This is a genomic window from Brevibacillus sp. AG162, assembly GCF_006715575.1.
GTDB lineage: Bacteria > Bacillota > Bacilli > Brevibacillales > Brevibacillaceae > Brevibacillus > Brevibacillus brevis.
Genome location: NZ_VFNO01000002.1, coordinates 749730 through 980415 on the forward strand (window position 1 = coordinate 749730; position 230686 = coordinate 980415).

General features: G+C 48.5%; 230 protein-coding genes, 1 pseudogene, 2 riboswitches and 2 other annotated features (2 of these 235 only partly in view). Of the genes and pseudogenes, 68 read left to right on the plus strand and 163 right to left on the minus strand.

The genetic code is table 11. From position 1 onward, the window contains the following. The 5 genes from accD to FB479_RS08410 form a co-directional block, all read right to left on the minus strand. Nucleotides 1-708 carry the 5' portion of an acetyl-CoA carboxylase, carboxyltransferase subunit beta gene (gene accD, locus FB479_RS08390; protein ID WP_106654071.1) on the minus strand. It extends 237 nt beyond the left edge of the window, so the window shows 708 of its 945 coding nt (coding positions 1-708); the start codon lies at nt 706-708; the stop codon falls past the left edge of the window. A gap of 20 nt (nt 709-728) precedes the next feature. Next, complete coding sequence (locus FB479_RS08395; protein WP_007725347.1) at nt 729-911, minus strand: hypothetical protein; 183 nt, start codon at nt 909-911, stop codon at nt 729-731. An 81-nt stretch (nt 912-992) separates the two neighbouring features. Next, nucleotides 993-1664, minus strand: coding sequence for a FadR/GntR family transcriptional regulator (locus FB479_RS08400; protein WP_012685105.1), 672 nt, complete (start codon nt 1662-1664; stop codon nt 993-995). Nucleotides 1665-1768: 104 nt separating this feature from the next. Next, nucleotides 1769-3013: an NADP-dependent malic enzyme gene (gene ystJ, locus FB479_RS08405; RefSeq protein ID WP_047070613.1), complete on the minus strand. Its 1245-nt coding sequence runs from the start codon at nt 3011-3013 to the stop codon at nt 1769-1771. A 168-nt stretch (nt 3014-3181) separates the two neighbouring features. Beyond that, a complete protein-coding gene (locus tag FB479_RS08410; RefSeq protein WP_142064123.1) occupies nt 3182-6610 on the minus strand; it encodes a DNA polymerase III subunit alpha in 3429 nt (1142 codons plus the stop codon). Between the two features lie 169 nt (nt 6611-6779). Here FB479_RS08410 and FB479_RS08415 point away from each other — a divergent pair, with 169 nt between their 5' ends. Further along, nucleotides 6780-7091, plus strand: coding sequence for a YtpI family protein (locus FB479_RS08415; RefSeq protein WP_106654069.1), 312 nt, complete (start codon nt 6780-6782; stop codon nt 7089-7091). A gap of 223 nt (nt 7092-7314) precedes the next feature. Here FB479_RS08415 and FB479_RS08420 read toward each other — a convergent pair whose 3' ends face one another. The 3 genes from FB479_RS08420 to FB479_RS08435 all read right to left on the minus strand — a co-directional run bounded on the left by FB479_RS08420 (nt 7315) and on the right by FB479_RS08435 (nt 11232). Beyond that, complete coding sequence (locus FB479_RS08420) at nt 7315-7944, minus strand: DUF2087 domain-containing protein (protein WP_142064126.1); 630 nt, start codon at nt 7942-7944, stop codon at nt 7315-7317. 605 nt (nt 7945-8549) lie between these two features. Then, on the minus strand, nt 8550-9860 hold the full coding sequence (locus tag FB479_RS08430) for a DRTGG domain-containing protein (protein ID WP_017250740.1): 1311 nt from the start codon (nt 9858-9860) through the stop codon (nt 8550-8552). A 214-nt stretch (nt 9861-10074) separates the two neighbouring features. Next, nucleotides 10075-11232, minus strand: a complete 1158-nt coding sequence (locus FB479_RS08435) for a DUF445 domain-containing protein (RefSeq protein WP_142064129.1) — start codon at nt 11230-11232, stop codon at nt 10075-10077. Nucleotides 11233-11323: 91 nt separating this feature from the next. On the opposite strand from FB479_RS08435, the gene FB479_RS08440 reads away from it, so the two are divergent. From FB479_RS08440 to FB479_RS08460, 5 genes are all read left to right on the plus strand, one after another. Next, on the plus strand, nt 11324-12769 hold the full coding sequence (locus FB479_RS08440) for a YheC/YheD family endospore coat-associated protein (protein WP_142064132.1): 1446 nt from the start codon (nt 11324-11326) through the stop codon (nt 12767-12769). A 5-nt stretch (nt 12770-12774) separates the two neighbouring features. Next, on the plus strand, nt 12775-13863 hold the full coding sequence (locus FB479_RS08445) for a YheC/YheD family endospore coat-associated protein (protein WP_106654065.1): 1089 nt from the start codon (nt 12775-12777) through the stop codon (nt 13861-13863). A 3-nt stretch (nt 13864-13866) separates the two neighbouring features. Next, nucleotides 13867-15243 carry a YheC/YheD family endospore coat-associated protein gene (locus FB479_RS08450; RefSeq protein ID WP_106654064.1) on the plus strand — a complete coding sequence of 459 codons (1377 nt, stop codon included), beginning with the start codon at nt 13867-13869 and terminating at the stop codon, nt 15241-15243. A 41-nt stretch (nt 15244-15284) separates the two neighbouring features. Continuing rightward, nucleotides 15285-16592 (plus strand): YheC/YheD family endospore coat-associated protein, encoded by a 1308-nt coding sequence (locus FB479_RS08455; protein ID WP_106654063.1) that lies wholly within the window; start codon nt 15285-15287, stop codon nt 16590-16592. Between the two features lie 378 nt (nt 16593-16970). Next, nucleotides 16971-17777, plus strand: coding sequence for a hypothetical protein (locus FB479_RS08460; protein ID WP_142064134.1), 807 nt, complete (start codon nt 16971-16973; stop codon nt 17775-17777). 55 nt (nt 17778-17832) lie between these two features. Here FB479_RS08460 and FB479_RS08465 read toward each other — a convergent pair whose 3' ends face one another. From FB479_RS08465 to FB479_RS08515, 11 genes are all read right to left on the minus strand, one after another. Continuing rightward, on the minus strand, nt 17833-18339 hold the full coding sequence (locus tag FB479_RS08465) for a hypothetical protein (RefSeq protein WP_142064137.1): 507 nt from the start codon (nt 18337-18339) through the stop codon (nt 17833-17835). A 108-nt stretch (nt 18340-18447) separates the two neighbouring features. Beyond that, nucleotides 18448-20127: a hypothetical protein gene (locus tag FB479_RS08470; RefSeq protein WP_142064140.1), complete on the minus strand. Its 1680-nt coding sequence runs from the start codon at nt 20125-20127 to the stop codon at nt 18448-18450. A 3-nt stretch (nt 20128-20130) separates the two neighbouring features. Further along, the gene (locus FB479_RS08475) at nt 20131-20997 is read right to left on the minus strand and encodes a hypothetical protein (RefSeq protein WP_255438318.1); all 867 of its coding nucleotides are present in this window, start codon (nt 20995-20997) and stop codon (nt 20131-20133) included. Between the two features lie 47 nt (nt 20998-21044). Further along, the gene (glmU, locus tag FB479_RS08480; RefSeq protein WP_142064146.1) at nt 21045-22067 is read right to left on the minus strand and encodes a bifunctional UDP-N-acetylglucosamine diphosphorylase/glucosamine-1-phosphate N-acetyltransferase GlmU; all 1023 of its coding nucleotides are present in this window, start codon (nt 22065-22067) and stop codon (nt 21045-21047) included. Beyond that, nucleotides 22064-22270, minus strand: coding sequence for a hypothetical protein (locus FB479_RS08485; RefSeq protein WP_142064149.1), 207 nt, complete (start codon nt 22268-22270; stop codon nt 22064-22066). Before FB479_RS08485 ends, glmU begins: the two co-directional genes overlap by 4 nt. Nucleotides 22271-22324: 54 nt before the next feature. Beyond that, nucleotides 22325-24157 carry a glutamine--fructose-6-phosphate transaminase (isomerizing) gene (gene glmS, locus FB479_RS08490; protein ID WP_142064152.1) on the minus strand — a complete coding sequence of 611 codons (1833 nt, stop codon included), beginning with the start codon at nt 24155-24157 and terminating at the stop codon, nt 22325-22327. 44 nt (nt 24158-24201) lie between these two features. Next, nucleotides 24202-25563 (minus strand): nucleotide sugar dehydrogenase, encoded by a 1362-nt coding sequence (locus FB479_RS08495; protein ID WP_142064155.1) that lies wholly within the window; start codon nt 25561-25563, stop codon nt 24202-24204. 30 nt (nt 25564-25593) lie between these two features. After that, entirely contained in the window at nt 25594-26385 is a 792-nt protein-coding gene (locus FB479_RS08500) for a response regulator transcription factor (protein ID WP_142064159.1), read from the minus strand. After that, the gene (locus FB479_RS08505) at nt 26382-27824 is read right to left on the minus strand and encodes a glycosyltransferase family 2 protein (RefSeq protein ID WP_142064162.1); all 1443 of its coding nucleotides are present in this window, start codon (nt 27822-27824) and stop codon (nt 26382-26384) included. The genes FB479_RS08500 and FB479_RS08505 overlap by 4 nt, the downstream gene beginning before the upstream one ends. 17 nt (nt 27825-27841) lie before the next feature. Beyond that, nucleotides 27842-29026 carry a HEAT repeat domain-containing protein gene (locus FB479_RS08510; RefSeq protein WP_106654053.1) on the minus strand — a complete coding sequence of 395 codons (1185 nt, stop codon included), beginning with the start codon at nt 29024-29026 and terminating at the stop codon, nt 27842-27844. 21 nt (nt 29027-29047) lie between these two features. After that, nucleotides 29048-31270, minus strand: coding sequence for a hypothetical protein (locus FB479_RS08515; RefSeq protein ID WP_142064165.1), 2223 nt, complete (start codon nt 31268-31270; stop codon nt 29048-29050). A gap of 505 nt (nt 31271-31775) precedes the next feature. On the opposite strand from FB479_RS08515, the gene FB479_RS08520 reads away from it, so the two are divergent. Further along, nucleotides 31776-32690, plus strand: a complete 915-nt coding sequence (locus FB479_RS08520; protein ID WP_142064168.1) for an NAD(P)/FAD-dependent oxidoreductase — start codon at nt 31776-31778, stop codon at nt 32688-32690. Between the two features lie 109 nt (nt 32691-32799). Here FB479_RS08520 and FB479_RS08525 read toward each other — a convergent pair whose 3' ends face one another. From FB479_RS08525 to FB479_RS08535, 3 genes are read right to left on the minus strand one after another with little or no spacing between them, the layout of a single operon-like run. Continuing rightward, the gene (locus FB479_RS08525; protein WP_106654079.1) at nt 32800-33354 is read right to left on the minus strand and encodes a peroxiredoxin; all 555 of its coding nucleotides are present in this window, start codon (nt 33352-33354) and stop codon (nt 32800-32802) included. Nucleotides 33355-33399: 45 nt separating this feature from the next. Next, nucleotides 33400-33648, minus strand: a complete 249-nt coding sequence (locus tag FB479_RS08530; RefSeq protein WP_106654050.1) for a glutaredoxin family protein — start codon at nt 33646-33648, stop codon at nt 33400-33402. Between the two features lie 21 nt (nt 33649-33669). After that, complete coding sequence (locus FB479_RS08535) at nt 33670-34593, minus strand: NAD(P)/FAD-dependent oxidoreductase (RefSeq protein WP_106654049.1); 924 nt, start codon at nt 34591-34593, stop codon at nt 33670-33672. A 412-nt stretch (nt 34594-35005) separates the two neighbouring features. Between FB479_RS08535 and nhaC the strand changes: the two genes are divergently transcribed. After that, complete coding sequence (nhaC, locus tag FB479_RS08540) at nt 35006-36358, plus strand: Na+/H+ antiporter NhaC (RefSeq protein ID WP_142064171.1); 1353 nt, start codon at nt 35006-35008, stop codon at nt 36356-36358. On the opposite strand, the gene FB479_RS08545 is transcribed toward nhaC, so the two are convergent. From FB479_RS08545 to FB479_RS08585, 9 genes are all read right to left on the minus strand, one after another. Next, nucleotides 36355-37569, minus strand: a complete 1215-nt coding sequence (locus FB479_RS08545) for a sensor domain-containing diguanylate cyclase (RefSeq protein WP_142064173.1) — start codon at nt 37567-37569, stop codon at nt 36355-36357. The genes nhaC and FB479_RS08545 overlap by 4 nt on opposite strands. Nucleotides 37570-37596: 27 nt before the next feature. After that, nucleotides 37597-37911 carry a DUF3870 domain-containing protein gene (locus tag FB479_RS08550; protein WP_007725309.1) on the minus strand — a complete coding sequence of 105 codons (315 nt, stop codon included), beginning with the start codon at nt 37909-37911 and terminating at the stop codon, nt 37597-37599. 12 nt (nt 37912-37923) lie between these two features. Continuing rightward, entirely contained in the window at nt 37924-39336 is a 1413-nt protein-coding gene (locus FB479_RS08555) for an ATP-binding protein (protein ID WP_106654045.1), read from the minus strand. Nucleotides 39337-39463: 127 nt separating this feature from the next. Beyond that, nucleotides 39464-40444, minus strand: a complete 981-nt coding sequence (locus FB479_RS08560) for an N-acetylglucosamine kinase (protein WP_142064176.1) — start codon at nt 40442-40444, stop codon at nt 39464-39466. Next, nucleotides 40431-41255, minus strand: coding sequence for a carbohydrate ABC transporter permease (locus FB479_RS08565; protein ID WP_106654043.1), 825 nt, complete (start codon nt 41253-41255; stop codon nt 40431-40433). Before FB479_RS08565 ends, FB479_RS08560 begins: the two co-directional genes overlap by 14 nt. A gap of 34 nt (nt 41256-41289) precedes the next feature. Further along, nucleotides 41290-42183, minus strand: a complete 894-nt coding sequence (locus FB479_RS08570) for a carbohydrate ABC transporter permease (RefSeq protein WP_142064179.1) — start codon at nt 42181-42183, stop codon at nt 41290-41292. 138 nt (nt 42184-42321) lie between these two features. Continuing rightward, complete coding sequence (locus FB479_RS08575; protein ID WP_142064182.1) at nt 42322-43605, minus strand: ABC transporter substrate-binding protein; 1284 nt, start codon at nt 43603-43605, stop codon at nt 42322-42324. Nucleotides 43606-43631: 26 nt separating this feature from the next. Continuing rightward, complete coding sequence (locus tag FB479_RS08580; RefSeq protein ID WP_142064184.1) at nt 43632-44669, minus strand: serine hydrolase domain-containing protein; 1038 nt, start codon at nt 44667-44669, stop codon at nt 43632-43634. A gap of 17 nt (nt 44670-44686) precedes the next feature. Next, a complete protein-coding gene (locus FB479_RS08585; protein ID WP_483297510.1) occupies nt 44687-45544 on the minus strand; it encodes a MurR/RpiR family transcriptional regulator in 858 nt (285 codons plus the stop codon). A gap of 219 nt (nt 45545-45763) precedes the next feature. Here FB479_RS08585 and FB479_RS08590 point away from each other — a divergent pair, with 219 nt between their 5' ends. Beyond that, the gene (locus FB479_RS08590; RefSeq protein WP_142064190.1) at nt 45764-47056 is read left to right on the plus strand and encodes an amidohydrolase; all 1293 of its coding nucleotides are present in this window, start codon (nt 45764-45766) and stop codon (nt 47054-47056) included. Nucleotides 47057-47068: 12 nt separating this feature from the next. Here the strand turns inward: FB479_RS08590 and FB479_RS08595 are convergent, their stop codons facing one another. The 3 genes from FB479_RS08595 to FB479_RS08610 all read right to left on the minus strand — a co-directional run bounded on the left by FB479_RS08595 (nt 47069) and on the right by FB479_RS08610 (nt 49752). After that, on the minus strand, nt 47069-47527 hold the full coding sequence (locus FB479_RS08595) for a TspO/MBR family protein (RefSeq protein WP_142064193.1): 459 nt from the start codon (nt 47525-47527) through the stop codon (nt 47069-47071). Between the two features lie 1201 nt (nt 47528-48728). After that, nucleotides 48729-49424, minus strand: a complete 696-nt coding sequence (locus FB479_RS08605) for a metal-dependent hydrolase (protein ID WP_142064196.1) — start codon at nt 49422-49424, stop codon at nt 48729-48731. Between the two features lie 133 nt (nt 49425-49557). Then, on the minus strand, nt 49558-49752 hold the full coding sequence (locus FB479_RS08610; protein ID WP_106655619.1) for a DUF2642 domain-containing protein: 195 nt from the start codon (nt 49750-49752) through the stop codon (nt 49558-49560). Nucleotides 49753-50025: 273 nt separating this feature from the next. Between FB479_RS08610 and FB479_RS08615 the strand changes: the two genes are divergently transcribed. Beyond that, on the plus strand, nt 50026-50616 hold the full coding sequence (locus FB479_RS08615; RefSeq protein ID WP_106655620.1) for a MerR family transcriptional regulator: 591 nt from the start codon (nt 50026-50028) through the stop codon (nt 50614-50616). Here the strand turns inward: FB479_RS08615 and FB479_RS30435 are convergent. Beyond that, complete coding sequence (locus FB479_RS30435; protein ID WP_164724508.1) at nt 50613-50759, minus strand: hypothetical protein; 147 nt, start codon at nt 50757-50759, stop codon at nt 50613-50615. The genes FB479_RS08615 and FB479_RS30435 overlap by 4 nt on opposite strands. A 165-nt stretch (nt 50760-50924) precedes the next feature. On the opposite strand from FB479_RS30435, the gene FB479_RS08620 reads away from it, so the two are divergent. The 5 genes from FB479_RS08620 to FB479_RS08640 are packed head-to-tail and all read left to right on the plus strand — an operon-like array spanning nt 50925 to nt 54723. Further along, the gene (locus tag FB479_RS08620) at nt 50925-51926 is read left to right on the plus strand and encodes a helical backbone metal receptor (RefSeq protein WP_142064199.1); all 1002 of its coding nucleotides are present in this window, start codon (nt 50925-50927) and stop codon (nt 51924-51926) included. 12 nt (nt 51927-51938) lie between these two features. Further along, nucleotides 51939-52934 carry a FecCD family ABC transporter permease gene (locus FB479_RS08625; RefSeq protein ID WP_106655622.1) on the plus strand — a complete coding sequence of 332 codons (996 nt, stop codon included), beginning with the start codon at nt 51939-51941 and terminating at the stop codon, nt 52932-52934. 1 nt (nt 52935) lies between these two features. After that, nucleotides 52936-53715 carry an ABC transporter ATP-binding protein gene (locus FB479_RS08630; RefSeq protein WP_142064202.1) on the plus strand — a complete coding sequence of 260 codons (780 nt, stop codon included), beginning with the start codon at nt 52936-52938 and terminating at the stop codon, nt 53713-53715. A 17-nt stretch (nt 53716-53732) separates the two neighbouring features. After that, nucleotides 53733-54236 (plus strand): HugZ family pyridoxamine 5'-phosphate oxidase, encoded by a 504-nt coding sequence (locus tag FB479_RS08635; protein ID WP_106655624.1) that lies wholly within the window; start codon nt 53733-53735, stop codon nt 54234-54236. Between the two features lie 16 nt (nt 54237-54252). Next, nucleotides 54253-54723 carry a DinB family protein gene (locus FB479_RS08640; RefSeq protein ID WP_142064205.1) on the plus strand — a complete coding sequence of 157 codons (471 nt, stop codon included), beginning with the start codon at nt 54253-54255 and terminating at the stop codon, nt 54721-54723. Nucleotides 54724-54805: 82 nt separating this feature from the next. On the opposite strand, the gene FB479_RS08645 is transcribed toward FB479_RS08640, so the two are convergent. From FB479_RS08645 to FB479_RS08685, 8 genes are all read right to left on the minus strand, one after another. Then, nucleotides 54806-55990 carry a M20 family metallopeptidase gene (locus FB479_RS08645; protein ID WP_106655626.1) on the minus strand — a complete coding sequence of 395 codons (1185 nt, stop codon included), beginning with the start codon at nt 55988-55990 and terminating at the stop codon, nt 54806-54808. A 51-nt stretch (nt 55991-56041) separates the two neighbouring features. Next, the gene (locus tag FB479_RS08650) at nt 56042-57265 is read right to left on the minus strand and encodes a Zn-dependent hydrolase (protein ID WP_142064208.1); all 1224 of its coding nucleotides are present in this window, start codon (nt 57263-57265) and stop codon (nt 56042-56044) included. A gap of 302 nt (nt 57266-57567) precedes the next feature. Continuing rightward, nucleotides 57568-58005, minus strand: a complete 438-nt coding sequence (locus tag FB479_RS08660; RefSeq protein ID WP_106655628.1) for a hypothetical protein — start codon at nt 58003-58005, stop codon at nt 57568-57570. Then, entirely contained in the window at nt 58002-58955 is a 954-nt protein-coding gene (locus FB479_RS08665) for an aminoglycoside phosphotransferase family protein (RefSeq protein WP_142064210.1), read from the minus strand. Before FB479_RS08665 ends, FB479_RS08660 begins: the two co-directional genes overlap by 4 nt. Nucleotides 58956-59092: 137 nt before the next feature. Next, nucleotides 59093-60679 carry a M4 family metallopeptidase gene (locus FB479_RS08670; protein ID WP_142064213.1) on the minus strand — a complete coding sequence of 529 codons (1587 nt, stop codon included), beginning with the start codon at nt 60677-60679 and terminating at the stop codon, nt 59093-59095. Between the two features lie 157 nt (nt 60680-60836). Beyond that, nucleotides 60837-62159 (minus strand): helix-turn-helix domain-containing protein, encoded by a 1323-nt coding sequence (locus FB479_RS08675; protein WP_255438320.1) that lies wholly within the window; start codon nt 62157-62159, stop codon nt 60837-60839. Between the two features lie 43 nt (nt 62160-62202). Beyond that, nucleotides 62203-62739 carry an HXXEE domain-containing protein gene (locus FB479_RS08680; protein WP_142064216.1) on the minus strand — a complete coding sequence of 179 codons (537 nt, stop codon included), beginning with the start codon at nt 62737-62739 and terminating at the stop codon, nt 62203-62205. Nucleotides 62740-62754: 15 nt separating this feature from the next. Continuing rightward, nucleotides 62755-63345, minus strand: a complete 591-nt coding sequence (locus tag FB479_RS08685) for a TetR/AcrR family transcriptional regulator (RefSeq protein WP_142064219.1) — start codon at nt 63343-63345, stop codon at nt 62755-62757. Between the two features lie 132 nt (nt 63346-63477). Beyond that, nucleotides 63478-63755: a binding site (T-box leader), on the plus strand. Nucleotides 63756-63861: 106 nt separating this feature from the next. Between FB479_RS08685 and trpS the strand changes: the two genes are divergently transcribed. Beyond that, on the plus strand, nt 63862-64848 hold the full coding sequence (gene trpS / locus FB479_RS08690) for a tryptophan--tRNA ligase (RefSeq protein WP_106655633.1): 987 nt from the start codon (nt 63862-63864) through the stop codon (nt 64846-64848). Nucleotides 64849-64907: 59 nt separating this feature from the next. Here the strand turns inward: trpS and FB479_RS08695 are convergent, their stop codons facing one another. The 3 genes from FB479_RS08695 to FB479_RS31255 form a co-directional block, all read right to left on the minus strand. Beyond that, nucleotides 64908-70397 (minus strand): chitobiase/beta-hexosaminidase C-terminal domain-containing protein, encoded by a 5490-nt coding sequence (locus FB479_RS08695; RefSeq protein ID WP_142064222.1) that lies wholly within the window; start codon nt 70395-70397, stop codon nt 64908-64910. A gap of 172 nt (nt 70398-70569) precedes the next feature. After that, nucleotides 70570-71250: a queuosine precursor transporter gene (locus FB479_RS08700; protein WP_142064225.1), complete on the minus strand. Its 681-nt coding sequence runs from the start codon at nt 71248-71250 to the stop codon at nt 70570-70572. A gap of 75 nt (nt 71251-71325) precedes the next feature. After that, a complete protein-coding gene (locus FB479_RS31255) occupies nt 71326-71454 on the minus strand; it encodes a helix-turn-helix domain-containing protein (protein ID WP_370511680.1) in 129 nt (42 codons plus the stop codon). 30 nt (nt 71455-71484) lie between these two features. Between FB479_RS31255 and FB479_RS08710 the strand changes: the two genes are divergently transcribed. Together FB479_RS08710 and FB479_RS08715 are read left to right on the plus strand one after the other, a co-directional pair. After that, nucleotides 71485-71721 (plus strand): hypothetical protein, encoded by a 237-nt coding sequence (locus tag FB479_RS08710; RefSeq protein WP_255438339.1) that lies wholly within the window; start codon nt 71485-71487, stop codon nt 71719-71721. A gap of 162 nt (nt 71722-71883) precedes the next feature. Then, a complete protein-coding gene (locus FB479_RS08715; RefSeq protein WP_142064228.1) occupies nt 71884-72954 on the plus strand; it encodes a hypothetical protein in 1071 nt (356 codons plus the stop codon). A gap of 39 nt (nt 72955-72993) precedes the next feature. Here FB479_RS08715 and FB479_RS08720 read toward each other — a convergent pair whose 3' ends face one another. Continuing rightward, nucleotides 72994-73401 carry a VOC family protein gene (locus tag FB479_RS08720; RefSeq protein WP_142064231.1) on the minus strand — a complete coding sequence of 136 codons (408 nt, stop codon included), beginning with the start codon at nt 73399-73401 and terminating at the stop codon, nt 72994-72996. A 110-nt stretch (nt 73402-73511) separates the two neighbouring features. After that, nucleotides 73512-74792 carry an NCS2 family permease gene (locus FB479_RS08725; RefSeq protein WP_370511681.1) on the minus strand — a complete coding sequence of 427 codons (1281 nt, stop codon included), beginning with the start codon at nt 74790-74792 and terminating at the stop codon, nt 73512-73514. Between the two features lie 168 nt (nt 74793-74960). Between FB479_RS08725 and FB479_RS08730 the strand changes: the two genes are divergently transcribed. From FB479_RS08730 to FB479_RS08740, 3 genes are all read left to right on the plus strand, one after another. Beyond that, entirely contained in the window at nt 74961-75833 is an 873-nt protein-coding gene (locus FB479_RS08730) for a LysR family transcriptional regulator (protein ID WP_106655641.1), read from the plus strand. 93 nt (nt 75834-75926) lie between these two features. Then, nucleotides 75927-77450, plus strand: a complete 1524-nt coding sequence (locus tag FB479_RS08735; protein WP_142064237.1) for a glycine betaine uptake BCCT transporter — start codon at nt 75927-75929, stop codon at nt 77448-77450. Between the two features lie 92 nt (nt 77451-77542). Beyond that, nucleotides 77543-78073: a hypothetical protein gene (locus tag FB479_RS08740; RefSeq protein WP_142064240.1), complete on the plus strand. Its 531-nt coding sequence runs from the start codon at nt 77543-77545 to the stop codon at nt 78071-78073. A gap of 31 nt (nt 78074-78104) precedes the next feature. Here FB479_RS08740 and FB479_RS08745 read toward each other — a convergent pair whose 3' ends face one another. The 8 genes from FB479_RS08745 to FB479_RS08780 form a co-directional block, all read right to left on the minus strand. Beyond that, nucleotides 78105-78557 carry a 2-thiouracil desulfurase family protein gene (locus FB479_RS08745; RefSeq protein ID WP_142064243.1) on the minus strand — a complete coding sequence of 151 codons (453 nt, stop codon included), beginning with the start codon at nt 78555-78557 and terminating at the stop codon, nt 78105-78107. A 21-nt stretch (nt 78558-78578) separates the two neighbouring features. Continuing rightward, on the minus strand, nt 78579-79517 hold the full coding sequence (gene coaA, locus FB479_RS08750; RefSeq protein ID WP_232030020.1) for a type I pantothenate kinase: 939 nt from the start codon (nt 79515-79517) through the stop codon (nt 78579-78581). A gap of 191 nt (nt 79518-79708) precedes the next feature. After that, entirely contained in the window at nt 79709-80161 is a 453-nt protein-coding gene (locus tag FB479_RS08755) for a Dps family protein (protein ID WP_007726053.1), read from the minus strand. Between the two features lie 119 nt (nt 80162-80280). Next, nucleotides 80281-81177, minus strand: coding sequence for a nucleotidyl transferase AbiEii/AbiGii toxin family protein (locus tag FB479_RS08760; protein WP_255438321.1), 897 nt, complete (start codon nt 81175-81177; stop codon nt 80281-80283). Nucleotides 81178-81195: 18 nt separating this feature from the next. Continuing rightward, nucleotides 81196-81780 (minus strand): hypothetical protein, encoded by a 585-nt coding sequence (locus FB479_RS08765; RefSeq protein WP_142064246.1) that lies wholly within the window; start codon nt 81778-81780, stop codon nt 81196-81198. Between the two features lie 430 nt (nt 81781-82210). Further along, nucleotides 82211-82834 carry a hypothetical protein gene (locus FB479_RS08770; RefSeq protein ID WP_142064249.1) on the minus strand — a complete coding sequence of 208 codons (624 nt, stop codon included), beginning with the start codon at nt 82832-82834 and terminating at the stop codon, nt 82211-82213. 199 nt (nt 82835-83033) lie between these two features. Continuing rightward, nucleotides 83034-84842: a helix-turn-helix transcriptional regulator gene (locus FB479_RS08775; protein ID WP_142064252.1), complete on the minus strand. Its 1809-nt coding sequence runs from the start codon at nt 84840-84842 to the stop codon at nt 83034-83036. A 4-nt stretch (nt 84843-84846) separates the two neighbouring features. Next, nucleotides 84847-85434 carry a sensor domain-containing protein gene (locus FB479_RS08780; RefSeq protein WP_106655656.1) on the minus strand — a complete coding sequence of 196 codons (588 nt, stop codon included), beginning with the start codon at nt 85432-85434 and terminating at the stop codon, nt 84847-84849. 278 nt (nt 85435-85712) lie between these two features. On the opposite strand from FB479_RS08780, the gene FB479_RS08785 reads away from it, so the two are divergent. After that, nucleotides 85713-87701, plus strand: a complete 1989-nt coding sequence (locus tag FB479_RS08785; protein WP_142064255.1) for a serine hydrolase domain-containing protein — start codon at nt 85713-85715, stop codon at nt 87699-87701. Between the two features lie 74 nt (nt 87702-87775). Continuing rightward, the gene (locus tag FB479_RS30440; RefSeq protein ID WP_164724509.1) at nt 87776-87928 is read left to right on the plus strand and encodes a hypothetical protein; all 153 of its coding nucleotides are present in this window, start codon (nt 87776-87778) and stop codon (nt 87926-87928) included. A gap of 249 nt (nt 87929-88177) precedes the next feature. Here the strand turns inward: FB479_RS30440 and FB479_RS08790 are convergent, their stop codons facing one another. The 4 genes from FB479_RS08790 to FB479_RS08805 are packed head-to-tail and all read right to left on the minus strand — an operon-like array spanning nt 88178 to nt 92830. Continuing rightward, complete coding sequence (locus FB479_RS08790) at nt 88178-89107, minus strand: S66 peptidase family protein (RefSeq protein WP_142064257.1); 930 nt, start codon at nt 89105-89107, stop codon at nt 88178-88180. A gap of 49 nt (nt 89108-89156) precedes the next feature. Continuing rightward, nucleotides 89157-90524: a sigma-54 interaction domain-containing protein gene (locus tag FB479_RS08795; RefSeq protein ID WP_142064260.1), complete on the minus strand. Its 1368-nt coding sequence runs from the start codon at nt 90522-90524 to the stop codon at nt 89157-89159. Beyond that, the gene (locus FB479_RS08800) at nt 90511-91272 is read right to left on the minus strand and encodes a response regulator (protein WP_142064263.1); all 762 of its coding nucleotides are present in this window, start codon (nt 91270-91272) and stop codon (nt 90511-90513) included. The genes FB479_RS08795 and FB479_RS08800 overlap by 14 nt, the downstream gene beginning before the upstream one ends. Next, nucleotides 91259-92830, minus strand: coding sequence for an ATP-binding protein (locus tag FB479_RS08805; protein WP_142064639.1), 1572 nt, complete (start codon nt 92828-92830; stop codon nt 91259-91261). Before FB479_RS08805 ends, FB479_RS08800 begins: the two co-directional genes overlap by 14 nt. A 98-nt stretch (nt 92831-92928) precedes the next feature. Here FB479_RS08805 and FB479_RS08810 point away from each other — a divergent pair, with 98 nt between their 5' ends. Then, complete coding sequence (locus tag FB479_RS08810) at nt 92929-93978, plus strand: DctP family TRAP transporter solute-binding subunit (RefSeq protein ID WP_142064265.1); 1050 nt, start codon at nt 92929-92931, stop codon at nt 93976-93978. A gap of 5 nt (nt 93979-93983) precedes the next feature. Here the strand turns inward: FB479_RS08810 and FB479_RS08815 are convergent, their stop codons facing one another. The 3 genes from FB479_RS08815 to FB479_RS08825 form a co-directional block, all read right to left on the minus strand. Beyond that, nucleotides 93984-95438, minus strand: a complete 1455-nt coding sequence (locus tag FB479_RS08815) for a HAMP domain-containing sensor histidine kinase (RefSeq protein ID WP_142064268.1) — start codon at nt 95436-95438, stop codon at nt 93984-93986. Beyond that, a complete protein-coding gene (locus FB479_RS08820; protein WP_106655663.1) occupies nt 95407-96093 on the minus strand; it encodes a response regulator transcription factor in 687 nt (228 codons plus the stop codon). The genes FB479_RS08815 and FB479_RS08820 overlap by 32 nt, the downstream gene beginning before the upstream one ends. A 212-nt stretch (nt 96094-96305) precedes the next feature. Beyond that, the gene (locus FB479_RS08825) at nt 96306-97052 is read right to left on the minus strand and encodes a stalk domain-containing protein (RefSeq protein WP_106655664.1); all 747 of its coding nucleotides are present in this window, start codon (nt 97050-97052) and stop codon (nt 96306-96308) included. A 248-nt stretch (nt 97053-97300) separates the two neighbouring features. On the opposite strand from FB479_RS08825, the gene FB479_RS08830 reads away from it, so the two are divergent. Next, nucleotides 97301-98593: a dicarboxylate/amino acid:cation symporter gene (locus FB479_RS08830; protein WP_142064271.1), complete on the plus strand. Its 1293-nt coding sequence runs from the start codon at nt 97301-97303 to the stop codon at nt 98591-98593. A 48-nt stretch (nt 98594-98641) separates the two neighbouring features. Here FB479_RS08830 and FB479_RS08835 read toward each other — a convergent pair whose 3' ends face one another. Then, nucleotides 98642-98896, minus strand: a complete 255-nt coding sequence (locus FB479_RS08835; protein ID WP_088906257.1) for a hypothetical protein — start codon at nt 98894-98896, stop codon at nt 98642-98644. Nucleotides 98897-99222: 326 nt separating this feature from the next. On the opposite strand from FB479_RS08835, the gene FB479_RS08840 reads away from it, so the two are divergent. Both FB479_RS08840 and FB479_RS08845 read left to right on the plus strand, forming a co-directional pair. Next, nucleotides 99223-99720 carry a cation:proton antiporter regulatory subunit gene (locus FB479_RS08840; protein WP_069846275.1) on the plus strand — a complete coding sequence of 166 codons (498 nt, stop codon included), beginning with the start codon at nt 99223-99225 and terminating at the stop codon, nt 99718-99720. Between the two features lie 2 nt (nt 99721-99722). After that, the gene (locus FB479_RS08845) at nt 99723-100955 is read left to right on the plus strand and encodes a cation:proton antiporter (RefSeq protein ID WP_106655666.1); all 1233 of its coding nucleotides are present in this window, start codon (nt 99723-99725) and stop codon (nt 100953-100955) included. A gap of 48 nt (nt 100956-101003) precedes the next feature. Here the strand turns inward: FB479_RS08845 and FB479_RS08850 are convergent, their stop codons facing one another. Both FB479_RS08850 and FB479_RS08855 read right to left on the minus strand, forming a co-directional pair. Beyond that, the gene (locus tag FB479_RS08850) at nt 101004-101564 is read right to left on the minus strand and encodes a peroxiredoxin family protein (RefSeq protein WP_142064274.1); all 561 of its coding nucleotides are present in this window, start codon (nt 101562-101564) and stop codon (nt 101004-101006) included. Next, nucleotides 101548-102243 carry a hypothetical protein gene (locus FB479_RS08855; protein WP_142064277.1) on the minus strand — a complete coding sequence of 232 codons (696 nt, stop codon included), beginning with the start codon at nt 102241-102243 and terminating at the stop codon, nt 101548-101550. Before FB479_RS08855 ends, FB479_RS08850 begins: the two co-directional genes overlap by 17 nt. 89 nt (nt 102244-102332) lie before the next feature. On the opposite strand from FB479_RS08855, the gene FB479_RS08860 reads away from it, so the two are divergent. Then, nucleotides 102333-103112 (plus strand): GNAT family N-acetyltransferase, encoded by a 780-nt coding sequence (locus FB479_RS08860; RefSeq protein WP_142064280.1) that lies wholly within the window; start codon nt 102333-102335, stop codon nt 103110-103112. Nucleotides 103113-103168: 56 nt separating this feature from the next. On the opposite strand, the gene FB479_RS08865 is transcribed toward FB479_RS08860, so the two are convergent. From FB479_RS08865 to FB479_RS30445, 21 genes are all read right to left on the minus strand, one after another. Continuing rightward, nucleotides 103169-103804 carry a precorrin-2 dehydrogenase/sirohydrochlorin ferrochelatase family protein gene (locus tag FB479_RS08865; RefSeq protein ID WP_142064283.1) on the minus strand — a complete coding sequence of 212 codons (636 nt, stop codon included), beginning with the start codon at nt 103802-103804 and terminating at the stop codon, nt 103169-103171. A 23-nt stretch (nt 103805-103827) separates the two neighbouring features. Continuing rightward, nucleotides 103828-104613, minus strand: a complete 786-nt coding sequence (gene cobA / locus FB479_RS08870; RefSeq protein ID WP_142064286.1) for a uroporphyrinogen-III C-methyltransferase — start codon at nt 104611-104613, stop codon at nt 103828-103830. After that, on the minus strand, nt 104610-105650 hold the full coding sequence (cobT, locus tag FB479_RS08875; RefSeq protein WP_142064290.1) for a nicotinate-nucleotide--dimethylbenzimidazole phosphoribosyltransferase: 1041 nt from the start codon (nt 105648-105650) through the stop codon (nt 104610-104612). The genes cobA and cobT overlap by 4 nt, the downstream gene beginning before the upstream one ends. Beyond that, nucleotides 105625-107166 carry a cobyric acid synthase gene (locus FB479_RS08880; protein WP_142064293.1) on the minus strand — a complete coding sequence of 514 codons (1542 nt, stop codon included), beginning with the start codon at nt 107164-107166 and terminating at the stop codon, nt 105625-105627. The genes cobT and FB479_RS08880 overlap by 26 nt, the downstream gene beginning before the upstream one ends. Next, nucleotides 107159-108535 carry a cobyrinic acid a,c-diamide synthase CobB gene (locus tag FB479_RS08885; RefSeq protein WP_142064296.1) on the minus strand — a complete coding sequence of 459 codons (1377 nt, stop codon included), beginning with the start codon at nt 108533-108535 and terminating at the stop codon, nt 107159-107161. The genes FB479_RS08880 and FB479_RS08885 overlap by 8 nt, the downstream gene beginning before the upstream one ends. Beyond that, complete coding sequence (locus FB479_RS08890) at nt 108532-109677, minus strand: cobalt-precorrin 5A hydrolase (RefSeq protein WP_088906246.1); 1146 nt, start codon at nt 109675-109677, stop codon at nt 108532-108534. The genes FB479_RS08885 and FB479_RS08890 overlap by 4 nt, the downstream gene beginning before the upstream one ends. Continuing rightward, complete coding sequence (cobM, locus tag FB479_RS08895; RefSeq protein ID WP_142064299.1) at nt 109677-110456, minus strand: precorrin-4 C(11)-methyltransferase; 780 nt, start codon at nt 110454-110456, stop codon at nt 109677-109679. Before cobM ends, FB479_RS08890 begins: the two co-directional genes overlap by 1 nt. Beyond that, a complete protein-coding gene (gene cobI, locus FB479_RS08900) occupies nt 110456-111166 on the minus strand; it encodes a precorrin-2 C(20)-methyltransferase (protein WP_007715903.1) in 711 nt (236 codons plus the stop codon). The genes cobM and cobI overlap by 1 nt, the downstream gene beginning before the upstream one ends. A 21-nt stretch (nt 111167-111187) precedes the next feature. Next, nucleotides 111188-112393, minus strand: coding sequence for a precorrin-6y C5,15-methyltransferase (decarboxylating) subunit CbiE (gene cbiE / locus FB479_RS08905; RefSeq protein ID WP_142064302.1), 1206 nt, complete (start codon nt 112391-112393; stop codon nt 111188-111190). Beyond that, complete coding sequence (locus tag FB479_RS08910) at nt 112356-113492, minus strand: cobalt-precorrin-5B (C(1))-methyltransferase (RefSeq protein ID WP_142064305.1); 1137 nt, start codon at nt 113490-113492, stop codon at nt 112356-112358. The genes cbiE and FB479_RS08910 overlap by 38 nt, the downstream gene beginning before the upstream one ends. 4 nt (nt 113493-113496) lie before the next feature. Continuing rightward, the gene (locus FB479_RS08915) at nt 113497-114147 is read right to left on the minus strand and encodes a precorrin-8X methylmutase (RefSeq protein WP_106655678.1); all 651 of its coding nucleotides are present in this window, start codon (nt 114145-114147) and stop codon (nt 113497-113499) included. A gap of 148 nt (nt 114148-114295) precedes the next feature. Continuing rightward, entirely contained in the window at nt 114296-115063 is a 768-nt protein-coding gene (cobK, locus tag FB479_RS08920; protein ID WP_106655679.1) for a precorrin-6A reductase, read from the minus strand. 12 nt (nt 115064-115075) lie between these two features. Then, nucleotides 115076-116059: a sirohydrochlorin chelatase gene (locus FB479_RS08925; RefSeq protein ID WP_142064308.1), complete on the minus strand. Its 984-nt coding sequence runs from the start codon at nt 116057-116059 to the stop codon at nt 115076-115078. A 36-nt stretch (nt 116060-116095) separates the two neighbouring features. After that, nucleotides 116096-117856: a precorrin-3B C(17)-methyltransferase gene (gene cobJ, locus FB479_RS08930; RefSeq protein WP_142064311.1), complete on the minus strand. Its 1761-nt coding sequence runs from the start codon at nt 117854-117856 to the stop codon at nt 116096-116098. Between the two features lie 28 nt (nt 117857-117884). Further along, the gene (gene cbiB, locus FB479_RS08935; protein ID WP_142064314.1) at nt 117885-118835 is read right to left on the minus strand and encodes an adenosylcobinamide-phosphate synthase CbiB; all 951 of its coding nucleotides are present in this window, start codon (nt 118833-118835) and stop codon (nt 117885-117887) included. Further along, nucleotides 118832-119464: a histidine phosphatase family protein gene (locus tag FB479_RS08940; protein WP_142064317.1), complete on the minus strand. Its 633-nt coding sequence runs from the start codon at nt 119462-119464 to the stop codon at nt 118832-118834. Before FB479_RS08940 ends, cbiB begins: the two co-directional genes overlap by 4 nt. Next, on the minus strand, nt 119461-120201 hold the full coding sequence (gene cobS / locus FB479_RS08945; protein ID WP_142064320.1) for an adenosylcobinamide-GDP ribazoletransferase: 741 nt from the start codon (nt 120199-120201) through the stop codon (nt 119461-119463). The genes FB479_RS08940 and cobS overlap by 4 nt, the downstream gene beginning before the upstream one ends. Then, entirely contained in the window at nt 120198-120737 is a 540-nt protein-coding gene (gene cobU / locus FB479_RS08950) for a bifunctional adenosylcobinamide kinase/adenosylcobinamide-phosphate guanylyltransferase (protein WP_106655685.1), read from the minus strand. Before cobU ends, cobS begins: the two co-directional genes overlap by 4 nt. Continuing rightward, nucleotides 120734-121849: a threonine-phosphate decarboxylase CobD gene (gene cobD / locus FB479_RS08955; protein WP_142064323.1), complete on the minus strand. Its 1116-nt coding sequence runs from the start codon at nt 121847-121849 to the stop codon at nt 120734-120736. The genes cobU and cobD overlap by 4 nt, the downstream gene beginning before the upstream one ends. Further along, nucleotides 121846-122394, minus strand: coding sequence for a cob(I)yrinic acid a,c-diamide adenosyltransferase (cobO, locus tag FB479_RS08960; RefSeq protein WP_106655687.1), 549 nt, complete (start codon nt 122392-122394; stop codon nt 121846-121848). Before cobO ends, cobD begins: the two co-directional genes overlap by 4 nt. A gap of 27 nt (nt 122395-122421) precedes the next feature. Beyond that, on the minus strand, nt 122422-122601 hold the full coding sequence (locus FB479_RS30445) for a hypothetical protein (RefSeq protein ID WP_185746344.1): 180 nt from the start codon (nt 122599-122601) through the stop codon (nt 122422-122424). Beyond that, nucleotides 122559-122774, minus strand: a riboswitch (cobalamin riboswitch). Its footprint overlaps the gene before it by 43 nt. Before the next feature lie 183 nt (nt 122775-122957). Between FB479_RS30445 and FB479_RS08965 the strand changes: the two genes are divergently transcribed. After that, nucleotides 122958-123650: a M15 family metallopeptidase gene (locus FB479_RS08965; RefSeq protein ID WP_106655688.1), complete on the plus strand. Its 693-nt coding sequence runs from the start codon at nt 122958-122960 to the stop codon at nt 123648-123650. Nucleotides 123651-123720: 70 nt separating this feature from the next. On the opposite strand, the gene FB479_RS08970 is transcribed toward FB479_RS08965, so the two are convergent. Beyond that, a complete protein-coding gene (locus FB479_RS08970) occupies nt 123721-125808 on the minus strand; it encodes a TerD family protein (protein WP_142064326.1) in 2088 nt (695 codons plus the stop codon). 280 nt (nt 125809-126088) lie between these two features. On the opposite strand from FB479_RS08970, the gene FB479_RS08975 reads away from it, so the two are divergent. Both FB479_RS08975 and FB479_RS08980 read left to right on the plus strand, forming a co-directional pair. Further along, nucleotides 126089-126973 (plus strand): hypothetical protein, encoded by an 885-nt coding sequence (locus FB479_RS08975; RefSeq protein WP_142064329.1) that lies wholly within the window; start codon nt 126089-126091, stop codon nt 126971-126973. 75 nt (nt 126974-127048) lie between these two features. Then, entirely contained in the window at nt 127049-127579 is a 531-nt protein-coding gene (locus FB479_RS08980) for a peroxiredoxin (protein ID WP_142064332.1), read from the plus strand. 181 nt (nt 127580-127760) lie between these two features. Here the strand turns inward: FB479_RS08980 and FB479_RS08985 are convergent, their stop codons facing one another. Beyond that, complete coding sequence (locus FB479_RS08985; RefSeq protein ID WP_142064335.1) at nt 127761-129335, minus strand: FMN-binding glutamate synthase family protein; 1575 nt, start codon at nt 129333-129335, stop codon at nt 127761-127763. Nucleotides 129336-129408: 73 nt separating this feature from the next. After that, on the minus strand, nt 129409-129720 hold the full coding sequence (locus tag FB479_RS08990) for a hypothetical protein (RefSeq protein ID WP_106655693.1): 312 nt from the start codon (nt 129718-129720) through the stop codon (nt 129409-129411). A 370-nt stretch (nt 129721-130090) separates the two neighbouring features. On the opposite strand from FB479_RS08990, the gene FB479_RS08995 reads away from it, so the two are divergent. Genes FB479_RS08995 through FB479_RS09010 form a run of 4 tightly spaced genes read left to right on the plus strand, consistent with a single transcriptional unit; the run spans nt 130091 to nt 133515 of the window. Further along, nucleotides 130091-131383, plus strand: coding sequence for a right-handed parallel beta-helix repeat-containing protein (locus FB479_RS08995; RefSeq protein WP_142064338.1), 1293 nt, complete (start codon nt 130091-130093; stop codon nt 131381-131383). Then, on the plus strand, nt 131380-131961 hold the full coding sequence (locus FB479_RS09000) for a nitrous oxide reductase accessory protein NosL (protein ID WP_142064341.1): 582 nt from the start codon (nt 131380-131382) through the stop codon (nt 131959-131961). The genes FB479_RS08995 and FB479_RS09000 overlap by 4 nt, the downstream gene beginning before the upstream one ends. Nucleotides 131962-131978: 17 nt before the next feature. After that, a complete protein-coding gene (locus FB479_RS09005) occupies nt 131979-132785 on the plus strand; it encodes an ABC transporter permease (RefSeq protein ID WP_106655696.1) in 807 nt (268 codons plus the stop codon). 4 nt (nt 132786-132789) lie between these two features. After that, nucleotides 132790-133515, plus strand: a complete 726-nt coding sequence (locus FB479_RS09010; protein ID WP_142064343.1) for an ABC transporter ATP-binding protein — start codon at nt 132790-132792, stop codon at nt 133513-133515. Between the two features lie 55 nt (nt 133516-133570). On the opposite strand, the gene FB479_RS09015 is transcribed toward FB479_RS09010, so the two are convergent. The 8 genes from FB479_RS09015 to FB479_RS09050 form a co-directional block, all read right to left on the minus strand. Then, on the minus strand, nt 133571-134488 hold the full coding sequence (locus tag FB479_RS09015) for a response regulator (RefSeq protein ID WP_142064346.1): 918 nt from the start codon (nt 134486-134488) through the stop codon (nt 133571-133573). 3 nt (nt 134489-134491) lie between these two features. After that, on the minus strand, nt 134492-135760 hold the full coding sequence (locus FB479_RS09020; RefSeq protein WP_142064349.1) for a sensor histidine kinase: 1269 nt from the start codon (nt 135758-135760) through the stop codon (nt 134492-134494). A 76-nt stretch (nt 135761-135836) separates the two neighbouring features. Next, entirely contained in the window at nt 135837-136487 is a 651-nt protein-coding gene (locus FB479_RS09025) for an amino acid ABC transporter permease (protein ID WP_106655703.1), read from the minus strand. Nucleotides 136488-136502: 15 nt separating this feature from the next. Next, nucleotides 136503-137156: an amino acid ABC transporter permease gene (locus FB479_RS09030; RefSeq protein ID WP_142064352.1), complete on the minus strand. Its 654-nt coding sequence runs from the start codon at nt 137154-137156 to the stop codon at nt 136503-136505. Nucleotides 137157-137252: 96 nt separating this feature from the next. Beyond that, nucleotides 137253-138095, minus strand: a complete 843-nt coding sequence (locus tag FB479_RS09035; protein ID WP_106655705.1) for a transporter substrate-binding domain-containing protein — start codon at nt 138093-138095, stop codon at nt 137253-137255. A 33-nt stretch (nt 138096-138128) separates the two neighbouring features. Continuing rightward, complete coding sequence (locus FB479_RS09040) at nt 138129-138857, minus strand: amino acid ABC transporter ATP-binding protein (protein ID WP_142064355.1); 729 nt, start codon at nt 138855-138857, stop codon at nt 138129-138131. Nucleotides 138858-139132: 275 nt separating this feature from the next. Then, on the minus strand, nt 139133-139651 hold the full coding sequence (locus tag FB479_RS09045; RefSeq protein WP_142064358.1) for a DUF2179 domain-containing protein: 519 nt from the start codon (nt 139649-139651) through the stop codon (nt 139133-139135). A gap of 170 nt (nt 139652-139821) precedes the next feature. After that, on the minus strand, nt 139822-140676 hold the full coding sequence (locus FB479_RS09050; RefSeq protein ID WP_142064361.1) for a manganese catalase family protein: 855 nt from the start codon (nt 140674-140676) through the stop codon (nt 139822-139824). Nucleotides 140677-140855: 179 nt separating this feature from the next. Between FB479_RS09050 and FB479_RS09055 the strand changes: the two genes are divergently transcribed. The 3 genes from FB479_RS09055 to FB479_RS09065 all read left to right on the plus strand — a co-directional run bounded on the left by FB479_RS09055 (nt 140856) and on the right by FB479_RS09065 (nt 142343). After that, nucleotides 140856-141212: a DUF2512 family protein gene (locus tag FB479_RS09055; protein ID WP_142064364.1), complete on the plus strand. Its 357-nt coding sequence runs from the start codon at nt 140856-140858 to the stop codon at nt 141210-141212. Nucleotides 141213-141335: 123 nt separating this feature from the next. Continuing rightward, the gene (locus FB479_RS09060) at nt 141336-141854 is read left to right on the plus strand and encodes a DUF3231 family protein (protein ID WP_142064367.1); all 519 of its coding nucleotides are present in this window, start codon (nt 141336-141338) and stop codon (nt 141852-141854) included. An 84-nt stretch (nt 141855-141938) separates the two neighbouring features. Continuing rightward, complete coding sequence (locus FB479_RS09065; protein WP_106655735.1) at nt 141939-142343, plus strand: DUF2243 domain-containing protein; 405 nt, start codon at nt 141939-141941, stop codon at nt 142341-142343. 18 nt (nt 142344-142361) lie between these two features. Here the strand turns inward: FB479_RS09065 and FB479_RS09070 are convergent, their stop codons facing one another. From FB479_RS09070 to FB479_RS09125, 12 genes are all read right to left on the minus strand, one after another. Further along, nucleotides 142362-143288 carry an ADP-ribosylglycohydrolase family protein gene (locus FB479_RS09070; protein ID WP_142064370.1) on the minus strand — a complete coding sequence of 309 codons (927 nt, stop codon included), beginning with the start codon at nt 143286-143288 and terminating at the stop codon, nt 142362-142364. 37 nt (nt 143289-143325) lie between these two features. Next, nucleotides 143326-143523: a hypothetical protein gene (locus tag FB479_RS09075; RefSeq protein WP_232030032.1), complete on the minus strand. Its 198-nt coding sequence runs from the start codon at nt 143521-143523 to the stop codon at nt 143326-143328. 95 nt (nt 143524-143618) lie between these two features. After that, the gene (locus tag FB479_RS09080; protein ID WP_106655715.1) at nt 143619-143909 is read right to left on the minus strand and encodes a DUF3817 domain-containing protein; all 291 of its coding nucleotides are present in this window, start codon (nt 143907-143909) and stop codon (nt 143619-143621) included. A gap of 96 nt (nt 143910-144005) precedes the next feature. Next, nucleotides 144006-144533, minus strand: coding sequence for a PadR family transcriptional regulator (locus tag FB479_RS09085; RefSeq protein ID WP_106655716.1), 528 nt, complete (start codon nt 144531-144533; stop codon nt 144006-144008). Between the two features lie 12 nt (nt 144534-144545). Beyond that, nucleotides 144546-146069 (minus strand): MDR family MFS transporter, encoded by a 1524-nt coding sequence (locus FB479_RS09090; RefSeq protein ID WP_142064373.1) that lies wholly within the window; start codon nt 146067-146069, stop codon nt 144546-144548. 112 nt (nt 146070-146181) lie between these two features. Beyond that, the gene (locus FB479_RS09095; protein ID WP_142064376.1) at nt 146182-146844 is read right to left on the minus strand and encodes a hypothetical protein; all 663 of its coding nucleotides are present in this window, start codon (nt 146842-146844) and stop codon (nt 146182-146184) included. Nucleotides 146845-147000: 156 nt separating this feature from the next. Further along, nucleotides 147001-147819, minus strand: a complete 819-nt coding sequence (gene bla / locus FB479_RS09100) for a subclass B1 metallo-beta-lactamase (protein ID WP_142064379.1) — start codon at nt 147817-147819, stop codon at nt 147001-147003. A 42-nt stretch (nt 147820-147861) separates the two neighbouring features. After that, on the minus strand, nt 147862-148392 hold the full coding sequence (locus tag FB479_RS09105) for a winged helix-turn-helix domain-containing protein (protein WP_255438323.1): 531 nt from the start codon (nt 148390-148392) through the stop codon (nt 147862-147864). Between the two features lie 181 nt (nt 148393-148573). Then, on the minus strand, nt 148574-149488 hold the full coding sequence (blaBBI, locus tag FB479_RS09110) for a BBI family class A beta-lactamase (protein WP_142064382.1): 915 nt from the start codon (nt 149486-149488) through the stop codon (nt 148574-148576). A 235-nt stretch (nt 149489-149723) separates the two neighbouring features. Next, complete coding sequence (blaI, locus tag FB479_RS09115) at nt 149724-150122, minus strand: penicillinase repressor BlaI (protein WP_106655722.1); 399 nt, start codon at nt 150120-150122, stop codon at nt 149724-149726. Nucleotides 150123-150165: 43 nt separating this feature from the next. Beyond that, nucleotides 150166-151935 carry a BlaR1 family beta-lactam sensor/signal transducer gene (locus tag FB479_RS09120; protein ID WP_142064387.1) on the minus strand — a complete coding sequence of 590 codons (1770 nt, stop codon included), beginning with the start codon at nt 151933-151935 and terminating at the stop codon, nt 150166-150168. A 229-nt stretch (nt 151936-152164) separates the two neighbouring features. Next, entirely contained in the window at nt 152165-152734 is a 570-nt protein-coding gene (locus FB479_RS09125; RefSeq protein WP_142064390.1) for an FAD-dependent oxidoreductase, read from the minus strand. A 162-nt stretch (nt 152735-152896) separates the two neighbouring features. Here FB479_RS09125 and FB479_RS09130 point away from each other — a divergent pair, with 162 nt between their 5' ends. Both FB479_RS09130 and FB479_RS09135 read left to right on the plus strand, forming a co-directional pair. Beyond that, nucleotides 152897-153436 carry a hypothetical protein gene (locus FB479_RS09130; RefSeq protein ID WP_142064393.1) on the plus strand — a complete coding sequence of 180 codons (540 nt, stop codon included), beginning with the start codon at nt 152897-152899 and terminating at the stop codon, nt 153434-153436. Nucleotides 153437-153614: 178 nt separating this feature from the next. Further along, the gene (locus FB479_RS09135; RefSeq protein ID WP_106655726.1) at nt 153615-154148 is read left to right on the plus strand and encodes a hypothetical protein; all 534 of its coding nucleotides are present in this window, start codon (nt 153615-153617) and stop codon (nt 154146-154148) included. A gap of 58 nt (nt 154149-154206) precedes the next feature. On the opposite strand, the gene FB479_RS09140 is transcribed toward FB479_RS09135, so the two are convergent. The 6 genes from FB479_RS09140 to FB479_RS09170 all read right to left on the minus strand — a co-directional run bounded on the left by FB479_RS09140 (nt 154207) and on the right by FB479_RS09170 (nt 159773). Next, nucleotides 154207-154737, minus strand: coding sequence for a GNAT family N-acetyltransferase (locus FB479_RS09140; RefSeq protein ID WP_106655727.1), 531 nt, complete (start codon nt 154735-154737; stop codon nt 154207-154209). 406 nt (nt 154738-155143) lie between these two features. Continuing rightward, on the minus strand, nt 155144-155461 hold the full coding sequence (gene cyoD / locus FB479_RS09150; RefSeq protein WP_106655729.1) for a cytochrome o ubiquinol oxidase subunit IV: 318 nt from the start codon (nt 155459-155461) through the stop codon (nt 155144-155146). A 1-nt stretch (nt 155462) separates the two neighbouring features. After that, nucleotides 155463-156065 (minus strand): cytochrome o ubiquinol oxidase subunit III, encoded by a 603-nt coding sequence (gene cyoC, locus FB479_RS09155; RefSeq protein ID WP_106655730.1) that lies wholly within the window; start codon nt 156063-156065, stop codon nt 155463-155465. Nucleotides 156066-156067: 2 nt separating this feature from the next. Continuing rightward, complete coding sequence (locus FB479_RS09160) at nt 156068-158038, minus strand: cbb3-type cytochrome c oxidase subunit I (RefSeq protein WP_142064396.1); 1971 nt, start codon at nt 158036-158038, stop codon at nt 156068-156070. 23 nt (nt 158039-158061) lie between these two features. Then, on the minus strand, nt 158062-159048 hold the full coding sequence (qoxA, locus tag FB479_RS09165; RefSeq protein ID WP_142064400.1) for a cytochrome aa3 quinol oxidase subunit II: 987 nt from the start codon (nt 159046-159048) through the stop codon (nt 158062-158064). Between the two features lie 512 nt (nt 159049-159560). Then, nucleotides 159561-159773 carry a hypothetical protein gene (locus FB479_RS09170; protein ID WP_106655867.1) on the minus strand — a complete coding sequence of 71 codons (213 nt, stop codon included), beginning with the start codon at nt 159771-159773 and terminating at the stop codon, nt 159561-159563. A 266-nt stretch (nt 159774-160039) separates the two neighbouring features. Here FB479_RS09170 and FB479_RS09175 point away from each other — a divergent pair, with 266 nt between their 5' ends. Both FB479_RS09175 and FB479_RS09180 read left to right on the plus strand, forming a co-directional pair. Continuing rightward, the gene (locus tag FB479_RS09175) at nt 160040-161668 is read left to right on the plus strand and encodes an ATP-binding protein (RefSeq protein ID WP_255438324.1); all 1629 of its coding nucleotides are present in this window, start codon (nt 160040-160042) and stop codon (nt 161666-161668) included. Beyond that, complete coding sequence (locus FB479_RS09180; protein WP_106655869.1) at nt 161661-162380, plus strand: response regulator; 720 nt, start codon at nt 161661-161663, stop codon at nt 162378-162380. The genes FB479_RS09175 and FB479_RS09180 overlap by 8 nt, the downstream gene beginning before the upstream one ends. Nucleotides 162381-162408: 28 nt before the next feature. On the opposite strand, the gene FB479_RS09185 is transcribed toward FB479_RS09180, so the two are convergent. The 12 genes from FB479_RS09185 to FB479_RS09240 all read right to left on the minus strand — a co-directional run bounded on the left by FB479_RS09185 (nt 162409) and on the right by FB479_RS09240 (nt 172191). Beyond that, nucleotides 162409-163374 carry an EamA family transporter gene (locus tag FB479_RS09185; protein ID WP_142064406.1) on the minus strand — a complete coding sequence of 322 codons (966 nt, stop codon included), beginning with the start codon at nt 163372-163374 and terminating at the stop codon, nt 162409-162411. A gap of 19 nt (nt 163375-163393) precedes the next feature. Next, nucleotides 163394-163846 (minus strand): Lrp/AsnC family transcriptional regulator, encoded by a 453-nt coding sequence (locus FB479_RS09190; protein ID WP_106655871.1) that lies wholly within the window; start codon nt 163844-163846, stop codon nt 163394-163396. A 234-nt stretch (nt 163847-164080) separates the two neighbouring features. Beyond that, complete coding sequence (locus FB479_RS09195) at nt 164081-164863, minus strand: class I SAM-dependent methyltransferase (RefSeq protein WP_142064409.1); 783 nt, start codon at nt 164861-164863, stop codon at nt 164081-164083. 15 nt (nt 164864-164878) lie between these two features. Beyond that, complete coding sequence (locus FB479_RS09200) at nt 164879-166402, minus strand: tripartite tricarboxylate transporter permease (RefSeq protein WP_142064412.1); 1524 nt, start codon at nt 166400-166402, stop codon at nt 164879-164881. A 12-nt stretch (nt 166403-166414) separates the two neighbouring features. Continuing rightward, complete coding sequence (locus FB479_RS09205) at nt 166415-166876, minus strand: tripartite tricarboxylate transporter TctB family protein (RefSeq protein ID WP_142064415.1); 462 nt, start codon at nt 166874-166876, stop codon at nt 166415-166417. An 81-nt stretch (nt 166877-166957) separates the two neighbouring features. After that, nucleotides 166958-167992 (minus strand): Bug family tripartite tricarboxylate transporter substrate binding protein, encoded by a 1035-nt coding sequence (locus FB479_RS09210; RefSeq protein WP_142064418.1) that lies wholly within the window; start codon nt 167990-167992, stop codon nt 166958-166960. A 202-nt stretch (nt 167993-168194) separates the two neighbouring features. Next, on the minus strand, nt 168195-169262 hold the full coding sequence (locus FB479_RS09215; protein ID WP_142064422.1) for an AbrB family transcriptional regulator: 1068 nt from the start codon (nt 169260-169262) through the stop codon (nt 168195-168197). Nucleotides 169263-169444: 182 nt separating this feature from the next. Beyond that, entirely contained in the window at nt 169445-170317 is an 873-nt protein-coding gene (locus tag FB479_RS09220) for a LysR family transcriptional regulator (protein WP_142064425.1), read from the minus strand. Nucleotides 170318-170319: 2 nt separating this feature from the next. Further along, on the minus strand, nt 170320-171021 hold the full coding sequence (locus tag FB479_RS09225) for a TerC family protein (RefSeq protein WP_106655878.1): 702 nt from the start codon (nt 171019-171021) through the stop codon (nt 170320-170322). A gap of 140 nt (nt 171022-171161) precedes the next feature. Continuing rightward, nucleotides 171162-171458 carry a hypothetical protein gene (locus FB479_RS09230; RefSeq protein WP_255438325.1) on the minus strand — a complete coding sequence of 99 codons (297 nt, stop codon included), beginning with the start codon at nt 171456-171458 and terminating at the stop codon, nt 171162-171164. Between the two features lie 11 nt (nt 171459-171469). Then, entirely contained in the window at nt 171470-171925 is a 456-nt protein-coding gene (locus FB479_RS09235) for a hypothetical protein (RefSeq protein WP_142064431.1), read from the minus strand. 44 nt (nt 171926-171969) lie between these two features. Beyond that, complete coding sequence (locus tag FB479_RS09240) at nt 171970-172191, minus strand: hypothetical protein (RefSeq protein ID WP_142064434.1); 222 nt, start codon at nt 172189-172191, stop codon at nt 171970-171972. 85 nt (nt 172192-172276) lie between these two features. On the opposite strand from FB479_RS09240, the pseudogene FB479_RS09245 reads away from it, so the two are divergent. Next, nucleotides 172277-172514: pseudogene (locus tag FB479_RS09245) on the plus strand (hypothetical protein). Between the two features lie 62 nt (nt 172515-172576). Here FB479_RS09245 and FB479_RS09250 read toward each other — a convergent pair. From FB479_RS09250 to FB479_RS09265, 4 genes are all read right to left on the minus strand, one after another. Beyond that, complete coding sequence (locus FB479_RS09250) at nt 172577-172918, minus strand: GRAM domain-containing protein (protein WP_142064438.1); 342 nt, start codon at nt 172916-172918, stop codon at nt 172577-172579. A 139-nt stretch (nt 172919-173057) separates the two neighbouring features. Further along, on the minus strand, nt 173058-173594 hold the full coding sequence (locus tag FB479_RS09255; protein ID WP_142064441.1) for a GNAT family N-acetyltransferase: 537 nt from the start codon (nt 173592-173594) through the stop codon (nt 173058-173060). A 116-nt stretch (nt 173595-173710) separates the two neighbouring features. Next, entirely contained in the window at nt 173711-175690 is a 1980-nt protein-coding gene (locus FB479_RS09260) for a methyl-accepting chemotaxis protein (RefSeq protein ID WP_142064444.1), read from the minus strand. Nucleotides 175691-176038: 348 nt separating this feature from the next. Beyond that, nucleotides 176039-176923 (minus strand): 3-hydroxyacyl-CoA dehydrogenase family protein, encoded by an 885-nt coding sequence (locus FB479_RS09265; protein ID WP_255438326.1) that lies wholly within the window; start codon nt 176921-176923, stop codon nt 176039-176041. A 199-nt stretch (nt 176924-177122) separates the two neighbouring features. Between FB479_RS09265 and FB479_RS09270 the strand changes: the two genes are divergently transcribed. Together FB479_RS09270 and FB479_RS09275 are read left to right on the plus strand one after the other, a co-directional pair. Continuing rightward, complete coding sequence (locus tag FB479_RS09270) at nt 177123-177824, plus strand: SDR family oxidoreductase (RefSeq protein WP_142064446.1); 702 nt, start codon at nt 177123-177125, stop codon at nt 177822-177824. A gap of 30 nt (nt 177825-177854) precedes the next feature. Next, the gene (locus FB479_RS09275) at nt 177855-178622 is read left to right on the plus strand and encodes an SDR family NAD(P)-dependent oxidoreductase (RefSeq protein ID WP_142064449.1); all 768 of its coding nucleotides are present in this window, start codon (nt 177855-177857) and stop codon (nt 178620-178622) included. Nucleotides 178623-179096: 474 nt separating this feature from the next. Here the strand turns inward: FB479_RS09275 and FB479_RS09280 are convergent, their stop codons facing one another. From FB479_RS09280 to FB479_RS09290, 3 genes are all read right to left on the minus strand, one after another. After that, entirely contained in the window at nt 179097-179498 is a 402-nt protein-coding gene (locus FB479_RS09280; RefSeq protein WP_142064452.1) for a hypothetical protein, read from the minus strand. Nucleotides 179499-179965: 467 nt separating this feature from the next. Then, entirely contained in the window at nt 179966-181387 is a 1422-nt protein-coding gene (locus FB479_RS09285) for a SpoVR family protein (RefSeq protein WP_142064455.1), read from the minus strand. Nucleotides 181388-181522: 135 nt separating this feature from the next. After that, a complete protein-coding gene (locus FB479_RS09290) occupies nt 181523-181705 on the minus strand; it encodes a hypothetical protein (protein ID WP_142064458.1) in 183 nt (60 codons plus the stop codon). Between the two features lie 197 nt (nt 181706-181902). On the opposite strand from FB479_RS09290, the gene FB479_RS09295 reads away from it, so the two are divergent. The 6 genes from FB479_RS09295 to helD all read left to right on the plus strand — a co-directional run bounded on the left by FB479_RS09295 (nt 181903) and on the right by helD (nt 188087). After that, the gene (locus FB479_RS09295) at nt 181903-182277 is read left to right on the plus strand and encodes a DUF423 domain-containing protein (RefSeq protein ID WP_142064461.1); all 375 of its coding nucleotides are present in this window, start codon (nt 181903-181905) and stop codon (nt 182275-182277) included. A gap of 133 nt (nt 182278-182410) precedes the next feature. Beyond that, nucleotides 182411-182980 carry an RNA polymerase sigma factor gene (locus FB479_RS09300; RefSeq protein ID WP_142064464.1) on the plus strand — a complete coding sequence of 190 codons (570 nt, stop codon included), beginning with the start codon at nt 182411-182413 and terminating at the stop codon, nt 182978-182980. Continuing rightward, nucleotides 182949-184079 (plus strand): DUF4179 domain-containing protein, encoded by a 1131-nt coding sequence (locus FB479_RS09305; protein WP_142064467.1) that lies wholly within the window; start codon nt 182949-182951, stop codon nt 184077-184079. The genes FB479_RS09300 and FB479_RS09305 overlap by 32 nt, the downstream gene beginning before the upstream one ends. A gap of 12 nt (nt 184080-184091) precedes the next feature. Continuing rightward, on the plus strand, nt 184092-184727 hold the full coding sequence (locus FB479_RS09310; protein ID WP_142064470.1) for a hypothetical protein: 636 nt from the start codon (nt 184092-184094) through the stop codon (nt 184725-184727). A gap of 126 nt (nt 184728-184853) precedes the next feature. Further along, nucleotides 184854-185474: a DUF6143 family protein gene (locus FB479_RS09315; protein WP_106655896.1), complete on the plus strand. Its 621-nt coding sequence runs from the start codon at nt 184854-184856 to the stop codon at nt 185472-185474. Nucleotides 185475-185726: 252 nt separating this feature from the next. Then, on the plus strand, nt 185727-188087 hold the full coding sequence (gene helD / locus FB479_RS09320; protein ID WP_142064472.1) for an RNA polymerase recycling motor HelD: 2361 nt from the start codon (nt 185727-185729) through the stop codon (nt 188085-188087). A 47-nt stretch (nt 188088-188134) separates the two neighbouring features. On the opposite strand, the gene FB479_RS09325 is transcribed toward helD, so the two are convergent. The 7 genes from FB479_RS09325 to FB479_RS09355 form a co-directional block, all read right to left on the minus strand. After that, nucleotides 188135-188473, minus strand: coding sequence for a DoxX family protein (locus FB479_RS09325; protein ID WP_142064475.1), 339 nt, complete (start codon nt 188471-188473; stop codon nt 188135-188137). A 53-nt stretch (nt 188474-188526) separates the two neighbouring features. Further along, nucleotides 188527-189699 (minus strand): bis-aminopropyl spermidine synthase family protein, encoded by a 1173-nt coding sequence (locus FB479_RS09330; RefSeq protein ID WP_142064478.1) that lies wholly within the window; start codon nt 189697-189699, stop codon nt 188527-188529. Between the two features lie 372 nt (nt 189700-190071). After that, a complete protein-coding gene (locus tag FB479_RS09335; protein ID WP_142064481.1) occupies nt 190072-191310 on the minus strand; it encodes an MDR family MFS transporter in 1239 nt (412 codons plus the stop codon). A 51-nt stretch (nt 191311-191361) separates the two neighbouring features. Then, entirely contained in the window at nt 191362-192282 is a 921-nt protein-coding gene (locus FB479_RS09340; protein ID WP_142064484.1) for an ArsR/SmtB family transcription factor, read from the minus strand. Between the two features lie 336 nt (nt 192283-192618). Then, nucleotides 192619-193581 (minus strand): metal-dependent hydrolase, encoded by a 963-nt coding sequence (locus tag FB479_RS09345; protein ID WP_142064486.1) that lies wholly within the window; start codon nt 193579-193581, stop codon nt 192619-192621. A gap of 180 nt (nt 193582-193761) precedes the next feature. Continuing rightward, entirely contained in the window at nt 193762-195552 is a 1791-nt protein-coding gene (locus tag FB479_RS09350; protein WP_106655903.1) for a M3 family oligoendopeptidase, read from the minus strand. Between the two features lie 126 nt (nt 195553-195678). Next, nucleotides 195679-196620, minus strand: a complete 942-nt coding sequence (locus tag FB479_RS09355) for an MBL fold metallo-hydrolase (protein WP_142064642.1) — start codon at nt 196618-196620, stop codon at nt 195679-195681. 165 nt (nt 196621-196785) lie between these two features. On the opposite strand from FB479_RS09355, the gene FB479_RS09360 reads away from it, so the two are divergent. Then, nucleotides 196786-197295, plus strand: coding sequence for a Crp/Fnr family transcriptional regulator (locus tag FB479_RS09360; RefSeq protein WP_017251999.1), 510 nt, complete (start codon nt 196786-196788; stop codon nt 197293-197295). A gap of 26 nt (nt 197296-197321) precedes the next feature. On the opposite strand, the gene hmpA is transcribed toward FB479_RS09360, so the two are convergent. The 6 genes from hmpA to FB479_RS09390 all read right to left on the minus strand — a co-directional run bounded on the left by hmpA (nt 197322) and on the right by FB479_RS09390 (nt 204816). Then, on the minus strand, nt 197322-198539 hold the full coding sequence (gene hmpA / locus FB479_RS09365; protein WP_142064489.1) for an NO-inducible flavohemoprotein: 1218 nt from the start codon (nt 198537-198539) through the stop codon (nt 197322-197324). 216 nt (nt 198540-198755) lie between these two features. Further along, nucleotides 198756-199274, minus strand: coding sequence for a molybdopterin-guanine dinucleotide biosynthesis protein B (gene mobB / locus FB479_RS09370; RefSeq protein ID WP_142064492.1), 519 nt, complete (start codon nt 199272-199274; stop codon nt 198756-198758). A 3-nt stretch (nt 199275-199277) separates the two neighbouring features. Continuing rightward, complete coding sequence (locus tag FB479_RS09375; protein WP_142064495.1) at nt 199278-200537, minus strand: molybdopterin molybdotransferase MoeA; 1260 nt, start codon at nt 200535-200537, stop codon at nt 199278-199280. Between the two features lie 42 nt (nt 200538-200579). Next, nucleotides 200580-202928 (minus strand): FdhF/YdeP family oxidoreductase, encoded by a 2349-nt coding sequence (locus FB479_RS09380; protein ID WP_142064497.1) that lies wholly within the window; start codon nt 202926-202928, stop codon nt 200580-200582. 194 nt (nt 202929-203122) lie between these two features. Then, on the minus strand, nt 203123-203488 hold the full coding sequence (locus FB479_RS09385; RefSeq protein ID WP_012684864.1) for a Na-translocating system protein MpsC family protein: 366 nt from the start codon (nt 203486-203488) through the stop codon (nt 203123-203125). A gap of 53 nt (nt 203489-203541) precedes the next feature. Beyond that, a complete protein-coding gene (locus FB479_RS09390) occupies nt 203542-204816 on the minus strand; it encodes an L-lactate MFS transporter (protein ID WP_304488796.1) in 1275 nt (424 codons plus the stop codon). A 401-nt stretch (nt 204817-205217) separates the two neighbouring features. Between FB479_RS09390 and fdhD the strand changes: the two genes are divergently transcribed. Together fdhD and FB479_RS31165 are read left to right on the plus strand one after the other, a co-directional pair. Beyond that, the gene (gene fdhD / locus FB479_RS09395; protein WP_142064503.1) at nt 205218-206015 is read left to right on the plus strand and encodes a formate dehydrogenase accessory sulfurtransferase FdhD; all 798 of its coding nucleotides are present in this window, start codon (nt 205218-205220) and stop codon (nt 206013-206015) included. 152 nt (nt 206016-206167) lie between these two features. Further along, the gene (locus tag FB479_RS31165; RefSeq protein WP_142064506.1) at nt 206168-206698 is read left to right on the plus strand and encodes a hypothetical protein; all 531 of its coding nucleotides are present in this window, start codon (nt 206168-206170) and stop codon (nt 206696-206698) included. Nucleotides 206699-206735: 37 nt separating this feature from the next. On the opposite strand, the gene mobA is transcribed toward FB479_RS31165, so the two are convergent. Further along, nucleotides 206736-207368: a molybdenum cofactor guanylyltransferase gene (gene mobA, locus FB479_RS09405; RefSeq protein ID WP_142064508.1), complete on the minus strand. Its 633-nt coding sequence runs from the start codon at nt 207366-207368 to the stop codon at nt 206736-206738. A gap of 87 nt (nt 207369-207455) precedes the next feature. Here mobA and FB479_RS09410 point away from each other — a divergent pair, with 87 nt between their 5' ends. Next, the gene (locus FB479_RS09410; protein ID WP_007722508.1) at nt 207456-207893 is read left to right on the plus strand and encodes a Dps family protein; all 438 of its coding nucleotides are present in this window, start codon (nt 207456-207458) and stop codon (nt 207891-207893) included. A gap of 105 nt (nt 207894-207998) precedes the next feature. On the opposite strand, the gene FB479_RS09415 is transcribed toward FB479_RS09410, so the two are convergent. From FB479_RS09415 to FB479_RS09445, 7 genes are all read right to left on the minus strand, one after another. Continuing rightward, nucleotides 207999-208460: a hypothetical protein gene (locus FB479_RS09415; RefSeq protein WP_106655913.1), complete on the minus strand. Its 462-nt coding sequence runs from the start codon at nt 208458-208460 to the stop codon at nt 207999-208001. Nucleotides 208461-208637: 177 nt separating this feature from the next. Then, nucleotides 208638-209018, minus strand: coding sequence for a hypothetical protein (locus tag FB479_RS09420; protein ID WP_106655914.1), 381 nt, complete (start codon nt 209016-209018; stop codon nt 208638-208640). 368 nt (nt 209019-209386) lie between these two features. Continuing rightward, complete coding sequence (locus FB479_RS09425) at nt 209387-209767, minus strand: hypothetical protein (RefSeq protein WP_106655915.1); 381 nt, start codon at nt 209765-209767, stop codon at nt 209387-209389. 208 nt (nt 209768-209975) lie between these two features. Continuing rightward, nucleotides 209976-211142: a dicarboxylate/amino acid:cation symporter gene (locus FB479_RS09430; RefSeq protein WP_106655916.1), complete on the minus strand. Its 1167-nt coding sequence runs from the start codon at nt 211140-211142 to the stop codon at nt 209976-209978. Between the two features lie 189 nt (nt 211143-211331). Then, nucleotides 211332-212264 (minus strand): hypothetical protein, encoded by a 933-nt coding sequence (locus FB479_RS09435; RefSeq protein WP_142064511.1) that lies wholly within the window; start codon nt 212262-212264, stop codon nt 211332-211334. Between the two features lie 94 nt (nt 212265-212358). Further along, nucleotides 212359-213336, minus strand: coding sequence for a homoserine kinase (locus FB479_RS09440; protein WP_142064645.1), 978 nt, complete (start codon nt 213334-213336; stop codon nt 212359-212361). Nucleotides 213337-213572: 236 nt separating this feature from the next. Then, nucleotides 213573-213767 carry a BhlA/UviB family holin-like peptide gene (locus FB479_RS09445; protein ID WP_017251979.1) on the minus strand — a complete coding sequence of 65 codons (195 nt, stop codon included), beginning with the start codon at nt 213765-213767 and terminating at the stop codon, nt 213573-213575. Nucleotides 213768-213947: 180 nt separating this feature from the next. On the opposite strand from FB479_RS09445, the gene FB479_RS09450 reads away from it, so the two are divergent. The 3 genes from FB479_RS09450 to FB479_RS09460 all read left to right on the plus strand — a co-directional run bounded on the left by FB479_RS09450 (nt 213948) and on the right by FB479_RS09460 (nt 215422). Beyond that, entirely contained in the window at nt 213948-214394 is a 447-nt protein-coding gene (locus FB479_RS09450; protein ID WP_048031497.1) for a helix-turn-helix domain-containing protein, read from the plus strand. Between the two features lie 72 nt (nt 214395-214466). After that, nucleotides 214467-214991: an ImmA/IrrE family metallo-endopeptidase gene (locus FB479_RS09455; protein WP_106655919.1), complete on the plus strand. Its 525-nt coding sequence runs from the start codon at nt 214467-214469 to the stop codon at nt 214989-214991. Nucleotides 214992-215023: 32 nt separating this feature from the next. Continuing rightward, complete coding sequence (locus FB479_RS09460; RefSeq protein WP_142064513.1) at nt 215024-215422, plus strand: hypothetical protein; 399 nt, start codon at nt 215024-215026, stop codon at nt 215420-215422. Here FB479_RS09460 and FB479_RS09465 read toward each other — a convergent pair. Next, the gene (locus FB479_RS09465) at nt 215400-216152 is read right to left on the minus strand and encodes an alpha/beta fold hydrolase (protein ID WP_106655921.1); all 753 of its coding nucleotides are present in this window, start codon (nt 216150-216152) and stop codon (nt 215400-215402) included. The genes FB479_RS09460 and FB479_RS09465 overlap by 23 nt on opposite strands. 226 nt (nt 216153-216378) lie before the next feature. Here FB479_RS09465 and FB479_RS09470 point away from each other — a divergent pair, with 226 nt between their 5' ends. Then, the gene (locus tag FB479_RS09470; protein WP_185746345.1) at nt 216379-217179 is read left to right on the plus strand and encodes an inositol monophosphatase family protein; all 801 of its coding nucleotides are present in this window, start codon (nt 216379-216381) and stop codon (nt 217177-217179) included. Nucleotides 217180-217210: 31 nt separating this feature from the next. On the opposite strand, the gene FB479_RS09475 is transcribed toward FB479_RS09470, so the two are convergent. After that, entirely contained in the window at nt 217211-217768 is a 558-nt protein-coding gene (locus tag FB479_RS09475) for a CGNR zinc finger domain-containing protein (protein ID WP_142064518.1), read from the minus strand. Nucleotides 217769-217936: 168 nt separating this feature from the next. Between FB479_RS09475 and FB479_RS09480 the strand changes: the two genes are divergently transcribed. The 6 genes from FB479_RS09480 to FB479_RS09500 all read left to right on the plus strand — a co-directional run bounded on the left by FB479_RS09480 (nt 217937) and on the right by FB479_RS09500 (nt 223093). Beyond that, nucleotides 217937-218431 (plus strand): DinB family protein, encoded by a 495-nt coding sequence (locus FB479_RS09480; protein ID WP_106655924.1) that lies wholly within the window; start codon nt 217937-217939, stop codon nt 218429-218431. 84 nt (nt 218432-218515) lie between these two features. Beyond that, nucleotides 218516-218701, plus strand: a riboswitch (Lysine riboswitch). Nucleotides 218702-218814: 113 nt separating this feature from the next. Then, entirely contained in the window at nt 218815-220263 is a 1449-nt protein-coding gene (locus tag FB479_RS09485) for an amino acid permease (protein WP_106656002.1), read from the plus strand. 218 nt (nt 220264-220481) lie between these two features. Continuing rightward, nucleotides 220482-221342 carry a hypothetical protein gene (locus tag FB479_RS09490; protein WP_142064520.1) on the plus strand — a complete coding sequence of 287 codons (861 nt, stop codon included), beginning with the start codon at nt 220482-220484 and terminating at the stop codon, nt 221340-221342. Between the two features lie 146 nt (nt 221343-221488). Next, nucleotides 221489-221677 carry a hypothetical protein gene (locus tag FB479_RS09495; RefSeq protein WP_106655926.1) on the plus strand — a complete coding sequence of 63 codons (189 nt, stop codon included), beginning with the start codon at nt 221489-221491 and terminating at the stop codon, nt 221675-221677. Then, nucleotides 221670-221816: a hypothetical protein gene (locus FB479_RS30450; RefSeq protein ID WP_164724513.1), complete on the plus strand. Its 147-nt coding sequence runs from the start codon at nt 221670-221672 to the stop codon at nt 221814-221816. Before FB479_RS09495 ends, FB479_RS30450 begins: the two co-directional genes overlap by 8 nt. Before the next feature lie 221 nt (nt 221817-222037). Next, entirely contained in the window at nt 222038-223093 is a 1056-nt protein-coding gene (locus FB479_RS09500) for a TolC family protein (protein ID WP_142064523.1), read from the plus strand. A gap of 71 nt (nt 223094-223164) precedes the next feature. Here the strand turns inward: FB479_RS09500 and FB479_RS09505 are convergent, their stop codons facing one another. From FB479_RS09505 to FB479_RS09525, 5 genes are all read right to left on the minus strand, one after another. Then, the gene (locus FB479_RS09505) at nt 223165-224076 is read right to left on the minus strand and encodes an aminoglycoside phosphotransferase family protein (RefSeq protein WP_142064526.1); all 912 of its coding nucleotides are present in this window, start codon (nt 224074-224076) and stop codon (nt 223165-223167) included. A 313-nt stretch (nt 224077-224389) separates the two neighbouring features. After that, nucleotides 224390-225568 (minus strand): aminotransferase, encoded by a 1179-nt coding sequence (locus FB479_RS09510; protein ID WP_142064529.1) that lies wholly within the window; start codon nt 225566-225568, stop codon nt 224390-224392. Then, nucleotides 225565-226065: an Lrp/AsnC family transcriptional regulator gene (locus tag FB479_RS09515; protein WP_007722565.1), complete on the minus strand. Its 501-nt coding sequence runs from the start codon at nt 226063-226065 to the stop codon at nt 225565-225567. The genes FB479_RS09510 and FB479_RS09515 overlap by 4 nt, the downstream gene beginning before the upstream one ends. A 125-nt stretch (nt 226066-226190) precedes the next feature. Further along, nucleotides 226191-226432: a binding site (T-box leader), on the minus strand. A gap of 49 nt (nt 226433-226481) precedes the next feature. Continuing rightward, the gene (locus tag FB479_RS09520; RefSeq protein WP_106655931.1) at nt 226482-227978 is read right to left on the minus strand and encodes a sensor histidine kinase; all 1497 of its coding nucleotides are present in this window, start codon (nt 227976-227978) and stop codon (nt 226482-226484) included. Continuing rightward, complete coding sequence (locus FB479_RS09525) at nt 227975-228658, minus strand: response regulator transcription factor (protein WP_047071237.1); 684 nt, start codon at nt 228656-228658, stop codon at nt 227975-227977. The genes FB479_RS09520 and FB479_RS09525 overlap by 4 nt, the downstream gene beginning before the upstream one ends. Nucleotides 228659-228938: 280 nt before the next feature. Between FB479_RS09525 and FB479_RS09530 the strand changes: the two genes are divergently transcribed. From FB479_RS09530 to FB479_RS09540, 3 genes are all read left to right on the plus strand, one after another. Beyond that, nucleotides 228939-229625, plus strand: a complete 687-nt coding sequence (locus FB479_RS09530) for a YceI family protein (RefSeq protein ID WP_142064532.1) — start codon at nt 228939-228941, stop codon at nt 229623-229625. Nucleotides 229626-229778: 153 nt separating this feature from the next. Next, the gene (locus FB479_RS09535; protein WP_142064534.1) at nt 229779-230567 is read left to right on the plus strand and encodes an NUDIX hydrolase; all 789 of its coding nucleotides are present in this window, start codon (nt 229779-229781) and stop codon (nt 230565-230567) included. Nucleotides 230568-230601: 34 nt separating this feature from the next. Then, nucleotides 230602-230686: the 5' end (the start) of a cysteine hydrolase family protein gene (locus FB479_RS09540; protein WP_007729905.1), read on the plus strand. The gene runs 461 nt beyond the window's last position; only the first 85 of its 546 coding nucleotides appear in the window; its start codon is at nt 230602-230604; its stop codon lies off the right edge, out of view.

Here is a 230686-nt window from a genome sequence, read left to right on the forward strand (position 1 = left end):
ATTGTAATCTCCCAACGAAGAAAAGCTGGCTGATACGCCACCATATGTAGGATTCGTCATGACCGAGACAAACAGTAAGCGTTCGCGATCCAATCGAGACAACGCTGCGCTGGTTTTCGCCATTTGCATCAGGCTCAATACGCCTTCTTGCATACGCGCTCCACCAGATGCACTGAACAGAATGAAAGGCAAACGCCGTTCGATCGCTTGCTCAATTGCGCGCGTGATTTTCTCCCCGACGACCGATCCCATACTCGCCATACGGAAACGAGAATCCATGACCCCAATCACGATGCGGTTTCCACTCAGAACACCTTCGCCTGTAATGATCGCCTCGTTCAAATTGGTGGTAGCCATATCTTTCTCCAGTTTTTCCAAATAACCAGGAAAACCGAGTGGATTGGCTGTAATCAAATTGGCATCAAATTCTTCTGTTAGAACCCCATCATCCAGAAGCGCTTGCAGTCGCTCTGGAGCGGACATGGAGTAGTGGAACTGGCAGCCTTTGCAGACGCGCAAGTTCTTCTCCAAATCCTTCGAGTAGTGAATCGTCCCACAATGTGGGCATTTATTCATCAATCCCTCAGGGACTTCCTTTTCTTTCGTACCCGCTTCCTTGCTAGTGTCGGCGGAAGCAGGGACACGTGCTAGTGTCTCTGAAGGAACTGTAGCGAATTTGCGCTTTTTCCCAAAAAGATCTTTAAGCACAGGTAAACCCACCTTTCTCTTCAGTGAAGGATCGTGCCGAGTACATCCCGGACTTCGTTTAGTTCGCTCTCCGGCACGAGAATCTCGTATTGCTTCGAGACCTTACCTTCGCGAACCTTTACCAAAAACCCTTCATCTGTCAAACGTTGCTGTATCCGTTCTGCAATTCTAGCGCTAGGAGCGATGTAGATGACCGTCCACATGCTGGCTTCCTCCTCAATCGTCCAATACAGGTCTGCATCATCATATCACAGCGCCAGCGCCCCTCGCAAATTGAGGGAAAACTAAAGCTTGCTGTTCTCCAAATGCTTCTTCATTCTCTCTAACGCGACGTTCACATCGCCTTCGCGAATGGCTTCCATAATCTGTCGATGCTCTACAAGTGCTGCACTCGCTCTGCCTTCGCGCGACAGCGACTCAATACGGATACTGTTGCTGTACTCAACCAAAGGCGTCCAGATGCGATGCAGAATCGAGTTGCGGCTGGAGCGACATATGACACGATGAAACTGATAATCTTCTTCCGCAGGTACCTCGCCTCTTGCTACTCTTTCCTCTGCAATGGCCAGGATGCGTTCCATTTCATCAAAATGCTTGTCAGTCGCCCGTCTACAGGCTAAGCGGACAGCATCCAGCTCTAGCATTCGCCGCATTTCGATCAAGTCCTTCTTGGTTTTGGTATCCCGCAGGATAAAAAAGCCAAGAATATCGATCAGCCGATTGTGCCGGTAATGCTTGAGGAAGGTGCCTTCCCCGCGACGGGTCTCAATGAGTCCGAGCAGCTCCAGAGCCCGAAGAGCCTCGCGTACAGAGGAACGACCTGCTCCCAGTTGCTCGGACAACTCTCGCTCAGACGGCAGCTTATCCCCGGGCCGCAAGTTTTGCTCCTGAATGATTTCATGAAGTTGCAGGAGAATTCCTTCGTAAACCTTTCGATCTTGGGAAGAGTCGAGCACGATTATCCTCCTTACTCGTACCTTCAACGAGGATCACCCTCCACGTTGTAAAAAGCCTACGTTTTTTCGCGGAGGGTGTCGTCGGTGCCTCGATAAAGAGTATTTTACGCTTCTTGGTAAGAGATAGCTGTCAATTTCGTCGTTTTTTGTTTTACTTCTTCCGGATCAACTGTGATGCGAGCAACACCAGTTTCCATCGCTGCTTTTGCTACTGCCGCAGCTACGTTTGGCGCTACACGTGGATCGAATGCGGAAGGGATCACTTTATCCGCAGTAAGCTCTTCTGGTGTGATCAGGTCTGCGATGGCATATACAGCAGCGAGCTTCATTTCTTCGTTGATCTCCGTTGCACGTACATCCAAAGCGCCACGGAAGATTCCCGGGAATGCCAGTACGTTGTTTACTTGGTTCGGGAAGTCGGAACGGCCTGTACCGATTACTGCCGCACCTGCTTCTTTTGCTTCTTGCGGCATGATTTCTGGTACTGGGTTTGCCATAGCGAAGATGATCGGATCGCGGTTCATCGAACGAACCATGTCCTGTGTAACAGCGCCAGCTACGGATACACCGATAAATACGTCAGCGCCCTTCATTGCATCAGCCAGGTCACCTTGCAGCATGCTGCGGTTCGTGATTTTCGCCATTTGTTCCTTCACTGGGTTCATACCGAATGGACGGCCTTCGTACACGATTCCTTTTGTATCAACCATGATCACTTCTTTCACGCCCATGGAAATCAAAAGCTTCATGATCGCGATACCAGCTGCACCTGCACCGTTCGCTACCACGCGGATATCTTCCAGCTTTTTGTCAACCACGCGCAGAGCATTGATCAGACCTGCCGCTGTAACGATTGCTGTACCGTGTTGGTCATCGTGGAAAATCGGGATGTTTGTCTCGCGCTTCAGACGCTCTTCAATCTCGAAGCATGCAGGAGCTGCGATATCTTCCAAGTTAACGCCACCAAAAGTAGGCTCGAGCAGTTTTACTGTCTCTACGATTTTATCTACATCTGTTGTATTCAAGCAGATCGGGAATGCATCTACGCCTGCGAAGGATTTGAACAGAACGGCTTTACCTTCCATAACCGGCATTGCTGCTTCTGGTCCGATGTTTCCGAGCCCCAGTACAGCAGTACCGTCGCTGACTACTGCAACCAGATTGCCTTTCATCGTGTAATCGTACACTTTGGACTTGTCATCAAAAATATCTTTGCAAGGTTCAGCAACCCCAGGAGAATAGGCAAGACTCAGATCGTAAGCATTGCGAACGGGTACCTTGGTCACTGCCTCCAATTTTCCTTGATGTTTTCGGTGAAGCTCCAGTGCTTCCTCTCTCAGGTTGGACATGAGATCCCACTCCATTTCACGATAATAGTTTCTATGATTGCTTGTAGGCAGTAAAAATGCCTGGGTTATTCCAAGTGGTCTGACCACTTATTGAGTTATGCTCTCAATATAATAAAAAACTGTTCTCCTGTAAACCTGCCGAAAACGGCGAAAAAGGGAGGACATTCTTCATCCTCCCCAATTTACAGGCATTTCTTTCCGAATTACGCTGTCAGGCCCCACAATTTCTCGCGCTTGCTCCAAAAATGACTCATCTACGTCTACCCAATTTGCTTCTGGCAGGCGAATTGTCTGTCTTTTTCCTTCGTAGAAGAGGATAACGGGAATCGTTCCTTTTTTTTCGACAAACAAGCGTGAAAGTCTTTGCAGCGTCGAATCGTGCTCTTGCTCTGCCGATATTTTGACAAATAATACGGTCTCAGACTTCGGCTGCGGCAGCGTTTGTGCATCCCAGAAACGGGAAGCCAAGAGTTTGACCATGTCGTCCTGGTGATCGACTCGCGCTTCTGCCACGATGATTTGTTCCCGCTCGAGCAGTGGCGCATACTTCGCATACACCTGCGGGAAGACGACCAGCTCTACTGGTGCGGTTTTGTCCTCTAGCGTAATAAACGCCATCGGGTCCCCTTTTTTCGTTTGGATGCGTCTGGCTTCCGTTATCATCCCAAATACTTTTACCGTTTTGTCGCGCGGCACATCCCCCAATGAAGAGATAACCGCTACTTCCGGGCGACTGGCGACATGGGCAAACTGATCAAGTGGATGACCAGAGATGTATACTCCGATCAAGTCCCGCTCCTCTTTTAATTGCTGCGTACGTGAGAGCGGCGGTACCTCGGGATATTCTGCCGGTTCGCGCAATGGTGCCGCATCTTCTTCTCCCGCAAATAGATTGAGCTGGTTGGCGTCTCGCTCGATTCTCTTGCTGTTTGCCTTCCCTACCGCTTCATCCAGCAATAGCAAAAGCTGACTGCGATGTCCTGGCAACGAATCCAGCGCGCCGCATAAAGTGAGCGACTCTACTACTCTGCGATTGACTAACCGCGCATCCACGCGGGCACAAAAATCAAAGACGTCGCGATACGGTCTGCCTTTGCGCTCTTTCACGATCGATTCAATGGCACCGTAGCCGACGTTTTTCACTGCGGCCAGACCAAAGCGAATCGCATCCTGCTCCACTGTAAAGTAGGCCAGGCTCTTATTCACGTCAGGCCCGAGCACGGTAAGCTGCAGTCGCCGCGCTTCTTCCGTGTACTCGGCAATTCTCGTTTGACTGCCAATGGACAACGAAAGCAGCGCTGCCATGAACGCAAGCGGATAAGTTGCTTTCAAATAAGCCATCTGGTAGGCGATGACCGCATAAGCAACCGAGTGGGCTTTGTTGAAGCCGTAATCGGCAAAGCGCACGATCAAATCGTAGACTTGATTGCCCAGCTCTTCTCCGTAGCCTTGTCGGACACAACCAGCCACGAACTTCTCTCGCTGCTCCGCCAATAGATCCCGTTTCTTTTTCCCGACCGCTCGGCGCAAAATATCTGCCTCACCAAGACTGAAGCCTGCGAGTGTCGAGGAAATCTGCATGATTTGCTCCTGATAAATCATAAAACCGTGCGTCTCCCGCAAAATCGGCTCGAGAACAGGATGAGCGTACTGTACTTTGCTAGTCCCGTGCTTGGCGGCGATGTACTGCGGGATGATCTCCATCGGCCCCGGGCGATACAATGCCAGAACCGCAATGATGTCATCAAGACTGCTCGGCTTCAAATCTCGCAGCACATTGCGCATCCCCGAAGATTCCAGTTGGAAAATGCCGGTTGTCTCCCCACGGGAGAGCATACGAAACGTTTTCTCATCGTCTGTCGGCAGCTTATCCAGATCAATCGATATTCCCTGCTCCTGCAAGTGACGCAACGTCTCCTGAATGATTGTCAAATTGCGCAAGCCGAGGAAGTCCATCTTCAACAGACCGACTTCTTCGAGAATCTCCATCGGATACTGCGTGAGCGCCAAGCCTTCATTGCCCGTCTGCAATGGAACGTAATTCGTCAGCGGTTCACGCGAAATGACGACACCCGCCGCATGTGTGGAGGCGTGGCGCGGCAAGCCTTCTACGCCCTTTGCTGTTTCGATCAGTTGTGCTGCCTGTTTGTTTTCCGCGCATAGCTTGCCGATATCCGGGTTGATTTGCATGGCTCGTTCAAACGTCATGCCTGGCGATTGCGGAATCATTTTGGCGACGCGATCCACGATGCCCAAAGACAAGCCTAACGCCCGCCCAACGTCACGGACTGCTGCACGAGCCGCCATCGTTCCAAAGGTAATGATCTGGGCGACACGATCATGACCGTACTTGCTCGCTACATAGTGAATGACTTCGTCACGGCGCTCTACGGAAAAATCGATATCAATATCGGGCATCGTCACCCGCTCCGGGTTAAGAAAGCGTTCAAAGAGCAACTGAAAGCGGAGCGGATCGACATTCGTGATTTTCAAAACGTACGCGACCAGGCTGCCTGCCGCAGATCCGCGTCCAGGTCCAGTTGGTATCCCGTTTTCGTGAGCGTACCGCATGAAATCCCATACGATCAGGAAGTAATCGGTGAAGCCCGTCCCTGTAATAATCGCCAGCTCGTGATCCAGACGCGCTTGCACCTCTGGCGTAATCTCTCCGTATCGCTCCAGGCAGCCCTTTTCACACAGTTCACGTAAATACTGTGTCGAATCTAGTCCCTCTGCCAAGGGAAATTCCGGCAAAATATGCGCGCCAAAGGTAAGGTCCAGCTTGCACCTGTCTGCAACGGCTACCGTATTCGCTAAGGCCTGGGGAGCAAAGGCAAAGAGCGCTGCCATTTCCTCGGCACTTTTCAGATAGTACTGATCCGTCTCGTACCGAAAACGGTTTTCTTCGCCAATTGTCTTGCCTTCTTTAATCGCCAGCAAGATATCATGCTGCTGGTGCTCCTCCCTGTGGATGTAGTGAACATTGTTCGTCGCAATTAGCGGAATCCCCGTCTCCTGGCTCAGTTTCACGAGACGAGTATTCAGCCTGCGCTCCACTTCCAGTCCGTGATCTGCCAGTTCCAAATAATAATGCTGTTCACCAAACATTCGCTGATACTGGAGGGCTGCTTCTTTCGCAGCGTCCGCTTCTCCAGCCAGTAACAGCTTGGCTACTTCTCCTTGCTGGCAGCCGCTCAGTGCAATAAGGCCGTCTGTATGCTTTGCCAACACCTCTTTGTTGAGACGCGGAAGGATGTAGTTGCCGTCTGTATTCGCGATTGTCGCTAGCTTCAGGAGATTCCGGTAGCCCGTTTCATTCTCAGCGAGAACGATCAGATGACTAGGCGGCGGTGCATTTCGCACGCGATCTTGAAGATTTCCTTCCATTACGTATATTTCCATCCCGATAATCGGTTGGATGCCTGCTTCCAGACAAGCTTTATAAAACGGGATCGCCCCGTACAGATTGGCATGGTCTGTCATCGCCAGTGCATGCATGCCCAATTCGCTGGCTCGCTTCACCAGCGCATCGATACGTGCTGCTCCATCCAGCAGACTGTACTCTGTATGAACATGCAAATGGACAAAGGAGGTCATGATATTACCCCTCTCAATTTTCACGATTGAAACTTTCTCTCTTACATTATACCGGAAGTATAGCGCATACGGACGTTAAGAACAAATGTTCCCGATCGTATTTGACCGTTCTCCCCTGATTTTGGTAGGATGGGTAATACCAGAATGGCTAGAAAGGATGAATCCATCTATGTGGTACGCCTTTTACATGACCGGTGTTCTCGCTTCCCTAGTAGCCAGTGTCTACTATAGTGTCCATGCTCGCAGACGAGGCATCCATCCGCTTGAATCGCGTATGTTGCTGGGGAAAATGAATGTGTCATTGGGTATACTCGTTTCTTTGTTCGGCATCAATCAGTTTACTTTTGATTCTCTCGATACGATCCGCATTGTCGTTGCGTTGATCATGCTGATTGTAGGAGCTATGAATTTATTTTTGGGAACTCGCAATTATTTCCGTTATCGTACAGCTTGGCAGGCAGAATTGAAAAAAGGGGTATAAAAAAAAGGGCATGAGAACAAATTTACGTTCCACATGCCTTTTTCATTTTGGGGAGAAACATCGCTGGTAATACTTTTCCTCTATTCCCAGCTGTTTATCATACAAACCTGATAGAGCTCTCGCTATAATGAATTTGTGTGACATTCTATTGCTTCGACAACCTGAGCGGCAGTGCCGAAGGTTGTCTTTTTTTCTGTTCCATCCAGAAGGAAACAATTTCCTGCTATTGCAGGTCTTCGGCTTTGGCCCACATTTCCTCCGGGTTCAGCTCATAGATCCCCTCTTCTCGATACATATAATGATTCATGATGAATTCCCGGCGAATCGTAGCGTAATCCTCGTGGAATTGGCGGATGTATTCGTTGATTTCTTGTTCCTTGTATTTACGACCTTTTTCTAGCCCTCGAACCATGTATTCAAAGACGATCAGCTTTTTCTTACGCTGGGACGGGATTTGTTTCAGCTTGCCATCTGGCGTAATGAAGCTGCGAATGACCTGCATTTTTTCCGCTGCCATCTGGTGCCTCCTCTGAACATGTGGGGTGTCTTGCGCAAAAATGTCCTCTGCTGTCGAATCCTTTGCTTTTTCCATGACGTTCACAATTGCTTGCGACTGGCGTTTTACATTGGCCTCGTGCAGGTAAAAGTAAATGGTGTTTTTATCGCGACGTTCGTAAACGACGCCCGCTTCTCGAAGCTTTGCCATATGGTGGGTAATGGTCGGAGGTGTTACGCCGAGCTTGCCTGCCAACGCCTGTCCATGCAGGGGACCATTTGCCAAAATCGCGAGAATGCGTACGCGCGTCGGGTCTCCGAGTGCTTTGTAAAAGGTGACGAGTTGGTCTAATTGCAAAATGGGGCACTCCTTTCTTTGTTATCCGTTTCGATTAGATAATGTTCTAATTAGATGATAAGTTGGTTTTCTCTGCCTGTCAATTCGTAGGAGATAAAACACAAATTCTATATCGTTGCTACTGGTGGCAGCGGAAAAAGGGAAACCGCGTCCAAAGTAGTCCTCCCATGGAGCATGTTCAGAGGTGGACGCTTAAAGGCGTGTTTCCCTTTTTCCACTGCGCCTCGGCTGGTGTCCCAAAGAGCCTCGCTTATTTCTCCTTTTTCCTTGAAGCGGCTCTCGCTGTAGTTGTGACTGGTTTTAGTCAGTTAATCAGGATGATTGAAGCGTCTTGCATTCACGCTGCGTAGAAGAAGCGCATTTCCAGTCCAAGCGCCTCTGGAGCCCATCTCAGCGTAGGAATGAATGACGGGGAATTTAAGCTTCACTTATGGAATACTTCCTCGAAACTTCAACGTTTGAAGCGCTCCCGTCATTCATTCCGGAGCGGACAGTCTTCACCCCTTGCGGGGCGGAGGCCGAAGCGTAGACTGGAAATGCGCTTCTTCTCCCCACTACAGCCACTTTTCCAAACAAAAAAGAACAGTCATAAAGAGACTGTTCCTTTAACGTTCAATAATTTGCGCAGTAATCATGGCCTGCCCCACGAGCTGTTCGCCGTGGAATACGGATACTTCGACTTTTCCGAAGCGGCGGCTGATGTCCAATAGGCGCGGCTTAACTTCGATGTGGCTTTCCATCTGGACAGGCTTTAGGAAATAGACGGTGATATTTTCTGGTACCATGTCGCCACGACGATGGTGGCGCAGCAGGTTACAAGCTGCCTCGACCATGACTGTCGTCATGATTCCGCTGGCAATCGTACCGAGATGGTTGGTCATTTGCGGGCTCACATCACCCAAATAGACCATCTCATCTGCCTGTCGCTCCTCACGGAAATGCGACATGATCAGATTCGGGAACGTTTCACTCATCTGTGGTTGCTTGGCTGTAAATTGCAGCGCTTTTAACACGTCGTTGCGGCTTAAGACCCCTACGAGCTTGCGATGGTTGTCTACGACAGGCAACAGCTCGATTCCTTCCCACACCATGGTATGCGCAGATGACGCTACGGATACTCGCGGCGAGGTCGTAATCGGGTTCTTCGTCATGACCTTGTCAATCGTCGCGGTTTCCTCATGGCCGATGATGTCTTTGGAGGTAACAATTCCGATCAAGCGCATCTGCTCGTCAACAACGGGGAATCTCGTGTCCTGATACAGCTCCGTATACTGGTGCCACTTCGCAACTGAATCTGATGTCAATAAGACAGGCGTTTCTGCAAGTGGCTTCAAAATATCCTCTACCATTACGATTTCTTTTTTGATCAGGCGATCGTAAATGGCCCGGTTAATCATCGATGCTACCGTAAAGGAGTCGTAGCTGGAGGAGATGATTGGCAGCGCTAAGCGGTCAGCCAGCTGCTTGATTTCCTCGCTTGTATCGAATCCCCCGGTAATTAATACAGCAGCTCCTTGCTGCAAAGCGATTTTGTGCGCCTGATAGCGGTTACCGACAATCAAAAGACTCCCGGCATCGATATAACGCATCATGGCTTCGAGCTGCATGGCCCCTATTACAAATTTATTCAAGGTCTTGTGTAAGCCTTCACGTCCGGCTTGCACATGACCATCTACGATGTTCACAACCTCCGCAAAGGTCAAACGTTCAATATTTTCCTTTTGCTTCTTCTCGATTCTCACCGTACCGACACGCTCAATCGTGCTGACGTATCCTTGCGTTTCCGCTTCCTTGATCGCGCGGTATGCAGTCCCTTCACTCACATCCAGGTCTTTCGCGATCTGCCGCACGGAAATCTTCGAACCGATCGGAAGGCGATCAATATGTTGCAAGATTTGTTCATGCTTCGTTGCCATATTGCTATTCCCCCTTCCTTTTCTCCCACCCGTTCCATGTACGTGCGCTCCTTCGACCAATATACCCGAAGGCGGGGCAAAAAAAAAGGGTAGCTTTTTCGAAAGCTACCGACCAGAAAGTATATCATTAAGGGGGTTTTCATCGTGCTTTTATCTTACCCAAGGAATATTACAGGATTATTACAGCACAGTTACAGTTTCTTTTCAGTTTTGTTTAACTGACCAAATTTGCCAATAAACCTTGGACAAGCCCAATAATACCGCCAAGGATAAATCCGAGAACGGTAATCATCCGGAATTCTTTTCCTGAGATCCCGACTACCATCTCTTCAATTCTTTCAATCGGGAAACCCTCAACTTGCCGGGTAACAATATCCCGGATGGCCAGGCGCGAAAATATTCTCTCTATGTTTTGTTGCAGCGTGTCCACCATCCACTTTGCCAAACGAGGAACGAGTTCCGTTGTCACTGTCTCGGAAATAGGCGCTGTCAAACGAGACAGAGGCTCGTCCACGATGCGCAGGCTTTGCTCCTCCAGCTTGGCAAAAAGCTTCCTCGCCCAATCGTCCACTTGATCTCGCCCAATCCAGGCAACCACTTCGCCCACATTTTTGTCCAAGAGCTTGTCCGCTTCCTTATGCAAAAAGTAGTGCACGCGTTCCGAAAGCTCTCTGCTTTGCAAAAGTTCATCGAGATACGGGAGAATCTTGCCCAAAATCTTGTCATCCCCAAGAAACATCCCAACCAAGCCACCAAACATGCCTCCGCCTCCACCGAGCAATCCGCGAACCATGTTTTGCAAGGTCTGCTGGCCTTCCGGGGAATGTAAATATTCGCGGAAACGTTTCAAGAGCAGTTCGCTCACATTGCCAAGCGCAGCATCCAGACGCTCGCGTCCGTTGTCCGTTACCAACTCTCGCAGTTTTTTCTCTTCATATTGTGCCAGCACCTGTTCGACAAAGGTACCCCATTTCGCCTCGATAGGCGCGCGGACAGCCTCACTCCACGTTCCGTCTTCACGAAACAGCTGTGGCATCACCGTAAGCAATGCTTGGCGTAGACTGCGCTCATCTGTCATCCAGTCGCGAGCAATGGTGTTCATCCATCCCGTCAGCGTGCTCTCCAAACCACTCTGGTTCAGCGCACGCTTGACCCCCTCTGTCGTCAGCAAATGTTCTTCGACGAGTCTGCCCATTTGTATCGCAATATCGTCCCGTCTTCTCGGAATCAATCCCGGGGTAAAAGGCACTTTCCACCTGCCTATATACCGCGGTTTTACTGGTTTAAACAGCATTCGGATGGCTAACTCATTCGTCACTCCACCGATGACTGAGCCTACTGCAATGTTCACTAATAGTATCCAAGCGTTCATAAATCCTAACAACCTCTCTTCTCTACATGGCACCAAACGTTTTGGATGCTCATACCATAGACTAACTTTGCCTGATGGGAAGGGGATACTCATGTCCTACGTTCCAACAATCGTTGTCGAAAACGAGATAATATCGGAAGTAGACCTTTACCTGCCCCAGGCGCACTTGCGCAAATGGAATCTTTCAACACCGTCCACCATTGCGGTCCAATTTGGGAGCAAATCCGTTTCCGCACGCGTAGGCGGTTGGGAACGGGGAGGCAAAACCTCGGGTAAAACCTTCATACGACCATCTGTAGCTCAATCGCTACATCTGCCCAGGGGCGTTCCACTCTTAGTCCGTTATGATGCGAGTCAGAAAACAATTATTTTCGGACCGTATGTAGGTGTTCTTGTTTCGAGCTACAATGCAGCGTTCTCGCAAGCACCGTTTGGACACCTAAACTCATTCTTCCAGGAGATGTCTGATATCACCCGTAAACGCGGAGGGATCCTTTGCGCATTTCGGCTTCAGGATGTCAACTGGGATGCAGGAATCGTACGCGGCCTCGTAAGAAGAGGAGGCGTCTGGAGACAAACCGTACTGCCGCTTCCACAATGCATTTACAACCGGCTCATATCCCGCCAACGCGAACGAAGTGAACAGATGGCCAACTGGGTTCAACGCTGCAAGGACGCTTCCATTCCCTTTTTTAACGAGCGTTTTTTGAATAAGTGGCATGTACACGCCGCTCTCGAGAATCAACCGACAGCCTCCGAACATCTTCCCAGCATGGTTCGCTATCTGAAGCAAGAAGACCTGCGGCAAATGCTATCTACCTATCGCACCGTTTATGCAAAACCAGCTAACGGCAGCATGGGGCGCGGGATCATTCGAGTTCGCAGTTCACCCGAAGGATACCGGCTCGCGTTCCCCGGAGGATTGCGCAAATCATTTACTAGCATTCAGGGCTTACATCAGTATTTGCAAAAAAGGACAAAAGGCACATCCTATTTGCTGCAGCAAGGGTTACCGTTAATCGGCATCCAAGGACGACCGACAGATTTTCGTGTATTGGTACAAAAAGACCGAAAAGGCGAATGGTCCGTCACTTCCATGGTAGCTCGCCTGGGATTAAACCGCATTGTTTCCAATATATCCAGAGGCGGGCAGATGATGACTCCCCTTCAGGCCCTGCGAATTTGTGGACCGCGGGAGGGGGCAATTCGACCATCCCCTCAAACGTTACGCGCAGTAGCACTTAAGCTCGCGATCCTTTTAGAGGAATCACTGCCAGGGCAGTACGCAGAATTCGGAATTGATCTGGGAGTCGATGTCCATGGACGGGTGTGGCTATTGGAGGTCAACAGCAAGCCATCCAAGTCAGCCAAAACTGTTCCATTGCCTGAGGGTGCCGAAGAGCTGCCTCGGCGTGCTCGCCCTTCTGTCATTCGCATGCTGGATTATTCCGCCTTTCTAAGTGGTTTTCCCCGAACCATTCAACCACAAAAGACGATAAAAAGAAGACCGAAGCGCAACAAAAACAGGCGAAGGTGACCTACATGACAGCATCCGAGAGAAGTCTTGGCATCATGGCCCGGTGCCAGGGCTCCCACTTTGTAGACAAAGGGTACTACAAAAAGCTTACGCTCTATGGACGCAAGCACGGCATTCGCGTCTTCGTTTTTTCACCACGTCAGGTTAACTTTTCCACTCGTATGGTAAAAGGCTTCGAGTATCGCAATGGGTCCTGGCACGCGAAAGACTTCCCAATCCCCGCCTTTATCTATGACCGTTGCTTTGTGGGCCCATCTTATCGCCACTATAAACCATTTGTGGAAAAGTTGCAAAACGATCGCAACATTACGTTTTTGGGGCATGGTCTGTCTGGAAAATGGCAGGTGCACCAGATGCTCGCTAAGTCTCCTCTCCTCGCCCCGCTGCTCCCGCCTACTGAAATATTCTCTTATCCTGTGCTCCACGCAACCTTGCAAAAATACGGGGCAGCTATCATCAAGCCTATGGCTGGGACTCACGGTATTGGCGTCGTGAGAATCAAAGAAGTACGCAGTGGATATGAAGCTTCTGGACGAAACCGAGACAATAAGCCTTTCACCAGGCGAATCCGGGACACTGCCGGATTAAAAAGTTTTGTGTCTGTCTTTACTGCCGGCCGCAAGTTCCTGGTACAGCCCTATCTAGAGTTGCATACCCCGGATGGTACTCCATTCGATGTCCGTATTCTGGTTCAAAAAAACGAGCTGGGTAAATGGGGAACAACTGGCAAAGCTGTGCGTCTGGGAGACAAACGCAGTATTACCTCCAATTTGCACGGAGGAGGGAAAGCAACACCTCTGGCCTCTTTCCTGCCCCTTCACTTTACATCCGTAAAAGCGGCACGCATCGAGCAAACAATCAACCGAGTGGCGGAAGAACTTCCCCGTTTTTTGGAAGAGTCACACGGCAGGCTCGTTGAGCTGGGAATCGATATCGGTATCGACACCGCAGGTAATGTTTGGATCATCGAGGTAAACAGCAGACCAGGGCGAACTGTTTTTCGCATGATTGACGACCCGACTGCACAACTGCATTCGATTACTCAGCCCGTTCGCTACGCCCACTATCTTATGAAAGAGCGTGTAGGAGGTTAAAGCATGGAAACGTTCAGAATGCGGCTTCGCTTCCTTTCCAACCCCCGTATCAGTGGGATTATCCTGCCGGCTACTCTCTTCCAACAGTTACAGCTACGTCAACGCCAAAAAATTAAAGTCTTACTGGGTAAAAAGGAAGTAGTCGCAACTGTCTTACAAGATAAACGCAATCCGGATGCGAACGTCATGAAAGTGACAACGCTCTTGCAAACAGAGCTGGGCATTCCTCACCCGGGCTTGATCCAGCTCAAACTAGAGGGCTCCGCACTCCGAATCGGTCCCTCAATCGGGATCGTCACGACTGGCATACGACGAGATCCCAAGCAACCAATTGGCTCTCGCACTTCGTTTTTTTACAATCTGTTACAGGCTCAAGAAGGGAAAGGCGTTTTCTACTATATATTTTCCCCCACCGATGTAGACTGGGAATCCAATACAGTCAAAGCGTGGTTCTTGCGCAGAAGCAAGTCAGGGGGCTACTTTTGGAAAAAGCATGTTACCGCCATGCCCGATGTCGTCTATGATCGTATTCCCTCTCGTTCGGCAGAAAAACATGAAGCCGTTCGGGAATTCAAGTATCGACTCGCCAGTTACCCCAATTTACCGATGTTCAATCAGGGCTTTTTTAACAAATGGGGCGTGCACCAACTGCTGTATCCAAATCCAGAAGTGAATGAGCATATCCCGGAGACTTACACCTCTCCGTCCCTTACAACTGTTCGAAACTTGCTGCGTAAATACCCTATCGTTTATTTGAAGCCCAAAAATGGAAGTCTCGGGTACGGTATTGTCAAAGTTGTTCGCCAAGCAGGCGGTGGCTTTACTGCCTCCTATCATACAGGCAGCGGTAATGTAAAAAGACAATTTTCCAAGCTGTCCAGCCTTTATCAGCATGTCTTCCGCAGTCGTCGCGTCAGTTCGTATCTGGCACAACAGGGCATTCCGCTCATGACATTCCATGGACGACCGTTTGACTTCCGTGTTCACTTGCATAAAAATCAACAAAACGAGTGGGTCGTCTCCTGCACGGCAGCCAAGGTTGCAGGTTCTGGCAGCGTAACTACCCACGTACGCACAGGTGGTACTGTCATCCCCGGCGATGACCTGTTGCAGCACCTGTTTGGCAGACAAAAAGCCCTCATGACCCAGCGCATTTCTGAAGCCTCGATTCGACTCGCTACCGCGATTGAACTGGCAAAAGGGATTGATTTAGGAGAATTGGGGCTGGACATGGGGATTGATACGCAAGGCCATGTCTGGATGTTCGAAGCGAATTCCAAGCCTGGCCGTTCTATATTCAAACACGCCCGTCTCAGGCAGGCTGATCACGAATCACGCAAGCTGCTCGTCGATTATAGCTGTTACTTGGCCAATTTCTAGTTGCACGCGATCTGTACCGTTTTTCAGGAAGGAGGAACACCATGCTTCAGCAGCGCTCCGGGTGGCTGACGATCCTCCCTAGCGGTAGATGGTTCGTACAGTTACCTCGGCTAGTCCTTAAACGCTCGCCAAAGCCACTGGTCGCCAGTCTCGGTCCCTTTTCTCATACGAAACGGATATACGCTGGTTTACCCCGCGTGCAACCAAGGCGTATTCGTACACGCATTAACTGGAAAATGGCGGGCGACTCCCTGAAGCTTGGCCCATTATTTGGCATATTGACCGTTGGTGAAGGGGCAACATTTTTAGGAAATCGCGAGAACTTCAAGGATATTACTCAATCGGGGAAGCAATGGGGTGCACTCGTTTATGTATTCACTCCACAAGGAATCAATTGGGAGAAGAAAAAGGTGCGCGGCTATTTGTACAACAATCGTCTAAACTCGTGGCAAGAGGTGATTCTACCTTTCCCCCATGTGGTTTACAACCGAATTCCGACGAGAAAAGCAGAACGGCGACCTGAAGTCCGAAGAGCATTGAACCGCATTCATGAGATGCCAAATGTCACATTGTTTAATCGCCGCTTTTTTGACAAGCAAAAACTGTTTACGATGCTGGAGTCCCACCTGGAGGTGCAAGCTTTTCTACCTGAGACGAAGCAACTGGACACCTTGGCTCGCTTTCGAAGCTTTTGCACAGAACATCGCTTTGTCTACTTGAAGCCTGTGCGTGGTAAAGCGGGGGAAGGGATTATGCGCATTGATTTCAAAAACGATAAGTGGTTCCTGCAACGGTTAAAGGAACAAAAGGCCATTACTCGCCGCTTTTCCAATTTGAATGATGTATGGAAGCACATCAGACTTCATGTCAAACAGCAGAAGTACATCATGCAACAAGGTATCCGTCGTGCCCGCTACAACGGTAAACCTTTTGATGTGCGCGTCCTCGTACAGAAAGATGGCGAGGGCGAGTGGAGCGTAACCGGAGTCGGCATCAGAAGGTCTGGCTCGCAAAGCATCACCACTCATGTGCCACGAGGAGGCTCGATCCACTCGTTATCAACCGTTCTGCAAGCCTTGTTCAAAAATAATCCCGAGCAAATGGAAAGACACATTCACGATACGGCGCTCGCCATCGCACGGTCATTAAATGCAGAATGGACGGATTTGGCTGAGATGTCTATGGACTTTGGCTTGACAGAAGAAGGAAAGCTATGGTTCTTTGAAGCGAATGCAAAGCCGGAGAAATTCGATGAACCATCAATCCGACGATTATCGTTAGCGAATTTGATCCACTACGCACAGCATGTCTCCCGCTTGCAAAACAAGCGAGGAATTGCCGCAGGATAAGGGAGTCGAACAGCACTGGCTGATTCACAGACGACCCTGGTGCGATTTGCCCGTCAGGAAGGGGAACGGCGCATCACCCAACGAACGACTGGCTGACGCGATTGACCCCCATGTGTTGGCTCATAAGGTCAAGAACCGAGAAAAAATCCGCTGTTTCCTGATGGAAATGGGGTCAATCCTTCCTGGTTGTAGATAAACGCTACCGCAATAGGTGAATCGGCATGCTGGCTGTACGTGCGGGTAGCACTAAACAATGAGGCAAGTCTCACGTTTTGATCTAAAGGAACATGCCGTTTAGACTTCGGCATGTTTTTTTCGTTTTCGGATGCATGACAAAATCGAGCTTGGAAAAAATACTCCATGGAGGTGGTCTTAACCATGACCTACACAAATAACAATATGATGCAATCCCAGCAACAACCTCAATTTTTCGGAGCAGTAAGCCCTGCAGGTTCTATGTTCCAACCAGGCTTCGCCGGAACCAACGTACAAGAAGTACAGTATTGGAACCAAGGCGGTCATGCACCACAATCCATCGGAGCGCCTTCCTCTGCTGTATCCTTCAGCGGTGGAGTCGGTGGTGCCCAATCCATCTTTTCCCCAGGCTTTGCGAATACCAATGCTCAAGAAGTAAGACAGCAAAATGCTAGCTATCCAGCACAACAACAGCAACAACAACAATTTGGTTTTGGTCAAAATCAGGCATCCCAGTACATCCAGGCTCAGCCATCGTATCAACCAGCATTTAGTGGCGGAGCGAACTCGATCTTTTCTCCTGGCTTTGCTGGAACCAATGTTCAAGAGGTTCAGGCGCGAAATCAAGCTGGCTATAGCAGCTTCGCGGGTCCAACTGGCTTTGCTGGACAAGCTGGCTTTGTGAACCAAGCTGGAAACGCTGGACAAGCTGGCTTTGTGAACCAAGCCGGAAACGCTGGCAGCATCTTTTCCCCAGGCTTTGCCGGAACCAATGTTCAAGAAGTACGCCAATTGAACAACACCGGCTTCGGTCTGCAAGCACAGCAGCCTCAACAGCAACAGCAGGCTTTTGCGAATACACTCGGCATGGGAGCACAATCTGTCTTCACTCCGGGTTTTGCTGGCACGAATGTGCAAGAGGTGCGCCAATTGAACGCTCCAGGTCAGGCAGCTCCACACACAGGTTCAATCTTCCCTGGCACTTTCTAAATGAAAAAAGCGTGACCATCCATCGCGACGGTCACGCTTTTTGTTATGTGATGGTTCAGCAGTCTGCATTTTCCCAAACCGCCTGATACACGGCGTGCAAATCTTGCAGACTCTGTTCATCCACTGTAAAAATGATGCTGCCAAACACGTAGGCATCATTCTGTACGCAGGACCATCCATCACCGTTTGGTTGAAACTGCGCCTCTACACACGCCTCAGTCTGATCCAGCAGTCGCCGTACCGCTACATGCTTTTCCAACGATGGTCGATATCTGTCCACCACTTGCGCAAGGCGTTCATCCTGACGCGCCAGCCGATACAGGGCAAGCTCAATCTGGAGCCAGCAGGTTACATAAAAATGGAACTCCAAAAATAACGTGTGTACGGCTGCACGGATTTTGTCGTGGTCACCAGCTTCCAAGGCTGCACGTGCTTCCTGCTTTTTCTCCTGAATCAGGTCAAAATGACTGACTGCTCCGCGGTAAAACTTGCGCACCACGTTGTACAACATCTCGGGAGTACGCGGCGGAAGACTCCGATGTCGGTTTTGCACATCTCGCATGGCTTGTTCTCCTCTTTCCGACGCTCGTTTTCTTCTATTGCGTGATCAAAAGACGACTTTTCGAACAACCTCTTCTATTGTACAACAATGGTGCACGATGCAGGCAGCCTACTCTTTCCCGTTTTTCCAGTAGTCATAGGCATGAATGGCGAGCCCCCAATAAGAGGAGTATCGATCCAGCGCTTTTGTCACCAGATCCAGCTGCCGATCCATTTCCCCTATGCCTTCCTCGTAAAAAGTGATCCCGTTCCCTTCGTGGCTCTCTTTCGTCTCCACGGCGACGACCAGCTTTTTATGGAGGCTCTCCGCATACTTCATCTGATTTTCAACCAAGCCGATGATTCCAGGAGCGCGATCGCGAAATGCCATTAAGGTCGTATGATCAAGCTGTTTGATCATCCAATGCGAAAACGGCAATTCGGGCTGGCCCGGAGTAGGTGTCTTGTCCAGCCATGCGGCAAGATCGACGCTTGCTTCCAAGGAAGTCCCATTCTTGGTCTCCTCAACAAAAGCTTCGATATTACCCATCCATTGGCGTAAGACTGCCTCTTTATCCTCGCGCCAGACAGGAAGGACATACGGCTCGATGTCTAAGTGAATGCCGTGAAATTGCTCTTCTGTCGAGACAGACTCATTGTAGGCTTTCACCCAATTCACGAGCTTCATGATCTTGCTTCGACTTTCAGACAGAGCCCAAATCGGATGACCGCCCATCGCATGAACCTCGATACCCGCTTCACGTGCCTCTCTCACGAAATCGCGATAATAGGAAATCGGCTGCTCCAAATCTAAACGAACATAGAGGAGATTCACCCCGTTTTGTTCTGCAAAGGAGAGAATTTCCTCCTTTTCCGTGTCAATCAATTCTGCACGCCATATGTAGGTGCCTTTGTAGCGTTGCTTGGTGACCGGGGGCAGTGGAGTCGCCTCCTTCCAGTAGCGATAATCGTGGATTGCAACACCAGAGAAGGACGGATGCTGTGCCAAATATGTGGGCAATTGCTCTACTAGCTGTTTCATGTGAGCCGGACCTTCCTCTGCAAAAGAAGAGTGGTCTTCATCCAGCGGCTTCATATTCACAGCGACCAAGACGCGTGTCTCTAATTCATCCGCTTCCTTCATTTCCTGATCAATCAAATTCAGGATGCCGTTTTTACCGGAAAGTGTGTCACGATACGCCATGATACATACCGTATCAAACTGACTCATCATCCATTTGGACAAAGACATTTCTTCTTGTCCCGGAACGGGAATATCGTCCAGCCAAAAAGGAATGGCTGCACTGGCAACCAAATCCTGATCTTTTGACACCTCGGCTGTGAACGCCTGCACATTGGCTTGCCATTCACGGATAATCCGCTTCTGATCGCTCTCCCAAAACGGCAAAAGATACGGCTCGATGTCTAACTGAATCCCGCGAATCCGCTCATTCTTCTCTGCTTCACGGTTGTAGCTTTTTACCCAGTGGACGATGTTCATCATCCGCTTTTCATTGCTTTTGAGCGCCCACGCCGGATGGCCGGCTACCGCATGAACCTCGATCCCCATCTCTGTCGCTTCGCGAATAAAATCGCGGTAGTATTCATAGGGCTTGTTCATTTCGATTCGCAAGTAGACGAGATTAATATCGTTACTTTTGCAGAAATCGAGAATCTCTTGTTTCTCTCTCCCGATCATCTCGGATTGCCAGATCCACGTTGCTTTACTCTTCTTCTCCGCTGGGGAAAAGCCGAACAGAAAGCCGACCGTCAGGCAGAGAACACTCAAATAGATGCGCGCAGCTTTCATTCGTCAAAGTTGCTCCTCTCGTTGACTTGCGTGCTTCCAGCTCTCGTAATCATGGATCGCACTTCCTGCAAACGCCGGATTGTTTGACAGCTCCTCCTGTAAAATGGCCAACTGGCTGTTCATCTCTTCTGTGCCTTCTTCATAAAAGCTCACATGAGCGCCTTCCATCGTTTCCATGATGTTGACGCCTACGATGACCGACCCTTTTTTCTGTACATTGGCATCATCGACGATCTTTTCTACGATTTCGACGATCCCATTTTGCCCAAGGGCTTGATTGCGGTAGGCCATTAACGTAATACTGTCGAGTCGCTGCACCATCCAGTTGCTCACTTTCTCATCACTGCCAGGAACCTTTACGGAGTCGATCCAAAAAGGCAAATCGGCACCGACAGCGAGATCCGTATCCTTCTTCGTCTCCGCTGCCAGATAGCTGACATTTTTCAGCCATTGCCGGACGATTTCTGCCTGGTCTTCCTTCCACGCAGGCAACAGGTACGGCTCGATATCGACGTGAATCCCTGAGAATTGTTCATCTGGCTTGGCACTGCGATTGAACGCCTTCACCCAGGAGATGAGATCGTCGATGCTCTGGCGATTCGCTGTTAACGCCCAATTTGGGTCACCGCCAAGCGCCTCTACCTTGATGCCTGCCTCGTTGGCTCTCTCAATGAAGGTACGATACGTCTGAGGCGCAACAGCTGTTGGCTCAACGTGAAGATAGATCAGGTTGATGTCGTTTTTCTCGGCAAACTCGATCATTTCATCGGTTTGGGTCTCCATTTGCTTGGCATCCCATATCCAGGTTGCTTTTGTCAGGGCGGAGCGGGGGTTTGCCAACGACAGCATGATGATCGAAGCCACTGTCACAAGGAGCAGTGCTATCCAAAGCCAGCTATATCGACGAAGTACCTGCATCAGTGCCGGTCGATACCGTACTGTTGTGTCGTCGCTCCCACTCCAGCAAATGCCCGCTCACCAAACGTACTGCCGTCAACCGCTGAAAACGGCGGAATTCGCGTGTAATCCTCGATGCACTTGTTTTTGACCAGCGCGTGCGGCCCGATCTGGCAGCCTTCACCGATCTGTGTTTCACCGAACAGGCAGGTTCCCGGATAGAGCACCGTATCTCGCCCGATCATTACGTCTGAATCAATGTACGTCGCGCTCGGGTCTATCATCGTAACTCCGTTTCGCATATGGAATTCGTTGATTCGCTTGCGCATCAGCTGTTCCAAATCAGCGAGCTGCACACGATCATTGATGCCATTGCCTTCTTCGGGATCATCCGTTGCAAACGCTGCTACCAAATGACCTTGTTCTTGCAATAGCCCCAGAACGTCCGGCAAGTAAAACTCCCCTTGCGCATTTTCGTTTGAGACCATCGGCAGCATCGAAAACAGCTTTTGATTGTCGAAGCAAAAGATTCCGGTGCTGATCTCGTTCACCTTTTTTTGTCCCAGGGTCGCGTCTTTTTCCTCGATAATTTTTCGGACATCGCCGTTCTCGTCGCGAATGATCCTGCCATAACCTGTAGGCTCGTCCACAATGGATGTCAAAACCGTGGCTGCTGCCTGTTTATGCTGGTGATACTCGAGCAAACTTCGCAGCGTCTGTTCTTGTACGAGCGGTGTATCACCATTCATGACAATCGTCACGCCATCCTGTGCTCCGAGAATTTCGTGGCTCATCCAAACAGCATGAGCAGTACCCAGCTGTTCCGGTTGATACGCATACTGAACGCGGTTTTTTAATTGCTCTTTGACCACTTCGGCTCCGTGACCGACAACGACGACCAAGTGGCGAAGTGACAGTGCTTCCAATGTCTCTACGACATGTTCAATCATCGGCTTCCCGCAGATTGGATGCATGACCTTGTAGAGCGAAGATTTCATTCTGGTTCCTTTTCCTGCTGCCAATACTACTGCATGTATGTTCATCCTATCGCCTCCGTCTTGGTCAGCTCTCCTTTTGCAAGCTGGCCTTGTTGGATTTGCTGATCGAAGTATGGTTTCAATTCATAGGTCAGTGTGTCAATCATCATGCTCAAATCAATGTCTTTCCTCTGCACGCCCAGCTGATAGGCCTGAAGCATAATCTCCAGTAATTTCTCCTGATTCAACGTCCGCTTCGAGGTGTTCATTCATCTTTCCCCCTTTTTCTTCCTCTCTTACTTCATAACGACTGACGTTTGTGTTTACTCAACTGTTACACTTTTGGCCAAATTTCGTGGACGATCTACGTCATTGCCAAGCGCAACAGAAGTGTAGTAGGAAATCAGCTGGAGGGGGATAACACCTAGAACGGGTGTAAACAAGGCAGTTGTCTGCGGAATCAGGCAAACATCATCAACCGAGCGATGCAGCTCTACATGTCCATCTAATGTAATACCGAGAACGTTTGCTCCACGCGCTTTTACTTCTGTAATATTACTGATCATTTTCTCATGCAGCTCATCCTGTGTAGCCAAGGCGATGACTCTCGTTCCCTCTTCAATCAGCGCCAGCGTACCATGCTTCAGCTCCCCTGCCGCATACGCCTCCGAGTGAATATACGAGATTTCCTTCAGCTTGAGGGACCCTTCCATCGATACTGCATGATCGAGACCTCGTCCGATGAAAAACAGATGCTGCTCATTCTTGATCGATTCAGCGAAATGACGAATCTCATCTGCATGCGCGAGAATATGCTCGACTTGCTCCGGGAGTGCAGTCAGTTGGTGAAGCAGTGAGGCACGGGTTCCAGCGTCCAGTGTTCCCTTCGCTTGCGCCAAATAGATGCCGAGCAAGTAAAACGCAATCAACTGTGAGGTATATGCCTTCGTCGAAGCAACCGCAATTTCCGGACCTGCATTTGTCGTAATCACGTCATCGGCGTCACGGGCAATCGAGCTTCCGACTACATTCGTAATAGCGAGAACTGCTGAGCCGTTTCGTTTGGCTTCACGCATGGCTGCCAATGTATCTGCTGTCTCCCCCGATTGGCTGACGGCAATCGTAAGCGTATTCGGTTGAAAGAGTGGGCGACGGTAACGAAACTCCGACGCTACATCTACTTCTACCGGAATCTGTGCCAGTCGCTCGATCACATGCTTGCCGATCAAGCCCGCATGATAAGCGGTACCGCATGCGACAATGTAGATTTTCTCCACACGCTTGGCACTCGCTTCTGATAACTGAAGATTAGGAAAAATAACCTTTTGCTCTCCAGCATCGATTCGGCCTGTCATTGTATTGCGCAGGGCACGCGGCTGCTCGTAAATTTCCTTTTGCATATAGTGCGCAAAGCCGTCTTTTTCCGCTTGCTCCTTGTCCCACTCAATCCGCACCAGCTCTCGCTCGATTGGCTCCGTCGTATCCAGACGCATGACGTGAACAGAATCTTTGGTCAGGATCGCCAGGTCTCCGTCTTCCAAAACGTACACATCACGCGTATGCTCCAGGATCGCCGGGATATCAGAACCGATGAAATTCTCATTCTCCCCTACCCCAATAATCAACGGGCTCGCCATACGAACTGCAATCAGCTTGTCAGGCTCATGTTCCGTCATCACGCCGAGGGCAAATGCACCGCGAATTTTGCCGGCCACCTTCTGCACTGCCGTAACCAGGTTGTTGTCGTATTCCTGCGCCAAAAGGTGCACGATGACCTCCGTGTCCGTCTCCGAAGTAAACGTCACGCCTTTTTCGATCAACTCCTGCTTGAGATCCAGATAGTTTTCGATAATGCCGTTATGCACGATCGAGAACTTGCCGGATTGATCAAAATGAGGATGAGAGTTTTCGTCAGACGGTCGTCCGTGTGTCGCCCAGCGCGTATGACCGATGCCGATGGAGCCCTGTAAGCCGGACTTTTGGGTTTGGCTCTCCAGTACGTCAATTCTGCCTTTTGCCTTGCGAATGCCGATGGTTGCTCCGTCACAAATCGCAATGCCAGCTGAATCGTAGCCTCTGTATTCCAGCTTTCGCAGCCCATTGATTAGAATCGGCTGCGCTTCCCTATTCCCGATATATCCCATAATTCCGCACATGTCTTCGGTTCCTCCCTTGTTGCGTAAAGTGTTCGGACTTTGTTTTATGCGAGCAAGCTGACGACTTCCTTCTCCTGTCTGATAGCGACAGAGGTTCCGATGCGATACACATTCGGATTCGTGATGCCCTCAAACGCATTGCGTGTATCGATAATGGCCACGCCCAAATCGGCCAGCTCCTGATAGGCAAAGCATTGGTGATTCGTAATGAGCACCATGCAATCGTAAGTCTTGAACGCCTCGTAGTCATTGTCGATGGAATGGACGATCTCGCCTTTTTTGTTCACAAAGCTCTGCGCATACGGGTCGTAATAGTCGACTGTTGCTCCGCTATTGGTGAACAGCTCGTAAATCTCCAGCCCAGGTGATTCCCGCAAGTCATCGACTTCCGGCTTGTAGGCCATGCCGAGAATCAAGATGCGCGAGCTGTTGATTGCTTTGGCGTAAATGTTGAGCACCTGTGCTGTCTTATTTCGCACATAGTCCGGCATGTTGTCGTTAATCGATTGGGCAATCTCAATAAATTGGCTGTGAAAACGAAAGCCCTTGGCCTTCCACGACAAATACATCGGATCGAGCGGTATGCAATGCCCACCGATTCCGGGTCCCGGGTAAAACGGCATGAACCCGAAAGGCTTGGTCGATGCGGCCTTGATTACTTCCCAAACATTGATGCCCATTCTGTCGCACATCATCGCCATCTCATTCATGAAGGCAATATTGACGCTGCGGAAGGTGTTTTCCAAAAGCTTGGACATCTCCGCCACCTTTGGCGAGGAGACTGGCACAACGGTTTTGACCAGGTTGCCGTACAAGAGTGTACCTAACTCCATGCAACGCTCTGTCGTCCCGCCGATCACCTTTGGCGTATTGTACGTACTGTATTTGCGATTGCCCGGGTCGACCCTCTCCGGCGAGTAGCAAAGGAAAAAGTCGATGCCAGCCCGATAGCCCAGCTTTTCAAATTCGCGCTGGATCAGCTCCTCCGTCGTTCCCGGATAGGTTGTGCTCTCCAGCGTAATGAGCATTCCTCTTTTCATGAATCGCTTGATTTGCTCGACCACATTCGTAATGTAAGAGGTGTCCGGGTCCTGATTGGGACTGAGTGGCGTCGGAACGCAAATGCTGATCGCATCCAGCTCCTCGATTACGCTATAATCGGTCGTCGGAAAAAAGCGGTTGGTCGCGAGGCATTCCTGCAAGGTTTCATTGGAAATATCCTGGACATATGACTCTCCTCTTTTCAGACTCTCGATTTTTCCGCCATGCAGATCGATTCCGATTACGGTATAACCGCTCTTGATCGTCTCTACTGCAAGCGGCAGACCTACATACCCAAGCCCAATGACACCCACTCTCGCTGTCTTTCGTTGAATCTTCTGTTGCAGTTCCTCGTATCTCGCCATCCTCGGTTCTCTCCCTTTCTCTTTCTAGAATTATGAAATCAGCCTTTTTACCCTGGCTTCCAGTTCAACCGGGGAAAATGGTTTGGTAATGTAGTCAGATGCTCCCATCGCAAACGATTTTTGCACATCTTCTTCCAGACGTTTGTCTGTGAGCACCATAATCTTGCTCATGGAAGCGCTGATATGCTTGATTTTTTCCATGAGCTGGTATCCATTGAGGATAGGGAGATTCAGGTCGGTAATCACAAGATCAGGGGCGACCTCCTGATATTTTTCCATGCCATCCATCCCGTCATTGGCTACCGTAACGAGATACCCTTTGCGCTGAAAGTAGATACTCAAAAACTCGTTGACAGTCTCATCATGGTTAACCAGCAAAATACTTGCCGGCTCCTCTTTTTGAGCGGGATTCTGCTCGTAAATCTTAATCTCCCCATGAGCGCCTGGCTCTCTCATCTCTTGGATCATCCGCATCAGCATTTGCCCGGACGAGCGCGAGCTTTCGGGAAAACTCGCAATCAAGAGGCTGCCCGCAAGCAATTTGTGCTCTTGCAAATAGTCTTTTACACGCAAAGCATAAAAATGGGTGTTCGAAAGCTTCTGACCCTCAAGCAGTATTCCGAAGAGCTGCTTGTTTTTGTCATAGGCGTAGTGTAAATTAATCTCGGAGCCGTCTCCTGAACGAGTGCCCAGGTCTTGCTTGATCAGCTCCATCGACTCTTTCGTGAGGGTTTTGCAAGCCACCAGAATAACCCCACACGCCAATTGTTTCTCTTCCATCTTGCTCAGATGCTCGTAAAAAACAGGTACGAGATTACTCATGATCTAGCCTCCAAACTTGAAATGTTTTCGCTGCCCTTCGTCTGCCAGCTCGTCCGCGTCATCGTTCCCCAGGAGTTGTTGTTGCGCAAATATTCAATATGACCGAGGAATCTCCAGATGACGCCGATTTGCCGATAGCCAAAGAACATCAGAATCGTATAGAAAAGCATTTTGACGATGTCCCGAAAACGCGGATACCGTCGAAACGCGATTTCCTCCAGCAATAAGGAGCCAATGCCAAGCAGCACGCCATACAGCACATTGAGCAAACCGTAGACTAAGAGAACGTAGCCGCTGGTCATATCCAGCAAGGTGTAACCGATGAGGGCCAAGAGACCCGTGATGCGAAAGTACGGATTCAAGGTTTCAAACAAGATATTGAACGGTAGCGTGAGCATCCCGAACAGCTTGTACTTGGGGCGAAACGCCATGTGTCTGCCGTACTCAATCATGTTTTTCAGATTGCCGCGTCCCCATCTGCGCCGTTGACTGCCCAAAATTTTGAGTGTATCCGGCGCTTGCGTCCAGCAGACCGCATCAGGGCAAAATGCCACTCGGTACGGCAGCTTGTTTTCCAACATGTACTTGTGCAGCTTGATGATGATGTTCATGTCTTCACCCGGATACCCCTCGCGATAACCACCTACCTTGATAATGTAATCCTTGCGAAAAACACCGAATGCGCCAGAGACGATAATCAAACCATTGATCGCGCTCCAGCCGATCCGTCCCCCGAGAAACGCCTTGAGGTATTCGACGCATTGCATCATCGGCAAAAACTTGTCTGGCAAACGAATGTCTTTCACGACACCGTCTTCGATCTTGCAGCCGTTGGCAATGCGGATATCTCCGCCGATGGCAACTGTTTCATCCGGGTTTTCCATATACACCTTCGCAATGCGGATCAGCGCGTCTTTTTCCAGCAAGGAATCTGCATCAATGGAAGCGATCAACGGATAGTGAGAGAGATTGATCCCCGCATTGAGCGAGTCAGCTTTTCCTCCGTTCTCTTTGTCGATCAAATACAGATTCGGAAAAGCCGGATTGTGGTAGACTCCCCTGATCTTCGACGTATGAAGAAGCGGCTGCACCGGCATGTGCTCGGAGTAAACCAGAGAAAACTCGTTAATCAATACCTGCAAGGTTGCATCCTTCGATCCATCGTTGACCACGAGCACCTCGTAGCGGGGATAGTTCAAGGATAAGAGCGACCTGACATTTTCAATAATCGTGAGCTCCTCATTGTATGCTGGCACGAGAATCGAAATCGGCGGAACGTGCTCAGAGCCTGAAAGTGTCTGGAATCTCGAATAGATGGAGCTTTTTAAAATCCCCATGATGCTCTTGAACGAGAACAGCATGATGATGAAGTACAAAGAGTTGATCGCGATGACGTAATAGACCGCAAATACTCCGTAGTAAAGTAGAAAATCTCTCATGGCAGCCTCCTTTCGCTCTATCTTTCCAGTGCCTGAACCGTGGAGATTGTTTTGCGATACGACTTGCGGTACAGATGCAGCTTTTCGTTGTATTGCACGAGCTTCTCTGTCGCTGTCGCACTCTGTAGAACCAGCTTCTCCTTTTCCAGCTCCTCCTGGATCACTTGATGAGCCATCTCGCTCTTATGACCGTTTCTCTCTTCCTGCAAAATTTCACACAGGGCGGCAAAGCCTTCGACCTCTAGCTGCGCCAGGCTTCGTGCACTGTGATGACGAACCCACCAGTTCGCATCGCCCACCGCTTTTTTCAGCAGGGGGATGTACGAAAGCAATTTCAGTGAGCCAATTGCCTTGGCTGCCATTGCCCGAATTTCCCAATCTTTGTGGTTCATAAAATCCGTGACTGTCTGCTCATTCATATAGCGGATATCCCGACACATGAGCTTGACTGCCTTGATTCGGACTTCCTTGTCAGGCGATTGAATGAGCTGGTATAGCGCAGGCTCAATGCCGGGCTGGACATGAACGGTGTAGCCAATCAGTCCGATTTTGACCAGTTCAGCGTCGGATTCTTGTAAAAACTGTGCAAAAAGCGGTGCCGTATCCAGCTGCGAATCACTGATGATGTCCACGATAAGCTGGTGGACATTTTTCTTCGCTCCGACAACGTGGGTCACCATTTCCCGCAAATCTTCTGTATTGCGTGCACATTTGGCGACGGAGCGCGCAATGATAAAAACACTGATATCATTTGTGTTTTTTTGCAGGAGGGTTAAGAGAGCAGGTACGGCGAGCTTGGAGCGCATGATCCCCAAATTGTAGGCGGCATCCACTCTCGTCCATTTCCACCAGCCATTTAGTCTTTGCATGTCCAGCTCTACGAGTCCCAAATCCTCGCAGAGCCAGATCAGCTTGTCCCGATGGATGCCTGTGACCCGCTCCATCAGCTCAAACAGCTTTTTCTGAATGATTTGCTTTTCTTTTTGCGTCACATCGCCATAAGGCACTTGCAAGCGCTCCTCTTCCTCCCCGTGTGCTTGCAGGTAAACGAAGTAGTCGCGATATTTTTCCAGACAACGCATGGTCTGTTTCTCCACCGAAATGTTGCGCAGCTTCAGTGCGAACAAGACAAGCAAGCCTAGTACTGTCAATCCACATAGCGCGTACAGAAAAACAATTGCCGTCGCCAATGGTGTTTGCACGTTTGCCACTCTCCTATCCAATCAAGGCTGAGTCCCGATCTTCACCGGAGCCTCAATCTCATGGAATGCTTTTTTTAGTATGGAATAGCTTTGTTTTTTGCGTTCGTGATAGCCGACCTGCTCCCAGCCTTGCCATGTATACATCGGGAGCTTTGTCACTGCATGCGTCTTTTGCCCGACGATTTGTTTGGTCGCTTTATCTACCAGGAGCGGCAGGATGCGAATGCCTTTCGTCGTCTTCGTCATGAAGCTTTTGCCGTCATCTTCATAGCTCATGACGGTTAAGGAGCTCGGGTCTGTAAATCCAAGCAGCATCCACGGTACTCTCAGCTCAACCACTTTGCCCTTCGCTTGCCAGGCGGTTCGTGAGTCGTACTGCGGGTCTTGGGCATCTGTCGTTCCCCGGATCAGTTTGCCGACCTCGACCTCCTCCAGCGGATAGTACTTCTTGCTGTCTGGCGGCTCCATCTCCAGGCTAACGGCCAGCTTCCACGGCTTGAAGATTCCGGAATTGTCTTTTTTCTCCTCTTCCTTGACCGCAAGCATGCGGTAGCGTTTTCCGTATAAGCGTGCATGAAAGTCGTAATTGGCAGCGATTTGAATCTGGCTCTCGTCTGCTTTTCCCAACGCGATCAGCGTCTCTAGCCCCTCATCCAGCGTCAGGCCGGGAAGCTGTGCCGCATGCTTGTTCCCGCCTGGAAGCGTATCGACACCCACATAGAGCTGTTGTTTTGCCGGGTCAAACTCTTCCTTCAATTGAGCAAGGAAGTAGACGTACCCTTCATCATGTGTCATCCAGATTTCGTCAACGCCTGGAACTTGAACATCGAGGCGTTGCTTCTCTTCCGGCACGAGCTGATCCCAATCTGTGCGATTCCCATCGATGGTCAGCACTCCTTCCTTGTTCGGATACATGCCGAGGACTCCAAACAGAGACTCGTTGGTCAAAACGTTGATCCACAGGGAGCGCCGATCTTCGGGCAGCTCAAAGCGCATCGTGTTCCACGTTTTTTTGAACCACTCGTCCTGCCAGACGAATACGATTGCTCCCGCATACCCTTCCTGATGAATTTCTTGCAAAAGCTCGACATCGACCTCTCCCTGCTGCTTTTCTGAATGACCACCCTGATTGCGCCCTAAATTGCCTAGATGGGCGACTCCTACCGATGCCGGGACCCCGAATTCCGTCACCATGATCGGCATGTTTTTGTGATACTGCTTCAGTTGTCGCAAATACGCTTTGTACGTATCGATTTGCCCTGCATCGTTCTTCACTTGTTGCAGGGTAGTGTCGTAGCGGAAGAAATCCGGATAATACGGGTACACGTGATAGGAAGCGAAGTAGCCCGCCTCCCACTGCGTTGGCTCTATATGGGTAGGATCGACACTGACCAAATCTTCGTGATGGATCGGTTCTCCCGGATGCGATAAGGGATCTGTAGTCACCCAATTGGTGAAGGTCATCGGATGCTGCCAACCGTACTTGCTCTCTTCCATTGCCACCGTATCCACCATTTCAGCAAGCCATGTCTCAAAAGCGGTTGCATTTGGTGTGGCGTGGAAGTACTTCCCTTGATAGGGAGCAACTTTTTGATGCAGGCGGTTGGTGTTTTGCACCATCACGGGGTCCCACTCGGTCCCTGTGTGCCAGCCGATCAAGTATTTACCTGCATTGGCACGGTATGTACCACTTGCCTTTCCCGGTTTTTCCGGCAGAGTGATGTCTCCGTAGACAGCGCCGACTGCGTCCTTGATTTCCTGTCGAAACTCTTCGCGAATCTCTGGCAGATAGGCGTCTTTCTTTTCAATCAACAGCTCTTCTGGACTCCAAATGCCCTGCATCAAATAGAGAGGGTCCCCTTCTTTTCGCCGATTGTAGTCGACCAATGCTTCATAAAAGACAGGAGAATGGATGGTATACACACGAATGACGTTCGCTCCCATCTCGTCGATCATTGCGAACCAGCGCATATAATCCTCTCTTGTTATGGGAAGCTCACCCGGATAATGACCCGGTAACGATGCCCCCAAATTGACGCCTTTCGCAAAAAAGGGCTGCCATTTCTGATTCTGATAGACTTCGAACAGCTCGCCATTTGCGCGAAATTTTAATTGAGCACCTGTAGTCGTCTCCATGCTTTCGACACGATCTGCTGCCCAAAACCACCAGAAGGCACTTGCCCCTACCACGATCAGCATGGTTAGGCTCATCCAGCGCCATCTTCTCTTCTTTGTTGGCTCCATTTCTCGTCAACCTCCGATATGTTGCCACGTCACAGTCATTGTAAACATAGGGAGCAAATCGTTCCCATAGACAAAATTCACTATTGTGTCTTTTTCAGATTTGTCATGAAAATGTAATGTTGGGACGGATTCACCTCCAACGTCCTACGTTTTTTGGAAGGAAGTCCTGCAACCGGGACGGTCTTCTGGCCCACACTTCCTCTCAATTAGGCATATTTTCTCTTCCTTTTTTTTCCTTTTCGCTTGTGAAAATGGTAGGTTGCTACTATTTGGAAGTCGCTGGATTTTGCCGATATAAGGGATTATTTACAAAAAGAATATAAAGTGTATTTCGTCTTGATTCTTTGGAAGGTTTGTTTATAATAGATATCAAGGGTCCTTAATGGTTACATTTATTGTACAGGGTGTTGCTCTGAACCCCAGTCTTCTTGCAGGAAACTAGAGAGAATGAGCTTATTGCTTTTTAATTGCAGATATAAAGAATCTATAAAGGTGGTATACGAGCATGAATCAACTTATCGATGTAGGAATTATTGGCGGCGGACCAGCAGGGATGAGTGCCGCTCTCGCGCTGGGCAGGGCAAGAAAAAGCGTGGTCGTGATCGATGAAGGCCGTCCACGCAATCGCGTTACACGTGAGTCGCATGGCTTTCTTACGAGAGACGGCATCACTCCGAGCGATTTTCGTCACATAGCAAGGGAGCAAATCAGCGCCTACCCCTCCGTTCACTTTGTGGAGGATACAGCTGTAACGATCACAGGACACGATGGAAGTTTTCTCATTACGACTGCAAAGGGAACGACTTATCAAAGCAAAAAGCTGCTGTTCGCAGTGGGAATGAAGGATCTCCCTTTGCCTGTTAACGGATTAGCAGAAGTGTATGGAAAGAGTGCCTTTGTCTGCCCTTATTGCGATGGATGGGAATTACGCGACCAGCCACTTGTCTTGATCGCCAACGGAGAGAAAGCATTGCACTTGGCAAAAATGCTGTCTGGTTGGACCAATCATTACACCATCTGCACCAATGGACCAGATGAATTCACGGAAGAACAAAGATTGGAAGTGTTGCAGCATCGCGTTCCTGTCTTTGACTCCCCAATCGAGCGAATTGTGTCTGTCGATGGGATAGTACAGCGCGTTGATCTTGCAGATGGCAACAGCATTTCGTGCACGGGAATCTTTTTTGCTCCAAAACTCGTGGCTGGATCTGACTTGCCGCGAGCATTAGGCTGCCAGGTGACGGAAACAGGAATGGTCATCGTCGACAATTTTGGGAAAACGAGCGTACCGGGTGTCTATAGTGCAGGCGATGCAGCAACTACACAATACCAAGTGATTACTGCCGCGGCTCTTGGCTCTGTAGCTGGCATGAGTATCAACAACGAACTGCTTTTAGAGGCATGGAATCGTCAGAGTTAGCTCTATCCCTACATGTCCCTTCCATAAAAAAAGGACAATCCCTCCGTCTGCAAAAGACGGGTGGGACTGTCCCTCTTCTATATTATAGAAACAATGGATCTTTTTTTGATTACAGCGTCTTCTGTCCTGGCTTCCAGTTCGCTGGGCACAGACCGCCAGCTTGCAGGGCTTGCAAAATACGAGTCGTCTCTGCCACGCTGCGACCTACGTTCATGTCAGTTACCACTTGGTAGCGCAGAATGCCGTCTGGATCGATGATGAACAAGCCACGGTGAGCTGCACCGGTCTCTTCGTCCAGGACACCATAAGCTCGTGCCGTCTCTTTTTTGAAGTCGCTCGCGAGCGGGAAGTTTACTTCACCGATGCCATTTTCATCGCGCGGTGTTTTGATCCATGCCCGGTGCGTATGTACGCTATCTGTGGATACGCCCAGCACTTCGCAATCCAAATCTTCGAACTCTTCCATGTTGTCACTAAACGAAGTTACCTCTGTCGGGCAAACGAATGTGAAGTCAAACGGCCAGAAGAACAAAATCAGCCATTTTCCTTTGTAGTCAGCCAGCGACACACGTTCTTCCAGTGTCTCGATGTTTTTGGTCGTGAGCATATTAAAGTCAGGTGCCGGTTTTCCTACTTGAAGCTGAACAGTTTGCTGTGTTGTCATTGTTGTCATGATAAATCTCTCCTTTTATATGGGATCTGATGAAATTTACTTCGCAGCCTCTTCCAATGCTGCCAGTGCTTTTTTGATACGTGTCGGGTTGAAGCCCAAAATTTGCTTCTCACCAATGACTGTCAAAGGAACAGACATCACACCTAAACGACTCAGCTCCTGGCCGTACTCATCTTTTTCATCGATGTTACGCTCTTCGAAAGAAATGTTTTGTTCTGTCAAATACGTCTTTAATTGCTTGCAGAAGTTGCAATTAGTGCTGGAGTATACGATTGCTTGTGCCATGTTTGATTCTCTCCTTTTCTTCTATTTGTATTGTGGAACGACTTTAGAACGCTTGTTGATGTATTTGTCTACAGCCATCGCTGCAATGGCACCGTCTGCCGCGGCGACTACTGCTTGCTTTACAGGTGTTTTGCGCACCTCACCCGCTCCAAATACGCCTGGAACAGAAGACTGCATGAACTCATCCAGAATCATAAATCCTTCCTCATCGAGAGGAACTTGTCCGTCCAGGAAGTCGGTACCTGGCTTGCTGCCAGACAGGAAGACAAAAACCCCGTCTACGGACAGCATTTCTTCTGTTCCCTCTGCCGTGCGAATGCGCAACCCTTCGACCGACTTCTCTCCCACGATTTCCAGCGGGCGTGTACGGAAACGCATTTCGGTGTTCGGCAGCTCAGGCAGTTCTTCTACCCCTTGAAGGTCAGCGCGCGGCACCAAGAAGGTGATTTTGTCCGTAAATTTGGTCAGTGCATGCGCTTCTTCCAATGCTTCCTCCGTATCACCGATGACTGCCACGTGCTTGCCTTCATAAAAAGCTCCGTCGCATGTCGCGCAAGTGCTCACGCCTCGTCCAAGTAATTCCTCTTCTCCTGGAAGCATACGGTTGCGTCCTTTGGAACCAGTCGCTACGATCACGGCCTTCGCTTCGAAAGTACCATGCGCTGTGAAGATGCTTTTTTCCTCATCCTCTACATCGACCGCAGAAATCGTAGTCTGGATGAATTCCGCACCGAAGCCCTCCGCTTGTCTGCGCATTTTATCCAACAGTTCTTTCCCAGTCATCTCGCCTTCCACCCCTGGGTAGTTGGCGATTTTATGTGTCAGGGCAAGCGCCCCGGTTCCGGGTGCCTTATCAATGACGAGCGTCTTTAGATTTCCACGAGCTGTATAAATGGCAGCGGATGCACCAGCTGGTCCTCCGCCGATGATGATGACATCATACATGAACGGCTCCCCCTTTCCTCGCTATCAAAACTTGATACAATTTGAAAGTCAATATCTTTTTATAATCATTTTAAATAAGGCCTTTCAATCAAGGTATAAAAAAAAAGTCCGCCTCCTTCACGGGCGAACCTCATCCTATTAAAATTACCAATTACTCTACCCAAGCTTTTCTTTATACTTACCTATTCATAACTTCATCCTCCGCCTTCTTCCTAGATATGGAAGAGATCCCGCTAATCTGTATTATTTTACAATTTCGAATTCGCTCCATTTCGTTGACGAAACAAGTAAATCAGGATAAAGTACCACTAACACTTGAACGCACAAAAGCAAAAAAGCAAGAAAGCACAAAAGTACGAAAGTAAAAAGTACCTTCTCATTGCTTCAGCTGATTTCACAAGGAGTTGCCATTATGAACAAGCCATTATCTTTTTCTCAAAGTATTTGGGTGCTTGTCACCGTATTCGGAATCTTGTTTCCTGCCCTTTTCTGGGGCAAAGTTGAGCCGCATATGCCGCTCTTCCTCGCAACCATAGGAGCTGCCACTCTTCTCTTCCTGTTCGGCGTTCCGTGGAAGCAAATGGAGGAGGGCTTGATCAAAGGAATTCAAACCGCGATCGCTCCCATGCTGATTCTTTCCTTAATCGGAATTTTGATCGGGGTGTGGATGATGAGTGGAACCGTTCCGATGATTCTGCACCTCGGCATTTCGATCATCTCACCGGAGTACTTCACACTCTCCGCCCTGTTTCTGACGGTGATCGTCTCGACTGTTACAGGAAGCTCCTTTACCACGATTAGTACGGTAGGGGTCGCTATGATGGGGGTCTCGACTGCACTCGGACTTGACCCGTTGATTACAGCCGGAGCCATTATTTGTGGAGCTTGCTTCGGGGATAAAATGTCGCCGCTCTCCGACACGACCAACTTTGCAGCTGCTATTGCAGGCGTTTCCTTGTCGGAGCACGTCAAGTTCATGTCACGCACTGCCGTTCCTGCCCTTGTCATTACCGCGATTTTCTTCGGAATTCAAGGACAAAGCGCCAGTGTGAATCTAGACGCCATTCAAGAAATCCAGCTTGCTTTGGAACAAAACTTCTCGTTTGGCCTTTTATCGCTGCTGCCAGCATTCGTCGTCCTGTTATGCTCAGCGCTGCGAAAACCGATTTTGCCTACATTGGTATTCGGGATTTTGAGCGGGATTGTCACAGCTGCTCTATCGGAAGGAGTTACCTCTCCGGTTGAATGGATGACTGTCATGCAAAAAGGCTTCGTCAGCAATATCGCCAATGAAGCCGTTGCCTCAATCGTGGACCGCGGTGGACTGTTGTCGATGACCTGGTCCCTCGCCTTGATTTTGATTGCCTTGTCATTAGGGGGCATCCTGCAATACAGCGGTGTGTTTCATGCACTCTTTTCCGGATTCATCAATCGAATCAAACGAGACGCTGAGATGGTCGGACTTGCCGGATCTTCTTCTATTCTCGTGAATCTGCTGACAGGAGAACAATACTTGTCCATCCTGCTCCCTGGGCAGATGTTTCGTGAAGCATTTGCAGCTCGGGGAATGGCGGGCAGACGACTGTCTCGTACTCTCGAAGACTGCGGGACACTCGTCAACCCACTCATTCCATGGGGGGTAAGTGGTGCATTCTTTACCGCTACCTTGCATGTATCTACAGTGGAATACTTGCCTTATGTCATCTACCTGTGGGTCTCGCCAATTTTGACATTTCTATTCGCCATGCGTCGGCAGAAAGCTTAGCCGGCTGCATATACGGTCGTACAGTTTTTTCCTTTGCGCTTGGAGCGGTACAGTGCCTCATCTGCTGCCCGCTTCAAGCCATCTGCTGTGTTTGCGTCTTGAGGGTAGCGCGCAATGCCAACACTGACCGCAATCAAAATACAGCAATCGTCCTGTGATAAGGGGCGCAACCGCAAATATTCCCGAATGGCATGCGCTTTTTCCTCCGCCATCTCCATGGATGATCCGGGGCAAAGCAGCATGAACTCGTCTCCCGCATAACGATACGCAGTATCCTCTGGTCCCGCCACTTCTTTCATCGCTTCGGCAATTTGCTTAATCAGTGCGTCCCCTGCATGATGACCATAATGGTCGTTCACCGCTTTTAAGCTGTCTGAATCCAGCATGATCAAAGAGACAGACGCATCTTCTTCGCTCAGCAGCTTTTCCAAATCACGATGGAAAGCACGATAGTTCGCAATCCCTGTCAGCTCATCCTGAAACGACATCTGGTACATTCGCTCATACAAACGCGCCGTTTCGATAGCACTTGCTACCTGAAAACCTATGATTTTCAGTAGTTCCTCGTGCTCTTTTTTATAGGCGAACTCGCGATAAGACTGGGCAGAAATAACGCCTTTGATCTGATTCCCCAGCATGAGTGGAACGAAAATGCATGTATTCGTATCAATTTCCGGGCTTCCCCAGCGGATCATTTCTGGCTCGCTTGGCTCGTTCTTCATCGTCTTGATGTGGATGGTTTCCCGTGTATCAATCACTTTGGACACCATCGCTTGCCCATAAGGAATGGTGAGCGGACCGTAATTGACCCCATTATCGATGCTGATCGGAATTCTGATCTCACTGTCTCCTTCATCATAAAAGGCAATAAAGAAAGCATCAGCACGCATCACGCGCGAGACCAGCTCGAATGCTTTCCACAAAATTTTGCTTTCCTCAAACGTTTTGGCAAAAATGTGGCTGAGGTCGTGCAAAATCTTCATGTGCTCGGAGATCCACATCATTTCGGTTACCTTATTTCGCAGCTCCACAATCTGCTTCAGCAGTTCTGCATGCAAGGCACTGTCCTGTTCCGACAGCATACTGTCTACCTCACGAGATACCGCTTCAACCTCGCCAAGCTCGACTTCTTCTATGTTGCCGAGCCATTGGCTATAACGCTCCAACAACTGTCTTGCATACGCTTCTCTAACGTCGTGCTTCTCATGCATATTCAACCCTCCGGCTATTGGGTAGCTTTACGCTTTTTTTTCATGATATCGCTCAATAGCTGCACGGATGGCTTGCAAGACAGCTCCCTGACCAGGTGCTAAAAAACGTTCTTGGATCGCCTTTGTGATCTCCTGCATGCCATCTGCAACCGTCTTGCCTACAAGCAAGCTCACCAAAAACTCACTCGTCTTGTCCATGACAAAGGTAAAGCTGGCGTCGCAAATCACTTCGGCGTCTACATCAATAATGAGTACACAGCCTACCATGGTAGAAACCTCGTACAAGGTAGTTCCCTTGGGGATTTGGGCGAAGCCTGCTGTCAGTACCGTATTTTTGTTCATCCAGTCGTCCTCCTAGCTGCTGATCGGCAAGCATACCTCGACTGCCGTTCCGTTACCCGGGGTGCTTATCAACCGCAGAGTCCCCCGATGGTTTTCAATGATTTTGCGGCTCACCATCAATCCCAGGCCCGTCCCCGTTTCTTTCGTCGTGAAAAAAGCCTCTCCCAATCTCGCCATCTGATGGGCCGGGATCCCCACTCCATTGTCTTCAAACCGAATAACGACTCGGTCATCTTCACACCGCAGTCGAATCACAATTTCTCCATTCCCTGCGGTCGCTTCGATCCCATTTTTCAAAAAGTTAATGAAGGCTTGCTTCAACTGATTCTCATCGCAATGGATCAAGGGGACTTCCGATTCGAAAACGACCTGAATCATGACCTTTTTCAAAATCGCCTCCGTCTCCAAGAGCGTAACCACATGCGTGATCAGGTTGGACAGATCGCGGGCTTCAAACACAGTGGTATGCGGCTTCGCCAAGACCAACAGCTCCGTGACAATCATCTCGATTCGCGCCAATTCCGAGCTCATAATCGAAAAATACTCCGGCTTTCTCATGCCATCCTTTTGCATTAATTGCACAAAGCCTTTTAACGAGGTAAGCGGATTGCGTATCTCATGCGCGATCCCTGCGGCCAATTGCCCGACCAGCGCGAGTTTTTCCGAGTTTTGCAAAAATTCTTGCGCCCGTTTGCGTTCCGTAATATCTCGGATCAATATGTACATGGAGAGCTTGTCCTGAATCGGCACGGATGTTCCACACACTTCTACCTCTGTCCGACTGCCATCCAAACGGATCAGCTCGACCTCAATTGGCGCAGCTGTTTCCCCTTCTTCCAAAGTGCGGATGAGGCCCTTGATCTTCGCTACATCACGGGGATGGAAAAACGACTGAAATGGATACCATAACAGCTCGTCCAAGCCAGAAGCCCCCACCAGTTGTATCCCTGCTTGATTGACGTATTGAAGCTCCCCAGCACGGAAGATGAACGCACCTTCACCGGAAATATCCAATACTCTGCACTGTTTGGAACCATAGCTGTCCCCTAATGAGGCTGGAAGCTTCTGTACCATCGCATAATACCCAATAGACGTGCCTTCCTCCCAAAAGGTTCCATATGTAATATGCACGGGAATAGTTGTGCCATCCTTGTGACGAAAAGCGGTGAAAAAAGGTCTCGAATCGCCATTCATCGCAAATTGTGTTTGAAGGCGTACCATTTCCTGTTCTTCCGAAACAGCCAGCTTCCAAAATGAAGACCCTTCCCATTCTTCTACGGAGTAGCCGTTCAACACTTGACAGGCAGGATTGCCTTTAAAAACTCTACCAAATTGATCGAGCAGAAAAGTGGCCTGAATCATTTGATCAAAAAAGGAACGATAGAGATGACCACTTCTCCATCCACTATCCAATAAATTTTTCATCGTGCCCCTCCCTCCTGGGACGAGAAAACGGCTACTCCAAATTACGGAAATAGCCTGCAACGTTCTCAAATCCTATTCTCACCCAATTTTACCCTATTCGCTCTGTTGTTTCCATCCCCCGGAAAATTTAAATATGCGATTTTTCCAGTACCTCTGCACTGACACGCAGTTGCTCTGCCATTTTTTCGTCAACAGCCAAGCCCAGCTGTGTGACAGCTGCAACCAGCGCTCCGACAACAGGTGTTACGATGGGAATGACCGTTTGAAACGAAGCTCTCGCAACCAGCTGTTCCCGAAGGATTGTACTGGCAGTTAACAATCCTCCCGCCAAAACGACCGGTACGGGCTCCTGGACCTTTTTTAAGCAAGCATCGGCCAATTCCAGCAAATCCTCCACTGCTTGCTTGATCAATGCATTCGCCACCGGATCGCCTAGTGTTGCGGCTTGTTCCACGAGCTGACTCGTTTTTGCCAGCTCCTTTCTCGGATTGCTTCCCCCGTAGATTAGGCTGATCAGCTCATCAGGACGCTCTACGCCATAGTGGTCCATAAACAGTCTCGTCAGTACTGTCGATTCACCGCGCCCATCGTATTCGCGCATGACGGAGATTGCCGCTTTTTTGCCCAAATCAAACCCGCTGCCCTCATCTCCTACCAGATACCCCCATCCACCTACACGGTGCCTCGCCCCCTCTTTTGAAAAGGCACAGGCAATCGAGCCCGTACCGGCAAGGAGAACGACGCCTGGCTGCCCCCACGTCCCCGCGTAAAGGGCTGCGATGACATCATTATCAATCAATAGTCGTTCTCCCCACTCATCGGCAAAGGCATGCTGAATTCTTTCCTTGATCTGCGGACGATCTGCACCGCCAAGTCCGATAAACAGACTGGCTACTTCCTCTTTTTTGGCACCTGCCTTTATCCTCACAGCATCAATGAGTTGGCGTAGAGTAGCTTCCACATCCCCCCAGCTCCTGGAAAGCGGGTTTGATGATTCCCCCACCACAATTGCCCGTACCTGTCCTACCTCATTGCATATGGCTGCTCTGGTTTTGCTTCCGCCCCCATCGATCCCGATAAACCACTTTTCCCCATTACTTGACTGCACCTGCCGTCAACCCCTCCATAAACTGCCTCGATGCCATCAAAAACACGACGATCATCGGTAAGGCAGACAACGTGAGCCCAGCAAACAGCAGGCTCCAATCCGTTTCATATTCTCCAAACAGCACCATCATGCCTACCGGAATCGTCTTGAGCGCTTCCTCTTGAATGAAAATCAACGGGAAGAAAAAGTCGTTCCACGCATGAATGAAATTAATAATGACCACCGTAGCCAAGGCCGGACGAATCAGCGGCAAGAGCACGCGCCAAAACACCTGAAAATGGCTGCACCCATCGATCCGCGCCGCTTCCTCCAGCTCGATTGGCAACGTCCGAAAGAAGCCCGTCAAAATAAAAACAGAGATCGGAATGCCACTCGCCGTATAAATCAAAATCAGCGACCACAATGAATTCAAGAGCCCGAGATTCTTCATCAGCAAAAACAAGGGAACGATCCCCAGCTTGATCGGAATCATCAGGCCAATAATGAAAAAGAAGTATAGCCCCCCTGTCCATTTAAAGGAAAAGCGCGACAAGTAAAAGGCCGCCATCGCTGAAAAAACCGTAATGCACAAGACAGACATGGCACTGACAAATACACTGTTCCATAAAAAGTCAGCAAAAGGCACGGCTTCCCACAGCTTTTTATACGTATCCAGGCTAAATGTCTTGGGAAGGGAGAGCGGACTTGCAAAAATCTCCATGTTCGTCTTTAGCGAAGAAGCGATCATCAGTACGATCGGATATAGTGCGACTAACGCGAATAAATACGCCAGCACATAAGATACAGCTCTCCCACCCACAGTCATCTTCACAGCGCATTCTCCTTTCCACGCAGGAACACGCAAATTAGTGTTGGACTTCTCGCTTCCTCATCAAATAGAGTGACAGCGCCGACACAGACCCGACGATGAAAAACAACACGACAGCCAACGCCGAACCGAGTCCAAGGGTGACATCCCCAGCTCCGCTGCTAAACGCCATGCGATAAAAGTAAACCGCCAGCGTATCCGTCGAATAAAACGGCTCACCCATCGAGCCTTGCATGGCGTAGACGAGCTCGAACGCTTCAAACGCCTGAATGAACGTAAATATCGTCATAATCGTGATTGCTGGCATGCACAGCGGCAAAATAATCTTCCACAGCATCCGCAAGCCTGTTGCCCCATCCAATCTCGCCGCCTCGATCAAATCCTCCGGGATCGACTGTAGTCCCGCCAAAAAGATCAGCATGGCAAAGCCTATGCCAAACCAGCAGTTAATCAAAATAATCGCGAGAAGCGCTGTATCCGGGTCCCCAAGCCACGGTCTGGCCCACTCTTCTAGACCAATTTTTGCCAAAATGGTATTGAGTGCACCGTAATTCGGATTTAAAATTAATTTCCACAAAAACCCAATCACAATAACTGACAGCAGCCTTGGCATGAAATAAGCGATCTTGAGGAACCCGGAACCTCGTATTTTGCGATAGATGAGAAAAGCCAGTCCGAAAGCGATCCCATTTTGCACGAGCATTTCGACCACAAAGTAGAAGACGTTATGCCGAAAAGCATTCCAGAACATTTCGTTGAAAGGCTCTACCGTAAACAGCGTAATGAAATTTTGCAGTCCAACAAAAACCCCGCGCTTGATGCCATTCCAGTCGTACAAGCTGTATAAGAATGCCGAAAAGATCGGGTACACGACAAACAACATATAAATAACAAGCGCGGGCAGCGGAAACAAGTGTATCATCCAGCGCACTTGCCCCTTTGTTCGAATGCTTTTCCGGTTTACCGTCTCGATGATACCCACCCCTTTTTTACGAAAATCATCGCGGCCTGTTCAGAAGCCGGGAGTGAACCCAACTCAGGTCCACTCCCCCTTTCCGTCTGCTATTTTCTACTTTTTAAAGGGAGGAAACCAGGTAGACGCAGACTTTTGTACTTCTTCTACGACCTGCGCAGGGGTGAGCTTGCCTAAATACATGCCTTGGAGGGCGTTTTCCAATGTTTGCTTCGTCGTCGGTTTTCCTTCCGCGAAGTTGACCACCATCAAATAGGGTGTGGCGCTTGATTGGGACAGCTCTGCCATCTTGTTTACCAATGGATCGTCAGTCGATACACCTGGCACCGCGCTGATTCGTTTGAACTGATTCGCGAATAGCTCCCCAAACTTTTTCGTCGCCATGAATTCCATGAACTTCAATGCCTCTTCTTTGTGCTTGGACTTGGCATTGACGGCATACGAGCCATCGACCCAGGTTGTCAGGACTTGTTTTCCGTCATCGGTTGGCATCGGGAAGAAATCAAGTGGCAAATCGGGGTTGAGCTTTTTGATGCCTTCCAATTCAAAGCTGCCATTGATGAACATCGCTGCTTTTTCCGTGGCGAACAACGTCCGCATATCATTCAATTCGAGACCCACATAATTTTCCGGGAAATAAGGGATAAGCTCTTGCATACGCTGCACGGATTCGAGGAACTCGGCGCTTTTCAGGTCACTTTCTCCTTTTAGCAGCTTGTCGAGATAGTCCGTTCCGCTGTAGCTAGCTGGAGCAATCACACCATGACTGAGAGAGAGGAGCCAGCCTTCCTTTGCTCCAAAAGAGATCGGGACGATTCCTTTCTCTTTCAATGTTTTGGCTGTCGCGATCAGCTCATCCCAGCTTTTCGGTGCCTGGAGGCCATTTTGCTCGAAGATTTTCCTGTTGTAGTAAAATTGCGTGGAGTTCAGGGATAGTGGGACACCGTAGACTTTACCATCTTTACCTGTGGCCGCTGCGAGGACGTCTTTTGGTATGGTAGATATGCCTGGCACATTGTCGAGAGGCTCCAGATGTCCAGCTTCAGCCAGGGCAATCCCCGGAGCGTAGGGACGCAGCTGCAAAATATCTGGACCACTGTCGCTTTGGAGCGCCGTGTTCAGGATGGTATTGTACTCCGTTGCTTTGAATGGCTTGAAGTCGATCTTGATATTCGGATTGTCTGCCTCAAAAGCTTTGATGATTGCTTTGTAGCCCTCCGTGTCTTCTACACGCCAGCTATGCATCGAGAGTGTTACCTGCTGTCCTCCACCCTGCCCGCCGCCAGACTCTGTTTCGTTTCCTCCACCGCTACATCCTGTCACCACCATAACCGCAGCCAACACGATAGAAGCTACAAAACGAAAACGAAATTGCTTCATGCGAAACCCTCCCCCTTTTTCTTCCCTTAGGTCTGCAAAAGCTGGGCCGTAACAGCATCATGCAAAATCGGCCGTAATTTCCGAAGCTGATGATTGCGGCCTAGATGTACGACGTTGGTAAGAAAGATGACAGCAAACTGTTGCTCCGGGTCGATCCACATACTGGTACCAGTAAAGCCCGTATGCCCGAAGCTCTTACGATGCAAGCCGCTTCCACAGCTCAGCGTGGTGGATGCTTGATTGAGCTCCCAGCCATACCCTCTACACCCACCTGCTTGCTCCGCATGATTGCGAATCGCCAGTTCGTACCATTCGCACGCAAGTAATCGAGGATCTTGGTACAACCAGCTCATCGCGTATCGGCACAGATCGTCAGCCGTTGAGAAGAGTCCAGCATGTCCGGCAACCCCTCCCATCGCAAAAGCTTTCTCGTCATGAACCTCGCCTGTGATGTAGGCGTTGGTGAGGCTGCAATATTCAGTAGACGCAATATTCCGATAAATAAACCGATCCGGACAGTAAACGGTATGTGTCATGCCCAATGGGGTGAAGATGCGCCGGGTAACAAACTGATCCAAGCGCTCTCCTGTTGCTTGCTCGATAACAAGGCCCAACCAGATCATGCCCAAATCACTGTAAACTGCACGGGCCCCTGGTTTGTGAATCAATTCTTGCGCATACAACAACTCTGGCAAATCGATCTCGCTATCGCGTCTTCTCTCTGCCAAATCTGCCGGCATTCCTGATGTATGCGTAAGCAGCTGCGCGAGTGTGATCCGCTTCTTATCAGCGGGACAATCGGGGAAAAATCGTCCAATCTGATCATCTAGCGCTACCACTCCCTCCTGCACAAGCAAGAGGATAGCAGGCAGCGTCGCCGTTACTTTGGTGAGCGACGCCAGGTCAAACATGGTATCCGGCGTCACCCGCTGGTCTTTGGCGATACTCGTCGTTCCGACATCACACGCATACCAGATACGACGATCACGCACGATTCGCAAGGCAGCTCCCGGCAACAAACCGTTGTCCACCCATCCTTGCAATAGCAGCTCCAGATCGTCCATGTCTTCCCTCCCTTCTCCTACGTCGATGAGCGTTTCGTCCGACTGACAGCAAGCCTTGATTTTTCCAACAGGGGAATGACTTGCTCTTGCATCCTGCTGATCATAGTAATAAACAAAATATCGATGACGTTTAATTGGGCAATGCGTGAAGCCATGGCTCCGCTGCGAATGCTTTTTTCTACCGAGCTGGTGAACAGCCGGATGTTGGCTAGTTCGGCTACTGGCGAGGGACCGAATTTGGTCAGGGTAATAATGGTCGCTCCTTGCTGCTTGGCCTCCGTCAACGATTGAATAATGTCTTCGGTCTGTCCTGAATAAGATATGCCGATGACCACGTCTTTTTCCGTCAACGTGACGGCCGACGTCAATTGTGCGTGAAAATCCGAATAAGCCTCACACCACAGGTTAATCCGCGAAAATTTTTGCCGGATATCGTCGGCAATGACCGCCGATGCTCCGACGCCGTATACATCGATCTTTCTGGCTACCGACAGCACGTCGACTGCTTTCTTTACTTCTTCGTTGGACAAGACAGAGAGCGTATCCTGGATGGATTGAATATTATTCCAGCTGACCGCTTGCATAATCGATTCAACTGAACCCTCCATCATAATCTCCTGATAGCTGCCTATCGCCGTCTGTTTGGTCAAATCTCCTGCGACACGCAGCTTTAGCTCCTGGTATCCCTTCATATTAAGAGAGCGAGCCAAACGGATAATCGTCGCCTCGGAAACCCCACTATATTCCGCCAGTTTTTGGACAGAAAGCTTCACGACATCTTCCGGGTGAGCCAGGATATAATCAGCGACTTTTCGCTCCGAAGGCTTCAATTGATCCAAGATTGCTTGCAGGCTGACAAGCCCTCCATTTAACATATGTGACATCGCTTTCTTCCCCCAAATCTTATCTACATTTTATGTAGCATTATTTCTCTCGTCAATTGTTATCTAATAAACAATATTTCAATATCACGAAGCTCAGTACAACTCTCCTGAATTTGTTCTCTCTTTTTCTAAAAATTCCCCCCTTGACTTTCTCGCGGCGTCAAGCTTTACGCTTGCATCGCTACCAGGAATAAAAAGGAGGATTTTCCCATGAAAACGTTACTGATTAAAGACTGCATGATAGTGACGATGGTTGAGGGAGAGAAGCCATTTCTCGGGGATCTTTGCATCGTGGATGGTCGAATCGCCAAAATCGGATCATCCCTTGTAGAGGAAGCAGACCGTGTCATACTGGCTAAAAATAGGGTAGCGATGCCCGGTCTCATCAACGTGCACAACCATGCCAGCATGTCCTTGCTGCGTGCTTTTTCCGATGACCTCAAGCTGATGGATTGGTTGGACAAAAAGATGCTCCCGGCTGAAGCCCGAATGACAAGGGAAGATGTCTACTGGGGAACGACACTCGGGATTGCGGAAATGATCGCCTCTGGCACGACCGCTTTTGCCGATATGTACGTGCATATGGATGCTGTTGCCCAATCGGTACTTGATTCCGGTATACGCGCTTCCTTGACACGCGGCATGGTCTTTCTCGAGGATGACGGAGGACGACGAATGGCCGAAGCCTTAGACCTTATCGACAACTGGACGGGGGCTGGCGATGGCAGAATCACGACGATGCTCGGTCCACACGCTCCTTATACGTGCCCGCCAAAGCCTTTGCAAGGAGTCATCGAGCTTGCCCGCAAGCGCCAAATCCCGCTCCACATCCATCTGGCTGAAACGATTGAGGAAGGAGAGAAAATCCGGGCCAAGTACAATCAGACTCCCACGGAGTATTTGCATGAACTGGGCATGTTCCACGATACGCATGTCTTGCTCGCGCATGCTGTTCATTTGAATGAATCCGATGTTGCACTTCTTCGCGGGATGAGAGGCGGTGTCGCACATAATCCTGTCAGCAATTTGAAGCTCGGCTGCGGCATCGCCCCTGTCAGAGAGCTGATCGAGGCTGGGGTCACCGTCGGGATGGGAACAGATGGTGCTGGCAGTGCTACGACTCTCGATATGTTTGCCGAGATCAAAGCCGCGACTTGGATGCAAAAGCTCAAGCACGGTGATCCGACGGTACTGCCTGCCGAAGCGGCATTGCGCATGGCAACCATCGAAAGTGCAAAGCTGCTTGCGATCGATCACGAGGTCGGAACCTTGGAAGCCGGGAAGAGAGCTGACCTCATCCTGATCGATCTGGATAAACCTCATCTACAGCCTGTGCATAACATCCCTGCCCTGCTTGCCTATAGCGTGACAGGAGCCGATGTGGATACAACCATTGTGAACGGAGAAATTTTGATGCATCAGCGCCAATTCCAAACCCTCCATTGGGAGGAAATAAAGAGAGAAGCGACAGCGCGAGCCAGCCGACTCGTAGAAGGTCTGTAATTGCTTTTGTGCTCACAGGTTGAGCAGGCAGAAGCCAACCGCGAGACACATGGCAAACACGCTCCACATGAAATAGGGAATGAGCAGCGAGGATGCGATTTTGTGGTGGGGACGAATGGCACGAATCAACACCCAAGTCGAATACATCACCAAAATGGTATCCAGCGCAGCCAACACGAGCAGTTGATACCCGATAAACAACACGAAAAAAAGTTGATGAAAAAACCAATTGATTCCATATAGGAGCAAAAGTTCGCGGTCTATCTGCCTCGTTCGAATCAAAATCAGTAACGACCATGCTATGAGTCCGTATAAAATGAGCCAGATGATGCGAAACAAGTAGATTGGCGGTGTTCCATCGGGCTTGGCAAGGGAATCATACCAGGCTCCACCGTCTGGAAAAGCAAGACCACCCAGTGAATAGAGGACCCCTCCCGCAAGAAATAGAAGACTATTGTGCACCAATCTCATCCAGGCAGTCACCCTTTCCTCTTCTTTCTCTTCTATATCTATGAGTGGTCCTTCTCTTTTCATGCTAGTTTCAGAGATTTCTTTTTTGGTATAAAAAACTTTTTGGTACGTTGCTGTAGTGCCGGGGAGGAAACAGGAGAAAACGCTCAGCTTCTTGTCCCACCCGCTGGGGGATTCACTGCCCGCCTCCATGCAAAAAGCGAAACCGCGTCCAAAGTGGTCCTTTCAGGATGTATTTCAGAGGTGGACGCTTAAGGACGTGTTTCGCTTTTTGCATTCCGTCTCGGTCGGTGTACCAAAGATCTTCGCTGTTTTCTCCTGTTTCCTCTACGAGCTTTCCGTGTTTACCGATCTTTTAACGCCTTAAAAGATTGAAGAATGTAAGAAGTTACGACAGAGAAGAATATTTCCAGACGTAGCGACTTGTGGAGTCCTACCGAGCGGAGAAGGGATTTGCGGGCAAAAGAAACGCAACGTGCCCCTACGTCGAAGCGGCTACCACTTTTGCGTTTCCCCGCAAATCCCTTCGGAGCGGGCAGTCTCAACCCCCAGCAGGACGGAGCCTGAAGCCTAGACTGGAAATATTCTTCTCCCCACCGCAGCCACTTACTAAAAACCTTACAGTTGTTGCTGTAGTGCTGGGGAGGAAACAGGAGAAAACGCTCAGCTTCTAGGGCCACCCGCTGTGGGATTGACTGCCCGGCTCCATGAAAAAAAGCGAAACCCGCGTCCAAAGTCGTCCATTCAGGATGTGTCTCAGAGGTGGACGCTAAAAGCTTGTTTCTCTTTTTTTCATTGCGCCTCGGTCGGTGTCCCTAAGATCTTCGCTTATTTCTCCTGTTTCCTCTACGAGCCTTCAGCGTTCAACAGGTTTTAAAAGCCTTAAAAGATTGAGGAATGCAATCAGTTACGACAGAGAAGAATATTTCCAGACGTAGCGACTTGTGGAGTCCTACCGAGCGGAGAAGGGATTTGCGGGCAAAAGAAACGCAACGTGCCCGTGCTACGAAGCGGCTACCACTTTTGCGTTTCCCCGCAAATCCCTTCGGAGCGGGCAGTCTTAGCCCCCAGCAGGACGGAGCCTGGAGCCTAGACTGGAAATATTCTTCTCCCCACCGCAGCCACTTACATAAAATCGCCATAAAAAAAACCGCTAATCCCATCCTCCGTAGATTAGCGGTTCTATGTATCTTAGATCGAGTTATGGCAAACGCAATGTCTCCCCTGGCATCAATGCCTTGCCTCTGATGTCTTTCTCAGCCAGCTCGGCTACGAATGCTTCCCCATCCTGTTTGATCGGCGGGAATGTATCGTAATGAATAGGCACAACAAAATCGGCTTGTACCCATTCGGCAGCCACGAGTGCATCCTCAGGTCCCATTGTGAACACATCTCCAATCGGCAGAAACGCCAAATCGATGTTATGACGCTCTCCGATCAGCTTCATATCACCAAACAGTCCTGTATCCCCAGCGTGATAGATCGTTTTTCCACCCAGCTCGATCACAAAGCCCCCTGGCATTCCCATGTACACGATTTGTTGCTCATCATCCAGTACGACACCAGAGCTGTGGAACGCCTGTGTCATTTTCACTTTTCCAAATGGAAGTTTGACAGAGCCTCCCAGATTCATCGAGATGGTCTTGACTCCCTGCCAGCTCAAGTAGGTAGCAAGCTCATGGGTTGCAACGATTGTCGCATCGTTTTTCTTGGCCAACTCTACCGCATCCAGAATATGATCTTGGTGTCCGTGTGTCAGAAGGATGTACTGAACAGAGATGTCTTCCAGCTTGGTTGCTGCCACTGGGCTTCCAGAAATAAATGGATCAATCATGATCGAATGCCCTTCACTTGTTACCTGCACAGAAGAATGTCCGTGAAACCGAATATCCAACATAGTGGTACCCCCTCTATTCGCAGCGTTTTTTCAGTCCCTTTTATGTTACCATGCCGCAGGGTGCAAAGAATAGGAAAGGCCGTCGATCACTCGACAGCCTGAGAAATAAATCCTAATTTTATACAGTTAGAACTCAGCAATCACCGTCATGTTCGGTAACGGCAACAATCTTCGAATTCCGAATAATGGTGCGGTTGTTACCATTGTTCTCTCGAAGAGTAATGGTGGACGATTTTACCTCTACCAATCTGCCGAAAAAAGTGCCATCTACGGTTTCAACCTTAACATTTCTACCTTCGAACTTTTTTACCTGGTCTCTGAATGCCATGGTTAATCCCTCCTTCTCATGCATCCTATGTACATTTGGCACAGCCCTACTGAGCACATGCGGAGTTCAAGAGAAAATGTACTTGTACCCGTCCGTCATTTGTCCTCATACTTTCTCTCCAACTTTGTCGTCTGATGGCAAATTTACGCCAAGCTACAGCGCTGCATACGAACACTGTTAGATTTTGTCGCACGATTCCAAAAGGAAAACCATTTTGACGTACAGAAACGGTATAGCAAGAGATGAGCGGATTTACGCAGAGGAGGGATTTCCATGGGAGAGGTTATCGAGTTATTGGCACGGGAGAGAACGTACAGTGGCAGAGAGGTTGCGGGACTGTTAGGAATTGGGGCCAGCACCTTGCGCAAGTGGAGCATGCTCTTGGAACAGCATGGCTACTGGTTTTTGCGGGATAGTCAGAATCGTCGGGAGTACAGGCAGGTAGATATTACGTGTCTTCAGCGCTTTTATAGCTTAACGAAGGACCAACTCATTCCGCAAGATGAGGCTGCCCGAATGGTTGCTACGCAAAGCTCACCTGAACCTGCCCGAAAGGAAACGGCCGTTGCGGTTGCATTCCCGCCTGTTTCCTCACATCCGGATCTGAACCACACTGCTCTTGAAGAGCTGGATGAAAAGCTGCATGCCTTGGCTTCCCATGTCCAGCAACAAGACGCCGCCTACTTAGCGCTGTTAGCACGTGTAGAAAAGCAGGAAACCTATATTACCAACAACCTGAAGGAACGTGATCGCCGCTTGACCAAGGCAATGAATGACATTATGGATGCCAAAATCGAGTTAGCCAAAATCAGAGACGCTGAACGGAAAACATCGATTTGGCAGAAGCTTTTTCGGATTCGCTAGACGGCAGCAAACTGTACATTGTCGCCTTCTTTTTTCTCGCTGCCAGCTGGCTTAGGATGCCCGGACGTCTCGCTTACGAAATGGCCAGATCCACATGATAAACGCTCCATCCAGTTGCTCCGGGCAGCCTTCGCTCTTACCACAAAACACCTCTACTTTTCCTCTTTTTTCCGCGGTTTTTCTCCTGTTTTCGCCATTCTTTTCTATGGAAATTTCTTATTGATAATAGTAATCATTCTCTATATAATCATAATCGATCCAATAGAGATTGATTCTCATTATCATAAATGTTCAGGAGGCTACGTACATTGAAACATGCAGGATGGAAAACCGGGATGATTGCTTTGCTACTGACAGGTGTAGTTGGATGCAGCAATTCCGCGTCCCCCGAAGCTCCCACACAACAATCTGCTACCAGCTCACATCCGGACTCGTCGACATCAAGTCAACAAGCCTTTCATACAATCAAAATCAGCGTAGATGAAAAGAAGGCAGAAGAGCTACTCACCCAATTCAAAACACAGCCACCTACAAAAGTCGTGACCGTTTCCGTAGCGATTACCGAAATACTGAACGAGCTGGGTGTCACTCCCGTAGGCGTACCGACGACAAGCAGCAAGCTGCCAGCCTCCCTCGACAATGTTCCGCGTATCGGCACTTCTCACCAGCCTGATTTGGAGCAGGTCGCGAAGCTTCAGCCTGACGTCATTCTCGGCCCTACCTCAATCCAAGCGAGCATTGATAAAAAATTCAAGCCCGCTGCGTTACCCACTGCGTACTTGCCTGTAGACTCAATCGACGAGCTCAAACTGTCTACCGTCGTACTCGGACGCCTGTTCAAGCAGGAAGAGAAAGCAACAGCGTTTCTCCAATCCATCATGGAAAAGGAAAAAACCATCATAGAAGCAACCAAAGGAAAATCCGCTCCCAAAGTATTGTTCTTGTTCGGTTCATCCGAAGCCCTTATGGTCATGAATGAAAATACATTTGTCGGAAGCCTTGCCCGCAATCTCGGCGCATCCAACGTCGCTTCCGATGTCCTGAAACAAACCGAAACATACGTGCCGCTCAACATGGAATCGATTGTAGCTGCCAATCCCGATGTCATCTTACTGGTAGCGCATGGCGATCCGAACGCGGTAACCAAAAAGTTCGAAGAAGACGTGAAGAAAAACGGCGCATGGGAAAAACTGAGCGCATTTAAAAATGGCAAAATGAAAGCACTCGATTACAGCACATTCGGGATCGCCTCTCTGGTAAAAGTCCCGGCTGCCTACGAGGAGCTCGCAAACATCCTGTATAACGAATAAGGAGTTTTTCCAGTGAACCAGCACATTCCGAACAGGAAAGCAGCTCTCTTGGTGACAGCTTGCATCATGCTCGTTGTAGCTGTACTGCTCTCCATTGGTCTGGGGAGCGTGCGCCTCACTCTTGCCGAAACGATTGAAACCTTACTCGGACACGGCGATGCCGCCAGTCAAACCATCCTGTGGGATATCCGGATTCCGCGTATTTTTCTTGCCCTATTGATCGGGGCCAATCTCGCTGCATCAGGTGCCCTCCTGCAAGCAGTCATGCAAAATCCGCTTGCCGATCCAGGCTTGACGGGCGTATCCAGTGGGGCGGCCGTTACGGTGTTGTTCATCATGCTGGTCGTGCCCGACTATTCTTACTTGATACCTCTAGCTGCCATCATTGGTGGCGGAGTAGCAGCAGGCATGGTCTACTCCATGGCTTGGAAAAAACAGGGTGGATTAACACCTGTGCGCATCATATTATCGGGGGTTGCAGTCAACGCTGTCTTCGGCGGAGCAATCGGATTATTGTCCATCCTGTACAGTGACAAGCTGCCGGGTGCGCTGCAATGGATGAATGGCAGTCTGTCCGGAAAAGGAATGGGCGATGTCATGGTGATGCTTCCCTACTCGATCGTCGGGTGGATCGCAGCCCTGTTATCGATCAGGCAGGCAAACATTTTACGCCTCGGAGAACAAGTCGCTCACAATTTAGGGCAGAACTTGCATCGCTTGCGCCTCTCTCTTTCTATCATCGCGGTCTATCTGGCAGCTGTTTCGGTATCGACTGTCGGCCTTGTTGGGTTTATCGGACTCGTCGTGCCGCACATGGCTCGCATGCTCGTCGGCTCTGATTACCGTCTCTGCTTGCCGTTTAGCCTCGTGCTTGGCTCTCTTGTCTTGCTTGTTGCCGATACGTTTGGTCGAACTGCATTCGCTCCTTTGGAGATTCCTGCCGGGATTGTGATGGCAATCGTGGGCGGACCTTATTTTCTTTACTTGATGCGAAAAGGGGGCATGTGACATGTTACAGGTGCAATCGTTGAACATCAGCTACGGTCCGCGCACAATCGTCCATGACTTTTCCCTCGATATCCAAGAAGGAGAGGTTGTTTCGATCATTGGTCCAAACGGTTCAGGAAAATCATCGATTCTCAAAGCGATTTCACGGCTGATTCCTTGTAAAAGCGGCCGTGTATGTATTGCGGATCAAGAATTGAACAGCCTGAGTATGAAGCAAATCTCTCGCATCATGTGCATGCTTTGCCAATCCAACACGTGCCCGTCAGACGTAACCGTAGGAGAACTGGTCGGATACGGTCGCGTTCCCCATAAAAAATGGTTTGAGCGCCTGAGTGGCGAAGACTATGAGATCGTCACGTGGGCTTTGGAACAAACCGGTATGCTCAGCTACAAGGACCGCTACCTCGTCTCTCTGTCTGGCGGGGAAGCACAGCGTGCATGGATCGCGATGGCTTTGGCCCAACGACCGAAAATTTTGTTGCTCGATGAACCAACTACCTATTTGGACATCGCCCATCAACTGGATGTACTCGAGCTCGTTCGCAAGCTGAATCAGGATTTGAAGCTGACGGTTGTCATGGTGCTGCATGATTTGAATCACGCCAGCGCCTACAGCGATAAAATTTGTGTGATTAAAGACGGAAGCCTGCGTGTTTTTGGAAAACCTCAAGATGTGCTTACGATGGAGCTGATTCGCAGCGTGTACGGTGTCGAAACCGAGATTCAGTACACACCAGACAGCGCTAGCCCAAGGATTCACGTACTGAAAAAAGCAAATTAAACAAGTGAGGTGCTCGTATGAAAGCGATGGATAAGGAAGCGATGAAGGCCCAGTACCAATCGTTTGCTGCGAACATGAAGACACTCATGTTAAGCACGGTCGACGAGCATGGAAAACCGTTTCTCTCCTATGCCCCGTTCGTCAAATACGATGGAAAGTTCTACATCTACATTAGTAAAATTGCGAATCACTATCGCTACATGGAAGAAAATCCGGCAGTCGATGTCATGCTCATTGAAGACGAGTCGAAAGCAACCAATCTGTTTGCTCGCCAGCGCGCCCGCTTCGTGTGTTCGGCCCTGAATTTGGGTAATGCCGGTTACGATGCGATCTTCGAGCTGTTTGCACAGTCATTTGGAAAAAACATGATGGATATGCTGCGCGGCCTTGATTTTTCCTTGTTCGAATTGACGCCATCTGAGGGACGCTATGTAGCTGGGTTCGGTCAGGCTTACGACATTGACCTGACAGCCGATAAATTTGTCCACGTCAACAGAGATGGTCACACATCCCAAAAATAACGGAGGGGCATCAGCCATGACCTATTCAACCGCATTGACACTTTGGCTCACCATCCAGGAACGTTTTCACAAGACTGCGAAAAGCTTGCCCGAGCAAGATTTGTGCTTGAGCATGAATGGAGTCTCCATCGGGTATATGCTGCGCCATAGCGCTGAGGTCGAGTACATGTTTGCCGAATGGTTTTTCGGCCGGAGCATCCCAGTGGACGTAGAGCTATTGACGAAAAACGGTCCTGCCGGAACCAAAGTTACATTTACCAACGTGCAAGAGCTCGCTGATTTCATGACCGCTTCCAACCAACACCTGATCGATGCGATGCGTGACTTACCGGAGGAAGCTTGGCACAAATCCGTTGAAACGCCATTGGGCTCTTCTACTCCTTTGGAAGCATTGGGTCGCCTCATGTATCACACGGGTATCCATGCCGGACAAATTTCGCAGATTCAAAAATCATTTCACACCAAAGAAAAAGAACTCACCCACTGAGTTCGATTACTGCCTTTCACACGCCAAAAAGAGCTTCCCGTCTCTCTTGACTGGAAGCTCTTCTGCATGTATGCCACTCTCGTTACATCACGATTTTTCTTGCCGCGTTAACGAACATTTTTACGCCGACTTCGAGCGCATCCTCGTCGATCGTAAAGCGTGGATGGTGGTGTGGATATGTGATGCCTTTTTCTTTGTTTCCGGCAGCGACGTAGAAGAAGCAGCCTGGCGCTTTTTGCTGGAAGGCGGAGAAATCCTCGCCACCCATGGTTGGACGCATATGCTCTACCCATTCTGCTCCCAGTGATTCTTCGACGACCTCTTCCATCAATTTCGTCACTTCAGCATCGTTGATGACCGGGCGATAGCCAAATTCGTATTTGAACTTGTACCCCGCGCCGTGTGCTTCTGTAATGCCTTTGATCACGCGTTCCATGAGTCCCGGAACCGACTCGCGCAGATTTTTGTCAAAGCTGCGGACTGTCCCGCAAATCTCTACAGCACCCGGAATGACGTTATGTGTTGTACCACCCACAAATTGTGTGACAGAAAGAACCAGATTATCGAGCGGATCCGCATTGCGGGATACGATGTGCTGGAGGTTAGTCACCACTTGTGCCGCAATTGCAATGCTGTCGATCGTTTCATGCGGGAGCGCCGCATGTCCGCCTTTTCCAAGAACAGTGATCCAGAACGTATCAGGAGCTGCCATCATTGGACCTGGGCAGATACCCACTGTCCCAAACTCCATCGTCGACCACAGATGCGTGCCAATCACCATATCTACGCCGTCCATGACGCCTGCCTGTACCATTTCCTCCGCTCCGCCTGGGTATACTTCCTCCGCGTGCTGAAAGAAGAAACGAACCTCTCCCTTGATCTGATCCTTCATCCCGGACAGCAGCTTTGCCGTTCCGAGCAGCATGGAAGTATGTCCGTCGTGTCCGCACGCATGCATGACGCCAGGATTTTTCGATACGAATTCAAACGTATTCTCTTCCGTAATCGGCAATGCGTCCATGTCAGCGCGCATGGCGAGCACTTTTCCAGGCTGGGAACCGATCAATCTGGCCATCACACTGTTTTTCGTCGGTCTGGACACTTCCAGATTGCCAAAGGTAAGCAGTGTCTCGTATACAAACTGTGCTGTTTTTTCTTCATGGAAGGATAATTCCGGATTCTCGTGCAAATACCGTCTCCACGCGATTACCTGATCCTTGATTTCTTCGACCGCCTTATTAAGCGTTCCCACTGCTGTTGCTGTCATCGCCGCTCTCCTCCTGATTTACGTGGCTCCCCCACTTACTATCTCTTATGCCTATTTTGCTAAGGATAAAACGGTTCGGTACAGTACTTGCGCTCCGTTCGCACAATCCTCTTTTGTCGTGAACTCTGCCGGGTTGTGGCTAATGCCATCCTTGGAACGAGCGAAAATCATCCCAACCGGGCACAGCTCAACTAGCTGCATGCAATCATGCCCTGCGCCACTTGGCAGTCTAAATGCTTCCAAGCCTTCAGCCTCACACGCTTCGGCTACAGCATTCTGGATATCGTCCGAGCATACAGCAGGAGCTATGCGTTGCAGCAGCTCTACTTTCAACGTCACATTGCGATTAGCACAGATCGCTTTTGCCCGTTCATAAATACGCTGTTCCACTTCATCACGGATCGCTTCATCCACATCGCGCAAATCAAGCGAAAACTCGACTCGTCCCGGAATGACATTCACTCCACCAGGGAAAGCTTGCAGTCTTCCAACCGTCCCTACGCTGGTTCCAGTCCGTCCGGCTTCTTCCTCAATGGCAAGCATCACCTGAGCGGCGGCTGCCATCGGATCACAGCGCAAATTCATCGGCGTTGCCCCGGCATGACCGGCTTCTCCCTCTAGCACGAAATTCAACCAGAGCGGACCCGCTACTCCTGTCACGATCCCGACAGATAGTCCGCGGCTCTCCAGTACCTTGCCTTGCTCGATATGTAGCTCTACATACGCTTTCACACTTCCGGGAGTTCTGGCAGCGAGACTGGTGCGGTCCGGATCAAGTCCCGTTTGCCGCATGGCTTCGGCAATCGAGATCCCATTCTTGTCTGCTTGTTCCAGCTCGTCACGCTTGATCAGACCCGCGATACCGCGACTGCCGATCATCCCGTAACCAAAACGCGTTCCTTCTTCATCCGTGAACGCGATGACTTCGATCGGATGCTCTGTTTCGATCCCCTGTTCCTGCATCGTCTGTAAAACTTCTACACCAGCCAGTACCCCAAGTGGGCCGTCATAATCGCCGCCATTTGGTACGGAGTCGATATGCGAGCCAACCAAAACGACAGGAGCGGCCGGATTTTTCCCTTCTTTTCGCCCAATCAAATTCCCGACCTCATCTTCGCGAACGCAGAGACCTGCTTCCTTCATAAAGCCTGTGACGAGATCCTTTGCCGCCCGTTCCTCAGGCGTAAAAGACAACCGGGTGATGCCGCCCGCCTCTTGCTTCCCAATGTTGCCAAGCTGTCCCAATCGATCCCACAATCGATCCGAATTGATCATGACGCGCCACTCCTCCTTCTATGTAGAGCCAATAACGGTTGATTAACGGTTATGTCCTTAATTGTATAATAGTCTGTCTATTTTGAAAAGGCGGCAACCTTGGACCCCGAAATAAAGTCCTAGACTGCCGCATCTCCTCATTCCGCATGACAAATCCATCCCCCCAAAAAGTCCCGTAGAATGAAACCTGCTTCTATTCGTAAAGCCAGATTCTCTCAATAGCTGTTCGATTTTAGGTTTAGATAGAAAAGAATCATTTGTCATGAGGGTATTTCCCATCTCGTCTACTTTCGCTGATTTCCTTATGGAGATCCTTCTACGTTATAATTGATGTCCTCCAATGCTTCCGCCGCAGTTTCCCTAATAGAATCGTTCGGAGAATGTAAGTAAGGCTCCATTACTTTAATAAATTTTCGGTTTTTTGAACAACCAAGGATGGATAATGCATAATCAAGGATAGCATCGTCTAGTGTTGGCAGAACATCTGCTAATGGATCCCATTCTACATTTCTTGCGACACCTTGATATGTTACTGCATTCATGAGTAGATAAAACAACCTTTCCTTTACATCAAAGTTTTCTTCTGCAATTGCAAGGTCTAAGGCATGCTCTGTAAATGTTATCACGTCATTCGGATCATGGGTTCCATACTCCAGCAAATCACCAATTTCAGCCAATCTGATGTCTAGATCTTCACCTCTATTCAAGAATAATCTTTTCAGGTAGGTAACGTCGATCATATGATCCTCCTATCAATCTTCCTTAATTCCCCTTTCAAATGCCCGATCGTCTCTACTCGATCCCCTGCCTCCTGCTCATCAAACAAGAGCTGCTCTAGCAATTCACATATATCTTCCAACGCACGTCGGATTTGATAGAATTCCAACGCTTGTCGATTGATCACATAATTTGTATGTGTTTTCCGATAGATAGCCATAAACTCCTCAAAAAAAGGCTCCTCTACCAAAAACATCAGATCTGCTTCTACCGGAGCCAGCTTCAATCCTTCCCAGTCTATGAGAATAAGCTGCTGACCAGATTGCATCAGATTCCAGTTATGAAGGTCCGTATGGCAAAGTTTCATTTTCATCTCACTGCCTCGCAATTCGTCTCCAATCACCTCCAACTGATTCATGCGGTCAGCCAGTACGTTTACAAAAGGTTTGACGATTTCATTCACATCGTCCGGCAGACGGTGGATATCTTCGTTCAGCATTTCTCGAAACTGCTCGGCAAATGGGATGCGGAAGTCTTGCTTGATTGCAGCCGTATTGACCGGGATTTCTTCCCCGTACAAATGCAACTCCGCTATGATTTCTGCTAGCTGGCGAACTTGCAACGAGTGTAACGCTTGGTTCCCAATGGTTTTCCCCTCAATATAGGCAAACAGCTGATAGATGCCCATGTCGTCTTCATGTTTATACGCGGCGTTTCTTGTCAGCAGCGGAACTGGAAGTTTGCCTTGCAGTCTGGTCTGGCGTGATAGCCACTGGATAATGGGAACATACTTATCGATCAGCGCTGTCCACTTGGGCGTAGATGCTCTGCTTTTTTCATAGACCTTCAAGAAATAGCAATGCTGGTCGCTGATGACTTTATAAGCAAGCGCCGACCATCCTCCTTGCTGAGGGGTCACATCAACAGCGTCTATATCATAATGGTGTCTCACTATGTTTTTTAAATGATCCATGGGATACTCCTTTCCAACTCCCTATATATACGAGGTAAATTACCACCAACATACAAAAAATTGCCTTGCCCCACAAGAGGAGCAAGACAATTTCTAATAGTACGACAAATATTTCGTGTCACAAAATATTTTAGTGATTATTGCACACCAATTGCATCATACGCATCTTTTACAGATTCTACTTGTTGGGAATTAGCACCGAAAAGGACTGTTGCGGATTGAATAGCTGCTTGTCGCATAGCGGAGAAATTAGAGTTTGGATTGAGGTAGTTTGTTAGAGCGTAGTAGTAGATTTTTGCTGTGTCATTGCGACCAATGCCTGTAACCGTTACACCGTGGTGTGAACCACCCTCTGCGAGGAGATATGCCGCTTTGTTATTGATACCGCTGTTGATGTGTACGCCTCCATTGTCATTTGGACCTGTGTATCGATCGCTGTAGTGGTCAGGATCGCCAGCCACTGTCGGATCTTCGAGAGAGCGCAGTGCATCTCCAGGCGTTCCTGGCGTGTAGACATCTTCGCCCATCAGCCAATCATCGTTGTCAATCATTGCCCCGAAGATGTCAGAGATAGATTCATTTAACGCACCCGATTCGTTTTGATAGATCAGATTCGCTGTTTTTTCTGTAACGGCATGTGTTAATTCATGTGCGACAACATCCAAGCCAGCGGACAATGGGCGGAATACGCTTCCATCTCCATCCCCGTATACCATTTGTACGCCGTTCCAGAATGCGTTGTTGTAGTTGCTACCGTAATGGACAGTGGAGATCATTTTCGCACCATTGTTATCGTAGCTGTTGCGGTTATGTTCGTTTTTGTAGTAATCGTAAGTTGCCTGTGCATAGGCATGCGCGTCAACAAGTGCTCCATCTGTCCACTTGTTATCGGTATCAGAGCCAAGAGTGCCTGGGAGGGTATATCTGTTCCGTGCGTTGTACGTCTCGATTCCCTTGCCGCGCGTCGTATCTTTCGCTGTATAGTTGGTATTGCTTACTTTTGTTACTTCGAACGATTTGGAGTCACCTAGTACCCCTGTGCCCGTTCCTGTAATCTCATGGAGCATATTGTATTTGTTAATCACATCACCAGAATGCGCATCAATGAAATACTTCCAACGTCCTGGTAGCGGATCAAGGAAATTCAGCTCCACTTCGTAAGCTAAATACGATTCATCTTCGTGGATGTAGATATAGAGGTTCCCTTTTGGCTTCACCTCGAACTTCTCCACTTTTTCGTCGATCTCATCCTCCAAATCCTTGATGGCCTCTTTGACTGCCTTATCTGCCTTCAGCTTTGGTTTTTTCGTCAGCTTGTCATTGTCTGACAAGTTAGGTGCGTAGTTCCCGAGGAATGCCGTTACATTTCCATCCTCGTTTACGTGAATCGTCTGCTGATAACCATAGACCGGGATGCCCTCGTACATTTCTTGTACACGGTAGTGAGTCATGTCTGTCTCTCTGTCTGTCACTTCATCAAGCACTTTAAAGTGATCTCTCACTTCTCCATCAATGCGGAAGGAATCTTGATGTTGCTCCAGGAATCCCCAAACTTTGTCTTCGCCATCCAGATCTTCTGCCTCGAACTCTTCTCCGATAAATTCGGGGGTATCCCACTCAGCGCTATAGACGATGCTTTCGGATTCTGCCTGCGCAGCTAGCGGCAGGAATGTGGAGGTACCTAATGCGAAGCTGAGTGTTACTGCAAAAACCGATTTTTTCATACTTGTTAATTCCTCCTTGGAAATTATTGTTTTTTATGTAAGTTCATAGTTGTTTACATCTCTTATTATTTGTCATAAATGTGAATTTGAGAACAATTTTTTAACGACAAAAAAATCATTTCCTGAAAGAAATGATTAATTGGTAAATTTATTACAATTAGGCTTGCCATACAATCCGATACACCTTGCGTGGTCTGCCCCGCGGGTGCGGATTTTCTTCCCCAATTACTTGCGCGAGGCCCTTTGACTCCAGTTCAATCAGGATACGTCTGGCACTTCGCGGCAATATTTGCAGGTGCGAAGCCAATTCATGGGCGTGAATCTCCTGAGACCCGCGCTTTTTCAGTATGGAATCGAGCTTTGCCAGCGTCATGACGCTGAGTGAGGTAAGCTGGCTGAGCGCTTGCAGCTTCTCTGAGTCGTACCGATACGTGAGCTGTTCGTCTCGCCCAAGCGGCCCCACGACGCTTTTGTCATCGAAAAAGACCATCCAGTTGCCGGTACCTCGCTCTTTGGCGTGCAAGAGAGCCGCGCCACCGTGGATTTCCGCTTCATAAGCGGTCTTGCCAATCCCGATCCCACACGTTACCAGATCAGCACGAATACCGAACATCTCATCTAAGTCGGGAATTGTCGAATAATTACGAGTAACTTCTTGCAAATTCCCCCGCGTTGTAAAAATGACGTAGCGTCCGGGACCCGCTGTCTTCAGTGAGCCTTGCAAATGCTTCGCGTAGCGCAGCAGTTTTTCCATCGTCTTGATCTCGGCGTTTTGCCATTCATCTGTGGAAAAGTTGCCACCGGCAAGCTCGCGAAATGGATCAATCTCCATCATCTGCACGGCAATTTGGGTATCTTTGAAGTGAAGCATCTCGTGCGTTCGCAAAAGCATGTGAATGACCGAAATCACACCTGCGCGTGTCGGCACGACCCGATGTACAGGGACACCTCGCCGTACCAGCTCTACATCTGCTGTCCGCAAGCAGGTGACTGCCACCTTTGTCTTGCCTGCCCTCCAAAGCTGTTCGTGGTAATCCGCCAGTTCATCGGCTGAGATCGCTCCCTCGTAATGCTTGAGCCATTTGTAGCCACCAGCGATGCCCGCTTCGTCCATAAAATGCTCCAGTTCTTCTGGTGAAAATGTATCAAAGCTGACTTCATCCACCCGGATTCCCAATTGATGGGATAGATGAAGCAAGGTTCTGTACAAGCTCGCACCGAGATGAGGCACATAAGCCATCGGCACTTGGACCTTGCCTGACTCGCTCACCATGGCATAAGGGACCTGTCCGGAGAAAAGCCACATATCCACCTCATCCACATGTGGCATGATCAGATCGAGGATCTCTTCTTCTTTCCAATAGACAATCGGCAAGTATTCAATTTCGGGAAACTCTCGCATGACTGATTCGATGATAGCAAGTGAATCATCCGCGCCTATTACGCCTAGTCGCAGCTTCAACAAAATTCCCTCTTTCACACCAATCTCTTTCTCCTAGGATAACATACTCCCTTTCTTTTTCTCATCGGGGGATCATTTTACCTGCTGCCTCCCCAATCCGGTGTGCAGCATACAAAACAGGGATGATCAACAAGCTGTACGGCAACGTGCTCCAAATCAACGGCCACGTCACAAGCCCAGCTTCAAGCAATCGATCATACGCATACACACTATACGGCAAAACGAATGCCACTGCCGTCACCACACCAGGTGTGTACGTACGAAGGACAACGGTATGACCAACATGCATGAAAACATGAAGAAACATCACGTGCAGACAAACCAGAAAAAACGGGAGGTACGTTCCAGCCGAAAGTGTCGTGACAGTCAGGATGACCGCTGCCGATAAAACGGCGAAAATACAAGAGACTGCGACGGCAAATTGCGCTGTGCTCATCGAAAGCGAAGGCTCAATCAACTTCATAAGCCGTTCTGGCACAGTCTGTCTAATGATGTCTTTCTTGGCTCGCACCCAACCTTCTACCATCACGATCTCCTCGAGATCATGAAACATGAAAACGACTAAAAACAGCCAAATCAGATGGGACAGCTCCAGCATACAAGCACCCTCTTCCTATTCATTTGCCTGCAAGATCCCATATGCCAAAAAAGATACCGCATCGTCCGCTAGCTGCTCCGCTGTTTTTTCGCCCGTCAGCAAATACCGCGTCGTCATACGGTCTACGACTGCGATCATTGCCTCTGCCGCTACCTCCACAGACAACTCGACACGGACGTGCCCCGCAGTCTGATTTTGTCGCAAGTTGACAGCAACCATCGAAGCCAGCTTACGATGCAGCTCTTCGCCCTCTTCTCCCTGATACAGCACGATCCGGGTCAAGTCAGGCTGCTCCTGAAAAAATCGGAACAAGGCGAGCAAGTTTTCCCGTACCTGATGGAAGACATCTGTCTTCGTCAAGGCCGTTACCTTTTGACCGCTGTCCGCCAATTCCCACAGCTTGGTGACGAATGTGTCCGTCAACTGCTGATACAAGCCTTCCTTGCTGTCAAAATACTGGTAAAACGACGCCTGAGTCAGGCCTGCTGCTTTCACAATGTCACTCACCCGAGTACGATGAAAGCCTTTTGCCGCGAACTCAGAAGCTGCCGACGCAAGCAACCGACTGCGACTAAGCTCCCCTTTCGATAATTTGTCATTGGTCATTTTCTCACCCTCAAAAATAACTCATTAGTTATATAACTGTTGAGTTACTTTTACAACTTTTGGTTTTTCTTGTCAAGACCCACTTGCTTTTTTATTCCACTCTATGTAAAATGTTTGCTCAAAGGGTATCATTTGATGGCAATGAGGAAGAAGAGTAGTCATTTTTCGAGACTTCAGAGAGCTGATGGTTGGTGCGAATCAGTGTTAAGGAAATGATGAATGGGCTTCCGAGCTCCAAACCGAACCCGCTCTTATGGCGGCAGTAGGCTTTGGCGTTACGTCCGTACGTTACAATGGACACCGTATCAAGCTGTTTTGCACAGAAACGGTACGGATTAAAGAGATTTTGCGTATGGATGATTCCGTACGCGAAATAACAAGGGTGGCACCACGGTTCATTCGTCCCTGTCCAGGGCGGATGGACCTTTTTGTATTTTAAAGGGGATGTTCAAAAAATCGACTTTTTGAACTCAACTTTTTAAACTCGCATCTAACATTGAAAGGAGCAGCTTTCCCATGAAAACAATCTTTTCCGGCATTCAACCGAGCGGCATTTTGACCCTCGGGAACTACTTGGGCGCGATGAAACACTTCGTTCCGCTTCAAGATCAGTTCAACTGCTTTTACTGCATCGTAGACCAGCATGCCATCACCGTTCCACAGGAGCCTGCCGTTCTGCGCGAAAACATTCGTCGTCTCGCGGCTCTCTATTTGTCAGTTGGCCTCGATCCGAACAAAATGACGCTGTTCGTCCAATCGGAAGTACCGGCCCATGCCAAGCTCGGCTGGATCATGCTGTGTACCTCTTACTTGGGTGAATTGGAGCGCATGACCCAATTCAAGGACAAATCCGATGGACGCGGTGAATCCATTCCAGGCGGTCTGCTGGCTTATCCTCCATTGATGGCTGCTGATATTTTGCTGTACGGCACTGATTTCGTCCCTGTGGGCGAAGACCAGAAGCAGCATCTGGAGCTGACTCGTGATCTAGCCACTCGTTTTAACAACCGTTATGGCGACATTTTCACCATTCCAGAGGTTCGCCTGCCGGAGACTGGCGCACGCATCATGTCTCTTGCTGAAGGCACCAAGAAAATGAGCAAATCCGATCCAAACCAAGGCGCCTTCATCTCCATGCTGGATGATGCAGACACCATCACGAAAAAAATCAAGCGCGCACAAACGGATTCCGACAGCGTTGTGCGTTATGACAAAGCAGAAAAGCCAGCAGTCTCTAACCTCATGACCATCTACTCCCTCTGCTCTGGAAAAACGCTGGATGAGATCGAAGCGATGTACGAGGGCAAAGGCTACGGCGCATTCAAAACCGAGCTGGCCGAAGTTGTCGTAGAAACACTCCGTCCGATCCAAGAACGCTTCGAGCAGCTGTTCCACTCCTCCGAGCTGGATGATATCTTGACTGCCGGGGCAGAGAAAGCGAATAAAGTCGCGAACGAGATGCTGTACAAAGTTGAAAAAGCAATGGGGATGGCACGTCTCTAATCCATTTCCACAACAAAAAACGGGCTGGGAAGCTATCTCCCAACCCGTTTTCCCTTTAGTCAATTGCTCTTAACCGTGACAGTTACCTTCGCTGTCTTGCCAGCGTAGCTGATCGTGATGGTCACTCTTGTTCTTGGTTTGGCATCATCCAAGACAAGAATACGCCCCGTCTCATCAACCTCTACCTGTTCGGGCTTGCTTGATGTGAACTCGATACCCTCCGCTTCAGTAACGTCTTCTTCCGCATCATTACCGAGAATCGCCATCACCTTGAGCTGTGCTTCCTCGCCTTGGGCTAGCTTGAGAGATTTCGGCGCGATCTCGATCCTTTTCAGGGCAGTCTCTCCGACAACATAAGAGGAAGCCGTCGCCACTGTAAAGATCCCTACATCCCCTTCTTTTTCCACTTTGATCGGTTTTCCCTTAAGTCCCATAGCTGGTCTCCACATATTACTTCGGAACACGTAGGCTTGGAGCTTTTCGCTTGCCTCTTCGGCGACTGGTAGCCCGAGCATAAAGCCTGCTTTTCCGAAGCTTGTCAGCTTTTTACCCTTGCTCCACGCTTGCAATTGATAAGCTTCGCCCGGGTTCGGGACACCCTTCCAGCTGTTTCCATCTGATTCTGTCAGGGAGAGGGCAAACTCTCGTGCACGCTCAGCAGCAAAGTATGCGCCCGGCACTTCTACCCATGCTTCACTATCCAAGGTGACTCGGATTCCTACCTCTTTTTCCTTCAATTGCTCAATCAGCTTCTGCTCCATGGTTATCGTAGGTTCTTTTGATTCTTCCTTGCGAGAACGCGTGTCGATCGAATCGTCATCGCTTTCTTCCACTTGAACGAAAAGCACCGGAGCAAAGCCGATCTTGTCTTTCACGGACTCGATTGCTTTCATGAATTCCCCGAGTACGTCTAGAAGTTCATCTACTTGTTCGTCATCTGCCTTGATCTCATCCCCATCTTCAATGACGACAGTGCCAAGCTTTTTCAAAAGCTCTTCCGCCAGCGTACGGACATGCTTGGCTACCTCTTTGGAAATATCCTTTTCATCGAGGGGCTCCAGTGCTGTTTTCGCCAAGCTCGTCAAAGAAGCAAGTGCCAGACGGGCAAGCTCTTCCTTCTCGATGCCATCTTCTGTGAGCGGGTCAAATGCTTTGTCCAAAAAGCTCTTCGTCACATCTTGGAGCGACTCTTCACTAATGGTTCCTCGCTCGGCCTGCTCGGCTACTGCCTCGAGTACAGTCGTGATCGTATCGGTGACTGTCTCCCATTTCTCAGTCGGCGTCCATTGCTCGGCATCCAGAAGTTTTTCTAGATGACTAAGTACTTGATCCACCTGTCCTAAAATGGTGTTCTCCTCGTTACTTGCGGAGATGACTTGAGCCGCTTGTTTGTTCAAATCTCGCTGCGAGTCTGGTGTCGGTGTTCTGTCTGGCGGTGTAACTGGCGGCGGTGAGTCTGGCTTGGCTGGAACCTGGACGGTCAATGCTTTGGTCTCTGCTGTCGATTGGTCGGATGCTCGTGTGACCTCCAAAATCAGGTCTACATTCGTCTGGCGATTTGGCGGCGTAATTTTGCCGTCCAGCGCAATGACCGCTGTATCACTTGACGACTTGATCGTGATGGTAAAGCCTGTAGGTACCTCTGGCAGCTTCAAGCGTGTCTCACCCGCTGCTGGCTGTGTAAGCTGCGTGATGCTGTCTGCCACTTCTTTTGCTGTTTTTTCCGGCGTGCCGCGATCCTTCAAGTCTAGCTGTACAAGGACAGGGTTATGATCACTCACACGTCCCTCGCTCTCGGTCAAGCCAGCGTTGATGTGAACGATATCAACCTTTGTGTTATCCTCTAAGTGGTTGCTGACCAAAATTTGATCCAAGACTTGAGAGTTCCCTTGGTACACGTACGTATACTGCTCACCCTTCGGCAGTTTCTCCACCATATTGGTCAAAACGCCATCTGCCAATTCCTGCACCGGATTCGAAAACGGGAAATCGTTGAGATCACCCAGCACCACAACATTTGTTTTCGCTTCCGCCGCATGGATGTCTTTTACAAAGTTATTTAACACACGGGCAATTTTCATGCGCTGTACTTCACTCACCAGCTGTGGCGGCTGATCTTTTCCAAACAGCGCTTGATCTCCACCCTTGGAGTTGAAATGGTTGGCGATGACAATGACCGGCTCGCCTTGGAAAATGAATTCCGCTGCCAGTGGCTTACGGCTCGAAGCAAACGCCTCGTTGGTCGGATCTACCCGCCCTGGATTGACGGAAAGATGCGCCACGCCATCTCTTGTCTCGATTTGCACCGCATCTGTCGCACCTCCTGGCGTTCCTTCTGCCAGCTGTACCCGTTCTGGATTGTAGAAGAAACCAACACGGATGTTTCCTCCTGGCTGTCCGCCATCCTGATTGTTCTGTGGCGCGATATCCGTGTATCGGTAAGTCGGGCCGTTTTTGTTTTCAATCGCCTTGATCAATGCGTCCGCAGACTGTGTAGCATCTGTTTGCCCATTGTCTGTCGGCCCATTATCGTCCTGCATTTCCACCACACCGATAATATCCGGTCCCTTCATGTTGTCCACGATCGTTTCGGCGATGCGATTGATTTTAGCGGAATCGGTTTTTGCCGAGAAATTCTCGATGTTGTACGTAGCGATTGTCAGCTTGTCTTCTTTTGGGGAAATACTCGTCACTGGCGGCTCATAATGGCTTGCCTGTACCGTAAATTCGCGTGTATGGAACAGCTTGTAGTTCGCGAAGCTGTAGTCAATGATGCCTACCAGCGGTCCGTCAAATTTGTCGCCGACTTTTACCTCTCCGGTAATCGATTCGAGTTTGTCCGATACCGTGATGCGTTCAGGGTGAAAATCATTGGCTTCGAGTACCACTCCGCCAGCTGGTGTACGCGGCTGACTTGGATGGGCCTCGTTATCGATGACGACAAATTCCGTTGCACGTGGATTGGTAAACGTCTTGGTTTCGCCAACCACAATTGGATTGTCGATTTGCACCAGCATGCCTTCGAGACTTTCCCAGAAGTCGATGCCGTCTTGATCCGGGTCGAATTTGCCGAGGCTGTCGTTGTCGATAATTCCTTTTGGATATTCGTAGTTGTCTTTGCCCAGAATGAGTGGATCAGGGAGTCCCTTTGCTGGATTGACAACTGCGTACGAGGTTGCATCAATTTGCGTCTGGGTGAGGTCTGTACCCGCTCTGTTCGATGGCACGTATTCCTTGACGGTTCCGCTGACGGTGACTTCATCGCCAGGGTTGACCGCTGCTTTTGGCTCGTAAACGTAAATGCCTTCGGAGGTAAATGGGTCTGCGTCCGGTTGCGGGGCTTGCATATAAAAGCCTTGTACATTGCTGCCGCTTCGGACAACAGCCGTTACGATTCCCGGAACATTCGTCACCGTTCCATCGGCCATCGCTGATCGGTGCGACGTTCCTTGGATATCATGAATCCGAATGTTGTCTTTTTGAATCACATAGCGGAAGGTCGCTACATTGCTGTCTGTGTAGCCATCCTTGACGGCTATGGCTGAAAGGATCGTATCTACGTCAACCTGGATCGGTCCCGTATACTTGATGCTCCCTCTGCTCGGTGTCGAACCATCTATCGTATAGAAGATCGTAGTGTCAGCCAATGCCGTTGAGAGCGTTACTTTTGTTCCTTGTGTCACCATAGGACCTGCTGGGCTCGCTGTGACCATAGGGACTTTATTCTCGTCCTCTACGAGATCAGCGACAGTGCGCGGCACCAGCTTGTATACATTGCGGTCGTAGTTCACCACGCCTGTAATAGCTGCATAGCTCTTGTTCAATGGAAGCGAAAGAGAGGCATCCGGTCGAGACACAAACGTACCGTGCTGATCCTCTAGCGTGTAATTGCCGCTTGATACCGATTTGACGGTAACCACCTTTACCGTCACCAGCTTGCCTTCCAAAGCCTCTCCTGTAGCAGCCGCAAAATCAGTGGATGTCACGATTTGCGGACTAGGCACACCCGCTTGTTTTTGCACGATTTCCACATTATTGGTGAGCGCTTCGAGTTGAGCCAGTCCATGGTAGTCACTCATTTTTCCAGTAGCTCGGATCTTGTCTCCTACCTCAATTTTGCCAGTCAGCCCTGACGCACGAAGTACAAGTCCTGCCGTCTCATCTTGGAAATACACGTTATTTTGTCCGCCCGCTTCGAACATCGCCGTCACCGTTCCGACGACAATCACGTTCGTTCCTACCGGGGTGTTTCTTGCCTCAGCAATCGTAGTCGAACCCACTGCTGACTTAGTAACGCTAACTTCCGGGCTCTCAAACGACTTGCCATATTCCCCAGCTGTTTGCTGCGTTACGAGGATATGATCCAGCTGATCGATGTTTGGAATCGTAAAGGAAAATGACCCGTTTGCCTGTGCCGTTCCTGTTTCTTTGCTACTAAGCATCAGCGGTTGTTTTTGCGGATCGTATGCGCGCAAGATCGCATTCCCTGCTGCCGCTCCTGCTTCTCCTCGCAGTTCGCCCGCACCGTTCACCGCTTGCAGGCTGACTTTATCCTGGATCAAAACTGGACTTGTAGCAGCTGGCCTCAGCTCGATGCTCGCACTCTCCTTCTTACTCCCTTCGGTTGCGGTGAGATAGACTCCCTGTGCATTTGGATCGGGATTGGCAAAAGTCAGCTCGATTAGTCCGGAAGCATCCGAATCTTGCGTTGCCAAAGGAGTGTCGCTACCTGTTCCTGTAGGCTGACTCGCATAAACCTTAATAGTCCGCCCTTGACCGACATAGCCGCGAATTGTTGCTTGGGTAGGATCGGTATGATCAAAAATAAGTTCCGTAGCGTTCGGCTTGTCCGTCACGTCTGTTGGCAGCGGTGGTTCTACTGGGCTTTGCGTGTTTTTCGGGGTAGGTGCCCCTGTGATAAAATCGTTGCCGTTGTTGTTCGTATCCCAGCCATTTCCTCCGTTTGGTACAATGCCACTGGCGTCGCTAATGCGCTGGGCGCTGTTCGAGTTTGTAGTAGCTGGTGCAGGTGAATTGCCCTCAGATGAATTCGCGGCACCGTATCCGACCATATCCACGACACTTGCTTGGGAGGTGACATCTGTTCCTGTTAGAATGACACCATCACTGACCAGCGCAACCTTCCCTTTTGACCCTGACAAGTTCAGAGACCCCGTATCGTCAGGAGTAGGTAGTTCTCCCCCTGTTGAACCCGATGATGCTAGCTGAACCAAATAAAATCCATAGGGGGTTATACTTCCAGTCAAGTCTGTCTTAGCCCATTTCGTTCCCTCAGCGGAAGCATACTGAACGGACCACCCGCCAACCGAAACCGTTGTGTCTGTCGGGTTATACAGTTCAATGAAATCATTTTTGAAATGGGCGTCATTGTTCCCCCCACCCCCATACACCTCGCTGATCACCACATGATCAGCCCGCGCAGCTTTTGCCTGTGGCATCCACCCGGTCGGTAAAACCGTTCCTATCATAACCGCAGCGATTAGCGCCAGCTTCGGCCATCGGGAAGAACCTACTCTCTTTTTCAACATCCTCGCATCATTCCTCCTCACGATCATTCGGAAGTAGCTCTCTAAAAATCGTACATTAAGAATCTGAACATTGTGTAAATTTGATGTAAAGTTTGCATAATCCTTCCAAACCATGTATAACAAAAACCGCCAAGCTCCATCGTCCTTGGCGGTTTTTCAGTGTTTTTGTCAATTAGCTTTCGTCCACTTTCATACTTCGTGCGATATAAAGAATCGGCGTCGAAGCTGCCGATACGACAAACTTGATCAGGTAGGTAGTCAGCAGGATTTGCCACCATACGTCCATTGGGAATTCTCCCAAAAAGGCAATCGTACAAAAGGTAACCGAATCGAGCAGTTGGCTGAATAGCGTGCTTCCATTATTGCGAATCCAGAGCTGATTGCGGTCTGGACATTTTTTCTTCAACCACGAATAGATTTTCACGTCGACAAATTGGCTGACAAAATACGCACACAAGCTGCCCAATGCCACTCTTGGCATCAAGCCAAAAATCGTCTGCAAGGAACCTTGGGCGATATCTGTTTCCTGTGGTTCAAACACCAATACGAGCTGCATAATGATCGTTGCGGCAATTAAGGTAAAGAAGCCGAACCATACGGCTTTTTTCGCTTCTCTTTCCCCATACTTCTCGTTCAATAGATCGCTTACCAAATAAATAGAAGCATAAATCGTATTGCCGAGCGTCATAACCAAACCGAACATCTCAATTGTTTTGACCACCTGAATGTTGGCCAGCACGGTAGCCATCCCAATCCACGCATACAGTCCCATTCTGCCGAACAATCGGTAGCAGAGCAGGAACAGCCCGAAGTTCACCAGAGCAAAAAGCACTCCGATCCAAAAATTAAACATATGATTTCCTCCTAGTTTTGATAACGCGGGAGTTTACGAACCGCGGCCCGTTTTGAGCATTCAATCATTTTACTTTCATTCTCTTATTTTATCAACCATTCTCGATGCATGCACAGCAATCGACATTCGGGACACCAACACAATTCCCTCATCAACCAAACTGGCTAATGCTAATGAAACGGTTTCTCTGGTCGCCCCCACCATGTTGGCAATCTCCTGATGGGCGGGGAATGGATGGCGGGCCGTGTCCAAGAGGCAGGTATCGAACAGATTCAGCACATGACCGCAGGATTCACTAATGAACGGTCCTTGCATCAGATTATCCACGATTCTGACTTGCTCTATGCCTCCGCTGCGGTATATGATCAGCTCCTCGCGTTGGCTCCAGACAAAACACGGCTCTATCCCATGCTGTTGGAGCAAAGCAGCGAGGCCTTGCTAAAAGAAGCGAGCAACCTCCAAGCACCCTAACATTTACCTGTTACCATTTTGTAGGATTTATGTCGATAGTCTGTAACCAACGCCTCCACACTATCGTACATAATGAACGTGTAGCAAGGACAAGCACAAGATACAGCACACTACACATTTACATCATGATCAGTCAGCAAGACTGGGGAGGAGATTCATCACATGAAACACTTGAAACACTTGAACAAACTCGTAACAGGAACTGTGCTTACTTCCGTACTTTTCACTGGAGGTTATGCCATTACAGCAGATGCAAGCAACACAACTCCTACAACAAAAGGCTTGCAAGAGATTACGAAAAAAACAGCAGACGTAACGGGTGACAAAACCGCAGACACAGTCGTTCTGTACGGAAAAAAAGAGAAAAACAGCCCATACGTTAAGGACCTCACTATCAAAGTAACAGATGGCAAAACGAAGAAATCTTTTAACATCGACGTGAAGGACAACGGCTACGAGCCGAAGCTCTCCGTACAAGATTTCACTTACGATAAAAAAGGCGAGATCATGGTTACTGCAAGCACTGGCGGAAGCGGCGGCTACACAACCAATCACATCTACACCATTAAAGATGGAAAAGCGAAAGAGCTCAGCCTGCCAGGTCTGGATAAAAACAAAGCAGGTGTAGTCGGAGCGGACTTCGTGGAGCTGAAACCAATCGATCTAAACAAAAATGGTCTCTACGTGCTGGAAGGTACAGAGCGTCTGACTGGTGATTACAATGCAGATGTTCGCGGCTACCTCAAATCCAAATGGAAGTGGAACCAAACCAAATGGGAATTGATGAGTGCCAACTTCGAACCAGCTGTAAAACCACTCGAAGTCTATCATGATACTTTCAAAAGCCAAGACTCTGCCTTTGCTTTTAAAGGTCCAAAATCTTGGAACGGCAACATCCTTGTTGAGGAAAAAACTGGCCCAAATGCAGACGAATACTTGCCAGAAGCAAAGAGTGTAACTAGCTTCATCTTCAATGCAGACAAAGTAGAAGATCGTACACCTGTTGTGGTTATCACCGCGTTTGACCTGAATGACTGGAAAAAACTGAACAACCCGGACGAGCCGCCAGTCGGCGTCGAAATTGCACGTAACCAAGCAACCAACACGGTTTATGTAGCAAGCTTGCCACAAGACACAGTATTTGACCCAGCAAGCAAAGAAGGGAAAAAATTCATCCCTCTGATGATGTCTCTGGACCAAGTAAAACAAGCGTTTACGCTGGTAAAACGATAATCAATCCGCATCTCTCCACAAAAAGTCCCTTTGCCTCTCTCATAGGCTAGGGGCTTTTTTCAGCTTCGCAAGTCTTTGTTGCTTCTCCGCTTTTTCAGCCGCATCCAGGTACTCGAACAATCCAAGACGATTCCCCCATGGATCGGCAAACGTCCCCCACTTGACCGGCACCTCTTCCCGTTGGAAAATCTCAAACGGCTCGATTTGCAGTTCGTTGATCAGTCTTTCTCTTTCCGTCTCGATATCGACAACGGCAAAGCGTACGGGACCGCTTCCTTCCGCAGGAGTCCCTTCTGCCAGCTGGAGCCAGCATCCGGGCAGGACTTCCCATTCAGCAAATCCTTCATGCGGAACAAAATCCGGCTCTCTTTGCAAAAAGCTCTGGTACCAGGCTTGTCCTTTGGAGAAATCAGAAGTACGCAATTGAAACGTCATCTCATGGATCATATAAAAGCCTCCCGTCCTTCGACTTTTCATCCATTATTTCACAATCCTTGCGCCACTTTCTAGAGAACGGAACAAAAAAACCCCCGACCGAAGTCGAGGGTAACCACTCTCTATGCGAATATCGGCAGCATCAGATTCAGCAAAAACAATCCTGCAATGACGTACATCAGAGCAGGCACTTCGCGACGCTTGCCCAATGCGAGCTTCATGAGCGGATACGCCACGAAGCCAAACGCAATTCCATCTACAATGCTGTAAGACAGCGGGATAATCACGATGATCAAAAAGGCAGGGAAACCTTCCGAGAAGTCCTTCAAATTGATATTCTGTACGTTTTGCAGCATCAGTGCGCCAATGATGATGAGCACTGGAGCAATGGCTCCATCCGGAATCATTTTGATGACAGGAAGCAAACCGAGCGAGAGCAGGAACAAGGTACCTGTTACAAGCGAAGTAAGTCCTGTCCTTCCCCCTGCTGCGATTCCTGCCGCGGTCTCCACCGTCGAAACCGTCGGACTGGTTCCCAAAATGCCAGAGATGGCAGCCGACAACGCATTCGCTTGCAGCGAGCGGCCGAACTTCTGCGGCTGTCCAATCATTGAGGTATGCCCATGAATCAAGCCAATATTTTCAAAGACGATGACCATCGCCAATGAGAAGGTCGCGATCCAAAATGGCAAAGCCCAAATGGCAGAAAAGGAAAGACCCGCAAATACGCTTCCATAATCCGCAAACGAAAACGATCCTCCTCCACCTGTCTCGACAATCCCGAACAAAAAGCCAAGTCCTGTACCAACCGCAATTCCGATCAAGAAGTTGCCCGGCACATTGCGAACAAACAAAATCAACGTAACAATCAACGTAATCAGCGTGACGATCACATGCGGGCTGGACAAGTCACCCAGCGCGACAAATGTAGACGGATTCATGACGATCAGTCCGCCTTTTTGCAAACCGATGAAGGTCAAGAACAACCCAATCCCTACGGTAATCGCCTCTTTTAGCGAAGAGGGAATCGCATTGGACAATATCGTCGCAGCCCTGGTAAAGGCAATTACAGTAAAGATCAGACCCGAAACAAAAACAGCAGCCAATGCTTCCTGCCAAGTGAGGCCCATCGATTGGCATAACGTGTACGTAAATAGAGCATTGATCCCCATGCCGGGAACCAGAATAATAGGAGCATTTGCCCAAAAGGCCATGAGAAGCGACCCGATAAATGCCGTCAATACAGTCGCCAGAATGCCTGCTTCCATCGGTATTCCAGCATCATTTAAAATCGAAGCGTTTACGGCAACAATGTAGACAATGGTGACAAAGCCAATGAATCCGGCGATGAGTTCCCTTTGAAACGTCGTGTCGTAAGCGCGCAAGTGAAATAGCTTTTCCATCCACGTACGCACGGATTTCCCCTTCTTTCCTTTATGTCTTTTCCATGAAGTGAAGATTCACAGGAAACATGCTATCATAGCTTCATCAATATGAAAAATATCCATAAAATCTAATTTTCATATCGTTTTCATATGGAACCATTCTCGCAAGGAAAGAAGGCATTGTGTGTGGATATTCGGCAACTGCGTTACTTTATCGCCATAGCAGAAGAAGGTCAGATAACGGGGGCGGCTAAAAGACTGAACATGGCCCAGCCGCCTTTGAGTCAGCAGCTGAAGCAAATGGAAGAGGAACTTGGGGTCATGCTCGTAGAGCGCTCGGGAAAACAAATGGTCCTGACGGAAGCAGGCCTGACCCTCTATAAACAGGCGCTCAATATCGTTCATCAAATGGAGGAAGCTCTCTCCGAGGTCAAAGAAACAGGCGAAGGCATTCGTGGAACGCTTTCTATCGGTGTCAGTGCACTGTCAGCCTATCGTCTGCCAGAACAAATTCGTGTGTTTCAGCAAAAATATCCGCTCATTACGTATAAAATCTGGAAAGGCGACACACAGCTCCTCAATCAGTGGCTGGAGCGTAGAACCATAGAAGTCGCGATCGTACGCCTTCCCCACTCGTTGAACAACTGTACTATGATTCCGTTGGAGGAAGAGGATTTTGTGCTCATCGTTCCTGCCACCTCCCCCTATGCCGATCGCAAAGAAATCGAAATGCGCGAGATCGCCGAGTTACCGCTCATCATGCCGAGCACGCCAGGATTGGGTATCTACGATTTGATTATCAAGGAATTCTCCCGTCTAGGCGTGGAACCGCACGTCATCTGCGAGTGCCCGGACATCTCTCTTATTGTCAGCATGGTCGCCTCCTCGGTCGGTTCCTCCATCGTCCCCATCTCGGCATGGGAAACCCATCAGAGCGAACAAATTCGCGGGATTCGACTCTCCGGAACTTCCATTTATTCTTCCGCTGCTGTCGTTTGGCAGTCTGGACGCCATCTGTCCAAAGCAGCAAATCGGTTTATCGAGACGTTTTCATCGTAAGTCCATTCAGGGGGGTTACATCCGGAATAATCTTGGAAATCCCGCGGGATGATAAACTATTACCATTTCTTGTAGATTCCCGGGAGGATAACCATGACGTTCCTGATATCCTTGACCATTGTCTTTGTCATTGTGCTGTTCGGGGTGATTTCTCCCGAGCTTTTCGCCTCTGCGGCTTCCCATGTACTGAAAGTGACCACGACGAATTTTGGCTGGTTTTATTTAATTGTGACTTTCGGTTTTCTGATCTTTTGCATCTTCCTTGCCTTTAGCCGATACGGACAAATTCCTTTAGGGAGCGACGATGACGAGCCGGAATATTCGCTGCCTACGTGGTTTGCCATGCTGTTTTCTGCGGGGATGGGGATTGGGCTTGTCTTTTGGGGAGTAGCGGAGCCCGTCTCCCATTACTTCTCTCCGCCAGCAGGTGTGACCGGACAAACGACCGAAGCCGCACAAACCGCTCTGCGCTATGCATTTTTTCACTGGGGCCTGCATCCTTGGGGGATCTACGCTCTCATCGCTCTCGCTCTCGCGTATTTTCAATTTCGCAAAGGGGCGAAGGGCTTGATCTCCTCCACTTTTGGCCCATTGCTCGGTGAGCGCATATACGGACCGCTTGGAAAAGGAATCGATATTCTGGCTGTCATCGCCACGGCATTCGGTGTCGCAACCTCACTTGGCCTCGGAACTCTGCAAATAAACGGGGGCTTGTCTCACCTCTTTGGACTGCCGTCCAACACCACCGTGCAAATCGTGATCATTTCCATTATTACGGTACTTTTTCTGCTCTCGGCTACGACAGGACTGGATCGGGGAATCAAGTATTTGAGCAATACGAATCTGGTAATTGCCTTGTTGCTCCTCCTGCTGACGCTCGTATTGGGACCAACCTCGTTTATTTTTGACGCCTTTACCAGCACGTTAGGCAGCTATTTGAACAATCTCATCTCGATGAGCTTGCGGCTGACCCCATTTACACAAGGGACATGGGTAGCCAACTGGACGTTATTTTACTGGTCGTGGTGGATTGCCTGGGCGCCGTTCGTCGGCATGTTTATCGCACGCGTCTCCAAAGGTCGCACGATCAAGGAATTCGTCATTTGTGTGATGCTCGTTCCGAGTTTGTTGAGCTTCATTTGGTTTTCGGTGTTTGGCGGGACTGCACTTCATCTCGAGATCTTTGATCAAGCGCCTATAGGGGCAGCCGTGCAACGTGACATCTCGACTGCGTTGTTCCTCGCACTCGAGCAGTTGCCCATGGGATACATTCTGGCTGTCGTTGCGATTCTGTTGATCATCACGTTTTTTATCACGTCGGCGGATTCAGCTATTTTCGTGCTCGGTATGCTGTCTTCTGATGGCAACCTGGACCCGTCGAATCGGGTAAAAATCACCTGGGGCATCCTCCAATCCGCAATCGCGATCGTTCTATTATTAAGCGGCGGCTTGGAAGGCCTGCAGACAGCCTCCATTGTGGCAGCGCTGCCTTTTACCGTCATCATGGTCCTGATGTGCTTCTCCCTTGTCATGGCACTGCAGGAAGAAGACCGGATCGCGAAAAAGAAACGGAAGGATCAGCAAAAGAAGCTGGAGAGGTTGTTGAAGGAGTTGTAAAAAGCAGGAAGACCCTTCCATGAGGCATTCTGCTTCGTGAAGGGTCTTATTATATGGTATCATATGGTAAAAATTTCAAAGGATCTGATGAAATGGAGTTAGATCGTTCTTTTCGAAAAAAGACTGTACCGATACCGTACGGGAAATTGACGACTGTCTTCATCCTGTTCATTGCCTCGTTTATGATCTGGCAAGTATGGGAAAATCAAAATCGCCTCTATACTGACAATCTGTACATGAAACAATCGATTTTTACAGGTGTGATGTTTCAAGTGGAATTTCTCAAGGAGCCAGACGGGGAAGAAATAGAGCTGTACAGCTTTGTAACCCCAGACGCTCGAGTAGATGGCCACCAAATGCACAAAGACAACCAACTGGAGTTTTCATTACTGGAGAATAAAATCGATCTGCTCATTCGGGAAGAGCGCAATGTCATCTTTTATTCCCTACTCTTGTCGTACACACTGGCCGTTTGGTTCATACTGCGAAATCTTATTCGTGATAGTGGCCTTCCTATTTTCGCCTTTGTTGCATGTGTTTTCTTCAGTTTTACTCTCTGGCGTTCTTGGTTCAAAATACAGGAGTTGCTTGAAGAGACCGCTTATTATATGAGCAGATTGTAAAAAGGGACGCTATTCATCGCGTCCCCCTTTGCTATTCATTAGATACTTTCGCCTCAGATGTTACCTCAATCCCGTTTCTGCGAAACAGCGCCGCCGTAAGACCGACACCCGGCACCTTTTTCCCGGAAAAGCTGCCATCGTATACAAAGGAGCTTCCACAGGACGGGCTGTTCTCTTTTAAGATGGCGGATGTGGCTCCAACCGTTTTCGCCAGCTTCAGCGCTTGGTTCGCCCCCATCAAAAATTCTTCGGTGACGTCTCGGCCAGTGCTGTCTATGATGCGTGCTTTACCATCCAGAACATCTCCTCCCGTCCCCCCGATGATTTCTGCTGGCGGTCTTGGTGTTGGCAAGCCTCCCAGCTGCTCAGGACAGACGGGGATAGCCTTTCCTTCCCTGAGCAATTGCTCTAGTTCTTGGTCCAAGCATGACTTCTGATCGTAACGGCATTCACAGCCGATCAAACAGGCACTGATCACTTTCATGACAACCGTCTCCCACCTTTTTTATAGTTTACGCAGCTTCACGCTTTGCACCATATGATCCTGACCTTTGTCCAAAATCAATTGAGCGCGAACACGCGTCGGCAAAATATTTTGGCGAAGGTTGGCTCCGTTGATTTCCGTCCAAATGCCGGTAGCTACCTCAGTCGCCTCCTCGTCAGACAGACTCGCGTAACGCTTGAAATACGAGGATGGATCGGAAAACGCGGTCTGGCGCAGCAGCTTGAACCGCTCTACATACCATTGCAGGATGTGCTTCTCTTCCGCGTGCACGTAGATTGTAAAGTCAAAGAAATCGGAAACGATGACCTCGGAGATACGAGCATCGTTTTCGTCACCTCTAGGCGGTTGCAGCACATTCAAGCCTTCGACAATCAAAATGTCAGGCTGTCTGACGGTCTGCCATTCATCTGGCACAATGTCATACACAAGGTGAGAATAGACTGGCGCTTTGACTTCAGGCAAACCCGATTTTACATCGGATAAAAAATGGATAAAACGGCGCAAATCATAGCTCTCCGGGAATCCCTTGCGCTTCATGATTCCTCTGTCTTCTAGAACCTTGTTCGGATACAGGAATCCATCGGTCGTTACCAAATCGACCTTCGGATGATTCGGCCAGCGGGACAACAGCGTCTGCAATATGCGAGCCGTTGTGCTTTTGCCTACAGCCACACTCCCTGCGATACCGATAATGAATGGGACCTTGCCATCCTGGTTTCCTAAAAAAGTGTGAGTCGCCTGGTACAGCTCCTGCGTGCCCCCGACATACAAATTCAGCAGACGGGACAACGGTAGGTAAATGTCGGAGACTTCCGTCATGGACATTTTCTCGTTCAAGCCCTGCAAAAGGGAAAGCTCGTTATCAGATATGGTCAACGGCGTGGAAGCCCGCAGAGCACTCCACTGCTCGCGATTAAATGTAACATAGGGTGATGCCATGGGAATGTACATCCTTTCCATCATGAAAGTGCTTTCTTTAATTCAACACAAAGTTAGTTTACACCAGCATGTCTTTCTTGGGAACATGGGCGTTGTCCCAAATCAGCCAGCCCTGCACTTTGCCTTCATAAGCACATAGGAAAAAAGCCGATACCCCATGGCATCAGCTATGCTTGCAAAAGAATTTCTTTTTATTTTCCCAGGTGAGCTTGCAGCATCCACACATGCTTTTGCAAGCTGTCCATGATCCCTAAGAACATATCGCCAGTCGCTTCATCGTCCCCTGCTTCCGCGGCTGTAATACCTTCTTTGAGCTCCTTGATCAGGAGTGTAAAATCGCTCACGACTGCCTCTACCATCTGATCCGCAGACTCTCCACCTGTCGCTTCCTTAATGGAAGCCTGCTCCATACAAGCCTTCAATGTCGAAACAGGCTTGCCCCCAACCGTTAACAGCCGTTCCGCCAGCTCATCCACATTTTTGGCTGCCTCGTTGTACAGCTCCTCGAATTTTTCATGCAGAGTAAAGAAGTTCGGGCCTTTGACAAACCAGTGATAATGATGCAGCTTCATATACAGTACAGACCAGTTGGCAACCTGTTTATTAAGTACGTCGGTCACGGGCCGACTCATTGTCATACTCATCCGGACGCTCCACCTCTCATGGTATAGATATAGCGTTTGTAGTATGTGGTGAATGGGGCGGTTCTATTCGTGTCATTTCCGTATACAGACGGAACAAGCCTACTTTACTTACTATCCTGTTACAATTTTTTCTGTGTTGGACTCGGCAAACTTTCAAACGCATACCCATTAATCCCGGCAAAATCCATCTTTTTACGCAAATCACTGACAAACTGCGTAAAATAAAGGCCACGATCCATGCTGCCCGCATACTTTCTCAAGTCGTAATCGTAGGATAATGAATCGTATATGTGATGTAAATCATCGACGAGCACTTTTTTCATATCCGCTTTTTTAATAGCTGGATCAATACTGCATTCGTTCACGAGCGCCTGTAATGTTTCCTTGAGCGCATCGTTGTCATAGGACGGATGAGAAAGTAAAAATTTCAAATCGTACAAGTCTTTAAACCTCGGCCTGACAATCGTTTGATGCAGCTTCCAAGCAACCTGGATGGACAGGGGGACAGTGTACGGGACAAGAAAGCTCTCCCCAAAGACAGGTTGGTACTCGAGCGGAACCGGGTCTGCATCCATTTCCAAGTTGAACGAAATATCCAGATTAAGCTCGTTATAGTTATCTGCTTCCCTTGTTTGACCTTTGAAATAATAGGCAATATCCGTATTGATCGTCGGAAAATCATCTGCCATTGCGTAATCGATATATCTCCAAAAGGCATTCTCTCGAAAACTTCTAAACACGACGCCGTCGTTCAGATCCATTTCGGTTACTTGAATCATCCATTGTGTAAATACTTCATGGGCATGTTCGACGTCCCTGATCTTCCCCGCATACAATAAATCGATATCATCCGCGTCCCGAATCTCTCGGTTGTCCAAATATTGTCTGGTTAGAAGGCTGCCTTTTAATACAAAGGGCATATTCACAAGAGCAATTCTTCTCAACAGTGCTTCCAAAACAATGAGCTCTCTCGCCTCATATTCCAACTCTGCTACATCATCGTATGTAATCATCATGATCCTCCATCTTAAAAATTAGGAAATCCAACCGCTGTCCAGTTCTTCGCGGCTGTCATAAATACATAGTTCATATTGTTCTTTGATTAGCTCGATCTGATTTGCTTGCAAAATGGTATGTATCTTTTCTACCCGATCGTAAAACTGTTTCGGGGTCTCATATTCTCGGACGGTGATAAATCTCACTTTTCCATTCGCATTCAAAGAGTTTCTCGAAATATGTCCGCCATGACCCTCACATAGATTTCGTAACGCCGCGACATCATTGACCTGTACTTTTCCATGCCATTCAAAGTAAGGCTTCGAGTTTTTTAGGATGGGCTGGTGAAAATACGTTTCTTCTTTTGGAGAAATCTCTACTTTTTTTCGGACGATGGTAAAACCGTTGTTTTGAAACGTAGCTGCAATCTTTTCCATCTCTTTATTGGCTTCAGGAAAATCTGGTCGTTTGATTACTCCTGTTATCATCGGTTGATTGATGTAATTTCCCTGATCCAAGACGATCATGACCGGTTTCACTTGTTCCGCTTGGCACAGATCGATAAAAGCTGCCTTTTCATTAAATTGGAGATCGTTGAAGGTAACATGAAACTCGAATTCCATTGCTTCACTCCCTGACTTTCCTTGTATTGCACAACCAATTTATTTCCTTTTCTTCCTATTTGTATCGACATATCTTTTCTATTTCTTAACCGTTTCGTTTAAATAAAAAAGTAGAGGTATGTTGAAAAACCTTTCTCAACATATCTCTACTTTGTAAGCGTGCTAGTTGCTAACCATTTAGCTTGGTGGTTGCTGAAAAGTCCAGAGAGTGTACTTTTATGGACCAATGCCCCAAGATTTCATCGAGTCTTAAAGCCTAAGTCCTGATCTTTGAGCCTAAAGAGCTTTGATACGTAAGTTTTGAAAGCTGAGCTCTCATCTTTGAGCTTTCATCCTCATATTCACCAAATAATTTTAGGATGGCCTAGTTAACCCACTAGGCATGGGACTCTCGTTTATCAGCTATTCAAATGGCTAGCAAGGCACACTGTTAATCCACAAGATTGATTTTGGTAATCGTATTGGATTCACTTAAGATAAAATCGACTTCACACTCAAATTCATCGATTTCTTTACTAAGCGTATCCATTTTCTCTTTCAACTTCAAGGGGTCTACGAGCTTCGCTTCATTTTGCTCTTTAAACGGTTTGGAGATGGCTTCCATCTCCGTATCCTTCACCTTGGAGTCTTTGCCAAAGTTCGCTTCAAGTAGCCTTTCCAATCGTAGCTGTACTTCTTCATTTTTCTCTTCAACCTGCGTGACAGCGTGGTTGTAATCTCTTCTCATTTTCTCCAGCAGTGATTTCTCATATTGAATGGAGGTTTTTCGCTCGATTGCTTCTGCCACTGTCATTCTCTTGCCGCTAATCGTTACCATCGTCTTTGCATTGGACTCGACGATCAGTGACTTAATTTTTTGTCTTCTTTTTATTAGATCAACGATGGATTGGTAGTTGCGCTCTGTTGTTTCCTTATAAAGTTCTGTTGACGTGTAACCAGATACTGGCTTATGCCCAATGGCGGAAGACATGAAAGTTGTTTCATTGATTCCTTTTTGGATTCTTTTATCGAGTAACTTTAATTCTGAGAGTCCTCTTGTGATAGACATTTCCATCGTGTCATTCCTCCTCGTGGAGTTTGATAGAAAAATTGTTTATGTATATAGGGATTACATTTGGTAGTTTAATATACAACTTTATGTAAATAGTTGTCAAATTGAACGGAGGATTGGCGTGGATTTGTGAAATACCTCTGAGTAATCCCCCATCTCCCCATGCAAAAAGCCAGGGCCAACTCTCCCTGGCTGTCACACGTCACAAAAGTCCTTCCATTTTCCCTTTTTGTACCGCGTCATCCCGATTCCGCACTCCAAGCTTGTCATATAGAGCGGATGCATAGTTACGCACGGTTCCGTCTGACAAATACAGCTTGGAAGCAATCGTTTTATAGCGCATGCCTTGGGAGAGCATCTGCAAAATCTCTTGCTCCCGCTTCGTTAAACCATAAGCATTCTCGTCTTTTTCGCTTAGTTTCGGAGCAACGAGCAAATCTTCCTGTTCATTTGCTGGCTGTGCATCCAGCATTTTATGAAACAGGTCCTGTGCAATCATCGTACCACCGCGATGGACGAGGCGAATCGTTTCCGCAAGCTCTCGTGAATCGATCGATTTCAAAAGATATCCGTCTGCACCACTGCGCATGATCTCCTTGGCTTTTTCAGTATCCTGAAACGTAGACAGGACAAGGACACGAATACCGGGCCATTGTTCCTTTATTCGTTTTGTGGCAGTAATCCCGTCCATATTCGGCATCTCCAAATCCATCAGCACCAGGTCTGGTTCTAGCTCCTCACACAGCTCCACAGCCTGCGCCCCATCCTCGGCCGTTCCGACTACCCGCAGGTCCCGCTGTCCCTCGAGTATGGTGCGCAAGCTTTCCCGAATAAACGCGTGATCATCTACGATAAACAAACGAATGATTTCATCGGCGCTCTCTATCAGTCTCGGCACCAAACAAGTAATGAGCGTTCCTTCTCCCCGCTCTGAGTATACGGCTACTCTTCCTTGCAAAAGAGCGGCCCGCTCTTTCATCGTCGTGATCCCGAAGCCATCCTCCCAATTTTCCACCCCGTGACCGTTATCCTGTATTTCCAGCCTTGTCTGTTGCTGCTCAAAATGCAAGGAAACGACGATGTCCGTAGCCTGCCCGTGACGTACGGCATTCGTCAAAGATTCCTGCAAACAGCGAAACAAGGTCATTTTCACCTGCTTACCAACAGGATACTCTTCTCCGATCGCACGAAACCGCACATTCACCTTTGCATGTGTCTGAAACTCCTCCGCAAGCTGCTTCAGCGAATGAACCAAGGGAAGCGTTTCTTGCGGTGACCCCATCTGATGCAAGTACCCTCTCACTTCCTTCATGCCGTTTCGCGCAAGCTTCAAGAGGGAGTCGAGCTTTTGCGTCCCTTCCTGCGACGCTACATCCTGACGCAAGGTTTCCAGCCCCATGATGATCGAGACATAGGAATGCCCCATCGTATCATGCAGGTCCTTGGAGAGTCGGTCCCGCTCCTCCAGCAAAGTCACTCTCTCGATTTGGGTGAGGTATTGCTCCAGCACACTGTTTTGCTTGCGAATAATTTCATTTTGACGATGGTTGACGATGAGCAAATGAAAAGCAAACCCAATCGCATAAGCAAGCCCGACTTGCGAAAAAATCACGAAGACATCAATTCCCCGCGAAAAAAGCACAATCAGCAGAGGAAGGATCACAATCGTAATGGGAGCCGACCAGCGATACGATTTCTTCGCACTATTGGCGGCAATCAAAAAAGCTGGCATCAATAAAGTAAGGTACGCCTCCGGAAAAATAGACGTGAGATAAAGCGATAATCCACCAAACAAGAGCATTTCTGCTATCAGATAGTAACGATAGCTCAGCTGCAAACAAATCCACGGGACGGAAAAAACCATCATTTCCCAAAGTATAACCATCCATAAGGGCAGCGTGAGATAATCTCCAAATGTTACAGTCGTAACGGTGAGTGAAAAGCAAACGATCAGACGTAAAAAAAACATCACCCAGTCATACCAGGCCCATTGTTTCACGATATCTAACAAACCATCATCTCCTAATTGCTTTGAACATCAAGCGGGTGTACCCACCAACTAATTGTACCAGACCGTTCCCTAGCTTGGAGCATCCGATCATGAGTATGAATCCTAAACTCATAATTTGCAATGCCTTCAGCTCTGAATCCACTACGCTCCCGAAAAAATGTAGCTCCACGAAAGGATAGAGCAACGGTATGAACGCAAAACATACGGGTGCAATGTAGATGAGTACTCCGATCACCAGGCAGATACAGCCTATGACAAATTTTTGCATCAGCCAATAAACGGATAGCCAGTTTCTTACATTCATTAATTCTGCCTTTGCCTGCATCCATTGATTTCCCTTTGCTCTTTGTCTCATTGCCAACGGTTCTATGGAAATATCGGTATAAATCTTCGTCTGAATACGTTCATGCTGGACAAAGGTTTGAGTTGTACGCAACACATTGGTGAGCAACGGAATTCCCACTACGGTAAATGACAAGGCCAAGCCAAGCACGATACTGACCAAGTAAAAACATAAATAAAATACTCCCGAGACAAATGTATACAGCAAAAAGATAACATTTTGAACGTTACGCATGATCGCTCTTTTCATATAAGCTAACTCGCTCCTATCTATACCTTTTCCGACATGATGATGACGGTCTGCCATTACCGTAAACCACTGCGCGTCACATGAGCCAGTATCAAAATGTCATATGACAGGCTAAGTCATGTCATTTCATCAAAATCAAAATCATTTTGTCAGTCGGAAAAGTGATGACAAGAAGTAACTACCGAGTATGACACGAGCTTTGCCATACTGTGCTCAAGCGCTCACTCTCAGAGTCGGTGCGTCAAACCGGGTTGCCAACACAAAAAGGAGAATCGCACATGAAAAAAGTGATACAAAAAATGAGTCTCGTCGTTTTTCTTCTCTCCACAACCTTGATTTCCGCATGCACGCAGTCGCTCGGTGCTGTGGAATCCACTCAGACTGCTTCCATTGCTGCCCAAGGACCGGTGGACGCCAAAGAAATAGAAGCGTTTGCCGATCCACTGTTTGCAGAAAAAATGAAAGAACATAATGTGGCTGGTTCCAGCTTTGTTGTCGTCCGTGATGGCAAAGTCCTCGTGAACAAAGGTTACGGCTTTGCTAACAAGGAAAAGAAAATCCCTGTTGATAAAGACACGGTGTTCCAAATTGGCTCCGTATCGAAAACCTTTACCGCCTTGGCTGCCATGCAGCAAGTCGATGCGGGTAAAATTGACCTGCATGGCAATATAGAGGAATATCTCGGTGGGCTAAAAATTCCTAATAATACAGGAAAACCCGTCACCATGTACGACTTGCTCACCTACACAACCGGCTTCGCATTTCCTGACGAAACTACCTTTACCGGTCCACAATACATCGGGCAGGACATCTCTATGGATGAATTCTTTCCAAAGCACATGCCGACCGTCATCCGACCACCTGGCGAAACCTATACGTATGATAATACAGGATTCTTGCTCGCTGGCTATGCCGTGGAAAAAGCAAGTGGAATCCCCTTTGCCCAGTATATGGATGAAAAAGTGTTCAAGCCTCTCGGAATGACCTCGACCAGTGAACGTTTGAAGCCTGAGCTCATGAAGAGAATGGCTGCCAATTACGATCTAAATGGCGAGCCACGTCCGCTAGAAGGAACCGCTCCAACTGATGGTCCGCAGGGAAGCATTATATCAACAGCAGAAGACATGGCAAAGTACATGATCATGCACCTGCAAAACGGAAAATTTGACGGCAAGGAAATCGTCAGCCAGAAAAGCATGGAATTGATGCATACGCACCAGATTTTCGCGGATGACATCCCGATCACAACCGTAGGCTTTGAAAACTATTTTCCAGAGTATACAAATGGTCAGCACGTTGTTTTGAAGGGCGGAAACATGCCAGGCCATTCTTCCCTGATGGTATTGATCCCGGAACATAAAACCGGCTTTTTCATGTCCTACAACAATGATTCAATGATTAGCGCTGATATTTACAAAGAATTCATGGATCATTATTTCCCAGAAACAGAAAAAAAAGCTGAGCCTGATTACTTGCCCTTGAGTGAAGCGGATGCGCAAAAATATTTCGGGCTGTATCAACATACGCGTGCCTATTGGACACGCACTTCTATTACCTATGAGAATGGATCACTCGTGCTTGAGAGTGAGGCAACCGGAAAACAAAAGCTGCGAATGATTCGCCCATTGCTATTTGTAGATGAGGTAGGCGAAAAAGTCGCGTTCAAGGAAGACAAAAACGGTAACATCAAATACTTCTATTATACAACGCCAAAAGGAGTTAACCTTGCTGGCGAAACACAAAAAATGGAAATGGAAAAGACCTACTCAGACGTCCCTAACACCAGCAGCTATAAGACCCATATCAACAACATCAGCGCCCTTTCCATTATGGGAGCGAAATCGGGAAGTAAATTTGATCCTACAGGGACCATGACACAGGGCGAATTTGCTGACGCCCTGATCAAAGCAGAAGGCCATTACGTCATGGCCGGGAGTGAAGACGGGCTTAGACAGCAATTGGCCGCGGGCATCCCTAATTTGAACCCATCGGCACCAATCACAAGACAAGTCGCTGCTGCCATGATCCAAAATTTAAAGCAGCTTGAACCTGTGGCAACCAGCAAAGTGACGCTGCAAGACACAGCCGACGCATGGGCAAAAGATGCGATCACTGCTCTTGTTTCACAAGGCATCGTCGATCCTGACACGAAGGTAAACGCAGATGGCTCTTTCACATTCCGCGCAAAAGATTTACTGAAGCGTCAAGAAGCCAGTGCCTTACTTGACTTAGCATTTGGTTACTATTCATTGCCGATTAAACGATAAGCATCCTTTTCCTCTTTTTGGGATAATGTAGGGACTTGTTGTATACCCTACTCCTTTGAGGGAGGTGACTGGTCGTGGATAATAGCGATAAACACAAGGGACAAGCTGAGCAAAAAGATTCAAGTGACTTGAATGAGAAGGAAATCGAGCTTCAGCATCAATTTCAAATGTTCCCTACCCCTGATGAAAAACGCGCTTCAAAAGTGATTACTGAGCTGAAAGATTAATAACTACTCTCCCCACTTTAAGGCTGTCGAGAAACTCGGCAGCCTTTCTTTGTCCAGAAAAAATCCGCTTATGAAGACAGATTCTCGCAAGTACCTTCATCGTTTTCTAGTAACCGCTGCGCTTCCCAAAGAGAAGCGGCAGGACGAAAAGATCAAAAAAACAACAACTTGGATTTTCGTTAACCCAAAAAGGCTCCCACCAACGCTACAAGAGTTAGGGAAGCCTTCTTGAATTCAAACAAATCTTCGCTATATCGTTACACTCTCTTCGATCATCAGTTCACCGTTTGTCGCATCGAGACTAGCCTCTACGCCCAGAGGGAGAGCGATGTTGCACGCGCCATGCCCGATCTGTATGTTCCAGATGGTCGGCTTTCCGTACGGTACGACGATATTTTGAAACACATCCCAGACAGAGAAGCCTTCGCGCTTTTTCGGCTCACAATCGGTCCATGTCCCGATGACGACGCCCGCACAATCATCAAACAAGCCGCCCTGGGCAAGCTGTGTCAGCATGCGGTCAATCCGGTACGGCTCTTCGTCGATATCCTCCAGAAACAACAGCTTGCCTCTCGTATCGAGCTGGTAAGGCGTCCCCATCAACGCGGAGACGAGGGCGAGATTCCCGCCGACTACGGGTCCAGCTGCCTGACCTTCGACGAGACAGACGATTTCTTCTCCAGGAGGATTAATGATCGCTCCCAATGGCTCGGGGCGAGTCATAGCGCGCAGCAAATATTGCTTGGACCAGTCATCCAGTCCATGCGCGATGTCTGAGGTAGCCATCGGTCCGTGAAGGGTAGCCAGATTCGCGCGCTGTCCGAAAACGGTATGCAGCGCCGTAATGTCGCTGTAGCCGATAAACAGCTTCGGGTTTTCGGCGATGAGGTCATAATCGAGCAAGGGCAGAATTTGCGGGGAACCGTAACCGCCACGCATGCACATGATTCCGTCCACTTCCTCGTCGACGAACATGGCATTCAGCTCAGCCGCCCGTTGCTCAGGAGTTCCCGCCAAATACCCACCGTACGATTCTCGGCACGTATCCGATATTTTCACTTTGTATCCCAAACCTTGCAGCTCTGCCATTGCTTTGTTCAGCACTTCTTCTGTAGCAGGACTTGAGGTTGCCACTACTCCGATTGTATCGCCCGCTCGCAATGCTTTCCCTTTGTTCATCTGTCCAGTCTCCTCCCACGGTTTCTCTCCCCATTATCGTACATCTGTGTCAAATGGTGCATAGCCATTTTCGCAGCTTGCGACTTGCAGACGGCTGGCTGATTCCGAGCGCTTCCGCTACCTTTGTTGTCGTCTTATGCTGCTCATAGGCCCGGTGCACGAGCTGGCGCTCCACCTCGTCCATGGCATCCTGCATCGCCATCACACGATCTACCTTGATCCCTTTGTTCACACTGGACTCTTGGTTATGAATATAACGCGGAATTTGCGCGGGCGTAATGAGAACATCATGTGACGTGACGACGAGCCGTTCCACTACATTTTCTAACTCCCGCACATTGCCAGGCCAATCGTATTCGCTGAGGATGCGATAGCAGGTATCTGCGAGCTGTCTTTCCAAACAGTACTTTTGCGAAAAGACATTGAGAAAGTAGTGGACGAGCACGGGTATCTCTTCCTGCCGTTCGCGCAGCGGCGGAATTTCCAATGGGACGACATGAATGCGATAGTACAAATCCTCGCGAAACTTGCCTTCCTTGACCATTTGCCGCAGGTTTTTATTCGTAGCCGTGATCAGCTTTACATCTACTTTTCGCGAGACAGAGCTGCCTACGGGCGTAATCGTTTTTTCTTGCAACACATTCAACAGCTTCACTTGCAAGGAGAGTGACATCTCCCCGATCTCGTCCAAGAACAGCGTGCCTCCGTTTGCCTTTTCAATCAAACCTGCCTTGCCATCTTTGTCCGCTCCCGTAAAAGCACCCTTTTCATAGCCAAACAGCTCTGACTCCAGCAATGTCTCAGGAATGGCTCCGCAGTTGATGTGCACAAATGGCTTGTCCACCCGCGGACTGCACTCGTGGATGTATTTTGCCAGCACGCCTTTTCCGACACCTGATTCTCCTAACAGGATCATGGATGATTCTACCTGCGACAGTTTTTTGGCCATCATGGCGACCTGCTCCATGGACTGACTGCGGTAGATCAAGCTAGTTTCTCCTTTTTGTCTGTTATTCTCCTTGGTCATTTCACTCTGCAAGACCGTCCCGACGTACTTGACTTCATGTAATTCCTGCTGCAGTTGCTCCTGGCTAGTTATATCAATGAAAGTATGGATCACTCCGTTAAAATTCCCGTCCTGATCCCAAATCGGTGTGCCTTCCACAAAAAGCTTGCGATTTTTCCGGGTGGTTTGAATCGTATGTATCTTTTTCTTGTCGCGAATGACCCGCATCGTGATCGTTGGCGCAAAATAGCCGAGATGATAAAACTCCTCAATCGGCTTGCCCATCATCTCCGCAGGATCAATTCCGAAAAATTCTTCAAATCTTTCCGAGCCATACAAGGTTCTGCCTTCTGCGTCTGTGACGTGCACGATATCAAACAGCGAGCCTAATAACGCTTCATATTCGATCATGGCGCTCTCTACCTCCCGTGCCCCCCGCATCTTGTGGAGTGACACGTACATAGCGATTCGTCGGTCTGCCTACCCCACCATAGCTGACATCCATTCTGACACTCCCGCTCTTCTCCAGATAGTCCAAATAGCGTCTGGCCGTCACTCTCGCGATCCCTACACGTTCGGCCACGTCATCTGCCGAGAGCGGCTGACTCTCTTTCTCGATCTGGCGCATGATTTGCTCCATGGTGACAGCGTGCAGTCCCTTCGGCAGCACTATCCTGCCTGAAGTGGCATCGGCTTGTTCTTTTTCCGGGCTTTTGCGGAATAACAGCTGGTCGACCTCATCCTGGGATACGGTACCCTCCCAATCAATCCGTCGGCGGAACTCTCGATAGTTTTCCAATGACTGCTTGATCCGTTCGAATTGAAACGGCTTGATAATATAGTCCATCGCCCCATTGCGCAGCATCGATTGGATCGTGGTCTTGTCCTTTGCAGCTGTCACGACGATGACATCCACCGCATGTTTGGCGGCGCGCAGCTCCATCAGCGCCTTCACCCCGTCCTGGATCGGCATGAAAATATCAATGATCACCAAGTCAGGCGCGAGCTCATTCACTAGCTTGAGTCCATCTGCCCCGTTGGCTGCAATTCCGACCACGTCAAAGCCTGGGACACGCTCAATGAACTGCTTGTTGATTTCCTGTACCATCGGATCGTCTTCCATAATCAGTACGCGAATGCTATCGTTATCCTTCTCCATGACTCTCCATCTCCCCCATCGGAAACGTAATGAGAAAGCTGGCCCCTTCTCCGCGTGCCGAATGGCAAACCAGCTCGCCTCCCCCTTTATTAACCAACTGATGCACCAGATGCAGACCAAGTCCACGGTGCACACGTTCTTTCGTAGAAAATCCCCGTTCCAGCATGTGTAGACGCGTCTCTTCGTCCATGCCGATTCCGTTGTCCTCCACCAGAATGGAGCAAATCTCTTCGTCTTGTTCGATACTGATCATGATCTCCTTATCTTCGCGTTCGATTCTCTCCAGTGAATCAAAGGCATTCTCGATCAGATTTCCCAAAATGAGCACGAAATTATGATGATCCATGTACGGCGGAAAACGTTCCAGATGACTCCTGCGATCAATGACAACACGGATGCCTAGCTCTCTTCCTCGACTTACTTTGCCAATCAAGAGCCCAGATAAATTCTCATCCATGATCCGTGTTGTTAAAAAGGAGGTGAGCTCCTCCTGCTGCTCGTTGACCTCGAACAAATACGCGAGTGCCTTTTCATGTTGATGGAGCTGGAGCAAGCCTGCGATGGTATGCAAATGATTCATGTGCTCGTGATTTTGTACCCGCAGTGCACCGACGAATTCTTTTACGCCCGTCAGCTCCTCCGCCATTCTCGCCACTTCTGTTCTGTCCTGAAAAATGGCAATTGCGCCGACGATCTTATCCTCGACCTTGATCAGAAAACGGTTAGACCAGAGCAGCGTATTGCCGACGTGAATTTCCGTGTTGGTAAAATTCTGGCGAAGCTCCAGCACTTCTGGTAATCTGGTGTCGTGCAGGACAGACCGTATGTACTTGCCCAGCACCTCTCCTTCTATGCCAAAAATTTGCTTCGCCCTGTCGTTAAAGATTGTGATTCGTTCCCGATTGTCGATGGCGATGACCCCCTCATGCATGGCATGGAAGGTTGCGGTTCTCTCTACCAGGATTCGCGCGATTTCGTCCGGCTCCAGGTCGAGCATCTGCTTTTTCATGTGACGGGCCAACTGATAGGAGCCCCACACCCCGAACAATAAGGAGAAGAAAAAGGTGAGCGCGATATTGTTTCGCTCGGTGTACAAGATCCCCCATACATCAGGCATGACACGTCCGACTAAGACAACACCCACCTGCTGATGCTGGTCATCCATGATCGGCACGTAGGCCCGCAGAGCCGTTCCCATCTCTCCTTTGACTTTTTGAAAATAGGAGTGCTCGGCATAGGCCTCATCAACCGCAGGGTCCATAAACACCGTACCAATCCGCTCATCTAGCGGGTCTGAGTAACGGACACGCTCCATATTCAGCACGACGATATACGTCACATCATTGACGACGCGCAGGTTGTTTGCTGTCGGTTGAATCACCTTCCACCCGTCCGGTTCCTGAATGCTTTTTTGTACATTTGGAATCGTCGCAACCGTGCGTGCTGTGGTCATGAGCCGTTGTCCCAGTTGGGTTTCCGTAATCCGAATAATCCCTCCGGCCATGATCAAGTTTCCGATAATCAAGGAAAAAAGAACGATTCCGACGGAGAGCAGCATAATCTTCCATTTGATTGTTAATCGTTCGAACAGGTTCGTTCTTTCCTTTCTATTGGATTTGCAACTCAAATTCATTCAACGTAAGCAGGTGTTTGAAAATGAAATCGTTGGTAACCAGTACATTCATTGTCCTGCTCGGACTTATGAGCGCTGTCATTATAGGCTTCGGATCGGATCTCCTGATGGAAAACAAAGGATACGACGAAGAACAGGTAGGGCTGTCCAATCAAATTATCATCAAGTTCAGCCACGTGATCGCGGAAAACACGCCAAAGGGTCTGACTATCGAACGCTTTTCCCAGCTAGTGAAGGAAAAGACAAACGGACGTGTAGAGGTACAGGTCTTTCCCAACAGTATCCTTCACACCGAGAAAACCGAGATGACTGCCTTGCAAAACGGCGAGATCCAGATGATCGCCCCTGCATTCTCCTATCTGTCAAACACGATTCCCGAGTGGGCTGTCCTTGATCTGCCTTATCTGTTTCGATCGCAAGAGGACGTCGAAACCGTATTCAATGGGGAAATCGGCCAAATACTATTTGATAAGCTAGAAGATTCCGACATGAAAGGACTGGCCTTCTGGGCAAGCGGCTTTAAGCAAGTGACAGCCAATCGCCCGTTGATCATGCCTTCCGATTTTGTCGGCCAACGTTTGCGCATCATACCAGGCAACGTGATCGAAGCTCAGTTTCGCACACTCCAGGCAATTCCTGTAGGCTCTTCCTTCAATGAATTATACAGCATGCTGGCTGCCGGAAAAGTAGACGGCGAAGAAAATACCATCTCCAATGTGTACACCAAACGGCTCTACCAAGTACAAAAGCACATGACGATCAGCAATCACAGCTATCTGGGCTACGCCGTCGTGATTAATAAAACGTTTTGGAACAGTCTCCCCGCCGATATTCAGCAGGCCATATCGGAAGCCATGCAGGAAGCGACAGCTTACAATAATCAATTGGCTGTTTCGATGAATGACAAACAGCTGCGCTTGCTCCAAGAAAATGGGGGGATGCACATCCACATGCAGACAGCAGAAGAACGTGCCGCCTGGATCGAAGCGTTGCAGCCAGTCTACGATCAATTCGCTCCGAGTATCGGTGAACCATTGATGGTAAAAATCAGAGAGCTCCACCAACGCCGGTGAAGCTCTCACGCAATCTCCTCGCTCTGCTCCTTGCGCATGGGCAAAATCAGCGTAAAAACCGATCCCTCTGACGTGCTTTTTGCGAGGAGGAGATCTCCGCCGAGTGCCTTCGCCATCATGCGGGAATAGGACAGCCCCAAACCGAGTCCACGAACTTTGTCTTTTTTATTGCTTCCCCGAAAGAAACGCTCGAACACAAGTGGCTGTTCCTTTGCAGGTATTCCTGGCCCATCGTCTTTGACATCGATGCGTAAATCCATGTCCGTTTCGTAGAGAGTAAGCGCTATGTTCCCATCCTCTGCAACAGCCTGTTTCGCGTTGTTCAAAAGATTAATCAAGATTTGCTGAACACGGCCCGGATCGACATAGATCATCGTCTGCTTTTCCAGAACCCCCACGGTAAATGTGACGTGACCGAGGTCGTGGACAATCTGCCATTGTGAGGCGATCTCGCGGATCAGCTTGTTCACGTTTTGCTCTTCCTGACAAACCGTGATCGCTCCTACGGCAAATGAATTGAAGTCTAGCAAATCCTCTACCATTTTTTGCAGACGCTTCGTTTCCTTCAGGCAGATTTCCAAAAACTCCTTCTGCTCCTCACCGGAAACCACCTCGTCGTTAATTGCCTGGATCAATCCGCTAATAGACGTAACGGGGGTTTTCAGCTCGTGTGTCACCCCAGCCAAAAGCTCTGTTCGCATGCTTTCCAACTGCCGAAGACGGTCGGCCATTTCCGCAAACGTATGCACCAGCTCGTGAATTTCCTTTTCCTTGATCGTTTTATTGATCAAGACGTCGTAGTTTCCTTCTACGATCTGTCGTGCGGACATCACCACATTTTGAATCGGCTCAGACAGCTTCCGCGCATGAAAATAAATAACCGCCCAGCCAAGCACACCCAAGCTGCCCAGCATAATGACCAAATATTGGATTTCCTCTTTGCCTACCTTGATATCCGTTTCTGGGAAAAGCAAGATCACCTTGCCAATAACTCGATCATTGTATTCCAAATTTTTTCTCACGACATACAGTGTCTCACCTGACGGATGCCTCACTTTATCCCACATATTCGCCTGCTCCAACAACTCAGGCGCTGCCTGCTGCAAGGGAGTTGGAAGCTTGGTTGGCCGACTGTAAACGACCTCTCCTTTTACATCTTCAATGAACAAGATCAGGTTGCGATCAACACCCATAAACTTACGCCGATTATCCAATACCTGATGAAGTTTTTCCCCCACCAAAATATTTCCAACATCATCGACGACTCGATCAGCCACTTCCTCTGCAAACAGTCGCGTGACCTCAACCTGCTTTTCAATCGCAGCGTACTTGATCCAATAAGCAGAGACTGCTCCAATGATGAGCAACCCGATCACGAGGGTGAGCAGATAACGTGTGGTCCAATAACGCAGCAGCGATACGGGCTCATTATTTTTTATAAACACAGAATTGATACCCAACCCCTCTTTGCGTCTTGATCTCGCCCTCATGAACCGGCCAATTCTCCAAAGTCTTTCTGACCCGCTTGATCGCCAAGTCTACGGCACGGTCACTCCCCCCGTAGTCCATTCCCCATACTTGTTCAATCAACTGCTCACGGGTAAAAGTCTGATTCGGATTTTGTGCCAGAAAAAGCAGCAAGGACAGATCGCGCGGGTGAAACGTCAGTTCGAGACCGTGCAGCGTCACGTGGTGGGACTGAAAGTTTATTTTCAAGCTTCCGAATAGTCGGGTTTCCTGATCTTTCACCAAAATAACAGAACGTCGCAGTACCGCATTGACCCTCGCAACTACTTCGTCCGCGACAAAAGGCTTCGTTATGTAGTCATCTGCTCCTTGATTGAGTCCCTTGAGCTTTTGGTCTGTCTGCCCGAGCGCTGTCATGATAATGACAGGACAGGAGCTCTTTTCACGAATGTACTGGAGAATCTCCCAGCCATTGCGTTCAGGGAGCATGACATCCAATAGAACCAAATCCGGCTTTTTCTCATCAAAAAGCTGCATGGCCTCGATCCCGTCATTCGCTTGCCAGACCTCATACCCTGCCTTTTGCAAGTAAGCCTTCAGCACGCGCGATATCACCAGTTCATCTTCTACCAACAAAATGCTTTTCATATCTTCCCTACCTGATTTACAGACATATAATCATTCCTATTCGCGAATTCTCGCATGGTTCCCTCTATACTCTACGTACTTCTATTCTATCAGTTTACAGCCTTGTATTAAAATTTGCCTTTGATGTTTTTGGAAAATAGGAAAAAAGCCTTGCATCCCATGTAAAGGAGCAAGGCTTTTTTTGTGAGAAACGTCCCCACTTTGAGTGGTATTTAGTTGATAACGCTACCGTCGAAAGTGATTTCTTCATCGCTAGCATCCGCGGAGAAATCCCACAGCTCATCGTCGTCATCGCTGCTGTCTACGATTTCACCTTCAATGTCAGCGTCTTCGAACTCATCCCAAATATCTTCTACTACTTTTTCAACGAGATCCTCGAAATCGGAATCATCCATAGCGTCGTACTCGTCTTCAAATTCATCCTTGTCGACCGCGATTTCTACATCGATATCATCTTCGTCGCCACTCAGCGTGAACTTCCACTCGATATCTTCGTAGTCATCGTAATCGCTGTCCAGTTGATCTTCCAGGTCGTCCAGGTCATCTTGGACATCATCGTCATCATCTCTGCTGCTCTTGCTGTTTTTCAAATCAGTAATCTGTTTGTTCAGGCTGTCAATTGTTCCTTGCAAGGTTCTGATTTGAGCATCACGTGCAGCCAACTCTGATGCGTGCTGGGAGTTCGGCTTGTCTTTTACCGTAATGGTGTACTTCGTGCCATCCCATGCTACATCCTTGCTGAACACGTCCGCCATCATACGCAGCGGGATGTACGTGGTTCCGTTTACGATAAATGGTTCGATTGTAGTTGGAACAGCTGCGCCGTTATAAATTACTTTAATGTTGTTGTACTTAGCTTGCAGATTCTTCGTTCCAGTCGCTGCTTGAGAGCTCGTCGGAATAAGTGTGGTAGTCAGAATCAACGCTGAGGCAATCGCCAGATATTGCTTCTTGAACATAGAAAATCCTCCATTCTCCCGGTTGTCTATTTCTTTCGTGTCACTATGTACATTTCTTACTTTACCTATCGTTCGTGTCGAGAGTATGTCAATAATTGATTTTTTCCTTTCCAATTTGAGGGGATTTCTATGACCAAAAGGACCAAAACAACCAATATGACCGTATCATTTTCAATTTTTTACACAATTTATACAATGCGAAAGAGAAGGATAAAGCGCTTTCAAAACATGGAGGAGGAGTGGATTCGATGCGGATCAACTTTAAAAATCTGACCGTACAGGTCGTTATTGCCATTATTCTCGGTATCCTAGTTGGTCATTTTGCACCCAAATTTGGCGCAGAGCTGAAGGTGTTGGCCGATATTTTTGTCAAACTGATCAAAATGGTCATTCCACCGATTGTCTTCTTCACCGTAGTGAATGGAATCGCCAGTATGGGAGACATGAAAAAGGTCGGTAAGATCGGCGGCAAAGCGCTGCTCTATTTTGAAATCGTTACCACAATCGCATTGGCAATCGGACTGCTCGTGGTCAACCTGATCAAGCCTGGGGTAGGCTTTGACAAAACGGGACTGACCAGTGGGGACGTCTCCAAGTACACGGAGGCTGCTGCTTCGAGTAACAACGGTTTTATTGATTTTATTACGGGGATCATTCCGGAAAATGTCGTCGGGGCTATGGCAAATGGCGAGCTGTTGCCCATTCTGTTCTTCGCGGTCCTGTTTGGCCTCTCACTCGCTGCCATGGGGCAAGCGTCCCAGCCTGTCATCAAGCTGTTTGACAAGCTGGCACACGGATTTTTTGGTGTCGTCAACATGATTATGAAGGTTTCTCCATTAGCTGCATTTGGTGCAATGGCGTACACGATTGGAAAATTCGGCATTGGCTCGCTGACCAGACTGGGCCTCTTGATGACAGCTGTCTACATCACGATGTTTTTGTTCATTATTCTCATACTGGGCGGGATCGCGCGCTACTACAAATTCAGCATCTTCTCGTTTATCAAATACATTCGGGAGGAAATCCTGCTCGTGCTTGGGACCTCCTCCTCAGAATCCGCTCTTCCGAGAATGATGGATCGGCTGGAGAAGTACGGTTGCTCCAAATCCGTTGTCGGTCTGGTCGTACCGACAGGCTACTCGTTTAACCTGGATGGTACCTCGATCTATTTATCCATGGCTGCCATTTTTATCGCCCAGGCATATGGCATCGAGCTTAGCTTCTGGGAACAGGTCACCCTTTTAGGAATCCTGATGATTACGTCAAAAGGGGCTGCCGGTGTCACAGGTTCTGGTTTCATTACACTCGCCGCTACCTTGGCAGCCTTCCCTATCATTCCGGTCGAAGGCATAGCCCTCTTGCTCGGCGTTGATCGATTCATGTCAGAAGCTCGTGCCATCACAAATCTGATCGGAAATGGCGTAGCTGCCGTGGTCATAGCCAAGCATGAAAATGAGTTCCATCCGGGACGCGTCCAGCAATCAGATGAAACCGCCGTCGAGTCGGACAACGAGTCAGAAGCAAAACCGATCATGGCCTAGTCCCTATAAAAAAGAGGTTCTCCTATTGAGAGAGAACCTCTTTTTTCTTTAGTCATTTGGCCATGTCTTGCGTAGCTCAACCTCAAATTGGCGCAGATGATTAATTCGCTTCTGTGCTGCCTGATACTCCTCCTGCCAGCCCTCTTTCTCGCGCTCTTTGATCAGCTCCGCCTTTTTCTCCAGCTCCCTTACCTCATTGCGCAATGCGATCACGATGTCCAATAGCTCATCCATATCCATGGACCGCATGTCTTGAATAAAGATCCATTCCGCTTCTGTTAATCGATACTGTTTGTTCGCCATGTTTCATCATCCTTAAAATAACCTCTATCGAAGCCCACTCATGGAGGAGCGACCTCGTTTTAGAGGAAAGTTAATATGCCTATACGTTTATAAGTGTGTCATTTTTTAATAAAAATGTTTCATTTTAAAGAAAAATGACGTCATTTCGTGTATAATAGTGGATATAGGTATGAATGTCGACAATAATCCGCACACAGGGGGGATTATTACTAAAATATCACCGGAATGGATATAATTCCAAATAATTATTGACGACTTGTTGCTCACTGGGAAAAAAGAGAGCTATCTATGCCAATACAGTGTTTTTTCGCGAAGGAGGATCTTACATGTTCTCTATTAGAGAATCCGATTTGCCAGGAATCGGCAGGAAGTACCAGGTCGAAACCAGAAGTGGCGACAAGCTGGTTATCGTCATTCACGATGACGGTCGCCGGGAAATGTATCACTTTGACCGTGATGATATGGACGAAACAATCTCCATGGTTACCCTTGACGACGATGAGGCGAGACAAATTGCTGCCATCGTAGGCGGCTTGACGTACAAACCATCTGCACTGGAAACAGTCGAGGTTGCGTTAGACAAACTCATGATTGAATGGTACAAGATTGAATCGAACGCTCCTGCCATCGGCAAGACGATTGGGGAACTCAACATTCGTCAAGAAACAGGCGCTACCATCATCGCTGTTATTGAAAAAGACCATAAACAAACGATTAATCCCGGCCCCGAGTATGTCCTTTGTACAGGATCTACGTTGGTCGTTGCAGGTGAACGGAAGCAGGTGAAGGCTCTCAAGACTATTCTCAGCAACGGAGGTGAGTGATATTGGAGCACATCGTTTTTGAAGTTGGTCTTGCCCTCGCACTCATAGCAATTGCGGGGTTCCTCTCTATGAAGTTAAAATTCTCCATCGTACCCTTCTACATTCTCGTCGGGATGATCGTGGGTCCACACGCTCCCGACATCGGATTGTTTGATCTCCGCTTTATTGAAAGCGCCCCGCTCATCGAATTTATGGGCAGAATTGGCGTACTCTTCCTGTTGTTTTACCTCGGACTGGAATTTTCAGTGGGCCGTCTGATCAAGGCTGGTCGATCCATTGCCGTAGGCGGTACCATCTACATCGTCATCAACTTTACCCTCGGTCTCTTGTTTGGTTGGGCCGCAGGATTTCCACTCAAAGAAGTTTTGATTATCGCCGGTATTACCACTATTTCCTCCAGTGCCATCGTGGCAAAAGTCCTGGTGGATCTCAAACGTACAGCAAATCGCGAAACAGAGATGATCTTGGGGATCATCATGTTCGAAGACATATTCTTGGCCGTCTATATTTCGATCGTGTCCGGCTTGGTGTTAAGCGGTGCAACTTCTCTTGCCGGCGTACTCTCATCCGCATTGATTGCACTCGGCTACATGCTCCTCCTCATTATCGTAGGCCGCAAGCTCGTACCTTTCCTAAATCGGGCATTGAACATCAAATCAAACGAAGTGTTTATGATTACGGTGTTTGCCGCTTTGTTTCTGATTGCGGGTTTTTCCGAAACGATCCATGTTGCCGAAGCCATCGGAGCATTGCTCGTAGGTCTCGTTCTGGCAGAAACACAACACATGAAGCGCATCGAGCACCTCATCCTGCCGTTTCGTGACTTCTTCGGAGCCATGTTCTTCTTCAGCTTCGGTTTGACAATTGATCCATTGTCATTAGGTGGAGCCGTATGGTTGTCCATTGGTGCAGTTGCCCTCACCCTTTTCGGTAACGTCGTCGCCGGACTTTTGGCTGGGCGAAGTGCCGGATTATCTCCCAAGGCTTCTACCAATATTGGACTGACCATTGTATCTCGCGGTGAGTTCTCCATCATCATGGCTAATCTCGGAAAAGCGGGCGCACTCATGGAAATTCTGCAACCATTTGCGGCTCTTTACGTTCTGATTCTCGCCATATTAGGTCCATTGTTGACCAAGGAATCCAAGCATATTTACAAGTTGCTCAATGCTGTGTTTCGTCTGGATCGAAAGGCATCACTCAAAGAATCAGAAAACAAAGCAGACGCTGGATAATAGGAGAGACATGACTACCGACAGCAGATATGCCAGCTGTCGGTTTTTCTATTCGATCGCAGACAACATGTTCTCCATGGTTTCTTCATCCATTGGGCCGATGTATTTATTCTGGACCACACCGTTCGAATCAATGATGTAGCTGGTCGGAATCGAAATGGCTTTGTACACATTCGCCACTTCTTTATCGGGATCGAGCAAGATCGGGAAGGTAATGCCATACAACTTCACAAAATCCGCCACCGCTTCCGGGCTCGACTCCGTATCGGTCAGATTGACACCGATAATAACTACGCCTTTTTCTTTGTTCTCTTCGTAGTAACGCTGCATGTCCGGCATTTCTGCACGGCAAGGAGGACACCACGTCGCCCACAGATTGAGAATGACTTTTTTCCCCCGTAAATCGGACAGCTTGACCGTACCGCCGCCTATCTGCTGCAGCTCAAAATCCGGAGCGGTATTTCCTTTTTCAATTCCAATCTGCCCGTTGCCTTGCTCGCCAGATGAAGCGGTGGGCTCCTGCCTGTTCAAGTATTCCGCATCAAAAATGCCCCATCCCAAAAGCCCCAAGAGTACGACGATCGCCCAAGCATTATGATATTTCTTCATCGGTCGTTCCCCCTATCGGCTTCACTCGTCTGGACAAAAAGAGCAGCAAGAGAGCGAATGCATAGTACATGAGTTGATCGCCGGAAAGTCCTGCAAACACAGCTTCTCGATTCGGCACAAAAAAATGCACATAGACTTGGCTAATGGCAAACCACATCACGGGTGCAAGCCAAGCCACTAAATGAATGAGTTCTTCCTTTTCCCGATGAACCCACCAAAGAAAGAAGGCACATATGGCGACCTGCTGTACGTGATACCACATGCTGCTCTGTTCTAACACGACCGTGAGCAGCTGGTAAACGCCAGTTGCGGCAAGAAAGCCTGTCGCCATTCCCAAGGCGACGAAATGAACAGGTATCGCTTTTTTGCGTACCGTCTTGGTGAGGTACACCACAACTGCCACTACTGCCAACATGGCTCCGTTTTCTCCCCCGGAAAAATAAAGAATGGATAAGGGATTCTCCACCGCTTTCGAAAAATCAAACAGGACGTAGCTGAACTTCCAAACAAGAAATGCCAGCAACAGTGCATTACTCAACAGCTCAATAACGGCTGATTTCATTTCTCTGTTATGTGTAAGCTGAGCGGATATAGCCACAAAGCCGAGCGAAAGCGAAACAATGACCGCCAGCATGCTCATTTTCAACAAAAAGGGGCCTATTTGAATAGCATCCGACATTTTCGTTTCCTCCTTTAGAAAAATGTCTTACTCTAGGGAGACAAGTATCCAAACAATTATCACCATATCAGGAAATGGGGAATAAAGGAATGCTCACGAATATTTTTACTTTGCAGGAGCGCTATGCCCTTGCTTTTTCTACGCGAACGGAGCATCCACAAGTGCGCGTATATCGCGATGAATCGGTCCCGGACATGTATAGCCATAATTTCACAGAAATGATGTCGGTTCCCACCCAAGACTGGGTGCAAGCTTATATCGAGCAAGAGCTTCGGCGTGCCAAAGAGCAGCAGCTCGGCCACTTGAAGCTGGAACTGCACCCGTCGTTACCTTTTTCAGAAGAGTTAGTGTCTTTTGCGACCCAGCTTGGGTTTGAGGTAAATACGATGCTGTACATGCTTGCTCCGCTGGATGTTGCCGATAAACTAGCGCCGAATCCTCAATGCTCCGTTTTGCGAGGGGATTCAGCTGACGTCATGGAAGCAGGCATACGCTGCCTTACTGCTTATGATTCCGTTATGATCAATCCTGATTTTGCTGTCCGTAAAGCGAACCGGAAAAGACAAATTTATGAAAGAGGTGAGATCATTCCGTATGTGTGCTTTGTCGATCAAGAGCCAGTCGGTGCATGTGAATGGCATCTTTACAAGGAACTTGTTCGTATGGAGGAATTTTTTATACTGGATTCCTGGCAGCGTAGAGGATTCGGCACGGAAATCATTCGGGTCATGATGCAGGACGCAAAAAAACTCGGCGCCACCCATATGTACTTGACGACTTATGCAGATGATACGCCGCAGGAAATGTACAGCAAGCTCGGCTTTCAAGAGGTCAGGAGGCATTTAGAAATGATCTGGCTAAAGAATTAATTAAAAAAGCTCCCACCAAGTAACTTAGTGAGAGCCATCCTATTTCCAGTATTGATCTACTCTTTTGTGGTGTTAAGCAGCGCTTCTGCCTCCCGATCCCTTCGGTCGGTTTCACCGTTTTTGGTCCATTGCAAAAATCGGTCGTCCAAAAGCTCTGCCAAGATTGCCCGTTTGTCCGCTTCGCTCACCGCCAGTGCGAGTACTTGTCTTCTCATGCTGCCAAGAAAAAGCGTGTAGTCCTCGTATTCGGGTCCCACCGACTCTTCGAGCTGGCGGCGCATTTTCTTCGCCAGACCCGGGTTGTTCCCACCCGTAGAGATGGCAATCTGCAAGTCTCCGCGCGAAATGACGGATGGAACGGTAAAAGAACAGAGGTCTGGGCGATCGACGATGTTGATCCACTGATTCGGACGGCACGCTTCGTATACAGCCAGATTGACGGCGGGATCACTCGTCGCCGCGATGATGAGCACTGCTTCCTCTACGTCCTGTGGGGTAAAGGGGCGTGGTGCTACCATCAGCCTCTTAGCGTGTGCCCATTCAAGGATGGTTGACGTACAGGAGGGACTCACAACGGCGACATCTGCACCAGCAGCAAGCAGACTCCCGATTTTCCGCTCGGCTACCTGCCCGCCACCGACCACCAAGCAACGCTTGTTTTGTAGATTGACCATCATGGCATAGTGCGTCACCAGCGTTCCCTCCCCTCTGCTTCCTATTGTTGCACTTGCTCCATTGCAAGCGTAGCTTCAAACCAGTTGATTTTCTCGCGCATCTTCACGACATCACCGACCAAAATGATAGCAGGATTCGTGATGTGACTGTTTTGCGCCAAACGTTCCTCAATATCAGCCAATGTACCCGTTACCACCGCTTGCTGCGGGAGTGTTCCCCAAGAGATGACGGCTACTGGCGTATGTGGATCGCGTCCGTGCTCGATTAATTGGGTGCGGATCAACGGCAGATTGGCTACTCCCATGTAAAAGGCAACGGTGTCTATCCCATTCGCGAGAGCACGCCATTTTTCTACCGCCAGCTCCGGCTTGTCTTCGCGCAAATGTCCCGTCACAACAGCAAATGACGAGCCGTGATCGCGGTGTGTCACCGGAATACCCGCGTACGCCGAGGCTGCAATCCCAGCTGTTACTCCCGGGACGATTTCAAAGGCAATTCCTCGCTCAGCCAAATGCTGCGCTTCTTCTCCCGCTCGTCCAAACACACAAGGATCGCCACCTTTTAGCCGTACGACGACTTTTCCTTCCTGCGCTTTTTCCGCCAATAGCTCGTTAATGGATTCCTGTCTCATCGTGTGATGATCCGGCAGCTTGCCGCAGTAGATGCGTTCTGCCGTCTGTGGCGCGTACTCCAGCAGGGCTGGATTTGCCAGACGATCATACACAACCACCTCTGCCTTTTGCAGGCATTCCATTCCTTTTACGGTAATCAGCTTCGGATCGCCAGGGCCAGCTCCTACGAGATAGACTTTGCCCGCGCCGCTCATCGGTCACTTACTCCTGCTGATGCAAATGTCGCCATCTCACGAACCATCCGTGTCGCTGCTTCCACGATTGGAAACGCCAATGCTGCTCCGCTTCCTTCGCCCAGTCGCAATTTCAGGCTGAGCAATGGCTCCTTGCCTAATGCTTGCAGGACAAAATCATGCCCCGGCTCCTCAGAACGGTGACCGGCGATCAAGTAATCAGCAACGAGTGGCTCCATTCGAACAGCAAGCAAAGCCGCTACCGTAGCGATAAAGCCGTCCAGCAGCACAGGGACACGGCGAGCGGCTGCTCCCATGATCGCCCCAGTCATTGCTCCGATTTCCAGTCCGCCGACTTTTGCCAAAACGTCCAACGGGTTGGTTGCATCCGGACGATGCAAGGCAAGCGCTTCGCGAACAACTGCCTTTTTACGTTGCCAGCCTGCGTCATCCAGCCCTGTTCCTCGTCCGACGATTTGCTCAGGATCAGCTCCGGTTAAGGCTGACAGGATCGCACTGCTGGCTGTCGTGTTGCCAATGCCTACTTCACCGACGATCAGGACTTTGGCGCCTTCCCTGATAATCGCTTCTGCCATTTCAAGTCCAACTGCGATGGATCGCGTCGCTTCGTCTGCGGTCATCGCTGCTTCTTTCAGCATATTGCCCGAGCCTGCTCTGATTCGCTTGTTGTAAACGCCCGGTGCTTCGACCTCGACCGCTACACCGACATCTACGATTTTTTGGATGGCTCCGATTTGTCTGGCGAAGACGTTGACTCCAGCTCCGCCATGAACCATATTCAACACCATTTGCGCTGTCACTTCCTGCGGATAGGCAGAGACACCTTCCCGTGCCACACCGTGATCGGCCGCAAAAACAAGCACGCCCGGCGGCGTCACAACAGGCATTGTCTCACCTGTCATCCCAGCCAGCTCAATAGCCAATTGTTCCAGGCGTCCAAGGCTGCCAAGCGGCTTCGTCAACTGATCCACATGCTGTCTCGTTTGCTCACTTGCTTCCTGATTTCGTGGCTCAATCGCCGGATAAATGACTGACATTATACTGCACCTCTTTTTCTTGAAAAGCCTTCATATACTCTTCGATCGTATCCAACTTCACATGGCGACGAACGGTATCTGCCAACAGATCATACCCCTGCTCTCGTAGAGCGACAAAGGATGGGCGATCCGTGATGGGTGGGAGTCCTTTTTTCTCACGGATGCTATTCAGCAACAGCGTGCGGAAGTGGTCATTGTGGAACAGGCCATGAAAATACGTGCCGATCAACTGCCGCTCCTCCTGGCAATAGCCCTCTGTACGCTCCTCCATTTGGATAAACGGAAAATCATTGCTCGAATAAGCGGATTGCCCCATGTGAATCTCGTAGCCTTCCACCGTCAGCTTTTCCTTCGCAAATACTGCTTCACCGCGGGACAACACTGTCGTTTTCTTCTGCTCCATCGTCGTGATCATCGGGATGAGACCCAGCCCATCAAGCTGCTGCAACGGAGACTCGACCCCAGCCGGATCGTGAATAGAATCTCCCAGCATTTGATAGCCGCCGCACAAACCGACGATATACGTCTTGCCCTTATGATGAAGGTCTTTGACCGCCGCGGCAAGACCTGTCTCTCGCAGAAATTGCAAATCCTCGAGTGTATTCTTGCTGCCCGGCAAGACAATCAGGTCAGGTTCACCCAGCTCTTCCACCCGTGTTACAAAGCGCATCCGGCAATCCGGCTCTACAAAAAACGGGTCCACGTCTGTAAAATTGGAAATTCGCGGGTAGCGCAATACCGCAATGTCAATCTCCCGCGGCGTCTCACGCTGACCTTGATAACGGTGCAAAATCAGCGAATCCTCCGCATCAATCCACAAGTCTGGAATAAATGGCACGACACCAAGGACAGGCTTGCCCGTATATTCTTCGAACCAGTCGAGCCCCGGCTGCAATAGCGTCAGGTCTCCACGGAAACGGTTGATGATGACACCGATCACGCGGTCCCGATCTTCGGGTTCGAGCAGCTGGAGGGTACCGACCAAGCTGGCAAACACACCCCCACGCTCGATGTCTGCCACCAAAATGACGGGCGCGTTCGTGAGACGGGCGACCCGCATATTGACGAGCTCGCGGTCATTCAGATTGACCTCTGCCGGACTGCCAGCCCCTTCGATGACGACCCGCTCATAGGTGCTGGCGAGTCGTTGATACGCTTCCTCAATGATCCGCAAGCCCTCGTCATAAAATTCTGTCCGATAGGCAAAAGCTTTCATGTTGCCGTATGGCTCGCCGTTTACGACAATTTGCGATTCGGAATCCCGCGTCGGCTTGATCAAAATGGGGTTCATGTCAGTCGTCGCCAGAATTCCCGCTGCCTCTGCCTGAACGCCCTGTGCCCGCCCGATTTCTTTTCCATCCAGCGTCACGTAGGAATTCAAGGCCATATTTTGCGATTTGAACGGAGCTGTCTTGTAGCCATCTTGGGCAAAAATCCTGCACAGCGCTGTTGCAATCGCACTTTTTCCTGCATCCGAGCTGGTACCTTGCACCATTAACGGGAGGGTTTTAGGCACGAGCGGCCACCTCCGCGCAACGGTTCAACCAACGCTCAACCAGGTCGGGATTGGAGCCGAAATGCAAGTGGGTATAGCCAGCGACCAGATTATCCTGGGCATAGCCCTCCGGCTTTGTGCCGCGAAGTCCTTTCGTCTCATATGCTGTTGGCAGCTCTTGATCCGAAGCATACGTAGAGTAGTGGAATTCATGCCCTTTTGCCTGTTCTTCGGTGTCGAGCAAAAAATTACCTTCCTTGCCGCGCACTTCCCTATAGCCAAGCGCTGCGAGCTTTTTCTGCATGGTCACCTTGCCTGGGATGAGCCCCACCATCGGATAGCTGTCGCCCTCTGTCGTCACGATGGCCTCTGTCAAAAACATGTAGCCGCCGCACTCAGCCAAGGTAGGCAAGCCTTTTGTGATCGCAGATCGGATCGATTGTTTCACCGCTTCATTTTGCGATAGCTCTGCTGCAAATTCCTCCGGGAAGCCTCCCCCGATGTACAAGCCATCCGCGTCCTCAGGCACTCCCTCTCCGGCAAGCGGAGAAAAGAACGCGAGCTTCGCGCCATATGCTTCGAGCAGCTCCAAATTTTCCGGATAGTAAAAATGAAAAGCAGGGTCCTTCGCTACAGCAATGGTGACGTTGGCAGATGCTTTTCGCGGAGCAAACAGCGTAGGTTCCGCTTGCAGCGGTTCTGCCTTTGCCAGCTCCCAGATTTGTTTCAAATCGACTGTCTCCGCGATCAAGTCAGCCAGCTTTTCAAACAAGGGAGTCAACTCTCCACGCTCGACAGATGGCACCAATCCGAGATGACGTTCCGGTATTTCCAACTCGTTCTCCCGTTTCAGGTAGCCCACGACCGGAATCCCGCACTCCTGCTCGATCGCTGCCTTCACGATTTTGTGATGCCCTTCACTGCCGACCTTGTTCGCGATGACACCGACGATTCTCGCCTGCGGATTGAGCAGTTGAAAGCCTTTGACAATCGCAGCCGCACTGCGCGCCATGCTCTGACAATTGACCACCAACAGAACCGGAGAGCCAGTCAAGATGCTGATTTCGGCAGTACTGCCTTTATCGCTGGTCGCTTCCTTGCCATCGTACATACCCATGACACCCTCGATAATCGAGATGTCTGCACCCTCGCTGCCGCGGACAAATATCTCCTTCACGATCTCGTGCTCCAGCATAAAGCTGTCCAGATTGCGCGAGGCTCTGCCTGTCACAGCCGTATGATACGTAGGATCGATGTAGTCAGGTCCGCACTTGAAGCCCTGAACGGTATGCCCTTTTCTTTTCAGGGCAGCCATCAGTCCGATGGTAACGGTTGTCTTACCCGCTCCACTGCCTGTTCCGGCAATCACAATACGGCGGCTGTCCGTCATGCGCGCTCCTCCTCGTGATAGGGCATCAATCCGACCGAAATGGTGGCATTGCCCGACTTCTTCTTGGTCAAAACGAGTTCCCCCACGCCTGCGTATAACTTCGCGGCAGGCTCGCTCACTCCGTACGCTCCAGTGAATTTGAAGACAGTATCAGACGGATCGCTGATCTCTACCTGATTCAACTCTTCAGGCGAATACCAGACGAACGGCCAGCCGTATTTTTCGCAAACGGCGATCAGACCCGCTTCATCTTTTTTCAGTTCGATGGTCGCCAGTGCTTTTACACTTTTGATCGAAAATTGCAGTTCATCCAGCGTTTCCTTAATGACTGCCTCAATCTCCTCTGCGGAGGTTCCACGATTGCAGCCCATCCCGAGCACGATGACCTTCGGACGATAAAGGACGCCGTTGTCCAAAATCGATTGTTCCTCCGGTGTGAGCAAGCGGTGTGAGACAACCAGAGCAGCTTGCGGCTGATCGGCTTTGGCCTCCGCGATTGTCGCGTATTCCTTGATGGACGGCGGCATCGGCGTGTCATGCATCCACCAGTCGCGTTCGCCGGATTCATTAATGACAGCTACACGCTCCTCGTTAACGACAGAAGCACTGACTGGCGTCAGCTTTTCAGCGGAATCCCACTCCCAGCCAAAACGTCTGCCAAATAGATCGACCGGAATCGTCTTTTGTACGTCAGATGCTGTCGTGATAATCGGACGAGCACCCATGACTGCTGCTACCTCGCGAGCCAGCTCATTGGCACCGCCCAAATGGCCGGACAGCACACTGATGACATTCTCCCCACGGTCATCGACGACGACGACACCCGGGTCTTTCTTTTTGTCTTCGAGCAAAGGTGCGATCATCCGAATAACCGCACCCAGTGAAATAATGATGATTAAACCTTTATAAGCAGGCCAGAGAGCGGGAAACAGCATCCGTACACTGTTCGAAAACAGCTGGATGCCGCGCGCTTCCTCATCTCCACGCTCGAACTTGCTCATGTAGTACAGATCTGTCCCAGGAAATTTCTGTGCCAGATCGCGCGCCATCTCTACTCCATGCTTCGTGATGGCGACGATCGCATAGTCTCCGCGCTGCTCGATAACAGGGATTTCTCCCTCGATCAGTTCGATGATCTTCATTATTCCTTCACACCTTTTCTGAACCCGTGTGTAAAGGTTTTATCATACAGCTTGGAACGGTACTGCTCGCTCTTGTCGTGGATGTTCGGGTCCAATGCCCAGCCAGCCAAAATCATTGCGTGCTTGCGAATGCCGTTTTTGCCCATGTCTTCGTCCAAATTTTTCAGCGTGGTGCGAATGATCAATTGATCCGGCCAGCTTGCACGTTGTACGACGGCGACAGGCGTATCCTCGCTCCAGCCAGCTTCGATCAGCTCACGGACTACTTTTTTCGTCAAAGTCGCACTCAAATAAAGTGCCAGTGTGCAATGATGCTCAGCAAGTGCACGCAGCTTTTCTCTTTCTGGTACTGGTGTGCGACCTTCTGCGCGGGTGAGGATAATCGTCTGTGTCAGATCAGGAATCGTCAGCTCGGCTCCTACTGCTGCCGCTGCCGCAAATACGGAGCTCACACCTGGAACGATTTCTACCTCGATGCCTTTTTCTTTTAATAGGGCGATCTGTTCCATGATCGCGCCATAAATGGACGGATCACCTGTATGCAGACGTACGACTGTTTTTCCGCTGCTAATCCGTTCTACCAATTGTTCTACCATTTCTTCCAATGCCATCCCCGAGCTTTGCAGTACTTCCGCATTCGGATTGCCGAGCGCAACCAACTCCTCGTTCACGAGAGAGTCGGTATACATAATGACGTCTGCCTTTTGCAGCAGCTTCAAGCCTTTTACCGTAATCAAATCAGGGTCGCCGGGACCCGCTCCCACTATGTACAGTTTCATTACTTTTTCACCACCATCAGTGTAAGATAGCTAAGCTCTGCCCGCTCCAGTTCACGCATATCGGTCCAAACCATTTCCTCGGAGGAAGTGACCTTGGTCGCTACTGCTGCCTTTTCAGCCAGCCCCATTTCCTTCAGCAAGCCAATGATCATTGGCAGTACTTTCGCTACCTTCAGGAACACGACGGTATCGTGGTTCTCAAGCGCTTTGCGCATAGCTTCCTTGTCTTCTGTCGCCGGGATGATGCCGATCTGCTCGTCGCCATCCGCCAGCGGCAGATTGAAGCGGGACGCTGCTCCCAGAAACGAAGAGACGCCTGGTACGGTCACGATTGGCACTTCCGGGTGCTCCTCATGCATGACACGCATCATGTGGATAAACGTGCTGTAAAACATCGGATCGCCTTCCGTTACAAAAGCGACATCCTTGCCTTCAGACAGTCGTTCCCAGACGATCTCCACCGTGTTGTTCCACTCGCGCTCCAAAATTTCTTTGTCCCGCGTCATCGGGAATACGAGTCCGAGCATTTCCTTGTCTGGTGACTGCACGTACAGCTCCGCGATTTGATGTGCGTAGCTTTTGCTGCCCATGCGTTTTTTCGGGTACGCAATCACTGGCGATTGCTGCAATAGACGAAATGCCTTGACGGTAATCAATTCAGGGTCGCCGGGACCTACGCCCAGTCCGTACAATGTTCCGATCTTAGTCACTAGAATCTCCTCCTTTGTTCTTTAAGCCTGCTTGGCCCATGCGGTAATGATGTAGATCGGATTCAATGCTTCAAAGCGCGTCAGGGACAAAATCGGCTTGCTGCGCGATAGCTGCGCCAGTGTCACCGATGTCTCGAATCCTTCCTGCGCGAATGCTTGTGTCGCTTCGTACAATGTCTCAATGGTCGCTGCGTTCACCACAATCCGGCCATTCGGGCGCAGTCGTGTGCAGCAGATGTTCAACAGCTCGCGTAATTCTCCGCCACTGCCGCCGATAAACACGGCATCCGGGTCTGGGAACTCCTCTAAACCATGTGGGGCACGGGCGCCTACAACCGTCAAATCCGTGCGAAACTTCGCCATGTTCTGGCGGCAGTTTTCCAGATCGTCCGCATTCTTCTCTACGCCGTACACTTCACCCTCACGTGCGATCCGTGCCGCTTCGATTGCGACAGAGCCTGTGCAGGTGCCGATGTCCCAGACGATGCTTTTGGCATGCAATTGCAGCTGCGCAATGCTTAAAATGCGTACTTCTTTTTTCGTAATGAGTCCCTTGTCCGGCTTGCGCTGGGAGAACTCCTCATCTGCGATTCCGAACGGCCATACCGGGCTTGGACGGCGTTTTTTCAAAATCACGACATTCAGGTCAGAGAAGACACCATCTGCCATTTCCTCAAGGGAATACCAGCCTGTCCGCTCTTCTTCACTACCGAGATTCTCCGCCACGAATGCATCGTACTCGGTCATTTGGAACGAAAGGAGGTACTTGGCAATCGCTGCTGGCGAGTTCTCTCGATCCGTCAGCAGTGCGACCTTATCCTTCCCGTCGATCCGCTGTGCCAGGCCTTTGATACTGCGTCCGTGCACACTAGCAAGTGTCGCATCCTGCCATGCTTCTCCCATTTTGGCAAAAGCGAGCTGGATGGAGCTCAGGTGCGGGTAAAGCTCTACGTTCAGCTTTTTGGCAAGCAAGCTGCCGATCCCGTAAAAGAGCGGGTCGCCTGACGCCAGAATGACCGTCTTTCGCGTCTCTGTGCGCAGCTCCTCCACCATCGCGGTCAGTCCGCCCTTCAGTACACGCTTTTCTCCTGTATACTCTGGGAAAAAACTGAGGTGTCGCTCTCCTCCAACCAACAATTCACTTTCCTCTATCCAAGTCCGGTACAACGGCAGCAGACTCTGCTGTCCATCATCCCCGATTCCAATTACTTTCATCGCCTGTGTCATTGATCGTCACCCTTCCCAACAGGGACCCTTTCATTGTGATGATGATGGTTTCGACCTCGATGCCGCCACCCACTTCCTTCAGTGCAGCGCGACAGCAGTTTTCGCACATGATCTCGAAAAAGGCGGGCGTGTCCACCATCATATCGCCTACCTGCGAAGCGGTGTTGGCTCCCAAAATTTCGTCAATACGCTCCTGCGAAGCTCCTGCATCTGACGCCATTTGAGCGAGGAAGCCGAAATCGACGGGTGCGCTTTTGGAATGAACCATCATGACGCCCTGCGCCACTTTGGAAAACTTGCCCATCATCCCGACCAAGGTCACTTTGCGCATCCCTTTGTTCTTGCACTGCTTGAGGGAAAAGCCGACGAAATCGCCCATTTCCACGAATGCTTCTTCCGACAGCTCTGGATAAGTAGCGACCCCGTAGGATTCACTCTTTCCGCCCGTCGAAAGCACGATATGATCGCAGCCGGCTTCCTTGGCGACATTGACTGCTTGCGCCACACTCGCCTTGTAGGCAGAAGTGGAAAACGGCACCACGATTCCGCGCGTCCCCAATATGGAGATGCCACCGAGTATGCCGAGTCGTCCATTCAATGTTTTTTTGGCGATTTCCTCGCCCGCAGGCACGGAGATGACGATTTTGATCCCACGCTGGGTCCCGTACTCATCCAGAACAGCCTGCGCGGTTTCCCTGATCATTTTGCGCGGGACGGGATTGATCGCTGCCTCGCCAATCGGAACGGGCAACCCTGGCTTGGTCACCCGTCCCACTCCGAGTCCGCCATCCAAAATAATGCCGGGCTCATCCGACCATTCCACGGTAGAGAGAATAAGGGCACCGTGTGTCGCGTCAGGATCGTCTCCTCCATCCTTGATCGTGCCTGCTGTCGCCCTCACCGATGAAATTTCACAGCTCTCCATCTGAAAGGTGACGTCCTCGCCGATTGGCAGGCGAATGGTCGCTTGGCTTTGCTCTTCCTGAGTAATCAGCGCGATCAAAGCAGCCTTGGTCGTCGCCGTTGCGCATGATCCAGTCGTATATCCGTGGCGGAGGGGCTTTGCCTCTTTTTCGTCCGTTGCTGCTTTGGCTGCCATCTGCTTAGCCCAACCGTTCCGCCATGATCGAAATGGCATTCAATGCTGCTACCGTTACTGGGCTTCCGCCTTTGCGTCCCATGTTCGTGATGAATGGGATATCGAGCTTCGCCAGCTCTTCCTTGGATTCAGCCGCAGATACGAAGCCAACTGGCATCCCGATCACCAGACCTGGCTTTGCTTCGCCTTCCTTCACCATGCGGATCAGCTCCAGGAGTGCCGTAGGTGCGTTTCCGATGCAAAAGATTCCGCCATCCGCTTCCTTGATCGCTTTGCGCATGGAAATGATCGCACGGGTCGTATTCAGACGCTTCGCCTCTTCCATCACATCACGGTCAGAGATATACACCTTCACTTGTCCGCCGAATTTTTCAATGCGGTTTTTGCTGATGCCGACTTGCACCATCTGTACATCTGCTACGACGATTTTGCCGCTGCGGATTGCTTCGATTCCCGATTTTACTGCGTCCGGGTGGAAAACAAGGCTGCGTCCAAGGTCAAAGTCTGCGGATGCGTGGATGACGCGTTGTACTACCGGATATTGTTCTTCTGTAAAAGAATGCTCGCCCAGCTCATCTGTAATGATTTGAAAGCTCAAATCCTCAATCTCTTGCGGTTGTACGGTCATCGGTTTAAATTCTGTTTTGAAATCCATGGTTAGTTTCCTCCAGTCACAATTTAAATGCGCGTTCAAAAAGTCGGCTTTTCAGCACCGAGAAGATGGCGAGAACCGGACTTTGACGGTGAACGCCATATTCGATGTCGAATATGCTTCACGAACCACTTCGTGATCAAAAGACGACTTATTGAACAACCTCTTTGAGTTGTTCTAAAACACTGGTAAAGTCGGAAAACTTCGTTCCATAATCGATCTTCGGACGACCAATGACGATTGTTTCGATGCCCATTTCCAGTGCCGCTTCCACCTTTTCGTCAAAAGCACCTACCTTGCCGCTCTCCTTGGTAATCATCAGCGTGACACCATAATGATCGTAGAGTGCTTTGTTCAGCTCCTTGGAAAAAGGACCTTGCATCGCGACGATGTTTTTTTGCTCGACACCGAGCTCTTCGCATTTCTGCATATTGTCAAGACGCGGCAGCATGCGTGCTACTACCGTCGTGTCTGGCAAGCCCAACAGCCGATCCGTGAACGTTTTCAGCGTCTTGCTGCCTGTCGTCAACATGATGACACCACGCTTTTCTGCCGCCAGCTCAGCCGCCTGGACGTAGTCTTCTACCACAATCAGCTTCTCGCTGCCCGGTGAGGAGAGGCTCTCCCGCTCGTAGCGAATGTAGGGGACTCCTGCGCCCTGTGCTCCTGCCATGGCGTTTTTGGAGGCTTCCTCTGCGAAGGGATGACTCGCGTCGACCACGCATTGTACGGCTCTCTCTTGGATCAGCTGCTGAATATCTTCGGCGGTCAGGCGTCCGACCTGGACAGGCACGCCCGCCTCCTCCATACTTTTCGCAGCATTGTCAGTGACGACCGTCGTCAACAGTTCGTAGCCCTTGTCCTTGATTTGCAAAGCCAACTCGCGCGCGTCGCTTGTTCCAGCCAGTACCAGAATCATGCTGTCTCCCTCCTACTTGGTAACGTGGTCGTGCTTGTGATCATGCTTGTGGTCATGATCGTGGTCATGGTCGTGACTATGGTCGTGATGATGGTCGTGGTCATGGTCGTGGTCATGGTCGTGATGATGATGGTGGTGACCATGGTGGTGATGATGTCCATGCTCGTCATCGTGGTGGTGATGGTGATGGTCGATGTGCTCCATCGCTGCCAGTCTGTACTGACAGGTATCACAGTTCAGCTTCACTTCACCGTGCAACGCTTCTACGACACGATCCTTAAGCACTTCTTTCAACAACGGATGGAAGCCAAAATACTCGGCCATTTCGAACTGGGCTTCCGGATATTGCTCACGGAACTTCTCCAGCTGGTCGCTCATCCGTTTGATCAACACACCCGTGAACAGGAAGTACGGCAAGAGAATAATGCGCTTCGCCCCAAGCTTCAGACAACGCTCAACGCCCTCGTCGTACAATGGATACGTCACACCCATAAAGGCAGTCTCTACCCACTTGGCTTTGTAGCGCTCCCAGAACAGTCGGGACATTTTGTAAATATCGCTATTGGCATCTGCATCGCTGCTGCCGCGTCCGATTACGAGTACAGCCAGGTCATCATGGTCTTCCCCGGAGGCAAAGCCTGCCTCTTCCATGCGTGCGGTCAGGATATTGATGACTTCGTCGTGAATGCCGATCGGGCGTCCGTAGATGAACTGAACGTGTGGGTGCAGCTCCTTCGCCTCGTCGATGGCAGCTGGAATATGAATTTTGGCATGTCCGGCAGAGAACAGGATGATTGGAATCACCGCCACGCGGGTTGCACCCCGTGCCACGCACGTATTCAAGCCTTGCAGCATGTCAGGACGAGCGAACTCCAGAAAGCACGTCTCGATAATCGGTACATCCAAGTCCGGTGTAAGCGTCGCTACAAACTGGCGAATCTCTTCATTGCCTTCCGGGTCCTTGCTTCCATGACCTACAAATAATACTGCGTCCATTTTATGTCCCCCTCGTTTATATTTGGTGTTCTTGCATTAATCTCCGCATGCAGCGTTCTCAATTTCAGCTTTTGCTGGCTCGTACCATGCGAAGCCCTCCAGCTCACCTACTCGTTGGAAAAATTTGTGGAACCGCTCGTTTGGAAACGCGTCTTTTTTGAATCGGTTCACGATTCGCTCCACGAGTGGAACAATCTCTTCTTTTTCGATGCCTTCTGCTACCGGAATGCCGGAGTGTGCATTGCGTCCCACCGTTTTTGCTCCCAGGAATAAATCGAATTTTCCTTTGCGGAATACGATCCCGATATCCTCTTGAACCGCGCCATAGCAAGCCATCCCGCAGCCGTTGAAGCCGATCTTCAGCTCCTTCGGCATTTCTTTTCCACCCAGCTTTTGGTGCAGCTCGTCAGCATAAGGAATGCTGTCTTTTTTCTCGCCGTCGCAGAAATCACACGCTTTTACCTGCAAAACGTCTCCGATCGGGCTGAGAATCAATCCAAGTTCTCGCAAGCGGCTAGTAATGCTCTCAGGGTTGGCAGTTGGCACGCGCAAAATCATTTGGTGGTGTGGGGTGTATTCGATCTCGCCTTTTTCGCCAGCAACTTCGGCAATCGCCATCATTTGCTGCGGGGTGATTTTTTTGTTGGCAACACCCGGACTTACCGCGCATTCGAAAATCATCTCTGGTGTAAAGGTAGATACTGGACGATGGACCTGCCCTGCAGCTGGCTTGGTCTCAATGCCTTTCGCCGCATTGATAGCCGTCAACGCCTCCATGGCCCATGCGAAAGGAGCTTTTGGTGCCGCGTCTTCTGTTACAGGCGGCGCTTCCAATACTACCGTGGTTGTTGCTGCACGATTTACTGGTTCTGCAGCAGTTTCTTTGTCCTCGGTAACGGCGATTGGTCTTTCTGCTTTCGGTGTTGCTGGTGTTGCCGGAGCTGACGCAAGGCTGCTTTCCTCGGATGCCTCCAGCGACCAAGGCTCGTTTTCTACACGCAGACGCTGATGCGGCTTCAGTGGCTGCTCATCGGCAGACAGCGTGTATTTGCGCTGGTAGCCGCGCGGTGTAATCATTTTGCCGTCGTATACAAACGTCGATGTATTTCCGATAATCACGGTGGTCAACATGCCGATATCATGCTCCAGCATTTGCGCCAAGGTCGTCACGACAACCGTTTCGCGTTCGCGATAAGCACTTTTCACGATACCGACCGGCGTATCTGGTGAGCGGTACTGCAACAGGATGCGTTGCGCTTCGACGATCTGGCGAGTACGTCTTCCGCTGCGCGGGTTGTACAACGCGATAACAAAGTCAGCCATCCCTGCTGCGTCAATCCGTTTGGCAATCAGTTCCCACGGCGTCAAGTGGTCGCTCAGACTGATCGTGCATGCGTCGTGCATGATAGGCGCACCGAGGATTGCCCCACAGGAATTGATCGCCGAGATGCCCGGTACGATTTCGATGGGCACGCCGGTGGCTTCTGTCCAGCCTTTTTCCACCAACACCTCATATACGAGACCTGCCATCCCGTAAACCCCTGAGTCTCCACTGGAAATGACCGCTACCTTTTTGCCTTCCTCTTCCGCTTGACGAACGGCTTCCCGTGCACGCGTCACTTCTTCCGTCATCCCTGTGCTGACGATTTGCTGATTCGTCAAAAGTCCGCGGATCAAATCTACGTAAGTGGAATAGCCGATAATGACATCGGACTCCTGCAGGGCTTCCCGCGCCCGCTTGGTGATGTGCTCAAAACTTCCTGGACCAAACCCGATCACAAACAACTTGCCGCTCATAAGGCCCCTCCCCTTTTCGCTTACCTGTTTATAATAAAATCGATATCATCACGCTAACGAGCAAACATAAGAGCGAAACGAGATACATCAAACGAATCGTCGCGACAATATCACTTGCCTGCAATGGTCGCTTCGCATCTCCCATTTTCGCCCGATTCGACGCAACACCTTGGTAATAATTCAGTCCCCCGAGCTGCACGCCTAATGCGCCAGCGACTCCGGCTTCCGGCAAACCGCTGTTTGGACTCGGATGCAAATGCGCATCTCTTCTGATCATTGCCCAGCACTGCTTCCAATCCAATCGCTGCAGCCAGCTTGCGCCAACGAGCAACAAAGCTGTCAAACGGGCCGGTATGTAATTCAGTACATCGTCAAAGCGGGCAGATGCCCAGCCGAGATTCCTATACTGCTCGTTTTTATAGCCAACCATGGAATCGAGGGTGTTGGCGGCCCTGTACGCCATTGCCAATGGCGCTCCCCCAATCGCTGCGTAAATCAGTGGAGAGACGATCGCATCTACGATGTTTTCCGCCACTGTTTCTACTGCTCCCCGACATACTTCCGGTTCATCTAACCGCTCTGTATCGCGTCCGACTACCATGGACAAGGAGCGTCTTGCCGCTTCCATATCTCCAGCAACGAGATGACGGGCAATCTCCATCCCGGCATCAGCCAAGCCTTTTGTCGCAATCGTCGTGGAAATCAACCAGGCACCCAAGATCCAGGCAAGCACCGGATGGATGAACGTCACTCCCCACAAAAGCAGCCAAACAACAGCGTAGCTGCCGCAAACGATCACGAGCGGGAACAGGACTCCTGCCAGCTTCAAATGAGACTCCTCTTTGACGAGAGAACGTATGACCTGCTCCAATCGTGTAATCCACCAGCCCATGATGATCACTGGATGCGGCAGGCTCCGGGGGTCTCCCACCACCCGATCAATCAAGTAGGCCGCGCATAATATCCATACTTCTGTCATGTTGTCCCTCTCTTACTCTTCAGGGGTTGTCGCATCCAACTCTGCCCTTCCGCATCCAAGCATTCCGCTACTAGAGCCTCCCCATGCTTAATGCCATCGACCTGCCAATATCGGTCAGGATTGTTTTCGAGCCACGCAGCCTGGAACCAGCGGATCACGCCGCCATGTGTGACGATGACGATTGTATCGGATGCCTCCTCCTCGCCTGCTCTCTCCAACAAGGAATGTAGCCAACGATCCACGCGCATTCCCAGCTCTTCCAGACTCTCCCCTTGTGGCGGTCGATTTCGAAAAGGATCATCGTACCACCTCGTTGCTCGCACAAGGTCCGTCTGCATCAGCTCATCGTAGGTCATCAGCTCCCAATCACCAAAAGACAGCTCTCGCAAGGCTGGCTCCGGAATAACCGATCGCCCCCAAGCAGCTGCGAGCGGTTCGGCCGTCTGGATGCATCTGAGCAGATCGCTTGCGTAGATTGCAGCAGGTTGCCCGATGAGTACAGGTAATTCCTTTGCCAACTCACTCGCATGCAGATACCCATGTTCATTTAATGGAACGTCGCTATGCCCCAAATATCGATGCTCACGATTGCTGTCTGTCTCCCCGTGACGTATCCAAACTAGCTTCATAGCCACCAGCTCCCGACCAACACCAGCAGAACGACCGCTTCACTGCTTTCGATAACAGCCCCGTAGCAGTCTCCATTTAAGCCGCCCAGTTTTTTTGCAACCGAGCGTGAAAACAACAGAGCGAACAACAGTGACAGGAAAATAGCTGTCATGACCTGCAAGCCCCCAAAATACCATCCTGCGGCAAACACGATGATGTAGCTCACGATGATAGAGGAAACGGAAAGTCCAGCACTGATGCCTTTTCCGATCCCTTTGTCCGCCGTAAGATACGGCCAGAGCTTGATCGACAAAAGCACATGTGTCCGTGCTGCCACTGGTGCTACGATCAAAAAGCTGCTCCATCCCGGTTGTGCGAGCTCTGCGACTGCACCCGCCTTGATCAGCAACAGCATAATCGCAGCAAGAACGCCCATCGCACCTACACGGCTGTCCTTCATAATCGCAAGGATTTGCTCTCTCGGTCTGCTGCTGCCAAGACCGTCCGCGAGGTCCATCCACCCATCCATATGAAGACCACCGGTCACGTAGACCCATGCGACCAGCGTCAAAATAGCGGCGATCCATGGACTAAACAACACCAGTCCTGCCTGATGCACACCCCATAGCAATAAACCGATGACCAAACCAACTGCGGGATACCAGTTGACGCTTTTTCTCCACGCCTCCTCTGAAGGACGAAGCCATGGAACCGGAATACGCGTAAAAAACGAGATCGCGTGTAAAAATGCATTCATCCTTTGATCCTCCACGGTATCCCTGACAAAACCGCGTAGACGGCGTCCGCCTGTCGCGCACTTCTCTGATTGACATCGCCCAGCACATCCGCGAACCATCTGCCTAAACGACTCAAGGCTACACCGCCCAATCCGACCTCGCTTGTGACGGCAATGACTTTTTGCGGGGAATTCTGCACGAGGGACAGCCATGCCTCTGCTTCCTGGAAAAGGGCTTGCGTGTGTGATGCACTTCTCCATTCCGACTCATCCACGCTCATCAACCGATTACTCACCCAGGTAGACAGACAATCGATCAACACTACATCATACTGCTCACTGAATGCGTGGTAATCGGTTAATCGCTCTCCTACCTCCACACAGCCCCATTCCAGCGGACGACGTGCCTGATGCAGCTCGATTCTCTGCTTCATTTCATCATCCCAGGCCTTGCCTGTCGCCACGTACAGGACTCGATTGCTCAACGTTATCGCAAGCTCTTCTGCGTAGCGGCTTTTTCCTGAGCGGACACCGCCTGTTACCAGCACCAAGCTCATCGCTGTTCACTTCCTTCCGCATGGACCTCGCGGAGCGCTGCCAGAAGTTGTTCATTTTCCTCACGTCCACGCACGGCGATTCTCACATCATGTGCCGTCAAACCGGGATACATAGCACAGTTGCGGATCAGAACCCCTTTTTTGCCGAGCCGTGCCTGCAATTGTTCTGCTGGCAATCCTTCTGGCGAGCGCAGCAGCAAAAAGTTTGCCTCCCCTGGCCATACCCGCCATCCCAACTCACCGCTGATGCAATCGGTCAAATACGCACGTTCTGCTTTTATGAGCCTGCGCGTCTGTTCCTCGTATGCCTGCTCCTGCAAGCACAGCTCTCCAGCCAAAAGGGCCAGTGCATTCACGCTCCAGCTCACTTGCTTCTTGCGCATCCTCGCAATGACATCTGGGTGCGCAATCGCATAACCAAGGCGCAATCCCGGGATCGCGTACATTTTCGTCATCGAACGCATCAAAATCACACGGGGAGAGCGCTCCAGCTGCGTCGCCAATGTATACTGCCGCTCTTCGTCCACAAAATCGAGAAAAGCCTCATCCACAATGAGCCACGTATTGGTCTCTTTCGTCCATTCCGCCATTTGGCGCAGCTCATCCGGTTGATACAGGATTCCTGTCGGATTGTTTGGCGACCCGACAAAGACGAGATCAGACTGCGTAAAAAGAGCGTGCAGCTCTTCAGGATCGGGCTTGTACCCGTTCGCTTCCTTCCCGAAGCAGCCAATGACACGAGCGCCATACTGCTCGGAAAGTTGCGCGTATTCCGAAAAGCAAGGATACACCACTCCAACTGTTTGCGGCGAAAGACCGAGAATGGCCAGTGCCATTGCCTCCGCTGCACCATTGGCAGGCAACAACCATTCCTCCGGCACTAGCAGTCGTTTCGCCAGTACACGACGAAACACACGATGCCCAGGGTCTGGGTAATGCGCTACAGCAGCGAGCGAAGTCAGCAGCATCTCACGGACGCTTGCTGGCATTCCCAGCGGATTAATATTGGCACTGTAATCCAGAAACTGCCCGGGCTCTCGACCAAAGCGTTGCGCTGCTGTCAGCAAGTCTCCACCATGACCGTACGTCTCTATTACACCTGCGCTTGTCAAAACTCTACCCCCAGCACAGCTGGAATCCCTTCATCGTAGTAATGCTTGATTGGCTTCATCTCTGTCACCAAATCTGCGATGTCCAAAATCTCCTGCTTTGCTGCCCGTCCCGTAATCACGAGGTGAATATGGCTTGGCCTGTTTTGAATCGCTTTCAACACATCAGTCAATGGCAGCACATCGTCAATCGGAAAGCGGTCAATCGCCAATGCATTATTCAGCTCATCCAGAATGACGACATCGTACGCTCCGGAAGAGAGCTTTTCGCTCGCAAACGCCCAAGCTTCTTTCAATGCCAGACGATGCTCCTCCGGTGTCTTCGTCCATGTGAAGCCGACACCCTTTTGCACAATTTCGATGCCCAATTTATCAAAAATAATCTTTTCTCCGTACGTACGCTCCGGCGACTTGATGAATTGAACCATCAGCACCTTTTTCCCGCGCCCTGTCGCCCGCACAGCCAACCCGACGGCTGCCGTCGTTTTTCCTTTGCCGTCTCCTGTGTAAACGAGGGTCAAGCCCCGCTTCTTATCGTTTTTCTCCATCGTGACCACCTCAAAAAGTGATGTATTTTACTCCGCTGTTTCCTCCAAATACTTTCCGAAGCCAATAAAAAAGCGCTCTGTTTCCCCAGAACGTAAGGAAAAACAAAGCGCGGATAGCTGAAAAGCCACAATCCTCACCTCTTCCTTTGACCCGAAGGAAATCAGTGTAAACATAAAAACAGGCAGGTCTCCTGGCTCGAGGATCATCGCTCTTCTTCTCCTTCCCGCTCCCGGATGGGCAGTGGATGGCATGATGCCTTGAAGAACAGCTACTCTCTTACAGTGGCGGGACCGCGTTGGCTTTTCACCAAACTTCCCTTTTAACCTTGCTCCTGCGAATCGGTTTCGCAAAAACAAGGACCTGTTTCTCTTCCATATGTAAATGTCATTCGTTTCGTTGACAAGCACTTGCTTTAATAATAGCAAAAGCTACCGAGGATTCAAGCAAAAGCTGCCGATTCGTCGCAGGTGTCTATTGGCAGAAAATTTAAGATAATGACCGTTTACTTACTTGACGTTTTTCGTTACCCTATTGGCAAAACACTCGAAAGTGGTGTGCAGTCATGCTATTTCCGCCAATTCCAAAAATAACAGACATGGTCCTGCCCAGCCCACTCCCCATCAAGGAATGCGGCGAACCGATGATCCCACTCTCTTCCCTTTCTGCCCAAATCACGGTCTATCCAGCCTACTACCACGAGGGCTATGCCGGAACACAGCCAGAAGCTTTTTTGCGAGAAGGGGCAGCACGCAAGCTCGCCATGGCAGCCGCGCAACTGCCTGTTGGCTACAAGCTCGTCGTGTTGGACGGCTGGCGCTCGTTCGAAGTACAAGCCTCGTTGTATGAACGTTTTCGTGAAGCCTTGCTTTTACAAGGCTGGCAGGAAGGACCCGCTCTCACGGAAGAATTGAGCAAATTCGTCGCTTATCCAACAACAGACCTCTCCAAACCGTCCCCTCACCTATCCGGTGGCGCAGTCGATCTGACTATCGCAGGACCTGATGGATGGCTGGAGATGGGGACAGCCTTCGATGATTTCAGTGAAAGGGCTTCGACTCGCCATTATGAAGAACTCGTACAGCCTACACAAAAAGACATCGAGATTCGAGACAATCGCCGACTGCTCTATCATTTGATGAGCGATGCCGGATTCGTCAACTATCCGAAAGAATGGTGGCATTTCGAATACGGAACGCGCACCTGGGGACAAAAAACGCAGCAAGAGCCCATCTATGGCGGGGTTTTGTCGATGTAAGAAATAAGATTCAAGAAAAAGACCGTCAGCGCATACTGCCTGACGGTCTTGCTTATTCCTTATAAATCAATCACTGCATAAAATCCGCCATGATGATCTCCGTATCAAACGGCGTAATTCCCTCTTCCAAGGAAAATACCGTATCTGCCTCTTCAGCTTGATCAGTCAGGGTCCCTCTCGCCTGTGCATGAAGCATGAACAACTCATGCAGGGTAGGCTTCACCAACGAGGTGAGCGCTCTTCCCATCAGCTCCACCCCTCCGGCATTGGACTCCACATTGTTGGCAAAACGCGGATCGGAATTCAGGGCGATATCCGTCCAAATCACTTTTCTCTCCACGAGATCCAGAATGACCGGGATACAAATCCGCGTGTTTGCGGCGAGATCAATCTTGTCCTGTACCGTCTGCGGCTCGAAAATTTCTCCTGTCTGTGGCGCCGAACGAATCATCCAGCCTGCGTAGCATTCAGGCAAATCGCAATAAGGCTGACTCGTAAACGAATACAGGTTCATGACGACATATCGACCGCCATAGCGGATGACAGATTCCATGTCGATGTCGATGAATTCGCACGCGCCTTTGGGCGCCTCCACAATATCCCCGCTGTGGCACGCTTGATACTTGTCGGAACGCAGATTGGTATAGGATATATGCTCCATGTATCTCCAGTCTTCGTTATAGAGCACGGCAGACAAATCGATATCGACTCTGCCTGTAGGGACATCGTTGACAATCCCTTCTCTCCACCACAGGAAAAAGCGAATCGTTCCTCCATCCGGGATCGTTAGCCGGGAGCCGCGTGCAATCGTACGCAGTGCTTTGCTGGCAGATCGCATCGAAAACGGAACGAGATGCTCCTGCAGCCGCGGGTCGATATAGACGTTGCCCAGCGCCGGCAATTGGGCAAAACGGTTCAACAACGATGTCCGGCAAATATCCGCTGCCTTCTGTCTGATGTCCTCTGGAAGCCCTGGCACTCGGTTTTCGATTGCCTGTACTTTCGCCACTTGCCCTTTCGGAAAAAAGGTCCGCCATTCCCCGTAGCTATCCCGTTTGTCGAAGTGATTCATGACTTGCAGAAGAACTGGAGTCGATACACCACCCGCAATTTTCTCGAAGGCTGAAAGAACTGGATTCCCCTGCTCCGTCAAACGCAATAAATGATCCAGACGTCGGGCAAATTCCCCTGGACGCTGTTCGAGCAGCTTGATCGCTGTATTCACATCCGCACGGACCAGCGCCTGCTCTACTTGGCTATTGAACGTCTCGACCTTGTGATTGTTGCGCAAAATATCGAATGCTTCTGCCGCTTTCGGATAGCGATCCTTATATTCAAACGGATGCAAGATTTCCCCGAGACGAATCCATCTGTTTTTGTAACGATTCATGTCTTCTACGATATTCGAGCTGGCTTCCAGCAGGCTAAGGAGCAGCCTTCTCTCCCCGCGTTTGAACTTGCGAAATTTTGCAGGCTCTGCCAAGCTCACATCCCCGTCAGACAGCGCCACTGCCAGACGCAACACATCTGTCGCGGTCTTGCAATAGTGGGCAAAAAAAGCAGCAGGAAGCTTGTCATACTTCAGCAACAGGCTCGCAGCAATCGCCACGTTTTCCTTTTGGGGAATCTCCGCTGGCAGAGCTTCTGCGATTCCTTCATAGGCCTGAATCAAGCCCTCCAAGTCTTCCCTGTCAGTAGCAGAGAGCGAGCTATTGGAGCGCAGCAAGTTCATTCCTATCTGAATCAGCTCTTCGTCTGTGCCCAAATGAATCAGCTTCAGGCGAGATTCTCTCAGCAGAGGCAACCGTTTTTTCACTTCGTGCACAGGAAGGTTCCACGTCAAATAATGAATGATCGCATTTACAAACAGCTCACCCTCGCTAGCCTCCATGACTTGCTTAGGAAAATTCGGATACATCGGCTTGTACTGGCGGGATGACCCGATCTTTACCTTGAGTACAGCTATTACATCCGAATAGAGCGCGAAAAACTCTCCTTCCGACAGCGTCCGGATTCTTTCTAGCAATTCCAGTGAAAAGGTATAGCCTAAGCTCTCAATATTGCGCAAAGCCGCAGCTAAATAAGAGGTAGGCAGTTCATGCTGCCCCTGATGTACGATGATTTTATTTTTCCGGCGAAGGTAGATTTGATTTTTCATTGGCATCACGAAAAAAATCAGGAAAGCAGTACCCCTAATGGTGAACCAAACCTTTAGCTCAGAAGGAAGGTGTACAATAGCCTGATTTTTTATTCCTTTTTGTCATTTTTATACAGTTTACTTCAATTTTTCCTGATGGTAAAGCTCTCCCTCAGGAACGAGAACAAATCCGTCCCTGGTCCTAATTCGATTTCATTCCGCTGCCCGTTATTCCGTATTCTCCATCCCTGTAAAGTGAATAGCAGAGTACCAAAACTTTACAGGAGGGAGAACTCGATTCATGAATCAATCTGTTATGGAAAGTCATACAGCACCCCCTTTCTTTCAAGGGGAGAAATGGTTAGTGTATACCGGCATGCTCGGCTTCTTATTGGCTGCCATTTGTGCAATCTGGGTCATGCTGCACGGAGGACCCGTCGCTCCAAATGGCGATGTCTCGAAAGCGTTTTCCTTTAATGCCGCACTCGGAATATTTTTATTGTCGACAGCCGCAATCATTCCGTTATCTGCCCTGGGCACGCGAAGTAGAGCTTTCTTTCGCTGGTCTTATATCTTGCTTGCTTTATACTCTTACGGAGCGGAAACCGTACAAAACTTCCGCGGCGTGGACCCGAGGTTCGTCAAAAATGGCACACCCTTCGACGTCGCTGTCGGTTCCATTTTTACTTTTGTGGCTCTTCTCTTGGTCCTCTTCTATGTATTCATTGCCATTCAGTTTTTCCGCAGAAAAGCTTATTCCCTACACCCAGAGCTGGCAGTTGGCATCCGCTATGCAATGATTGCGATTATGCTCTCGTTTGCGGCAGGCCTCTGGATTTCATTCAATGATGGTCGAGTGGTCGGGCAGCAGGGGAATATCATTTGGCTCCACGGTATTGGTTTTCATGCTCTGCAAGCAGTTCCTTTTGTCGCTTGGTTAGCTGAACGTAAAAAACACGTGTCCACTGGCCGTACGGGATTCATCCATCTCACAGGTATCGCCTACTTGCTCGGTTTAGCTGCAATCGGCTGGCAAACTTATCTCGGTCGTGCTGTTATGGAGATGTCCGTATTGCCGATTCTCGCCGCCTGTTGTTTCTTGGTTGCCTTCATTCCAATCGTTTACTTCCTTCTACAAAAGAACGATGCAAAAAAGCTCCACAACACTTCTGATATTCCGAACTAATTGATTCTCCTTATCATTCGTGATACTTTGTTACCAGTACCTGACATACGGTATCAGAAACGAGGAGATTGATCTATGACAGCGCGTATTGGACTTCCTGCACCTGATTTTACGATGGACACCGTTACGTTTGACAACGGATTTCCCTTGTCAAAGAGCTTGGTAGACTATCGTGGAAAATGGCTTCTTTTGTTCTTTTACCCGTTTGACTTTTCGAAAGTATGCCCGACGGAAATCCTCAGCCTCAACCGCCGGATCAAGGAGTTCGCGGATTTGAATGTCGAGGTGCTTGGCATTAGCGGCGACAGCATACATACACACAAAGCATGGATGAGATCGGGTGAAGGCATCGGTCCACTCTCATTCCCGCTCGCTTCCGATTACAGCAAAGAAGCGACCCTTGCATACGGTGTACTGGACGAAGCAACCAAAGCCCCGCTGCGCGGCAGCTTCATCATCGATCCAGAAGGCATCCTGCAATACGCAGTCATCTCCAACTCCAAGGTTGGCAGAAGCGTAGATGAGACGCTCCGTGTGATCGAAGCTCTGCAATCAGGCGGATTGTGCCCTATGGACTGGAAGCCTGGGCAAAACACGATATCCTAATCGATCAACATAAACAAAGGCCGCATGATCGCTTGCACAGGATCATACGGCCTTCTTTCATTTTAGAATAGGCATAAAAAAATCAGGAAAGCAGTACCCCTAATATCCAGTAATTGTAGAAGGAAGGTGTACTATAGCCTGATTCATCCACCATACCATTATTTATCTTATTTGTAAATACTCATCTGGACACGACCGGGTACGGAAACAAGTCCACCACACGCATGGTCTCCCCGCTTTCGTTGGTAAACACGACATGCTCTCTTCGAAGCTCAGTCGGACTCTCCAAGCCACATGCTGCCGCCAGCGAGAACAAGCCTTCCCTCAACTGCAAAATATAGTTCATGACTCGCCACTGCTTTTCTGCCGGAACTAACGCCTCCTGATACTTGGAATCCGTCGTAGTGACTCCTGTCGGACATTTGCCCGTATGACATTGCATCGCCATGATACAGCCAGTTGCAATCATGAAGCCGCGCGCGGAGTTGACGCAATCCGCTCCCAATGCCATGGCGATCGCTACTTTGTCAGGGGTAACGAGCTTGCCAGCAGCAAAAATCTTGATGCGGTCCCGTACGCCGAATTTCCTCATCGTATCATCGAGAATGATCAGCGCGGCGAAAAGGGGCAAGCCCATGCCGTCAGCCATTGCCTTAAACATTGCGCCTGAACCGCCCTCAGAGCCGTCAACCGTAATGAAATCCGGGTAAATGGACAACTCCAGCATTTTCTCAAAAAAATGCTCCAACCGCTTTGGATCGCCGACGACGATTTTTACTCCCACCGGCTTGCCTCCCGCCTCCTGCAAACTGCCGATGAAACGCAATGCTTCATCCGGATTTGTAAGGAATTCGAAGCGGTTCGGTGAATTGACCGTTTGTCCTACAGGTACCAGCCTTGCTGCCGCGACTTTTTCCGTGACCTTGGAGCCTTCGAGGTGCCCACCGCGTATTTTGGCCCCTTGATGAAATTTCAGTTCGAACGCTTTGATGTTCGGGATGCTTGCCTTTTTTTTGTATTCTTCGATCGAAAACTTGCCCTTGTCATCACGGAAGCCAAACATCCCCGGCCCGATTTGCGAAATGATATCCGCACCCGTGGAGAGATGCACTTCTGCGACGCCACCCTCTCCCGTATTGATCCAAGAACCGCCTGCCATACGTGCCCCATACCCAGTGGACATGATATAGTTCTCTCCCACTGCTCCAAAGGAGGTAGCTGAAGCACCGAACATCCCTTTTAGCCGCCAGGGCTCCCTTCTGTTTTCGCCCACGATAATGACATCCTCGTCATGCAGCAGCCACGGCTTAACCTCTTGTTCCTCGATAAACTTTTCTCTTCTTGTAAACAGTCCCTCATGGGTAATCTCATATTTTTTGCCAGGGACGACTTTCTCGTTATCTACCCGCAGCTCACTCGTCAGCTTCGGGAACATCGCATTGGACAAATAGAAGCCGGGCTTCTCGTAATCGCGTTTCCCTCCGAACGAGATCAGATCCGTCCGGTATTTTGCCGCATACATGAGGCCCACGAAGTCAGCTCTGGAGAACGGCCTCCCGTCTGTATCATCGTCAAACCAATACTGACGAAGCTCAGGCCCGAGCTTTTCCAGCAAATAGCGCATCCACCCCAAAAACGGATGGGATCGAATAATGGAGTGCTTCGGCTGTTTAGACAGGGCATACATGTACCCGAAAAATACAATGGGTGGTAAAAGTATGATGAAGATAATGACGCATAACAGAGTAGGTACCACTTGTGCTTACCCTCCCCAAACACAATATTCTAGTAAATCATGTCAAGGATAGGATGCAACAAGTCACCTGTTTTTAATCGTATTTCTCATCATCCTCACGTATTTGCCCATCTACGATCAATTCCAGCTCGGTTTCAAAATTCAGCATGATCTCTACAGGCAGCTCCTCCGCAACCTCCGCCATGTCCGGAAGAAGCAGTGCATCCTCCAGCGTATCAGGCTTCTTCTCCAGCTGATCGTACCATTCGCGGATTTGCTCCATCATGCGGTAAAACGAAGCCTCAAACTGATTCGCATCGTCCTCCGCGTCGTCCTCGTGGCTCTTTTTCATCCGCTCCCAATATTCCAGCGTCGTGCGCAGTGCTTTCTCTATGTTTGTATCCATTTATCGTCTCTCCTTTTCGTCTCTTCCTTCTCTCCCATTTAGTATGACCGCTTTGATTGCACAATGCCACCTCAGACGTCTGGCTCTCACACCCTTCCATTTTTTTATAATCGTTGCGTTTTTTGACACGTTTTATAGCCCGGTTGAGTCATACGAAAATGAAAAGAGGCTGTTATCCTAAATGTAGCTAGCAGCCGATTATCCGGCAATAAACAAGAGAGCTCTCTAGTGGAATAGGGGAGGATGCGCCCTGTCTTTACGATGGATTAATCGAAAATTATCTCTCTCGCTACTTTTCGTCTCCGTCATTTGTATCGTTGCTCTACAGCTGCCGATCACAGCCAAGGCAACGCTTGCGGATTCTGACTCCTTGCAGGCGATGATTGATCAAGCACGCCCTAACGATACCGTTACCATCCCATATGGCTTGTACAAAGGTCCTATCCGTATTACCAAGCCGATTCAATTGGTAGCCGGTGGTCAAGTGAAGATCATCAATCCGACCGAGGAGGAGGCAACGCTCACGATTGAAAGCGACAATGTGAGCGTGCAAGGAATCCATATCGTGGACAAACGTATCAACAGTGATGTTGCCGCTCTTGTCATCCGTGGCGATCAAAACTTCCTGGAGAACGTCATCGTTGAAACGAAAGGGATCGGTATTCAATTACGGCAAGCAGACTACAACACGCTGCACAACGTTCAAGTCATCGGAAAAATCAAAGGCGATGGCAGCCCAACGACCAGTACTGGACATAATCACGGGGCACAGCCCGAAGTAAAGCCAAAGCAAACGGAAAAAGCGAGACGAGGAAACGGAATCGACCTGCGTGAATCGCATCATAACCGTTTCATTAAAAATCAGGTGACGAATGTCGAAGATGGCTTTTACGTCGAAAATAGCGATCGAAACCATCTGGAACAAAATCTGGTGACGAAATCGCGGTACGGCTATCACTTCATGGGTACCTCTGATACAACGGTCATCAACAACATTGGGATGGAAAATGTGACGGGCTCCCAGCTCATGGAATCGCGCAATCTGACGGTTACCGGGAATCAATTTTTGAAACAGCAAAAAAATCCTGGTTCGCAAGGAATTCTTCTGATTACCGTACAGGACACGCTAGTTGCGAACAACACGATTGAGGGGAACCGCGTTGGACTGTATTTAGAGCAATCATCCGGCATTACGGTCAAAAACAATTTACTCAGTCTCAACTTTATCGGTATGCAGTTTTTGGCCTCTTCTGACAACGTATTAACCGATAACCAATTTGTCTCCAACGTCATCCAAGCGCAAGCCCAGGATAGCCAGAACAACAACTTAAACAAAAACTACTGGGACAATCTGCAAGGACTCGATGTGAACGGGGATTCCCGCAGTGATTTGCCATACGAGATGAATCCTTTTTACCTAGGTTTGACCGATGCGGTTCCTGCCTACCAGCTGTTTTTTCAAGCCCCGGGATTCGTGTTTCTGGAAGGCTTGTTTACAAGTGGGGCCGGCTCAGCAATCAAGGACGCATCTCCTTTAATGCAACCCTCGGATACCGTGCTAATTGAATCGGGAAAAACGAGCGGTTGGGGTGCAGGCATTCTTGGACTTATCTTGTTAATAGGAAGCTGTTCGATCATTTATATAGGAGTGAAAAAATCATGAACAAAATAAAAACATGGTGCACAACAATCGGAGCAATTATCGGCATTAGCCTGCTTATGGTCGGCTGCGGAAGCGAAGAGCCGAAACCTGTAGATATCGCGGAAGGCGTAGACAAATGCGACCTTTGCAAAATGCATGTCCCTAACGATCACAATGCTACTGAAATCGTCTTAAAAGATGGAAAAGCACTGAAGTTCGATGATCTCGGCTGCATGCACAACTGGACGAAAGAAAATGGAACCGATAACGTGGCTGTACAATTTGTCCGTGATTACTACACAGCAGAATGGACAAAAGCAGAGCAAGCTACCTACGCTTACGACAAAGACTTCAAAACGCCAATGACGTATGGCATCTATTCCTTCAAAGAGAAGTCTGCTGCAGACAGCTTCGTTCAGGAACAAAAGAAAGGCATTGTCATGAGTGCGGAAGAGTTGAAAAATCATAGCTGGGAAAACAGCATGAGCAAGCACATGAACAAAGACGGTCAGTCTTCCGAAGGGCATCATAATGGCGGTCACGAAAGCAAGCCAGCCGATCACGGCAGCAACAGCACTACCCCAACCACACACAACTAACAGAGGAAGTGGAGTCTTTGCACATCAATCTGATTGCCAAACGAGAAGTGAAGGTAGGCTTTCGCAATCCATGGTCCTACTCGTTTATGGCTCTGTTCTCCCTGTTTAGTTTGGGACTCTTGATCATCCAATCGCAGTCCTACATGAAGGGTTATACGTATACGACAGGTACCATGCTGAATCTGATTTTGTACTTGCTGCCACTGATGACGATGCTTCTCTCCTCTTTTTCCTTAACAGCGGAAAAAGAAGAGGGAAGCTGGCAGCTCCTCTCCACCTACGCCATGACAACCTCCTCCTTCTTGTTGGGAAAATACTTGGGACAAGCACTCGTGTTAGTCGCAATCGTCAGCTTTGGGTATGGGTTGTCTGGTGTGGCTGGCATGCTGTTAGGAAAAAGCTTTGCATTTTCGACTCTCTTGTTTTTGCTTGCCTTTTCCATCTGTCTCATTCTGTTATTTTTGGGTATCGCCATGCTGATTGGCGCCATCAGTAAAAACCGTTGGCAGGCTTTGACAATGGGGGTCAGCGTCTGGTTCTTCTATATTCTGGCATGGCCTACTCTGCTCATCTCTGTGCTCAGCTTCGTCCCTTATACATGGATCAAGCCTCTGCTTCAGCTCGCAACATTTCTCAATCCAGCGGAGTTTGTACGAATCTTTTCCGTTGCCAGGTTAGGCGGAGGCTCGATCTTTGGACCTGAATACTACAAATGGGTGTATTGGGCTGACTCTCCGCTTGGTGATCTCATCTTTGTCGCACTCAGTCTGCTCTGGATCAGTGCGACCTTGTTCATAGCCATCCGGGTATGGGAAAGAAGGTAATGCGATGAATACGTTAGGACTTACCATCGACCAGGTCAGCAAGGAAATCAATGGCAAAACAATCGTCCACCCATTCAGTATGAACATTGAACCCGGTCAGGTCGTAGCCTTATGCGGCGGTAATGGTGCAGGGAAAAGTACGATCCTGCGGATGCTGGTTGGTATTCTCCCTCCTTCTTCGGGAACCATTCAGCTAAACGGATTGAACTGGAACGACAATCGCGTGGAGTATCTTCAAGAAATCGGTTATATGCCGGATCACTTTACGTTTTCTGCCGGACTTACTGCGAAAGAAACGCTCGAGTTTTACGCTTCCCTGCGCAATCGCACCCCAGAAGAGGCGGATCGACTGCTGAAAATGGTGGGATTGCATGAAGTGAGAAACAAACGGGTGTCTCAGTTCTCTAAAGGCATGCAGCAGCGCCTCTTGTTTGCCCAAGCGATATTGGCCAAGCCTGCACTCGTCGTCCTCGATGAACCGACCAACGGACTCGATCCGTATTGGATGGATGCCTTCGTCGATCTCGTCCGCGAAGTAAAGCTCTCGGGTCAATCCGTTCTCTTTACGACGCATCAGCTGCAGGTGGCAGATGCGGTGGCGGATCGGGCGATTTTCTTGATGAACGGGAAAATCGTGCGGGATGGGTCGATAAAGGAGTATCAGCAGCAGTATGGGGCAATTGGGTTGTACGGCGCCTTTTCTGAGCTTGTTCATCAGGCAAAGGCGTGAATAAGAAAAACGCGGGAGATTTGATCGTTTTGATCGGCTCCCGCGTTTTTGCTATTTACAACGCCTTTGCTTCCATATAAAAGACAGATAAAAATTTTTTCACGCTAATCCGGCACTTCGTCGTTTTTTCGCCCGCCTCCAGCTCTTGCATCCGTTGGCGAATTTCTTGAAAGTCAAACAGTCGTGGTGCAAAGTGTTCGAAGGTAGGATTGGCATAATCGGTCAACCCCAATGAGGAAAGATGCGTAAAGGCTTGAAGGACCATCCGGCGAATCCGTTGTTCCATGGCACGCACCTCTTTGGTAATCCCATGCTCATCCAAGCTGGCATGCACCTTCAGCAAAATTTGTGTGTACAGTTCCTTGAGCTGCAATTCGTGCAGCTTGTCTCCTTGTCGCTCATCCTGTACGAGCCATTCCATGATCAATAGCAGATCGGGAGCACCAGCTTCACTCGCGATCCCTAGCTGCAACAGCAGTTTTCTCGCTTTTTGTGCCAGGTTGTCCTGAGCGGAAGACTGACTTTTCAAACCGCTGGTATGCGGTTCTTTTGCTTTGACATCCAGGATTTGCAGCGATTTGCGGATGGTTTGCAGAGATGCCTCCAGCGATAAGTAATCCGATACCCGCTTCAGTACAGCCATGACTTCCAGGCGGTTGATCGGTTTTTGAATAAAGGTATCAATCCCTTGCAAATAAGCCTCCCCGATCATTTCCTTGTTTTCCACCTGTGACACCATGATGAAGCGGCCCGCGAAGCCATCTGCCTGCAACTTTTTGATCGTTTGGATGCCATCAAGCCCCGGCATTAGCAAGTCGATCAAAATGACATCGACCCCGTACAGTTGATCGATCGATACGTGACTGCCGTCGCTGGCTTGCCCTACAATTTCGCCCAACCCGCTGTCTTGAATAATCCGTTCGAGCATGCGGCGCACTACAGCATCGTCTTCAATTAAAAAGAAACGTATCATTGCTTACACTCCCTCCTTTCCGAGCAATTGATCGGTCGGAATTTGCACTTCTAAATGCGTCATTTGCCTCTGATCAGGTAAAATACGCAGGCTTCCTTGCAGGCTTTGGACAATTCCGCGGGCATGCGTCAGTCCAATTCCGGTAGATGCATTTCCCTGTTCATCGTATTTGGTCGTATACCCGGGCTGAAATACCCATTCCTGCTCTTCTAACGGGATTCCCGGACCGCTGTCAAGTACACTGAACACCAGATGACGATGAATCAGCTTCACATTCAGCTCAATCCGTCCCGACGCGGGAATCGCCTCTACCGCATTGGCTACCAGGTTGTTTAGCACGGAGAGCAGCGCATAGATTTGGCTGGTCGACAGGTTGATGTTACAGCTCCACTCTATTCGTATATCTTTTCCCAACATCTCAGCGTATTTCTGATTCGCGCGAGCAACCAACTCACACAGCTCTTTGATCGGCAGCTGTGGTGCTAGTCCCTCCTGATTAATCAGCTTGGAAATGCCCGCCAGCATCCGCTGCGAATCTTTTTTCACCTCATGCACATTCTCGGCAATCGCCAAGGCCGTCGGGGACTCCGCATGATCCGAGGTGAGCAGACGCCTGTAGAGCTGGTAGCTCTCTCGCGTGATTTCCTCCAGATGCGTCATTGATTTGCGCAAGTAAAAGGCTTCTTCATACAGCTCCGTATTGATCATCCGCAGACGCTCCAACTCCTGCTGACGCACCTCTCCCACTGCCCGCAACTGCCTGATCGAAAAGCTGTTGTACAAGCCGACAGCAAAAAAGCTGCGCAGGACTCCAAAGAAGAGAAGCATCAAAAAGCTATGCCAGGTGATCGGAGGAAAATCTGTGAAATACTGTCGTACTTGGATCTCTACCACATTGGAGACGAAATCAATGGATGCACCTATCAGCCCCAACCATAGAGGGAACTCGCGATAGCTACGCGCACGGAGCAAATAAAACAGAACGGTAAAGCTGAAATAGTAAAAGGCGGAGGGAAGATGAGCAGCCACACTCTCCATATAAGGACGGTACGCAAAAAAGACATCCATTCCGACGCGAAATCCAAAGATAAACGTCCCTGTTAAAAATCCCGTCAGCAATACAGGTACGGACGAAAACCACAACAACCCGAAAAAGAAAGCAGCGATACCCAAGGAAAAACGAAAAGACCCTCCTACGGGGTTTACCTTCATCTCTCCAAAAAATGCAGTTGCCAGCATGATAATAAACAGGATCAAAAGGCGTTCTCGCATAGCTGCTCCTTTCTCATGGAAAAAGATCTCCTATTCTTATTTTACTAAGAATCGGAGATCTGCAAAGATAGAACGATTAAGCGTGCTTGTTTTCCAGTCGCTTGGAGACGACTGACAACGCGTAGTTGACGACAAAGTACATCACTGCCACCATCAGGAAGGTCGGGATGACATAGTTGACATTGCGTCCGTTGATGATTTGCGCATGGTTCATCAACTCTGGCAAAGCGATTACGACGGCCAGCGACGTATCCTTCAAGAGCGAAATGAACTGGCTCACAATCGGTGGCACCATTCTTCTGAGAGCCTGTGGAAGGACAACATGCCACAGAGTCTGGACATAATTCAGGCCAGAAGAACGTGCAGCTTCAATCTGTCCTTTTTCGACCGAATTTAAACCGCTTCGCACGATTTCCGACAACATCGCTGCTTCGAAAATAACCAACGCCAGAACAGCGGCCCAAAACTTGTCCAGCTTGATTCCCACTTCCGGGAGAGCAAAATACGTAAAGAAAATAATCAACAAGAGCGGCAAATTGCGAATCAGCTCTACGATTGTCCCGAGAGCTTGTGAGACTCCAGGAATTTTTGCGTAACGCAAAACCCCGACGACAATCGCAATGGAAAAGCTGAGGACAATTGACAAGAAAGCGACCTGCAAGGTGACCCAAAAGCCTTCGAGCAGGAAGGTCAAATGACTGGGCGTATAGGCTCCGATAAAGTCCATGATGTCCCCTCCTTCTTAGCGGCTTCCAGCCAAGCGTCGCTCCAAATAACTGACGAACGCGCTCAACGGAAGGGTCAGAATCAGATAGAAGACAGCTACAAAAATGTACACATCAAAGGTAACAAACGTATCAGCGGAAATCAGGTCTCCGAAATACATCAGGTCAAGACCTGCAATCACGCCTAATACCGAGGAGTTTTTTACGAGATTGATAAACTGGTTGCCCATCGGCGGGATCACGACCTTGATCGCTTGCGGCAAAATGATATAACGCATCGTTTGTCCGTACGTCAATCCCGAGGAGCGAGCGGCTTCTGTCTGTCCTTTTGGAATCGCCAGAATGCCTGCGCGGATCGTCTCCGCGATAAATGCTGCCGTATACACTGTCAAGCCGAGCGTACCTGCAATGAAAGGCTCCAGAACGATACCCATCGCCGGCAGACCCACAAAAAAGAGGAAAACGACGAGAATCAGCGGGATATTACGCACAAACTCGACGTAAGCCGTAGCGAGCCACTTGAGTGGTCGAATCGGAGAAATCCGAAAGATTGCAAAGAGCGTCCCCAGTGCAAAGCTCCCGACGAGAGCAAGCAGGCTCGCCTGCAAGGTATTCCAAAAGCCTTCGAGATACATATCCATGTGATCAAACAAGATAGAAAAATCGATCATCTCTTATGCGATCCCCCTTGTATACAAACTTCTGTTAGGAATATAAGGGAATGAGCGGCAGAGTAAACCGCTCATTCTTTATGGAGTCGAACCGCATTATTTTTTAGGTTTTGTTCCGATCCATTTTTCATAAATCTTGTCGTATTCGCCGTTTTCTTTCATTTCTTTCAGCAGATCGTTCACCGTTTTCACGAATTCAGCGTCACCCTTGCTGATTGCAATACCATATGGTTCTTCAGTGAAGGTCTCTTCTGTTACACGGTAGTTCGGATCTTGCTTCGCCATGCCGTACAGGAGAGCGTTATCAGTTGTCAGCGCGTCACCTTGACCAGCTTTGAGTGCTGTGAAGGCTTCCGCGTAGTTTTCGAATTCAAGTACTTCTACATCAGGAGCGCTTGCTCTGATATTTTTCGCAGAAGTAGAGCCTTTCGCGGTCACGATTTTCATGCCTTTTTGCATGTCTTTCAGACCGTTGATCGAGCTGTCCTTTTTCACCAAGAGAGATTGACCTGCCAGGAAGTACACGTCAGAGAAATCTACTTCTTTTTTGCGGTCTTCTGTAATGGTCATCGTCGCGATGATCGCGTCAATTTCTCCATTTTTCAGCATCGGGATACGCGTTTTGGAGGTTACTTCCTTCAGCTCGATTTTGTTTTCGTCCCCGAGTACTTTCTTTGCAATCGCTTTCGCAATATCGATATCAAAGCCTTCTACATTTCCGGTTGCCGGGTCTTTCAAGCCGAACAGGTTCAGGTCGTACTTAACTCCGACTACAAATTTGTCTCTTTCTTTGATTTTTGCCAATGTGCCTGCAGCTGGTGTACCTTGTGCACTGCCTTCTGTTGTACTGCCGCCACCACAGCCTGCCAATGCAGTTGCGCTCAGCATCAGAACGAGACCCATACCTGCTACTTTTTTCCAAAGCTTGTTTGCTTTCATCTGAATACCCCTTTTCTCTATTGTTTTCTTTTTTTAGTGATTCAAAATCCGACTCAAGAACAAACGTGCACGCTCTTCACGCGGACTTGCGAAAAACTCCTCTGGTGTAGAGTCTTCGAGAATCGTGCCCTGATCCATAAACACGATGCGATCTGCCACTTCGCGGGCAAAGCCCATTTCGTGCGTTACGACCACCATCGTCATGCCTTCCTTCGCCAGCTTCTTCATGACATCGAGCACTTCGCCGATCGTCTCTGGGTCCAGTGCAGAGGTCGGTTCGTCAAACAACATGATTTTTGGTCGCATAGCCAGTCCGCGTGCGATCGCTACGCGTTGCTGTTGACCGCCAGATAGTTGCGTTGGGAGCATTTCTGCCTTTTCCGGAATCCCTACCTTTTCCAAATAGTAGAGAGCCGTTTCTTCAGCTTCCTTCTGCGATACGCCCAGTACCTTGGTTGGTGCCAGCGTAATGTTTTGCAGAACGGTCTTGTGCGGGTATAGATTGAAGTGCTGGAACACCATGCCGATGTCCCGTCGCAGCTTGTTGATATCGGTGCTTTTATCGTTCACTTTTACCCCGTCTACCACCAGTTCTCCGCTTGTAACCGTTTCCAATCTGTTGATGCAACGAACCATCGTGCTTTTACCCGATCCTGACGGGCCAATGACCACGACGACTTCTCCCTGGTTGATATGCAGGTTGATGTTCTTGAGGACATGAAAGCTTCCGTAATGTTTATTTACTTGATGAAAACTGATCAACCTTAAATCCCCCCTTGCTCTATGTCTTATTTTGTATACTAATGTCGAACTACTCAAAACTACTGAAAAAGACAAAGAAAAGTTTTTCTGTTTACAATTTTCTAATAACACACAATAAAAAAACGAAGTGAACCTATCAGGCAAATGGGAGCCAATATATCATGTAAGACCTGAATGGAGGCCGGCCTATGAAAGAGGAAAACGTAAAGCCAGCCCTCTCTTGCTTTGTATCCGCAAAAGAGGACTGGCTGCTTTTTTGTTTTCGTCACAAGCGATTATCCCCGTAAGCGGTTTACCCAGAAGCCACCCTTCAAATGTTTCGGTTCAAAAGAGATCACGAATGCTTTTGGTGCAATCTCATGAATGAGGTTCCACAGTTTTTTCTCGTTGCTGCGCTTCGTCAACACTTGCATCATGAGACGATGTCCGTCGCGTCCCTCTGCTACCCAAGAAGTAACACCAAAGCCGTGTTCACGGAGCTTCACAGGAACCTCCAAATCAACGGAATCCACAACGACTTGCAGCGTGACATAGCCCAAGGCCAAATACTCCTCGATCTTGCTGCCGATGAATACACCCATTCCCCAACCGATACAGTAGGCTGCGAGATTGATCGGATTATCCAGGTTATCCAGCACAATCGCCAACCCTTTCAAATACACGAATACTTCCACCATCGCCACAAGGGATGCCAACACCCGATAGCCTTTGATCACCATCAGTAGTCGCAGCGTAAAAAACGAAACGTACAAAATGTTGATCCCGATGATGATCAAAACAAACGCCAAGCCCATTGCTCTCCTACCCCCACCCAGACCGGGTACCATGATGATTTGTAATCGAGATAATCATATTATTGAAGATATTTTTATAACAGCGGTAAAATTCGGGTATGTAGGAAAAAAAGATAAAAAACCAGTTCAACGCTCTCCATGCGATGACTGGTTTTTTTCCATTTAACCTATTACGCATTCAGATCATACAGTCCTGGACTGTGCTCATTAGGCTGTTCCGGCATTATAGGAACCGGGAAGCCCTCAGGTGGCGGAACTACTTCCAGACTGCCGCCATTTCTACTTGGCGACTGTCCATTGAAGATTTCTCCAATCTGTGTGTTATCCAATCGGAAATTGAACTGAGCATTGTGGAAACCCATTTCTACATACTTACGGCATTCCGGATACTTGTTTATGTCGTAGTTGGGGATAGGGAACAACTTGCCCCAATTCACGCCTAATGTCTCCAGTGCCTTTGCAAATGCGTTTTGATGGGCATTATCCCGAACGATCAGGAAAGCAAGCGTTTCACGGAATGTTTTGTTCGAGCTCATTTCGTAGATGCGTGACTTTTGCAGAACACCGGTAGATTCCAGCACCAGATTGTCGAGAAGATCGCTAATCAAGTTGCCATGATTATACACATAATTCCCCATCCATGGATTCCCTGCTGCATCGACGGGCAAGGAGCTTTGCGCACCCACGATAAAATGGTGCGGGTTCGCGTGCTTGACTGCCTCATCAAGCGGTGCTCCGTCAACCCCAGCATTACCGGGAACCTCTTCACCACTCCCCGTCAGCAATTGATTGATTGTGTGCTGTACGAGCTCCACATGCGCGATTTCTTCCAAAAAAACACCCCGAAGCAAATCACGATACGGGATTGCGTTCCCACGGAAATTGTTAGCCTGAAAAAAATATTGCATCATGGTGCGCATTTCCCCAAAACGACCACCCAAAATCTCCTGGATGACTTTAGCTGCCGCCGGGTCTGGTTTATCCGGAACGATCATATTAATCAAATCTTCTTTGTAAAAATACAAAACGCACTACCTCCTGCCAAAGTAGATGAATGATACGTCTTAGTTTGGATGATGACGATCTACTTTAATCGGAAAGAGCAAGAAAACGGTACTTGTATAAACCTAACTATTTTGTAAAACAGTAAGCACTATATGATGAAGGACTCTTTGTTCCAAACTGTCATAAAGGAGAGTAAAAAATGACTCGATTTTTAATCAAGACTGCTGTTAACGGTATTATTGTTGTCGCTTGTTTATGGTGGTTTGCAAATGCATCCTGGACTTCCGCTATTTTAACGGCACTCGGCTTGACCGTCATTGCGTACCTGATTGGCGATCAATTGATATTGCGTGCTACCAATAATATTACGGCCACGATTGCAGATGCAGTGATCGCTGCTTTATACTTATGGGCAGTTGCCAATTGGATGGATTGGCCACTAAGTTTTGGCGAGTTAATGATTACGGTAGCCCTTTTAGGCGTGGCAGAACTTGTGTACCATCGCTTTTTGGGAATATACGATCATAATCGTATCAAGAAAGAACCCGGAAAATAATTCTCCGCTTCCTTAGAAGGGATATATCCTGTCCAACTAGTTAACCTTATCTTTGGGTTACATTACAAAGTTAGGAGAACCCATATGGATATGAAAACTCTACTGAGTACTGGGAGGACAATAATGGGTATTTTATCAGGCAATCCACAAGATGAACCCATGCATTATGGTGAGGTTTTTGGAGTATGGATGTATCTGGCAACAACAAAGGGATTGATTGCTGCTTATCAGACAGCACTCAACCAGACTGGTGATCATGATCTGAAAAGCTATCTCGAAGACATTACGCGAAGCATGAAACAAGAAGTAGAACAACTGGAAGAGTTACTCAAATTGAATGGGATTGGATTGCCACCTACGCCACCGGATCGCCCTGTAGCTAATCTGGAAAGCATTCCGGCCGGTGCTCGTCTTAATGACCCTGAGATCGCTACCGGTGTGTCAAGGGACATTGCAGCCGGATTGCTTACTTGCAGTCAAATGATGGCTCAATCCATCCGAGAAGATATCGGAATGCTTTTTGGTCAGTACCATGTTGCAAAAGCCCAATTTGGTCTCAGATTGCTGCGGATTTTAAAAGAAAAAGGCTGGTTGGTTCCGCCGCCACTTCATATGCAAGCGCCAGAACTTGTCCATGCCTAATCTTGGTGATAAGCACTGCCTGATTGGCAGTGCTTATCGTTTTTCACCTATTTTGGACTGGGGGATACTCGATTGAGAAAAACAATGATCGGCGCCTTTCTTTTTGGAGTAGGCATTATTGGCATGCTGGATGGCATTATCTTTCACCAAATTTTGCAGTGGCATAGTGTAGACATGTATGGAGATCGACACCATCAAATCATGAGTGATGGTTTTTTCCATTTATTCGTGACGGTCATCATTTTCATTTCGGGCATTCTTCTGTGGAAAAGCAACCCTGTAGGAACAGCGTATTATTTCTGGAGCAGTTTTTTCCTCGGAGCTGGTACATTTAACTTGATGGAAGGAATCGTTAACCACCATCTCCTGCAAATTCACCACGTCAAGCCGGGCCCATCTCAATTTTTATTCGATATTTATTACGATCTTTTTGCACTTCTGCTGATTGGGATTGGATGGCTACTGTATAGGCGAACTAAATCAAAATAAGCCATTCCATTCTGTCGGTTAACGGGTAGCGTGCTCGTACAATTTCTGCGCGAACTCCTCTATTAATTCTCGCTTGGCCAACAGCGCAAGCATCCGTTGAGGCAAGCCCTCTACTCCGTAATAAGCACCTGCCAATTGACCGTAGACTGCTCCTGTCGTATCCGCATCATCGCCGAGGTTTACCGCTAGGAACAGGCCTTCTTCAAAAGAACTACTGGAATAAAAAGCCCAAAGCGCCGCTTCAAGCGAATCGACGACATACCCCGATCCTTTGATCTCTTTCCTTGTTTTCCTTTTGTAGGAACCATTTGCAACACGGGCGATATCAGGATCAAGCGGTTGCTTTTCCCATAGATCGGCTACTGGAGAGAACGAATCAGCAAGCAAATCCTCTTTGGAAATGCCCTGTAGAGCCCCCAGAAGCAATGCCCCGAAAAACCGACAGCCGTCTACTGCCTTTGCCGTTGCGTGTGTAGTGCGAGAACTTTGCGCGCAGTAATCGATGGCGAGCGCCGGTTGCTTGGCAAAATAGAGCGCGACAGGTGCTAGTCTCATAATGGAGCCATTCCCTGCCGACATCGGATGGTCAGATCCGCTGAACGGATTTTTTGTCTGCTCAAAACGCCACAGCGCTTCTTTGGTGATATTCCCGATATCGAAGCAATGATCCTTGCAGCTCATATACCCCTCTCGAAACCAAGCTACATATCGGTTCATCTGATCAACCGGATCGAAGCCGTTTTTCGTAATCAAGCTCTCAGCCAGGCACAGGGCCATCGACGTATCATCCGTCCATTCCCCCGCCTTTAAATGGAACGGTCCTCCCCCGACCATTTCTGTAAGCGGCTCGAAGGTACCCGGTTTGCGAAATTCTAAAGTAGTGCCAAGTGCATCGCCAACGGCCAACCCTAGCAGACTCCCATTATAACGGTCAAGCAGTTCCACACCTATCCACACCTTTTTTCGGAATTATCTGTTCAAATCAAACAAAACATCTGGCAATGACATTTTGACCGAAATATTGTTCGTTCAATTCATCTGTCGCTACCTTTTCTTCTGTACTTGCAAGCGTGATAATCTGCGGCAGAACCAGCTTGTAACGGTCCTCCATCACGGTTTCGAGAACATATTGCCCCTCTTCGTCCCACAAAAGAATTCCTGCTAAAATTCTGGTCTCCACACAGATCCCCTCCATTTTTTCTCTTTTGAATATGTACGAAAGACGGGTACAATGACCCGCCTTCTAGTGCCTTACTTAATGTTTGATGTGAATACTTACTGCTCTTTTTTCAGGCGTGCATCCAGAACAAAGTTGCCGAACGGCAGTAATGAAGCGATAAAAGCACCGATCACTTTCATGAAGGACCACTTATTGGTCATTGTAACATGTGCCAACGCCAAAATATACAGGACAAAAAACAATCCATGAAGCGAGCCGGCAATTTTCACTGCGGCTGGATAATCCCAAAAATACTTGAGCGGCATAGCAATCCCGAGAAGTACCAGATACGAGATACCTTCGATCAGGCCGATGAGACGGAAGCGTCCGAGGGCAGATTTCATCATGTGCGGGTACCATCCTTGCCATTGAAATTACCACTATTATAAACGAAAAACTATCATAATGATGAAAATAGGCCAATGTTCATAATATATTCAAAATCAACGGCCCCAGGCATCTTCTCGGATGCGTTCCATCCAGCGCATCTCTGCTTGCAAATGCTCAATGGCTCCGATCAGAATCGTTCGTGCTCCCCAACTAAGCCTCTCTCTTTTTTGCTCCTGAATCGATTCCAATAATCCAGCTAACCGTCTTACCTCCCGGATGTTAACTTCCAAGGCCTCATCCATTTTCTGTGGATCACCGTACGATGCAAAAGTAAGAGCTGCGTAGATCGGATTGGTCAGCTGCATCGGTTTTTGCAGTTCTTCCAAGAGAAGCTCTTGAAATTGCTCTTCGCCTTTTGGCGTGATCCCATACATCGTCTTATCTGGGCGGCTAGTCTCACGAATGACTTCTTTGACCTCAATCATCCCGCTCTTTTCCAGTTGGTCGAAGGCATAGTAAAGGGAACCTTTGGCGTATTTCATGTAACAATCCATTCCCCTGGCCTTCACCTGCTGCTGAACCTCGTAGGGATGCTTCTCCCCTTCCATCAGCAATCCCAGAACAAGCAATTTTAGACTCATGACGATTCTCCTCTATCCGCGTTCCAGTTTCGGTTTCGGTGCGGAAGGCGATTTCGCCAGCGCCCGATCATTTCCCATCAGCAAAATGCACACGAGAGCAAGAACAGCAGGAACGAGCGCCCACATAAACGTATTCGCAATCGAAGAAGCGAGAATATCGATCATTTGATCCAAAACAGGAGCCGGAATGGATTCGCGTGCTTCTGGTGTCAAAATCGCTCGCGGGTCCATAATGGCATTCGTCATCTCTTGACCTCCGAAGGCAGAGAACATGCCGTTTTCAAACGAGTTGCGTTGCAAGATCCCAAACACGGTGATCCCCAATGTCATCCCCAATGAACGGGAAAAAGAGTTCGTCGAACTGGCCGATCCTCTTTGTCGCATATCAAAGCCATGAATCGCTGAAATTCCCAAGGTGGAGAAAGAAAAGCCCACGCCAAACCCTGCAATTACCATATAAAGCGTAACGATCGAACGAGGAATATCAGGCGTCAGTGTACTCAAAAGAAAAATACCTGGTATGAAAAAGACTGCGGACAGAAGCATAATATTGCGGAAGCTGGTCTTCGTCGTAAGAAATCCGCCTAGCTGGCTGCCGGCAACCGAGCCGAGCATCATCGGTGTCAACAGCAATCCGGCATTCGTCGCTGAACCACCATATACCCCTTGGATAAAAATCGGCAGGTACACCGTAGCGATAATGAAAGCAGCTCCATACAACAGTGCAATCGCATTTGTCGTAGCAAATAACCGCTTCTTGAACATGGAGAACGATATAATCGGATCAGATGCCCGCTTCTCGACAAATAGAAAAATCACAAACAACAAGAAAAAGGAAGAGAACAAGCCAATAATCTGCATCGAATCCCACGCGTATTGATTGCCGCCCAGCTCCAGTGCAAACATCAGACTCACTACAGCACCGACAAGCGTAATCGCTCCCCACCAGTCAATGCTCTGCTTGCGGTATTCCAGCGACTCCTTGTAATACATCGAGATCAACCAGAGGGACACGGCCCCAATCGGCACATTGATGTAAAAGATCCAATGCCAGCTGACATATTCCGTAATATACGCTCCAAGCAATGGGCCAAATACACTGGAAGTACCGAATACAGCTCCGAAAAGTCCCGTCATCTTTCCGCGCTTCTCCGGCGGGAATACGTCAAAAATAATCGTGAAGGCAATCGGCATCAATGCTCCGCCGCCAATCCCTTGAATCGCGCGATAAATGCTCAACTCGACGATGCTGTTTGCCGTCCCGCATAAAATGGACCCTAACAAAAATACAATAAGACCAAATACGTAAAAACGTTTTCGCCCATACATATCGGAGAGTTTGCCAAAGATCGGCATCCCCGCCATCGTAGCGACCATGTACGCTGATGTCACCCAAACAAACTTATCCATGCCGCCCATCTCGCCGACAATCGTGGCCATCGCCGTCGCGACAATGGTATTGTCCATGGAAGCCATCAGGAGACCAAGCAGCAGCCCCGCCACCACCATATTCACTTTACTTTCTCTTGCTATCATTCTTTCACCCTCCTGAATGGTCACATCAAAGTACTATACATTATTATATTCAAATTTGACTATATATCGAAAAAAACTGCTCCTTTTTCTCGGAGCATTTTTTCGCGCTTTATTATCGCCCGAATGGTGACGGGCTAAATGGGGATGGCTGCTGGGGCTGTTGGGCTTGATTGCCCTTCCACATTTTATACGCCGCTTCTGACATCGGCTCCACTGTCGGCTTAATCTCTCCAGTGAAGGGATTTTTATCATAGGGCAAGTTAAACGTCCGTGTCCCATCGCTCTTACGCAGCAAAGAACCATCCGACAGCCTTACCCAATTGCTTCCTGGTCCTCCATCGTCTACGACATAGAGGCCATTATCATCCCAGGCCGGATACGTTGGTACGTTATTTACCGGAGAACGTGTAGTCTGTTTCTTGACTGGTTTTGTTGCGGTTTTCGTCTTTTTTGTTTTCTTCTTCGGTGTGCTCGTTTTAGCAGCTGCTACCGCTTTTGCTTTTGGCTTTCCTTCGCTTTGTTTCTGCGCTGACGCTGGCGCAGGTGCTGACACAGCCTCAGGCTTTTCAACCGGATAGGCGGAAGCGTTTGCGGCGCGCGGACCTTGATTGGCCAAATCCATAGCGGGCTTTGCAGTCCCTGCTTTTTGCGAGACAGATGCTGTTTTTGTATCCGTTCGTCCATCTGTTTTTACCGCGTGAATCAGTGTCGGCCACAAATAGGCGTTGAAGCCTAGTAAAGCGACCATCAAGGCAATACCTATGATTTTTTTCATAATAAGGACTCCTATGACTGAATAATTGTGGTAATAGAGCAATGACTTCTGGCCTATATCAAAAGTTTAGACGATTGGAAGAAAAAAGAAAACACCTTACATAAACAAAACTCCCTCTCAAGTTGGTCTTGAGAAGGAGTTTGTTTGGAAGGAGATTTATTTCGGAGCAGCTTCTTGCTCCTGGGAATGTTGTTTGATTAGCTCCATGGTGTGATCAAGTAAGTTTTTGCCTCCCGTTTTCCCATGTCCAGGTACAACGGTTTCGACCTGTGGATATTTTTCGATTATCTTCTGAACGGAGTCATCCCACTGCTCTACATTGGCATCTGAAAGATTTCCGAGGTCGTTAGCACCCAATGCTTTGACGAAGCATCCACCGAATAATATTTTGGATTGGGGAAGCCAAACGGTAATGTTATCTTTCGAATGCCCTTCCCCAGGATAATAGGCTTCTAAGATGGTGTCGCCTACCTTTATTACCGGCTTTTCATCAAGTGTCGGATTGGGAGAAGGATATCCATATTCTTTCGCTAGTTTTGCCGTCAAACGTGTACTGCGTACGTCTATTTTTTGATCGAGTAAAGCCCGGATACCTGAAATGCTGTCATCATGTGCATGCGTAATCAGAGCCAGTACAACGTCTTTCTTCCAATGCTTCTTAATCATCTGTAATAGCTCTTCCGTTTTTTGGTTGTCCCCCCAGGCTGTATCAATCAGGACGACTCCTTTGGAAGTAGAAACGATTACGCCATTGTGGTCATAGGTTGTGCCATTCCACTCATGATAGGATGTATGTAACCATACTTTGTCATTTAATTTTGTTAACACAATGCTTTTCCCTGGATTGGTAATCTGAGTGGGACTTGATGTTGTAGCTTGGGCAACCGTTTGATCAGAAAAAGATGTCAGAGCAACAGCGACTGTCAGGAACAAACTACATACAGCTTTCCCTATCCAACCCTTATGAGTCTTCAAACGAATCTCACCTTTCTAAATTGGATTTTACTTTTCCCTGTTTCAAACATCTAAGCGATATCCATATCGCGGAATCGTCATGATTTGCTGCCCGTAGCGCCGAAGCTTTTTCCTTAATCGATACACGAGCGCATTGACTTCCACTCGTCCAACATCTGGGACATTCCCTTCATGCAGCATTCGCTCCGGCCAGACTGTCAGCATAATTTCTTCAAAACTAACGGCATTGTTCGCCTTTTGGTAGAGAAGCTTCAGCAGATCCATATCTTTTCCGGTCAAATGCAGTCTGGTCCCGTCGACACGAACTTCTCTTCTCTCCAGATGAATCTCTAAACCTGGCAAAAGCGAATCGCTCTTTGGCTGCGTGAAAGGGAGCTCTACCGTATCATCCAGTCTATTGACCTCTCGTAAAAAGACGAGCTCTGCTACCCCTTTTGACAAGCTTATTTGATCCCCGTGACGAAGAATGTGAGAGGAATAATGAAGCGGCGTCCCGTTTACCTCTGTGCCATGCTTGCTTTCCAGATCGATAATCTTGTAATCGTTCCCGATCCTTTGAAAGGCTGCATGCATTCTCGAAATGTACGGACTGTTAAATGTAATGTCCAGTTAAAAAACTAGTTCCCCTCCGACCGATTGTACAGCGATCCTTGGTGAGATATTTGCGCGTGGCAAATTGGCTGGGGTCCCCTTTTTTTACGAGTAAGTATGCACCGTTGTCTATCATCTGGTGATCACCTCACTGGTTGATCTATTACGGTTTTGCAGCCGTCAGTGCTTCAACAGCAACCTTGGTAGCTTCAGCAATGAGCGCATCATCATAAGTGGCGTCCTGCTTATCTCTGCTAGACAACACTGCAATGACAATGGGCTTTTTATTCGGTGGCCATATAATACCTATATCGTTTCGCGTTCCATAGCTTGCGGCTCCCGTCTTATCTCCGACCTTCCAGTCTTTGGGGACACCCGCCCGAATCAACTTGTCTCCCGTCGTGTTGCCTTGCAGCCACTCGATAAGAATCGTCTGCTTGTCAGACGGCAGCACATCCCCTACCGTATAGGCTCTTAAGCTCGTTGCAAGTGCTTTCGGTGTGCTTGTATCGCGAATATCTTCTGGTTTAGCCTCGTTCAATTCTGTCTCATAGCGCTCGGATGTCGTCACACTATCACCAATCTGTCTCAGGGCTGATTCAAAGCCTTTAGGTCCACCCAATTCTTTGAACAACAGATTTCCCGCCGTGTTGTCACTATAGCGAACCGCGGCGTCTGCAACCTCGCGAAGAGTCATCCCGGTCGCTACGTGTTTTTCTGTGATGGGTGAATAAGTCACGAGATCATCCTTCGTGTAGGTGATGACTTTGTCTAGCTCTTCCAACGGTTTCTGATGCAAGACTGCACCTGCGGCTAAAGCCTTGTACGTAGAGGCAAAAGCGAATCGTTCATCCTGACGGTAAGCAACTGCCAAATCTGTTTCGGTGTCAATCGCATATACGCCGAGCCTCGCATCAAACTTGTTTTCCAGCGCAGCGAACTTTATATCCATAGCAGATGCTGGCGTTTCCGTTTTTACGACAGGTGCTTCTGGAGAAGAGCAACCAGTGAGCGTGAGAAGCGTGAGAAAAATCGTTTTCACTGTGAATCCGAACAGTCTAGATTGATAAACTTTCATGGATGACAAACCTCTTTCTAAGAAGATATAACCCCGGTATTACATGCGTAATACAGTACTACATTTGTAATCAACAGATTTCACGATAATATTACACGCGTAATCCACTTGTGTCAATCTCCTTTTTCTCGCAAGGAAATGTGCTGCATCCATCCTTTTTTGAAAAAAAGACGCCCTTTCAAGAAAACTGGATAACCGTAAATGGTTTTTCCCAGTCAGCTTGAAAGGGCGCACTCTATTTTTTAGGATGATCGGTCGATGCTTGTTTCGCATCCAAAATGGAACGTAGCTCCTGAATCTCCTCGTCCGACAAAGATTCCTTCTGAATGAATTGGACGAGCATTGATTTTAGAGCCCCGCTGTAAATCCGCTCCAAAAATGACTTTGCCTCGGCGTGCTGGCATTCATTTTGTGAGTACAACGGATAAAACGTATAGACTCTTTGGTTTTGATTGACTCCAACGGCATTTTTTTGAACCAAACGATTCAAAAGAGTACGTACTGTTTTTGGGTTCCAATCCGTTTGACCTTGCAAGGAGGAAATAATCTCGTTGGCCGTCAGCGGTGACTTTTCCCATAGCACGTTCATGACTCGCCATTCCGCTTCTGAAATACTTGGCATGGATGTAGACACGGAAGTCTCCCCCTTTCGAAAATAATGACTGTAAGAGCAAAGGCTAGTAGAGACCTTTCGCTTTCAAAATAGACAAGGTTATTTCTGCTGCTGCAGGTCCATTCGCGTCATCTTCGTTTTGTATATTTGTAGCAAAGAAGTAGGTGCCTTCCTTGTTCTCTACATACCCGACAAACCAACCGTTCACATCTTTTTGATTGACGGTGCCCGTACCTGTTTTCCCGGAAAGGATCGAACCCGCCTTTTCCGATAACCGGATGGAGTCTTTCACCGCCTGGATATTGTTTTCTTGAAAGCCAATCTGGTTCGTATAGAACGCTTTTAATATTTGTACCTGCTCCACCGGAGAAATCTTCAAGGAAGATTCTATCCAATATTCGCCGATTCCACCAGATGTATTGGTATTCCCATAGTTCAATTGTTCCAGAAAAGCTTGAATCATATCCGGAGAGATGCTCTTATCCATCTCTTTAAAATACCAGTTCGTGGAGTTTCGCATCGCTGTCAATAGATCTTGATCCCGGTTCCACTGCTCATATGGATAGTGGATTCCATCCCATTTGAACAAGGAATCTTCGCTCGAAATCACACCGGCCTCCAAACCAAACAAGGAGAGAAAAATCTTGTAGGTGGAGTTCGGTGAAACTCGTTGTGTACTTCCTGCCTCGTTGTAGATCCGATACTGGTCGGCTTTCAAATCATATAAGACAAAACTGCCTTCGAAGCCACCGAAATAGTTGTCCAAATCCTCGTAAATGGTTCGATCATGTTGAAAATGATAGCGACTGCGATCGTCGGCTAGAGCGGAACCAACCAGAACCTGACTGGCAACCAAAACGACCATCATGAGAAAAATGACTGTACTTTTCAACTGCAACAGCTTTGATTCGGCCTTGTGGGATGCGATTTTCTCGATTCGTTTTTTAACTGCCTTCTTGGAACCGTTTAACTGATTGGCCAGAACGACATTGCCGGCTCGACTTTCTTTATCCAAAAACTTAATGATGGTATGACCATATTCCACATAATTTCTCTTGTCTAAAAAGTTCAACACAGCTACATCACAAGCAATTTCACGGTCCACTCTCATTTCCCGAAAAGCAAGCCAAACCAATGGATGGAACCAATACAAAAGCTGATACACGACGGTCACATAGTTCATGACGATATCATGGTTTTTCTGGTGCATGAGTTCATGCAAAAAGATGTACTTCATTTCATTGATCGACAGCCATTCATCAAAATGACTGGGAAGGACAACATACGTCCTAAAAACGCCAAACGTCATCGGAGATTTGACCTGATTGGATTCTGCCAACACGATGTGCCGCGTTATTTTTACATCCTGCTTGCATTGTTCAAACAAATCGATAATTTCTTGATTGGTGATCACAGATGCTGTCCGCTTGATCTGCTGGATTTTTAACCAGGCTGATGACGTGATTAAAGCACAAACGATCATGCCGACTACCCATATGCTGACGAAAATCGTAGAAAAGGAGTCCGGTGTATAGCGACTTACCGACAACGTTAAATCCTGTACCCAATTCGCATTTTCAAAGGCAGTAGCTTGCGCAGCGAGCGTCGAGCTGCCAGCTTCATTACGCTGATTCATGCCTGAAACAAAAAGATTTCCAAAATCAAAAAAGGATTTCGGGATAAAAGCTGGCGTCAAAGCGACCAGCAAGAGAAACCACAAATTGTACTTCCATCTAGCCGACAGCTGGGAGCGAAATACTTTTCGAATCAAGAAAATAAGTGCGATCGTGCAGGAAGAAACGATCACGCTTATCACCACATGGTTGACGAACATGCTACCTGTCTCCCTCCCTTCTTACACAGGGCCATCTAGATAAAAATAGAATCCGTATCAATATTTCCAGAGCAACAGGAACGCTCTTCAACCTGACAGGATTCTTCTCTTCGCATAGCACAATTAGCTTCATTATGTCAAAAACGAGATCACGATACAAGTTTTCGTCAATTGGAAGAAAAAAGAAAACACCTTCTTTACAATGGTAAGAAGGTGTTTCTAACCTGATTTAGTTTGTTTTCAAAACATCGTGGTCGACGTAACGCTCGCCATTCAGTTCACTGATGACATTGATTGCAACCTTGGCGCCATCACCAGATGTAATAATCGTATGTACGCTAACTCCCGCGCACGTGCCTGCTGCCCAAATTCCTTCGATGTTCGTCTTCCCTTGTACATCGACATCGACTACGGTTTTAATCCGTGGCTCTGTACCTTCTTTGGTTTTTACCCCAATCGCTTCTGCCAAAGTCACGAGCGCTCCAGTTGCAAGAATCACATGCTTAGCCTCAAAGCTGCCTTTTTCCGCTGTCTCTACGAGAAAGCCTTGCTCTGTTTTGGTAATGTTGCTCACTTGATCGGCTACCAGCTCCGCACCGAATTTCGCTGCTTGCTTCTTACCAATCTCAATGAGATCTGGGCCGGAGATTTCCATGATGCCGTAGTGATTCTCCATCCACGCGCGCTTGGTCATGCTTTTGTCATTATCAATCAGCAACGTCTTCTTACCTGCTTTTGCAGCAAACAGCGCTGCACTTCCTCCCGCCGGGCCTGCTCCAATAATTACGATATCAAACAAAGAAATCTCTCCCTTCCAAAATAACTTTCACAACATAATTATATACTAAGTATGGTAAAAGTAGCAATATCTTTGACAAGTTTATGATGTCTATTGGAAAAATATTTATTATTATAAGGTTAAAAGCATGAAGTTTCAGATAAATGGAACTTGGTCTAAGGAGTGAATCCTATCGAACTGCGAATAGGTTTTGTGATCGGAAAAAAATTGGATTTGAAAAGAATCGACGAGATTTTATACACCCATGAAAACAAACAAGCTGCATCTTGTAAGGTAGTATTAGATTTTATGGAAATGGACCCAGATATTTCCTTGAATCGTCCCTTTTCTTCCACCGAAGAGGTACCCATTAAAGATCCCGATCTCCTTGAAGCTGAACTTTCCCAGTTGTATGATTTTGTATGGGTTGAAGTATTAGGCGGCATTGAGAGGCACGGGCACCCTTCCGTTACTATCTCTGATATAGAATATGAAGGTAAACTCATCCATACGTTAGACAATAGAGTGCTAATCTTTTTACGAGATATCATTATTGACAATCACGGGAGAGAACTGCTTAGGAAAATCTGCCACGTCCCAAAACCATTACAATGGCTCGCCCTCCCAAAAAAGGACGGAAAAACTCCACCCCCAGACTATATTCTTGACGAGATGGAGCAATGGGTTCGCAAGTTGATTGCATATGAGGTAGATGATAAATAGGAAAGGGCTATCTCAAACGTCATACAAGCTGACGTTGAGATAGCCCTCTTCTTTCACGAATCTCGCGTAAATCCAGATTAATATTACGAGAAAAAAATCAATTTTCAGAACATTGGGGAGAAGATTAATGTATAGATAATTGAGGTACTTCGATTTTCTCTTCTTCAATAAGGAGTGAATGACAATCGAACTGCGAATCGGCTTTGTGATTGGCAAAAAAATTGATTGCAACAAAGTCCGGGAGATTTTATACACCTATGAAAACAAACAAGCTGCATCTTGCAAGGTAGTATTAGACTATATGGAAATGGACCCAGAGATTTTTTTAGATCGTTCCTTCTCTTCCACATGTCCAGTCCCTATTAAAGATCCCGATCTCCTTGAAGCTGAACTTTCCCAGTTGTATGATTTTGTATGGGTTGAAGTATTAGGCAGTATTGAGCGGCATGGCCACCCTTGCGTTACGATCTCAGATACAAAATATGAAGGCAAGCTCATCCATACGTTAGACAAAAGAATGTTCATCTTTTTACGAGACATCATCAGTGACGATCAAGGAATACAACTTCTTGAGAAAATCTGCCATGTACCAAAACCATTACAATGGCTCGTCCTCCCAAAAATAGACGGAAAAACCCCACCCCCAGACTATATTCTAGATGAGATGGAGAAATGGGTACGCAAGTTGATTGCATACAAGATAGATGAATAAATAGGGAAAGGGCTATCTCAAACGTCTTGTAAACGGACAATGAGATAGCCCTCTTCTTTCACGAAGACCGTGTAATCCAGAATCGGCGAATGACCAAACCATCATCGTCTGTACATTCCGACTCAAAGACGCCCCCGTTCTTCCGAATCGTTTTTTCCGATCCAACATTATCATAATCACAAATCAACAATACTTCGTTGATACCCAACTCGCTCGTGATGTTTAAGGCTTGCGCTAAAATTTCCGTCGCATATCCTTTGCCTCTCTCAGAAGGTCGGATACCATATCCGATGTGCCCGCTGTTTTTGTGTAAACGCTCGTTGAGACGATGCCGAATATTGACCACACCCAATATACGTTGATGCTCATTTACGAGCCAATACGTTGAATGAGGAACATAGCCATCCGGAAGATTTTCTTCGTTGCTCTCCCCCTCCAGAAATTCCAGATACGCAGCAAAATCATAGGGCTCTCGATCCACCACCCACGGTACGATAGGCTCTCCACTTTCTTTCCACTCTTCGTAAAAGGAAATATACTCTGCTTGAAGTTCTGCACAAGGCTTCGTTACATACAGTTGCCCAGCCATCGTCTCGCTCCCCTTGCATATTTTGGCGTAAAATTCTTTCTATTATAGCTGCAAGAAGATAGTGTTACCAGCTAAACACTTTTTTACCTTCTTGAATTACTTCCATTAGTTGACTAAAAGCCGCGTAGGAAGAAGCGCATTTCCAGTCCAAGCGCCTCTGGAGCCCAACTCAGCTTCGGTAAAAATGGCGGGGAATTTCAGCTTCATTTATGGAATCCTTCATCGAAACTACAACGTTTGAAGCGCTCCCGCCATTTTTTCCGAAGCGGACAGTCAATCCCCCTTGCGGGGCGTAGGCCGAAGCGTAGACTGGAAATGCGCTTCTTCCCTTCACTACCGCTACTATCAAAAAAACAAAAAAAACGCGGCACAAGCAACGAATCGCCTGTGCCACGCTCTTAACTGATTAATATTTGTTAAACAACATGATCCAGAGGGAACCTGCAACGATTGTAAATACAATCACAAGTCCAAGAATCAATGTCTGTACGTTGTAGCGCGGTTTTTCTCCTTCGCGGATGTGCATGAAGAAGACCAACTGAACTACGAACTGCAAGACCGCCATTACCAAGATCGCGATCACGGTCGCCGTTTTACTCAAAATCTGGTTCATGACCAGTACGAGTGGGATAATGGTGAGCACGATCGACAGGATAAAACCGATCACGTACTCTTTCATCGATCCGTGACTATGATGTCCGCCATGGTTTTGATGTTGTGCCACCTTACATCACCCCCATCAAGTAAACGACTGTGAAGAGGAAGATCCACACAACGTCAAGGAAGTGCCAGTACAAGCTCAGGTTGGTAATTTTGCGGCGAGTAACCGCGGTGATTCCACGACGCTTCAACTGCATGATCAGCGCAGTCATCCAGAACAGACCAAGCGTTACGTGCAATCCGTGCGTACCAACCAGTGTGTAGAAAGCGGACCAGTAACCGCTAGTCGCCATGGTTGCGCCTTCGCTCATCAAGTGCATAAACTCAGTAACTTCCAACACTACGAACGACAGTCCCAAAAGACCAGTTACAGCCAGCCAAGCAATCAGCTGCTTGACATTGCCTTTGTTCATCGCCAAGACAGCGAGACCGCTGGTAAAGCTACTTGTCAACAAGATAAAGGTCGAAGCAATAACACCTGGCAGCTGGAACAATTCCTGTCCAGTTGGTCCGCCAGCAAAGCTATTCATCATTACCGCATAGGTTGCAAACAATGTACCGAACAGCACGCAGTCTGTTACAACGAAAATCCAAAAACCAAGAACCTTAAGTTGCTCATGCTCTTCATGATGGTCGTGGCCGTGACCATGGTCATGATTCGTAGCCATCGTTACACCACCCTCCCCAGTGAAGCCTCAGTGCGACGCACTTCCTCCACCGGTACGTAATAATCCGTGTCGTATTGGAAGGAGCGTGCCCACATGCATGCGAATACTCCAATGAATCCAATAACGGCCATCCAAACCCATCCAAATGTGAAACCAAAGCCTACCAAGAACCAGAAGTTCGACATGATAAACGGAATTCCAGAGTTCTTCGGCATATGAATCGGCTCCAGTTTCGCCGGTTGTTCTTTATAGGTGCCATTTGCTTTTGCTTCTTTTGTTGCCCACCAGTCATCCATTTCTTTCACTTGTGGTACAACAGCAAAGTTGTAGAACGGTGCAGGTGACGGAATCGACCACTCCAGCGTACGACCATTCCATGGATCGCCTGTCGTGTCGCGCTCACCATGCTTGATGCTGTAAGCGATTTGCCATACTTGGAAGATGAAACCGATACCCATCATAAATGCCCCAACAGTGGATACCAAGTTCAGGTCTTCCCAACCGCGATCCCAACCGTACGTATAGTAACGGCGAGTCATACCCATGAAACCGAGCGCGTATTGCGGCATAAAGCACACGTAGAAACCAATATTCCAGAACCAGAAGCCCCATTTGCCCAGTTTCTCGTCGAGCTTGAAACCGAACAGTTTTGGCCACCAGTAGTAAATACCAGCCAGGTAACCGAACACTACCCCACCGATCAATACTTGGTGGAAGTGGGCAACCAAGAAGTAACTGTTGTGATACTGATAGTCTGCCGGAGCTACTGCCAGCATTACCCCTGTCGCTCCACCAATTACAAAGCACGGGATAAAGGCAATGGTCCACAGCATTGGTTGTTTAAAGGATATCCGACCACGGTACATTGTAAACAGCCAGTTAAAGACCTTAACCCCGGTCGGGATCCCAACAACCATCGTTGATATCGCAAAGAAGGCGATAACACTTGCGCTCGTACCCATCGTGAAGAAGTGGTGAGCCCATGTAAAGAACGATACAACGGCAATGATCATCATCGCCCAAACCATTGATTTGTAACCGAAAATCTTTTTACGTGAGAACGTAGCTACGATTTCGGAGAAGATACCGAAAGCTGGAACTACTACGATATATACCTCAGGGTGACCCCACATCCAGATGAGGTTGAGGTACATCATCGGATTACCGCCGCCGTCCATTGTGAAGAAGTGGGCACCTGCGAAACGGTCAAGGAACAACAGAGCCAATGTTACAGTCAAAATTGGGAAAGCGAAGATAATCATAATGCAGCTGGACAATACGGACCAGCTAAACAATGGCATTTTGGAAAGCTTCATGCCAGGTGCGCGCATTTTGAGAATCGTTACGATAAAGTTAATCCCTGTCGCCAAACTACCGATACCGGAGATCTGAATCCCCCAAATATAGAAGTTCTGACCTGGTCCAGGGCTGAATTCATTCTGTGACAGTGGCGGGTAAGACAACCAACCAGCGTCCGGGGAGCCCCCGATTACGAACGAAAGGTTGAACAGCATCGCACCGAGCATAAACAGCCAGAAGCTGAGTGCGTTCAAGAACGGATACGCTACATCTCGAGCACCGAGCTGAAGCGGTACTACCATGTTGAACAAGGCAAACATCATCGGCATCGCCATGAACAAAATCATGATCGTACCGTGAGTTGTAAAGATGGCATTATAGTGTTCCGAGTTCAGGAACTCTACGTTCGGGAATGCCAGTTGCAAACGCATCAGCAGGGCGTCAACCCCACCGCGGAACAGCATCAGAAGCGATGCGATCAAGTACATAATACCAATACGCTTATGGTCAACTGTAGTCAACCATTCACGCCATAGCCAACCCCATTTTTTATACTTAGTCAGAACGAATACGATCGCAATGATAGTCAGTACAATCGATACGTCCGCACCGTAAATCAGTGGGTCACCTGTTACAAAGAACGTGGATGCAAAATCCTTAATGTTCTCCCACACGTGGTATTCCTCCTCCCTCTCGCCTAGTGGTTCATACTGGAATGATTCATTCCAGGCATGTTGTGCGATTCAGTCTTTTGCTGCGTATTTTGCGAAGTCTCATTAGAAGACTTGGCACCTGCAGGCGCAGGGGTATTCTCCATGACGTAGTCCATATCGTGACCATGGCCATATTTAGCAACGATCTCTTCAAACATTCCTTCTGGGAATGCAGAGTACGTAAACTTATCTGTCACACCAGGCTTGCGGAGTTCTTCATAATCTGCCTTCGTCATAGCTGGTGTCGTGCCTTTTACTTCTTTGACCCAGTTATCGAACTCTTCTTTCGGTTTTGCCACTACATTAAACTGCATTTTGGCGAAGCCTTCACCAGAGAAGTTGGAGCTAAATCCAGCGAATGTACCTGGTTCATCTGCTTGCAGATACAGCTCGGTAGCCATTCCCGCCATCGCATAAATCTGTCCACCCAATTCTGGAACCCAGAAAGAGTTCATCGGTGCATCAGCAGATACCTGGAAGCGAATCGGTACACCTGCTGGAATCTCCAGATGGTTAACAGTTGCGATATTTTGTTCTGGATACGTGAACATCCATTTCCAGTCCAAAGCCGTAACCTGAATGGTCATAGGAGCAACTTCTTTATTTGGGTTCTCTTTTAACACATAAACATCACGGACAGTAAAGTAACCCAGCAATGCAACGATAATAATAGGAATAATCCACCAAATTACCTCTAGGGTTGTACTGTGTGCCCACTCCGGCTTATAACTTGCTTTATTGCCCGGTGTATCCCGATAGCGGTATACAATGAAAGCGGTAAGCGCAATAACCGGAACGATAATGACAGCGACCAATATCGTGGAAATAATAATGAGATTGTACTGCGTTTCTGCTACAGGTCCTTTTGGATTCAAGACGAGGTATTCGCTACCACAGCCTGTCAGCAGAACGGTGCCCAACACTGCCAAGATCCAAAATTGGATATGCCTCAGCATTTTTCCTCCGCTCATTCTCCTAATCCCTCCTAGTCACAAACAACGAGCATGTAATACTTTGAGAGCGCAGTTCTTTTCAGGTGAACTTAGCCTCACATATGTCGATAGTGCAGTCACTCTCTATGGAGAGTTCTCGTGTATTCACACTTTTCGAGAGTTCCTCACAATAGAGGTTTTTTAACACAAGTGAACTTCACTATTTGCCGCATATACATACTATCAGAGTCAGCGAGCTTTTGTACTCGTTTTTAACGACGTTCAATATTTCGTAGCTTTTCTGTTACAAAGTGTTCACATAGCATTCACGAGTTGATCATATTCTTGTTAGGATTCTCCTCTAATGAAGTCCACCACCCATTTTTGGTCATCTCACCCAATCTGGAATGTCAAGGTTTCTTTTCACTTTTAATAAAAAAATCAAAAAAACGCCAGCGCATTTGGCTGACGGTAAAATTCCGTATAAATAAAAAAACCTCTCATTTATAAGAAAGAAAATGAGAGATTTCTATGGGACTATTTTTATCTTGTTAGGCGTCAGTTCCTTTTAGTGTCATCAAGCGAAACACCGTGCTCATAATGAAGATATTCATACCAGCGATCAAAAATCCGATCGACACCATCAACGGCAAATTCTGCGATCTGAAATCGCTTGCAGTGAAAGCCATAATCACAGCACCAACAAATAATACTGTCCAAGCCATCCATCTTAATACATCTGCTGCTTTTCGATCGTTATTCATAACACAAAACCCCTATCATTATAGATTTTTTGCGTGACCGTTTTTGTTTTATGCTCTTATTGTAACATAATATTCACTTGTTGTTCATATTTTGTTCATTTTTTTATAAAAAAATTGTCAAAACTTTTTTCATAAACCTATTGGCTATCGTGTTGTTATCTTTTTACTTTGTGTCACAAATGTGAAGGCGTTATTGTTATAATGAATGGAGTAAACGGTTTCATACATTTATCGCATCTTGATCTGTCATCGAAGGTGGTTTGCCCATGGTTCATACACCCGAAAAAGCCCGCATCAGCCTTTTGACCCAAATGGTTCTGCTCATTTCCATCGTTGTCCTGATCAGTATGGGGATAGGGACTGCCTTATTTTCCTTCATATTAGATGACATTTTGGATCGTTATATTGGACAGCAAGCCATGACGGTCGCCAAGCTGTCGGCCATGGACGAACGCATCATTGCAGCCTTCGAAAACGATCATCCTTCCAAAGTGATTCAACCGATAGCCGAAACCATTCGGAAGGAAACGGGTGCCAGTTATGTGGTGATTGGAAACAAGGACGGCATTCGGTACTCTCACTACGACCTAAAGCAGATTGGATTACCGATGGGAACCAGCAATGACCCCGTCTTTTTAGAAAACCGCTCGGTCATTTATCGGGGGACAGGCATTTCAGGTCCAGCCATCAAAGCGAAAACACCGATCGTCAACAAGAAAGGCGAAACCATCGGCGTCTCCTCTGTCGGCTATGTTATGAGTGATGTAGAGAAAAAGGTCGCGGAATACAAGGAAAGGGTCGTCGCCTTATCCCTTGTGCTGCTGGTTATCGGAATTATTGGTGCTATTATCATTGCCAGACGAGTCAAGCGATTGATCTTTGGTCTGGAACCAGAAGAAATCTCATTTTTGTTTACGGAAAAAGCAGCTATTCTTGAATCGATTCGCGATGCTACGGTAGCAGTCGATATGCAAGGGCGTGTCGTCTCGATGAACAAGCGCGCTCGTTCCCTCCTTCAAGAGGATTTGACCGTAGGGAAATCGATCGCTAGTCCGCAATTGCGCGACATCATTCATTCCGTCAATCGAAATACGCAAGAAATGAACTACAAAATTTTGCTGGGGCACGAAATTTTTATAACCGACTACTCTCCTATTTTGAGCAATAATGAAATCAGAGGCGTGGTCTTCACATTTCGTCCAGAGTCTGAAATCGAGCAGCTCACCGAAGAAATTACGAAGATCAGTTCCTTTTCGAACAATATGCGTGCACAAAATCACGAATATTTAAATCGTTTGAACACCATTTACGGTCTACTCAAGCTAAAAGAGTACGACAAAGCAATCGAACTCATCAGCGATGAAGTAAAGGAACGGCAGGATATTCTCGCCTTCATTATGAGTTCAGTCAAAGAGCCCTTCATCGCAGCTTGTCTGCTAGGGAAAATCAATCGCTCCAAAGAGCTGAAGGTATTACTCGAAATTGATCAGGACAGCTATTTGGGGAATGTACCTGACAGCTTGGATACAAAGGTATTGGTCACGATTCTCGGCAATTTGATCGACAACGCGATGGAAGCTGCCCTCGAATACAAAGGCTCTGACGCAATGGTTCACGTATCCTTTACTGATTTAGGTGGCGATATCATTTTTGACATCGAAGACAATGGACATGGGGTCTCAAAAGAATTGGAGCCTCACATCTTTGAAAGCGGTGTCACTTCGAAATCAGGTGAAAATCGAGGACTCGGTTTGGCTATTGTGAAAAACGCGATCGAGCTGTTAGAGGGGCAAATCTCACTCGGAAAAAGTGAACTTGGCGGAGCTCGTTTCACCGTCGTCGTCCCCAAGAAGTGGGACAATGCAACTAGAGAGGAGGCAATCCACGATGTCTGAGAAACCCATTACCGTCATGATCGTGGAAGATGACGAAATTGCAGCTAGAATCTATGAACAATTCACAAGTAAACTGGAAGGATTCCAGATTATTGCCACGGCCACGACTGGAAAACAGGCATTGGAGATGCTTCACGTCGTTACCCCGGATGTTCTGCTCTTGGACATTTATTTGCCAGATATGAACGGGATTGACCTGTTGCGTGAAGTACGGAAACATTTTCGCGGGATCGATGTGGTTATGATCACAGCCGCAAACGATGTGGAAACCGTGAGAGAAGCGATACGTGGCGGGGCGTACAGCTACATTATCAAGCCGATTATGATCGATAAATTCATGTCTACCTTGGAGCAATATGCAAATACGAGACGCCAGTTGCAGCAGCATACCACCATTGATCAAACAGCAGTGGACAAGCTGTTTACAAAAGCCGCACACACTCCTGCTGCCAAAACCGTGGAGACTGTCACCACGCTTCCGAAAGGCATCGACAAGCTGACGTTAAAGCTGATCCGGAACAAGATGCAGGAGACCACCCAAAGCATGAATGCCGATGATCTGGCTGCACTGGCTGGCATGAGCCATTCGACGGTGCGCAGATACCTCGAATTTCTCGTCTCTGTTAATGAAGTAACTGTCGAGACGTTCTATGGAACCGTCGGACGTCCGGAACGAAAATACCGCTGGGTGCCGCAAAAAACGGCCAAATAATGCCTGATCACAAAAAGAAGGGGAAGCTTCATTTATGTACCTGAAGCTCCCCTTTTTCTTTTCTTGCTACCGGTTGTGTCGCACCTGGACTCTTTTCCCGAAACATTGTGATGATGACAACGGATGCGATGATCATGACAGCAGCAATCAAGGTTTGGCTTGTCAATTGTTCATCAGCGATCAGCCAGCCCAGAAATACTGCGACAATCGGGTTCACATAGGCGTACGTGGAGACCAGGGAAGGCTCTGCATTTTTCAAAAGCCAAATGTACGCCGTGTAGGCGACAATGGAACCAAATCCAACTAAATAGCCAAAGGCAATCCAGGACCGCAGGGTAATCTCCGATAGATGCAGCTTCGTCCAATCGTCGAGAAACAGCGACGCGATCCCCAGCAAAATTCCTCCGATGATCATTTGCAAGGCCGTCGCCATCACAGGTGATGCTGGAAGCTTTGCATAGCGCGAATACAACGATCCCACTGCCCAACAGATCGAGGCAAACAGGAGCGCCAAGATTCCGATCGTGTCCATCCCTTGATTGCTTGTGCTCTCGGGATGGACAACCAGCACAGCGATTCCCGCCAAGCCAAATAGGATGCCTCCCATGACTCCAGCTGTTGGCTTCTTCTTGCTGCCACCGATCCAGTTGAAAACGAGAATCCATAATGGAACCGTAGCGATCAGCAAGGACGCGATTGCTGACGGTACCTTGAGCTGTGCCCATGCAACTACACCGTTACCTCCGAGAAGCAGCAACGCCCCAACAACTCCTGCTCCCTTCCATTCTGCAGCACTGGGCAGCTCTGCCCCTTTCCAACGCCCGATCAGGAACAGGATCGATCCCGCCAGAAAAAATCGAGAACCCGCCATAATAAAGGGTGGCATCGACTCAATGGCGATCTTCATTCCGAGATAAGTGCCTCCCCAAAACAGGTAGACCGCTAGCAATGCAATCGTAACGACAAATAATTTCGAATCTTTTGTTCCTGTCATTGTGTTTCCACCTTGGTTTTCAAATTTCTTTCCAGCCATCCTCGTAGATCGTTGACAAGATGAAAGTCGTGGAGGTTTCCAGTATTTCGTCATACTGTACCATTTCATCGATCAGATTGGTGATATCTTCCGGTGCCGTCGCACGTACTTTTAGCATCATACACCACTCTCCCGCGAGCCGCTGGCATTCGATGATGGTCACGTTCGGTACCTGAACGTTCACAATCTTTGCTGTGATTTCTTTGAAGTCCTGACATCTTGCTTTGACGAAGATCAATACCTTCAGCCTTTGCTCTAATTTTCGCCAGTCAATGATGCCTCGGTATCCCTTGATAACGCCATTCTTTTCGAGCTTGGCAACCCGTTGGTGGACAGCCGGTCGAGAGATGTGCAGCAGTTTGCTGATTTCCTCATGAGATATCCTTCCGTTTTCCTCGAGCAATTGAACAATTCTCAGGTCAACCTCATCCATCACATACCTCCTGTGGTTATAGTAGCATATTTTCCTTCATATAGACCATTCGTACTCTATATTGACCGAATTCAAACGAATAGTAAATACAGAGTAAGATATCCCCAAAAAATAATGCCAAAAACCGTCGTGAAAGCCCCTCTATCATTACGAATCGTTACTTAGGTACCCATACAAAAAAGAACAAGCCCCCGCTCGATTATAAGCGGGGACCAGCTTAGAGCATTGTCCTTATCATTCTGGTTTCTCAAACAACGCCATCCACTCATCAACTTGGATGGAAACGACTTGCTCTCCTTCTTTTTCAACTGCGAAGTAGGCTTGGATTTCCTCATCGGCGCTTGTGATATGCGCCGTTACTTGCTCAACCTGCTCCTCAGTCTCAGTCGTACGTCTGACCCAAGTCGCATACGGGAACGTCTTTTTACGGATGCGAGAATGACTCTCCACTAGTCCCACTTGCTCTATCCATGCTAACCATTCGGAGCGTGAGTAGCTTCGTACATGACTGTGATCTCGAAGTTTCTCCAGTGTATTCACAAATTGATCGAGCTTTTCATCCTCTGCTGCGATATTGTCGATCAGCACGAATTTTCCACCCGGCTTTAGGACACGGGCCACTTCTTTTACAAACGCCTCTGGGTTCGGGAAGTGATGAGCCGCGATTCTGCACCCGACTGCATCAAAGGATTCACTCAAAAACGGAAGTGCTTCCGCATCCGCAACTACATAAAAGACATTGCTTGCGTGAGACTTCAGATGGTTTCGTGCGGCTGCAAGCATCGGCTGTGTCAAATCAGTCGCAAAAGCTTGACCGACATGTGGAGCGATTGCCTTGGTAAGATGACCGCCGCCCGTTGCCACATCGAGAAACACCCAATCAGACGAAGGATTCAGCCAAGGTATCAGGAGAGCGAGATCCTCTCCCGTAGCATGCGTCTGGCTATTCACATACTTTTCGGCATTCGCACCGAACTGCTGTTTGACTTCCTCTTTGATCTTTTTGTCATCGCGCATGAGAATCGCCCTCCTCTATTCTTCGTTTACGATTACTTTCTTCCCTCTCATTTTCATGATCAAGGGAACGGTGATCCAGAGAACCGCAATAATCAGAAATACCAGGGAAACTGGCTTTTCAATAAAGATAGAAAAATCACCATTTGACGTCGTCAGCGCGCGCCGCAAATTGTTTTCAATCATCGGGCCCAAGACCAAGCCAAGAACGAGGGGTGCCATAGGGAAATCGTTTTTCGCCAAGAAGTAACCCACCAATCCACAGAAGAGCAGCAAGACCAGATCAAATACGGAGACACGGACTGCGTATACACCAAACACAGAAATAGCAACGATCATCGGGATCAAATACTTAGGCGGTGTCTCAATCAGCTTGGCAAACACCTTTACGAGCGGCATATTGAGGATCAAGAGCATCACGTTTCCGATGAACATACTGGCGATCAAGCCCCAAGCGATGGTTGGATGATCTTCAAACAAGAGCGGACCTGGCTGCACGTTGTACATAATCAGTGCGCCCATCAATACCGCTGTCGTCCCTGTACCCGGAATCCCCAAGGTCAGAAGCGGAATCATCGCCCCGCCAGAAGCTGCGTTGTTTGCCGACTCTGGAGCCGCTACCCCAGCGATTGCCCCTTTGCCGAATTTTTCAGGCGTTTTACTGATTTTCTTTTCCAGCAAATAGGCGAGGAAGGATGCCAGTGTAGCACCAGAACCAGGAACAATTCCTTTAAAAAATCCAACCAGTGATCCGCGGAGAATCGGTCCAGCACTTTCCTTCAAGTCTTGCTTGGTCGGTACAATTCGGGAGATTTTGGCGATCTCACCCTCATTCACATCCCGTTCGAGGATCGTCTTGAACACTTCCCCAAGCGCAAATACCCCTACGGCAATCGTCAAAAATTCCAAACCGGAATAAAGCTCGGGCATATCAAAGGTAAACCGCGCCACACCGGATACATTGTCCAGCCCGATCGTCGCGATCAATAAGCCGAAAACCGTCATCATCAATGCTTTGGTCACGGACTTGCCTGCCAGCCCGCTCAGTGCACATAACCCCAGGATCATCAGCGAAAACTCATCTGCCGGACTGAGCTTGAGCGCTACTTCTGAGAGTGGCTCTGCCAAAAATACCAGACCGATAAGCGAGACAAGCCCTGCAAAAAACGAACCAATCGCAGCGATGGAGAGGGCGACTCCCGCTCTTCCCTGCTTAGCCATCGGGTATCCGTCCAGTACGGTAACGACAGAAGATGACTCACCAGGTGTATTCAACAAAATCGATGTGGTAGAGCCACCGTACATCGCTCCGTAGTAAACCCCTGCCAGCAAAATAATGGCGCTGGTCGCCGCTGCTTCTGGCGGCAGTCCACTCGTCAACGAAGCTGTCACCGGAATCAACAAGGCTACGCCACTGATTGGCCCAATCCCTGGCAATACCCCAACTACTGTCCCGATCAAGACACCGACAAACGCAAAGATGATATTTTGCCATTGCAAGGCAGTGGCAAATCCGTTCAGCAAATAGTCAATCGCACCCATTTCATCCACCTCCTACAAGCCTAACCATGTTGGTAAACCGGGCAATGTGCCATCGAGAACTTCCACGTACAACAAGTAGACGCCGAACGAAAACGCACCGGAAATGAGCACGCTGTTGAGCCATTTCCCTTTCTGCATCGTCTGAAATCCAACGATAAGGAAAAGGAAGGTGCTGATCACATAGCCGATTTCCTCCAAAAGCAATACATAGAATAATGCCGCGACAAGAATGATGAGGAACCGTTTGTAATCGAGCTTTTCCTTCTCTTTCTTGCCCTCTTGCTTGTATTTGAATGTCTCATAAAATAATCGCAGGCTGAGCAGAATCAGCAGACTTCCAAGTCCCATCGGAAAAATGTTTGGTCCGACATTGCTTCCGTAAGCGCTCGCCGAGATGTTTTGGCTTCCGACCACAAATGCTACGCCCAACACGAGAAAAATCAGACTGGCGAAGCGATCAAATGTTTTGCTCACGTATGTTCCCTCCTGTTCGTACAAGAATCCAGAATGAAGGAGGAGAAGAATCGCTCCTTCTCCATCCCCCATCAGACCTTTTTATTTCGCCATTCCGAGCAAGCTCAGGATTTCCTTGAACATTTTTTCTTGCTCACCCAGATAGCTCTTGAAGTCTGCACCGTTTTTGTAGCCATCGTCCCAGCCGTTTGCTTCCAGCTCTGCTTTCCACTCAGGAGCCTCTGTCATCGCTTTCAATTTTTGCTCCCAGTAAGCAACAGCATCTGGGGTCATATCTTTTGGTCCAAATACACCGCGCCAGTTGATCAGCTCCGTGTCATAACCGGATTCTTTGTACGTCGGGATATCCTTGAACATACCTTTCAAGCGCTCAGGGGAAGAAACGCCCAAGATTCTTACTTTGCCAGATTTCAAGTATTCACCCGAACCAGATACATCTGTAGCCAGTACGTCAGCATTGCCACCCAAGAGTGCAGCGATTGCTTCTCCGCCGCCATCGTAGGAAATGAATTTCACTGTTTTCGGATCAATACCCGCTTTTACGGCAGGCATCAGGAAGGTCAAGTGGTCAAGCGAGCCTGGGGCTGATCCTCCTGCAACAGTTACTTTTGTTGGATCTATCTTGACTGCTTCCATCAACGATTTCAGATCTTGATAGGGAGAATCAGCCTTTACCACGATGGCTCCATAGTCTTTGGTCAATTGCGCCAACGGAGTCATATCATTGTAGGAATGCGGGCTGTTTCCTTCTTTTTTCACATTGTTGATGACGATTGGTGTAGAAGGAAGCAGGAGCTTATAGTTGTTTTTCTTGTCCTGCGTCACGAAATCAGCCAAGCCTACAGCCTGTCCGCCACCTGGCTTGTTTTCGACGGAGATCGTCTTGTCTACCAGCTTCGTTGCTGACATTACCTTTGCGAGGGAACGCGCTGTTTTATCCAAGCCGCCGCCTGCCCCCGATGGAGCGATAACCGAGATAGGTTTTTCCGGGTAGGTAGAAGCTCCTCCAGAGGATGCTGTCTGCCCACCGCCGCCTCCACAGGCTGCGAGGCTAAGTGCCATTGCTGTTGTGAGGAGTGCTCCAGTCCACTTTGTCCATTTGTTTGATTTTTTCATCTTTATAACCCCCTCGATTGATAGCGCTTTCAAATAAGTTAAGGAGATCATAGCATTCGATAAAAATGCTTCCTAGTTTGTTCAGATAATTTGGATAAACACCATATTTATGATTATTTTCATTTTTTTCACACCAAAAAGACCTGCCGTTCCGATCCAGGAACGTACAGGCCTTACCATTGATTCGACCTCTAAAACTGCGTCAGGCGCTGGTCTCCTTTGGCTGTTTGATCCTGCTGTGGCGGTTCGTCCATGCACGAGCGCCGAAGGAAAACAGCGTAAGGACAAGGACCAAACGAAACAGATGAAACGCCGTCACTAAGAGCGGATCGGCTCCTGTCGCCAAGGCAGTCAAGCTCATTTCGGCGAGTCCACCTGGCACCGTAGCCAGAATCGCCGTCACGATATCGGTAGCAGTCACGTAAGAAATACCGATAGCAAGCGCAATCACCATGACGAACAAGAACAGGGAATGCATAAGACCGAACAGAAAGAATCGGCGGTTTTGGGCGATTTCCTCTCGTTTGAAGCCAAGACCAATGCTGACCCCGATGAATATTTGCGCTCCTTGGACCAAGATGCTTGGCAACACAGGACTCTCTCCCACAAGCGATGTGTTCATCGAAATCAAAGCGGTCACGAGCAAGGCACCTAGCAAGAATGGTGCAGGTATATAACAGCGTGACGCAATCAACGCTCCAATGACACCAGCCACAAGAATCATGACTGTCTGCCCAATCCCCAGCATGTGTTCTGTAGCAGCTGTCTCTATGGCAGCATGGGTAGGCAGAAATGTCACCAGATAAGGGGTACAAAGTACGACGCTGATCGCACGGATCGAGTGGAAAATCGTAATGACTTGTTGATTTCCTCCCGCCGTTTGCCCCACCGACACCATTTCCGATAATCCGCCGGGAATATTGCTGAAGATTGCGGTTATCCCGTCTACTCGGCAGACCTTGTAAAATATCCAAGCGTTTACCAAACTGATCAAGATGGTCAAAATCGTGGTGATGAGCATCAAACCGATGTGACCCGTCATCGTGTTGACGATTTCAGGTGTCATTCGCAGACCAAGGGTGATCCCGATCACTGTCAACCCTACTTGACGAAACCAACGAGGAATCCAAAGATTTTTGACTCCAAGCATATTACAGATAACTGTCGTGACTAACGCTCCTAGCAGCCAAGGAAGTGGGCTGTGGATGGTAGCAAACAGCCAACCTCCCAGTGATCCGAGCAGCAATGTAAACAGAATGCGCAGCAGCATAAGCGTTCCCTCTCCTACTATCCGACGTTGTATGAAGCTTCTAGGGTGGGGGTACACCTAGTGTAAAACAATTGTTCTCGCAGCAAAAATACAAAATGGTTATCGTTGGCGATTCCTTGTGTGAATAACAAAAAAACTGCCGGCTCCCATTCAGAGAGTTCCCAGCAGTTCCTTTTCCTTGCTTAATCGATGAATGCTATCTCACCCTGCTCCATAAAGCGCACAAATGCCTTGACCATTTGCAGGTCCATTGAGTCGGCATGATAAAACATCCAGGTACTTCGCTTGATCGGTTCCCCTTCTGCTGTGGTCAGCTCAATCATGTGCAGATCGTCTTTGCCATTCAGCACGCCTCGTGGAAGGATAGCGTACCCCAAACCGTTTGCTACCATTTCACTGCATGTATCAGCCTTGTCGACCTCCATGCCGATCAGTGGTGGTTGGGAAAATCGTTCGGTCCACCAGTCGTCCACTAACGCCCGCAGCATCGGATCGGTCTCATAGTCAATTCGCGGCAGGGTCGGCAGGTCATCGATATGAATGGGCTCCGTGGAAACGACATAGACCGATTCCTCGAACAGCAAGTGCTTTTGATCGGACCAGTTGTAGCTTCCCCGGACGAAGCCTACGTGCACGTCCTGATTATACACGGACTTGTAGACGTCTTTGCTCCATCCGGTCATCACCTTGTACTCGACGTTTGGATAGGCTTCCTTGAACTTTTTCAAGATCATCGGGAGCTTGTACCGTGCAAAATAGTTGGAAACCCCCAGCCGGAGCGTACCATTGACCTCGTCTCCCATGTTCAAGACATGCTCCTTGATATTGCGCAGTCTGAGGAGCATTTCATCCGCACATTTAGCCAAATACTCGCCTTGAGGAGTGAAATGAACGCCTCTACTCCCCCGTTGCACGATCTGAACGCCAAATTCTTTTTCAATCTGCCGCAGTCTTTTGGTCAGCGCAGGCTGGGACAAATACAAGCTTTCGGCTGTTTTTGTAATGTTTTGTTCCTGGTACAAGGTTTGGAGAATGTACCAATCGCGATATTCCATAGCTATAGTGTCTCCGCATGATTATTTGTCACTTCTTTATTTAACACATTTTTCTCCTTTCTTTTCAAATAGTTTCCAATCACGATCACCAGAAGTGCCAATGCTACCGGCAAAATCATATGCAGCGAAGGCATTACCCCCTCCAGGAAGCTGCCAACGGCTTTGTCTCCTACAATCATTTCTCCTGCTGTATATCCGAGCAAAGCCGCCCCCAATAATACGATGATGGGAAACCGGTTCATCAGCTTCATCAGCAGCTGGCTTCCCCAAATGATGAGCGGAATGCTGATGGCAAGACCGATGATGACCAAAACCAGGTTCCCGTTCGCTGCTCCCGCTACGGCAATGACATTGTCCAGACTCATAATCAGATCGGCAAAAATAATAGTTTTGAGTGCCTCAATAAAGCTCGATCCGCCACCAATGTGACTGTCCTCATCTTCACCTTTTAACAGCTTGACCGCAATCCAGATGAGCAAAAGTCCTCCGACTACCTGGACAAACGGGATTTTCAACAGCCAAATGGCAATGAAGGTAAGGATGATCCGCAGTCCGATTGCACCGAAGCTCCCCCAAAAAGTGGCTTTTTTCTGCAGCTCTGGACTCAGGTTGCGACAGGCAAGAGCAATAACGACTGCATTGTCGCCGCTCAGGACCAGGTTGATCATAATGATTTGTAGTAAGCTAAGTAAGTATTCTGTCATGATGTCTCCCTCCAATATTGCTGATACTGACAATAATAGACCTATCTTTTCGTTAGTGCAGTATTATTTCTATTATTTGCATATATTTTTTTTGAAAGCGCTTGTTTGAGAATAGAAAAAACCTGTCAGTCAAAGACAGGCTACTTCTTGTATCCATACACAGAATAATCCGCCCGCACTTTTCGAATCGCTAGCCAAACCGGCAATCCTCTCGCTACCCAACGCAAGGCGGACATAATATTTTGTTCATTTTCAAACTGCTCGACAATGATGAAGGTCTTTTCATTGATGTACGTCTGCAGCTCCTCCCAGCCCATTGCCGAATAGCGGTCATTACCGTACGTTTTCAGCGCCAAAAAGTCTTCGCGTTTTGGGTCCTTCAGCTGGAGGAGATGTTGAATGGCTCTCGCGCATTCAGGATGAATGGTGTTATTCATGATGCCATGCCTCACTTTGGTACGGGATGACTTTTTTCCAGCACCTGATATTTTTTGCTTTCTTTCCTGACGATTTCGATTGCGATTTTGTTCTTATCTGGTACGTCTTTTATCGTGTAGTATGTACTGCCCGGGATGTAGTAGGGAGTATCCCCCTCTCTGAACTCCTCCCATTCGCCTATTCTGCTGACTACCCCAAGCTTGCTATCTAGATTGGTTTCATTTAGCTCCTCTTCAATCGGAACGTAATAGATTCCATCATGAACAAGGTATTCAAAAGATCTTTCCTCTGATTTTTCAAACCAATTGGCATCTTGCGAATCTAAATTTGTAGTTTCCATGGTGGGAAGAAGAGGGGTTGCCTGTTGCGCTTTGATCGAGTCTTCCATTTTGACGATCCCCATGCCCGCACTGCCAATTCCAAGAACGCTCATGAAAAGAATGACAAAAAGCCATTTACGATTCATCCATCACCCACCACCCAGCACAAGATACACCATCTTCCTCCATGTTAAACGATCACAGCAAGCTTCGCACGCAAATAAAAAAGGCCATCATCACTTTGGTAGGATAACGACCTTTTGTGCTTCTGCTGATTCAGTTTTTCTGCTCGAGTCTTCGTCGTCCGTTGTCTCATGTCAGTGAATGCAAAGATACTTCTGTTGAGCTCTGGGTTTCTTTTGCCTTCACGGGCCAGCTTTTCCCGTTGCTTGCGTGCTGCGCTTTTTGCCATTGTCTTTCACTCCTTTTTACGGCTCTTACAATAAATACCGTCCTTGATGTTATCATAGAACGCTTCCTGTGTGGTTGCAACGAAAATAGTGAAATTGCCTATAACTCTTGTCCGCGTGGAAAACCAAGTGTATTCCAATCGGGTTCTGCGCTCTGAATTCGACCGAAACTGGCGTACGGTAATCTCCAGAACTGGTTACGTTATTTATATTGCAACAGCGAATCGGGCAAAAATCACTGTACTGCTCTCAGATGGATCTAGTATTGGTTGGCGGTGGGGGTACCAGTCATTATAGCAAACCGCATATTGCAAAGGACTTGTAAGATGTGGGAATCGCCCTGCTCAGTATTGCTTGTGGCAGGGCGATTTTCATGGAACGGATAGCTCACCTCGTCTTAATGATCACCGTCATTTTTTGCTTCATTTTTGTATCCTGAATCATTCCGATGATCTCCGCTCGTTTCCACACAACAAATTTATACTCTTGTCCGTTATGCATCTTGATTTTCATTCCGTTTGGGATCACGAACAACGTATTCCGCTTTTCAACTGCCGCAATATCTTTCAAGTTTAATTCGAGAGGTTGTGTTTGAATATTGAGACTGTGTGGTTGAAAATAGAGTCTTTCACTCGTAATCGTTAACCTCCCACCTACTCCTTCCATTCCTCTGAATAGGTTTGCCGCTATATTCTCTTGCACGATCGATTCGTTTCCCCTGAGTTCCATTGCTCCCTTTTTCCCCTCCGACATACGATTCGTTTTTTCTCGAATTGGTAGGCACTTCATATTACCATAATTAGGAATGGAGAGACACAGTAGATGGCTTCAACGATCTACTGCGCTTCTTTTCATGAACAATCCCTACCTATTCAAAAAAAGCACGAGAGTATTCAACAACTCCAGAAACATTGGCCAAGGCATTTTCTCGCAGCTCCAATGCCATAAATACCTCATCCGGTACTTCGAAAGGTGCTTTTATTCCCCATCGAGAAGCTTTTTGGAAGCCAAACTTCGGGTAATATTCGGAGTGCCCGAGGACAACAACAGATTGGTATCCCAGTTCTTTGGCTTTTTGGAGGGCTTCGAGAATTAACTCCTTTCCTATGCCTTTGCTTTGGTGATCGGGCAAGACGGAAACGGGGGCGAGCGCAAGTGACTCTATGCTCTGATTGTCGTTGCGAATGTTTATTTTCGACAAAAGAATATGTCCCACGATCTTTTGATTCTCTTCATCAATCGCGACTAGAGATAACGCAGGGATGAATGCATCCGATTTTCTGATGCGAGACACCAATTCATGTTCTTTGTGATCGGTGAACTCCGCATTCGCGAATGCATTTTTTACGACCTGTTCAGTAACGGAATAATCATCTACCTGTTCGACTCTAATCCTCATGTCCATTGTTCACATCTCCTATTCGCTACCGATTGTGTTGCCCATATGTTATCACATCTATACGGCAAAACACCCTGCTCGTATGCCTTGAGCAGGGCGTTTCGTTTGTGTAAGGACACAGGTTAATAGGTAAACTTATTGATCAATACTTTCAGCTCTTCCGCCAATGACGATAAGGATTGAGCGGAGGATGAGATCTCTTGCATGGATGCGAGCTGCTCCTCAGTAGAGGCTGCTACTTCCTCGGCTGTTTCTGCATTGCTTTTCGCGATGGTGACAAGCACATTGGCTGTCGCGGTTACTTCCTGAACAGCAGCCAAGATTTGCTGTGCGATCAAGGAAACCTCTGCGATATGTGGATTGGTCAGTCTGGTGCTTTCCATAATGCCTTCAAACTTGTGAATCGTCTCCTCCGAAACGTTCAAGCCTGCTGCAACATCCAGTCTGACTTTTTCCATGTTGTCGACGGATTGCTTGGTTTCCCGCTGAATCTCTGTGATCAATTCAGAAATTTGCTTGGCCGACAATTGTGATTGCTCAGCCAATAGCCGCACCTCTGTAGCTACAACTGCAAAGCCTTTGCCATGCTCACCAGCCCGCGCCGCTTCAATCGCTGCATTCAATGCCAGCAAATTCGTCTGCTGGGCAATTCCGCTGATGACATCCGAGATCGTGCCAATTTCTTTCGAACGATCATAGAGCGATTTGGTCATGCGATCCGACTGTTCTACCGATTCATGAATCGACTTCATTTGACTCATGACCTGAGCGACAAAGCTGCCACCTTCTTCCGCCTGAACCGTCGTTTGCTGAGCGGTATCCGACAACACATTGACACTCTCTACAATCCGTGTGACCCCTTCCGAAATGTCCTGCAATGAACGAACATTTTGGTCGATTCCGCTCGTTTGTTGTTCTGCGCTGCCAGCTACGTCCTGAACAGCAGTCGTTACATGCTCGGTTGTAATGCTCGTCTGCTGCGCACTGGCAGTCAATTGCTCCGAAGACGCTGCAACTTGCTCCGCTCTGGCCTCGACATCGGAAATGAGCGTGCGCAGGTTATCCTGCATCGTGTTAAACGCATGGCCGAGCTCACCGATTTCATCGGTTGACCGCACTTTAATCGGGTCAGTCAAAATACCTTGGCTCACTCTGACTGCATGTACCTTCACTTCCTGGATGGACTGGAGAAGGGAACGCATTACAGCTGCTACAATGAGTCCTCCCAGCAGCAAGCAGATCGTGATCGTCCAAAACGTTTGTGCGAAAATCGGCTGTGCAGCATCCTCAACCTCTGACAGATGCATCGACCCGGCGATTTTCCAGCCTGTAGCCGGATTCGTCACATAGTAGATCTGTTTCGGGATGCTTTTCTCCTCGTATTGGAATTGACCTGTTTCTCCTTGGTACATGTTGTCGTAAAAACTATCTTGTGCCAACGTCCCTGCCTGATTTTCCGGGTGGACGACATACTTCTTATTGCTGTCCAGTACGATAACATCTCCATTGGAACCGATGCTGACTGAGTTTGCCAGTTGTTTGATCTGTTCAATCCCAACTGTAATGCAGATAACCCCTGCTCCATCCTCCGTCGTTCTTGCTACCGCTACTAAAACCTCACCGGATACTGCCGAAATATATGGCTCCGTAACGACGACAGTCCCCTTGTTTTCCATCGCTCTTTTGTACCAGTCTCTCGTCCGCGGATCAAACCCTGCCTGCACTTCTTGCTTGGGTGCGCGGAAGTACTGTCCGTCAACCGTTCCCAGACTGATACTGGACGCTTCTGGATGCATACCCATATAGGAATCAAAATGATGCATGATTTCTTCTTGAACATCAGCTGATTTTACGCCAGGTGTGATATCTTTTGCCAAATAGTTAGCATCCTTCTTTTTGCCCTCAAACGTACTGCTGACGATGGAGTTGACCAAATCTACGTTTTCGTTGGCGCTGTCCATGATCTGTTTTTCAATTTCTTGTTTCGCTTGATTGTAAGCCAGGCTTCCAACGACAAGAGAAGGGACTAGCAGAATCAAGAGAAATGTGATGATGAGTTTGGTTCGATAGCTTCTGAACCAATTCCTAAGGTTAACTTTCACTTCATTTCATCTTCTTTCTAAGTTGTATTAGGATAAACGTTTCATATTGGTGAAGTCCTAATTTTTTATATCGGAAACGAAGAGAGGTTAATTAAGTAAAAAATATATAGAACTGTCATAGGTATAAAAAAGCCGGAATTATACAGCCCCCGAGGCCATAGAAAAACCGCCCTGCTTATGTGTGATAGGCAGGGCGGTCGTAATTGGCTGACTATTTTGTTTGCTGCGAAATTCCACTGATCACTTCGGAGAAGGCGACAATGTTTCAGTGGAAATTTTACGAATAAAGTATTTATCTGTAAACCATTTCAACCGCGCTTCATTTTCCCCAAGCGGATGAACTGTTCGTCACGTACACGAAGCTTCAGCCGTATCCTTATACGAGTAAATACCTGCTCCGGTCTTGGTGCCGAGATTGCCTTCTGCTACTCGTTCCTCAATGATCGCGGGTGCTTTTGTCGAGCCATCCAGCTCAGGCGCCAGGTTATCCATCACGCGCTTCCACGTATCGAGTCCGCCAAAATCTGCCGTCTCAATAGGCCCGACAAAAGCCCAACGATAGCCAATTCCATCCTTCATCACCGTATCGATCTGGGCTGCATCTGCCACGCCTTCTGCGAGCAAATGAAAAGCTTCTCTCATCAAAGCTGTTTGCAGCCGATTGGCGATAAAGCCCGGTACATCCTTTTTCAGCAAAACTGGGGACTTCCCGATCTCTTCCATCATTTGCATCGTTTTATGAACCACTTCCTGCGCTGTCCTCTCGTGCCTGACTACCTCGACCAGCGGAACCAATTGGGCAGGATTGAAAAAATGTGTAATGATAAAGCGTTGTGGCGTAGTTGCCTTTTCGATCAGTCTCGCAATCGAAAACGTAGACGTATTGGAAGCAATAATCGCATCTGGCCTTGCGTAATGTTCCAGCTTTTCAAACAGCTCCCACTTTAGCTCGATGACTTCTGGTATTGCTTCTGTGATAATTTCTGCAGCAGATACTGCCGCTTGCAAATCCGTGGTCAGGACGATATGCTCGAGCGCCGCTACTCTAGACTGGTCTGCAATCACTCCCTCTGCAACCAGAAGGGAAAGGCTGTGCTCGATGCTAGCTCTCGCTTTCATCAAAAACTCTTCCTGCAAATCGTAAAGAGAAACACGAAATCCAGCCAATGCGAATAGCTGCGCGATTCCATGTCCCATAACACCTGATCCGATAACAGCCGCATGCTTTTCCATTGAAAGAGCCTCCCAAGGTGAATTAGGTTTACTAACAAAGCTTCTACGATCAAATACCTAGTTCCTTCCAGCAAATTCCTACTACTTTTACCGAAATTCATTCCTATGGCGCTTGCTGGTAAGGGCAAATTTTTGTACCATTAAAAAACGTTTAGTAAACCCAGTTATTGGCATGAACGTTTCATATACGGAGGTACACATGAAACTACTGAATAAAGTCGTGGTCATCACAGGAGCCAGTCGAGGATTGGGCCTTGAGATGGCAAATGTTCTCGCAAAAGAAGGAGCGATCGTTTGGGCAACCTCTCGAACCGCGCCTCATCCGAACGAAATTGCACACGCTGAACCGGGAAGTGTGACGAATGTACAGCTAGACGTCACTGACGAGCAAAGTGTCCATGCCCTATTTGCACTTGTACAAAGGTTATACGGACGTCTAGATGTCCTCGTCAACAATGCAGGAGTCGGCGTGTTTAAGCCTGTCGAACAAACAAGCTTAGAAGAATGGGAGAATGTTTTCCGCACCAATGTAACCGGACTCTTTCTTTGCAGCCGCGAAGGATACAAGGTAATGAAAGCTCACGGAGGCCGTATCATCAATATCTCTAGTGTCTCAGGCTATATTCCCATTGCAGAAAACGGCGTATATGGCGCTTCGAAATTTGCTGTCCAAGGCTTTTCCCAAATTTGCAATGAAGAATGGAAAAACGACAATGTAAGAGTCTCCACCATTTTTCCCGGCGCCGTTCATACAAACATGACGGAGGACCGGCATTTTTTTGATCCGAGTGCGATGCTCGTACCAAAAGATGTGGCAGATACTGTGTTAGATATCGCCTCCCGTCCCCTCCACGTTCGAATCGATGAAGTCAAAATCCTTCCGCCTAAAGGCGTTCTCTAAATGACAGATGAAAAGGAGAGTTTACCTATTATGCAGCAAGTAGCAATCATCACAGGAGCAGGCAATGGTATCGGGGCCGCAGCAGCAAAGCTTTTGGCTCAGAATGGGGTCTGTGTCGCTGTTCTTGATGTACAAGAAGAAAAGGCACAGTTCGTCGCTGAAGAAATTAATCAGGCAGGTGGTCAGGCCTTGCCCATTCGCTGTGATGTCGGTCAACGAACGCAGATTGAAGAAGCCATCCAGCTTGTAGAATCACATTTCGGGGATATTACCATCATGGTCAACAATGCTGGAGTTGGCGGTCCATTCCACCGAGTCGACGAAGTCTCCGATGAAGAGTGGGATTGGATCATGAATACCAACTTGAGGAGTGTATTCCTATTTTGCAGAAACCTGTTGCCCAAGATGAAAGAAAGGAACTACGGGCGGATCGTAAACATCGCTTCTATTCAGGGCTTGCTAGGCTCTGCGCATTCATCCACCTACGTCGCTTCCAAACACGGCATGATCGGCTATACGAAAACAATTGCTGCGGAATGGGGAGAGCACGGAATTACCTGTAATGCCATCTGTCCGGGGTATGTGGATACGGCGATGGGCGTACGTCCGGAGGATATTTCGGATTACATGAATCGGGTCATCGCCAAAAGTCCGGTGAAACGCGTAGCTCAGCCGTTGGAAATCGCCCAGATGATTTATCATCTCGTCGGACCGCATAGCGGGTACATCAACGGATCGAGCATCACCATGGACGGCGGGATCAGCAGTCATATTGGAATTACGGATCAGTTGTCCTAGTTCAGACACGTAGAAAAGGCCGCACGCTCGGTCAGCTTCCACCGGGCATGCGGCCTGTCTTTCCTCCACCCTTATAGTCCAAATAAGTCATCCATAAAACCACCGCTACTGTGATACCTACAGAAACTTTTTTACTTATTCCTATGCTAACGTCAAGATCGAAAAAACTGAATGCTAACAGCCCCAGAAGTATAACCAAGAGAATTTTTTTGATAATATCACCTCATTTATCAGTCTTCGTAATTATATTTATGGTAATCGTTTAAAATTTTCGTAAAAAACGTCATAAACTCTAGTGGGAATAAACCCGGGTAAAGGTCAAACTAGCCACCGCCACGTTACTCTTGTTACCTGATCACATTCCTCTTGCAAGCCAAGCTCAGTAGTCAAATCAAAGGCAAGAACATATGCCGATATGTGCTTCTTATTTGTTTTGTCGTGTTCATGCATTCCCTCTCAATCATAATAGACTGATTAATTTTGTTTAATCTCATTAATTTTATTTGAAGAATATAACCTAAATTCGCCGATTACAGTTTTTCCATCTGATTTATACAGTGGAATCGATCTGAAACCAGTAGCTTCTATAATTTTTTGAAAAGCAATAGCCTCTTCTGGTGTAGAAACTGCTGGACTCAAGTCAGAAGATCTTACATATCCTTCAACCCCTTTCTCCCCCTCCGCCTTTATCAAGTCTGGTTCTTGAGATGCCCCTTCTGGGAAAGGACCAGCTCCAAAAGATTGTCCTTGTTCGTTGACTGGATAATTAGAAGGAGAATCTATGTTTGAGGCGTGATTTATAATAAATACAGTGGGTGTAGCAATTGTAGTTATCGCCAATATTGCGCCAATAACTATGATGTTTTTCTTCTTCATAATCAACACTCTTCCTTTCTTTAAATGCTTTCGAATGTTAATACAACGGATGACTGGCAGATGCTACGGTTTGTTCAAAAAATCTGTCTCTGCTTTCAGCACAAGAAAATTCAATATCTCTTAGTCAATCGGAAATTATAATCTCGATTATTTTGTAAAACATAACTTACTTCAGTAGATTAACAAGGTTATTGTGGGGAATACTGTAAAATTTGTGTTGTTCATATAAAGTTCCAATTTAGTTATATTTTCTAATTACACTTCCTTTTATAATTGACGGAAAAACCTGTATAGAGTTTCACAAATTTACACAAAATGATATTACAAATCACTTGGGAATTGTCGTTTCGAAAATTATCTCTAAACGAATGAACCCCAATCTCATAACGGATCAGTTGTCCTAGTTCGGACACGTAGAAAAGGCCGCACGCTCGGTCAGCTTCCACCGGGCATGCGGCCTTTTTTCCCTATAAAAAGCGGCGGTGCACTTTCTTGCCGTCATACGTAAACAACACTTGTCGATCCTCCACCATCGATTCCAGGTGGACGGATTTTCCCCACAAGGTATAAACGTAGGGCAATGTTTTTTCTACGTATTTGACATCCAGCTCCAGCCCCTCAAAATGGTGCTTCAAGTACAGCTCGCCGGAGCGTAAGTAATCCCCATCGTGCACGAGTACATAAGGGAATCCCCCATTAACCCGTGTGCCCGCAAGACCATCGCGTACCTTCTCCCACTGCTTTTCCGCGACAACCCAATCGTTGCCCTGCTTGCCGAACATATACAAATCCAGATCACTGACGAGGTCCTTGGTCAGGAAGTTGCGAATGAAGCTGATGTCGGACTCCAGCTCGCGCACCTCGAAAATTTTCGCTCGTCCCTCTCCTGGCTTGCGTCCGAAACGCTCCTGTTCTTCCTTCGTCGGATTATCCCAGCGCTTTTCAATGTCCTCCAAAATTTTCAGGCCCAGATGATACGGATTAATGCTCGTCGTCGAAGGCTGAATGACGGAAGAATGCAGCTTGGCAAACTCGATCGTCTCCGATTCTGTCAGCTCCATTTCCCGCAAAATGCGCATATGCCAGTAGGTGGCCCAACCTTCGTTCATGATCTTCGTTTCCATCTGCGGCCAGAAATACAGCATCTCATCCCGGATGATCGTCAGCACATCCCGCTGCCAATCGTCTAGGATATTGCTGTATTCCATAATGAACAGCAGCAGGTCTTTTTCCGGCTCTGGCGGGAATTTGCGTGGTGCTTTTACCGGCTCTGCTTCCTCTTTTGCTTTGCGGTCCAACCCCCAGAGATCGTCATAAGGGGAGTGCCGTTCGTTCCTCGTCTTTTTGTTCGGCTCCTCTGGCTCTCGTTTCCAACGCAGCTTCGGACGCAGCAAGCTCGGATCGATATGCTCCTGAATCGCCAAGCTCGCATCGAGCAAATTCTCGACAGCCTCCTTGCCATACTCGATCTCATACTGGCGAATCCGCTCTCCGCTGGCCGCCATGCTTTCGACCATATCCCGATTGGTGTTGGAGAAGCGCACATTGTTTTTGAAAAAGTCGCAGTGAGCAAGGACGTGAGCCACAATGAGCTTGTTTTGGATCAAGGAATTGCCGTCCAAAAGAAACGCGTAACAAGGATTGGAGTTGATGACGAGCTCGTAAATTTTGCTCAGATTCAGGTCATATTGCAACTTCATACGGTAAAAGCTCTTTCCAAAACTCCAATGAGAAAATCTAGTGGGCATTCCATACGCGCCAAATGTATAAATGATGTCAGACGGGCATATCTCGTATCGCATCGGGTAAAAATCGAGATTGAACCCTTTGGCGATCTCGGTAATTTCGTCAATGGATCGCTCCAGTTCTTTTCGCTCGTCGTTGGTCAAATCGTTTCGCCTCCCCCTTTTGCCGTCGATCTACTTTATGTATATGGGAGAGCGCGCTAAAAGACGCCAGCCTTCCGAAGAAAAAAAGGCATCCCCGACTGGAGACACCCTTGATTTGCTTTTTCGTCTACCTTCTTAGCCTTGGAACCAGTCGCGTACACCAGAATAAATAAGAGCTCCCGCGAATACAACCACAGTGATCAGACCAACTCCATCCACCAACGGGTCCAACCCATTTAGGAAGGAACCTTCCAACGGCGCTTTTAGCAATGCGTAGCCACCGAGGAGTCCTCCAACATTGGAAAGCCATTTGTTCATATTACGTCACCTCCCGTCGCAGCAGCCTGTAAGCGTTACCACTGCGATACTTTACTCTATGTCGGAGGTTGACAAGCGGTCTGTACGGTAGTCCAAGGCGTGTTCACCAAATTACAATTGGGCAATGTCTATCTTTTTACGCTAAAATAGAGGTCGGACAGATGTACAGGTAATGCGAAAAAAGGAGTGACGCACTCATGAAGCTGTTTTTGATGCTTGGCAGTATCAGTGGATTTCTTTCGGTTGCGTTTGGAGCATTCGGAGCACATGCACTGAAGGAAAAACTGGACGCCTATTCGCTGGGCATTTTCCATACGGGCGTGACCTATCAGACGACACATGCGCTGGCTCTCGTGCTGGTTGCCCTGTTGCTCAAATGGTACCCGGATTCTTCCGGCCTCGTCTGGGCAGGCTGGTGCTTTACAGCCGGAACCTTGATCTTCTCCGGCAGTCTGTACACGTTGGCATTAACCGGAATTAAGGTTCTCGGTGCGATTACGCCGATTGGCGGTGTACTGTTCCTCGCTGGATGGGCGCTGCTTGCGATTCATGCCTGGAAAGCCGTATCGTAAAGGAAAGAGCTCATATGCTTGCAAAAGGTTGGGATATTTCTCCCAGCCTTTTTTCTATGCAAAAAATCGAAAGCCGGATGTGTCGATTCTCTAATGCTTGGCGTCTAATTCTGTTGAAGAAGGGAGGGAGAAAATGGAATCCACACCTTTTGATGAGAAGTACTGGATTTCGCGTGCCAAAGAAAAGCGAGAGGACTTTGCTCCTATTTATGATCATTATGTAAAGCGAATTTACCGTTATTTTTCATTCAAAGTGGGGAAAACGCTAGCGGAGGATCTGACACAGCAAACCTTTTTAAAAGCAATACGTCGGCTTGACAGCTTTCGGGAAGAGTCGCTTTTTTCCACCTGGCTGTTTCAGATTGCCAAGTACACGCTCATGGACGAACAACGCAAGCAAAAGCGGCGCCCGAGAGAATTGGAGCTTGATTCTCTCTCTGCCAATTCGTCTGCCTGTTATGCAGAGCAAGCAGCCACTCAACTCGATTTAACCTCTGCCCTCCAGCAAATCAATGAGATCGAACGGGAAATTATCATGCTTAGATTTTTCGGTGAATGTACCTTTGCCGAGATCGCACAAATCATGCAAATGGGCGAGAGTGCGGTAAAAAATCGCCTGTATCGTGCCTTCGAAAAGGTAAAAGGAAATCTACGAGGATCGGAGGATTCTAATGAACCGCAATCCAGACGAGATTGTTTCTGAACAAATCGAGAGCTTTGCCAAGTGGCTGGAGGCGCCTCATTCGGAGTTGCGCAGCGGGGCTCTGGCCCATGAAGCACCTGAACTTATTGGCATCGTCAAACAGCTTGAACGAGAAAACGGAATACACACCCCGGACGAAGAAACCGTAGCACGGATCAAAAGCAATTTATTCCCAACCATGCCACATGAGCAGTCATCCGGTCCCCGTCTCCGCATGAAAAGGATTTTCATGGCCTCTGCAGGCGTTGCGTCTTTCCTCCTTTTCACTCTGCTGGCGCTGGGATTTTCCTCACCCACATGGGCAGAAAAGCTGAAACATGTACCGCTCATCAGCTCTGTCTTTGAACTGTTTCAAGAAGATGCTCTACACATCGCCAACGAAAAAGGGCTAATTACCGCAGTCAACCAAAGTGCAGTCGTCAATGGCATTACGATAACGGTCAACGAAGTATTTTACGATGGGATTCAATTAGGTATTGGCTATTGGATTCAGATGCCCGAAACGACCGAAAAAGCATCCGCCAAGGAAATCGCAGAAAGAATCGTGCTAAAGGATTTTACCTTGGCTGAGCCCATCGATAACACCGGAGCTGGCTGGAGCAGTGAGGTCAAACAGATGGAGGATTATTTGTTCGCAGGTGTTACTACCATTACCCTCAATGGCACGTGGCCCGATCAGTTTACGATGCAGGCGCAGTTGTATGACTATCAAAATGCACAAAGCACATGGAACCTGAAACTTCCTGTTGTGAAGCAGTTTACGAAGATTGACAGCAATACCCTGACGCCTCGCATCAGCCAAACCTTGCGGAGTAATTTTGCATTTCAGGTCAAAGAGGTTACACTCACGCCGGTATCCACAACGGTTGTACTAAAAGAAACTCCGCCTGACGACAAGCTGTATGAGCCGTCGTATACCCTCCTCGATCCCAATGGAAAGGAAATTCGTATTGAGGAGGAAAGCACTGATTACGACGAGAATGGGATTTCGCGAAAATTTATCGTTTCCTTTAAGGAAAAACCCGCGTACATCCAATTAATCCCGCATATGAGTGGGGAAGCAGAACCGGATAAAGCAGTAAAAATTTCGTTACAGTAAAGGAGATCGACCATGAAAATACAACCTTTTCAAGTAATCGGCAGTTTATTGTTGGCAGCTGTTATCGGTTTGACAGGGGTCGCGACTGTAAGTTCGGGGCATGCTCCCGCCGCGCAGCCAAGTGATGCAAGTAAGCAGGAATCATTACCTGCTCTCGTAGAGGCCAGTTTTCAAAAGCTGCTTGAAGTGGAGCCCTCGCTGAAAACGTGGAAAATCATGGGGATGCATAAGTCTCCCATGTCTATATCAGGAGACATTCGGGGAGTATGGACGATTACCCTGCAAGAGACAGGGAATGCAACGGATAGAGGGAAACGTTTTGCCGAAATGCAATTCGACAGTACGACAGGCATCTTGCTGCACTATCACGGCGGCCCCTTTCCTGCAGCGAAATTAGCGTCCCGCCAAAAGGATTACTACCAGCGTCGTGGACAAGAGCTTATGAACCAAATACTTGGCAGCGAAAATGCGAAGCTGTTTAAAACCGTTAGCGACCAATCCATTGAAACAGGAGATACGAACGGATTTACACGAGAACTAAGCGGGATTACTTTTAAAGCCGAGAAGGAGCAAATTGAACTGTCCATTGACTCAGACGGCCGCCTGGAGCAATACCATCGCGTTCGTCTTCCTACCCAGAAAAAGTAATCCATTTCAAACTCGTTCAGACACCAGCTACAATGGTGTCTGTTTTTTTGCTTCCTGACACCCTCCATGGACGATTGCCATATGCTGTAGAGTTAGCAGTTACCCCACTCACAAGGAGAGGAAATCATGACGAAACCCTCCTACACACGCTCGTACTTTTATGGCGGAATACCAGATGTCTACATGCAGATGGGGTACTATCCGTTTCCCACTCCTTCTGCTACGGAACAGCTGAGTCGGAGTGTTCACATTCCGTATGCGATGTCGATGGCGGATCAATGTAAATACTTCATGGGGCAATCGGAAAAAATGATCGTGAGCGATGGAGCTATCGGGATTGCTGCCTTGTCGAATCCCTTACGCTCCGGTGTTCATTTATTTGTCCATCACTGGATGATCACCAATCCTTCCCCGCACCCGATAGAAGCACATTTCTTGTTTGGCAAAGCCTCCTCTATCACAGGTACGACCCTCTCTCGTCAAGTGACTTCAGGTTATGTTCAACTCCCTGCTTGTCCCGCCGCTCAAGGGCAACTTTTGCATGGCACTGGTATGACGGATACCTTTTCTGATCACATTCATACCGCCACGCGAATCATTCCGGCGTCCTCCACCGTTGAGGCGACCCCTGGCGGACAGTGGATTCTCGGACCAGGAATGGCGCTCATCGTTCGCGTTCCAAGCACAGGTGAGAGGACATCCTTTTACTTTTCAATAGACTGGTGGGAACAACCCGTATATGGGTAGCTCTCACTGGAATGCTTGGCGGACAAGTCTAACCGCAACAAAAAGGGAACCCCCAAAGGAGTTCCCTGTCATTTCACTTTGTATTTTTCCTACACCATGTTGAAAAGCCAATTTTCACGTGATAGAATGAGAATTGGTCTGTTGATCAATCAATAGGATGTGACTATTTTATCTCCAATATAATAGTACCACATTCACTTTCGATTGTCAAACCTTCAGGCCAAAAATGGGGAACGAAAAAGGAGCGGTACCATGAGCGTGACTGATCAAGATAGGCAAAACGAACAACAACGTGTTGAACGAGTCATCTCAGAGATAAAGAACCGAATAGATGACCTCAAAGAGCATGTGAATGTCGTGAGCGAGGATATCATCGGAATTCGCAAGCATTTTTGGGACGATGTGACTGTCAACTTCGAGGATGCCATCGAAGCTGTCGAGACTTACGCCAGTATCAAGCAGCAAGCGGAAGTCCTGTCCGAGCGTGAACGCATCCATCGCCATGCCCAAAATCAGTTGCGTACGCTGCAGCGATTGTTGCACTCTCCCTATTTTGGCAGGATTGATTTTCAAGAAGAGCTGGAATCGAAGCCAGAAGCCATCTACCTCGGCATTGCTTCCTTGCTGGATAAAAACGACGAGGAGTTTCTCGTCTACGACTGGCGCGCACCGATCTCCAGTCTGTATTACGACTATTCGCCGGGGCCAGCAGAGTACAATACCCCAAGCGGAAACGTAAATGGAGAGATTACGTGCAAAAGACAATACATCATTCGCGACGGCAAATTGCTGCACCTGTTCGATACGGGCGTGACGATTGGCGACGAGCTGCTTCAGGAGGTACTCGGCAAACAGGCTGACTCTCAAATGAAAAGCATCGTGGCCACGATCCAGCGGGATCAAAACCGCATCATCCGCAACGAACGCAGCCGACTCGTCATCGTCTCCGGAGCTGCCGGCAGCGGAAAAACGTCTGCTGCTTTGCAACGAATCGCTTATTTGTTATACCGTTATCGCAAGACATTGACCGCGGAGCAAATCGTCTTGTTCTCGCCCAACTCTTTGTTTAACAGCTACGTCTCGACCGTTCTTCCTGAACTCGGCGAGGAAAATATGCAGCAAACGACTTTTCAGGAATACGCGGAGCATCGTCTCGGTGACGACTTCCGCCTGGAAAACCCGCTTGAACAGATGGAGTACGTACTGACAGCAAGTGATCAGTCTGGATACGAGGCGCGGCTGGAAGGAATCCGTTTCAAATCAAGCGCCTTGTTTTTGCAGGCTATGGACGAATACGCGAATAGCTTGAAACAATCTGGTATCATGTTTCGTCCTGTTACATTTAGAAACCAGACTTTGATCAGTGCTGCCCACATCCATGAGCTGTTTTATTCTCTCGATACGAGTCTTCCGATCCCCAATCGGATGGTACTCGTTGCGAAATCACTGCTGACGGAGCTGAAAAAGCTGGAACAGCGAGAACGATCAAAGCCATGGGTAGAAGAGGAAATGGAGCTGCTTGACCGAGACGCTTATGTAGCTGCCTATCAATCGCTGCGCCGCAAAAAACAGTTTCGGGAGGACACCTTTGATGACTTCGAACGCGAGCAGGAGCTCTTAGCCACATGGGTCGTCAAAAAGCAGTTTCGGCCTCTGCGCGATTTTATTCGGGAACTTCAATTTATTGATACTCGCTCCATTTACCGCCAGCTTTTCTTGTCACCTGACTTACTCGGGACACTTGCGCCAAACACTCTCCAACACGATGTAATGGACAATTGGCCCGCAGTGTGCGTACAGACAGCAGAGCGTTTAGAGCAACAGTATTTGGCTTGTGAAGACATCCCTCCCTATTTGTATTTGCAGGAACGATTGGAAGGCAAGCAGACGAATAACCTCGTCCGTCATGTCTTTCTCGATGAAGCCCAGGACTACTCCGCCTTTCAGTTCGCTCTCATCAAGAGCTTGTTTCCCCGTGCCAAAATGACTGTGCTGGGAGACTGGAATCAGGCGATTTACGCCCATGCTTATCACCAGAATAGCTTCGAGACTGTCACATCCCTGTTTGTGCCTGAAGAGACGGAGACCTTCGTCCTGACCAAAAGCTACCGCTCCACCTATCCCATCGTCTTGTTTACACGACAGCTTTTGCGAGATGGGAATACGATTGAGCCTTTTATGCGCGACGGTCGCTTGCCCACTCTAACCAAAGTGACAGCACCTCAAGCTCATGCCGATCAAATCGAAGCACGCATACGTGAGCTCGCCGATCGTGGTCATCAGACCATCGCTGTTATCACCAAAACGCTAGAGGAAGCCCAAGCCGTTCATGACACTTTGCAAGAGAGATTGCCGGTTCGCTTGATCAAGCCTGCTACCCTTTCCTTTGAGAAAGGAATCTTGATCATTCCCTCTTACTTGGCAAAAGGAGTCGAGTTCGATGCGGTTATCCTTTATGATGCTTCCGCCACATGCTATGGCGAAGAAAGTGAACGCAAGCTTTTTTATACGGCATGTACACGTGCCATGCACGAGCTGCATCTTTACTATTCGGGTGAAAAAAGTCCATTTTTAGATAGCGTTTCTCCTGAGTGTTACGAGCTGTTTGTTTAAAAAAAGAGATCCAGCTGACCGCTTACTGGTTCAGCCGGATCTCTTTTTCACCTTTTTAGACCCACACAAATCGTGACAAGCAACAGGATCAAATCCAGCTCATAACCGCCCACGAACCCTTTCGCCCATTTCACCGTCACAATCGCTCCTGCCATGATCGCAGCTAATCCCCAGGCAGCATATCTCGCCCCGACTCCGATGATCAGCGCGAGACCGCCGATCAATTCTACGATCAACACCAGATACGCCAGCCACCCCGGCAAGCCGAGATCGCCAAACGTCGTCACAACGGCAGCCATCCCTCGTTGCAGCTTGGCTATGCCATGGATGAAAAACAAGATACCCGTCCCGATCCGTAATACAGCAAACGATTTTTCGTAAGCCATCTTATCTTTTTCTCCCTCCCCTCCACCACTACCATATGACCACTTGCGTACAATCAGTCTTGTGCTCTCCAGCGGGACAACAGCTCAAAGCTCTGGTGTTTGCAACGAGGGCAGCCTCGTTTTTTCAATTGTTCGATCGTCACTATTTTTGCCTGTGCCCCAACCTGGATCGATCTTTTGCAACGCTTGCATTGATACTCACGTTTGGAAGGAGCCTCCTCGCCTGTGTACAGCGACTCTAGAAATGGATGCTTGATCGTCGGAGCCGTCAGCTCTGTAGTGGTGAGCACGATCATCTGTCCCTTATTTCCAATCATTTGCGCCGCTTCGTATTCATTGAAATGACTGAGCACCTCTCGTACGGTCAAGCCTGCCAGCACGAACTCCCGCTGCATATTCAGCGTGAAATCAGGCGATTTATGCGCAAAGGACAGGAAGATGGACAGTCCTTTTTGCTTTTGCAGCCCACTGATTCCACGTGATAAAAACAAAGCCATTCCTTGCAGCGTGTAAGGGGGATCGGTAAAAAAGCAATCGTACCCACCCTGCAGCTTCTTTGGCAGCGGCTGCCGCAAATCAGCCTGATGGCATACTATGGACAATGATTTTTGCTTGGACACATCCGTAATGTACTGGAGAAAGCGTTCATCGATGTCGACTACGTCAATTTGCTCTGGACGTTGCTGATTCCCTGGAAACAAGCGCTTGAGCAAAAGCCCTAGCGAAATGCTGACCAAATCATCATCCCCGACGCATAATATTTTTTTGCCCACCAAGCTCTGATGCCGCAAGCATAAAATCGCCCTGCGCAAGCTCGTCTCGACTGTGCATTTGGACTGATCGATCTGTACATCGACTTGCGGACGCCCAGCAAAAATCGTCTCCATCTCCGCTTGCAGGTCAGCCAGCTCGGTTTTCCAAGCTTCGTCGCCTCTCATCAGCTTCTCGTACAGCTCCCGATCCAGCCCACCATACCCTAGCTTTTGCTCAATGAACGCTTCCCCTTCTACGGTGCATCTCACCCCGCTCCCCTGCTGTATGGCACCTGCCTTGATCAGCTCTTTTTTAATGGCAGTCGCCACAGGTACAGGCAAGAGTACTTTTCTCGCCAGCTCTTTCGTAGGCAAACCCGGATGAAAATAACACGCGAGCAGAAACTGTTCGATTACACGTTGTCCTTCTTGCAAACGTACTTGTTTATAGGTGTCTTCGATATAATTTTTCATGTGGAGAACCTCTCTTCAAAAGGGATGGACCCATCGATGCATGCAAAAAAGGCAGAGCATGAACATTCGTTCATCTCCGCCTTGAGGGCATACGTTCGCTACGTGCGCGTGGATAGTCACGCAAAAAAACCGTGCGTAAGAGCACGGTTCCCGTAGTCGAGCAAATGGGTAGATGGATGACCGTAAGTTCTTAACTAATCAAGGCCTCCCTTTTTCCATAGCAAATAAGCCGACATGAAATGTGGTTTTTGCCAAAAATACTGGGAGTACCCTATCCAATTGCTTAGTTAAGAACACACACCGACATCAAAACTTCCCCTTTTGAAAAAGATACTTTCTATTATACGGCACTCGCAAATAAACGGCAAGAAGCTAAATGGCAGTCTCTACAATCGCATTTCCAGGCTGCTTCCGCTTTTCATGCAACCTGCGTCCAAGCCAATAAAAGATCAAACTGACCAGCGCCAATACTGCCATGACCAAAAACATTACGGGGCCACCATATGCGGTGAGCACCATGCCACCTGCCCATGGACCGAGGAAGCTGCCCAGCATCGTTGCGCTTTGTGCCCCATAGTAAGTCCCTCTCATATTCGCGGGACTGATCTCGTCGATTTGCGCATACTCCGCCGGTACAATCAGGATTTCACCTAGCGTAAAAACGATCATCGCTGTAATAAACCAAGCCCAGTTTGGCGAAAAAGCAAAGCCGACTTCTCCTATGGCCATCAATACAGCGCCACCTGCTATCCGTGTAAACAAGGAACAACGCTCAACCAGTCTCGTCAATGGAATTTGCAAAAGCAAGACGGTAAATCCGTTGACGCTCATCAACGTTCCAAACAAGGCGACTCCTTCCGAAAAGTTTTCCCGCAAGTATTGGGAGAGCGTAACAGACATCTGACCGTACACCGTCACTAACAGGATTCCGCCTGTGACAAATGTAAGAAGGACGACATCCCTTCTGAGCACTTGCCAGATCTCAGGCAAACTGGCTCTTTCTACCTCACCGTTCCCCCCGCCATCATCGGTGACGCCACATCTCCGACATGCCACTAATAAAATGACGGCAAAGCTCACCAAGGATACCGCAGTCAGAATATACGCCAGATTGCTGCCGGAAATCCCCAAAAAAGCACCGAGCATAGGACCAATCGCAAAACCTAGATTGTTCGCAAGATAGCGATTCGAGAACACACGAAAACGTTTATGCTCGGGAGTCAAGTCACCCATCAGCGCTTTTGAAACCGTCGCAAAAATTGAAGCCGCCAATCCCATAACCAAGCTGATCAACAGCAAACCGATCGGATGAGCCACCGTAATGAATCCGATAATCGAGCACGCCATAGCAAGCAAGGAAAAAAACATCAGCTTTTGTCTGCCAAACAAATCCGAGAGAATCCCGCCAGCAAATCCCCCTACTGTTCCAGCCAAAGGACCTGCACCGATAATAAGCCCAATATAGGCGTGAGAGAGCTTCGTCGTTTCACCGAGATAGATGGCTAGAAAAGGGATACTCATCGATTGGGTGAGCTGAACGAACACCGACCCTGCCATCAACAGATGAACAATCGGGTGATACGCCTCCCACACTTGCCTCATTTTGCTCATACTGATTCAACCTACCCTCTCAACAAAATCATGTCATTTCCGTAAGCAAAATTACTCTGATGTATGGAAGAAGGAACGAAGCAAGACCGGGAGACGCTCGACGAAGGCTTCTCGCAGACTGTAGTAGGAAATCGTCGTACTTCCTGTGTAGTGAGCACGAATCAGCCCCGCTCTACGCAACGCCGTTACATGATGATGGACGGTGCTTTTTGCCAGTGATACTTGCTTCTGTAATTCACCTAGAGTGCACGTCTTTTTTGCCAGGCAGCGCAAGATTTGCAGGCGCTTCTCATCCGCTAGGCACTGTGTGATGGGCAACAGCTCCAGGAGCGGCTGTGGTTTTGTCGTTGCCGCATCTTTGACAGGGTACATGCAAGTGGCAAGCCCCCGATAAAAGTCGAGAACAGAAGAATGGGCACAATGATATTGCGGGATCAGTACAACCTCGCGCAAATCTGCCATTGGCTCAATCCAGATACCGTTTGTAACATGATCGACCAAATCGATTGGAGGCGTTTCTTTGGCGCGGACTGTCAGCTCATCGGCGCTCCGTTGCAGACTCTCCAAAATGCGTGAGTCCACTTTCGAAAAATAATGTTCATTCCACCGGGTAAGCAACGATAGGCTGTGATCACGGATTTCCCCCAGGTTCAGCGGGATTGTCTCCACCCATGGCGCGAGGCGCTCATAAATTTCACCGGGAGGGATGCTCTCCAGCCACCCAAGAAATTCTTCAACGGATTTGGTCTGGGGCGATTGCGCTACCAGCAGCACCAAACGGTGGAGCACCTCCCAGCGTTCATCTGCGAGTTCATCTGCAAAAGACGCCGGGAGCTTTTGTTTTGTCTCCTCTTTCCAAGCAGAACCAAGCAAATAATGCTTGCGCTCCTTTTCGTAAATGTAAGTGTAGAGGCTAATGATACATTCATACGCAGGAGACCATTCTACTCTAATCGAATACATATCATTCATTCTATCACCATCGAACGTTTTAGTTTTTCTCAGTGTATCATTCTTGCTGGATTTTGCATAGCGCCATTTCGTTAGAATAACTTATAAAGGTCCTTATGAATGGGGTCAACATAGTGGAGGAGAAGAAAAAGCACAGTTCTCTTCGACTCTGACACGCCAGCAGGGGTGATTCACTGTCCGTCTCCACTTCCAAAAGGGGAGGCGCTATCAAGGTCTACAAGCCCTGTGTTTTCTTCTCACCAGCTTTGTTGGTGTTATTGTTATAAATGTCCTTACACAAAAAAAGTAAGCCCCCAGCTTCACCAAACTGACGGGGCTTACCTATACTAGCTTTCCTTATACAAACGGCGGGTCCCACGCTTTTTTTCGCCAGCCCAACCGATGATCAACGACGTTCAAATCACGGTCCAAGACAACATCTACGCCAAATGGCAGCTTGCGGTTGTACCAAAAGCGCACATCGCTCCACGTGACTTCATAACCGTCGGCAATCTCCTTCCACGTGACGTGGATGCGTTGAGCAAATCCGAGAAAAGCACGAACTCCGTCCACACCGACTGTAGCCTGAATGATTGCATCACGCTGCTGTTTCGGATACACATCCTCCAGTATTACACGTGCATACTCGATCCTCCCTGTGTAAAACAGTTCCTCCGTCTCTACGACGAATCGCCAGTGAAAAGGATGTATGCTCGGGAAAACATGGGATATGCCTCTTGTTTCCAATGCCCTTGCTACCCGCTTGACGTTACGGTGATGCTGCCAAGCCCGCACGCCAATATACAGGAGCGTCATGCCATACGCTATCGGAAATAGCACGCTGGGATTTCCGTTAAAAGCTATCCACCATATCGCCGCTGCCAGATGAACCGCGAACACCAGTGGCTCAAAAATCGCGAGTACATCCAAATGCACCCAGCGCCTGCTAATAGGACGAATACATTGAACTCCATAAGCGTTTAGCATATCGAGAAAAACATGCAGCACAACGGCCAGCAGCGTCCACCCGTACAAAATCCCGAACTGCCCCATGAGACCAAACCCCCAGGCAAGAGGAAGACTGATGATGAGGGGCCACAGAAACAAGGCGGGAATCGAATGAGTAATTCCCCGATGAAAGCGAATGTAAAAAGAAATACCGCGAAGTCTGGCCACAGTGTCGAAATCCGGGGCATGAGATCCCACTACCGTTGCGACCATCAGCGCCTGAGCAAGCGCCGGATCATGTGCCACTGCCGGCGTGATATGGGCTAAGCCCGCCAGTGTGACACCCAACAAAAGATGACTGCCAGTGTCCATTACGATGCCTCCCTTTGCAAGTATTCCCTTCCCTTTTACTGTACGAAAAAATGGCGAGGATTCTATAAACCGCAGGTAAAGGTTATCCGAAGATTTCGTCTGCGATATTAACAATCTCTCAACGAAAAAGCAGCCTGTCGGAAAAGCGACAGACTGCTTGGAGCTTATTTATTCCTGAATTTATGCTTCTTCTGTCAGGCGCAGGAATTCGTCGATGTCTGCCACAGCCAGATCAACAGCTTTTTGCCAGAACTCGACTGTCGTCATATCCTCGCCGAGATGCTTCTTCGCCAAGTCTTCTACCATCAGGCGGCCCGTATCTTGGAGCAGTGCATCGTATTTCGGTGCGAAGCTCTCGCCTTCTTCAAGCGCACGCGCATAGACACTCATGCTGAACAAGTACCCGAATGTGTACGGGAAGTTGTAGAACGGATACGACGTGATATAGAAATGCAGCTTGGATGCCCAGAAGTGCGGCTCGTAATCTGCCAAAGCTCCGTTGTACGCTTGCTTTTGCGCCTCTTCCATGATTCGGTCGAGATCAGCCGCGCTAACAAGACCTTCTTTGCGCTTCTCATAGAAGTTTTTCTCGAAAATAAAGCGAGCGTGGATGTTCATGAAAAACGCGACAATGGATTGCAGCTTATCTTCCAAGAGCACCAGTTTCTCATCATCATTGGCTGCATTTTTCACAGCAGCGTCAGCGAGGATCATCTCTGCGAAGGTCGATGCTGTTTCCGCTACGTTCATCGCGTAGTTTTGGTTAAGCGCCGGCAAATCCCACATGACTTGCTGATGATATGCATGCCCCAGCTCATGTGCCAGTGTGGATACATTGCTTGCGCTTCCCGCATACGTCATGAACACGCGGGACTGCTTGCTGACTGGGAAGCTCGTGCAGAATCCGCCTGGGCGCTTGCCAGGACGATCCTCTGCCTCGATCCAGCCTTCATCGAATGCCTTTTGCGCAAACTCAGCCATGCTCGGATTGAAGCGGTTGAAATGCTCAACGATCAGGGCAGCTGCTTCATCGTAAGACACTTCTTTATGTACCTTACCGACTGGAGCTCCTACATCGTACCAGCTCAGCTTGTCTACACCGAGCAGCTTTGCCTTGCGCTCCAGGTAGGCAACCAGACGATCCTTGCGATTTTCGATGGCCTGCCACATCGCATCGAGTGTTTTTTCCTGCATCCGTCCAATATCCAGCGGCTCACGCAGGACGGAATCCCAGCCGCGATGTCGGTACAGAGAGAGACGAAAACCACCCAAGTGATTCAGCGCCTGCGCGCACAGCTCCGTTTCCTTGCCCCAGGCTTCTTTCCACTTTTCAAATACTTGGGCACGTACAGCTCGATCAGGACTGCTCATCAGGTTAGAAGCTTGCCCGACAGACATCTGCTTCGTCTCTCCATTGACCTCAACCTCAATGGTCATACGTCCTACGACCGCATTGTACAAATCTTGCCAAGCGTGATACCCGTCTACGGCTAAATCGTTTGCCAGCACTTCTTGTTCAGGCGACAGTTTTTCCTGTGCACGGCGGCGGCGCTCATTCAGCACAAAAGCAAGCGGTTGCAATTCTTCGTCTGCCAACAGCTTCTCCCATGCAGCCGCTTCAATAGCCAGCAGCTGTTCTTCCCAGCGCGTCAATACTGCACCAAACGCAGCCGAGATACTCTTCACACGACCACCCATCAGCTTGGCTGGCTCATCTTTTACATTTTGAGCAGTCAGGCAGGAAATGAATGCACCTGCTTGTCTCACACGCACGGCAATGCTTTGGACATGAGTGACAACTTCCTTGAAAGCCGCTGTCTCATGCAAACCAGCGCCAGATTGCTCCAACCGTGCTTTCAGGTTCGCAATATCCCCTTCCAAAGTCCCTAAAAACGCCCGAAAATCCTCCGATTCACTCCCACCAGGAAAAATCACATCCATATCCCAGCGTTGTGGCAATGCTTTTGTCATATGTACCCCTCCTCAACAAACTCCTTCGATAAAAATATTTCTATAATAAGGTAGCTATTCCCTCCCCGTTTATTCATATCAATTAGAAAAGCGACTGCTATGTACGCAGTCGCCAACTTTTCACACCTATTGAACAGGGAATGAAAACGTCTCCCCTTGTTTTTCAACAACAATCCTGTCCCTCTCGTCCCCCGCTGCTGCCAACAGACGCTCGAACGGCTCATCAACAGGCTCACGCGAGAGCACAAACGTATTCCAATGAATAGGCACCAGCCACTTGGCTTGGGTCTCCTTGAACATTTGCCATGCTTGCTCTGGCGTACAATGCGCTGCTTGATACGAGTCTGGCTTGTAGGCGCCAATCGGCATGAACACCAGATCGATAGCCCCGAATTGTTTCGGCAAATTTTCCATGGAGATATAAGCAGTATCACCTGGATAGAGGATGCGCACGCCATTTTTCTCAATCATATAGCCGTTGTAGCCATATCCATGATTCCATGGAAAGCGGTTGCCCCAATGGCGAACAGGAATCGCAGTAATCGTCATTCCTTCTTTGGTAGTAATGGCTTCTCCCGGCTGCATTTCCTCATACGAACCAAATGGCATATGCTTGAACAGCTTGCTCGTCTGGTGCGCCGTAATGACATGTGTGGAGCGATTCGCTATTTTCTGCAAAGTAGGCAGATCGACATGATCCAAATGGGCATGCGATAGCAAGATGATATCTACCTCGCCAATTTCAGCAAAGTCGAGGGCAGGAGGTGTAAAACGCTTGGGACCAAAATGGACACCTGCAAGCTTAATCCCGAGCTTCTCGCCCAAAACCGGATCTGTCAGTATTTTCGTACCAAACATATTCAACAGAATCGTCGAGTGGCCGATCCATGTAAACATAACCTCATCATGACTCCAGTCGGCAGGCACTGGTTTTTTCGTGTCCAGATGACGAAACTCCGGCTTCGGAAGCTGTCCCATATGGTACCAGTAGCGGTAAGCCACATAGCCAATCAATCCGAGTGTGAGTACCCCCATGATGGAGCCTACCCATGTAAAAAAGTTGAACATCAGACAACTCCCTTTATTCATCTGTGATTTCCCCATTATAGCAAAAGGCATCCTTGCTGTAGCAAGCCTAAAAAAGCGGCAAACTGCTTTTTACGCTTGCTTACTTCCTCCTGCCGGGCTTGCTATAATTGCTAGAGAAAGACTCAGAGAATCGAGGAGAAACCCATGATCCTGCACAAGGGAGAAGTTTTGTTTCGACAAGGAGAATCTGGACCGCTCTATCATTTGAAGAGCGGTCTGTTAAAAATCGTTCGGGTACATGCAGACGGAGCATTGACGCTGGTTAACATCATCGTTCCGGATGAGATCATTCCGCATCATTCGTTGATGAGCCCGAATCCCTATTACGGGACAGCAATCGCTCTCGTGACCTGTGAGGTCGAAGTACTGTCTGCCCCGGATTGGTATCGCCATCTGGATGACAATCCTGAAAAATGTCGTGATATCGCGTTACAGCTGCAAGGGAAGCTGCGGATGATGCAGCAGCGTATCGACCAACTGACCGAAGTCTCTCCTGCTGAAAAGCTTCGCAAGCTCCAGCTTTGGTTTCAGACATTTATCCCTGTCGCTTCGCTTTCGGATTTGCTGACTCAGGATGAAATCGGTCAGCTCATCGGGCTTCGCCGCGAGACGGTAAATCGGCTGCTGCGCGCTCAAGCTGCGAATCGCGAGTAAGCTTGGGCTTTTTTTGTAAGAGCTCTTTATGCCAAGGTCGCTGCCGGACCAAAGAACTCATAATGAATATCGGCAGCTGGCACTCCCCATTCCAACAGAGCACCGTTGATCGTCTTCATGAATGGAATTGGACCACAAAAATAGTAGCTCGCCTCTTTTGTATCGATGACCTTTTGCAGCCATGGCAAGTCGATATATCCTTCTTTCTGAAAAGCACCGTTCAATCGATCTTGTTCAGTCGGCTGTGTATAGCACCAGTGAACAGAAAGCTGTGGATGTTTTGCGGCCAACTCCTCTACTGCCGGCTTCATGGCATGCACATTTCCGTTTTTAGCTGCGTGAATGAAGGTGATCGGACGGTCTGTTCCCGAATTGATCAGTGTGTTCAGCATGCTGATCATTGGGGTCAATCCTACACCGCCACTGAGCAGCACAACCGGACGGCTGTCCTCTTGCTGTAAGGTAAAATCTCCAGCCGGAGCAGACAGCTGCAGGCTATCTCCTTCCTTCACTTCCTCTGACAAATAGACGGATACTTTTCCTGCCGGCTTATCTTGCATCGCGTCCTCGCGTTTGACAGAAATGCGGTAGTACGCATTCCCTGGCGCATCAGAGAGACTGTACTGGCGAATGTGTGTAAATTGCTCGCCCGGTAATTCTACCTTGACGCTGACATATTGCCCTGGCTCAAAGCTGGAAATCGGTTGACCATCCGCCGGAACCAGATAAAAGGAAGTAATCACGTCACTTTCCTTCACCTTGCGTTGGACGATAAACTCTCTAAAATCTACCCATCCTCCAGTCTGACCGCTTGCCTGTTCATACATTTCATGTTCTACACTGATGAAAGCATCTGCAATGACGCCATACGCTTCCGCCCACGCCTGTAAAATCTCGTCCGTAGCGGCATCCCCAAGTACATCTTTGATCGCAGCTAGCAGGTTTTCCCCAACGATTGGGTAGTGTTCAGCCTTCACTCCCAAGCTGCGGTGCTTATGTCCAATCTGCTTCACCACTGGCAAAATCGTTTCCAGCTTATCAATATACAATGCCGCAGCATACACCGCATTGGCCAAAGCCATTTGCTGTCTTCCCTGCTTTTGATTAGCGTGGTTGAAAATATTGAGAAGCTCAGGGTGCTTGGCAAACATCATTTGATAAAAACGTTTTGTAATGGCAGTTCCGTGCACCTCTAGCACAGGAACGGTTGATTTTATAATTTCAATGGTTTTTTGGCTTAACATCGTAGAACCTCCTTGAAGTGCTTCGTACTTTCTATATTTCAAGTGTACGGGAGGTTCACAGATACACATGTGATTCTGGTCACAGGAAATAGAAACAATTTGTGACAATTGCAAAACATCCTGGCAGCAGGCATAGCAGCTTCTTCGACTTTTCCAATCCTTCTTATGCTACAAAAAAAGATCATCCCAAATCAAGCTGGAATGATCTCAATGTTTCTAATCAGTTTTGAAATACCAACCAGATACCTGTTCCCTTACAAACTTGGCCAAGTTGTCTATGTCATTTATATCGAAAAAGGGCAACCCCGGCTGACGATTGTCTGACCAACCTACGATCCCTACCAAATCAGTAACGATCGATAAGAGCTCCTCATCTTCTGGCCTGCGAAGCAGCACGAGCTTGGGATAGCCTTCACGCTTGAAGCCTTCTACCAAAACGAGCTGGGCCCCAGCATCTGCCAAGCGCTGGATAAGGACGGACAGCTCCTGCGGCTTTTGCTCCACGATGGCCGTTTTCGTTTTGGATGTGATCGCAACCAGCGAAGCTCCGGCTTCACGATAACGCCAGGTGTCCTTCCCTGGCTGATCCCACTCAAAATCGTGTCCGCCATCATGCTTGATGACCCCGACCCTTATCCCTGCCTGTTCGAGAATCGGAATGAGCTTGGTGAGCAGCGTCGTCTTGCCACTGTTCGAATAACCGACAATCTGCAAAACACAAGGTGGCTTGACCATTCGCTATCCCTCTCTTCTCCAGGTTGGGGCGGCATGCGTGAGAACATCAACCAGCTCTCCTGCTTTTTGCCCGCTTCCCCCGGCTGGTATGATCATAAAGCATTCGCTGTCCTTCAACGTCCCAAGATTCCCTGCCTTTTCATTGAAATCAGGGATCGCGTGCAAAACCCCGTCTTTTTCGAGGAGCTTCCCTCGCAGGTAACGCGGGTATGGACAAGGCTTCGTATAATCGACGCCAAGTCTCGCCTTAATCACCTGTTGCACTACATGGGCTTCTCCCGAGATGCGACGAATGGCTGCTCGCGCAAATAGCTCAAACCCGAGAAAACAGGCCCCCGGATTACCTGATAGGGCAATAAAAGGCTTGCCTTCCATGATCATGGCTGTCGTCGGACTTCCTGGACGTATCGCAATCCGATTGAACAGAAGCTCCACCTCAGGCTCATCCACTAAAGCCGCGATCACATCAAAATCCCCAACGGACACACCGCCGCTTGAAATGACCAGATCCACGCCCCGCAAGCATTCACTGATTTTCGCCTTTGCCACAGCCAGATCATCCGGCAGTCTTGAAAACGAAACAGGGATGCCCCCTGCCTCAGCAATCAAGGCAGTCAGCATCACCGTATTACTGTTGCGAATTTTGCCTGGAGCAAGCGGCTGATCAATCTCCAACAGCTCGCTTCCAGTCGAAATCAGACCGACACGCGGCTTGCAGAAAACCTCGACCTGCGAATAGCCAAACGTAGCCAAGCTGGCGAGAGTACCTGCGTTGATCCGCTCGCCCGCCCTGGCAATGATCGTTCCTGTCGCCATCTCTTCACCGCGACGAGATACGTTTTCCCCAGGCTTCATCTCCCGCTTGATCCGTACCGTATCCGCCTCTTCCGCTGGGTTGTACGTTTGCTCAAACATGATGACCGCATCCGCACCCGCAGGCATCATCGCACCTGTCATGATCCGCGTAGCATGGCCCTTTTTCCATTCTCTAGTAGGTACTTGCCCAGCCGCAACCGTCTCTAGCACTGTTAGCGTAATCGGGTGGTCAACGGAGGCCCCAACCGTATCCGCAGCTCTCACGGCAAACCCATCCAGCGGCGAGCGGTCAAAGTGCGGCAAATCGTATGTTGCACGTAGATCAGAGGCCAGTATCCGCCCGTATGCCTCCCCGATCTGCACTTGTTCCGTTCTCCCTGTCAGCAATTTTGCCAACAGCTTGCTCATCGCTTCTTCAACCGAGAGTGTTTGTCGTGAAAAACGCATGGCTTGTTCCTCCTAATCTTGACCACCCATTGCTGCAGCTCGTCAGCCGACGTTTACTTCCAAATCTTCTACTTCTCTCTCCACGTATTTCAAATCTTTGTTGGCGTGGAAAGTGTCCGCTTTTTCAACCTTCACGGCTGTATTGTATTCAGGAATACCTGCGTATGTCTCGTATACACCCTTCGGAATGAGTACGTTTCCTTCCGGCCAGTGCACTTGAATGTTGCCGCGTCTGGTGTCCTCGAATTTGGCACGTCCTTGGAACGTTCCATATTTATTGTAAACGACGATATTTTCGCCTTCTGCAATGCGCAGTTCTTTTGCATCCTCTGCATTGATCAGGATATCATAACGGTCCGCATTGTTGAACGGGTCTTTCTTGCTGTAAATCATCGAGTTGAACTGCTTGCCGCGACGAGTCGTTACATAGAAGTGTCCCTCTGGCTTGTTCAAATCCGGAATCTCAATCGGAATCAGATTCGCTCGGCCGTCCGGTGTCGGGCATACGCCACCTTCACACAACCATGCACCGCCCCATTGGAAAACATCTCCGCGGTTTTTCAGATGCTGGATACCGTCATAGTTCGGATTCGCTAGGGCAATCTCTGCGCGAATTTCGGCTGCGCTTGAGAAGTGCATCAGATGCTTTTTCTCTGGATTTACCCGTGCCGCCAGATCTACGTAAATCTCCCATTCCGAACGCGCTTCTTCAATACGTGGCCCTTCCACTTCGGCACTGAAGTAAACCATGCGCTCTGTACTTGTCGAAGTTCCGCCACCTGGCTGCTCATAGCGAGTCATTGCCGGCAGTACGATCACTTCTTCTTTTGCATCCACCAACGTAGATGTATTGAAAATGATGTCCTGATGCACACGCACTTCTATGCTCTCCAAGCATTTTTGCATGAAGTCCGGATCTGGCATCGTCTCCAGGAAGTTGCCGCCGCTCGTATAGAACAATCTGGTCTTGCGCTCGTGACCATCTGGCAACACGGCATTTTCCAATGAAATACCGACGATATCTCCTTGCCATTTCGGGATCGGGAAGTTCCAGATCTTTTCAATGCGGTTCCATGATTTTTCTTCAAAATCTCCACCCGGCAAGCTGAACGGGTCGGCACCCATTTCACCGGAGCCTTGTACGCCGGAGTGTCCGCGAATTGGCATAAGACCCGTGTGCTTGCGACCCAAGAATCCACGAAGAATGGCCAGATTGGCTACCTGAGAAATATTGTCCGTACCGAATTTGTGCTGGGTCAGACCCATACTCCATACGAATACACCATTTTTGGAGTTGGCGAGCAGTTGCGCGAATTCTTTGATACGCTCGCGGCTGAGACCGGAGGATTCCACGATCTTCTCCCATGATTCATTCATCACATGCTTGCGCAGCTCTTCGATTCCGTTCGCGTGCTCCTTGATGAATTCATGGTTGATCGCAGAACCTGGCTTGGCTTCCTCCATCTCAAACCAAATCTTCATCACGCCGTTCATGAAAGCGATATCGCCGCCAATGTTCACTTGGTAGAAATCATCCGCAATCTTCGTTCCGAACAAAGCACTATCCGGTACAGATGGAATCCAGTACTTTTCCATCGCTGGCTCTCTGTACGGGTTGATCAGGATGATTTTCGTTCCTGCTTTTTTCGCAGCATACATATATTTCGTCGATACAGGCTGGTTGTTACCTGGTACAGAGCCCCAGAATACGAGCACATCTGTACCGATCCAATCCTGATAGTTACAGCTCGATGCACCAATTCCAACCGAACGCTTCAATGCTGTCTTACTCGGCGAGTGACAAATACGCGATGCGTTGTCGATGTTGTTGGTTCCGAGGAAACGAGCCATTTTAGCAGCCGTGTAGTATACCTCGTTGGTAATTCCACGAGCGGTCAAGAAAAAGGCCAACTGTTTCGGGCTGATGTTTTTGATTTTTCTCGCGATGCGGTTCAACGCTTCATCCCAGCTGATGCGGGTGAACTTGTTTTCGCCTGGCTTTCTTGAAAGCGGATACGGAATTCTACCCAGCTTGCGCAATTCTTCGCTGGACAGCGTGCGCAGCGCGTTCACGTCTTCAAACCATTTGGCATCCATGGCAGGCATGGTATTGAGACGCAATACGTTCAGTCGCGTGGTGCACAAATGCGGACCAGTCAACGTCTGATCGTAGAGACCGGATACGCCGAGGGCGCAGCCATCACATACCCCTTGCGTCAAAATGCGATAGGCATAACCCAAATTATCGCGATTGTCATAGGCCACCTTCATCGTATCGCGAATGTGATGCGGCTTGATTTTTCCGAGTCCCATCGGCATTAGTGAAGCCCATAAGGAAGGCTTCCACGAAGTATCCAGCTTAATTGGTCCGCCATGCTTGGTCTTGCCCATTTCTTTTGTCTCCCCTCTAATAAACTCCATTGAGACGAAAAAACCACCATGAAACCGTCCCTTGTCCTATAGGAAAAGAGCGTGTTCACGGTGGTTGTCTACGGCAGGTTCGCTACCTAGTCTCAACTTCGTGTTTGCTTTCGCGAATTCCGTTACGTCTAAGCCGGTGAACAGGGACGCTGCTTCGTTTAGACTTACGGTTCGTTTTTCATTTTCTTTTCAATGTCTTGATCAAAAACAAAGATCGACATTCCAAAATCCCGTTCAATGTCAATATCGACGAAAAGATCAACGAGTTTTGCTCCAAGAAACGCTTCCATGTCAACTGGCTGGTGTTTCCGATAGATCTCTTTGACCATTTCGGTTCGGGCAGCTCGTAATGTCTGCTTTCCGTCTTCCGAAGTGGCGATGAACTTTTCCACCGGAGAAAGGTTGCCTTCCATCTCGCAGATCGCCCAGTTCTTGCAGAACGTGGTGCTGATCTTGCTAGGTCCCTTTCCCATATGGCGCTTTCGGAAAGCCCTGACCAAATTACTGAATTCTGCTTCGAACTTATTCATCGAGGAAAATCACCTTTACTTCAAATCATTCTCTACTTAAACTTTACCATTGATTAACTAGCCAATTCAACAGACTTTTCTCTTTGTTTGGCTTCTTCCTTCAGTTTTTTGATATCCAGTCGGACAAATAGCGAGATCACCAGAGCGACAACGAACATTCCTGCGAAAACACTCATAGTTCCTGTATAGCTTTCTGTCGTCTTGCGAACCCATGCTGCAAAGATCGGTCCTGCCAAGCCGGCAGCTGCCCATGCCGTCAGAATATAGCCGTGAATCGCGCCCAATTGCTTCGTTCCAAACAGGTCACCAATGTACGCCGGAATGGATGCAAAGCCACCGCCGTAACAGGTCATAATGATAAACATCGCAACCATGAACAGGATGGGATTGGACATATTCGGCAACAGGAAGAACAATACCATTTGGATAGCAAAGAAAGCTGTATACGTATTTGGTCGTCCAATGAAATCAGACAGAGACGCCCATCCGATTCGTCCACCACCGTTGAACAAACCGTTTAGTCCTACCATCAGGGCTGCTGTTCCAACAGACATGCCTACCATTTCTTGCGCCATCGGGGATGCTACCGAAATAACGGCGATTCCACATGTCACGTTGATAAACAGCATCAGCCACAGCCAGTAAAAACGGCGTGTCTTGATCGCTTCGTTAGCAGTTAATTGGCACATATCTTTTTTGATTTGCTTGCTGCCAGCTATGCCCTCAGCGGAAAATCCAGCCGGTACCCAGCCTTTTGGTGGTGGAGCCAAATATTGAGCCGAAGCCAGCATCACAACGAAATAAATAAGGCCCAAAATATAAAAGGTGTTCGCGATTCCTACATTTGCAATCAAAGCGTTCATAATCGGACTGGCAATCATGGAAGCAAAGCCGAAGCCCATAATCGCAAGACCTGTCGCTAAGCCACGGCGATCCGGAAACCATTTGACCAGCGTCGATACTGGCGTAATATAGCCTACCCCAAGTCCGATACCGCCCAGCACGCCATAACACAAGTACAACAGAGGCAAGCTGCTCAATTGAATCGCCAAGCCTGCCCCGACAGTTCCTACTCCAAAAAAGATAGATGCGAGAATGCCAGCTTTGCGCGGGCCATGCTTTTCTACATAATGACCGAGGAAGGCAGCAGACAGCCCCAAGAACAAGATCGCAATACTAAACGTAAATTGAACGTCTGGCAAGTCCCAGCCGAACTGCTCGGTAATTGGCTTGGTGAATACACTCCATGCGTATACCGATCCAATCGAGATGTGGATGCCTACCGCAGCCAATGCAATGAGCCAGCGGTTTTTCACTTTTTGTTCCAAATCATTCATCTCCTTTTCAATGGTCTTTGGCATGCTGTGGATCCATCAGCAGCCTTCTCGAAAAAAAGAAAAACTGCTGATTTCACCGACTCACCCAGGTCTCCACAAATGGAAACGAGAGCTACGATGAAACACAGCAGTTAATCATCAGCAGGAACGCTACATCAGCATCAACAAGCATTGTGTTCACTATGTAATTCGCTGCAAGGCTACAAAATAATCGGTGGCAGGGTCGCTGCTCCGTGTCAATCTGTCCTTACGCTATGAATACATGGAAAGACGAAAATTTTATGACACTTTTCATCTCACATAGTATACTACCATGTAAGCGTTCACTCGACAATATTTTCCTCACAAAATAGCCATGAAAACTTCATAATTTCGACAAAAAGGAGGCCCGTATGTCCGAACTAACCATCACCACCCGATTGCCCGTGTTGAAAATCTCGGCTGACCAACACGGCTGGGAAGACGACGAAATCGTTACCGAGTACCCCCTGACGATTTTCCTCAATGATGAGGAATTCGCTACAATCGTATGTACCCCGGCCGACTTGGAAGAAATGGTCATCGGTTTTCTCGCAGCCGAGGGTGTCATCAAGAGCTACTCGGAAATCAAACAGCTTACGATGAATGAGGCCCAAGGGTTTGCTTACGTTGATTTGCATAAAGAAACAATTTTGTCGCAAAGCTTTTACTCCAAACGCAGAATTACTTCCTGCTGCGGAAAAAGCAGACAATCCTTTTACTTTTTTAGCGATGCACGCACAGCAAAGCCCGTTGAAAGCACAACAACTGTCACTCCCGCTCAATGCATGCGCCTGATGAAGGAATTGCAAGCGTCGTCTGAGATCCACCGTCAAACAGGTGGCGTCCACAATGCTGCCCTCTGTACACCGGATGAAGTTTTGCTTCAGTTCTCCGACATCGGACGTCACAATGCTCTCGACAAGATCTATGGGAAATGCTTGCGAGATAACATATCCACCACGGGCAAAATTCTTGTATTCAGTGGACGCATCTCGTCTGAGGTGCTGCTCAAGGCTGCCAAGATTGGTGCTGGCATCATTCTGTCCAAGTCCGCTCCAACTGATCTCGCCCTTCAGTTGGCAGATGAGCTGAAGCTCACCGCAGTCGGTTTTATCCGCAATGACAAAATGAACGTGTATACACAAGCCCAGAGAATCCTCCTACCTTAGCGAAGGAATCAAGTAAAAGCGGGACAAGCTTTGCGCCTTCCCGCTTTTCTATGTTTTTTTCATCTGGTAATCTCAAAAGCCCGAGTTAGCCTCTCGGGCTTTTGTTCTTTGTACGTGGGAATTTTTTATTTGCAGCAGCAATGTTTCTTTTTGTGATGCTTGTAGTGGTCGTCGTCATCATCTTCGTCCTCGTCATCTTCTTCATCTTTTTCTTCGTCTTCGTCGTCGTCCTCTTCTTCGTCTTCATCATCTATTTCATGCTTCTTGCAACAGTGATGGTCATGTTTCTCAAAGCCTTTGCAATCATGTTGTTTGCAGCAACAGCAGTGATCGTGGCAATGTTCATGCTTTTTGCAGCAGCAATGCGGCTCATCGTATTGGCTGTGTTTTTTGCAGCAGCAGTGAGGCTCGTAGTAATCATCGTGTTTCTTGCAGCAGCAGTCGTAGTCGTAATATTTGTCGTGTTTTTTGCAACAGGAGTGGTGGTCGTAATACTTGTCGTGTTTTTTGCCGCAACAGTGGTGGTCGTAGTATTTGTCGGGTTTTTTGCAACAACAGTGGTGCTCGTAGCGTTTGCCCTGTTTTTTGCATTTTCTTGTCATTGCGCTTCCCTCCTTTCGTTAGCCATCACTACTATTCATACGGTTTGTCCAGAGAAACGCTTGTATGATAGCCCTCTATGAAAAGCCCCTTTTTTCCAAACAAAAAACAGGACACGCCTCAAGCATGTCCTGTCTTTCTGCGTTTTTCTTCAAGCTTTGCCTGTTCGTACTCTTCGGGCGTGTTGACATTAAAAACAGACCAAGGGTCCAACCTTTCATCAGGCAATGGCACCACGCGCAGCTCATCTAATGTCCGCATCAGTTTTCGCTGTCCATGCAACAGCGCCTGCTCCCAGTTCGCCTGTGTTCTACGATGGTACACGGCACATAATGGATGGATTCGTCCCTCTGATTGGGCGACAATCACATCCCACTCGTTGCTCTCCCTAGCAAATTCAATGAGCTTGGCGATTTGCACACGATCCATAAAAGGAAGGTCACAGGATAGTACCAGCAAAGCATCCTCGGAACTTATGCGAAAGGCAGTAACCAGCCCACTGACAGGACCGCAGGATGGTACCAGATCAGGTGTTATTGTGACGGGCTGTTCATCAATTTGTTCCTTTTGTGTCACTTGAGTGTCCGAAAAATCATTCGCTACAATGAAACAAGACAAGCCAACCTCCTGTACTTCCTTTACCAGTTCTGTTAAAAAGGTTCCGTCCCTCCACGGTAATTTTTGCTTGGGCGAACCCATTCTGCTGCTTTTTCCGCCAGCTAAAATAACCGCACCGATTCGCAGTTGCTGCATAAATTTCCTCCTGGGTGTTGACAATAATCCTTATTAGTTTATAATAAGTTTAAACAAATAATTATTATAAATAAGGAGAGATTCTCGATGGAAAACACACTCTACAGCGTTTTAAATAAACAAGTGGCGAACTGGACAGTTCTCTATACGAAACTACACAATTTTCACTGGAATGTAAAAGGTCCTCACTTCTTTACGCTCCACGCAAAATTTGAGGAATTGTACAATGAAGCAGCAGCGAATCTCGATTCCCTCGCTGAACGTGTTCTCTCCATCGGTGGAAAGCCTGTAGCGACTTTGGCTGCATGTCTGAACACAGCGAGCATCACCGAAGCAGAAGGAAGCGAAACAGCTGAGCAAATGGTAGAAACGATCGCGAGAGACTTCTCCATTCTCGTAGACGAGTTGAAGCTGGCTATGGAAACAGCTGACCAAGCTGACGATGAAGCGACAGCCGATATGCTGCTGGGAATCCGCAGCAGCCTGGAAAAACACATTTGGATGCTCAAATCCTTCTTGCAATAATCAAGAAAATCGAAAATCAATAGACACCAAAAGGCGATTGTGCATAGACACATCGCCTTTTTTGGGTCTTGCCTCCCGTTGAACTGCCTATCTCACCCTGGTTGCCTAGAGTGAAAAAATCAGTTTCCGCCCGTCCTTTTCTACTTTTACTTGGGGTAGATACTTTAATGACTTCTGTACACCTATGTAGGGACTCGCAAACTCTACCTGGTGCCGTGCTTTCAACACGGAACAGAGATCAGCCAATGACATCGGAGACATCGCTTCCCGTAACAGGTTTTCGATGTGCTTCGCAACTTCCACATAATCGTGGCGAATGTGAGCCTTTCTTACTTTCATTCGCTTCATCAGATCATCGGAAAATTCCTCAGTTGACATGGCTGTATCCTCTGGGCTTTCATCGACTCCGATCCCGGCTTCGTTATCCAACTCGCGAATGCGGCTCAAAAGCTGCTTGATGTCAGCTCCCAACTGCTTGTCCTGATCGACATACTGTCGACGCAGTGCCATACGCTGCTCTAGCATGGCCTGCAATGTCATTTGTAACGCTTTCCGTTCGTTAAACATTGCGTTATGTATTCCCCTTTTCGCAAAAAGTAGAATGATGAAATTATACCCAATGATAATATAATTCTCACTAGTTGGAAATGGGAAATTGAAGTGCCCAATTTAGCAAATAAAAATAGCTTTTTACAAAGCCGTAATCTGCTTTCGTAAAAAGCTATCTGCATTTTTTAAGGCTAATTACAGATTGTTCAATGAGAGAGTGTAATCAGACTTTCCAATAGACCAGAGTCTTATATAGTATGTTTCACCAGCAACTACATCGAATTCTGCTTCACCAGAACTCATTGCAAGAGTGGTATTTGTGTCTGAAGTCATTACAACGTATGGAACAGCTGATGCTTCCTTATTCGTAAGGCTCGTACTCATTTTTCCGGTTTGGTTTGCTACAAAAACAAAATGATCAAAATCACTGTTTCCCGCTTGCCCTGAGATAGAGGAGTTAACCTCTAAAATATCTGCTGTTGCAATAGTATCGTTAGGCTCTGTTTCCGTATTCGCAGCAGATGCGGATGAGGATAGTGCAAATACTAGTGTCAATGCGAGTAAGATTTTTTTCACAATGATTGCCTCCTATAATATGGAATAATCGAAATATACCATTATCTGCAAATATTGTCAAAACATAATGTTTTTTGAATTTATTTGTTGTTTTTCGTCAAAATTCCCCAAAAAAGACTCATCCAATAATGGACAGGTCTTTTGGGACTGTTCCCCGCCCGTTTCTATCCCAACGTACCATGCTTTCACCTGCGTTTTGTTCTTGATACAGAGGTGCTCCATTACTTCTCTCCGCAGGATAACTTACTCTCGTTGCCACATAATAAACACCTCCAAGTTGTCCCCATGCGTTCGAAAATAAAAAGATAGCTTTTTACAAAGCCATAATCTGCTTTCGTAAAAAGCTATCTGCGTTTTTTAAAGGCTATTTACAGATTGTTCAATGAGAAAGTGTAATCAGATTTTCCAACAGACCAGAGTCTTATATAGTATGTTTCACCAGCAACTACATCGAATTCTGCTTCACCAGAAGTCTCTGCAAGGCTGGTAGTTTTATCTGAAGCCCACACAACGTATGGAACTACTCCTTGGGTCTTATTTGTAAGGCTCGTTCTCATTTTTCCGGTTTGATTTGCTACAAAAACAAAAGTATCCCAATCACCGCTCTCCCCTTGACCTAAGATAGAGGAGTTAATCTCCAAAGTATCCGCCATTTCAAAGGTATCGTTAGGTTCTGTTTCTGTATTCGCAGCAAATGCGGAAGAGGATAGTGCAAATACTAGTGTCAATGCGAGTAAGATTTTTTTCACAATGAATGCCTCCTATATTATGGGATAAATGGAATATACCATTTTATTCAATAATTGTCAAAACATAATGTTTCTTGCCTTTATTTGTAGTTTTATGTAGACTTTCACATGAAATTGTCGAGGTATAGCATAAGCACTCAGAATCAGATAAAAAAGACCCATCCCAAAATGGACAGGTCTTGTTCCCCTACGCCTTTCTATTTCATGATCAAGCCGCCTTCTCCTCGCTCAAACGATCCGTAATCACTGCAATCGCACCATCACCTGTTACGTTACAAGCAGTACCGAAGCTATCCTGGGCGATGTACAGAGCAATCATCAACGAAGTCAACGTGGTAGTAAATCCGAGCATGGACTCCATCAATCCGAGTGCTGCCATGACTGCTCCGCCCGGCACACCAGGTGCAGCGATCATCGTTACGCCCAGCATCAAAATGAACGGAAACATCACGCCAAAGGATGTCGTCATGTCATTTAGCATCATGACTGCCATAGAACAGCTGACAAGCGTAATCGTGCTTCCGGAAAGATGGATCGTGGCACAGAGTGGAACGACGAAATCCGCAATCTTTTCGCTTACACCGTTTTTCTTGGTCTGGTTCAGTGTCACAGGAATGGTGGCCGCAGATGATTGTGTTCCAATCGCTGTGAAGTAAGCTGGAAGCATATTTTTCATCAGCGTGAATGGGTTTTTGCGCCCCATCTGGCCCGCTACCAAGTACTGTACGAACAAATAGAATAGATGCAAAGCAATAATCATCACGAAAACTTTAACGAACACGGACAAAATCATGGTGACTTGTCCACCATAGGTCAGATTGGAAAATACAGACAGGATATGGAATGGAAGCAACGGGATAATGACGGAAGCGATCAGCTTCTCGACGATATCTCTCAAGTCTACCATCACATTTTGCAGTGCGTTTCCTTTGATGACAGTCGCTCCAAGACCAAGGGTGAAGGCGAGCAATAATGCTGTCATCACACCTACAATCGGCGGCATGTCCACGGTAAAGAACGGCTTCACCAGTGCTTTCTCCGGGTTGGCATACTGATTGACCAATCCGCCTATCTCAAGAATATGTGGAAAAATACTCGTACTGACCAAATAAGCAAGCACTCCTGCAAGGATCGTAGACAAGTAAGCAACCCCTGTGGTTACCCCAAGCAAACGCCCTGCCCCTTTGCCCAGCTCACCGATGCCTGGCGCGATAAACCCAATGATAATCAACGGAATTGCAAATCCGAGGAAATTTCCAAACAGGCCACTAAATGTAGCCAATCCTTTCACAACCCAAATCGGCGAAATGGAGCCGATCCCGATCCCAAGGACAATAGCGATCAAAATTTTGGGTAGTAAACCTAGCTGTTTCATGAATTGAACCCCCGTTACGTGTTGGTAAAGAATGTCCACGTGGAATGGACTATGTCTCTTTTACATGGACTAATGAATAACAAGGTAACACATTCGGGATGAGATTGTCATGGATCATAAAAAAGTAAAAATATTAAAACGAAAGAAAAACCCCCAATGAGCATTGCCTACTCACTTGGGGGAACGATATTATTTGGCGCAAACCACTTGGCGAAATTCTTCTTCGATATCTGCCAGCACGCACATGGCATTCGCTAGCTCTTGCTCATTCTTTTCCACAATCAGTGTGTGACAACGACCGAATTGCTTCGCCTGCTTCTCTTTGATTACCGCCAGCTCTGGCGCATGCTTCGAGAAGAACACAGCGAAATCGATGGCTCTCCTCGCTCCCAACTGGAAAGCAAAATAGGAGAGATGACCAATTTCAGCTGGGGAGAGTCCGCCTTCTTCTTCTATCCGTTTTACTACCCGCAAAATCGCTTCCTTTCCGTATAGGACCGAAGGGTTTGGTTTTGCCGATGCACTTTCCTGATAAATCCCTTGGAATAAACGAAGTGCTTTTGCAGCCTGTTCCTCCTCTGACGGACTCCCTACACGCTTTGGTGCTGTCCAGTAGTGATAGGAAAAGAGGCGATCGAAGATTTTTTCGGCTTTCCACGCCAAGACAAACTGAGCCAACGGCAAGCTCACAAACGGGAATCCTGCTGGATCATGCAAATAGATCGTTTGCTCATCCATCTCGTACGCGAGAACAAAATGGTCAGCGCCCCCCAAATAAGCAGCATTGGGATTATACGTCAAATAACCCATATCAAGCGGTCCAAGCAAAACAGGCCCATGTTCCAAATCACGCCGTAATTCCTCCAATGGTGGCTCGCTCTCAGCATCCCCTGACCTCTCCGTCCAGCGAAACCCTAGTAGCTCCAATGCATGACTTACACCACGATCGGGAATCACTTGTCCGAAATAAATGACTTTCTGCTCCTCATGCCACGTCGCCCCGATACCAACCCCAGAGAGTACTTCAAGTACAGCAGGCGAAACCTTCTCCCCAATCGTCTCTAAAAGCATAGCTGAAGAATTTGCGTAGCAGTACGCGCCACTTCCGATGTACGGTAACATGCATTTCTCCCTCTTTCTCGTCAATGTATGGCTTACCTATCATTGACTTCGAGTCGCATGTTTTTCTGACAACGCTTTGCAAAACACTTCTCGTTCACGTGAAATATTTTTTAAAAAATTCCATCTTCTCACTTAAGAAAGCATCATCCGATTCGATGCTACCCATGATATGAGGATCATGCATGCACAGCCCCATTAGCCATAATTGGCGAATGCCTGTCATAAGCGACACCGCAGCCCGATCGTTTTCAGATAGGGGACGAACCTCGGTATATCCTTTTAGGAAAGCACTCCATAGTGACTCCACCAGTTCGTCATCTTCTTCGATCAATATTCGGCTCAGCTTGAAAGCAGCCAGATCATACGCTCGCCAGCCATATCCGCACAGGTCGAAATCAAAGTGGGTATAGGTGTTGTCCTCACAAAAATTCGTATTAAAATTCCCTTGAAGGTCTCCATGGCAAATCCCCCAGTCGAGTCCGGCACGGATATGCGCATTCAACTTAGCTTCCAGCTCCATCGCCAGCTTTTGGAGAAATTGAAAATCTTCCTTCCGATGCTGCAGACGCGCCTCCATGATGGCTAACGGGCGATGAATCAGCGTCTTGGCGTCCCATACCTCACGAGCTTGTTGTGTGGAAAAGCCTTCTGCTTTAACATGCAACTCGGCAACAGCCCTGCCAAATCGTGCGCTCAGTTCCTCGCTATCGATTTCCTGCTCCTTGCCCTCGGCATAAGTGAACAGCGCACCAAAGCGATTGCCTTCTGCTGCTTGCAGTCTCAAGACATGCTTTCCTGAGCCGTCCGCAATTGGCACAGAAACAGATACTCCTTGTCTGTCCAAATGGAGCAACAGCTCCATTTCGAACGCGACTGCTGCTTCCTCTGTTCGCCAATCGCTGCGATACAGCCTGAAAATTCGTTTCTGATCGATCGTCTCCACAAGGTACGTATCGTTCATGCCTCGAAGCATGTAGTGAACCGATTGTATTTGTTCGGTTGGATATGCTTCCTGAAGTACTTTCTGTAATGCTTTTTCACAGATGGTTGAGTAGACGACGGGTAAATGCATAGTCATGCTGCTCCTTTTTGCTAAGTATTGGATAAGTTATTATGATAGACGTGTGAATGGGGGAAAGGACACAGCAAGTAAAAAAGGACCTTGAAGGGCTAAGAGCCGATTCAAGGTCTGGTACAGGCTGCAACCATTTGTCTCCCTTGCTGTATAAGCTTTTCAAGGAATCGGGCAACATAAGTAATGGATTTGTATTCGTCACGCTCATCAGAAGGTTTGCTGTCCCAAAAGCTTTATTTCTTCACTTTTCCTTTGATCTCGCGCAATTCCTCGAGGATCAGATCGTATTTGTCGCTGTATTTGTCCAGCAAATCTTGTAAACGTCCCTCGCGCTCGCGATTTGCTTTCATAATATAAAACAACAACCAGACAAACAAAGCAGCAAATGGCCCTTGCTGAAGTAATACGGTTGTTACTTGATCTTCCATGTTTGATCTCCCCTTTTGTCACTGTACAGAACGAGTGTTCCTGCAACGTTCTTATCTGTATTTTGTACAAAAGGCTTGTACATAATTCGTTGAAAACAAAATTAATATCCATACTTTTCTTTTTCCCTCTCATTTAGTACAATAGGCTTGTACATCCTCACAGGAAGGACTGGCACGCTCATGCTATCTCAGCGCTTACGCACAGCTCGTAAGACAAAAGGTCTGACCCAGGAAGAGTTGGCAGAGCATGTCTGCACGACCAAGGGGACGATCAGTAACTACGAGAACAACCACAGCACACCTCCGAATGACATGCTGCGGCAATTGGCTGATGTGCTGGACGTCACGACTGATTGGTTGTTGGGCCGCACAGATGAAGTCACGGCCTATATTCTCCCCGCAACTGAGCAGACAAATCAACGTTCGTTGGACGAGCTCTTGCAGGAAAAGATCGATGACCCGGACGACTACTATTTCCTAGACGGGTATCTGGACGCTTCAGAAGAGGAGAAAAAAGAAATTCGCCGCTACTGGTACGACTTGAAGAAACAGTGGAAAGTCCGTAAAGTACGCGAGGAGCGACCTCCGTCTTTGTTTGACATCACGGAAGACATCAAAAAAAAATAACCCCAGTGCGGGGTTTTCTTTTCAGTGAAATACAGAACGTACGTTCCTTACCATTCATTTAGGAGGTCCTTGATGCTTCACTCCCTTTTGAAAGAAATCTGCGAACCGCAAACATGGCTCGAGAGCCGCGTGTACTTGCTGCTTCAGCATCACGGCATCGATTCGCCCGAACAAATCGATCTGCATCTCTTGTGCGAGACATACGGCATTGAGATCCATCGTATTTGCGGCAGGAGTCGTGCACATGCGCATCCCTTTTTGCCGGGACGTTATGTCATTGCGGTGGACGAGCGACTCGATCTGGCTACCCAGCGAGTTAAAATCGCGCATGAACTCGGACATTTGCTCCTTCATGAAGGCATTCAGCCCCAGAGCAGCGAATGGATGATTGACTGGCAAGAATCGCAGGCGAATCATTTTGCCGAGCATTTGCTGCTTCCTATTTACATGATGAGCCCCCTGCTTGCCGATTGCTCGCGATACAACGCTCCTGCTATGTTGGCTCAGCGCTTTCAGGTGCCGATGCCTCTTGCTCGTGCCCGTTTTGAGCGCATACTGAGCCGTCTGTATGCCAAAGGCTTTCCCGTCTATGGGTAAATTACGACGCTATATGGAGGAGGCGATACCTGATGAAACGAGTCTTTATTGCCGGAGATGCGTACACGACTCATTTTTTTGATCTCGCCTTGGACCAAGAGGAGGAGCTGTCGCTGTTACCCTCCTTGCAGGTAGCCAGCTATCACGTGGCCCGCTTTGCTCTCATCATGCGAGATGACGGCCTTCGTGGTCTCGGTATCTTTCCTGGTGACGCCCTCTTGATCTCAGACTTTTCGATGGAGCCAGTAAAAGACAGACCCGTGTTGATCCGACAGGAGGGGCAGTTCCTTGTGCGCATTGCAGCAGACGTCAATCCATTGGAATGTCTGTTTACAACCACACGCGAGCAAGACAGCCCCATGCTACTCCCCTCGGAAAACATTCGCATTACAGGTGTTGTATCCGGTATTATTCCACGTTCATCATTGTAACCTCATTAAGCAGCCAATCCTTGATCGCTGCCACCGTTTGCTGCCACTGCTCCTGCGGGGTAATGGCAGCGGGCTGGTCGCCCTCCTGCGATCCATAGCTACCGAACTGGGAGTGGTTCCCCCCTTCTATGGACATGTACACGGTACGCTCCGGCAAATACTGCTTGCTATCCTCAAACGCTTTCATATCGATCACACCATCGCGAGACCCAATTAAAGACAGCACAGGCAAATTCGCGGTCTTCAAGTTTCCCTGCCTGTTCGGATACGCCCCCAATAAAAACACACCCTTGATTCGGTCTGGATGGTTTGCTGCGAATTGTGCTGCCATGGTCCCACCGAGCGAATGTCCTCCGATGACAAACGTTTTATTTGGGTACGCCTTTAATACTTGTGTGGCCCGCGTCATATCACTTACAGCCAAATTCAGCGGCATTCGTGCGAGAAAAACATGATAGCCGTAACCTGCCAAGGCACGGGCAATCGGTGCATAGCTCTCCGGTTTGACCAGTGCTCCCGGATATAAGATGAGTCCCGGTTCGCGTGACTCCCCGCCTTGGAAAATAATCCAGTCATTCGTATCCATGACCGTAATCCCTTCACCGCCTTGCATGGCCGTTAACGCTGCTTGATCGGGCTGATATGGCTGCAAATACCATATAGCCAGACAAATGGCTCCAAGTGTCACCAATACGATTGCCTGAAACCACTTTTTGCGTGCTTGACTCATCCTACCCACCTCGTTTCCGTTCCCATGCATGATGCTACTTATTATGTCTTAAACACTCTGCGCATGTGCATGAATTGTAAATCTCGACAATTTCGTGGTGTTGACGAACTGATTTCGTCATAGTAGTATTTAAAAATACTACTCAAATTTATTTAGAGGTTTTCCTCATGATTGAGCGCGTAGAACGACTCAATTTTTACCAAAAAGAGAAGGGATGGGAATTGTTATGAATCAACAGGATGTGCAATTTTGCGAGGAACTGGTAAGAAGCGTTGGAAAGGAGCTGCTAGTGGAATTTGAAAAAGGCGCGCCCTGCCACAGCAAGGCAGCAATGTCTAAACGCTTTGAAGAGGTGAATCCCGTGGTTGAAACTCGATTGAAGCGCTCATTGTCCGAGCGTTTCCCCACCTATGAATTCTCGGACGCAGAATTCGATCTGGCTGCACAGGAAAAGCCTGAATTCACAAGTCCTTATTGGGTGATGGATGCAATCGATGGAGCGGTCCACTTTCTGCAAAATATGCCGATGTGGGCTACCTCCCTCTGCCTGATTGACGGAGGACGCACGGTTGTTTCTTTTGTCTATGATCCATGCCGTGATGAGCTGTTTACAGCCATTGACGGACGCGGAGCTTTTCTCAACGGACAAAAAATCAGTACCTCATCCAAATCGCAGCTGAGTGAATGCATTCTCGGCACGCTCTTTGCTTCCTCCGAACCGATGAACCTCTTGGTCGGAAAGTATACGGCGAATTCCTTGACGCGAGTGATGCCAGAAGCTTTTGCCATCCGCATGCAAGGCGCAGTATCACTCCATCTCGCCTACGTGGCGTGCGGACGACTCGACGGTTACTGGGAATACGGTGAAGGGGTGTATGATTGGCTGGCTGGTGCTCTTTTGGTCCAGGAAGCCGGAGGCAAAATTACGGATACGCAAGGAAATGATTTTTGCTGGAAAAGCACAGGCATCGTAGCAGCAGGCTCGTCCATCTACCCTAAACTGATCCAATTGACCCCAGCTTCCTAACAGACAGATAAAAAGGGTGAGCCTATGCGCATCACCCTTTTTCCTTTTTCCGCTCACGAAAACGGCGCACCTTCATCAAGTTTCCGCACATTTTGTCATCACACCAGCGGCGCACCCGGTTGCGGCTTTCATCATAAAACACCCAGCGGCAATCCTCGTTATCACATATTTTGATTCGCTCCAGATGCTGCGGGGCAAGCAACTCCGCGAAAGAAGCCGCAATTTGTGCCATGACGAGGGGCCAACCCTCTGTTGAGCTAACATGCTTTTGCCTGTAGCCGCCCTCCTCATCTACATACAACACCTGCATATGAAAAGGGGCGAGAGCCAACGTGTTGTTCAATTCCGCAAGGTCCTCCTCTTGGAATCGGTCTCCACGGACAACGGCTTCCAGCATACGTCTCAAACGTTCGCGCAATCGCAAAAGAGACGCGGCACACTCCTCCTTCATCGGCAACGGAGCAGTTAGATTGTATGTTTGCAAAAAGGATGTCAGCCATTCCTGGTTCTCCAAGCGATTTTCCGCACGACCAGAACCGCGCCAATCACGCCAATCACTATTTAAAAAATCGATACAAAGCCAGTCCATGTCATCATCTCTCCTGACGAAACCCTTCATTTTTCTCTCTTGTATGACTATACAGGATATGGTAATATCTATTTGTAACTATCGTAATTTAATTAACTGGTTACAAGTTCATTTCTTACTGCTATTATAGCGTTTCATCAATCTGTTTCACAGACGAGGAGGAAGCGTATGAATCGGAAGGAATTGCTTTTGCACGGATGGGAATGTACGTATGACAAGGAAGACTGGTATCCACCCTTAAAAGAAGCGCTTTCCGGAGTGTCAGCTGCCGAGGCTAGCTGGCGCCCTGTGGGAGAAGCAGCCAACACGATCTGGGAAAACGTCAGCCACCTTCTTTATTACAAAGAACGCCTGCTGCATCGTCTATTGGGCACCGAATTTCCTGGCTCCGCTGAAACGAACGATGATACCTTCATCCCATCCGGCGGTCCAGATGATGAAAACGCTTGGCAAGCTACCCTTTTGCAAATGGAAAGCGTCCATCGCCACATTCATGAAAAGCTTTCCTTGCTGACAGACGAGGATTTAAATCAGACGGCTACCTATACGCCCATCTACCAAACCGTGATGAGTCTCGTCCTGCATGATGCGTTTCATACGGGACAAATCGTCCAAATTCGCAAGCTGCATGGCTCTTGGCCTGCCAGACGCTCATTTGAATAACAAAATTTCACATTGATTAATCACAAACAATCCTTTATAGTGAATGAATCACATAATTTCATACATGTTATCCTCATCTTTCACGGTGAGGATAGAGGTCGCGGCTTTTATATCATCCTGTACGAGATTCAGAGAAAATCAATGACTCCAGGTAAGGAAAATCCGCCGAAGCTCATATCGCGTCTCTGTGCGATTGGGTTGGGGCTGTACTCGAAAGGGGCAGAACTGTCACGTTTGCATGCCAAGCAAACGTGGTGAGCTATCTTCAGTGAAGGCTTGGTGGGGATTGGATGATACCGCCCTATGCCATTTTTTTGGCTATGGCGGTTTTTTCGTTTCCGACCTTCCTTCTCAAAAATCAAGAAAGGTCGTGCAAGCAGCTTATGTCACAGAATCAATTGCAACGTGGTTTAAAAGCCCGACACCTGACGATGATCGCCATCGGCGGCTCGATTGGGACGGGATTGTTTCTCGCCAGCGGAGGCTCGATCCATTCCGCCGGACCAGGTGGAGCTTTAGTCGCCTATCTCGCTATTAGTATCATGGTTTACTTCTTGATGACCAGCTTGGGGGAAATGGCGGCCTTCATGCCTGTGTCCGGTTCGTTTTCGACGTATGCCACACGGTTCGTCGATCCATCTCTCGGCTTTGCTCTCGGCTGGAACTATTGGTACAACTGGGCCATTACCATTGCCGTCGAGCTGTCAGCTTCCGCACTCATTATGAAATATTGGTTCCCGGATACCCCAGCGATATTGTGGAGCGCTTTATTCCTCGGATTGCTGTTTGCCTTGAATCTCCTGTCTGTGAAAGCCTATGGAGAATCTGAATATTGGTTTGCTTTGATTAAAGTAGTAACGGTTATCGTCTTTATTATTGTCGGTGTGTTGATGATTTTTGGCATTATGGGCGGCCAAGCAGTCGGCTTCCAAAACTTCACCAAAGGCGACGCGCCATTCAATGGCGGCTTCATGGCCCTGCTCGGTGTCTTTATGATTGCCGGATTCTCTTTCCAAGGGACAGAGCTCGTTGGTGTCGCAGCTGGGGAGAGCGAAGACCCTGCCCGCAACATTCCAAAGGCCATCCGTCAAATTTTTTGGCGCATTCTGCTCTTCTACATCCTCGCTATTTTGATCATCGGGTTGTTGGTTCCATACGATAATCCAAATCTGATTAGTGGCGACCTTACGGATATTGCAATCAGTCCGTTTACGATTGTTTTTGAAAATGCCGGTTTTGCTTTTGCAGCCTCCGTCATGAATGCCGTTATTCTTACGTCTGTATTGTCTGCTGGTAACTCTGGCATGTACGCCTCTACACGCATGCTGTGGAACTTGGCGAAAGAAGGAAAAGCACCAAAATGGTTCGCAAAAGTAACAAGTAACGGCGTACCGATCAATGCTTTGATCTTGACTGCGCTCATCGGCGCTCTTGCTTTTCTGTCCTCTCTGTTTGGGGAAGGCGAGGTGTATGTCTGGCTTTTGAATGCGTCCGGTATGTCAGGCTTCATCGCTTGGCTGGGAATTGCCATTAGTCACTACCGTTTCCGCAAAGCGTTTATCGCTCAGGGCCGTGACTTAAGCGAACTGCCTTATCGGGCAAAGTGGTTCCCGTTTGGACCGATTTTTGCTTTCATCATTTGCTGCATCGTTATTTTGGGGCAAAACTACTCCGCATTCATGGGTGGAACAATCGACTGGTATGGCGTCCTGGTCTCTTACATTGGCCTGCCACTTTTCTTAATCATTTGGCTCGCTTATAAAATCACGCAAAAGACCAAGATCGTCCCTCTTGAACAAGTAGACTTCAGCATGGATGAATACACGAAATAATAGAAGAAAAATTACGGACTTCCGTTATCTGAACGGGAGTCCTTTTTCATGTTTGCCAGCATATTTAAAACTGCCCAAAAATAGCCGATAGTATAGACAAGAAGCAATTGAGATCCGTTTCCTTCCGTTCTCACAACTCATCCCAGTCATCTAATAAAAGGTAACCATGATCTCCTTCCATCACGACTGAACATGAATCCATGTGAGGAGAGTAGAACATGCACATCCAATCGAATACCCGCTACCTAACACCTCAGTTATCAACTAACCAAGCTGCACCCAAAATGGTGACAGGACCTCGTCTAGGATTGCCCGAGCACGATACAGTAGACCTTCGTTCTCACCAGGCACGTGAGCTCCCTGCTGGTGTCATCGAACATCATAGCGTCCAATTTTTCTTTAGCACAGAGATTAATGAGCGTTTGGATAAACTTTTTGCAGATAAACCGCCCGAGGCTCGCAAAGCCTTTGACCACATCCTGGAGCAAAATTTTTTCAACTCCCAATCCATCTACACGGAGGAAGAAAGAGCTGCTTTGGTAGAAGCCGGTTTAACCCAAGGCAAATATTTGGCAGAACAATTCATGGCTGACGATGAAAATGCTGCTGAATTTTTGGATACCCTCCATCTGCTCGCTGGCGTTGCCAAAACACGGAAGGCTGACCCTGCCACTGGCAGTGTCAGCTACGTAGAGCTTCCTCAAAAACCACATGGGGCTCCGAACGACTATGTCAATCCATCGAAACTGATGGAGCGGTATGATCCAGAAGCCTACAAAAAAATGCAAGCGACTACCAATCAAACAGAGAAAGTAAGCATGCTGATTCAATTCGTCAAAAAGCTGCAACATCGTCCAGACTGGATCTCACAATACCGGAACGAACAAGCTACGCTTCTCTCCGATTTAAAAAATACAAAAATCGCTAACCGCTTTGAGAATGTCAATACAAAGGACGCCACTGAATTTGTTCATCAAATGAATACGCTCACTGAAAATGCTTCCTTTTCTGCCTTCACACCAATGCTACAAACGAATCTTGCTTCTTTTATGAAGATCCTGGCCAAGAAAACGAGTTAATTGCACAAAGACGATCGTCACAGCCTCCGCCCGAACTTCCCTGGGACTGGGGCTGTTTTTTCTTAGTACCAGTCTCGTTCCTTTTCCATTTAAGGAAATGTACAGGCAGATGGTGGACATACTAACCAGTAAAGGAGGAGACGAACATGGACGACAATCGTGAAAACGACCTGCCTGATTTCAAACAACTGGACGACAGACTGATCGCTCAACCTCCGAATAGCCCAATCATCGCAATCCGTACCAATCTGGACAAGGAACCAAATAACGTCGACAATCCGTATGTGCAGCAAGACTCTAAATCTGGACAAAATAAGGGGGAAGCAAATGACTGATCGCATCTCAAAGGAAAAACCGGACATGGGTTATAACGGAAGCAATATGCATGGTTATTCCCTTACACCAAAGGAAGGGACATTGGACCAAACTGCCAAGGCGGCTGCGGAAAACAAAGAAAACAGAGAACAAGAATAGTTCTTTCCCCACTACGAAGAACAAATCAAATCCCCTTCCGGAAAACAGGCAGATGCTCACTTTGCCTTTTTCCGGAAGGGGATTCTTTTGGATTTCTGACCAAGAACACGGTGAAAAACATTTTTTTATTGACGAAATTCTGTTGGAAATATATACTTTTCATGGATTTGATAATGAGAATCGTTATCATATTCTTGTATATATGATCAGGAGGTTGCCCCATGAAATCCAGGCTCTTCAAACACATTTACAGCACAACATTAGTCACTTCTCTCCTCACAGGTGGCGCCCATTTGGCTCTGGCCGCTCCACTCGTGGCCACTGCTGAACAGACGGATGTTTCCCCTTTGTCGCTAGATTTCGCAGTTGAACAGGCACTAAAGAATAGCGTTGATCTGGAGGTGCTTCGGCTTGACTTAGATACTACGAAGTACGAAACATCCATCACCCTGAGAGAAAAAGCAGAAATCAAAAAAGCCGACATCATGACCTTGGCTGATGCAAAAAAGAAATTCGAAGACGCAGCCAAAGCGATCAAAGAAGTGGTTGTCGATGAAGTCGCCCTGAATACGCAAAAAAATACCCTTCAATTGCAAGTGCAAAAAGCATTCTTCGAAGTCCAATCATTAGACGCCAAAATCAAAGCGCAGAAGAAAAGCTTGCAAAGACAGTACTGGTTGGACTCCCAAGAAACAGAAGCTCACAAAAATCTTGCTGCCCTTGAAGCCAGCTACAAGCAAGCATTGGCCAAGCTCAACGATTTAATGAATGAAAAAGCGGACAGACAATGGAAAATGATCGCCACTGATCTGACCCGCCATGAGCTGCCTTCCCTGGAGCAATTGCAAGCAAAAGCTTTTGAAAAACGTCCTGAGATGCTCAAGGCACAAGCAGAAATAGACTTTGCCCAAGTAAGAATTGATTACACAGCCGAGTATTCCGCACTCAGTACACATAAAGGTACAATCGCAAAAAATGAGCACAAAAAAGCGGAACTGCAAAAACAAAAAACACAAAAGAAAATCGGTCAAGAAGTAAGTGACAACTATACGAAGGTACTGGCAGCGAAAAAAGCCTTAGAGGAAAGTACAACAAAGAAAGAAGCCGCATTGGAGCGCTATCAGGCAACAATCGATCAATATAGATTAGGAAAAGCATCGATGAAAGAACTGATGGAAGATGAAGCAAACCTGTTTGACTCCGAAACAAAAGCAATCGAATCGGTTTATCAATACAATCTCGCTGCTTCCACCTTGAATCAGTCAAGTGGCTATTAATATTTCGTGTTACGAAGGATCTTATTTATTCATTTAACATAAAGAAGGCTTCATCCCACAGGGTGAAGCCTTTACTCATATAACAGCCTCTCAAAAACTCTCGGCATCACCAGACGACCGCCGTCTACACCAAAATCCTCTATGAACCACCAAGCCGACAGCACACTATGGCAATAGGCCCACGCCAACACTCTCTCTTTTTGCAAAGACAGCGCCTTTGTCAGCCCATCGACTCGCTGTTTCATTACTTCTTCTACCCCAACCTCGGGCAAATGGTTCAGCAAAAACGGAATCACCTCGTATTCCGTCTCCCCGATCAGCCCCTTTGGATCAATTGCCAACCACGGCTCTCTTTCTGCTCGTAAAATATTTTCATGATGAAGATCACCATGCAGCAGACACTGTTCTTTTTGTGTGAAAAGAAGTTTTTTGTACCATCGCATGGCCTGCTCCACCATTTGTTCGGGAATTGGTCCTGTCCCCCCTTGGAAATGAGGGCGAATCTTTTCCAATCCAACAGCCCAGTCCGCGATCGTCGGAAACGTAGGGGCAAGCTTACCAGCTCTCGAAACGGGGGTATGCATCCTTTTGATCACGTCCGCCAAGCATTCAATTCGATCGTCTTCGCTGCTCAGCTTATCCAGTGTCTCCCCTGGCATGATGCGCTCCAAAAGCATGATGCCTTTTTCCTCGTCAGCATCGAGCAGCTGCACCATTCCCCGCCCTGCAAAAGCTCGAATCACTGCTAGCTCTCTTTGCCATTCCACTCCAGGCAAACCAAGCTTTAGCACTGCGTTTCTCCCATCCTGCAACACAACTGGTGCGACAAAGTTATAAGAAAGTGGAAATGGCTCAAGCACCTTTAGAGACCACCGTGCTTCGCAATCAGCAATCAATTCATGAAAGGAATCCAGCCATAGACGCCCCTCTTCTTTATGTACGCCCGTAATTGTTTGTATAAAATGGGGTGGCAATGAAATCATTAAGGAATCCCCTCCTCGAACTACTTGCAAAACATCCTCTTGCACCAACTTTCAAGCTGTTCCCTTCCCACAGCCGCGTAAGAAGAAGCGCATTTCCAGTCAAGCGCCTCTGGAGCCCATACCAGCTTCGAAACACTTCATCGAAACTTCTACGTTTGAAGCGCTCCCGCCATTTTTCCCGAGGCGGACAGTGAATCCCCCCTTGCGGGGCGTAGGCCGAAGCGTAGACTGGAAATGCGCTTCTTCCCCCCACAGCCACTCGTTAAAAAAGGGAGCAGCTTGAAAGCCGCCCCCCTTTATTTCCCGGAAAATGTTATGACAGTCGTCCCATCAAGCGCTCCATACGATCCAGCGCCTTCTTCAACTGCTCCATCGATGTTGCATAAGAACAACGGATATGCCCCTGTCCGCTTTCGCCGAACACATCTCCAGGTACAACAGCTACCTTTTCCTCCATGAGCAGCTTCTCCGCAAACTCAGAAGAGCTGAGACCTGTAGAAGCTACAGACGGGAATGCGTAGAATGCGCCGTCCGGCTCATGGCAAGTCAATCCGATTTGACGAAATCCATCTACCACATAATTGCGTCGCTGACGGTAGCTCTCGATCATTCGTTCCATATCAGAACGTCCGTGGCGCAGGGCTTCCAACGCAGCCATCTGAGCCATTGTCGGTGCACACAGCATGGTGTACTGGTGGATTTTCAGCATGCCTGCGAGCAAATCAGGTGACGCGCAGACATATCCCAGACGCCAGCCGGTCATCGCGAACGCTTTGGAAAAACCGGAGATCAGGATTGTCCGATCTTTCATCCCTGGCAGAGCCGCGATACTATCATGCATTCGTCCGTAGGTAAGCTCCGCATAAATCTCATCGGAGATCACCATGAGGTCATGCTTTTCAATGATCGGCAAAAGTGTTTTCCACTCTTCAGCCGCCATGGTCCCCCCGGTCGGGTTATTTGGATAGCAGAAAATGATTGCTTTTGTACGCGCGGTGATGTGCGCCTCCAACTCTTGCGGTGTCAGCTTGAACTGGTTTTCCATCGTTGTTTTCAGGAATACTGGCACCCCGCCAGCCAAGCGAATGACTGGTTCATAGGAGACATAGCAAGGTTCTACGACCAATACTTCATCACCTGGATCAAGAATGGCACGCAGAGCGATATCAATCGCTTCGCTGGCACCAACCGTCACGAGAATTTCTGTCTCTGGATGATAGCTGACAGAAAAACGTTCTTCCAAGTATTTCTGAATTTCCACACGCAATGGCAACATACCTGCATTGGATGTATAAGCTGTATGTCCACGCTCCAACGAAGAAATCGAAGCTTCTCTCATGCGCCAAGGAGTGACGAAATCAGGCTCCCCTACACCTAAGGAAATGACTCCCTCCATCGATGCTGCCAAATCGAAAAAGCGGCGAATACCTGATGGCTTCAACGATTGAACTGTACTGGATAAACGGTTTTTGACTTTGACTTGTGTACTCACGGTGTAACCACCATCCTGTGATCTTCGTCACGATCTTCCAGCTCAATGCCATCGTGCTTGTAACGTTTCAAAATAAAATGTGTAGCTGTTGAGACAACCGAATCGAGAGTGGACAGCTTTTGCGAAACAAAAGTGGCTACCTCTTTCATGGTTTTGCCTTCCAAAATAATCGACAAGTCATAGCTTGCACCAGACATCAAGTAAACAGCCTTCACTTCTGGGAAACGGCAAATTCGTTCCGCTACTTCATCAAAGCCGACGTCGCGCTTCGGCGTCACTTTCACATCAATCATGGCATTTACGTACGGATGATCGTCCACACGCTCCCAGTTCACTAGCGCTGGATATTTGACAATGACCTTCTCGGCTTCCAAGGCTGCAATCGTCTGCTCAACGACCTCGGTTGGCTCCCCGATCATTTTTCCGATTTGCTCAGCGCTCATGCGACTGTCTTCTTCCAACAGGTGCAACAGCTCTCTTTGCTTCAAGCGATCCATGCCCCACCACTCCAGTTTTCTCTTTATTTTTGTACATAAGTGCGTATTCAAGTAGTCGACTTTTTGAACAACGCCATCATGCAAAAAGCCCCAGCAACCAGGCTCATGATTTCCATGAATCCGGTTGCTGAGGCGAAGGTATCGCGGTACCACTCAGCTTTTTTGCCTCTCTCACAAAAGGCAAACTCGTGCTGTCTACAAAGACATGCGCCCCATAACGTGGGCCATCCGCTGCTTTCTACTTGGCATTTTCAAAAGCAGAGCTCCAAGGTGGCTTTCAAAAAGAGTTCGCGGCTGCCCTCTCAGCTAACAGGCAACTCTCTGGACGTCAAAATCCCTTTTTTACTTTCCTTTTCACGGCTGTGTTGGTTGTTTTATTGAATGTCTCAGATTATAAATGAGGTTTTCTCTCATTGTCAACTAACAACTTCTGTCTTCTGACCCTCTTTCAAATCGTTAGGCAACCATACGCGAAACACGGTCCCTGTTCCCAAGCTGCTTTGTACGTCAATTTTTCCCCGATGATTTTCTACAATGGATTGGGTGATCGACAGCCCCAGACCAGCCCCTCCGCTTTTGCGTGCACGGGAGGATTCAATCCGGTAGAAACGGTCGAATACATGCGGGACATGCTCCGGTGCGATTCCGGCCCCATTATCTCTGATCGTCAGTTCAATGCCATTGGCAATCTTGCTCAATGTAAGCTCGATTTCACCTTGGACAGGGTCAGTATGCTGCACCGCATTTTGAAACAGATTGAGAATAACTTGCTTCATTCCATCACAATCGAAAGCAACCGTAACATTCGGTTCTACGCGGAAATGAACGTTTCGGTCACCCGCCAGGACCATGAGCTGCGATTCCATACTGTGCACGACCGCGTCCAACTGCCCTTCTTGCAAAAGGAAAGCCGGTTCCCGATCCATCCGAGCCAGATACAGCAAATCGTTGACGAGTTTGTTCAGCCGCTCTGTCTCGCCGTGCATGCTTTTCAATGCTTTCTGCAAATGTTCGGGATTTGCCGCCGCACCACGCAGCAGCACTTCCAAAAAACCATGGATGGATGTCAGCGGTGTTCGCAATTCGTGTGAGGCATCTGCTACAAAGCGCCGCATCCGTTCTCCAGCTTCTTGCTCGATTTTAAAGGAGGTTTCCAACCGCTCCAGCATTCCGTTAAAGACCGCCGATAATTGATCAATCTCCATCTGGCCTTGATCCATCGGCAGCCGCTCATCCAAATTACCCGCATTGATTCGCTCAACGGTAACCTCAATACGCGAAAGTGGGTTCAGTGTACGGCGAAGCACAGGCACATAGGTTAACAAGCCGATTAGCAAGGCGAGTGCAGATGCAGAGAAGAAAATGATCAACTGTGGAAATAGCACTTCCCGCATCGAGCCGACAGGTGTACTCAGTTGTACGATTCCTTGCAGCTGTTCAGATGATTTGATCGGTGCCAGCACGACCAAATAATCCGTCCCAGTGCTACCTTCCAAAATTTTGTATTTGAAAGTGCATACGCCACTAGCTAAGATCTCGCGGTATAAACTATCAGGAAAGCGCGGGGAATACCCTTCGCTCGGAATCGCAAACAGCTCCGTCACGTTGGCATCGTTGTCAATAAAGGCATACTTGATATCGGGTGTACGCAAGGAGAGCAACGCGCTGACATACTGATCGTTTTTCGGGAGTGTTTCCGTATCTTCCAAGACCTGATACGGAACGGTAACTGCCAGATTTAACAGGCTTTCGGCTTTGCTGCGATACAAGAATTGCTCCATCAATAAGTATTGAATCATGCCGATTAGAAGCAGCAACCCGGATAAGATAAATAACGAACGAGACAACAGCTGATAACGCAAAGAGTTCGGTTCTAGGAAGGAGGCCCATTGATTGTTTCGATTCATTGTCATACAAAATCAACCCGATAGCCCGCACCGCGCAAAGTGCGAATGATCCGATGCTGACGATCGTTCAGTTTGTCACGCAAGGAGCGAATATACACCTCGACAATATTCTCCTCCCCACCAAAATCATAGCCCCATACGTTATCCAGAATCATTGGTTTGCTCAGCACCAAGCCGTGATTCGTCACCAAATATTTCAGCAAAGAGTATTCCGTTGGCGATAGCTCCAGAAGTGTGTCCTCGTAGGTAATTTCCTTTCGTCTGTCATCGATCTGGAATGGGCCGAGATGTACCTTGGAGAGCAGATGTGGGTAATGATTGCGAATACGCGCATGGATACGGGCAAGCAGCTCCTCAAAGCTAAACGGCTTGATCATATAATCATCGGCACCCAGCGTTAGCCCTTTTACCCGATCCTCCACGTCTTCTCTGGCTGTTAGCATGATCGTTGCTACATTCTGTATCTTTTTCAGCATCCGGCATACCTCGAAGCCGTCCATGCCTGGCATCATCACATCGAGAATGACGACATGGGGCTGATGCTCCTTTACCATGGTCACCGCGGTCATCCCGTCTTGTGCCGTCAATACTTGGAAACCTTCATTTTCAAGACCCATCTCCAAAAATTGCAGGATGGTCGGCTCATCATCGACAAGCAATATTTTAATGCCTTTGTTTTGGCTCATTTCTTTCACCTCACCTCCATTTTACCTGATCAGGCCAAGAGTAGCTGAATGTTTGCTGAATATGCCCTGAGTGCAAGCTGAAAGCTTTTTGCAGAATAATAAACCAAAAAATGTAAATTAAACACAGAAAACGTTGATTATTCTCTTCCCCTTGCACTTTCAACAAACTTTCAGCCAGCTTTCAAGACCCATTCAGCTTCCTCTCTCATAATGATCCCTGCGCAGTCAAATACATACGACTCAAGTCTGAACACTTCAAAAACATGGAGGTTATCCAATAATGAAAAAGAATTCGGTTATCCTGACAGCTTCAGTTGCCACGCTCGTGGTCGGTATCGGAGGCTACATGCTCTATGACTATTTTGTGGGAAACCATGTGGAGATTCAGCCTGCAGCTGCGGTAACCACAGCCTCATCTACCGCTTCATCAACGGCTCTGACAGCAGATCAACTGAATAAAAAATGGACGATCAATGACCAGTCCAAAGTCTATTTCTCCGTAACTACGTCGAAAGAAACGGTAAACTTTGAAATGGACGGCATTACCGGCAGCTGGGATGTGAACCTCTCTGCACCCGATCAAATGAAAGCAACGGCTTCCGCTGACTTGAATCACCTGAACTCCGGTAATGAAAAGCGCGACACGCATATCAAATCGCCTGATTACTTTGATACAGCCGTCCATCCAGCTGCTACCTTTGAAGCGAAATCTTTTGAGAACTGGCCTACCACATGGACAGAAGGACAAAAGGCTTCGTTCACCATCAATGGTGTTTTGACTCTCAAAGGAATTGCCAAAGACGTGAAAATTGATGCTGACGCGATTTATTCCCAAGGCAAGCTGCAGCTGGAAGGCACGTCTGTCGTAACGTTTGGTGACTTCGGATTAACCAGCCCGCATACGATCGTGGCGAAAACGGAAGAAAACATTAACATTACATTGCGACTCGCGCTGGATGCTGTTTAATCAATCCTTTTCGCGCGAACTGCTCCGAGAGACGTCTGACATTCACAGACGTCTTTTTTCACAGTTTTTTACATTGTAATATTGACATTGTTAAAATGATATCATAATATAAAAGCATGAGAACTGATTCGAGCAAACGGAAAGGATGATCTTGTGAGTACATCTCCCCTTCGAGCCAAACGCATCCGCTATCGGACCAAAAAGTACCGCTCGCCGGATGGACTTCCAACAGATATTTGCCTCTTTACGATCCTTTCCATCCCGCGCCAAACGAAAACCAAATCGCTGCCACTCAAGCAATTGGCCGTTCTTCTGATCAAGCGTAAAAGCGATACTTTTGGGGAGCAATGGGCCTTGCCTGGCGGTTTTTCCCATGAATCGGAGACACTGGACGAATGCGCCTATCGTGAGCTGAAAGAAGAGACGAATATTGACCGCGATGTACACATTGAGCAGCTGAAGACGTACTACAAGCCGGGTAGAGACCCTCGTGGCTGGATCCCAAGTGTTGCCTATGTCTCCCTCGTTCATGAAGATTTATTGAAGCACGCACAGGCAAACGACGATGCATCAGACGCGCAGCTGTTTCCGATTGAGAAAGCTTTTGCCCTCAACCTTGCTTTTGATCATCGTGAAATTTTGACTGACGCCTTACAGCGAGTTCGTGAGCAAATGCTGCAAACAACTATCGCCAAAGCGTTTTTGCCAGATGAGTTTACCTTGAGCGAACTGCTGCAAGTGATCGAGACAGTCGTTCCATCCTTTTCGGCAAAAGATCGCGGCAATTTTGAGCGGCGCTTGCTTGCGACGACCAGACGGCAAGGACTTCTCGAGCCAGTTCTATCGGCTGATGGACAGCCTGTCTACTCGACCGAGTTCTCGAATTCCCCAGCCAAGCTGTATCGTTTTACCGGCTTCACCCCTACTGCCATGATTTACTGAGCAAGTCCACACTCACATTCAGGAGGTTTTTGCCATGAAAGCTTTGATTGTGATCGACTACACGAATGATTTTGTCGCGACAGATGGTGCATTGACTTGCGGCGAGCCTGGTCAGGCTA

Excerpts from the sequence above, each read along its gene's own strand:
- FB479_RS09325 (WP_142064475.1), bottom strand. The coding sequence starts at position 188,473 with ATGGCTTACGAAAAATCGTTTGCTGTATTACGGATCGGGACGGGTATC.
- FB479_RS08860 (WP_142064280.1), top strand. The coding sequence starts at position 102,333 with ATGCTCACGAATATTTTTACTTTGCAGGAGCGCTATGCCCTTGCTTTT.
- FB479_RS08515 (WP_142064165.1), bottom strand. The coding sequence starts at position 31,270 with ATGGAGCCAACAAAGAAGAGAAGATGGCGCTGGATGAGCCTAACCATG.
- FB479_RS08980 (WP_142064332.1), top strand. The coding sequence starts at position 127,049 with ATGACAGCGCGTATTGGACTTCCTGCACCTGATTTTACGATGGACACC.
- helD (WP_142064472.1), top strand. The coding sequence starts at position 185,727 with ATGAGCGTGACTGATCAAGATAGGCAAAACGAACAACAACGTGTTGAA.
- FB479_RS09210 (WP_142064418.1), bottom strand. The coding sequence starts at position 167,992 with ATGAAAAAATCAAACAAATGGACAAAGTGGACTGGAGCACTCCTCACA.
- FB479_RS09045 (WP_142064358.1), bottom strand. The coding sequence starts at position 139,651 with ATGGGCTTGGCGTTTGTTTTGATCATCATCGGGATCAACATTTTGTAC.
- FB479_RS09265 (WP_255438326.1), bottom strand. The coding sequence starts at position 176,923 with ATGGAAAAGCATGCGGCTGTTATCGGATCAGGTGTTATGGGACATGGA.
- cobM (WP_142064299.1), bottom strand. The coding sequence starts at position 110,456 with ATGAAACTGTACATAGTGGGAGCGGGTCCCGGCGACCCTGATTTGATT.
- FB479_RS09505 (WP_142064526.1), bottom strand. The coding sequence starts at position 224,076 with ATGATTTCATTGCCACCCCATTTTATACAAACAATTACGGGCGTACAT.
- FB479_RS08695 (WP_142064222.1), bottom strand. The coding sequence starts at position 70,397 with ATGTTGAAAAAGAGAGTAGGTTCTTCCCGATGGCCGAAGCTGGCGCTA.
- FB479_RS09295 (WP_142064461.1), top strand. The coding sequence starts at position 181,903 with ATGAAGCTGTTTTTGATGCTTGGCAGTATCAGTGGATTTCTTTCGGTT.
- FB479_RS08825 (WP_106655664.1), bottom strand. The coding sequence starts at position 97,052 with ATGTTCAAGAAGCAATATCTGGCGATTGCCTCAGCGTTGATTCTGACT.
- FB479_RS30445 (WP_185746344.1), bottom strand. The coding sequence starts at position 122,601 with ATGATCCTCGAGCCAGGAGACCTGCCTGTTTTTATGTTTACACTGATT.
- cyoC (WP_106655730.1), bottom strand. The coding sequence starts at position 156,065 with ATGGCTACGAATCATGACCATGGTCACGGCCACGACCATCATGAAGAG.
- FB479_RS08910 (WP_142064305.1), bottom strand. The coding sequence starts at position 113,492 with ATGGCAGCCAAAGCAGCAACGGACGAAAAAGAGGCAAAGCCCCTCCGC.
- FB479_RS08645 (WP_106655626.1), bottom strand. The coding sequence starts at position 55,990 with ATGACAGCAACAGCAGTGGGAACGCTTAATAAGGCGGTCGAAGAAATC.
- FB479_RS08820 (WP_106655663.1), bottom strand. The coding sequence starts at position 96,093 with ATGAAAAGCATTTTGTTGGTAGAAGATGAACTGGTGATATCGCGCGTG.
- FB479_RS09140 (WP_106655727.1), bottom strand. The coding sequence starts at position 154,737 with ATGGCTGGGCAACTGTATGTAACGAAGCCTTGTGCAGAACTTCAAGCA.
- fdhD (WP_142064503.1), top strand. The coding sequence starts at position 205,218 with ATGTCCGAACTAACCATCACCACCCGATTGCCCGTGTTGAAAATCTCG.
- FB479_RS08795 (WP_142064260.1), bottom strand. The coding sequence starts at position 90,524 with ATGATCGAATATGAAGCGTTATTAGGCTCGCTGTTTGATATCGTGCAC.
- FB479_RS08780 (WP_106655656.1), bottom strand. The coding sequence starts at position 85,434 with ATGAAAAGAGCGATCATGCGTAACGTTCAAAATGTTATCTTTTTGCTG.
- blaBBI (WP_142064382.1), bottom strand. The coding sequence starts at position 149,488 with ATGAAAGTTTATCAATCTAGACTGTTCGGATTCACAGTGAAAACGATT.
- cobJ (WP_142064311.1), bottom strand. The coding sequence starts at position 117,856 with ATGAGCGGCAAGTTGTTTGTGATCGGGTTTGGTCCAGGAAGTTTTGAG.
- FB479_RS09095 (WP_142064376.1), bottom strand. The coding sequence starts at position 146,844 with ATGAAAAAAATCATAGGTATTGCCTTGATGGTCGCTTTACTAGGCTTC.
- FB479_RS09440 (WP_142064645.1), bottom strand. The coding sequence starts at position 213,336 with ATGCATTTACCCGTCGTCTACTCAACCATCTGTGAAAAAGCATTACAG.
- FB479_RS08550 (WP_007725309.1), bottom strand. The coding sequence starts at position 37,911 with ATGAACAAAAATACGGTACTGACAGCAGGCTTCGCCCAAATCCCCAAG.
- trpS (WP_106655633.1), top strand. The coding sequence starts at position 63,862 with ATGAAAACAATCTTTTCCGGCATTCAACCGAGCGGCATTTTGACCCTC.
- FB479_RS09340 (WP_142064484.1), bottom strand. The coding sequence starts at position 192,282 with ATGAATGATATGTATTCGATTAGAGTAGAATGGTCTCCTGCGTATGAA.
- FB479_RS08835 (WP_088906257.1), bottom strand. The coding sequence starts at position 98,896 with ATGGCGAACAAACAGTATCGATTAACAGAAGCGGAATGGATCTTTATT.
- FB479_RS08485 (WP_142064149.1), bottom strand. The coding sequence starts at position 22,270 with ATGAACACCTCGAAGCGGACGTTGAATCAGGAGAAATTACTGGAGATT.
- FB479_RS08415 (WP_106654069.1), top strand. The coding sequence starts at position 6,780 with ATGTGGTACGCCTTTTACATGACCGGTGTTCTCGCTTCCCTAGTAGCC.
- FB479_RS08410 (WP_142064123.1), bottom strand. The coding sequence starts at position 6,610 with ATGACCTCCTTTGTCCATTTGCATGTTCATACAGAGTACAGTCTGCTG.
- FB479_RS09255 (WP_142064441.1), bottom strand. The coding sequence starts at position 173,594 with ATGGACATGAGGATTAGAGTCGAACAGGTAGATGATTATTCCGTTACT.
- FB479_RS09350 (WP_106655903.1), bottom strand. The coding sequence starts at position 195,552 with ATGACAAAAGCATTGCCACAACGCTGGGATATGGATGTGATTTTTCCT.
- FB479_RS08965 (WP_106655688.1), top strand. The coding sequence starts at position 122,958 with ATGCTATTTCCGCCAATTCCAAAAATAACAGACATGGTCCTGCCCAGC.
- FB479_RS09455 (WP_106655919.1), top strand. The coding sequence starts at position 214,467 with ATGCTTCACTCCCTTTTGAAAGAAATCTGCGAACCGCAAACATGGCTC.
- FB479_RS09300 (WP_142064464.1), top strand. The coding sequence starts at position 182,411 with ATGGAATCCACACCTTTTGATGAGAAGTACTGGATTTCGCGTGCCAAA.
- FB479_RS08580 (WP_142064184.1), bottom strand. The coding sequence starts at position 44,669 with ATGGACGATCTGGAGCTGCTATTGCAAGGATGGGTGGACAACGGTTTG.
- FB479_RS08640 (WP_142064205.1), top strand. The coding sequence starts at position 54,253 with ATGACCTATTCAACCGCATTGACACTTTGGCTCACCATCCAGGAACGT.
- cobO (WP_106655687.1), bottom strand. The coding sequence starts at position 122,394 with ATGGAGAAAAACGATAAGAAGCGGGGCTTGACCCTCGTTTACACAGGA.
- FB479_RS09450 (WP_048031497.1), top strand. The coding sequence starts at position 213,948 with ATGCTATCTCAGCGCTTACGCACAGCTCGTAAGACAAAAGGTCTGACC.
- FB479_RS08890 (WP_088906246.1), bottom strand. The coding sequence starts at position 109,677 with ATGAAGATCATCGAACTGATCGAGGGAGAAATCCCTGTTATCGAGCAG.
- FB479_RS09280 (WP_142064452.1), bottom strand. The coding sequence starts at position 179,498 with ATGAAGAAGAAAAACATCATAGTTATTGGCGCAATATTGGCGATAACT.
- coaA (WP_232030020.1), bottom strand. The coding sequence starts at position 79,517 with ATGGCATCACCCTATGTTACATTTAATCGCGAGCAGTGGAGTGCTCTG.
- FB479_RS09305 (WP_142064467.1), top strand. The coding sequence starts at position 182,949 with ATGAACCGCAATCCAGACGAGATTGTTTCTGAACAAATCGAGAGCTTT.
- FB479_RS09315 (WP_106655896.1), top strand. The coding sequence starts at position 184,854 with ATGACGAAACCCTCCTACACACGCTCGTACTTTTATGGCGGAATACCA.
- FB479_RS09010 (WP_142064343.1), top strand. The coding sequence starts at position 132,790 with ATGAATACGTTAGGACTTACCATCGACCAGGTCAGCAAGGAAATCAAT.
- FB479_RS08460 (WP_142064134.1), top strand. The coding sequence starts at position 16,971 with ATGACCTACACAAATAACAATATGATGCAATCCCAGCAACAACCTCAA.
- cbiB (WP_142064314.1), bottom strand. The coding sequence starts at position 118,835 with ATGACAGAAGTATGGATATTATGCGCGGCCTACTTGATTGATCGGGTG.
- FB479_RS08430 (WP_017250740.1), bottom strand. The coding sequence starts at position 9,860 with ATGGCAACGAAGCATGAACAAATCTTGCAACATATTGATCGCCTTCCG.
- nhaC (WP_142064171.1), top strand. The coding sequence starts at position 35,006 with ATGAACAAGCCATTATCTTTTTCTCAAAGTATTTGGGTGCTTGTCACC.
- FB479_RS09445 (WP_017251979.1), bottom strand. The coding sequence starts at position 213,767 with ATGGAAGATCAAGTAACAACCGTATTACTTCAGCAAGGGCCATTTGCT.
- FB479_RS08765 (WP_142064246.1), bottom strand. The coding sequence starts at position 81,780 with ATGGAATTCGAGTTTCATGTTACCTTCAACGATCTCCAATTTAATGAA.
- FB479_RS09375 (WP_142064495.1), bottom strand. The coding sequence starts at position 200,537 with ATGCGTTTTTCACGACAAACACTCTCGGTTGAAGAAGCGATGAGCAAG.
- FB479_RS08545 (WP_142064173.1), bottom strand. The coding sequence starts at position 37,569 with ATGCATGAGAAGCACGACGTTAGAGAAGCGTATGCAAGACAGTTGTTG.
- FB479_RS08605 (WP_142064196.1), bottom strand. The coding sequence starts at position 49,424 with ATGTTGGATATTCGGTTTCACGGACATTCTTCTGTGCAGGTAACAAGT.
- FB479_RS08745 (WP_142064243.1), bottom strand. The coding sequence starts at position 78,557 with ATGAAAGTGATCAGTGCCTGTTTGATCGGCTGTGAATGCCGTTACGAT.
- FB479_RS09480 (WP_106655924.1), top strand. The coding sequence starts at position 217,937 with ATGAATCGGAAGGAATTGCTTTTGCACGGATGGGAATGTACGTATGAC.
- qoxA (WP_142064400.1), bottom strand. The coding sequence starts at position 159,048 with ATGAGCGGAGGAAAAATGCTGAGGCATATCCAATTTTGGATCTTGGCA.
- FB479_RS08520 (WP_142064168.1), top strand. The coding sequence starts at position 31,776 with ATGAATCAACTTATCGATGTAGGAATTATTGGCGGCGGACCAGCAGGG.
- FB479_RS09120 (WP_142064387.1), bottom strand. The coding sequence starts at position 151,935 with ATGTTCGTCAACCATGTGGTGATAAGCGTGATCGTTTCTTCCTGCACG.
- FB479_RS08465 (WP_142064137.1), bottom strand. The coding sequence starts at position 18,339 with ATGCGAGATGTGCAAAACCGACATCGGAGTCTTCCGCCGCGTACTCCC.
- mobB (WP_142064492.1), bottom strand. The coding sequence starts at position 199,274 with ATGGTCAAGCCACCTTGTGTTTTGCAGATTGTCGGTTATTCGAACAGT.
- FB479_RS08800 (WP_142064263.1), bottom strand. The coding sequence starts at position 91,272 with ATGGAGAAGGATAACGATAGCATTCGCGTACTGATTATGGAAGACGAT.
- FB479_RS09240 (WP_142064434.1), bottom strand. The coding sequence starts at position 172,191 with ATGGCAAAAAGCGCAGCACGCAAGCAACGGGAAAAGCTGGCCCGTGAA.
- FB479_RS08855 (WP_142064277.1), bottom strand. The coding sequence starts at position 102,243 with ATGTCGGATGCTATTCAAATAGGCCCCTTTTTGTTGAAAATGAGCATG.
- FB479_RS09015 (WP_142064346.1), bottom strand. The coding sequence starts at position 134,488 with ATGATACGTTTCTTTTTAATTGAAGACGATGCTGTAGTGCGCCGCATG.
- FB479_RS09310 (WP_142064470.1), top strand. The coding sequence starts at position 184,092 with ATGAAAATACAACCTTTTCAAGTAATCGGCAGTTTATTGTTGGCAGCT.
- FB479_RS08610 (WP_106655619.1), bottom strand. The coding sequence starts at position 49,752 with ATGGCATTCAGAGACCAGGTAAAAAAGTTCGAAGGTAGAAATGTTAAG.
- FB479_RS08665 (WP_142064210.1), bottom strand. The coding sequence starts at position 58,955 with ATGGATCATTTAAAAAACATAGTGAGACACCATTATGATATAGACGCT.
- FB479_RS09060 (WP_142064367.1), top strand. The coding sequence starts at position 141,336 with ATGGGTATTTTATCAGGCAATCCACAAGATGAACCCATGCATTATGGT.
- FB479_RS08535 (WP_106654049.1), bottom strand. The coding sequence starts at position 34,593 with ATGTATGATGTCATCATCATCGGCGGAGGACCAGCTGGTGCATCCGCT.
- cobK (WP_106655679.1), bottom strand. The coding sequence starts at position 115,063 with ATGATTCTGGTACTGGCTGGAACAAGCGACGCGCGCGAGTTGGCTTTG.
- FB479_RS08710 (WP_255438339.1), top strand. The coding sequence starts at position 71,485 with ATGGCGGGCCGTGTCCAAGAGGCAGGTATCGAACAGATTCAGCACATG.
- FB479_RS09525 (WP_047071237.1), bottom strand. The coding sequence starts at position 228,658 with ATGAGCCAAAACAAAGGCATTAAAATATTGCTTGTCGATGATGAGCCG.
- FB479_RS09515 (WP_007722565.1), bottom strand. The coding sequence starts at position 226,065 with ATGGATCGCTTGAAGCAAAGAGAGCTGTTGCACCTGTTGGAAGAAGAC.
- FB479_RS30450 (WP_164724513.1), top strand. The coding sequence starts at position 221,670 with ATGACTGATCGCATCTCAAAGGAAAAACCGGACATGGGTTATAACGGA.
- FB479_RS08495 (WP_142064155.1), bottom strand. The coding sequence starts at position 25,563 with ATGGCGAGATACGAGGAACTGCAACAGAAGATTCAACGAAAGACAGCG.
- FB479_RS31255 (WP_370511680.1), bottom strand. The coding sequence starts at position 71,454 with ATGGTGGGGGCGACCAGAGAAACCGTTTCATTAGCATTAGCCAGTTTG.
- cobU (WP_106655685.1), bottom strand. The coding sequence starts at position 120,737 with ATGAGCTTGGTGCTGGTAACAGGCGGTGTCCGCTCAGGAAAAAGCCGC.
- FB479_RS08785 (WP_142064255.1), top strand. The coding sequence starts at position 85,713 with ATGAAAAAAGTGATACAAAAAATGAGTCTCGTCGTTTTTCTTCTCTCC.
- FB479_RS09225 (WP_106655878.1), bottom strand. The coding sequence starts at position 171,021 with ATGACAGAATACTTACTTAGCTTACTACAAATCATTATGATCAACCTG.
- FB479_RS08990 (WP_106655693.1), bottom strand. The coding sequence starts at position 129,720 with ATGGATACAAACATAGAGAAAGCACTGCGCACGACGCTGGAATATTGG.
- FB479_RS09275 (WP_142064449.1), top strand. The coding sequence starts at position 177,855 with ATGCAGCAAGTAGCAATCATCACAGGAGCAGGCAATGGTATCGGGGCC.
- FB479_RS08740 (WP_142064240.1), top strand. The coding sequence starts at position 77,543 with ATGGAGTTAGATCGTTCTTTTCGAAAAAAGACTGTACCGATACCGTAC.
- FB479_RS08975 (WP_142064329.1), top strand. The coding sequence starts at position 126,089 with ATGAATCAATCTGTTATGGAAAGTCATACAGCACCCCCTTTCTTTCAA.
- FB479_RS08810 (WP_142064265.1), top strand. The coding sequence starts at position 92,929 with ATGAAATCGTTGGTAACCAGTACATTCATTGTCCTGCTCGGACTTATG.
- FB479_RS09170 (WP_106655867.1), bottom strand. The coding sequence starts at position 159,773 with ATGAATAACGATCGAAAAGCAGCAGATGTATTAAGATGGATGGCTTGG.
- FB479_RS09000 (WP_142064341.1), top strand. The coding sequence starts at position 131,380 with ATGAACAAAATAAAAACATGGTGCACAACAATCGGAGCAATTATCGGC.
- FB479_RS09230 (WP_255438325.1), bottom strand. The coding sequence starts at position 171,458 with ATGAATAACACCATTCATCCTGAATGCGCGAGAGCCATTCAACATCTC.
- mobA (WP_142064508.1), bottom strand. The coding sequence starts at position 207,368 with ATGCAGCAACTGCGAATCGGTGCGGTTATTTTAGCTGGCGGAAAAAGC.
- FB479_RS09380 (WP_142064497.1), bottom strand. The coding sequence starts at position 202,928 with ATGGGCAAGACCAAGCATGGCGGACCAATTAAGCTGGATACTTCGTGG.
- FB479_RS09195 (WP_142064409.1), bottom strand. The coding sequence starts at position 164,863 with ATGCGCGATGACAAAAAGATCAAAGAGGAAGTCAAACAGCAGTTCGGT.
- FB479_RS09495 (WP_106655926.1), top strand. The coding sequence starts at position 221,489 with ATGGACGACAATCGTGAAAACGACCTGCCTGATTTCAAACAACTGGAC.
- FB479_RS09530 (WP_142064532.1), top strand. The coding sequence starts at position 228,939 with ATGAAAAAGAATTCGGTTATCCTGACAGCTTCAGTTGCCACGCTCGTG.
- FB479_RS09020 (WP_142064349.1), bottom strand. The coding sequence starts at position 135,760 with ATGCGAGAACGCCTTTTGATCCTGTTTATTATCATGCTGGCAACTGCA.
- FB479_RS08885 (WP_142064296.1), bottom strand. The coding sequence starts at position 108,535 with ATGACGGACAGCCGCCGTATTGTGATTGCCGGAACAGGCAGTGGAGCG.
- FB479_RS09220 (WP_142064425.1), bottom strand. The coding sequence starts at position 170,317 with ATGGAATATCGCGATTGGTACATTCTCCAAACCTTGTACCAGGAACAA.
- FB479_RS09475 (WP_142064518.1), bottom strand. The coding sequence starts at position 217,768 with ATGGACTGGCTTTGTATCGATTTTTTAAATAGTGATTGGCGTGATTGG.
- FB479_RS08760 (WP_255438321.1), bottom strand. The coding sequence starts at position 81,177 with ATGATGATTACATACGATGATGTAGCAGAGTTGGAATATGAGGCGAGA.
- FB479_RS08840 (WP_069846275.1), top strand. The coding sequence starts at position 99,223 with ATGTTCTCTATTAGAGAATCCGATTTGCCAGGAATCGGCAGGAAGTAC.
- FB479_RS09410 (WP_007722508.1), top strand. The coding sequence starts at position 207,456 with ATGGAAAACACACTCTACAGCGTTTTAAATAAACAAGTGGCGAACTGG.
- FB479_RS08915 (WP_106655678.1), bottom strand. The coding sequence starts at position 114,147 with ATGGATTTCAAAACAGAATTTAAACCGATGACCGTACAACCGCAAGAG.
- FB479_RS09465 (WP_106655921.1), bottom strand. The coding sequence starts at position 216,152 with ATGAGTCAAGCACGCAAAAAGTGGTTTCAGGCAATCGTATTGGTGACA.
- FB479_RS09185 (WP_142064406.1), bottom strand. The coding sequence starts at position 163,374 with ATGACAGGAACAAAAGATTCGAAATTATTTGTCGTTACGATTGCATTG.
- FB479_RS09030 (WP_142064352.1), bottom strand. The coding sequence starts at position 137,156 with ATGATCGATTTTTCTATCTTGTTTGATCACATGGATATGTATCTCGAA.
- FB479_RS09135 (WP_106655726.1), top strand. The coding sequence starts at position 153,615 with ATGACAATCGAACTGCGAATCGGCTTTGTGATTGGCAAAAAAATTGAT.
- FB479_RS08395 (WP_007725347.1), bottom strand. The coding sequence starts at position 911 with ATGTGGACGGTCATCTACATCGCTCCTAGCGCTAGAATTGCAGAACGG.
- FB479_RS09345 (WP_142064486.1), bottom strand. The coding sequence starts at position 193,581 with ATGGACACTGGCAGTCATCTTTTGTTGGGTGTCACACTGGCGGGCTTA.
- FB479_RS09175 (WP_255438324.1), top strand. The coding sequence starts at position 160,040 with ATGGTTCATACACCCGAAAAAGCCCGCATCAGCCTTTTGACCCAAATG.
- FB479_RS09105 (WP_255438323.1), bottom strand. The coding sequence starts at position 148,392 with ATGCATGCAGCCTTTCAAAGGATCGGGAACGATTACAAGATTATCGAT.
- ystJ (WP_047070613.1), bottom strand. The coding sequence starts at position 3,013 with ATGTCCAACCTGAGAGAGGAAGCACTGGAGCTTCACCGAAAACATCAA.
- FB479_RS08970 (WP_142064326.1), bottom strand. The coding sequence starts at position 125,808 with ATGAAAAATCAAATCTACCTTCGCCGGAAAAATAAAATCATCGTACAT.
- FB479_RS08505 (WP_142064162.1), bottom strand. The coding sequence starts at position 27,824 with ATGAGAGATTTTCTACTTTACTACGGAGTATTTGCGGTCTATTACGTC.
- FB479_RS08470 (WP_142064140.1), bottom strand. The coding sequence starts at position 20,127 with ATGAAAGCTGCGCGCATCTATTTGAGTGTTCTCTGCCTGACGGTCGGC.
- FB479_RS08530 (WP_106654050.1), bottom strand. The coding sequence starts at position 33,648 with ATGGCACAAGCAATCGTATACTCCAGCACTAATTGCAACTTCTGCAAG.
- FB479_RS09085 (WP_106655716.1), bottom strand. The coding sequence starts at position 144,533 with ATGAGTCTAAAATTGCTTGTTCTGGGATTGCTGATGGAAGGGGAGAAG.
- FB479_RS09190 (WP_106655871.1), bottom strand. The coding sequence starts at position 163,846 with ATGGATGAGGTTGACCTGAGAATTGTTCAATTGCTCGAGGAAAACGGA.
- FB479_RS09055 (WP_142064364.1), top strand. The coding sequence starts at position 140,856 with ATGACTCGATTTTTAATCAAGACTGCTGTTAACGGTATTATTGTTGTC.
- FB479_RS08525 (WP_106654079.1), bottom strand. The coding sequence starts at position 33,354 with ATGACAACACAGCAAACTGTTCAGCTTCAAGTAGGAAAACCGGCACCT.
- FB479_RS09485 (WP_106656002.1), top strand. The coding sequence starts at position 218,815 with ATGTCACAGAATCAATTGCAACGTGGTTTAAAAGCCCGACACCTGACG.
- FB479_RS09385 (WP_012684864.1), bottom strand. The coding sequence starts at position 203,488 with ATGAATAAGTTCGAAGCAGAATTCAGTAATTTGGTCAGGGCTTTCCGA.
- FB479_RS09065 (WP_106655735.1), top strand. The coding sequence starts at position 141,939 with ATGATCGGCGCCTTTCTTTTTGGAGTAGGCATTATTGGCATGCTGGAT.
- FB479_RS09460 (WP_142064513.1), top strand. The coding sequence starts at position 215,024 with ATGAAACGAGTCTTTATTGCCGGAGATGCGTACACGACTCATTTTTTT.
- FB479_RS09080 (WP_106655715.1), bottom strand. The coding sequence starts at position 143,909 with ATGATGAAATCTGCCCTCGGACGCTTCCGTCTCATCGGCCTGATCGAA.
- FB479_RS08805 (WP_142064639.1), bottom strand. The coding sequence starts at position 92,830 with ATGCTGCTCTCCGTCGGAATCGTTCTTTTTTCCTTGATTATCGGAAAC.
- FB479_RS08755 (WP_007726053.1), bottom strand. The coding sequence starts at position 80,161 with ATGAGTATGACAATGAGTCGGCCCGTGACCGACGTACTTAATAAACAG.
- FB479_RS08435 (WP_142064129.1), bottom strand. The coding sequence starts at position 11,232 with ATGAACGCTTGGATACTATTAGTGAACATTGCAGTAGGCTCAGTCATC.
- FB479_RS08630 (WP_142064202.1), top strand. The coding sequence starts at position 52,936 with ATGTTACAGGTGCAATCGTTGAACATCAGCTACGGTCCGCGCACAATC.
- FB479_RS08715 (WP_142064228.1), top strand. The coding sequence starts at position 71,884 with ATGAAACACTTGAAACACTTGAACAAACTCGTAACAGGAACTGTGCTT.
- FB479_RS09355 (WP_142064642.1), bottom strand. The coding sequence starts at position 196,620 with ATGTTCAACTTTTTTACATGGGTAGGCTCCATCATGGGGGTACTCACA.
- FB479_RS09415 (WP_106655913.1), bottom strand. The coding sequence starts at position 208,460 with ATGTTTAACGAACGGAAAGCGTTACAAATGACATTGCAGGCCATGCTA.
- FB479_RS08615 (WP_106655620.1), top strand. The coding sequence starts at position 50,026 with ATGGGAGAGGTTATCGAGTTATTGGCACGGGAGAGAACGTACAGTGGC.
- FB479_RS09025 (WP_106655703.1), bottom strand. The coding sequence starts at position 136,487 with ATGGACTTTATCGGAGCCTATACGCCCAGTCATTTGACCTTCCTGCTC.
- FB479_RS08650 (WP_142064208.1), bottom strand. The coding sequence starts at position 57,265 with ATGATCAATTCGGATCGATTGTGGGATCGATTGGGACAGCTTGGCAAC.
- cobA (WP_142064286.1), bottom strand. The coding sequence starts at position 104,613 with ATGAGCGGCGCGGGCAAAGTCTATCTCGTAGGAGCTGGCCCTGGCGAT.
- FB479_RS08500 (WP_142064159.1), bottom strand. The coding sequence starts at position 26,385 with ATGAGTAATCTCGTACCTGTTTTTTACGAGCATCTGAGCAAGATGGAA.
- FB479_RS08585 (WP_483297510.1), bottom strand. The coding sequence starts at position 45,544 with ATGTTAAATGGAGGGCTTGTCAGCCTGCAAGCAATCTTGGATCAATTG.
- FB479_RS08670 (WP_142064213.1), bottom strand. The coding sequence starts at position 60,679 with ATGAAAAAATCGGTTTTTGCAGTAACACTCAGCTTCGCATTAGGTACC.
- cobT (WP_142064290.1), bottom strand. The coding sequence starts at position 105,650 with ATGTCAGTCATTTATCCGGCGATTGAGCCACGAAATCAGGAAGCAAGT.
- FB479_RS09500 (WP_142064523.1), top strand. The coding sequence starts at position 222,038 with ATGAAATCCAGGCTCTTCAAACACATTTACAGCACAACATTAGTCACT.
- FB479_RS08595 (WP_142064193.1), bottom strand. The coding sequence starts at position 47,527 with ATGAGATTGGTGCACAATAGTCTTCTATTTCTTGCGGGAGGGGTCCTC.
- FB479_RS09090 (WP_142064373.1), bottom strand. The coding sequence starts at position 146,069 with ATGATAGCAAGAGAAAGTAAAGTGAATATGGTGGTGGCGGGGCTGCTG.
- glmS (WP_142064152.1), bottom strand. The coding sequence starts at position 24,157 with ATGTGCGGAATTATGGGATATATCGGGAATAGGGAAGCGCAGCCGATT.
- FB479_RS08720 (WP_142064231.1), bottom strand. The coding sequence starts at position 73,401 with ATGATCCATGAGATGACGTTTCAATTGCGTACTTCTGATTTCTCCAAA.
- FB479_RS09035 (WP_106655705.1), bottom strand. The coding sequence starts at position 138,095 with ATGAAAGCAAACAAGCTTTGGAAAAAAGTAGCAGGTATGGGTCTCGTT.
- FB479_RS09200 (WP_142064412.1), bottom strand. The coding sequence starts at position 166,402 with ATGGGTGCGATTGACTATTTGCTGAACGGATTTGCCACTGCCTTGCAA.
- FB479_RS08685 (WP_142064219.1), bottom strand. The coding sequence starts at position 63,345 with ATGACCAATGACAAATTATCGAAAGGGGAGCTTAGTCGCAGTCGGTTG.
- cobS (WP_142064320.1), bottom strand. The coding sequence starts at position 120,201 with ATGAATGCATTTTTACACGCGATCTCGTTTTTTACGCGTATTCCGGTT.
- FB479_RS08770 (WP_142064249.1), bottom strand. The coding sequence starts at position 82,834 with ATGGAAATGTCTATCACAAGAGGACTCTCAGAATTAAAGTTACTCGAT.
- FB479_RS08455 (WP_106654063.1), top strand. The coding sequence starts at position 15,285 with ATGCTTCAGCAGCGCTCCGGGTGGCTGACGATCCTCCCTAGCGGTAGA.
- FB479_RS09360 (WP_017251999.1), top strand. The coding sequence starts at position 196,786 with ATGATCCTGCACAAGGGAGAAGTTTTGTTTCGACAAGGAGAATCTGGA.
- FB479_RS09435 (WP_142064511.1), bottom strand. The coding sequence starts at position 212,264 with ATGTTACCGTACATCGGAAGTGGCGCGTACTGCTACGCAAATTCTTCA.
- hmpA (WP_142064489.1), bottom strand. The coding sequence starts at position 198,539 with ATGTTAAGCCAAAAAACCATTGAAATTATAAAATCAACCGTTCCTGTG.
- FB479_RS09335 (WP_142064481.1), bottom strand. The coding sequence starts at position 191,310 with ATGAGCAAAATGAGGCAAGTGTGGGAGGCGTATCACCCGATTGTTCAT.
- FB479_RS09430 (WP_106655916.1), bottom strand. The coding sequence starts at position 211,142 with ATGAAACAGCTAGGTTTACTACCCAAAATTTTGATCGCTATTGTCCTT.
- FB479_RS08790 (WP_142064257.1), bottom strand. The coding sequence starts at position 89,107 with ATGAACAAAGGGAAAGCATTGCGAGCGGGCGATACAATCGGAGTAGTG.
- FB479_RS09180 (WP_106655869.1), top strand. The coding sequence starts at position 161,661 with ATGTCTGAGAAACCCATTACCGTCATGATCGTGGAAGATGACGAAATT.
- FB479_RS08725 (WP_370511681.1), bottom strand. The coding sequence starts at position 74,792 with ATGGAAAAGCTATTTCACTTGCGCGCTTACGACACGACGTTTCAAAGG.
- FB479_RS09330 (WP_142064478.1), bottom strand. The coding sequence starts at position 189,699 with ATGAAAAATTATATCGAAGACACCTATAAACAAGTACGTTTGCAAGAA.
- glmU (WP_142064146.1), bottom strand. The coding sequence starts at position 22,067 with ATGAACATACATGCAGTAGTATTGGCAGCAGGAAAAGGAACCAGAATG.
- FB479_RS08590 (WP_142064190.1), top strand. The coding sequence starts at position 45,764 with ATGAAAACGTTACTGATTAAAGACTGCATGATAGTGACGATGGTTGAG.
- FB479_RS08850 (WP_142064274.1), bottom strand. The coding sequence starts at position 101,564 with ATGAAGAAATATCATAATGCTTGGGCGATCGTCGTACTCTTGGGGCTT.
- FB479_RS08830 (WP_142064271.1), top strand. The coding sequence starts at position 97,301 with ATGCGGATCAACTTTAAAAATCTGACCGTACAGGTCGTTATTGCCATT.
- FB479_RS08940 (WP_142064317.1), bottom strand. The coding sequence starts at position 119,464 with ATGAAGCTAGTTTGGATACGTCACGGGGAGACAGACAGCAATCGTGAG.
- FB479_RS08700 (WP_142064225.1), bottom strand. The coding sequence starts at position 71,250 with ATGTTTAATTTTTGGATCGGAGTGCTTTTTGCTCTGGTGAACTTCGGG.
- FB479_RS08445 (WP_106654065.1), top strand. The coding sequence starts at position 12,775 with ATGACAGCATCCGAGAGAAGTCTTGGCATCATGGCCCGGTGCCAGGGC.
- FB479_RS09470 (WP_185746345.1), top strand. The coding sequence starts at position 216,379 with ATGAATCAACAGGATGTGCAATTTTGCGAGGAACTGGTAAGAAGCGTT.
- FB479_RS09250 (WP_142064438.1), bottom strand. The coding sequence starts at position 172,918 with ATGGAACTCAGGGGAAACGAATCGATCGTGCAAGAGAATATAGCGGCA.
- FB479_RS09235 (WP_142064431.1), bottom strand. The coding sequence starts at position 171,925 with ATGAATCGTAAATGGCTTTTTGTCATTCTTTTCATGAGCGTTCTTGGA.
- FB479_RS08925 (WP_142064308.1), bottom strand. The coding sequence starts at position 116,059 with ATGGACGCAGTATTATTTGTAGGTCATGGAAGCAAGGACCCGGAAGGC.
- FB479_RS08575 (WP_142064182.1), bottom strand. The coding sequence starts at position 43,605 with ATGAAGCAATTTCGTTTTCGTTTTGTAGCTTCTATCGTGTTGGCTGCG.
- cbiE (WP_142064302.1), bottom strand. The coding sequence starts at position 112,393 with ATGACACAGGCGATGAAAGTAATTGGAATCGGGGATGATGGACAGCAG.
- FB479_RS08735 (WP_142064237.1), top strand. The coding sequence starts at position 75,927 with ATGACGTTCCTGATATCCTTGACCATTGTCTTTGTCATTGTGCTGTTC.
- FB479_RS08555 (WP_106654045.1), bottom strand. The coding sequence starts at position 39,336 with ATGAAAAATTTATTGGATAGTGGATGGAGAAGTGGTCATCTCTATCGT.
- FB479_RS08660 (WP_106655628.1), bottom strand. The coding sequence starts at position 58,005 with ATGATCGACGTTACCTACCTGAAAAGATTATTCTTGAATAGAGGTGAA.
- FB479_RS08440 (WP_142064132.1), top strand. The coding sequence starts at position 11,324 with ATGTCCTACGTTCCAACAATCGTTGTCGAAAACGAGATAATATCGGAA.
- FB479_RS08680 (WP_142064216.1), bottom strand. The coding sequence starts at position 62,739 with ATGCTGGAGCTGTCCCATCTGATTTGGCTGTTTTTAGTCGTTTTCATG.
- FB479_RS09490 (WP_142064520.1), top strand. The coding sequence starts at position 220,482 with ATGCACATCCAATCGAATACCCGCTACCTAACACCTCAGTTATCAACT.
- FB479_RS09270 (WP_142064446.1), top strand. The coding sequence starts at position 177,123 with ATGAAACTACTGAATAAAGTCGTGGTCATCACAGGAGCCAGTCGAGGA.
- FB479_RS09290 (WP_142064458.1), bottom strand. The coding sequence starts at position 181,705 with ATGAACAAATGGCTTTCCAATGTTGGAGGACTCCTCGGTGGCTACGCA.
- FB479_RS08450 (WP_106654064.1), top strand. The coding sequence starts at position 13,867 with ATGGAAACGTTCAGAATGCGGCTTCGCTTCCTTTCCAACCCCCGTATC.
- FB479_RS09215 (WP_142064422.1), bottom strand. The coding sequence starts at position 169,262 with ATGCTGCTGCGCATTCTGTTTACATTGCTGCTCGGATCACTGGGAGGT.
- FB479_RS09520 (WP_106655931.1), bottom strand. The coding sequence starts at position 227,978 with ATGACAATGAATCGAAACAATCAATGGGCCTCCTTCCTAGAACCGAAC.
- FB479_RS08635 (WP_106655624.1), top strand. The coding sequence starts at position 53,733 with ATGAAAGCGATGGATAAGGAAGCGATGAAGGCCCAGTACCAATCGTTT.